The 228,016-nt window shown below is 72.0% G+C and carries 202 protein-coding genes, 5 tRNA genes, 3 pseudogenes and 1 riboswitch (1 of these 211 cut by a window edge); of the genes and pseudogenes, 67 read left to right on the top strand and 143 right to left on the bottom strand.

Annotated elements, in window-relative coordinates; translation table 11 throughout:
* From AB0P07_RS13190 to AB0P07_RS13175, 4 genes are all read left to right on the top strand, one after another.
* On the top strand, positions 1-866 hold the 3' portion of the coding sequence (locus AB0P07_RS13190) for a small ribosomal subunit Rsm22 family protein (RefSeq protein ID WP_365549248.1). Its footprint begins 115 nt before the window's first position; 866 of the gene's 981 nt are visible here — the last part of the coding sequence; its start codon lies beyond the left edge, outside the window; its stop codon occupies positions 864-866.
* Between the two features lie 87 nt (positions 867-953).
* A complete protein-coding gene (locus AB0P07_RS13185; protein WP_309318553.1) occupies positions 954-1,616 on the top strand; it encodes a response regulator transcription factor in 663 nt (220 codons plus the stop codon).
* Positions 1,617-1,667: 51 nt separating this feature from the next.
* Positions 1,668-2,318, top strand: a complete 651-nt coding sequence (locus tag AB0P07_RS13180) for a TetR/AcrR family transcriptional regulator (protein ID WP_365549245.1) — start codon at positions 1,668-1,670, stop codon at positions 2,316-2,318.
* Between the two features lie 106 nt (positions 2,319-2,424).
* Positions 2,425-3,156, top strand: a complete 732-nt coding sequence (locus AB0P07_RS13175; RefSeq protein WP_365549242.1) for a bifunctional DNA primase/polymerase — start codon at positions 2,425-2,427, stop codon at positions 3,154-3,156.
* A 22-nt stretch (positions 3,157-3,178) separates the two neighbouring features.
* Here AB0P07_RS13175 and AB0P07_RS13170 read toward each other — a convergent pair whose 3' ends face one another.
* The 4 genes from AB0P07_RS13170 to efeO are packed head-to-tail and all read right to left on the bottom strand — an operon-like array spanning position 3,179 to position 7,448.
* Positions 3,179-4,168: a hypothetical protein gene (locus tag AB0P07_RS13170; protein ID WP_365549239.1), complete on the bottom strand. Its 990-nt coding sequence runs from the start codon at positions 4,166-4,168 to the stop codon at positions 3,179-3,181.
* The gene (gene efeU, locus AB0P07_RS13165) at positions 4,128-5,000 is read right to left on the bottom strand and encodes an iron uptake transporter permease EfeU (RefSeq protein ID WP_164413712.1); all 873 of its coding nucleotides are present in this window, start codon (positions 4,998-5,000) and stop codon (positions 4,128-4,130) included. Before efeU ends, AB0P07_RS13170 begins: the two co-directional genes overlap by 41 nt.
* Positions 5,001-5,002: 2 nt before the next feature.
* Entirely contained in the window at positions 5,003-6,277 is a 1,275-nt protein-coding gene (gene efeB / locus AB0P07_RS13160; protein ID WP_365549236.1) for an iron uptake transporter deferrochelatase/peroxidase subunit, read from the bottom strand.
* 16 nt (positions 6,278-6,293) lie between these two features.
* Positions 6,294-7,448 (bottom strand): iron uptake system protein EfeO, encoded by a 1,155-nt coding sequence (gene efeO, locus AB0P07_RS13155; RefSeq protein ID WP_365549233.1) that lies wholly within the window; start codon positions 7,446-7,448, stop codon positions 6,294-6,296.
* Positions 7,449-7,787: 339 nt separating this feature from the next.
* Between efeO and AB0P07_RS13150 the strand changes: the two genes are divergently transcribed.
* Positions 7,788-8,432 (top strand): PhzF family phenazine biosynthesis protein, encoded by a 645-nt coding sequence (locus AB0P07_RS13150; RefSeq protein WP_365549230.1) that lies wholly within the window; start codon positions 7,788-7,790, stop codon positions 8,430-8,432.
* A 21-nt stretch (positions 8,433-8,453) separates the two neighbouring features.
* Here the strand turns inward: AB0P07_RS13150 and AB0P07_RS13145 are convergent, their stop codons facing one another.
* Positions 8,454-9,101, bottom strand: a complete 648-nt coding sequence (locus tag AB0P07_RS13145) for a biliverdin-producing heme oxygenase (protein ID WP_365549227.1) — start codon at positions 9,099-9,101, stop codon at positions 8,454-8,456.
* Positions 9,102-9,248: 147 nt separating this feature from the next.
* The gene (gene map / locus AB0P07_RS13140) at positions 9,249-10,106 is read right to left on the bottom strand and encodes a type I methionyl aminopeptidase (RefSeq protein WP_102930101.1); all 858 of its coding nucleotides are present in this window, start codon (positions 10,104-10,106) and stop codon (positions 9,249-9,251) included.
* 57 nt (positions 10,107-10,163) lie between these two features.
* Here map and AB0P07_RS13135 point away from each other — a divergent pair, with 57 nt between their 5' ends.
* A complete protein-coding gene (locus tag AB0P07_RS13135) occupies positions 10,164-10,406 on the top strand; it encodes a hypothetical protein (protein ID WP_365549224.1) in 243 nt (80 codons plus the stop codon).
* Positions 10,407-10,441: 35 nt separating this feature from the next.
* On the opposite strand, the gene AB0P07_RS13130 is transcribed toward AB0P07_RS13135, so the two are convergent.
* Together AB0P07_RS13130 and AB0P07_RS13125 are read right to left on the bottom strand one after the other, a co-directional pair.
* Positions 10,442-11,770 carry an MFS transporter gene (locus tag AB0P07_RS13130; RefSeq protein WP_365549221.1) on the bottom strand — a complete coding sequence of 443 codons (1,329 nt, stop codon included), beginning with the start codon at positions 11,768-11,770 and terminating at the stop codon, positions 10,442-10,444.
* 282 nt (positions 11,771-12,052) lie between these two features.
* The gene (locus AB0P07_RS13125; RefSeq protein ID WP_365549218.1) at positions 12,053-12,667 is read right to left on the bottom strand and encodes a hypothetical protein; all 615 of its coding nucleotides are present in this window, start codon (positions 12,665-12,667) and stop codon (positions 12,053-12,055) included.
* Between the two features lie 131 nt (positions 12,668-12,798).
* Here AB0P07_RS13125 and npdG point away from each other — a divergent pair, with 131 nt between their 5' ends.
* Both npdG and AB0P07_RS13115 read left to right on the top strand, forming a co-directional pair.
* Entirely contained in the window at positions 12,799-13,527 is a 729-nt protein-coding gene (gene npdG, locus AB0P07_RS13120; RefSeq protein WP_365549215.1) for an NADPH-dependent F420 reductase, read from the top strand.
* A 53-nt stretch (positions 13,528-13,580) separates the two neighbouring features.
* A complete protein-coding gene (locus AB0P07_RS13115; protein WP_365549213.1) occupies positions 13,581-13,769 on the top strand; it encodes a hypothetical protein in 189 nt (62 codons plus the stop codon).
* Between the two features lie 6 nt (positions 13,770-13,775).
* On the opposite strand, the gene AB0P07_RS13110 is transcribed toward AB0P07_RS13115, so the two are convergent.
* A complete protein-coding gene (locus AB0P07_RS13110) occupies positions 13,776-14,573 on the bottom strand; it encodes a site-2 protease family protein (RefSeq protein ID WP_365549210.1) in 798 nt (265 codons plus the stop codon).
* Positions 14,574-14,787: 214 nt separating this feature from the next.
* On the opposite strand from AB0P07_RS13110, the gene AB0P07_RS13105 reads away from it, so the two are divergent.
* Positions 14,788-18,147: a BTAD domain-containing putative transcriptional regulator gene (locus AB0P07_RS13105; RefSeq protein WP_365549207.1), complete on the top strand. Its 3,360-nt coding sequence runs from the start codon at positions 14,788-14,790 to the stop codon at positions 18,145-18,147.
* A gap of 32 nt (positions 18,148-18,179) precedes the next feature.
* Here AB0P07_RS13105 and AB0P07_RS13100 read toward each other — a convergent pair whose 3' ends face one another.
* The 3 genes from AB0P07_RS13100 to panB all read right to left on the bottom strand — a co-directional run bounded on the left by AB0P07_RS13100 (position 18,180) and on the right by panB (position 21,137).
* Positions 18,180-19,016: an ABC transporter permease gene (locus AB0P07_RS13100; protein WP_349606203.1), complete on the bottom strand. Its 837-nt coding sequence runs from the start codon at positions 19,014-19,016 to the stop codon at positions 18,180-18,182.
* Positions 19,013-20,044 (bottom strand): ATP-binding cassette domain-containing protein, encoded by a 1,032-nt coding sequence (locus tag AB0P07_RS13095; RefSeq protein WP_365549203.1) that lies wholly within the window; start codon positions 20,042-20,044, stop codon positions 19,013-19,015. Before AB0P07_RS13095 ends, AB0P07_RS13100 begins: the two co-directional genes overlap by 4 nt.
* 217 nt (positions 20,045-20,261) lie before the next feature.
* Complete coding sequence (gene panB / locus AB0P07_RS13090; protein ID WP_365549200.1) at positions 20,262-21,137, bottom strand: 3-methyl-2-oxobutanoate hydroxymethyltransferase; 876 nt, start codon at positions 21,135-21,137, stop codon at positions 20,262-20,264.
* Positions 21,138-21,476: 339 nt separating this feature from the next.
* Between panB and AB0P07_RS13085 the strand changes: the two genes are divergently transcribed.
* From AB0P07_RS13085 to AB0P07_RS13070, 4 genes are all read left to right on the top strand, one after another.
* Entirely contained in the window at positions 21,477-22,529 is a 1,053-nt protein-coding gene (locus AB0P07_RS13085; RefSeq protein ID WP_365549197.1) for an endonuclease/exonuclease/phosphatase family protein, read from the top strand.
* Between the two features lie 115 nt (positions 22,530-22,644).
* Positions 22,645-23,871, top strand: coding sequence for an MFS transporter (locus tag AB0P07_RS13080; protein WP_365549194.1), 1,227 nt, complete (start codon positions 22,645-22,647; stop codon positions 23,869-23,871).
* A 176-nt stretch (positions 23,872-24,047) separates the two neighbouring features.
* The gene (locus AB0P07_RS13075) at positions 24,048-24,902 is read left to right on the top strand and encodes a helix-turn-helix transcriptional regulator (protein ID WP_365549191.1); all 855 of its coding nucleotides are present in this window, start codon (positions 24,048-24,050) and stop codon (positions 24,900-24,902) included.
* On the top strand, positions 24,899-25,114 hold the full coding sequence (locus AB0P07_RS13070; RefSeq protein WP_228955873.1) for a DUF397 domain-containing protein: 216 nt from the start codon (positions 24,899-24,901) through the stop codon (positions 25,112-25,114). Before AB0P07_RS13075 ends, AB0P07_RS13070 begins: the two co-directional genes overlap by 4 nt.
* A gap of 6 nt (positions 25,115-25,120) precedes the next feature.
* Here the strand turns inward: AB0P07_RS13070 and AB0P07_RS13065 are convergent, their stop codons facing one another.
* Entirely contained in the window at positions 25,121-25,351 is a 231-nt protein-coding gene (locus AB0P07_RS13065; RefSeq protein ID WP_365549188.1) for a hypothetical protein, read from the bottom strand.
* Positions 25,352-25,802: 451 nt separating this feature from the next.
* On the bottom strand, positions 25,803-27,164 hold the full coding sequence (glnA, locus tag AB0P07_RS13060; RefSeq protein WP_365549185.1) for a type I glutamate--ammonia ligase: 1,362 nt from the start codon (positions 27,162-27,164) through the stop codon (positions 25,803-25,805).
* Positions 27,165-27,454: 290 nt separating this feature from the next.
* Here glnA (AB0P07_RS13060) and AB0P07_RS13055 point away from each other — a divergent pair, with 290 nt between their 5' ends.
* Entirely contained in the window at positions 27,455-28,129 is a 675-nt protein-coding gene (locus AB0P07_RS13055; protein ID WP_365549182.1) for a DUF3105 domain-containing protein, read from the top strand.
* Complete coding sequence (locus tag AB0P07_RS13050; RefSeq protein ID WP_365549179.1) at positions 28,126-28,752, top strand: DUF305 domain-containing protein; 627 nt, start codon at positions 28,126-28,128, stop codon at positions 28,750-28,752. Before AB0P07_RS13055 ends, AB0P07_RS13050 begins: the two co-directional genes overlap by 4 nt.
* A gap of 93 nt (positions 28,753-28,845) precedes the next feature.
* Here the strand turns inward: AB0P07_RS13050 and AB0P07_RS13045 are convergent, their stop codons facing one another.
* The 3 genes from AB0P07_RS13045 to AB0P07_RS13035 are packed head-to-tail and all read right to left on the bottom strand — an operon-like array spanning position 28,846 to position 29,840.
* The gene (locus AB0P07_RS13045) at positions 28,846-29,292 is read right to left on the bottom strand and encodes a VOC family protein (protein WP_365549176.1); all 447 of its coding nucleotides are present in this window, start codon (positions 29,290-29,292) and stop codon (positions 28,846-28,848) included.
* A 33-nt stretch (positions 29,293-29,325) separates the two neighbouring features.
* Positions 29,326-29,580 carry a Txe/YoeB family addiction module toxin gene (locus tag AB0P07_RS13040; protein WP_134655433.1) on the bottom strand — a complete coding sequence of 85 codons (255 nt, stop codon included), beginning with the start codon at positions 29,578-29,580 and terminating at the stop codon, positions 29,326-29,328.
* Positions 29,577-29,840 (bottom strand): type II toxin-antitoxin system prevent-host-death family antitoxin, encoded by a 264-nt coding sequence (locus AB0P07_RS13035; protein ID WP_061445118.1) that lies wholly within the window; start codon positions 29,838-29,840, stop codon positions 29,577-29,579. Before AB0P07_RS13035 ends, AB0P07_RS13040 begins: the two co-directional genes overlap by 4 nt.
* A 172-nt stretch (positions 29,841-30,012) precedes the next feature.
* On the opposite strand from AB0P07_RS13035, the gene AB0P07_RS13030 reads away from it, so the two are divergent.
* Entirely contained in the window at positions 30,013-33,012 is a 3,000-nt protein-coding gene (locus AB0P07_RS13030) for a bifunctional [glutamine synthetase] adenylyltransferase/[glutamine synthetase]-adenylyl-L-tyrosine phosphorylase (protein ID WP_365549174.1), read from the top strand.
* On the opposite strand, the gene AB0P07_RS13025 is transcribed toward AB0P07_RS13030, so the two are convergent.
* Positions 33,003-33,980, bottom strand: coding sequence for a phosphatase PAP2 family protein (locus AB0P07_RS13025; protein WP_365549171.1), 978 nt, complete (start codon positions 33,978-33,980; stop codon positions 33,003-33,005). The two genes, AB0P07_RS13030 and AB0P07_RS13025, sit on opposite strands and share 10 nt — an antisense overlap.
* Positions 33,981-34,067: 87 nt before the next feature.
* Positions 34,068-35,102 (bottom strand): LacI family DNA-binding transcriptional regulator, encoded by a 1,035-nt coding sequence (locus AB0P07_RS13020; RefSeq protein WP_365549169.1) that lies wholly within the window; start codon positions 35,100-35,102, stop codon positions 34,068-34,070.
* A 390-nt stretch (positions 35,103-35,492) separates the two neighbouring features.
* Here AB0P07_RS13020 and AB0P07_RS13015 point away from each other — a divergent pair, with 390 nt between their 5' ends.
* The 6 genes from AB0P07_RS13015 (at position 35,493) to AB0P07_RS12990 (ending at position 46,683) form a co-directional block, all read left to right on the top strand.
* Positions 35,493-36,764, top strand: coding sequence for an extracellular solute-binding protein (locus AB0P07_RS13015; RefSeq protein WP_365549166.1), 1,272 nt, complete (start codon positions 35,493-35,495; stop codon positions 36,762-36,764).
* 113 nt (positions 36,765-36,877) lie between these two features.
* Positions 36,878-37,882: a sugar ABC transporter permease gene (locus AB0P07_RS13010; RefSeq protein ID WP_365549164.1), complete on the top strand. Its 1,005-nt coding sequence runs from the start codon at positions 36,878-36,880 to the stop codon at positions 37,880-37,882.
* Between the two features lie 13 nt (positions 37,883-37,895).
* Positions 37,896-38,807, top strand: coding sequence for an ABC transporter permease subunit (locus AB0P07_RS13005; RefSeq protein WP_365549161.1), 912 nt, complete (start codon positions 37,896-37,898; stop codon positions 38,805-38,807).
* 147 nt (positions 38,808-38,954) lie between these two features.
* Positions 38,955-40,637 (top strand): glycoside hydrolase family 13 protein, encoded by a 1,683-nt coding sequence (locus tag AB0P07_RS13000; RefSeq protein ID WP_365549159.1) that lies wholly within the window; start codon positions 38,955-38,957, stop codon positions 40,635-40,637.
* Positions 40,638-40,843: 206 nt separating this feature from the next.
* Complete coding sequence (gene pulA, locus AB0P07_RS12995) at positions 40,844-46,258, top strand: pullulanase-type alpha-1,6-glucosidase (RefSeq protein ID WP_365549156.1); 5,415 nt, start codon at positions 40,844-40,846, stop codon at positions 46,256-46,258.
* 65 nt (positions 46,259-46,323) lie between these two features.
* Positions 46,324-46,683, top strand: a complete 360-nt coding sequence (locus AB0P07_RS12990) for a 5-carboxymethyl-2-hydroxymuconate Delta-isomerase (RefSeq protein ID WP_125632274.1) — start codon at positions 46,324-46,326, stop codon at positions 46,681-46,683.
* Positions 46,684-46,704: 21 nt separating this feature from the next.
* On the opposite strand, the gene AB0P07_RS12985 is transcribed toward AB0P07_RS12990, so the two are convergent.
* The 5 genes from AB0P07_RS12985 to AB0P07_RS12965 all read right to left on the bottom strand — a co-directional run bounded on the left by AB0P07_RS12985 (position 46,705) and on the right by AB0P07_RS12965 (position 51,652).
* Positions 46,705-47,163: a hypothetical protein gene (locus tag AB0P07_RS12985; RefSeq protein WP_365549154.1), complete on the bottom strand. Its 459-nt coding sequence runs from the start codon at positions 47,161-47,163 to the stop codon at positions 46,705-46,707.
* Entirely contained in the window at positions 47,160-47,852 is a 693-nt protein-coding gene (locus AB0P07_RS12980; protein ID WP_365549151.1) for a TetR/AcrR family transcriptional regulator, read from the bottom strand. The genes AB0P07_RS12985 and AB0P07_RS12980 overlap by 4 nt, the downstream gene beginning before the upstream one ends.
* Positions 47,853-47,909: 57 nt before the next feature.
* The gene (locus AB0P07_RS12975; protein ID WP_365549149.1) at positions 47,910-49,040 is read right to left on the bottom strand and encodes a PDR/VanB family oxidoreductase; all 1,131 of its coding nucleotides are present in this window, start codon (positions 49,038-49,040) and stop codon (positions 47,910-47,912) included.
* A gap of 99 nt (positions 49,041-49,139) precedes the next feature.
* Complete coding sequence (locus AB0P07_RS12970) at positions 49,140-51,071, bottom strand: hypothetical protein (protein ID WP_365549147.1); 1,932 nt, start codon at positions 51,069-51,071, stop codon at positions 49,140-49,142.
* 62 nt (positions 51,072-51,133) lie between these two features.
* A complete protein-coding gene (locus tag AB0P07_RS12965) occupies positions 51,134-51,652 on the bottom strand; it encodes a tetratricopeptide repeat protein (RefSeq protein ID WP_365549144.1) in 519 nt (172 codons plus the stop codon).
* Between the two features lie 137 nt (positions 51,653-51,789).
* On the opposite strand from AB0P07_RS12965, the gene AB0P07_RS12960 reads away from it, so the two are divergent.
* On the top strand, positions 51,790-52,236 hold the full coding sequence (locus tag AB0P07_RS12960) for a hypothetical protein (RefSeq protein WP_365549141.1): 447 nt from the start codon (positions 51,790-51,792) through the stop codon (positions 52,234-52,236).
* A gap of 79 nt (positions 52,237-52,315) precedes the next feature.
* On the opposite strand, the gene AB0P07_RS12955 is transcribed toward AB0P07_RS12960, so the two are convergent.
* From AB0P07_RS12955 to AB0P07_RS12925, 7 genes and pseudogenes are all read right to left on the bottom strand, one after another.
* On the bottom strand, positions 52,316-53,797 hold the full coding sequence (locus tag AB0P07_RS12955) for a DUF1996 domain-containing protein (protein ID WP_365549138.1): 1,482 nt from the start codon (positions 53,795-53,797) through the stop codon (positions 52,316-52,318).
* A 159-nt stretch (positions 53,798-53,956) separates the two neighbouring features.
* Complete coding sequence (locus tag AB0P07_RS12950) at positions 53,957-54,610, bottom strand: response regulator transcription factor (protein WP_102928324.1); 654 nt, start codon at positions 54,608-54,610, stop codon at positions 53,957-53,959.
* Positions 54,595-55,878 carry a sensor domain-containing protein gene (locus tag AB0P07_RS12945; RefSeq protein ID WP_365549134.1) on the bottom strand — a complete coding sequence of 428 codons (1,284 nt, stop codon included), beginning with the start codon at positions 55,876-55,878 and terminating at the stop codon, positions 54,595-54,597. Before AB0P07_RS12945 ends, AB0P07_RS12950 begins: the two co-directional genes overlap by 16 nt.
* Positions 55,879-55,930: 52 nt before the next feature.
* Positions 55,931-56,974, bottom strand: a complete 1,044-nt coding sequence (locus AB0P07_RS12940) for an SDR family oxidoreductase (protein ID WP_365549131.1) — start codon at positions 56,972-56,974, stop codon at positions 55,931-55,933.
* Positions 56,975-57,070: 96 nt separating this feature from the next.
* A pseudogene (locus AB0P07_RS12935) lies at positions 57,071-57,280 on the bottom strand (helix-turn-helix domain-containing protein); the annotation flags it as partial.
* Between the two features lie 218 nt (positions 57,281-57,498).
* Positions 57,499-58,530: a glutamine synthetase gene (gene glnII, locus AB0P07_RS12930; protein ID WP_365549128.1), complete on the bottom strand. Its 1,032-nt coding sequence runs from the start codon at positions 58,528-58,530 to the stop codon at positions 57,499-57,501.
* 128 nt (positions 58,531-58,658) lie between these two features.
* Positions 58,659-59,135: a MarR family transcriptional regulator gene (locus AB0P07_RS12925; RefSeq protein WP_361567263.1), complete on the bottom strand. Its 477-nt coding sequence runs from the start codon at positions 59,133-59,135 to the stop codon at positions 58,659-58,661.
* Positions 59,136-59,243: 108 nt separating this feature from the next.
* Between AB0P07_RS12925 and AB0P07_RS12920 the strand changes: the two genes are divergently transcribed.
* Complete coding sequence (locus tag AB0P07_RS12920) at positions 59,244-60,119, top strand: alpha/beta fold hydrolase (RefSeq protein ID WP_365549125.1); 876 nt, start codon at positions 59,244-59,246, stop codon at positions 60,117-60,119.
* A gap of 20 nt (positions 60,120-60,139) precedes the next feature.
* Here AB0P07_RS12920 and AB0P07_RS12915 read toward each other — a convergent pair whose 3' ends face one another.
* The 3 genes from AB0P07_RS12915 to AB0P07_RS12905 form a co-directional block, all read right to left on the bottom strand.
* Positions 60,140-60,829 carry a hypothetical protein gene (locus tag AB0P07_RS12915; protein WP_365549122.1) on the bottom strand — a complete coding sequence of 230 codons (690 nt, stop codon included), beginning with the start codon at positions 60,827-60,829 and terminating at the stop codon, positions 60,140-60,142.
* A 128-nt stretch (positions 60,830-60,957) separates the two neighbouring features.
* Complete coding sequence (locus AB0P07_RS12910; protein WP_365549119.1) at positions 60,958-61,857, bottom strand: hypothetical protein; 900 nt, start codon at positions 61,855-61,857, stop codon at positions 60,958-60,960.
* A 58-nt stretch (positions 61,858-61,915) separates the two neighbouring features.
* Entirely contained in the window at positions 61,916-62,275 is a 360-nt protein-coding gene (locus AB0P07_RS12905) for an arsenate reductase family protein (protein ID WP_365549116.1), read from the bottom strand.
* Between the two features lie 174 nt (positions 62,276-62,449).
* On the opposite strand from AB0P07_RS12905, the gene AB0P07_RS12900 reads away from it, so the two are divergent.
* Entirely contained in the window at positions 62,450-62,764 is a 315-nt protein-coding gene (locus AB0P07_RS12900; protein WP_365549113.1) for a hypothetical protein, read from the top strand.
* A 175-nt stretch (positions 62,765-62,939) separates the two neighbouring features.
* Here AB0P07_RS12900 and AB0P07_RS12895 read toward each other — a convergent pair whose 3' ends face one another.
* The 4 genes from AB0P07_RS12895 to AB0P07_RS12880 all read right to left on the bottom strand — a co-directional run bounded on the left by AB0P07_RS12895 (position 62,940) and on the right by AB0P07_RS12880 (position 66,209).
* Positions 62,940-64,127, bottom strand: coding sequence for a winged helix DNA-binding domain-containing protein (locus AB0P07_RS12895; RefSeq protein WP_365549111.1), 1,188 nt, complete (start codon positions 64,125-64,127; stop codon positions 62,940-62,942).
* Positions 64,128-64,245: 118 nt separating this feature from the next.
* Positions 64,246-64,824 (bottom strand): hypothetical protein, encoded by a 579-nt coding sequence (locus AB0P07_RS12890; protein WP_102931117.1) that lies wholly within the window; start codon positions 64,822-64,824, stop codon positions 64,246-64,248.
* Between the two features lie 36 nt (positions 64,825-64,860).
* The gene (gene htpX, locus AB0P07_RS12885) at positions 64,861-65,775 is read right to left on the bottom strand and encodes a zinc metalloprotease HtpX (RefSeq protein WP_365549108.1); all 915 of its coding nucleotides are present in this window, start codon (positions 65,773-65,775) and stop codon (positions 64,861-64,863) included.
* 62 nt (positions 65,776-65,837) lie between these two features.
* Positions 65,838-66,209 (bottom strand): helix-turn-helix domain-containing protein, encoded by a 372-nt coding sequence (locus tag AB0P07_RS12880; protein WP_125632315.1) that lies wholly within the window; start codon positions 66,207-66,209, stop codon positions 65,838-65,840.
* Between the two features lie 93 nt (positions 66,210-66,302).
* On the opposite strand from AB0P07_RS12880, the gene AB0P07_RS12875 reads away from it, so the two are divergent.
* Positions 66,303-67,142, top strand: coding sequence for an NAD(P)H-binding protein (locus tag AB0P07_RS12875; protein WP_365549105.1), 840 nt, complete (start codon positions 66,303-66,305; stop codon positions 67,140-67,142).
* 281 nt (positions 67,143-67,423) lie between these two features.
* Here AB0P07_RS12875 and AB0P07_RS12870 read toward each other — a convergent pair whose 3' ends face one another.
* Both AB0P07_RS12870 and glnA (AB0P07_RS12865) read right to left on the bottom strand, forming a co-directional pair.
* Entirely contained in the window at positions 67,424-67,681 is a 258-nt protein-coding gene (locus tag AB0P07_RS12870) for a hypothetical protein (protein WP_365549102.1), read from the bottom strand.
* Positions 67,682-67,854: 173 nt separating this feature from the next.
* On the bottom strand, positions 67,855-69,264 hold the full coding sequence (gene glnA / locus AB0P07_RS12865; RefSeq protein WP_226024455.1) for a type I glutamate--ammonia ligase: 1,410 nt from the start codon (positions 69,262-69,264) through the stop codon (positions 67,855-67,857).
* 220 nt (positions 69,265-69,484) lie between these two features.
* On the opposite strand from glnA (AB0P07_RS12865), the gene AB0P07_RS12860 reads away from it, so the two are divergent.
* Complete coding sequence (locus AB0P07_RS12860) at positions 69,485-69,952, top strand: RDD family protein (RefSeq protein ID WP_365549099.1); 468 nt, start codon at positions 69,485-69,487, stop codon at positions 69,950-69,952.
* 97 nt (positions 69,953-70,049) lie between these two features.
* Here AB0P07_RS12860 and AB0P07_RS12855 read toward each other — a convergent pair whose 3' ends face one another.
* The 4 genes from AB0P07_RS12855 to lipB all read right to left on the bottom strand — a co-directional run bounded on the left by AB0P07_RS12855 (position 70,050) and on the right by lipB (position 73,304).
* A complete protein-coding gene (locus AB0P07_RS12855) occupies positions 70,050-70,754 on the bottom strand; it encodes a DUF4191 domain-containing protein (protein ID WP_365549097.1) in 705 nt (234 codons plus the stop codon).
* An 81-nt stretch (positions 70,755-70,835) separates the two neighbouring features.
* Positions 70,836-71,066 (bottom strand): hypothetical protein, encoded by a 231-nt coding sequence (locus AB0P07_RS12850; protein WP_365549094.1) that lies wholly within the window; start codon positions 71,064-71,066, stop codon positions 70,836-70,838.
* 255 nt (positions 71,067-71,321) lie between these two features.
* On the bottom strand, positions 71,322-72,275 hold the full coding sequence (gene lipA, locus AB0P07_RS12845; RefSeq protein WP_102927476.1) for a lipoyl synthase: 954 nt from the start codon (positions 72,273-72,275) through the stop codon (positions 71,322-71,324).
* Between the two features lie 228 nt (positions 72,276-72,503).
* Complete coding sequence (gene lipB, locus AB0P07_RS12840; protein ID WP_365549091.1) at positions 72,504-73,304, bottom strand: lipoyl(octanoyl) transferase LipB; 801 nt, start codon at positions 73,302-73,304, stop codon at positions 72,504-72,506.
* Between the two features lie 234 nt (positions 73,305-73,538).
* On the opposite strand from lipB, the gene AB0P07_RS12835 reads away from it, so the two are divergent.
* Complete coding sequence (locus AB0P07_RS12835) at positions 73,539-75,002, top strand: regulator (protein ID WP_365549088.1); 1,464 nt, start codon at positions 73,539-73,541, stop codon at positions 75,000-75,002.
* A 370-nt stretch (positions 75,003-75,372) separates the two neighbouring features.
* On the opposite strand, the gene AB0P07_RS12830 is transcribed toward AB0P07_RS12835, so the two are convergent.
* Entirely contained in the window at positions 75,373-76,770 is a 1,398-nt protein-coding gene (locus AB0P07_RS12830) for an NAD(P)/FAD-dependent oxidoreductase (protein WP_365549085.1), read from the bottom strand.
* A gap of 271 nt (positions 76,771-77,041) precedes the next feature.
* Entirely contained in the window at positions 77,042-77,974 is a 933-nt protein-coding gene (locus AB0P07_RS12825) for a TIGR01777 family oxidoreductase (RefSeq protein ID WP_365549083.1), read from the bottom strand.
* A gap of 72 nt (positions 77,975-78,046) precedes the next feature.
* On the opposite strand from AB0P07_RS12825, the gene AB0P07_RS12820 reads away from it, so the two are divergent.
* On the top strand, positions 78,047-78,562 hold the full coding sequence (locus AB0P07_RS12820) for a GNAT family N-acetyltransferase (protein WP_365549080.1): 516 nt from the start codon (positions 78,047-78,049) through the stop codon (positions 78,560-78,562).
* Between the two features lie 19 nt (positions 78,563-78,581).
* Here AB0P07_RS12820 and AB0P07_RS12815 read toward each other — a convergent pair whose 3' ends face one another.
* Positions 78,582-79,766, bottom strand: a complete 1,185-nt coding sequence (locus tag AB0P07_RS12815; protein ID WP_365549077.1) for a MarP family serine protease — start codon at positions 79,764-79,766, stop codon at positions 78,582-78,584.
* Positions 79,767-79,913: 147 nt separating this feature from the next.
* Here AB0P07_RS12815 and AB0P07_RS12810 point away from each other — a divergent pair, with 147 nt between their 5' ends.
* Positions 79,914-80,801, top strand: a complete 888-nt coding sequence (locus AB0P07_RS12810; RefSeq protein WP_365549074.1) for a peptidoglycan recognition protein — start codon at positions 79,914-79,916, stop codon at positions 80,799-80,801.
* 22 nt (positions 80,802-80,823) lie between these two features.
* Here the strand turns inward: AB0P07_RS12810 and AB0P07_RS12805 are convergent, their stop codons facing one another.
* The 8 genes from AB0P07_RS12805 to AB0P07_RS12770 all read right to left on the bottom strand — a co-directional run bounded on the left by AB0P07_RS12805 (position 80,824) and on the right by AB0P07_RS12770 (position 91,953).
* A complete protein-coding gene (locus AB0P07_RS12805; RefSeq protein ID WP_365549290.1) occupies positions 80,824-81,345 on the bottom strand; it encodes a DUF4240 domain-containing protein in 522 nt (173 codons plus the stop codon).
* A 674-nt stretch (positions 81,346-82,019) separates the two neighbouring features.
* Positions 82,020-83,723, bottom strand: a complete 1,704-nt coding sequence (locus AB0P07_RS12800; RefSeq protein ID WP_365549071.1) for a proline--tRNA ligase — start codon at positions 83,721-83,723, stop codon at positions 82,020-82,022.
* Between the two features lie 73 nt (positions 83,724-83,796).
* Complete coding sequence (locus tag AB0P07_RS12795; protein WP_102928974.1) at positions 83,797-84,342, bottom strand: GNAT family N-acetyltransferase; 546 nt, start codon at positions 84,340-84,342, stop codon at positions 83,797-83,799.
* Positions 84,343-84,406: 64 nt separating this feature from the next.
* A complete protein-coding gene (locus tag AB0P07_RS12790; RefSeq protein ID WP_365549068.1) occupies positions 84,407-85,255 on the bottom strand; it encodes a GNAT family N-acetyltransferase in 849 nt (282 codons plus the stop codon).
* Between the two features lie 97 nt (positions 85,256-85,352).
* Positions 85,353-86,510: a flavodoxin-dependent (E)-4-hydroxy-3-methylbut-2-enyl-diphosphate synthase gene (gene ispG / locus AB0P07_RS12785; RefSeq protein ID WP_164366844.1), complete on the bottom strand. Its 1,158-nt coding sequence runs from the start codon at positions 86,508-86,510 to the stop codon at positions 85,353-85,355.
* 256 nt (positions 86,511-86,766) lie between these two features.
* The gene (locus AB0P07_RS12780; RefSeq protein WP_365549288.1) at positions 86,767-88,059 is read right to left on the bottom strand and encodes a site-2 protease family protein; all 1,293 of its coding nucleotides are present in this window, start codon (positions 88,057-88,059) and stop codon (positions 86,767-86,769) included.
* A gap of 8 nt (positions 88,060-88,067) precedes the next feature.
* On the bottom strand, positions 88,068-89,324 hold the full coding sequence (gene dxr / locus AB0P07_RS12775; RefSeq protein ID WP_365549065.1) for a 1-deoxy-D-xylulose-5-phosphate reductoisomerase: 1,257 nt from the start codon (positions 89,322-89,324) through the stop codon (positions 88,068-88,070).
* A gap of 676 nt (positions 89,325-90,000) precedes the next feature.
* Positions 90,001-91,953, bottom strand: a complete 1,953-nt coding sequence (locus tag AB0P07_RS12770) for an acyl-CoA dehydrogenase family protein (RefSeq protein WP_365549062.1) — start codon at positions 91,951-91,953, stop codon at positions 90,001-90,003.
* A gap of 291 nt (positions 91,954-92,244) precedes the next feature.
* On the opposite strand from AB0P07_RS12770, the gene AB0P07_RS12765 reads away from it, so the two are divergent.
* A complete protein-coding gene (locus tag AB0P07_RS12765; RefSeq protein WP_365549060.1) occupies positions 92,245-93,258 on the top strand; it encodes a LacI family DNA-binding transcriptional regulator in 1,014 nt (337 codons plus the stop codon).
* A 57-nt stretch (positions 93,259-93,315) separates the two neighbouring features.
* On the opposite strand, the gene AB0P07_RS12760 is transcribed toward AB0P07_RS12765, so the two are convergent.
* Genes AB0P07_RS12760 through AB0P07_RS12735 form a run of 6 tightly spaced genes read right to left on the bottom strand, consistent with a single transcriptional unit; the run spans position 93,316 to position 101,993 of the window.
* Positions 93,316-94,038, bottom strand: a complete 723-nt coding sequence (locus AB0P07_RS12760; RefSeq protein ID WP_365549057.1) for a hypothetical protein — start codon at positions 94,036-94,038, stop codon at positions 93,316-93,318.
* A gap of 38 nt (positions 94,039-94,076) precedes the next feature.
* Complete coding sequence (locus AB0P07_RS12755; RefSeq protein ID WP_365549054.1) at positions 94,077-96,305, bottom strand: glycoside hydrolase N-terminal domain-containing protein; 2,229 nt, start codon at positions 96,303-96,305, stop codon at positions 94,077-94,079.
* Positions 96,302-98,272 (bottom strand): beta-galactosidase, encoded by a 1,971-nt coding sequence (locus tag AB0P07_RS12750; RefSeq protein WP_365549051.1) that lies wholly within the window; start codon positions 98,270-98,272, stop codon positions 96,302-96,304. Before AB0P07_RS12750 ends, AB0P07_RS12755 begins: the two co-directional genes overlap by 4 nt.
* A complete protein-coding gene (locus tag AB0P07_RS12745; protein WP_365549048.1) occupies positions 98,272-99,246 on the bottom strand; it encodes a carbohydrate ABC transporter permease in 975 nt (324 codons plus the stop codon). Before AB0P07_RS12745 ends, AB0P07_RS12750 begins: the two co-directional genes overlap by 1 nt.
* Positions 99,243-100,280 carry an ABC transporter permease subunit gene (locus tag AB0P07_RS12740; protein WP_365549045.1) on the bottom strand — a complete coding sequence of 346 codons (1,038 nt, stop codon included), beginning with the start codon at positions 100,278-100,280 and terminating at the stop codon, positions 99,243-99,245. The genes AB0P07_RS12745 and AB0P07_RS12740 overlap by 4 nt, the downstream gene beginning before the upstream one ends.
* Before the next feature lie 27 nt (positions 100,281-100,307).
* A complete protein-coding gene (locus AB0P07_RS12735) occupies positions 100,308-101,993 on the bottom strand; it encodes an extracellular solute-binding protein (RefSeq protein ID WP_365549042.1) in 1,686 nt (561 codons plus the stop codon).
* Between the two features lie 329 nt (positions 101,994-102,322).
* Between AB0P07_RS12735 and AB0P07_RS12730 the strand changes: the two genes are divergently transcribed.
* On the top strand, positions 102,323-105,175 hold the full coding sequence (locus AB0P07_RS12730) for a glycoside hydrolase family 3 C-terminal domain-containing protein (RefSeq protein WP_365549039.1): 2,853 nt from the start codon (positions 102,323-102,325) through the stop codon (positions 105,173-105,175).
* A 52-nt stretch (positions 105,176-105,227) separates the two neighbouring features.
* On the opposite strand, the gene AB0P07_RS12725 is transcribed toward AB0P07_RS12730, so the two are convergent.
* Complete coding sequence (locus AB0P07_RS12725) at positions 105,228-105,905, bottom strand: response regulator transcription factor (RefSeq protein WP_365549036.1); 678 nt, start codon at positions 105,903-105,905, stop codon at positions 105,228-105,230.
* Complete coding sequence (locus AB0P07_RS12720; RefSeq protein WP_365549033.1) at positions 105,902-107,146, bottom strand: histidine kinase; 1,245 nt, start codon at positions 107,144-107,146, stop codon at positions 105,902-105,904. Before AB0P07_RS12720 ends, AB0P07_RS12725 begins: the two co-directional genes overlap by 4 nt.
* Positions 107,147-107,288: 142 nt before the next feature.
* Here AB0P07_RS12720 and AB0P07_RS12715 point away from each other — a divergent pair, with 142 nt between their 5' ends.
* Both AB0P07_RS12715 and AB0P07_RS12710 read left to right on the top strand, forming a co-directional pair.
* Positions 107,289-108,419, top strand: coding sequence for a hypothetical protein (locus AB0P07_RS12715; RefSeq protein ID WP_365549030.1), 1,131 nt, complete (start codon positions 107,289-107,291; stop codon positions 108,417-108,419).
* Entirely contained in the window at positions 108,416-109,630 is a 1,215-nt protein-coding gene (locus AB0P07_RS12710) for a glycosyltransferase family 4 protein (protein WP_365549027.1), read from the top strand. Before AB0P07_RS12715 ends, AB0P07_RS12710 begins: the two co-directional genes overlap by 4 nt.
* Before the next feature lie 6 nt (positions 109,631-109,636).
* On the opposite strand, the gene AB0P07_RS12705 is transcribed toward AB0P07_RS12710, so the two are convergent.
* The 3 genes from AB0P07_RS12705 to AB0P07_RS12695 all read right to left on the bottom strand — a co-directional run bounded on the left by AB0P07_RS12705 (position 109,637) and on the right by AB0P07_RS12695 (position 115,462).
* Positions 109,637-111,082: an aldehyde dehydrogenase family protein gene (locus AB0P07_RS12705; protein WP_365549024.1), complete on the bottom strand. Its 1,446-nt coding sequence runs from the start codon at positions 111,080-111,082 to the stop codon at positions 109,637-109,639.
* A gap of 144 nt (positions 111,083-111,226) precedes the next feature.
* Positions 111,227-112,876, bottom strand: coding sequence for a PucR family transcriptional regulator (locus tag AB0P07_RS12700; RefSeq protein WP_365549021.1), 1,650 nt, complete (start codon positions 112,874-112,876; stop codon positions 111,227-111,229).
* A 156-nt stretch (positions 112,877-113,032) separates the two neighbouring features.
* Positions 113,033-115,462, bottom strand: a complete 2,430-nt coding sequence (locus AB0P07_RS12695) for an ATP/GTP-binding protein (RefSeq protein ID WP_365549018.1) — start codon at positions 115,460-115,462, stop codon at positions 113,033-113,035.
* 252 nt (positions 115,463-115,714) lie between these two features.
* Here AB0P07_RS12695 and gabT point away from each other — a divergent pair, with 252 nt between their 5' ends.
* Positions 115,715-117,049: a 4-aminobutyrate--2-oxoglutarate transaminase gene (gene gabT / locus AB0P07_RS12690; protein WP_365549015.1), complete on the top strand. Its 1,335-nt coding sequence runs from the start codon at positions 115,715-115,717 to the stop codon at positions 117,047-117,049.
* A 494-nt stretch (positions 117,050-117,543) separates the two neighbouring features.
* Here gabT and AB0P07_RS12685 read toward each other — a convergent pair whose 3' ends face one another.
* Positions 117,544-117,759 (bottom strand): hypothetical protein, encoded by a 216-nt coding sequence (locus AB0P07_RS12685; protein WP_365549012.1) that lies wholly within the window; start codon positions 117,757-117,759, stop codon positions 117,544-117,546.
* 45 nt (positions 117,760-117,804) lie between these two features.
* Here AB0P07_RS12685 and AB0P07_RS12680 point away from each other — a divergent pair, with 45 nt between their 5' ends.
* Positions 117,805-118,512 (top strand): phosphatase PAP2 family protein, encoded by a 708-nt coding sequence (locus tag AB0P07_RS12680; protein ID WP_365549285.1) that lies wholly within the window; start codon positions 117,805-117,807, stop codon positions 118,510-118,512.
* Here the strand turns inward: AB0P07_RS12680 and AB0P07_RS12675 are convergent.
* From AB0P07_RS12675 to AB0P07_RS12640, 8 genes are all read right to left on the bottom strand, one after another.
* Positions 118,451-120,283, bottom strand: coding sequence for a glycoside hydrolase family 18 protein (locus tag AB0P07_RS12675; protein WP_365549009.1), 1,833 nt, complete (start codon positions 120,281-120,283; stop codon positions 118,451-118,453). The two genes, AB0P07_RS12680 and AB0P07_RS12675, sit on opposite strands and share 62 nt — an antisense overlap.
* An 87-nt stretch (positions 120,284-120,370) precedes the next feature.
* Positions 120,371-120,838, bottom strand: coding sequence for a hypothetical protein (locus tag AB0P07_RS12670; protein ID WP_365549006.1), 468 nt, complete (start codon positions 120,836-120,838; stop codon positions 120,371-120,373).
* A 129-nt stretch (positions 120,839-120,967) separates the two neighbouring features.
* The gene (locus AB0P07_RS12665) at positions 120,968-122,395 is read right to left on the bottom strand and encodes an FAD-dependent oxidoreductase (protein ID WP_365549003.1); all 1,428 of its coding nucleotides are present in this window, start codon (positions 122,393-122,395) and stop codon (positions 120,968-120,970) included.
* A 35-nt stretch (positions 122,396-122,430) separates the two neighbouring features.
* On the bottom strand, positions 122,431-123,231 hold the full coding sequence (locus AB0P07_RS12660) for an ABC transporter permease (protein ID WP_365549000.1): 801 nt from the start codon (positions 123,229-123,231) through the stop codon (positions 122,431-122,433).
* The gene (locus AB0P07_RS12655) at positions 123,232-124,161 is read right to left on the bottom strand and encodes an ABC transporter permease (protein ID WP_365548998.1); all 930 of its coding nucleotides are present in this window, start codon (positions 124,159-124,161) and stop codon (positions 123,232-123,234) included. It abuts the gene before it with no gap.
* Complete coding sequence (locus tag AB0P07_RS12650) at positions 124,161-125,336, bottom strand: ABC transporter ATP-binding protein (protein WP_365549282.1); 1,176 nt, start codon at positions 125,334-125,336, stop codon at positions 124,161-124,163. The genes AB0P07_RS12655 and AB0P07_RS12650 overlap by 1 nt, the downstream gene beginning before the upstream one ends.
* Positions 125,337-125,341: 5 nt before the next feature.
* Positions 125,342-126,589, bottom strand: coding sequence for a spermidine/putrescine ABC transporter substrate-binding protein (locus tag AB0P07_RS12645; RefSeq protein ID WP_365548995.1), 1,248 nt, complete (start codon positions 126,587-126,589; stop codon positions 125,342-125,344).
* 64 nt (positions 126,590-126,653) lie between these two features.
* Entirely contained in the window at positions 126,654-128,189 is a 1,536-nt protein-coding gene (locus AB0P07_RS12640; RefSeq protein ID WP_365548993.1) for a gamma-aminobutyraldehyde dehydrogenase, read from the bottom strand.
* Positions 128,190-128,391: 202 nt separating this feature from the next.
* Here AB0P07_RS12640 and AB0P07_RS12635 point away from each other — a divergent pair, with 202 nt between their 5' ends.
* Positions 128,392-128,976 carry an NADAR family protein gene (locus AB0P07_RS12635; RefSeq protein WP_365548990.1) on the top strand — a complete coding sequence of 195 codons (585 nt, stop codon included), beginning with the start codon at positions 128,392-128,394 and terminating at the stop codon, positions 128,974-128,976.
* 93 nt (positions 128,977-129,069) lie between these two features.
* Here the strand turns inward: AB0P07_RS12635 and AB0P07_RS12630 are convergent, their stop codons facing one another.
* Together AB0P07_RS12630 and AB0P07_RS12625 are read right to left on the bottom strand one after the other, a co-directional pair.
* On the bottom strand, positions 129,070-129,519 hold the full coding sequence (locus AB0P07_RS12630) for a DUF4190 domain-containing protein (RefSeq protein WP_365548988.1): 450 nt from the start codon (positions 129,517-129,519) through the stop codon (positions 129,070-129,072).
* Between the two features lie 57 nt (positions 129,520-129,576).
* Positions 129,577-130,242: a DUF4190 domain-containing protein gene (locus tag AB0P07_RS12625; RefSeq protein ID WP_365548985.1), complete on the bottom strand. Its 666-nt coding sequence runs from the start codon at positions 130,240-130,242 to the stop codon at positions 129,577-129,579.
* 57 nt (positions 130,243-130,299) lie between these two features.
* On the opposite strand from AB0P07_RS12625, the gene AB0P07_RS12620 reads away from it, so the two are divergent.
* Both AB0P07_RS12620 and AB0P07_RS12615 read left to right on the top strand, forming a co-directional pair.
* Positions 130,300-131,460, top strand: a complete 1,161-nt coding sequence (locus AB0P07_RS12620) for an adenosine deaminase (RefSeq protein WP_365548982.1) — start codon at positions 130,300-130,302, stop codon at positions 131,458-131,460.
* A 30-nt stretch (positions 131,461-131,490) separates the two neighbouring features.
* Positions 131,491-132,231: a glycerophosphodiester phosphodiesterase gene (locus AB0P07_RS12615; RefSeq protein WP_365548979.1), complete on the top strand. Its 741-nt coding sequence runs from the start codon at positions 131,491-131,493 to the stop codon at positions 132,229-132,231.
* 553 nt (positions 132,232-132,784) lie between these two features.
* On the opposite strand, the gene AB0P07_RS12610 is transcribed toward AB0P07_RS12615, so the two are convergent.
* A complete protein-coding gene (locus tag AB0P07_RS12610; protein ID WP_125628621.1) occupies positions 132,785-134,224 on the bottom strand; it encodes a gamma-aminobutyraldehyde dehydrogenase in 1,440 nt (479 codons plus the stop codon).
* A gap of 165 nt (positions 134,225-134,389) precedes the next feature.
* Here AB0P07_RS12610 and AB0P07_RS12605 point away from each other — a divergent pair, with 165 nt between their 5' ends.
* The 7 genes from AB0P07_RS12605 (at position 134,390) to AB0P07_RS12575 (ending at position 141,305) form a co-directional block, all read left to right on the top strand.
* The gene (locus tag AB0P07_RS12605) at positions 134,390-134,905 is read left to right on the top strand and encodes an Lrp/AsnC family transcriptional regulator (RefSeq protein ID WP_365548976.1); all 516 of its coding nucleotides are present in this window, start codon (positions 134,390-134,392) and stop codon (positions 134,903-134,905) included.
* A 2-nt stretch (positions 134,906-134,907) separates the two neighbouring features.
* On the top strand, positions 134,908-136,281 hold the full coding sequence (locus tag AB0P07_RS12600) for an aspartate aminotransferase family protein (protein ID WP_365548973.1): 1,374 nt from the start codon (positions 134,908-134,910) through the stop codon (positions 136,279-136,281).
* Between the two features lie 207 nt (positions 136,282-136,488).
* Complete coding sequence (locus tag AB0P07_RS12595) at positions 136,489-137,265, top strand: ATP-binding cassette domain-containing protein (protein WP_365548970.1); 777 nt, start codon at positions 136,489-136,491, stop codon at positions 137,263-137,265.
* The gene (locus AB0P07_RS12590) at positions 137,247-138,680 is read left to right on the top strand and encodes a hypothetical protein (RefSeq protein ID WP_365548967.1); all 1,434 of its coding nucleotides are present in this window, start codon (positions 137,247-137,249) and stop codon (positions 138,678-138,680) included. The genes AB0P07_RS12595 and AB0P07_RS12590 overlap by 19 nt, the downstream gene beginning before the upstream one ends.
* Positions 138,681-138,818: 138 nt before the next feature.
* A complete protein-coding gene (locus tag AB0P07_RS12585) occupies positions 138,819-139,226 on the top strand; it encodes a VOC family protein (RefSeq protein ID WP_365548964.1) in 408 nt (135 codons plus the stop codon).
* 26 nt (positions 139,227-139,252) lie between these two features.
* Positions 139,253-140,437, top strand: coding sequence for an LOG family protein (locus tag AB0P07_RS12580; RefSeq protein WP_365548961.1), 1,185 nt, complete (start codon positions 139,253-139,255; stop codon positions 140,435-140,437).
* Between the two features lie 157 nt (positions 140,438-140,594).
* Positions 140,595-141,305 (top strand): LAETG motif-containing sortase-dependent surface protein, encoded by a 711-nt coding sequence (locus AB0P07_RS12575; RefSeq protein ID WP_365548959.1) that lies wholly within the window; start codon positions 140,595-140,597, stop codon positions 141,303-141,305.
* A gap of 61 nt (positions 141,306-141,366) precedes the next feature.
* Here AB0P07_RS12575 and AB0P07_RS12570 read toward each other — a convergent pair whose 3' ends face one another.
* The 10 genes from AB0P07_RS12570 to rpsB form a co-directional block, all read right to left on the bottom strand.
* Positions 141,367-142,167 (bottom strand): maleylpyruvate isomerase family mycothiol-dependent enzyme, encoded by an 801-nt coding sequence (locus AB0P07_RS12570; protein WP_365548956.1) that lies wholly within the window; start codon positions 142,165-142,167, stop codon positions 141,367-141,369.
* Positions 142,168-142,176: 9 nt separating this feature from the next.
* Positions 142,177-143,223: an ABC transporter ATP-binding protein gene (locus tag AB0P07_RS12565; protein ID WP_365548953.1), complete on the bottom strand. Its 1,047-nt coding sequence runs from the start codon at positions 143,221-143,223 to the stop codon at positions 142,177-142,179.
* A 64-nt stretch (positions 143,224-143,287) separates the two neighbouring features.
* On the bottom strand, positions 143,288-144,889 hold the full coding sequence (locus tag AB0P07_RS12560; RefSeq protein WP_365549280.1) for an iron ABC transporter permease: 1,602 nt from the start codon (positions 144,887-144,889) through the stop codon (positions 143,288-143,290).
* 56 nt (positions 144,890-144,945) lie between these two features.
* Positions 144,946-146,034, bottom strand: coding sequence for a thiamine ABC transporter substrate-binding protein (locus AB0P07_RS12555; RefSeq protein WP_365548950.1), 1,089 nt, complete (start codon positions 146,032-146,034; stop codon positions 144,946-144,948).
* 79 nt (positions 146,035-146,113) lie between these two features.
* Positions 146,114-146,219, bottom strand: a riboswitch (TPP riboswitch).
* 38 nt (positions 146,220-146,257) lie between these two features.
* The gene (rlmN, locus tag AB0P07_RS12550) at positions 146,258-147,364 is read right to left on the bottom strand and encodes a 23S rRNA (adenine(2503)-C(2))-methyltransferase RlmN (RefSeq protein WP_102929471.1); all 1,107 of its coding nucleotides are present in this window, start codon (positions 147,362-147,364) and stop codon (positions 146,258-146,260) included.
* Between the two features lie 113 nt (positions 147,365-147,477).
* Positions 147,478-148,653 carry a phosphatidate cytidylyltransferase gene (locus tag AB0P07_RS12545; protein ID WP_365548946.1) on the bottom strand — a complete coding sequence of 392 codons (1,176 nt, stop codon included), beginning with the start codon at positions 148,651-148,653 and terminating at the stop codon, positions 147,478-147,480.
* A complete protein-coding gene (gene frr / locus AB0P07_RS12540; protein ID WP_102929476.1) occupies positions 148,653-149,210 on the bottom strand; it encodes a ribosome recycling factor in 558 nt (185 codons plus the stop codon). The genes AB0P07_RS12545 and frr overlap by 1 nt, the downstream gene beginning before the upstream one ends.
* Positions 149,211-149,390: 180 nt before the next feature.
* Positions 149,391-150,149 (bottom strand): UMP kinase, encoded by a 759-nt coding sequence (pyrH, locus tag AB0P07_RS12535; protein WP_007444937.1) that lies wholly within the window; start codon positions 150,147-150,149, stop codon positions 149,391-149,393.
* A gap of 206 nt (positions 150,150-150,355) precedes the next feature.
* Positions 150,356-151,192 carry a translation elongation factor Ts gene (gene tsf / locus AB0P07_RS12530; RefSeq protein WP_102929473.1) on the bottom strand — a complete coding sequence of 279 codons (837 nt, stop codon included), beginning with the start codon at positions 151,190-151,192 and terminating at the stop codon, positions 150,356-150,358.
* 95 nt (positions 151,193-151,287) lie between these two features.
* Positions 151,288-152,199: a 30S ribosomal protein S2 gene (gene rpsB, locus AB0P07_RS12525; RefSeq protein WP_362344690.1), complete on the bottom strand. Its 912-nt coding sequence runs from the start codon at positions 152,197-152,199 to the stop codon at positions 151,288-151,290.
* Between the two features lie 270 nt (positions 152,200-152,469).
* On the opposite strand from rpsB, the gene AB0P07_RS12520 reads away from it, so the two are divergent.
* A complete protein-coding gene (locus AB0P07_RS12520; protein ID WP_365548941.1) occupies positions 152,470-153,231 on the top strand; it encodes a M23 family metallopeptidase in 762 nt (253 codons plus the stop codon).
* On the opposite strand, the gene AB0P07_RS12515 is transcribed toward AB0P07_RS12520, so the two are convergent.
* The 17 genes and pseudogenes from AB0P07_RS12515 to AB0P07_RS12435 form a co-directional block, all read right to left on the bottom strand.
* Positions 153,185-153,742, bottom strand: coding sequence for a helix-turn-helix domain-containing protein (locus AB0P07_RS12515; RefSeq protein WP_365549277.1), 558 nt, complete (start codon positions 153,740-153,742; stop codon positions 153,185-153,187). The genes AB0P07_RS12520 and AB0P07_RS12515 overlap by 47 nt on opposite strands.
* Positions 153,743-153,869: 127 nt before the next feature.
* Positions 153,870-154,712, bottom strand: coding sequence for an RNA polymerase sigma factor WhiG (gene whiG, locus AB0P07_RS12510; RefSeq protein ID WP_061442316.1), 843 nt, complete (start codon positions 154,710-154,712; stop codon positions 153,870-153,872).
* A gap of 280 nt (positions 154,713-154,992) precedes the next feature.
* Positions 154,993-156,123, bottom strand: a complete 1,131-nt coding sequence (gene dprA / locus AB0P07_RS12505) for a DNA-processing protein DprA (RefSeq protein WP_365549274.1) — start codon at positions 156,121-156,123, stop codon at positions 154,993-154,995.
* A 626-nt stretch (positions 156,124-156,749) separates the two neighbouring features.
* Positions 156,750-158,381, bottom strand: a complete 1,632-nt coding sequence (locus tag AB0P07_RS12500; RefSeq protein ID WP_365548938.1) for a YifB family Mg chelatase-like AAA ATPase — start codon at positions 158,379-158,381, stop codon at positions 156,750-156,752.
* Complete coding sequence (locus AB0P07_RS12495) at positions 158,381-158,743, bottom strand: YraN family protein (RefSeq protein WP_365548935.1); 363 nt, start codon at positions 158,741-158,743, stop codon at positions 158,381-158,383. The genes AB0P07_RS12500 and AB0P07_RS12495 overlap by 1 nt, the downstream gene beginning before the upstream one ends.
* 88 nt (positions 158,744-158,831) lie before the next feature.
* Positions 158,832-159,140, bottom strand: coding sequence for a DUF2469 domain-containing protein (locus AB0P07_RS12490; RefSeq protein WP_003965949.1), 309 nt, complete (start codon positions 159,138-159,140; stop codon positions 158,832-158,834).
* 57 nt (positions 159,141-159,197) lie between these two features.
* The gene (locus AB0P07_RS12485; protein ID WP_365548932.1) at positions 159,198-159,728 is read right to left on the bottom strand and encodes an NUDIX hydrolase; all 531 of its coding nucleotides are present in this window, start codon (positions 159,726-159,728) and stop codon (positions 159,198-159,200) included.
* A complete protein-coding gene (gene lepB / locus AB0P07_RS12480; RefSeq protein WP_365548929.1) occupies positions 159,718-160,494 on the bottom strand; it encodes a signal peptidase I in 777 nt (258 codons plus the stop codon). The genes AB0P07_RS12485 and lepB (AB0P07_RS12480) overlap by 11 nt, the downstream gene beginning before the upstream one ends.
* 104 nt (positions 160,495-160,598) lie before the next feature.
* Positions 160,599-161,615 carry a signal peptidase I gene (gene lepB / locus AB0P07_RS12475; protein WP_365548927.1) on the bottom strand — a complete coding sequence of 339 codons (1,017 nt, stop codon included), beginning with the start codon at positions 161,613-161,615 and terminating at the stop codon, positions 160,599-160,601.
* A pseudogene (gene lepB, locus AB0P07_RS12470) lies at positions 161,509-162,588 on the bottom strand (signal peptidase I); the annotation flags it as partial. The gene lepB (AB0P07_RS12475) and the pseudogene lepB (AB0P07_RS12470), both read right to left, overlap by 107 nt.
* Positions 162,581-163,426: a signal peptidase I gene (gene lepB / locus AB0P07_RS12465; protein ID WP_365548924.1), complete on the bottom strand. Its 846-nt coding sequence runs from the start codon at positions 163,424-163,426 to the stop codon at positions 162,581-162,583. The pseudogene lepB (AB0P07_RS12470) and the gene lepB (AB0P07_RS12465), both read right to left, overlap by 8 nt.
* A 45-nt stretch (positions 163,427-163,471) precedes the next feature.
* Entirely contained in the window at positions 163,472-163,822 is a 351-nt protein-coding gene (rplS, locus tag AB0P07_RS12460) for a 50S ribosomal protein L19 (RefSeq protein WP_007444857.1), read from the bottom strand.
* Between the two features lie 136 nt (positions 163,823-163,958).
* Positions 163,959-164,792 carry a tRNA (guanosine(37)-N1)-methyltransferase TrmD gene (trmD, locus tag AB0P07_RS12455; RefSeq protein WP_125628636.1) on the bottom strand — a complete coding sequence of 278 codons (834 nt, stop codon included), beginning with the start codon at positions 164,790-164,792 and terminating at the stop codon, positions 163,959-163,961.
* Positions 164,792-165,361 carry a ribosome maturation factor RimM gene (rimM, locus tag AB0P07_RS12450; RefSeq protein ID WP_365548920.1) on the bottom strand — a complete coding sequence of 190 codons (570 nt, stop codon included), beginning with the start codon at positions 165,359-165,361 and terminating at the stop codon, positions 164,792-164,794. The genes trmD and rimM overlap by 1 nt, the downstream gene beginning before the upstream one ends.
* Before the next feature lie 113 nt (positions 165,362-165,474).
* Positions 165,475-165,714, bottom strand: coding sequence for an RNA-binding protein (locus tag AB0P07_RS12445; RefSeq protein ID WP_003973401.1), 240 nt, complete (start codon positions 165,712-165,714; stop codon positions 165,475-165,477).
* Positions 165,715-165,716: 2 nt separating this feature from the next.
* A complete protein-coding gene (gene rpsP / locus AB0P07_RS12440; protein WP_007444852.1) occupies positions 165,717-166,136 on the bottom strand; it encodes a 30S ribosomal protein S16 in 420 nt (139 codons plus the stop codon).
* Between the two features lie 259 nt (positions 166,137-166,395).
* Positions 166,396-166,992, bottom strand: coding sequence for a hypothetical protein (locus AB0P07_RS12435; RefSeq protein ID WP_030188620.1), 597 nt, complete (start codon positions 166,990-166,992; stop codon positions 166,396-166,398).
* Between the two features lie 670 nt (positions 166,993-167,662).
* On the opposite strand from AB0P07_RS12435, the gene AB0P07_RS12430 reads away from it, so the two are divergent.
* Entirely contained in the window at positions 167,663-168,568 is a 906-nt protein-coding gene (locus tag AB0P07_RS12430) for a class I SAM-dependent methyltransferase (RefSeq protein WP_365548914.1), read from the top strand.
* A gap of 182 nt (positions 168,569-168,750) precedes the next feature.
* Positions 168,751-169,353, top strand: coding sequence for a hypothetical protein (locus tag AB0P07_RS12425; RefSeq protein ID WP_365548911.1), 603 nt, complete (start codon positions 168,751-168,753; stop codon positions 169,351-169,353).
* Between the two features lie 59 nt (positions 169,354-169,412).
* On the opposite strand, the gene ffh is transcribed toward AB0P07_RS12425, so the two are convergent.
* The 5 genes from ffh to AB0P07_RS12400 all read right to left on the bottom strand — a co-directional run bounded on the left by ffh (position 169,413) and on the right by AB0P07_RS12400 (position 177,252).
* Positions 169,413-170,963, bottom strand: a complete 1,551-nt coding sequence (gene ffh, locus AB0P07_RS12420; protein WP_365548908.1) for a signal recognition particle protein — start codon at positions 170,961-170,963, stop codon at positions 169,413-169,415.
* A 219-nt stretch (positions 170,964-171,182) separates the two neighbouring features.
* A complete protein-coding gene (locus tag AB0P07_RS12415) occupies positions 171,183-173,729 on the bottom strand; it encodes a [protein-PII] uridylyltransferase (RefSeq protein ID WP_365548905.1) in 2,547 nt (848 codons plus the stop codon).
* A gap of 26 nt (positions 173,730-173,755) precedes the next feature.
* Positions 173,756-174,094: a P-II family nitrogen regulator gene (locus tag AB0P07_RS12410; RefSeq protein WP_030402312.1), complete on the bottom strand. Its 339-nt coding sequence runs from the start codon at positions 174,092-174,094 to the stop codon at positions 173,756-173,758.
* On the bottom strand, positions 174,091-175,437 hold the full coding sequence (locus tag AB0P07_RS12405) for an ammonium transporter (protein ID WP_365548902.1): 1,347 nt from the start codon (positions 175,435-175,437) through the stop codon (positions 174,091-174,093). Before AB0P07_RS12405 ends, AB0P07_RS12410 begins: the two co-directional genes overlap by 4 nt.
* A 315-nt stretch (positions 175,438-175,752) precedes the next feature.
* The gene (locus AB0P07_RS12400) at positions 175,753-177,252 is read right to left on the bottom strand and encodes a hypothetical protein (protein ID WP_365548899.1); all 1,500 of its coding nucleotides are present in this window, start codon (positions 177,250-177,252) and stop codon (positions 175,753-175,755) included.
* Positions 177,253-177,697: 445 nt separating this feature from the next.
* On the opposite strand from AB0P07_RS12400, the gene AB0P07_RS12395 reads away from it, so the two are divergent.
* A complete protein-coding gene (locus AB0P07_RS12395) occupies positions 177,698-178,369 on the top strand; it encodes a bifunctional DNA primase/polymerase (protein ID WP_365548896.1) in 672 nt (223 codons plus the stop codon).
* 359 nt (positions 178,370-178,728) lie between these two features.
* Here the strand turns inward: AB0P07_RS12395 and ftsY are convergent, their stop codons facing one another.
* Positions 178,729-179,937: a signal recognition particle-docking protein FtsY gene (gene ftsY, locus AB0P07_RS12390; RefSeq protein WP_164712782.1), complete on the bottom strand. Its 1,209-nt coding sequence runs from the start codon at positions 179,935-179,937 to the stop codon at positions 178,729-178,731.
* Positions 179,938-180,169: 232 nt separating this feature from the next.
* Here ftsY and AB0P07_RS12385 point away from each other — a divergent pair, with 232 nt between their 5' ends.
* Positions 180,170-181,621: a cytosine permease gene (locus AB0P07_RS12385; protein ID WP_365548893.1), complete on the top strand. Its 1,452-nt coding sequence runs from the start codon at positions 180,170-180,172 to the stop codon at positions 181,619-181,621.
* Positions 181,622-181,820: 199 nt separating this feature from the next.
* Here AB0P07_RS12385 and AB0P07_RS12380 read toward each other — a convergent pair whose 3' ends face one another.
* The 4 genes from AB0P07_RS12380 to AB0P07_RS12365 form a co-directional block, all read right to left on the bottom strand.
* Positions 181,821-183,239 (bottom strand): sugar porter family MFS transporter, encoded by a 1,419-nt coding sequence (locus AB0P07_RS12380; RefSeq protein WP_365548890.1) that lies wholly within the window; start codon positions 183,237-183,239, stop codon positions 181,821-181,823.
* A 218-nt stretch (positions 183,240-183,457) separates the two neighbouring features.
* Positions 183,458-187,021 (bottom strand): chromosome segregation protein SMC, encoded by a 3,564-nt coding sequence (gene smc / locus AB0P07_RS12375; RefSeq protein ID WP_365548887.1) that lies wholly within the window; start codon positions 187,019-187,021, stop codon positions 183,458-183,460.
* Positions 187,022-187,315: 294 nt separating this feature from the next.
* Positions 187,316-187,528: a hypothetical protein gene (locus tag AB0P07_RS12370; RefSeq protein ID WP_030188592.1), complete on the bottom strand. Its 213-nt coding sequence runs from the start codon at positions 187,526-187,528 to the stop codon at positions 187,316-187,318.
* 378 nt (positions 187,529-187,906) lie between these two features.
* Complete coding sequence (locus tag AB0P07_RS12365) at positions 187,907-188,188, bottom strand: acylphosphatase (RefSeq protein ID WP_365548884.1); 282 nt, start codon at positions 188,186-188,188, stop codon at positions 187,907-187,909.
* A gap of 183 nt (positions 188,189-188,371) precedes the next feature.
* Here AB0P07_RS12365 and AB0P07_RS12360 point away from each other — a divergent pair, with 183 nt between their 5' ends.
* Positions 188,372-189,583, top strand: coding sequence for a CAP domain-containing protein (locus tag AB0P07_RS12360; protein WP_365548881.1), 1,212 nt, complete (start codon positions 188,372-188,374; stop codon positions 189,581-189,583).
* Positions 189,584-189,665: 82 nt separating this feature from the next.
* Positions 189,666-190,070 carry a helix-turn-helix domain-containing protein gene (locus tag AB0P07_RS12355; RefSeq protein WP_365548876.1) on the top strand — a complete coding sequence of 135 codons (405 nt, stop codon included), beginning with the start codon at positions 189,666-189,668 and terminating at the stop codon, positions 190,068-190,070.
* On the opposite strand, the gene mutM is transcribed toward AB0P07_RS12355, so the two are convergent.
* From mutM to AB0P07_RS12310, 9 genes are all read right to left on the bottom strand, one after another.
* Positions 190,060-190,920 carry a bifunctional DNA-formamidopyrimidine glycosylase/DNA-(apurinic or apyrimidinic site) lyase gene (gene mutM / locus AB0P07_RS12350; RefSeq protein WP_365548874.1) on the bottom strand — a complete coding sequence of 287 codons (861 nt, stop codon included), beginning with the start codon at positions 190,918-190,920 and terminating at the stop codon, positions 190,060-190,062. The genes AB0P07_RS12355 and mutM overlap by 11 nt on opposite strands.
* 102 nt (positions 190,921-191,022) lie before the next feature.
* The gene (gene rnc, locus AB0P07_RS12345) at positions 191,023-191,853 is read right to left on the bottom strand and encodes a ribonuclease III (protein WP_061442354.1); all 831 of its coding nucleotides are present in this window, start codon (positions 191,851-191,853) and stop codon (positions 191,023-191,025) included.
* Between the two features lie 7 nt (positions 191,854-191,860).
* Positions 191,861-192,034 (bottom strand): 50S ribosomal protein L32, encoded by a 174-nt coding sequence (gene rpmF, locus AB0P07_RS12340; protein WP_006139588.1) that lies wholly within the window; start codon positions 192,032-192,034, stop codon positions 191,861-191,863.
* A 2-nt stretch (positions 192,035-192,036) separates the two neighbouring features.
* The gene (locus AB0P07_RS12335; RefSeq protein WP_365548869.1) at positions 192,037-192,690 is read right to left on the bottom strand and encodes a YceD family protein; all 654 of its coding nucleotides are present in this window, start codon (positions 192,688-192,690) and stop codon (positions 192,037-192,039) included.
* 143 nt (positions 192,691-192,833) lie between these two features.
* Complete coding sequence (locus AB0P07_RS12330; RefSeq protein WP_365548866.1) at positions 192,834-193,943, bottom strand: cell division initiation protein; 1,110 nt, start codon at positions 193,941-193,943, stop codon at positions 192,834-192,836.
* A 133-nt stretch (positions 193,944-194,076) separates the two neighbouring features.
* Entirely contained in the window at positions 194,077-194,556 is a 480-nt protein-coding gene (gene coaD, locus AB0P07_RS12325) for a pantetheine-phosphate adenylyltransferase (RefSeq protein WP_102932899.1), read from the bottom strand.
* 26 nt (positions 194,557-194,582) lie between these two features.
* Positions 194,583-195,170, bottom strand: coding sequence for a 16S rRNA (guanine(966)-N(2))-methyltransferase RsmD (rsmD, locus tag AB0P07_RS12320; protein ID WP_365548863.1), 588 nt, complete (start codon positions 195,168-195,170; stop codon positions 194,583-194,585).
* 55 nt (positions 195,171-195,225) lie between these two features.
* Positions 195,226-197,508 (bottom strand): ATP-dependent DNA helicase RecG, encoded by a 2,283-nt coding sequence (gene recG, locus AB0P07_RS12315; RefSeq protein ID WP_365548860.1) that lies wholly within the window; start codon positions 197,506-197,508, stop codon positions 195,226-195,228.
* 61 nt (positions 197,509-197,569) lie between these two features.
* Positions 197,570-199,303, bottom strand: a complete 1,734-nt coding sequence (locus AB0P07_RS12310; RefSeq protein WP_365548856.1) for a DAK2 domain-containing protein — start codon at positions 199,301-199,303, stop codon at positions 197,570-197,572.
* Between the two features lie 266 nt (positions 199,304-199,569).
* Here AB0P07_RS12310 and rpmB point away from each other — a divergent pair, with 266 nt between their 5' ends.
* Together rpmB and AB0P07_RS12300 are read left to right on the top strand one after the other, a co-directional pair.
* Positions 199,570-199,755 carry a 50S ribosomal protein L28 gene (gene rpmB / locus AB0P07_RS12305; protein ID WP_003993230.1) on the top strand — a complete coding sequence of 62 codons (186 nt, stop codon included), beginning with the start codon at positions 199,570-199,572 and terminating at the stop codon, positions 199,753-199,755.
* 149 nt (positions 199,756-199,904) lie between these two features.
* Positions 199,905-200,510, top strand: a pseudogene (locus tag AB0P07_RS12300) (AfsR/SARP family transcriptional regulator); the annotation flags it as partial.
* Positions 200,511-200,954: 444 nt separating this feature from the next.
* On the opposite strand, the gene thiD reads toward AB0P07_RS12300, so the two are convergent.
* Both thiD and AB0P07_RS12290 read right to left on the bottom strand, forming a co-directional pair.
* The gene (gene thiD, locus AB0P07_RS12295; RefSeq protein ID WP_365548853.1) at positions 200,955-201,755 is read right to left on the bottom strand and encodes a bifunctional hydroxymethylpyrimidine kinase/phosphomethylpyrimidine kinase; all 801 of its coding nucleotides are present in this window, start codon (positions 201,753-201,755) and stop codon (positions 200,955-200,957) included.
* Positions 201,752-202,720, bottom strand: coding sequence for a thiamine-phosphate kinase (locus AB0P07_RS12290; RefSeq protein WP_061442361.1), 969 nt, complete (start codon positions 202,718-202,720; stop codon positions 201,752-201,754). Before AB0P07_RS12290 ends, thiD begins: the two co-directional genes overlap by 4 nt.
* A gap of 239 nt (positions 202,721-202,959) precedes the next feature.
* Between AB0P07_RS12290 and AB0P07_RS12285 the strand changes: the two genes are divergently transcribed.
* Positions 202,960-203,193, top strand: coding sequence for an Lrp/AsnC ligand binding domain-containing protein (locus AB0P07_RS12285; RefSeq protein WP_365548850.1), 234 nt, complete (start codon positions 202,960-202,962; stop codon positions 203,191-203,193).
* A 178-nt stretch (positions 203,194-203,371) separates the two neighbouring features.
* Here AB0P07_RS12285 and AB0P07_RS12280 read toward each other — a convergent pair whose 3' ends face one another.
* The 3 genes from AB0P07_RS12280 to AB0P07_RS12270 form a co-directional block, all read right to left on the bottom strand.
* Positions 203,372-204,541, bottom strand: coding sequence for a D-alanine--D-alanine ligase family protein (locus AB0P07_RS12280; RefSeq protein ID WP_365548847.1), 1,170 nt, complete (start codon positions 204,539-204,541; stop codon positions 203,372-203,374).
* Between the two features lie 91 nt (positions 204,542-204,632).
* Positions 204,633-205,643 carry an NAD(P)H-dependent glycerol-3-phosphate dehydrogenase gene (locus AB0P07_RS12275; protein WP_365548844.1) on the bottom strand — a complete coding sequence of 337 codons (1,011 nt, stop codon included), beginning with the start codon at positions 205,641-205,643 and terminating at the stop codon, positions 204,633-204,635.
* Entirely contained in the window at positions 205,640-206,431 is a 792-nt protein-coding gene (locus AB0P07_RS12270; protein WP_365548841.1) for a lysophospholipid acyltransferase family protein, read from the bottom strand. The genes AB0P07_RS12275 and AB0P07_RS12270 overlap by 4 nt, the downstream gene beginning before the upstream one ends.
* Positions 206,432-206,573: 142 nt before the next feature.
* On the opposite strand from AB0P07_RS12270, the gene cofC reads away from it, so the two are divergent.
* Together cofC and AB0P07_RS12260 are read left to right on the top strand one after the other, a co-directional pair.
* On the top strand, positions 206,574-207,212 hold the full coding sequence (gene cofC, locus AB0P07_RS12265) for a 2-phospho-L-lactate guanylyltransferase (RefSeq protein ID WP_365548839.1): 639 nt from the start codon (positions 206,574-206,576) through the stop codon (positions 207,210-207,212).
* Between the two features lie 9 nt (positions 207,213-207,221).
* Complete coding sequence (locus AB0P07_RS12260) at positions 207,222-207,479, top strand: hypothetical protein (protein ID WP_365548837.1); 258 nt, start codon at positions 207,222-207,224, stop codon at positions 207,477-207,479.
* Between the two features lie 132 nt (positions 207,480-207,611).
* Here AB0P07_RS12260 and AB0P07_RS12255 read toward each other — a convergent pair whose 3' ends face one another.
* The 4 genes from AB0P07_RS12255 to leuC form a co-directional block, all read right to left on the bottom strand.
* On the bottom strand, positions 207,612-208,268 hold the full coding sequence (locus AB0P07_RS12255; RefSeq protein WP_087807049.1) for an HU family DNA-binding protein: 657 nt from the start codon (positions 208,266-208,268) through the stop codon (positions 207,612-207,614).
* 136 nt (positions 208,269-208,404) lie between these two features.
* Positions 208,405-208,635, bottom strand: coding sequence for a hypothetical protein (locus tag AB0P07_RS12250; protein ID WP_052838413.1), 231 nt, complete (start codon positions 208,633-208,635; stop codon positions 208,405-208,407).
* 285 nt (positions 208,636-208,920) lie between these two features.
* Entirely contained in the window at positions 208,921-209,514 is a 594-nt protein-coding gene (leuD, locus tag AB0P07_RS12245) for a 3-isopropylmalate dehydratase small subunit (RefSeq protein ID WP_365548833.1), read from the bottom strand.
* A gap of 5 nt (positions 209,515-209,519) precedes the next feature.
* Positions 209,520-210,950 carry a 3-isopropylmalate dehydratase large subunit gene (leuC, locus tag AB0P07_RS12240; protein ID WP_365548831.1) on the bottom strand — a complete coding sequence of 477 codons (1,431 nt, stop codon included), beginning with the start codon at positions 210,948-210,950 and terminating at the stop codon, positions 209,520-209,522.
* A 197-nt stretch (positions 210,951-211,147) separates the two neighbouring features.
* Between leuC and ndgR the strand changes: the two genes are divergently transcribed.
* Positions 211,148-211,864 (top strand): IclR family transcriptional regulator NdgR, encoded by a 717-nt coding sequence (gene ndgR / locus AB0P07_RS12235; RefSeq protein WP_011030305.1) that lies wholly within the window; start codon positions 211,148-211,150, stop codon positions 211,862-211,864.
* A 66-nt stretch (positions 211,865-211,930) separates the two neighbouring features.
* Here ndgR and AB0P07_RS12230 read toward each other — a convergent pair whose 3' ends face one another.
* The gene (locus AB0P07_RS12230; protein WP_365548826.1) at positions 211,931-212,494 is read right to left on the bottom strand and encodes a DUF4188 domain-containing protein; all 564 of its coding nucleotides are present in this window, start codon (positions 212,492-212,494) and stop codon (positions 211,931-211,933) included.
* A gap of 81 nt (positions 212,495-212,575) precedes the next feature.
* Between AB0P07_RS12230 and AB0P07_RS12225 the strand changes: the two genes are divergently transcribed.
* Entirely contained in the window at positions 212,576-213,220 is a 645-nt protein-coding gene (locus AB0P07_RS12225; protein ID WP_365548824.1) for a MerR family transcriptional regulator, read from the top strand.
* A 61-nt stretch (positions 213,221-213,281) separates the two neighbouring features.
* Here AB0P07_RS12225 and AB0P07_RS12220 read toward each other — a convergent pair.
* The 6 genes from AB0P07_RS12220 to AB0P07_RS12195 form a co-directional block, all read right to left on the bottom strand.
* Positions 213,282-213,354 (bottom strand) — tRNA-Glu (locus tag AB0P07_RS12220).
* Positions 213,355-213,398: 44 nt separating this feature from the next.
* Positions 213,399-213,470: transfer RNA gene (locus tag AB0P07_RS12215), tRNA-Gln, on the bottom strand.
* Positions 213,471-213,490: 20 nt separating this feature from the next.
* A tRNA-Glu gene (locus AB0P07_RS12210) sits at positions 213,491-213,563 on the bottom strand.
* 62 nt (positions 213,564-213,625) lie between these two features.
* Positions 213,626-213,698: transfer RNA gene (locus AB0P07_RS12205), tRNA-Glu, on the bottom strand.
* A 22-nt stretch (positions 213,699-213,720) separates the two neighbouring features.
* Positions 213,721-213,792: transfer RNA gene (locus AB0P07_RS12200), tRNA-Gln, on the bottom strand.
* Positions 213,793-213,884: 92 nt separating this feature from the next.
* Positions 213,885-214,619 (bottom strand): HAD family hydrolase, encoded by a 735-nt coding sequence (locus tag AB0P07_RS12195; protein WP_365548822.1) that lies wholly within the window; start codon positions 214,617-214,619, stop codon positions 213,885-213,887.
* A 198-nt stretch (positions 214,620-214,817) separates the two neighbouring features.
* On the opposite strand from AB0P07_RS12195, the gene AB0P07_RS12190 reads away from it, so the two are divergent.
* Positions 214,818-215,012, top strand: coding sequence for a hypothetical protein (locus AB0P07_RS12190; RefSeq protein ID WP_365548820.1), 195 nt, complete (start codon positions 214,818-214,820; stop codon positions 215,010-215,012).
* Positions 215,013-215,085: 73 nt separating this feature from the next.
* Here AB0P07_RS12190 and gltX read toward each other — a convergent pair whose 3' ends face one another.
* From gltX to AB0P07_RS12175, 3 genes are all read right to left on the bottom strand, one after another.
* Positions 215,086-216,570 (bottom strand): glutamate--tRNA ligase, encoded by a 1,485-nt coding sequence (gene gltX, locus AB0P07_RS12185; protein ID WP_365548817.1) that lies wholly within the window; start codon positions 216,568-216,570, stop codon positions 215,086-215,088.
* Complete coding sequence (locus AB0P07_RS12180) at positions 216,563-217,348, bottom strand: fumarylacetoacetate hydrolase family protein (RefSeq protein WP_365548814.1); 786 nt, start codon at positions 217,346-217,348, stop codon at positions 216,563-216,565. The genes gltX and AB0P07_RS12180 overlap by 8 nt, the downstream gene beginning before the upstream one ends.
* 321 nt (positions 217,349-217,669) lie before the next feature.
* Positions 217,670-217,858: a hypothetical protein gene (locus AB0P07_RS12175; RefSeq protein WP_365548811.1), complete on the bottom strand. Its 189-nt coding sequence runs from the start codon at positions 217,856-217,858 to the stop codon at positions 217,670-217,672.
* 603 nt (positions 217,859-218,461) lie between these two features.
* Here AB0P07_RS12175 and AB0P07_RS12170 point away from each other — a divergent pair.
* The 6 genes from AB0P07_RS12170 (at position 218,462) to AB0P07_RS12145 (ending at position 227,925) form a co-directional block, all read left to right on the top strand.
* Positions 218,462-222,376 carry a nitrate- and nitrite sensing domain-containing protein gene (locus AB0P07_RS12170; RefSeq protein WP_365548808.1) on the top strand — a complete coding sequence of 1,305 codons (3,915 nt, stop codon included), beginning with the start codon at positions 218,462-218,464 and terminating at the stop codon, positions 222,374-222,376.
* Positions 222,377-222,385: 9 nt separating this feature from the next.
* Entirely contained in the window at positions 222,386-222,799 is a 414-nt protein-coding gene (locus tag AB0P07_RS12165) for a roadblock/LC7 domain-containing protein (RefSeq protein ID WP_003973453.1), read from the top strand.
* A gap of 111 nt (positions 222,800-222,910) precedes the next feature.
* The gene (locus AB0P07_RS12160; RefSeq protein WP_007387727.1) at positions 222,911-223,309 is read left to right on the top strand and encodes a DUF742 domain-containing protein; all 399 of its coding nucleotides are present in this window, start codon (positions 222,911-222,913) and stop codon (positions 223,307-223,309) included.
* Complete coding sequence (locus AB0P07_RS12155; protein ID WP_055469383.1) at positions 223,290-223,865, top strand: ATP/GTP-binding protein; 576 nt, start codon at positions 223,290-223,292, stop codon at positions 223,863-223,865. The genes AB0P07_RS12160 and AB0P07_RS12155 overlap by 20 nt, the downstream gene beginning before the upstream one ends.
* Positions 223,866-224,267: 402 nt before the next feature.
* On the top strand, positions 224,268-227,501 hold the full coding sequence (locus AB0P07_RS12150) for a nitrate- and nitrite sensing domain-containing protein (RefSeq protein ID WP_365548805.1): 3,234 nt from the start codon (positions 224,268-224,270) through the stop codon (positions 227,499-227,501).
* 10 nt (positions 227,502-227,511) lie between these two features.
* Complete coding sequence (locus tag AB0P07_RS12145; RefSeq protein WP_004983065.1) at positions 227,512-227,925, top strand: roadblock/LC7 domain-containing protein; 414 nt, start codon at positions 227,512-227,514, stop codon at positions 227,923-227,925.
* Positions 227,926-228,016 lie beyond the last annotated feature (91 nt).

Raw genomic sequence — 228,016 nt, 5'->3', positions numbered from 1 at the left:
CCCCGACCGACGCCCCCATCCTCCGTGACCGCGCCGACGTCGTCGCCTACGCCGCGTACCGCATGCCTGCCACCTTCGCCGCCGTACGCTCCGCGCTGGCCGAGTTCGCCGCGGCCGTGCCGGACTGGGCACCCGGCAGCCACCTGGACGTGGGCGGCGGTACCGGCGCCGCGACCTGGGCCGTCAGCGACACCTGGGACGGCCCGCGCCCGGTGACCGTGCTCGACTGGGCCGAGCCCGCGCTCGCCCTCGGGCGGGAGATCGCCGCCTCGCTCCCCGCCCTGCGCGACGCCCGCTGGCAGCGCGCCCGGATCGGAGCCGGGCTCAGCGTCGGGAGTGCTGATCTCGTCACGGTGTCCTACGTGCTCAACGAGCTGACCGAGTCCGACCGCGCCGCCCTCGTCGACGCCGCCGCCGGCGCCGCGCAGGCCGTCGTGATCGTCGAGGCCGGCACCCCCGCCGGGTACGCCCGCGTCATCGAGGCCCGCGACCGGCTGATCGCCGCCGGGTTCCGGGTCGCCGCGCCCTGTCCGCACAGTGCCGCCTGCCCCATCGTGCCCGGCACGGACTGGTGCCACTTCGCGGCCCGCGTCAGCCGGTCCAGCCTGCACCGGCAGGTCAAGAGCGGTTCCCTCGCCTACGAGGACGAGAAGTTCAGCTATGTCGCCGCCACCCGGCTCCCCGCCGAACCCGCCCCCTCCCGCGTGGTCCGGCGCCCGCAGATCCGCAAGGGCCAGGTCCTGCTCGACCTGTGCGAACCCGACGAGCGGATCCGGCGGCAGACGGTCACCAAACGCCACGGCGACCTGTACAAGGCGGCCCGGGACGCGGCCTGGGGCGACCCCTGGCCGGCCGGGGACGGGTGACGGGCGTCGTCAACCGCACCACCGAGTAAGGTCGTTGCGCCCGACGACCTGGAAGTGGACCTCCCCGTGGAACGTGTGCACCATGCCCTGCGGATCGTGATCGCCGAGGACGACCCGCTGCTGCGCGAGGGGCTCGCCCTGCTGCTGCGGGCCGAGGGGATGGACGTGGTGGCCACCGCGGACAGCGCCGAGTCGGTACTGGACGCCATCGACGCGCACGAGCCCGACGTGGCCATCCTGGACGTGCGCATGCCGCCCACGCACACCGACGAAGGCGTCCGCGCGGCCGTCGAGGCGCGGCGGCGGCGTCCCGGACTCGCCGTTCTGGTGCTGTCCGCGTACGTGGAGCAGTCCTTCGCCACCGACCTGCTGACCGGCGGGGTCGGCGGCCTCGGCTATCTGCTCAAGGAGCGGGTCGGCCGGGTCGAGGAGTTCATGGACGCGCTCGGGCGGGTGGCGGGTGGTGGTACCGCCATCGATCCGGAGGTCGTCGCCCAGCTGTTCACCCGGACGCGGCAGGACACCCGGCTGGAACGGCTCAGTCCGCGGGAGCGGGAGGTGCTCGGTCTGATGGCCGAAGGGTTGGGGAACAGCGCCATCGCCGGGCGGCTCGTGGTCACCGACGGGGCCGTCCACAAGCACATCCGGAGCATCTTCGCCAAGCTCGACCTGTCCCCGGCAGACCAGGTCGACCGGCGGGTGGCGGCCGTTCTGCACTACCTGGAGAACGCGCGGGCGCCGCGCCGCTGAGCCCGACCGTCGGCGAGACGCGGCGTCTTGTCAACCTGGTAGCTTCGGAGCATGGCCACACACAAGTCCACCCGAACCCCCGCCGCCGCCGCCGAGCGGCCGCACCCCGACGCCACCCGGCGCAGCCAGCGGTCCCGCCAGGCCATCTACGACGCCGCCCTGGAGCTGGTCGGCGAGGTCGGCTACCCCAAGACCACCATCGAGGGCATCGCCGCCCGCGCCGGCGTCGGCAAGCAGACGATCTACCGTTGGTGGTCCTCGAAGGCGGACGTCCTGCTGGAGGCCTTCCTCGACCTCGGTGACCGGCTCGTGGAGGCCGCCGGCGAGGAGGCGTACGCCATTCCGGACACCGGTGACGTGGCCGCCGACCTCAAGGCCGTACTGCGTGCCACCGTCGATGAACTGCGGGACCCGAGGTTCGAGGCCCCCTACCGTGCCCTGGCCGCGGAGGGCGTCGTCAACGAGGAACTGGGCCGGACCTTCGTGGCGCGGCTCCTGGAGCCGTCGCTGCAGCTCCACGCCGACCGGCTGCGCTCCGCGCAGCAGGCCGGCCAGGTGCGGCAGGACATCGACCCGCGGATCGCCCTGGAGCTCTTCGTCTCCCCGCTCGCCCAGCGCTGGCTCCAGCACACGGGGCCGTTCTCCCACGCCTACACCGACACCCTCGTCGACTACGCGCTGCACGGGCTCGCCCCTCGCTGAGCGGGTCAGCCTGACCAGGGAAGTTTGTCCCTTCGCGACCCCGAAGCGCTAAATGGTGGAACGATAGGGCATGCTGGTGCGCACGACGGTGAGGGCAAGGGGATAGATGAGCGCGGAGTTCGGCGGTCGGAGCGGTCTGCAGGGCAAACTCTCCTCGTGGCTGCGCGGACGCCGTCCCAAGGAGGCCGCCGGAGACGGTGGCCGGGAGGATCTGCTGCTCGCCGCCGCCGGTGCGGGACTGCCCCTGGCGCCCGCCGCGCACCCCGCCGGATACCGTTGCTCCTGCGACCGCGTGGGCTGTCCCACCCCGGCCCGGCACCCGGTGTCGTTCGCCTGGCAGACGCAGTCCACCACCGACCGTGCCCAGATCGAGCGCTGGGTCCGGCACCAGCCCGAGGCCAACTTCATCACCGCGACCGGCATGGTGCACGACGTCCTCGACGTGCCGCTCCGGGCCGGTCGCGAGGCGCTGGGGCGGCTGCTCGACGCCGGTGTCGAGGTCGGGCCGGTCGCCGAGAGCGACGACGGGCGCATGATGTTCTTCACCCTCACCCGCGGTACGCCCGAGGACGAGGACGAGTGGTGGCCCTGCGAGCTGGACTGCCACCCCGAGACCATGGACGAGCATCCCGGACTGCGCTGGCACTGCCGCGGGTCCTACGTGCTGGTGCCGCCGGCCCGGCTGCCCGGCGAAGGCCGGACCGTGCACTGGGTACGCGGCCCCGAGCACCCGCTGCCCGACCCGCTGACCCTCCTGGAGACCCTCACCGACGCCTGCGCCCGGCACGCCGGCGAGGAGAGCGACCAGGCGGGTGCCGCCTGGCCGCTGCGCCGCTGAGGATCCGCGGCAGACGCGGCGGCTACTCGCCCTTCGCCGATGTCAGGCCCTGGACGCGGCCCAGTACCGACACCGGCCCGTCCGCCGGGTCGAGCGCCACCTCGTTGGAGACGAACTCCATCGTCAGCGACTGCTTGATCTCGCCGTCCGTCAGCGCCAGCACGTCCTTGTTCGGCGTCGGCACCGACGCGCCCCGCGCGGCGGTCTGCTTCTCGAAGTGCCGGGTGGTGAAGAACACCAGCGCCCCGCCGTCCTTCGTCCGCAGCGCCAGCGGCGCGTAGTCGCCGTTCGCCAGCGGCTCGTCGATGTACTGCGTGGCCAGTCCGGGGCGGGTCGACCGCTTCTCGCGCAGCGCGCGCCAGGAACTGGTGTGCGTCCCGTCCGCGAAGGTCTTCCCGCCGTCCTGCAGATACGTCGTGTAGCCCTTGCTCAGCTCGGCCGGCGGCATGCTCACGTCGGTCGCGTTCGCGGGCACGGCCTCCGCCCAGCCGTCCGCGTCGGTCTTGAACTCGGGCACCTTGCCCGGGGCGACCAGCGTCAGGTACGCCGCCTCCCAGGTGTCCTCCAGGCCGTCGCGGGTGAACACCAGCAACCAGCGGGCGTCGCCGCCCTTGTTGGCCTTGGTGTCCGCGAGGAACCAGCGCGGCCAGCCCGCCTTCTTCGGGATGGTGAACTCGGCGTCGGTCAGCTCCAGCGGCGTGTGCTTCGGATTGCCGTCCGGGTGGTTGGCCGCCCCCGCCTCCAGCCGTGCGGAGTCGATCGCGGCGAGGGCGCCCGTCGTGCGGTCGGCGTCCAGATCGGCGTCGAACGCCTTGTCGGCCTCGTTGTACGCGGTGGTGAACTGCTCCAGCGCCTTCGCGGCCTCGGCCCGGGTGGCCGAGGGGAGCACCTCGCGCTCACCGTGCACCACCACGCATCCGCTCGCCGCCAACGACAAAGCGGTCGCCGAGGCGGATATGAGCGCGCACTTCTCAAGCCTGCGGGGCCTTCGAGGGCCGCGGTCCTGGCTCATCAGGTTCCTTCACCTTCCCCTTCCCGGAGGCGAACCCTACCGGGGCGAGGAAGAGCGCGAGCGTCGGGACCAGGTACAGCAGCCACACCGTGACCTGGAGGACGGTGGGATCGGGCTGGAAGTTGAACACGCCCTTGAGCAGGGTGCCGTACCAGCTGGACGGGTCGACCGTGTCGCTGATGTCGAAGGCCAGTTTCGTCAGGCCCGGCAGCAGGTCGGCCTCCTGCAGGTCGTGCACGCCGTACGCGAGGACGCCCGCGGCCACGACGACCAGCATGCCGCCGGTCCAGGTGAAGAACCGGGCCAGGTTGATGCGCAGCGCGCCCCGGTAGAACAGCCAGCCGAGCAGCACCGCCGTCGCCAGTCCCAGGGCCACGCCGATCAGCGGCCGCGGGGTGCCGTCACTGGCCGCGTGCACCGACGCCCACACGAACAGGGCCGTCTCCAGGCCTTCCCGGCCGACCGCCAGGAACGCGGTGGCCACCAGTGCGCCGGTGCCCATCGCCAGGGCCGCGTCCAGCCGGCCGTGCAGCTCCGCCTTCAGATGCCGGGCGGTGCGGCGCATCCAGAAGACCATCCACGTCACCAGGACCACGGCCAGGATGGAGAGCGAACCGCCCAGCGCCTCCTGCGCCTTGAACGTCAGCTCCTGCGAGCCGAACTCCAGCGCGCAGCCGAAGCCGAGTGCGATGGCGATCGCGACGCCGATGCCCGCCCAGATGGGCTTCAGGGCGTCCCGGCGGCCCGTCTTGACCAGATAGGCGATCAGGATGCAGACGACGAGCGAGGCCTCCAGGCCCTCGCGCAGTCCGATCAGGTAGTTGGAGAACACGGTTACGCCTCCTTGCCGAACAGCGTGCTGCCCCACCAGTCGTCCGCGTCGCGGACCCCGGGCGGCACGGCGAAGACCGCCGAACCCACGTGCTGGATGTACTCGTTGAGCGCGTCGGTCGCCAGGTTGCGCTGGACGCGGATGAAGCCCGTGCGCACGTCGCGCTGGTAGGCGAGGAAGAACAGACCGGCGTCCAGGCGGCCCAGGCCGTCCGTGCCGTCGGTGAAGGAGTAGCCGCGGCGCAGCAGCGTCGCCCCGCCGTTGGAGTCGGGGTGGGCGAGACGGACGTGCGCGTCGGGCTTCATCGCCTTCAGGAACGGCTCGTCGCGTTCCTTGGCCTTGCCGACCGGCGCGCCCTCGCCCTTGTCGCGGCCGAACACGTCCTCCTGCTCCTGCAGGGAGGTCCGGTCCCAGGTCTCGATGTGCATGCGGATGCGGCGGGCGACGAGATACGAACCGCCCGCCATCCAGGCCGGTCCGTCCTTCTCGGCGACCCAGACGAACTTCTCCAGGCGGTCCTTCTCCGTGCCCGCGATGTTGCGGGTGCCGTCCTTGAAGCCGAGCAGGTTGCGGGGCGTCTGCTGGTCGGGCGTCGTGGACGAGGTCTTGCCGAAGCCGAGCTGCGACCAGCGCACGACGACCTTGCCGAAGCCGATCCGGGCGAGGTTGCGGATCGCGTGCACGGCGACCTGCGGGTCGTCGGCGCAGGCCTGGACGCACAGGTCGCCGCCGCTGCGCGCCTTGTCGAGGTTGTCCCCGGGGAACTTCGGCAGGTCGGCCAGGGCCTCGGGACGCCGGTCGGCAAGGCCGAACTTCGCGAACAGGGACGGGCCGAAGCCGATGGTGAGGGTCAGCCGGGACGGCTTGAGGCCCAGCGCCTCGCCGGTGTCGTCCGGCGGGGCCTCGGGCAGGCCGCCGTAGGCGCCCTCGCCCACCGCGTGACCGGCGGTCATCGCACGGGCCGCCGCCGTCCACTCCTTGAGCAGCGCGACGAACGCGGCCCGGTCCTCGGTCGTCACGTCGAACGCCGCGAAGTGCAGCCGGTCCTGCACCGGCGTGGCGATGCCCGCCTGGTGCGCGCCGTGGAAGGCAACGGCGGAGCCCGCGTCGGCACCGGCCGGGTCCACGTCGTCGCCGGTGCGGTCCATCGCCACCGCACCGCCGGCCGCCGCGGCGGCGCCGAGCGCGAGGCCCGCGCCGCCCCAGCCGATCAGCGCCCGCCGCGATGGGGCGGGGGCCTTGCCGGGGCCGGGGGAGGAGGGCTCGGTGTCCGTCATCGTCGTCTCCCCGCGCCTACTTGGTGACCACGGCCGCGGCGAGCTTGGACAGCGGCTCCGCCAGCGCGTTGACCGCGTCCGACAGCTCCTTGCGGTCCGCCTTGCCGACCTTGTCGTAGGAGGTGAACTCGTAGGAGGAGGTGCTCGGGCGGTACTGGTCGAGCAGCTTGTTCAGCGCCCCGAACTGGCGGTCCAGCTCGGTCGTCAGGGCCGCGTCGTTCTCCTTGGCGACCGGCTTCAGCAGCTCGTACGACTTCTGCGCGCCCTCCACGTTGGCCTTGAAGTCGACCAGGTCGGTGTGCGAGTAGCGCTCCTCCTCGCCGGTGACCTTGCCGGTGGCGACCTCGTCGAGCAGTTCCTTGGCGCCGTTGGCCATGGAGGTGGGGGTGATGTCCGCCGTGCCGACCCGCTTCTGCCAGTCCTTCAGGTCGGTGACCAGGGTGGCGGCCAGCTCCTTCTCCCGGTCGCCGATCTTCCCGTCCTGCCACAGCGCCTTCTCCAGGCGGTGCCAGCCGGTCCAGTCCGTCGCCGGGTCCTGGCCCTCCTCCAGGCCGTCCTCGCGGACGTCCACCTTCGGGTCGATGTCGCCGAAGGACTCCGCGACCGGCTCCGTGCGCTCCCAGCCGATGCGGGAGGTGGCGTACGCCTTCTTCGCGGCCTCCAGGTCGCCCGTCTCGACCGCCTTCGCGAACGCCTCGGCCTTCGGCAGGGTCTCGTCGGCCTGCGCCTGCACGTACTGGCGGTAGGCGGCCACGGCCTTGTCGAGCCGCGGGTCGCGCTCGGCCGCCTTGCCGCCGGTGGCCGTCACCTCCTGGCGGATGCCCTTGCCCTTCATGCCGGGCTTGCAGGCGATCCGGTAGTCGCCGGCCTTCACCTCTGCGGTGACCCGCTGCTTGGTGCCGGGGCCGATGTTCTCCCGCTCGGTGACCACCCGGTCGTCGGGGAAGAGGAGATAGACCTCGGTGACCTTGGAACCCTTGTTCTCTATGGCCAGTTCGACGTGCCCGGCCGGGAACTCCGGCTTCGAGACCTCGCACGTGTCGTCCGTCGCCGTCACCGTGATCACGTGCTCGCCGTCCTCGGCACCGCTCTTCTCCGTGCAGCCCGTGACGGCGGTCAGGGCCGCGACGGTGGCGACGGCGGTGACGGCGGTGAGTCTGGCGGCTCGCATGCGGGGCTCCAAGGGCTGGCCGAAAAGTGCGCGTGACGGGCCTCTGAGGGAAGGTGAGGCTGCCCTAACATACCTAAGGATTTCCTAGGCAAAACCCGTCCGTGCGGTGATCCGAATCTCATGGACGGTGTATGAGCACGGGCCGGTCACGATGGCTCAATGAGGTGCCCATGGGAAGGTCAAGGGTTCGTCAAGGGCGAAGCTGGTGCCGCTGCCGCTGCCCGTGGAGCCCCCGGAGCAGCCGCTCCCACCGCCACGCCGACGGAAACGTGCGCGGATAGGCGGCGCTGAAGGCCCCACGCCGCTCCGGCGGTCCCCCGGTGGTGCTTGAATGCCCCGGTGACCGACTACGACGTACTGCGGGTCTTCTGCGCGCCGAACGGCGGATACGGCAACGAACTGGGCGTCGTCCGGGACGGATCCGTACTGCCCGAGCCCGAGCGGCGGCAGGAGCTGGCCGCCAAACTCGGCTTCAGCGAGACCGTGTTCGTCGACGACCCCGAGCGCGGCGCCGTCGACATCTACACGCCCACCCTGCGCCTGCCCTTCGCCGGCCACCCCTGCGTCGGCACCGCCTGGCTGCTCGACGTGCCCGAACTCGTCACGCCGGCCGGGGTGGTGGGCGCCCGGCTGGACGGGGAGTTCAGCTGGATCGAGGCCCGGCCCGAGTGGGCCCCGCCGCGCGCGCTGCGGCAGTACGCCACCGTCGCCGAGGTCGACGACCTCGCGGTGCCGCCGAAGGGCGAGTGGGTCTACGCCTGGGCGTGGGAGGACGAGGCGGCGGGCCGGGTGCGCGCCCGCGCCTTCCCGGGCCGGGACGACGGCATCGACGAGGACGAGGCGACGGGCGCGGCGGCGCTGCTGCTGACCGCAGGGCTGGGCCGCGCACTCAACATCACCCAGGGCGTCGGCTCCCAGATCCTCACCGCACCGCAGCCCGAGGGCTGGGTCGAGATCGGCGGGCGGGTGCGCCTGGAGCGGTGACCCGGGCGGACGGCGGGTGGCTCAGGCGGACAGCGGGTACTCCTCGCCGAGCGCTCGGAAGACCGCCGTGTTCAGGGCGAAGGCGCGCTTGCACTCGGAGACCACCCGCTGCTTCTCCAGGTCGTCGGCGCGGATGCCGTCCAGCAGGTCGCGGTACTCCCGCTTGAAGGCGGCCGGGTTGGGGATCTCCTCGAAGACGTAGAACCGGACCCCGTCGCCCTTCCTGGCGAAGCCCCAGGTCCGCTCGGCCTTGTCGCGGATGATCTGCCCGCCGGACAGGTCGCCCAGGTAGCGCGTGTAGTGGTGCGCGACGTACCCCGCCGGCCACTCCTCGGCGCACTCGCGCACCCGGGCCGCGTACGCCTCGGTGGCGGGCAGGGCGGTCAGGCCCGCGCGCCAGTCGGTGCCGCGCAGGTGCGCCAGGTCCCGCTCCAGGGAGGCAAGCCGCAGCAGCTCCGGCCGGACGAACGGCCCGGCCACCGGGTCCGACGCCAGCCGTCCGGCGGTGGTCTCCAGGGCCTCGTAGACGAACCACAGCTGCTCGGTGTAGCGCGCGTACGCGTCGACGCCGAGCCGGCCGCCGAGCAGGTCGCTCATGAACGTCGAGGTCTCCGCCTCCACGTGCTGCTCGTGGGAAGCGGTGCGGATGAGCGTCGAGAAGGAGTCCATGAGCATGATTTTCTGTGGTTAGGCTTACCTAAGGCAATAGCCTTGCCGACGGGATGTCGGTAAAAGCGTACCCACCCGGACGCGAAACGGCCCGCCCTCCGGGGAGGGCGGGCCGTCGGACGACGTGCGGACGTGTATCGGCGTCAGTCAGGGCAGCGTCAGGATGTCCGCGCCCGAGTCCGTCACCACCAGCGTGTGCTCGAACTGCGCCGTGCGCCTGCGGTCCTTCGTCACGACCGTCCAGCCGTCGTCCCACATGTCGTACTCGTGGGTCCCCAGCGTCAGCATCGGCTCGATCGTGAAGGTCATCCCGGGCTGGATGACGGTCGTCGCGTGCGGGCTGTCGTAGTGCGGGACGATGAGCCCCGAGTGGAACGACGTGTTGATGCCGTGGCCGGTGAAGTCCCGCACCACCCCGTACCCGAACCGCTTCGCGTACGACTCGATGACCCGGCCGATGATGTTGATCTGCCGGCCCGGCTTGACCGCCTTGATCGCGCGGGCCAGCGACTCGCGGGTCCGCTCGACCAGCAGCCGGCTCTCCTCGTCCACGTCGCCGACCAGGTAGGTCGCGTTGTTGTCGCCGTGCACCCCGCCGATGTACGCCGTCACGTCCAGGTTCACGATGTCGCCGTCGCGCAGCACCGTGGAGTCGGGGATGCCGTGGCAGATGACCTCGTTGACCGAGCTGCACAGGGACTTGGGGTAGCCCCGGTAGCCGAGCGTGGACGGGTAGGCGCCGTGGTCGCACATGTACTCGTGCGCCACCCGGTCCAGTTCGTCCGTCGTCACGCCGGGCGCGATGTGCTTCGCGGCCTCCTCCATCGCCCGCGCCGCGATCCGCCCGGCCACGCGCATCGCCTCGACGGTCTCGGGCGTCTGCACCTCCGGACCGGTGTACGGCGTCGGCGCGGGTTTGCCGACGTACTCGGGCCTGCGGATGTTTCCGGGCACGGAACGGGTGGGGGACAGCTCCCCCGGGACGAGCAGCGACTGGCCAGACATGCAGCGAGTCTAACCAGCACGCATGGGGGAACATGTCGGTGGCGAGAGGAGCTGTCCATGGCCCTGTTCAAGAAGCGCACGGTCGGCAAACCGGGCGAGTGGTACTACTGCCTGGAGCACCAGAAGGTCGAGGAGGGCCCGGACTGCCCGGGCCGGGACCGCTTCGGGCCGTACGCCTCCCGCACGGAGGCCGAGCACGCGATGCAGACGGCCCACGAGCGCAACCTCGAGTGGGAGAACGACCCCAAGTGGCACGACGCCTCCTCGACGGGGAGCGCCGACGGCGACCGGGACGACTGAGCACGCGCGGAGCCGGTCGGTCACGCGCGGGCCGGTCACCCGCCCGCGTCGGCTGCGCGCCTCTCGCGCAGCCGCACCGCGTGCTCGTTCGTCCGCGCGTCGTACGTCATCATCGTCGGCAGGCACAGCGCCAGCAGCCCCACCGCACCCGCGCACAGCAGCCCGCCCGACCACACCGAGGCCCGCACCCCGGCGAGCGCGGCCGTGCCGCCCGCCCGGACCTGGCCGAGCTGCGGGCCCACCGAGTACGACAGCAGCTCGATCCCGGCGAGCCGGCCGCGCAGCTCGTCCGGGATGGTCTGGTTCCACATCGCGCTGCGGAAGACGCCGCTGACCATGTCGCAGGCCCCGGCGAGGACGAAGCACAGCAGCACCAGCCACACGTTCCCGGCGAAGCCCGCGGCGGCGATCGCCAGGCCCCACCCGGCCGCCGCCAGCACCACCATCCGCCCGTGCCGGTGCACCCGCGACGTCCAACCGCTGCTCACGCTCACCAGCAGCGACCCCGCCGGAATTGCCGCGTACATCAGCCCCAGCGACCACTCGGCGTCCAACTCGTCGGCCAGGAACGGCAGTACCGCGAGCGGCATCGCCAGCAGCATCGCCGCGACGTCGACCGCGTACGTCCCCAGCAGTTCCTTGCGGCTCCACGCGTACCGGGCGCCCTCGGCGATCGCCGCCCACGACGGCCTGCCCGCCTCGTGCGAGGCCGGTGAGGAGGCGAGGCCCGCCACCAGGGCCACGGAGGCGGCGAAGGTGGCCAGGTCCACCGCGTACGCCCAGCCGAGACCCGCGTATGCCACCACCACGCCGGCCAGCGCCGGTCCGGCGATGCCGCCGACCTGCCAGCGCAGCGCGTTCAGCGAGGCGGCGGCGGGCAGGTGCTCGTGGGCCACGATCCGCGGGATCAGCGAGTCCAGGGCCGGGCGCTGGACCGCGCCCAGCGCCGAGGTGAACGCGGCGATCACGTACAGCGGCCACACGGCCGGGCTCGGCAGCAGCGCGTTGACCAGCAGCGCCGCGCACAGCACGCCCTGACCGGCCTCCGTCCACAGGATCAGCTTCCGCTTGTCCCAGGCGTCGGCCAGCGCGCCGCCGTACAGCCCGAAGACCACCAGCGGCACCAGCTCCACGGCCCCGATCGCGCCCACCGCCGCCGCCGAACCCGTCAGCTCCTTGATCTGCACGGGGAGCGCGACGAACGTCAGGAAGCTCCCGAAGTTCGTGATCAGACCGGAGACCCACAGCCGCCGGAAGTCCCGGGACGCCCGCCAGGGAGAGAGGTCGGGCAACAGGGCACGCAGGCCGGCCGGCTGCTCGGCGGGCGTCCCCGCGGGCACGTCGGTGGGGGAGGTCTCGGTCACGAGGGGCCATCGTCCGGCGGCACACGACCACGGGCAACCGGTTTTCGCGGCGACGGCCACCGGGCGACCTCCACCGGTCGGAGGGCACCGGTCGCCGGGTGGACGGCGGCGGCGTGGTCAGCGGCTCGGCCGGGCGGGACGGGCGGCTCCGGAACCGGCGGCGGGGCGGGGCAGGGCGGGACGGGGAGCGGAGGTTGACCGGCGCTTGCGGCTGCGGTGCCGTGAGGAGGGCGGCCGGGGCGGGGCGAGTCGGTCGGGGGGCGGTTCGTTTTTCGGTGGGGGTCACCATCCCGACGGCGGTGGTGCCGTCAGGTGGTCGGCCAGGCGGGAGAGGCGGTCCCGGAAACGGCGGCGGCCCCGGGGCGGCGGCACCGCGTTCTCCCCGGCCGACGCGCTGACCAGGTGCTGCACCGTGTCCAGGTCCAGCTCGGCGCCGTCCGGGACGGTCAGCGTCTCGTGCGCCATCGCCGTCAGCTCCCGCTCGCCCGGCTCCCGGTCGGTGCCCAGCGCCAGCACCGTCGCACCCGCCCGGCGCGCGTCGTGCACCCGCTCCAGGAGCCCGGCGCCGGGACCGTCGGGTGTCACCACCAGCAGCGTCTCCCCGCGCCGGGCCGCCGCCAGCCGCCCCAGACCGACCGCCAGATGTGCCGGGTCCGAGGGACGCGCGCCGTGTCGCACCAGCGTGGGCGCCAGCTCCGGCGTCCCCGACCAGGCGGCCTCGTCCACCAGGTGCGCCGCCAGGTGCCAGGGCTCGTACCCGGGGGTGCCCACCAGCAGCAGACCGCCCCCGTGCGGCACCACCGACCCGCGCAACGCCCCCGCGAAGGACCGGGTGGCCCCCAGCCACTCGGTCCCGGCGAGCACTTCCCGCAACAGCGCGACCCGTACGGCGTCCATGCGGCCGCATCCTGCCGCAGCCCCCTCCGCGCGGTCCGGCGTTCGCCCCGGATTCACCCGGCCGGGGGCCGGCTGCCACCGAGCGGCACCCGTGCTCCCGGGCGGGCCGTCGCGGACGTAGGGTCGCCCCCATGACCTCTACCGACAGTGCGGACAGCGCCGCACAGAAGGCCCCCGCCAAGGCTCCGGCCAAGGACCCCTGGGACCTGCCCGACGTCTCCGGGCTGGTCGTCGGCGTACTCGGTGGCACCGGGCCCCAGGGCAAGGGCCTCGCGTACCGCCTCGCCAAGGCCGGCCAGAAGGTGGTCGTCGGCTCCCGCGCCGCCGAGCGCGCCGTGGCCGCCGCCGAGGAGATCGGCTACGGCGTGGAGGGTGCCGACAACGCCGAGACCGCCCGCCGCAGCGACGTCGTGATCGTCGCCGTGCCGTGGGACGGCCACGCCGAAACCCTCGAATCCCTGCGCGCGGAACTGGCCGGCAAGCTCGTCGTCGACTGCGTCAACCCGCTCGGCTTCGACAAGAAGGGCGCCTACGCGCTCAAGCCCGAGGAGGGCAGCGCCGCCGAGCAGGCCGCCGCCCTGCTGCCGGACAGCCGGGTCGCCGCCGCCTTCCACCACCTCTCCGCGGTCCTCCTCCAGGACCCGGAGATCGACGAGATCGACACCGACGTGATGGTGCTCGGCGAGGCGCGCGCCGACGTGGAGATCGTGCAGGCCCTCGCCGGGCGCATCGCCGGCATGCGCGGCGTCTTCGCCGGGCGGCTGCGAGGCGCCCACCAGGTCGAGTCGCTGGTCGCCAACCTGATCTCCGTCAACCGCCGCTACAAGGCACACGCCGGGCTCCGCGTCACGGACGTATGAGGCGATGGGGGACACTGGTGGGCATCAGTGTCCCCCCGACAGGAGCCGTTCCCATGCCCCGCCTCGCCCGCTACGCCCTGGCCGTCTGCGTCCTCGCCGTGGCCGCCGCCGTCGTCTCCTTCGTGCGGGGCGGCATCGTGATCGGCGTCGTGTGGGTGCTGCTGTCGGGGCTCTCGTCCAACATGTGCTGGTACTACGTCAAGCGCGGCCGCGACGCCCGCCGCACCTCCACCTCCTCCTGAGCGGCGTCAGCCGCCCGGCGTGCACAGCGGGTCGGTCTGCCAGAAGCGGTACAGCTCGAAGCCGCAGTACGTGTCGATCTCGCCGATCCCGAGGCCCCGCAGCAGCGCGTCGACCGCGTCGAAGAACACGCCGTTGAGCGCCGGGATCCACAGCAGCGCGAACACCAGCAGCAACCCGAACGGCGCGAGCGGCTCCACCTGCCGCCGCACGTTGTACGACAGCCACGGCTCGATCACGCCGTAGCCGTCCAGGCCCGGCACCGGCAGGAAGTTCAAGATCGCGGCCGTGACCTGGAGCAGCGCGAGGAAGGCCAGCGCGAGCCGGAAGTCGCGCGGCACGCCGTCCAGCGCGTCCAGCCAGAACGGCGCCGTGCACACGACGGCGAACAGCACGTTCGTCAGCGGCCCGGCCGCCGAGACGAGGCTGTGCCGCCACCGCCCCCTGATCCGCCCGCGCTCGATGAAGACGGCACCGCCGGGCAGCCCGATCCCGCCCATGATCACGAAGAGCACGGGGAGGACGATGCTGAGCAGGGCGTGGGTGTACTTCACCGGGTTGAGCGTGAGGTAGCCCTTCGCGCCGACCGAGATGTCGCCGCTGTGCAGCGCGGTGCGGGCGTGCGCGTACTCGTGCAGGCACAGCGACACGACCCACGCGGCCGTCACGAACAGGAACACGGCGAGCCCCGGCTGCTCGGCGAACCCGGTCCAGGTGGCCCAGCCCGTGACCGCGGCGACGGCGACGATCCCGAGGAAGACGGGACTGATCCTCCGGTCACTGGGGCGGGCGGTGGCGGTGGACATGGAACTCCCTGACTGTCGGGCACGCGTGACGGCACCCGCGAGGGTGCGGGACTGCCCGACCGTACCGGGCGCACGGGGGAAACGTCTCGCGGGCGGCGGTCGTTCCGGAGAGGAGGGGAGGGGAGAGGAGGGGGACGGGGGGAGGGGGAGGCCGGGCACGCCGCGCGCAGGAAACCCCGTGACCGGCTCCGAGGGCAGCAGGGACAATGGGCCCGTGCGCTATCGCATCCTCGGCACCACACAGGCACTCCGCTCCGACGGCACCGCCGTTCCGCTCGGCGGGGCGCGGCTGCGTGCCCTGCTGACCGTGCTCGCCCTCCGGGCCGGCCGCGCCGTCCCGGCCGGGCTGCTGGTGGAGGAGGTGTGGAACGGCGACCCGCCCGCCGACGCACCGGGCGCCCTGCAGGCACTGGTCGGGCGGCTGCGCCGGGCGCTGGGCGCGCAGGCGGTCGCCTCGGCCGACGGCGGCTACCGGCTCACCGCCGCACCGGACGACGTCGACCTGCACCGCTTCGACCGGCTCGCCGGTGAGGGCACCCGCGCCCTCGCCGACGGCGATCCCGCGAAGGCGGCCGTCGTGCTCGACGACGCCCTCGCGCTGTGGCACGGCCCCGTCCTCGCCGACCTGCCCGACCGCACCGCGGAGGCGGCCCGCTGGGAGACCCGGCACGTCGACGCCCTGCGCGCCCGCCACACCGCCGCCTTGGACCTCGGCCGGGCCGAGCACTCCCTGCCCGAGCTGACCGCCCTGTGCGACGGCCACCCCTTGGACGAGCCCCTCCAGGTCCTGCGGCTGCGCGCCCTGCGCGACACCGGCCGCACCGCCGAGGCCCTGGCCGCCTACGAGGCCGTACGCCGCCTCCTCGCCGACCGCCTCGGCACGGACCCGGGGCCGGAGCTGCGGGCCCTGCACACGGAACTCCTGGGTGCCGCCGATCCCGCGGCCACCGCGCCGGGCGTGACGCCCGCCGTCCCGGCCGGGCCCGCCGGAACGGCCGCCCCCGCCCCGCCCCGGCCGCCGCGTGCCGCGGCGACCCGCGTGCGGGGCAACCTGCGCGCCCGGCTCACCTCCTTCGTCGGCCGGGACGGTGACCTGGAGACCCTGCGCGCCGACCTGGCGAGCACCCGGCTCGTCACCCTCCTCGGGCCCGGCGGGGCCGGCAAGACGCGGCTGTCGCAGGAGGCCGCCGAGGGGGCCGGGGACACCGCGCCCGACGGCGTGTGGCTGGCCGAGCTGGCGCCCGTCGACGACCCCGCCGACGTACCGGAGGCCGTCCTGACCGCCGTCGGCGCCCGCGAGACCGTGCTCTACCGCGCCGGCGCCGAGGAGATGCGGGCCGTCACCGCCTCCGAGGGACAGGACACCGCCGTCGAGCGGCTCGTCGAGCACTGCGGCCGGCGCCGCATGCTGATCGTCCTCGACAACTGCGAGCACGTCGTCGACGCCGCCGCCCGCCTCACCGAGGAACTCCTCGCCCGCTGCCCCCACCTCACCGTCCTGGCCACCAGCCGCGAACCCCTCGGCGTACCGGGGGAGTCGCTGCGCCCCGTGGAGCCGCTGCCCGAACCCGCCGCGCTGCGGCTGCTCGCGGACCGGGGCGCCGCCGCCCGCCCCGGCTTCCGCGTCGACGCCGACGAGGAGACCGCCGCCGCCTGCGCCGAGATCTGCCGCCGCCTCGACGGGCTGCCGCTCGCCATCGAACTGGCCGCCGCCCGGCTCCGGATCCTCACCCCGCGCCAGATCGCCGACCGCCTCGACGACCGCTTCCGGCTGCTCACCTCCGGCAGTCGCACCGTCCTGCCCCGCCAGCAGACCCTGCGCGCGGTCGTCGACTGGTCCTGGGACCTGCTCGACGCGGACGAACGCGACGTCCTGGGACGGCTGTCCGTCTTCGCGGGCGGCTGCGACCTCGCCGCCGCCGAGGCCGTGTGCGGGCCCGCCGCGCTGGACGCCCTCGGCTCCCTCGTCGACAAGTCCCTCGTCGTGGCCGCCCCCGTGACCGACCGCGGCACCGGCGACGGCATGCGCTACCGCCTCCTGGAGACCGTCGCCGAGTACGCCGGCGAGCGCCTCGACGAGGCCGGTGCCCGCCCCGCGGCCGCCCGCGCCCACCTCACGTACTATCGCGAACTCGCCCGCACCACCGACCCGTTGCTCCGCGGTCCGCAGCAACTCGCCGCCATCGAGCGGCTGGAGCGCGAGTACGAGAACCTGCGCACCGCCCTGCGCCACGCCGTCGCCGAGCGCGACGAGCAGGAGGCACTGTGCCTGGCGCTGTCGCTGGTCTGGTACTGGTTCACGCGGGACCTGCGGGTCGAGGCCCGGAACTGGTTCGCCGAGGTCATGGCGCTCGGCCCGGACCCCTTCACCGAACCGGTCCGCCCCGCCCAGCCGCTGTGGGAGCGCTGCACCTCCGCCCCGCCCCCGATGACCGGAGAGGTCCTCGCCGAGGCCCGCCGCGGGGTCCACCTGGCCCACCTGGCCTGCATGGACACCGAACTCGACGCGTGGCAGAACCCGGCGTCCCAGCGCAAGCTGCGCGTCATCGCGGCCACGTACGAGCCGGGGATGCCGCAGACCTGCTCCAGCCCGGGCCTGCTCTGGTTCTTCGCCGTCATGCTCACCGGCGACATGACCCGGCTGCGTGAGATCATGGACGCCACCCTGCGCACGTGTCGCGACACCCCGGGCTACGAGTGGGAGCTGGCCGGCGGCCTGCAGATGCGCGCCCAGATGCTCGCCAACCGCACCGACTGGGCGGGCGACGCGCTCCGCGACGCCGACGAGTCGCTGGAGATCTACCGCCGTCTCGGCGACGCCTGGGGCATGGCCGAGGCCCTCTCCGGACGCGCCGAGGCCCGGGAGCGCGTCGGCGAGTACGGTCTCGCCGCCGACGACTACCGGGCCGCCGCGCAGCACGCCGAGCGGCTCGGCGCCCACGCCCAGGTGGACGTCCTCGACGCCCGCCTCGGCAGTGTGCTGCTGGAGTCGGGCGAGTACGAGGAGGGCGAGCGCATCCTGCGCGACGTCATCGAACGCACCCGGGGGACGGGCCACAACGGCGCGATGCCCGCGGCCCGCCTGTTCCTCGCCGGGCGGCTCGGCACGACCGGGCGGACCGCCGAGGCAGGCGAGCAGCTGCGGCTGCTGCGCGAGGAGTTCTCCATCGCCCACTTCGTGGTCTTCGACGCCTTCATCCTCGCCGCGGAGGCCTGGATCGCCACGCTGGAGGGCCGGCACGAGGAGTGCCTGACCAAGGTCCGCCGGTCGCTCGAACGGGCCGAGGACCCGCTGGCGACGGCCATCGCCCCGCACATGCGCTCCGCCTACCTGACCATCGCCGCGATGGCGATGGCCCGCGCGGGCGACCGGCGCCTGGCCGCGGACGGGGCGCGCTGCCTGGGCGCCGCCGACGCCCTGCTGTCGCCGGGCCACGTGTCGACGGGCATGGAGCGCGACGCGCGCGAACGCGCCGTCGAGCGGGTCCGCGAGGCGCTCGGTCCCGAGGCGTACGACGCCGCGTACGCCGAGGGCGGCCGGCTCTCCGCACAGGAGGCCGCCGCCCTCGTCTGACCCGCACGAGCGGTACGCCGCCCGCGCCACGCTCAGGTCTTCGTACGGAACTTGTGGATGGCGACCGGCGCCATCACCGCCGTGATCGCCACCGACCAGCCGAGCGTGATCCACAGGTCGTGCGCGACCGGCCCGCCCACCATCAGCCCGCGCGCCGCGTCGGCGAGCGTGGACAACGGGTTGTAGTCGGTGAAGGACTGCAGCCAGCCCGGCATCGACTGCGTCGGCGCGAAGATCGACGAGCCGAACTGCAGCGGGAACAGCACCATGAAGCCCATCGCCTGCACGGACTGCGCGTTCTTCAGGACCACGCCCAGGGTGAGGAACACCCACATGATCGACGAGGCGAACACCGCGGACAGGCCGACCGCCGCGAACAGCCCGGCCCAGTGGTCGATGTCGAAGCCGACCAGGACGGCGACGATCATCAGCACCGTGGTGGCGAACAGCATCCGCGCCATCTCGACCGCGATCTTCGCGAAGAGCACCGAGCCGCGCCCGATCGGCAGCGACCGGAAACGGTCCATGACACCGGAGTTGAAGTCCTGGCTGAAGCCGGTGCCGACGCCCTGGGACAGCGTCATGCTCATCATCGCGATCATGCCGGGGATCACGTACTGCACATAGCCGTCCTGCCCGCCGCCCAGGGCCTGGCCGATCGACCCGCCGAAGACGTACACGAACAGCAGGGTGAAGACGATCGGCATCAGCAGCGCGTCGAACATCGACTCCGGGTCCTGCCGGATCCACAGCAGGTTGCGGCGGACCAGGGCCCCGGTGTGCCGGACGTGCGCGCGCAGCGAGATCCGCGCGTCGGGGGTGACGGCGGGTGCGGGTGCGGGTGCGGGGGCGGTGGTGGTGGCGCTCATACGGCGACCTCCTCGCGGGCGTCGTCGGTGGCGGGCGCGGGATCCTGCGGGGCACTGGCGCGGTGGCCGGTGAGGGACAGGAAGACCTCGTCCAGGCTGGGCAGTTCGGTGGTGACGGCACGGACGGTGATGCCGCGCGCGGTGACCGCGCCGACCACGGCCGTCAGCTGCTCGTCGCTGAGGATCGGCACCAGGACGGCACCGCGCTCGGTGTCCACCGTGGTGCTGGCGAGCCCGGTGATGCCGAGTTCGTCCAGGTAGGCGGCGAGCGGGCGCAGCTGGAGCGGATCGGCCGGGCGGACCCGCAGGGTGCGGCCGCCGACCTTGGCCTTCAGCTCCTCGATGCCGCCGTGCGCGATGACCTTGCCGCGGTCCACGACAGTCAGCTCGGAGGCGAGCTGCTCGGCCTCCTCCATGTACTGCGTGGTGAGCAGCACGGTCACGCCGTCGCCGACCATGCGCTTGACCTCGTCCCACACCTCGTTGCGGGTGCGCGGGTCGAGGCCGGTGGTGGGCTCGTCCAGGAACAGCACGGCCGGGTGCCCGATCATGGAGGCGGCCAGGTCGAGCCGGCGCCGCATGCCGCCGGAGTAGGTGGACGCGGGCCGCTTGCCGGCCTCGGTGAGCGAGAACCGCTCCAGCAGCTCGTCGGCGCGGGTGCGGGCGTCCCGGCGGGACAGGTCGAGCAGCCGGCCGATCATGTAGAGGTTCTCCCAGCCGGGGAGCTTCTCGTCCACGGACGCGTACTGCCCGGTCAACCCGATGACCCGGCGCAGCTGCCGCGGCTGCCGTACGACGTCGTACCCGGCGACGTGCGCCTGGCCGGAGTCGGGGGTGATGAGGGTGGACAGGATGCGTACGAGGGTGGTCTTGCCGGCGCCGTTCGGCCCGAGCACGCCCATCACGGTGCCCTCGCGCACGTCCAGGTCGACGCCGTCCAGCGCCTTGGTCTCGCCGTAGTGCTTGACCAGCCCCCGCACGGCGACCGCGCTGTCCGCGGCCCGGGGGATGTCGTCGATTCGCTTCATGCCCCAGACGATGGCAGCGGCCACCGACAAAGCACCGACATCCCACCGACAGCACGGCCCGCGGCACCGACATCTCACCAACAGGTACCGCAACCATCAATGGAGGAACCACGACGGCGAGCAACCAGGTCCGCGAGAGCGGCGCCGGTTCAGGCGCAAGGAGGGCCCCGCCGACGGGGGATGATCGGCGGGGCCGGTGTCGTACCGCGATGGTCTGCTAGTGGACGGAGTGCTCGTCCTCGGGGAACGTCCCACCGACGACGTCCTCGGCGTACGCCTTCGCCGCGTCGCCCATGACCTTGCGCAGGTCGGCGTACTGCTTGACGAACTTCGGCACCCGGCCGCCGGTCAGCCCGAGCATGTCGGTCCACACCAGCACCTGGGCGTCGGTGTCCGGGCCCGCGCCGATCCCGACGGTCGGGATGTGCAGCGTCCGGGTCACCTCGGCGGCCAGCTCGGCCGGCACCAGCTCCAGGACGACCGCGAAGGCGCCCGCGTCCTGCACCGCCTTGGCGTCGCGCAGCAGCTGCTGGGCCGCCTCCTCGCCGCGGCCCTGCACCCGGTACCCCATGGAGTTGACGGACTGCGGGGTGAGACCGATGTGCGCCATCACGGGGATGCCGGACTCGACGAGCAGCCGGATCTGCTCGTGCGACCGCTCACCGCCCTCCAGCTTGACCGCCCCGACCCCGGCCTCCTTGATCAGCCGGGTCGCCGAGCGCAGCGCCTGCACCGGGCCCTCCTGGTAGGAGCCGAAGGGCAGGTCGCCCACGATCAGGGCGCGGCTGGTGCCCCGCACGACCGCGGCCGAGAGCATCGTCATCTCGTCCAGGGTGACGGGCACGGTGGTCTCGTAGCCGAGGTGGCAGTTGCCCGCGGAGTCGCCGACGAGCATCACCGGGATGCCGGACTCGTCGAAGACGGAGGCGGTCATGGCGTCGTACGCGGTGAGCATGGGCCACTTCTCGCCGCGCTCCTTGGCGGCGGTGATGTCCCGGACGGTGATACGGCGGTTGATCTTGCCCCCGTACAGCGCCCTGCTCCCGTCGGCGGGGGTGCGCTGCGGCGTCTGGGCAGCCGAAAGCTGCGTCATGGCAACGGCTCCTTCATGTCATCTCGAGGCGCCCTGACGGCGTCCCCGGATCCCTTCCATGGTGGCACCTGTGGCGTGCCGACGGCTAGGGGACCCCCGCCGGGACCTCCGTCACGCGCCATCGCCTGCCATCCCGTGTCATGGGTGGCACATGGGGTGAAATGTGCCCGTCGTGTCACAGAGCGGCCCGACCGGGCGCCGGACGGAACTGCCCGTACGGGCCCGTACGTCCTCGTGCCCGTACGGCCGTCGAGGGACGGCGGGATCGGAACCGATCATCCCCTATGGTGCTGAGTCACAGGGGGCGACGGTGTGCACGGCAGGCAGTGAGGCGACGGTATGGCGCAGCAGGCGTACATGACGGAGACGGACGGCGGCGGCTCGGACCCCGAGCGCCGGGAGACCCGGATTCGGCGCCTGTTCGACCGGGCCGTCAGCGGCTGGCGCGGCGACCGCCGCATCTGGCGCCGGGGCCTGGTCACCGCCGCCGTCGCGCTCCTCCTGTCGGGCGTCATGGCGGCCCACTCGCACATCCCGAACACCATCGGCAACCTCGGCAGCCTCTCGGAGACCTTCCTGCCGTGGTTCGGCCTGCTGATCCCCGTCCTGCTGGTGATCGCCCTGGTCCGCAAGTCGGCGACGGCGCTGATCGCGCTGGTGCTGCCGGTGAGCGTGTGGCTCAACCTCTTCGGCGGCCTGCTCTTCGACAAGACCGGCTCCGGCGGCGACCTCACGGTGGCCACGCACAACGTCAACGCCGACAACGCCGACCCGGCGGGCACCGCCCGCGCCGTCGCCGCCGCCGGGGCGGACGTACTGGCCCTGGAGGAACTCAAGGCGTCCGCCGTGCCGACGTACGAGAAGGCGCTGGGGGCCAAGTACCCCCACCACGAGGTCGTCGGCACCGTCGGGCTGTGGAGCAAGTACCCGATCAGCGGGGTGAAGCCGGTCGACATCGAGCTGGGCTGGAAGCGCGCGATGCGCGCCACCGTCGCCACCCCGTCCGGGCCGATCGCCGTCTACGTCGCCCACCTGCCCTCCGTACGGGTGAAGCTGGAGGCCGGTTTCACCGCGCGGCAGCGGGACAAGAGCGCCGAGGCCCTCGGCGAGGCCATCGCCGACGAGAAGCTGCCCCGCAAGATCCTCCTCGGCGACCTCAACGGCACCATGAACGACCGCTCGCTCACCGCGATCACCTCGCAGCTGCGCTCCCCGCAGGGCGCGGTGGGCAACGGCTTCGGCTTCAGCTGGCCGGCGTCCTTCCCGATGGCCCGCATCGACCAGATCCTGGTCACCGGCGTGGAACCCATGACCAGCTGGACCCTCCCGGCGACCGGCAGCGACCACCTCCCGATCGCCGCGCGTGTGAAGGTCGACACAACGGCCTCCTGAAATTCGCCTGCGGAATACCTGCCCTGAGAGCCTTTGTTCCGTACGGGAACATACAGGCGTCCCCCTGTGTCCCGTCCCCCCGTACGGAACCCGCTCTCGAAAGGCGAGACCCTTCATGCCCCTGGCCCTGCTCGCCCTTGCCGTGGGCGCCTTCGGCATCGGCACCACCGAGTTCGTGATGATGGGCCTGCTGCCCGACGTCGCGGACGACCTGGGCATCTCCATCCCCACCGCAGGCCACCTCGTCTCCGCGTACGCTCTCGGCGTCGTCATCGGCGCCCCGCTGCTCGCGGCGGCGACCACCCGGATGTCCCGCCGCGCCGTCCTGATCGCCCTCATGGCGCTCTTCGTGGTGGGCAACGGCCTCTCCGCCGTGGCACCCGGCGAGCTCTCCCTGCTGGCCGCACGCTTCGTCAGCGGCCTGCCGCACGGCGCCTTCTTCGGCGTCGGCGCGGTCGTCGCGACCGGCATGGTCGCGCCGGAACGCAAGGCCCGCTCCGTCTCGCTGATGTTCCTGGGCCTCACCGTCGCCAACATCGTCGGCGTCCCCGCCGCCACCGCCATGGGCCAGCAGCTCGGCTGGCGGGCCACCTTCCTCGGCGTGAGCGCGATCGGCGTGGCGGCGATCGCGGCGCTGGCCCTCCTCGTCCCGCGCGACAGCGCCCCCGCCCCCACGACCGGCCTGCGCGGCGAACTGGCCGCCCTGCGCTCCCTGCCCGTCTGGCTGGCGCTCGGCACGACGGTCGCCGGCTTCGGCGCGCTCTTCGCCGCGTACAGCTACATCACGCCGATGCTGACCGACGCCGCCGGGTTCGCCGAGACCAGCGTGACGCTGCTGCTCGCCCTGTTCGGCGTCGGCGCCACCGCGGGCAACCTGCTGGGCGGCCGCCTGGCCGACCATTCCCTGCGCGGCACGTTGTTCGGCGGCCTGGCCTCCCTGGTCGTGGTCCTCGCCCTGTTCCCCCTCCTGATGCGTACGCCGGTCACGGCGGCCGCGTCGGTGGCCCTGCTCGGCATGGCCGCCTTCGTCACCGGGTCCCCGCTCCAGCTGATGGTGATGGAGAAGGCCGCGGCCGCCCCTTCCCTCGCCTCCTCCGCCAACCAGGCCGCCTTCAACCTCGCCAACGCCGGCGGCGCCTGGATCGGCGGCCTCGCACTGGCCGCCGGGTTCGGCGTCACCTCCCCGGCGACGGCGGGCGCGGCGCTGGCCGTCCTCGGCCTGGCGGTCGCGGGCACGGCTTGGGCGGTGGACCGACGCCACGCCACCCACGCCCCGGCTCCCGGCCGCGAGCGCGTGGTCGCGGGGCACGTGCCGGAGGCGGCGGAGGCGGTACGGCGGTGACGGGCCACCGCCCGGCGCGCGTCGGCGGAAAGCCCCGTGCGGCGCGGCCCGCCGACGCCGCCGGGAACGGTGCCGCACGTCCGAGTGACATGATGCCCGTATCCCGTCACCCTGCGTTGCCTCTCCGTCTAACGTGACGCCCATCGCGATAGGACGCGTACGGCGGAGGGGTGTGGATGTCGACGAACGGCGGGGCGGACGAACCGGGTTGGGAGGTCGACCCGGACGACGAGTGGGGCGTGGCCGTCCTCACCACCGTGGGCAGGCAGCTGAAGCTGCGCCGCGAGGCGGTGGGCATGCGGGCGGGCGACTTCGGGGTGGCGGTCGGTTACGGGGAGGACCTCGTCTACAAGGTCGAGGGCGGGAAGCGGATCCCCCGCCGGGAGTACCTGGAGAAGGCGGACCAGGTTCTCGACGCGGGTGGGCTCATCGCCGCGGCCTGGGAGGACGTGAAGAAGGTCCGGTACCCCAAGCAGGTGCGGGAGCTCGCGAAGCTGGAGGCCACGGCGGTCGAGATCTCGCTGTACGCCAACCACAACATCCACGGCCTTCTCCAGACCGAGGAGCACATGCGGTCGCTCTTCGACACATGGCTGCCCGCGTACACGGAGGAGGAGACCGAGCGCATGGTTGCGGCACGGTTGGCTCGCCGATCGGTGTTCGAGCGATCCCCGGCGCCGACGTTCAGCTTCGTCCAGGAGGAGGCGACGCTGCGGCGGCCCGTAGGGGGCAGAATGGCGTGGCGTGGGCAGCTCGAACGACTGCTGGAGTTGAGTGAGTTGCGAAGCGTCTCGATTCAGGTGATGCCGACCGCCTGCGACGAACACTTCGGCACGGGCGGCCTGATCGAGGTGCTGAAGTTCCCCGACGGTACGGCGGTCGGGCGCTCCGAAGGGGCGTTCAGCGGGCGGCCCGTGTCCGACCCCAAACAGCTCCGGATCCTCGAACTGCGCTATGGCATGATCCGGGCCCAGGCTCTCACGCCCCGAGAGTCGCGGGCCGTCATCGAGCAGATGCTTGGAGAGTCATGATCCCCGTCACCGCCCCCTCGGATGCCCCCGGTCCCGTCTGGTTCAAGAGCAGCTACAGCAGCAGCGGAGACGGCAACGACTGCGTCGAGGTCGCGATAACCCCCGCCACCATCCACATCCGCGACTCCAAGCGCCCCCACGGCCCCCGCCTGGCCGTCACCAGGACGGCGTGGGCGGGGTTCGTGGGGGCGGCGGCGACTTCGGCGCCCTGACGGGGATCAGACCATCGTCGTGTGCGCCTCGCCCTGGGCCGAGGCGCCGCCGAAGGGTGCCGAGACGCCGAGGCCGCCGGTGAGGGCGAACGGGCCGGACTCCGCGTGGAGGCCGGCCGCGAGGGCGCCGTCGCCCGCGACGAGGGCCGCGCTCGCGGTGAGGCTGATGCCGCCGGACACCTGGTCCAGGTCCGTGTCGGAGAGCTCGGCCGTGGCGACCTGGGGGACAGTGTTCATGGCAGGTCTGTTCCTTTCGTGGGGAAGGGGAGCGGTGCGGCGCCCATGCCCGGCATCCGGAGTTTGGGGCCTCCGAAGGAGCCGCCGGCGTGCCGCGCACCGATCAAAGCACGGGGGTGAACGCCCGACCATCTGCGAGCCGTTGACCGCCGCCGCCCGGCGTCGCCGCGTTCATCAGTGTGTGAATGCGGTCAGGGAAAGCGCCCGGATCTTCACGCCGCCCGCTCAGGCCGTGAGGCTGTTGGGCGCCGCGAGGCCCACAGGCCGCCCCGGAGGGCATCCATCGCATCCCCCACGTGAGACCGGTCGGTGAACCCCGTGGAGATTCACGGGTTGTTCGGCGCCGATCCGCACCCCGCAGCTTGCCGCCCGGGGTGTGACACATCGAGGGCCGGCGGTTCGTGACCGCCGGCCCTCACGTCTGTCGCTCCTGGACACCCGCAGGTCAGCCCTACAGCACCGGCAACGACTTCTTCAGCTCGAACGCCGTGACCTGGGACCGGTACTCCTCCCACTCCTGGCGCTTGTTGCGGAGGAAGAAATCGAACACGTGCTCGCCGAGGGTCTCGGCGACCAGGTCGCTGCGTTCCATCAGGGCGAGGGCCTCGCCCAGGTTCTGGGGGAGGGGTTCGATGCCCAGGGCGCGGCGCTCGGCGTCGGAGAGGGCCCAGACGTCGTCCTCGGCGCCCGGCGGGAGCTCGTAGCCCTCCTCGATGCCCTTGAGGCCGGCGGCGAGGAGGACGGCGTAGGTCAGGTACGGGTTGGCGCCGGCGTCGATGGAGCGGACCTCGACGCGGGCCGAGCCGGTCTTGCCGGGCTTGTACATCGGGACCCGGACCAGGGCCGAGCGGTTGTTGTGGCCCCAGCAGATGTAGGACGGGGCCTCGCCGCCCGCGCCCGCCGTGCGCTCCGTGCCGCCCCAGATGCGCTTGTAGGAGTTCACCCACTGGTTGGTGACCGCCGACGTCTCCGCCGCGTGCCGCAGCAGGCCCGCGATGAAGGAGCGGCCGACCTTGGAGAGCTGGTACTCGGCGCCCGACTCGTAGAACGCGTTGCGGTCGCCCTCGAAGAGGGACAGGTGCGAGTGCATGCCCGAGCCGGGGTACTCCGAGAACGGCTTCGGCATGAAGGTGGCCTGGAGACCCTGCTCCAGGGCCACCTGCTTCATGACCAGGCGGAACGTCATGATGTTGTCGGCCGTGGAGAGCGCGTCGGCGTAGCGCAGGTCGATCTCCTGCTGGCCGGGGGCGCCCTCGTGGTGGGAGAACTCCACCGAGATGCCCATCGACTCCAGCATCGTGATCGCCTGGCGGCGGAAGTCCATGCCGATGTTCTGCGGGGTGTGGTCGAAGTAGCCGGAGTTGTCGGCGGGGGTCGGCACCGAGCCGTCGACCGGCTTGTCCTTCAGCAGGAAGAACTCGATCTCCGGATGGGTGTAGAAGGTGAAGCCCAGGTCGGAGGTGCGGGCCAGGGCGCGCTTGAGGACGTAGCGCGGGTCCGCGAAGGACGGCGAGCCGTCCGGCATGAGGATGTCGCAGAACATGCGGGCCGTGCCGGGGGCCTCCGCGCGCCAGGGCAGGACCTGGAAGGTGGAGGGGTCCGGCTTGGCGATCATGTCGGACTCGTAGACCCGGGCGAAACCCTCGATCGCGGAGCCGTCGAAGCCGATGCCCTCGTCGAAGGCCTGCTCCAGCTCGGCCGGGGCCACGGCGACGGACTTGAGGAAGCCCAGCACGTCCGTGAACCACAGGCGTACGAACCGGATGTCGCGCTCCTCCAGCGTCCGGATCACGAACTCCTGCTGCTTGTCCATCTTCCGCTTCCCCATCCTTGCTGGTCAGGCCGCCTGTTTCCGATGCGGCGGGAGGTGGCCCTGCACCTGAGCATCACACCACAGCGCCGTTACGTACGCGTTGCCGACCTCGCCGGGCCGGCCCACCCCGTGACCGCAGCGTAGAGGCCACCTGTTCGATCGGGCCATTCCTGCGATCCGGCCGGGACAGATCCTGTGCCCGCCCTACGAAGGACCGGCCTCGCCCCATTACGATCAGCGGACCTCACGCTCCTCCGTCCCGAGATGTCTTCCCAGAAGGGCAACACCCCATGGGTTCCGCCAAGAAGAGCAGCAACACGGCGCGACAGGCCCGCATAGCCGAGATGCGGCGTGCCGAGGAGGCCCGCAACCGCCGCAACCGGATCCTCACGATCACGCTCAGCACCGTGGTCGTCGCCGCTCTCGTCGTCGGCGGCGTCCTCGTGGTCCGCTCGCAGTCCGACGACTCGGACGGCATGGAGTCGAAGGGCGACGGGACGAAGACCTCCGGCAAGCTCGTCACCGGCGCCGACGGGCTGCGCACCTGGGAGGGCGACCTCGGCCGCAACCACGTCACCGAGAAGGTGACCTACCCCGTCGAACCCCCCGTCGGCGGCGACCACAACCAGGTCTGGATGAACTGCAACGGCGACGTCTACACCAAGCCGCTGAACAACGAGAACGCCGTGCACTCGCTGGAGCACGGAGCCGTCTGGGTGACGTACTCCGACAAGGCGCCCGAGGCCGACGTGGAGAAGCTGGCAGCCAAGGTCAAGAAGACGCCGTACTCGCTGATGAGCCCCGACGGCAAGCAGAAGGACCCGATCGTGCTGTCCGCCTGGGGGCACCAGCGCACGGTGACCGGCGCCGACGACCCGAACGTGGACAAGTTCTTCGAGAAGTTCGTCCAGGGCGAGCAGACCCCCGAGCCGGGGGCCGCGTGCACCAACGGACTCTCCCAGTGACGGCGCAACGGACCGGCTGGATCGCCGGTGCCGCGGCGGCGGCGCTCGTCGCGGCCGGCGGCATCACCTACGCGGTCGCCGGGGACGACGGCGGCAGCCGGGTCCCGTCCGCCGACTCCGCGGACGCCGGGTTCGCGCGGGACATGTCGGTCCACCACCAGCAGGCCGTGGAGATGTCGTACATCGTGCGCGACCGCACCGACGACGAGGAGGTGCGGCGGCTCGCGTACGACATCGCGCAGACCCAGGCCAACCAGCGCGGCATGATGATCGGCTGGCTCGACCTGTGGGCGCTGCCCAAGGTGTCGTCCGACCCGCCGATGACCTGGATGGGCATGGGCGACGCGCCCTCCGCCGGCGAGGGCTCGCTGATGCCGGGCATGGCCACCGACGCGGAGATGAAGAAGCTCGGCACGCTGAACGGCGAGCAGGCCGAGATCTTCTACCTCCAGCTGATGACCGAGCACCACAAGGGCGGCGTCCACATGGCGAAGGGGTGCGTCGAGCGGTGCACGGTCGGCGTGGAGAAGCGGCTGGCCCAGGGCATGGTGGAGTCCCAGGAGTCGGAGATCCGGCTGATGGCCGACCTGCTGGCCGAGCGGGGCGCGAAGCCGCGGACGTGAGATCCCGGCAGGCGGGGCCGGGGAGCCGAAACCTCCGCCGGGGGCGCGCCCCCGGCCGGCCGGGCGGGCCCGCGGCGGCCGCGCGCCGCCCGGTCAGTCCTCGCGCTTGAGGTCGGCCAGCACCTTGTGCAGCGGTTCCGCCACCCGGCGCCGGTACTCCTGGATCGCCCAGCCGTTGCCGTCCGGGTCCTTGAAGTACATGAAGGTCGCGCCGTCGTCCGGGGCGTACTGCACCGGCTCCGACACCTCCAGGCCCCGCGCGGTCAGCTCCGCGTGGGCCGCCTTGATGTCGGCGACGCAGAGCTGGAGGCCCTGGTACGAGCCCGGTTCCGGCCGGGTCTGTCCCTGTGCCATGTCCCAGATGGCGTCGCCGAGGGCGACCGAGCAGCCGGAGCCCGGGGGCGTCAGCTGGACGATGCGCATGCCCGGCATGACCTCCTGGTCGATGTCGACGTGGAAGCCGACCTTGTCCCGGTAGAAGTCCCGGGCGCGGTCGATGTCGGAGACGGGAAGCGGGATGACTTCGAGCGTGAAGTCCATGGCATGACTCCTCGGGTTTCGTCGGTCGCGGTGTCAGTAGTGGTAGCGCGCCTGGACGATGATCAGGACATCGTCGGTGGGCTTGTACACAAGACGGTGCGTGTCGTCGATGCGCCGTGACCAGTAGCCCGACAGGTCGCCCTTGAGCGGCTCCGGCTTGCCGATGCCCTTGAACGGGTCACGGGTGATGTCGCTGATCAGTCTGTTGATCCGCTTGGTCACCTTCCGGTCGCTCTCGGCCCAGTGGACGTAGTCCTCCCAGCCGTGGGACGTGAAAGTGATCCTCACGCCCGCTCCGCGTCCGGGTCGATCAGCTCGCGCTCCCGGGCCTCGCCCGCCTCGGCCTCCGCGATGGAGTCGAGCAGGCGCCGGGCGTTCCGCGGCGAGCGCAGGAGATGCACCGTTTCCGTCCACGCCGTGAAGTCCTCCTCGGACATGAGCACGGCGTTCCCCTTGCGGGAGGTGATGTGCACCGGGGCGTGGTCCTCGTTGACCTGCTCTATCAGCGGGAACAGGTTCTGACGGGCTTCGCTGGCGGTGATGGACATACCAGTGCCTCCCTTCCTCGGCTTGTACAAGATATCGTACGAGTCCGGAGCGGGCCACTGGAAGAGCGAAAGCGCAGCCCCGGCGCCCGCGCGCCGTTCCCCGGTTACGCTCGGCCCGTACGACCTTGATCCCGCGGAGCCCTTGGCCCGCACGGTGCGACAGGAGGCCGAGATGACGGCGCCGGGGCGCAGGAGCAGTACCTTCACGCGACTGCTGCGGCACGGTTTCACCGACCCCTCCGCCGCCGAACGGCTCCTCGACGGCGTCGAGCTGGCCGAGCTGCGCGCGGACCCCGTCCTCCTGGAGGCCCTGGGCGCCACCGCCGACCCGGACCTCGCCCTGCACGGGCTGGTACGGCTCCTGGAGGCGCAGCCCGACCCCACGGCCCGGCAGGAGCTGCTGGACACCCTGATAGCGGCCAAGCCGCTGCGCGACCGTCTCCTCGGAGTGCTCGGCGCCAGCGAGGCGCTCGGCGACCACCTCGCCCGGCACGCCGGGGACTGGCAGGCCCTGGTGACGTACGAGCCGCGGGACCTGCACCGCGGGGTCGAGGAGTTCGAGCGGGGGCTCGCCGAGGCCACCGACCCGGTCTCCCTGCGTGTCGCCTACCGGCGCTGCCTGCTGTCCATCGCCGCCCGCGACGTGTGCGGCACGATCGACGTCGCCGAGACCGCCGCCGAGCTGGCCGACCTCGCCACCGCCACCCTGCGCGCCGCCCTGGCCCTCGCCGAGGCCGCCGCGCCCGAGGACGCGGCGCGGTGCCGGCTCGCGGTGATCGCGATGGGCAAGTGCGGCGGACACGAGCTGAACTACGTCTCCGACGTCGACGTGATCTTCGTGGGCGAGCCCGCCGACGGCGTGGACGTCGACGAGACCAAGGCGCTGCGGGCCGCCACCGCGCTCGCCTCGCACATGATGCGGATCTGCTCCGAGACCACCGTCGAGGGCTCCATCTGGCCGGTCGACGCCAACCTCCGCCCCGAGGGCCGCAACGGCCCGCTGGTGCGCACCCTCACCAGCCACGTCGCCTACTACCAGCGCTGGGCCAAGACCTGGGAGTTCCAGGCGCTGCTCAAGGCCCGCCCGGTGGCCGGCGACCCCGGCCTCGGCGCCGAGTACGTCGCCGCCCTCCAGCCCCTGGTGTGGCAGGCCGCCGACCGCGAGAACTTCGTCCCCGACGTGCAGAAGATGCGCCGCCGGGTGGTGGAGAACATCCCCGTCGCCGAGGTCGACCGACAGCTGAAGCTGGGCCCCGGCGGCCTCAGGGACGTCGAGTTCGCCGTGCAGCTCCTCCAGCTGGTGCACGGACGGGCCGACACCTCCCTGCACAGCGGCACCACCCTGGACGCGCTGGAGGCGCTCGCCGCGGGCGGCTACGTGGGCCGCACCGACGCCGCCCAGCTCGAGGAGGCGTACCGCTTCCTGCGCTCCATGGAGCACCGCATCCAGCTGCACCGGCTGCGCCGCACCCACCTCGTGCCCGAGGACGAGGCCGACCTGCGCCGCCTCGGCCGCTCGCTGGGCCTGCGCACCGACCCGGTGACGGGGCTGCTGAGGGCGTGGAAACGGTACGCCTCCGTCGTACGCCGGCTGCACGAGAAGCTGTTCTACCGGCCGCTGCTCGACGCCGTCGCCCAGCTCGCCCCCGGCGAGGCCCGGCTCAGCCCCGAGGCTGCCCGGGAGCGCCTGGTCGCCCTCGGCTACGCCGACCCGGCCGCCGCCCTGCGGCACCTGGAGGCGCTGGCGTCCGGCGTCACCCGCAAGGCCGCCATCCAGCGCACCCTGCTGCCGGTGCTGCTCGGCTGGTTCGCCGACTCCGCCGACCCGGACACCGGGCTGCTCAACTTCCGCAAGGTCTCCGACGCGCTCGGCACCACCCCCTGGTACCTCAGGCTGCTGCGCGACGAGGGCGCCGCCGCCGAGAACCTCGCCCGCGTCCTGTCCGCCGGGCGGCTCGCGCCCGACCTGCTGATGCGGGCCCCGGAGGCCGTCGCGCTGCTCGGCGACGGGGTCGCCGGGGGACTGCGGCCGCGCGGGCGGGCCCAGCTGGAGCAGGAGACCCTGGCCGCGGTCCGCCGCGCCGACGACGCCGTACAGGCCGTCACCGCGGTGCGCGGCGTACGGCGCCGGGAGCTGTTCCGCACCGCCGCCGCCGACATCGTCGGCTCCTACGGCACCGAGGCCCAGCCCGTCGAGGCCGACCAGGGCGCCCTGGTGGACCTGGTCGGCGGCGCGGTGTCCGACCTGACGGCGGCGACGCTGGCGGGGACGCTGCGGGCGGTCGTACGGGACAAGTGGGGCGACGTCCTGCCCACCCGGTTCGCGGTCATCGGCATGGGCCGCTTCGGCGGGCACGAGCTGGGCTACGGCTCCGACGCCGACGTGCTCTTCGTGCACGAGCCCCGCGACGGGGTGGACGAGCGGGAGGCGGGGGACGCCGCCAACAAGGTCGTCGCCGAGATGCGCCGCCTGCTTCAGGTGCCGAGCGCCGACCCGCCCCTGCTGATCGACGCCGACCTGCGGCCCGAGGGCCGGTCGGGGCCCCTGGTGCGGACCCTCAAGTCGTACGAGGCCTACTACCGGCGCTGGTCCCTCGGGTGGGAGTCGCACGCGCTGCTGCGGGCCGAGTTCGTCGCCGGCGACGAGGACCTGGGGCGGCGCTTCGTCGAGCTGATCGACCCGCTGCGCTATCCGGCGGGCGGGCTCACCGAGGACGCCGTCCGGGAGATCCGGCGGCTCAAGGCCCGGATGGAGTCCGAGCGGCTGCCGCGCGGTGCCGACCCCAAGCTGCACGCCAAACTGGGTCCCGGCGGCCTGTCCGACGTGGAGTGGACGGTGCAGCTGCTCCAGCTGCGGCACGGGCACGAGGTCGCCGGGCTGCGGACCACCAGGACGCGCCCGGCGCTGGCCGCCGCGCGCGACGCGGGGTTCGTGTCGGCGGAGCACGCCGAGACCCTCGACGAGGCGTGGGTGCTGGCCACGCGGGTGCGCAACGCGGTGATGCTGGTCCGGGGGCGGGCCGGCGACACCTTCCCGACCGACCCGCGCGAGCTGGCGGCCGTGGGCCGCTACCTGGGCCACGGGCCGGGCCACGCGGGGGACATGCTCGACGAGTACCGCCGCACGGCCCGCCGGGCGCGGACGGTGGTGGAGGACCTGTTCTACGCGTGAGGGCTGCCGCCTCGGCCGCGCCCCCGCGTCACCGCCGCTGGTGCTTGTGGGTCGCGCGGTCCGGCGCTTGCCCGGTGCCGCTGCGCCCACCCGTGCCGCCCCTGGGGGTACCTCCCAGGCCGTTCAGGCACTTGGGGATGCGCGACTGCCCGCAGCTGGGACGGCAAGGCATACGGCAGGCTCCCGTACCAGAGGTAAGCCACCCCGTACCCGAACGCCAGACACGCCAAGCCTCCCACCGCGTCCAGCCAGAAGTGGTTCGCCGTGGCCACGATCACCACCAGGGTCAGCGCCGGGTACACCAGCCCCAGCACCCGCACCCACGGCACCGAGGCCAGCGCGAAGATCGTCAGGCCGCACCACACCGACCACCCGATGTGCATCGACGGCATCGCGGCGTACTGGTTGGACATGTTCTTCAGGTCCCCGGACGCCATCGACCCCCACGTCTCGTGGACCATCACCGTGTCGATGAAGTGCCCGCCGGTCATCAGCCGGGGCGGGGCGAGCGGATACAGGTAGTAGCCGACCAGGGCGACGCCCGTCGTCGCGAAGAGCACCAGACGGGTCGCCGCGTAGCGCCCCGGATGACTGCGGTAGAGCCACACCAGGACACCGAGGGTCACCACGAAGTGCAGCGTGGCGTAGTAGTAGTTCATGCCGACCACGAGCCAAGTCACCGAGTTCACGGCGTGGTTGACGGTCTCCTCGACGGCGATGCCGAGCTGTTGCTCGACGCGCCAGATCCAGTCGGCGTTGCGCAGAGCCGCGGTCCGCTGTTCCGGCACCGCGTTGCGGACGAGGGAGTAGGTCCAGTAACTGAGCGCGATCAGCAGGATCTCGAACCAGAGGCGGGGCCGGCGCGGGGTGCGGAGCCGGCGCAGGAGGCCCTTCCCCGTCGTCTCGGTGACGGGGTGCGGAACACCGTTCTCGAGGCGTTCCCCAGTCCTCACGGTCACGTCACCCATAGGCATGAAGTCTGCCAGAAAAGCCTTCTCCCACCGATCATCCCCCAGGCCGGTCCGGCCCGCATCCGGCGTCCCGGGGCCGGGGGATCAGGGCCGGCCGCGCTCGCTCGGCGCCGACGCCGTCGAGCCGCGCACCACCAGCTCCGGCATGAACACGAACTCGCTGTGCGGCGCGGGTGTCCCGCCGATCTCCTCCAGCAGGGTGCGCACCGCCGCCTGCCCCATCGCGGGGACCGGTTTGCGGACGGTGGTCAGCGGCGGGTCGGTGAAGGCGATCAGCGGCGAGTCGTCGAAGCCGACGACCGAGACGTCCTTGGGCACGTCCAGGCCCAGCCGGCGGGCCGCCCGTATCGCGCCCAGCGCCATCATGTCGCTGGCGCACACCACCGCCGTGCAGTCCCGCCCGATGAGCGCGGAGGCCGCCGCCTGGCCGCCCTCCAGGGTGTACAGCGAGTGCTGGACCAGCTCCTTCTCCACCGTCTCCGCGTCCAGGCCCAACTGCTCCTGGACGGTGCGCACGAACCCCTCGATCTTGCGCTGCACCGGCACGAACCGCTTCGGCCCGAGGGCCAGCCCGATCCGGGTGTGGCCGAGCGAGACGAGGTGGGTGACCGCGAGGCTCATCGCGGCCCGGTCGTCGGGGGAGATGAACGGCGCCTGCACCTGCGACGAGAAGCCGTCGACGAGGACGAACGGCACGCCCTGGGCGCGCAGCCGCTCGTAGCGCTGCATGTCGGCGTTGGTGTCGGCGTGCAGTCCGGAGACGTAGATGATGCCGGCGACCCCGCGGTCGACCAGCATCTCGGTCAGTTCGTCCTCCGTGGAACCGCCCGGCGTCTGGGTGGCGAGGACCGGGGTGTAGCCCTGGCGGGTCAGCGCCTGGCCGATGACCTGGGCCAGCGCCGGGAATATCGGGTTCTCCAGCTCCGGGGTGATCAGGCCGACCAGGCCCTCGCTGCGCTGCCGCAGCCGCACGGGCCGCTCGTACCCCAGCACGTCGAGGGCGGCGAGCACGGACTGGCGGGTGGTGGCGGCGACGCCGGGCTTCCCGTTGAGGACGCGGCTGACGGTCGCTTCGCTCACTCCCGCCTGGGCGGCGATGTCGGCAAGCCGTGTGGTCACAGGGGTGGACTGTACCTGTCGGCCGCCTCCTTGCACACCGATCGGGCGCCGTGGGCGGCCTGTTGGGCGGCCCGTCGGACGGCCCGGCGCGGGCTGCTGCGTCATCGCGCTCCCTCGTGAAAGTGGTGGCAAGAGCTTGCAGAGTCTTGCACAACCGGCCCGATACCGCTCGGGCCCCGTAAACAAGCGTCTCACGACGGTCGCCGAGAGGTCACGCCCGGATAACTTCGGAGATCTCTTGCACATTTTTGCTGCAAGACCTTTCGCCGGGCTTTCAACGCTGTTACGTTCACGTCGCCCGACGGCGGCAAGGACGCGGTCGGTGTCGGCAGGAGCGGCGGACGGGCCCGCACCCTGCACCACACGGGCTTTCACCCTCAAGGAGAACTCATGCGGCGTGGCATAGCGGCCACCGCTCTGGTGGCGTCCCTCGCCCTCGCGGCGACGGCGTGCGGCGGGGACGGCGACAGTGACAGCGAGTCCGGCGGACCGGTCACCATCACTTACTGGGACACCTCCAACGCGACCAACGAGGCGCCGACCTACAAGGCCCTGGTCAAGGAGTTCGAGGCCGCCAACAAGGGCATCAAGGTCAACTTCGTCAACGTGCCCTTCGACCAGGCGCAGAACAAGTTCGACACCGCCGCCGGTTCCAAGGGCGCCCCGGACGTGCTGCGCTCCGAGGTCGGCTGGACGCCCGCCTTCGCCAAGAAGGGCTTCTTCCTGCCGCTGGACGGCACCGAGGCCCTCGCCGAGCAGGACAAGTTCCAGCCCAACCTGATCGAGCAGGCCAAGTACGAGGGCAAGACCTACGGCGTCCCGCTGGTCACCGACACCCTTGCCTTCGTCTACAACAAGGAACTGTTCGAGAAGGCCGGCGTCGAGGCCCCCAAGACCTGGGACGACCTGAAGAAGGCCGCCGCCACCATCAAGGACAAGACCGGCGTCGACGGCTACTGGGCCTCCACGGCCGGCTACTACGCGCAGCCCTTCCTCTACGGCGAGGGCACCGACACGGTCGACGCCGACGCCAAGAAGGTCACCGTCAACTCGCCCGAGGCCAAGAAGGCCTACGGCACCTGGCTGAGCCTGTTCGACGGCAAGGGCCTGCACAAGGCCGACACCACGGCGGACGCCTACGCCCACATCCAGGAGGCGTTCGTCAGCGGCAAGGTCGCCTCGATCGTCCAGGGCCCGTGGGAGATCACCAACTTCTACAAGGGCTCCGCCTTCAAGGACAAGAACAACCTCGGCATCGCCACCGTCCCGGCCGGCTCCACCGGCAAGGCGGGCGCCCCGACCGGCGGCCACAACCTGTCGGTCTACGCCGGCTCGGACAAGGCCCACCAGGAGGCGGCGCTGAAGCTCGTGAAGTTCATGACCTCGGCGAAGTCCCAGGAGACCGTCGCCCTGAAGAACTCCACGCTGCCGACCCGCGACGACGCCTACACCGCCAAGGTCAAGGCCGACCCGGGCATCGCCGGCTTCCAGACGGTCCTGCCCGCCGCCCAGCCGCGCCCCGCGCTGCCCGAGTACAGCTCCCTGTGGACGCCGCTCGACGACGAACTGCCCCAGATCGCCGGTGGCAAGAAGTCCCTGGACGAGGGTCTGGGCGACGCCGAGACCGCGATCGCCAAGCTGGTGCCGGACTTCAGCAAGTGAGTCCGCGTGGCCGCCGGGTCCCCACCGTCAGGGAGGGACCCGGCGGCCACCGGCCTGCGCCGCACCCCTGATCCGTCGATCCTCCCGATGATCGCTCCCGAAGGTGTCGAACCATGACAGTCACCATCGACCGCGCGACCGGCAAGCGCCGCGGTGACCGCGCCCCGCGGCCCGGCCTCGGCCGGCGTCTGAAAGACGGCTACCAGAAGCACTGGTACGCCTACGCCATGATCGCGCCGGTGGCCGTCGTGATCGGCGTCCTCGTGCTGTACCCGCTCGGGTACGGCCTCTACCTCACCCTCACCGACGCCAACAGCCTCAACAGCGCGCGCACCATCGGCGTCAACGAGATCGAGGCCACCTACAAGTTCGTCGGCCTGGACAACTACGCCGACATCCTGTGGGGCCCGACCGCCTACGACCGCTTCTGGTCGCACTTCGTCTGGACCATCGTGTGGACGGCCGTCTGCGTCGGCCTGCACTTCTTCATCGGCCTCGGGCTCGCCCTGCTGCTCAACCAGAAGCTGCGCGGCCGCACCCTGTACCGGCTGATCCTGGTCCTGCCCTGGGCCGTGCCCACCTTCGTCACCGTCTTCGGCTGGCGCTTCATGCTCGCCGACGCCGGCATCGTCAACTCCGCCCTGGACTGGCTGCACCTGCCGACGCCCGCCTGGCTCGAGGACACCTTCTGGCAGCGGTTCTCCGCGATCATGGTCAACACCTGGTGCGGTGTGCCGTTCATGATGGTCTCGCTCCTGGGCGGCCTGCAGTCCATCGACAACAGCCTCTACGAGGCCTCCGAGATGGACGGGGCGGGCGCCTGGCAGCGCTTCCGCTACGTCACCCTGCCCGGTCTGCGCTCGGTCAGCTCCACCGTCGTGCTGCTCGGCATCATCTGGACCTTCAACCAGTTCGCCGTGATCTTCCTGCTGTTCGGCAACACCGCCCCCGACGCGCAGATCCTCGTCACCTGGGCGTACCAGCTCGGCTTCGGACAGCAGCCGCGCGACTTCGCGCAGTCCGCGGCCTACGGCATCCTGCTGCTGGCCATCCTGATCGTCTTCACCTCCTTCTACCGCCGCTGGCTGAACCGCAATGAGCAGCAGCTCGCGAACTGAGGCAGGAGCCGCCATGAGTACAAGCACCGCACCCACCAAGGCGCCCGCCGAGCAGGTCACCGCGTCCACCGCGCCGCCGCGCAAGGTGCGCCGCCGCGGCGAACGCAGCCGCGCCGCGTCCCTCGCCTCCCACGGCGTGCTGACCCTCGCGAGCCTCGTCGCGCTCTTCCCGGTCGCCTGGCTGGTCTACCTCTCCCTCGGCCCGGACAAGAACGACTACCTGCACCCCGGGCGCATCTGGTCGAAGATGACCTTCGACAACTACGCGTTCGTGCTCCAGGACACCAACTTCTTCCACTGGCTGAAGAGCTCGCTGCTCGTCTCGCTGGGCACCACCGTCATCGGTGTGCTGGTCGCCGCGACGACCGGCTACGCGGTCTCGCGCATGCGCTTCCCCGGCTACAAGAAGCTCATGTGGGTCCTGCTGGTCACCCAGATGTTCCCCATCGCGGTCCTGATCGTGCCGATGTACCAGCTCCTGTCGAAGCTCCAGCTCATCGACAGCTACCTCGGCCTGATCCTCGTCTACTGCTCCACCGCGGTGCCGTACTGCGCCTGGCTGCTCAAGGGCTACTTCGACACCATCCCGTTCGAGATCGACGAGGCCGGGCGGGTGGACGGGCTGAACCCGTTCGGCACCTTCTTCCGGCTGATCCTGCCGCTGGCCCGGCCGGGCCTCGCGGTCGCCGGCTTCTACAGCTTCATCACCGCCTTCGGCGAGGTCGCCTTCGCCTCGACGTTCATGCTCAGCGACACGAAGTACACCTTCGCCGTCGGCCTGCAGAGTTTCATCAGCGAGCACGACGCGCAGCGCAACCTGATGGCGGCCACCGCCGTGCTCGTCGCGATACCCGTCTCCGCGTTCTTCTACCTGGTGCAGAAGAACCTGGTGACCGGCCTCACCGCGGGCGGCACGAAGGGCTGATCGCCCGACCGTCCAGGGCCGAGAGCCCGACCCGGAAACGTCCGGCCGCGGTGCCCATCCGACCCCGCTGCACCGCGGCCGGCCGCCTCTTCCGCCACCGACGCCTCCACTCCGTTCCGCTCCGTTTCGCTACGTACCAAGGACGACATGAGCCAGCAGCCTTCCGCCGCACCGGCCCCCACCTCCGCCGTCGCCACCGTCTCCGAGCGCCACGACTGGTGGCGGGACGCCGTCATCTACCAGGTGTACCCGCGCAGCTTCGCCGACAGCAACGGCGACGGCATGGGCGACCTGGAGGGTGTGCGCACCCGCCTGCCCTACCTGCGCGACCTGGGCGTGGACGCCGTGTGGCTCAGTCCCTTCTACGCCTCCCCGCAGGCCGACGCCGGCTACGACGTCGCCGACTACCGGGCCGTCGACCCCATGTTCGGCACCCTGCTGGACGCCGACGCGCTGATCCGCGACGCCCACGCGCTGGGCCTGCGCATCATCGTCGACCTGGTGCCCAACCACTCCTCCGACCAGTACGACTGGTTCAAGCGCGCGCTGGCCGAGGGCCCCGGCTCCCCGCTGCGGGACCGCTACCACTTCCGCCCGGGCAAGGGGAAGAACGGCGAACTGCCGCCCAACGACTGGGAGTCCATCTTCGGCGGCCCCGCCTGGACCCGGGTCACCGAGCCCGACGGCACGCCGGGGGAGTGGTACCTGCACCTCTTCGCGCCCGAGCAGCCCGACTTCAACTGGGAGCACCCGGCCGTCGGCGACGAGTTCCGCTCCATCCTGCGGTTCTGGCTGGACATGGGCGTGGACGGCTTCCGCATCGACGTCGCCCACGGCATGGTGAAGGCCGAGGGGCTGCCCGACCTGGGCTCCCACGAGCAGTTGAAGCTGCTGGGCAACGATGTCATGCCGTTCTTCGACCAGGACGGCGTGCACGCCATCTACCGGCAGTGGCGCCGCATCCTCGACGAGTACTCCGGTGAGCGGATCTTCGTCGCCGAGGCCTGGACCCCGACCGTCGAGCGCACCGCCAACTACGTCCGCCCCGACGAACTGCACCAGGCCTTCAACTTCCAGTACCTGGGCACCCACTGGGACGCCGAGGAACTGCGCACGGTCATCGACCGCACCCTGGACGCCATGCGCCCGGTCGGCGCCCCCGCCACCTGGGTGCTGTCCAACCACGACGTCACCCGGCACGCCACCCGCTTCGCCAACCCGGCGGGCCTCGGCACCCAGATCCGCCTGGCCGGCGACCGCGCCCTGGGCCTGCGCCGGGCCCGCGCCGCGACCCTGCTCATGCTGGCCCTGCCCGGATCGGCCTACGTCTACCAGGGCGAGGAACTGGGCCTCCCGGACGTCGTCGACCTGCCCGACGAGGTACGCCAGGACCCGGCGTACTTCCGCGGCGCCGGCCAGGACGGTTTCCGCGACGGCTGCCGCGTCCCGATCCCGTGGACCCGCGAGGGCTCCTCGTACGGCTTCGGCACCGGCGGCAGCTGGCTGCCGCAGCCGGCGGGCTGGGGCGAGCTGAGCGTCGAGGCGCAGACCGGCGAGCCCGGCTCCACCCTGGAGCTGTACCGCGAGGCCCTGGCCGTCCGCCGCTCCACCGCCGACCTCGGCGCGGGCGACGCGGTGGAGTGGCTGCGCGCCCCCGAGGGCGTCGTCGCCTTCCGCCGCGGCGACTTCGTCTGCGTCGCCAACACCACCGGCGAGTCGGTCGCGATGCCCGCCTACGGCCGCGTCCTGCTGGCCAGCGGCGAGATCACCGAGACGGCCGGCGAGGCGAAGGTCCCGGCGGACACCACGGTGTGGTGGACCCGCGCCTGACAACCCCTCGGACCGTCGAAGGGCCCGCCGCTTCCCACGGGGAGGCGGCGGGCCCTTCGCACGTCCGCCGCTGCCGGGTGAGGCGGGCAAGTCCTGTGAAAATCCTTTCCGTTACTTTCGCAAGTCTTGCTGCAAGCCTTGCGGCAGCGCTACGGTCTCGCCGGGGTCGGACCCGAACGAGCCGTACTCGCAAGGAGCTCACGCCTGTGATACCGAGATGGCCGGTGCCTGTCGCGCGCCGTACCGCACGAGTGAGACGGGTCGCGGCCGTCACCGTGACCGCGCTCGCCGCCGCACTGCTTCCCCCGCTCGCCGCGCGTGCCGACGCCCCGCCCGCGCCCCCGTCCGACGCGAAGCTGGCGAAGACCGCCGCGCGTCACGACCTGACGCGTGAGCAGTTCTACTTCGTCCTGCCGGACCGTTTCGCCAACGGCGATACGCGCAACGACAAGGGCGGTCTGACCGGCACCCGGCTCGCCACCGGCTACGACCCCACCGACAAGGGCTTCTACCAGGGCGGCGACCTCAAGGGCCTGACCGAGAAGCTCGACTACATCAAGGGCCTGGGCACCACCGCGATCTGGATGGCGCCCATCTTCAAGAACCAGCCCGTCCAGGGCACCGGCAAGGACGCCTCGGCCGGATACCACGGGTACTGGATCACCGACTTCACCCAGGTCGACCCGCACTTCGGCACCAACCAGGACCTCAAGAACCTCATCTCCAAGGCCCACGCCAAGGGCATGAAGGTCTTCTTCGACGTCATCACCAACCACACCGCCGACGTCGTCGACTACGAGGAGAAGTCCTACGACTACCTCTCCAAGGACGCCTTCCCCTACCTGACCAAGGACGGAAAGCCCTTCGACGACGCCGACTACGCGGACGGCGAGCGCCGCTTCCCCCACGTGGACTCCGGCTCCTTCCCGCGCACCCCGACGGTCCCGGCCGCGAGGAAGAACCTCAAGGTCCCGTCCTGGCTCAACGACCCGGCGATGTACCACAACCGGGGCGACTCCACCTGGGCCGGCGAGTCCGCCACCTACGGCGACTTCAACGGCCTGGACGACCTGTGGACCGAGCGTCCCGAGGTCGTCAGCGGCATGGAGAAGATCTACCAGCGGTGGGTCAAGGACTTCGCCATCGACGGCTTCCGCATCGACACCGTGAAGCACGTCAACATGGAGTTCTGGACCCAGTGGGCGACCGCGCTGGACGCCTACGCCGCCAAGAAGGGCCGCGACGACTTCTTCATGTTCGGCGAGGTCTACTCCGCCGACACCTCCGTCACCGCGCCCTACGTCACCCGGGGCCGCCTGGACTCCACCCTGGACTTCCCCTTCCAGGACGCGGCCCGCGCCTACGCCTCCCAGGGCGGCAGCGCCCGTAAGCTCGCCGCGGTCTTCGGCGACGACTACAAGTACACGACCGACAAGGCCAACGCCTACGAGCAGGTCACCTTCCTCGGCAACCACGACATGGGCCGCATCGGGACCTTCCTGAAGCAGGACGACCCGAAGGCCACCGATGCCGAACTGCTGCGGAAGGACCGGCTCGCCAACGAGCTGATGTTCCTCAGCCGCGGCAACCCGGTGATCTACTACGGCGACGAGCAGGGCTTCACCGGCGCGGGCGGCGACAAGGACGCCCGCCAGCCGATGTTCGCCTCCCGCACCGCCGACTACCTCGACGACGACCAGCTCGGCACCGACCGCACCCACGCCGAGGCCGCCTACGACACGAGCGCCCCGCTCTACCGGCGGATCAGCGCCCTCGCCGAGCTCCGCAAGGCCAACCCGGCCCTCGCCGACGGCGTCCAGACCGAGCGCTACGCGGCCGACGGCGCCGGCGTCTACGCCGTCTCCCGCACCGACGCGAAGACCGGCACCGAGTACGTCGTCGCCTTCAACAACGCCGGCACCGAGAAGAGCGCCACCTTCGCCACCGGCTCCGCGGGCATGACCTTCCGCGGCATCTACGGCACCGACGCCGCCGTGAAGTCGGGCGCCGACAAGAAGGTCACCGTCACCGTCCCGGCCCGGTCGGCCGTCGTCCTCAAGGCCGCGGGCAGGCTCGCCCAGCCCGCCGCCAAGCCGACGATCACCCTGCACGCCCCGGACCCCGGCGCCACCGGCACCGTCGAGCTGAGCGCCGACGTCGCGGGCGGCCAGCTCAACCGCGTCGTCTTCGCCGCCCAGGCCGGGAACGGCAAGTGGCGCACCCTGGGCACCGCCGACCACGCCCCCTACAAGGTCACCCAGGCCATCGACGCGGACACCCCGGCCGGCACCGCCCTGCGCTACAAGGCGGTCGTCGTGGACTCGGCCGGCCGCACCGCGAGCGCCACGGCCGCCTCCACCACCGCCGCGCCGCCCGCCGAGGAGGCGCCCACCGCCGTCTCCCGCGACTACGCGGTCGTCCACTACAAGCGTGCGGACGGGAACTACGGCGACTGGGGCCTGTACGCCTGGGGCGACCTCGCCGACGGCGAGGCCACCACCTGGCCCGAGACCCACCCCTTCACCGGCCGCGACGCCTACGGCGCCTTCGCCTACGTCAGGCTCAAGCCGGGCGCGTCGAACGTCGGCTTCCTCGTCATCGACAAGGACGGAAACAAGGACGTCGCCGCAGACCGCACCATCGACGTCACCGAGACCGGCGAGGTGTGGATCGAGCAGGGCGAGGAGCAGGTCGCCACCGAACGGCCCGAGTACCCCGCCCAGGACACCACCAAGGCCGTACTGCACTACCACCGCGCCGACGGGAACTACGACGGCTGGGGCCTGCACGTCTGGGGCGACGCCGCGAACCCCACCGACTGGGCCGAGCCGCTCCAGCCGGTCCGGACCGACCCCTACGGCGCGGTCTTCGAGGTGCCGCTCACCGAGGGCGCGAGCAGCCTCGGCTACATCGTCCACAAGGGCGACGAGAAGGACCTGCCCACCGACCAGGCCCTCGACCTCAAGGCCGACGGCCACGAGGTGTGGCTGCTGAGCGGTCAGGAGGAGTACCTGCTGCCGCAGCCCGCGGGCTCGGCCGCGGCCGTCGACCTCACCACCTCCAAGGCGGTGTGGATCGACCGGGACACCGTCGCCTGGAACGGCTCCGAGGGCGCCGCCTCCACCCAGCTGCTCGCCTCCCGCACCGGCTCCATCACCGCCGAGGGCGGCAGACTCACCGGCGACGACCAGCGGTGGCTCCGCCTCACCAAGAGCGCCCTCACCGACGCCCAGAAGGCGAAGTTCCCGCACCTGAAGGAGTACACGGCCTGGTCGGTCGACCCACGCGACCGCGACCGGGTCCGCGAGGCCCTGCGCGGCCAGGTCGTCGCCTCCCAGCGCACCGCCACCGGCGCCCTGCTCGCCGCGACGGGCGTACAGACCGCCGGCGCCCTGGACGACCTGTACGCGGACCGGGCGACCGGGGCCGGCCTCGGTCCGGTCTTCCGGCACGGCCGCCCCACCCTCTCCGTGTGGGCGCCGACCGCGCAGGACGTGAAGCTGGAGATCGGCGACCGCACCGTGCGGATGCGCCGCGACGACGCCTCCGGCGTCTGGTCCGTCACCGGCCCGAAGTCCTGGAAGGGCAAGGCCTACCGCTACGCCGTCAAGGTCTGGGCGCCCACCGCGGGCGAGGTCGTCACCAACAAGGTCACCGACCCGTACTCCCTCGCCCTGACCACCGACTCCGAGCGCAGCCTCGTCGTCGACCTGGACGACCGCTCCCTCGCCCCGCGCGGCTGGGAGCACTACCGCAAGCCCGAGGCGGTGCCGCTCAGGGACGCCCGGATCCAGGAGCTGCACATCCGCGACTTCTCCGTCGCCGACCCGACGGCGGACGCGGACCACCGGGGCACCTACCTCGCCTTCACCGACGAGAAGAGCGACGGCTCGAAGCACCTGCGCGAGCTGGCCGAGGCCGGCACGTCCTACGTGCACCTGCTGCCCGCCTTCGACATCGCCACCATCCCCGAGAAGAAGTCCGAGCGGACGACGCCCGACTGCGACCTCGCCGCCTACCCGGCCGACTCCGACAAGCAGCAGGAGTGCGTGACCAAGACCGCCGCCCAGGACGCCTTCAACTGGGGCTACGACCCGTACCACTACACGGTCCCCGAGGGCTCCTACGCCACCGACCCGGACGGCACCGAGCGCACCGTCGAGTTCCGCGAGATGGTCAAGGCCCTCAACGACGACGGGCTGCGCGTCGTCATGGACGTCGTCTACAACCACACGGCCGCGAGCGGACAGGCCAAGACCAGCGTCCTCGACCGGATCGTGCCCGGCTACTACCAGCGGCTGCTGGCCGACGGCTCGGTCGCCAACAGCACCTGCTGCTCGAACACGGCCACCGAGAACGCCATGATGGGCAAGCTCGTCGTCGACTCGGTCGTCACCTGGGCCAAGGAGTACAAGATCGACGGCTTCCGCTTCGACCTCATGGGCCATCACCCCAAGGCCAACATCCTCGCGGTCCGCAAGGCGCTGGACGAGCTGACCCTCCAGAAGGACGGCGTCGACGGCAAGAAGATCATCCTGTACGGCGAGGGCTGGAACTTCGGCGAGGTCGCCGACGACGCCCGCTTCGTCCAGGCCACCCAGGAGAACATGGCCGGCACCGGCATCGCCACCTTCTCCGACCGGGCCCGCGACGCCGTGCGCGGCGGCGGCCCCTTCGACGAGGATCCCGGCGTGCAGGGCTTCGCCTCCGGCCTCTACACCGACCCCAACTCCTCGAAGGCCAACGGCACCGAGGCCGAGCAGAGGGCCCGCCTCCTGCACTACCAGGACCTGATCAAGGTCGGCCTGACCGGCAACCTCGCCGACTACGCCTTCACCGACACCGACGGCAAGGAGGTCAAGGGCTCGGAGGTCGACTACAACGGTGCCCCCGCCGGATACGCGGCGGCACCCGGCGACGCCCTCGCCTACGCCGACGCGCACGACAACGAGTCCCTGTTCGACGCGCTCGCCTTCAAGCTGCCGAAGGACACGTCCGCCGACGACCGGGCCCGCATGCAGGTCCTCGCCATGGCGACCGCCACCCTCTCGCAGGGCCCGGCGCTCTCCCAGGCGGGCACCGACCTGCTGCGCTCCAAGTCGCTGGACCGCAACTCCTACGACAGCGGCGACTGGTTCAACGCCCTGCACTGGAACTGCGCCGACGGCAACGGGTTCGGCCGCGGTCTGCCACCGGCCGCCGACAACCAGGACAAGTGGCCCTACGCCAAGCCCCTGCTGGACACCGTGCGGGTCGGCTGCCCGCAGATCACCGGCGCCTCGGCGGCGTACCGGGACCTGCTGAGGATCCGCGGTGGCGAGCAGGACTTCTCCCTCGCCACGGCCGCGCAGGTGCAGTCCCGGCTCTCCTTCCCGCTCTCCGGCACGGACGAGACACCCGGGGTGATCACCATGAGCCTCGGCGACCTCGTCGTGGTCTTCAACGCCACGCCCGAGAAGCGGGAACAGCGCGTCGGCGCGGCGGCCGGGACCGGCTACCGGCTGCACCCGGTGCAGGCGGCGGGCGCGGACCCGGTGGTGAAGGAGTCGGCCTACGCGGCGAAGACCGGCACCTTCACCGTGCCGGCCCGCACCGTCGCGGTCTTCGAGCGGACCGGCTGAGGGCGGGGGATCTGCGGTTAGGGTGAGCCCTGCTGTTGACGTGCCGAACGCAAACGGGAGGGCTCATGCCGCAGATCACCGTCGACTACTCCGGTCGGCTCGCGGACGACTTCGACCGGCCCGCCTTCGCGCGGGCCCTGCACGAGGCCGTCGTCGAGATCGCGTCCGCCAGGCCGCCGGCGTGCAAGACGCAGTTCCGCCGCACCGAGGACACCGTGGTCGGCCCCGACACCGAGGGGCACGCCGTCGTGCACGTCACGCTCGGGCTGCTCGCGGGCCGCACCGACGAGACCAAGGTGCGGCTGACCGAGGCCGTCCTGGAACTGCTGCGGCAGTACGCCAAGCCGGGCGACGGCCTCGCCCTGCACGCCTCCGCCGAGGTCCGCGACCTGGACCCGTCGTACCGCAAGTTCGAGACCGAGTAGCCGCACGGGCCGGCCCGGGCCTCACGAAAGGTCGCGGCGTCCCAGCCAGGCCGGCCGCACCGGCACCCCGTCCGCGTCCAGCTCCGGCTCCCGCGCGGCGGAGGGCGCGGGCGGGGCCGCCTCGGCCACCGGCTCCGGGGCCGTTCCGGCCTCCGGTTCCGGCACCGCTTCCCGTTCCGGCTCGGGTGCCTGAGGCGCCGCGGAGTCCGTCAGCAGCTCCGCCACCGTGAACCGGGTGACGAACGACTGCCAGGCCCCGTCCACCACGAGCAGGAACCCGTCGCCGACCCGCAGCAGGCGACGCCGCCGGGGGCTGAGGGGGTGGGTGGGGGAGTAGTTCCGCGCCCGTCGCTCCAACTCGGCGAGCGCCTCCTCGCGGGACCCGGTGACGTGCGCCACGACCTGGGCCTCCGTGTGCTTGCGCTCCCCGGTGCCCAGGGTCGTCTCCACGACCAGCCCCCACGTCGGCGCGGCGCTCACCGGGCGGTCAGGGCGAGCAGCCGCTCCACCAGGTCCCCGAAGGGGCCGTCGTCCGGCTCATCGGCGAGGACCCGGCGGACGAGCGCGCCCATCTCCTCGTCGTGGGCGGCGCTCACCGCGAGCAGCGCCGCGAAGTCGTGCACGAGCTGGACCTCCAGCTCGGCGCGCGGGATGCGGCGGCCGTCCAGCCAGATCAGCGCCGTCGACTCGGCGAGCGAGATCCAGGAGCGGACGACCAGTTCCAGCCGAGCGGGCGGCTCGGTGACGTCCAGGTGCGAAAGGATCTGGACATACGCGGCCTGCCGTACGGAGTCCACCAGCGCGTTGGTCGTCGAGGAGCCGACGGCCGGGCCGCCGCGCATCAGGGCGGAGAAACCCGGGCCGTGCTCGTCCACGAAGTCGAAGTACCGGCCCATCACGCGCAGCAGCCGCGCGCCCAGCGGGCCCTGGCGCGGTTCCGCGAACCGGGCCGCCAGATCGTCCGAGGCGCGCTGCAACGCGGCCTCGTACAGGCTGAGTTTGCCGGGGAAGTAGTGGTAGACCAGCGGGCGCGAGATGCCCGCGGCCGACGCTATCTCGTCGATGGAGACCTCGTCGGGCGAGCGGCGGCTGAACAGTTCGAGCGCGACGCCGATCAACTGCCGCCGCCGCTCCTCGACGCCCATCCTGCGGCGTACCCCGGTAGTCATACGAACACCTTACCGATCGAATCCGGCCCCCGAACGGGCCGGACCGGGCCTCGGTGTTCACATGTCGAGCACGAGCCGCGTACCCCGGCACCGGGACACGCAGATGAGCATCGAGTCACTTCGCTCCGAGTCGGTCAGCAGGTCGTCGCGGTGATCGATCTCGCCCTCCAGCACCGTCTGCTGGCAGGTCCCGCACCACCCCTGCTCGCACGAGTACGGGGTGTTCGGCAGCTCGGCGCGCACGGCGGCCAGCACCGAGGAGTCGCCGGGCACGGTCAGCGTGCGCCCGCTGCGGTGCAGTTCGACCTCGAACTCCCCGTCGCCGTCGGCCGTCGTACGGGGCGCGAATCGCTCCAGGTGCAGTGCGGCGCCCTCGGGCAGGCGCTCCTCCACGGCCGCCATCAGGCCCTGCGGACCGCAGCAGTACACGGCCGCGCCCGCCGGGAGGTCCGCCAGGAAGGCGTCGAGATCGGGCCGCCCGTCCTCGTCCTCGGGGACGACGGTGACGCTCCCCCGGCCTTCGGCCGGGGGTACCCCTGTCTCGCTTCGCCCGCCCTCCGGGGCCAGCTTCTCGACCTCCTCCAGGAACGGCATCGACGCGCGTGTCCGCCCGCCGTACAGCAGCCGCCACTCGGCTCCCTCGGGCAGCGCCCGCAGCATGGGCAGCACGGGCGTGATGCCGATGCCCCCGGCGACGAACGCGTAGGCGGGGGCATCGACGAGGGGGAAACGGTTGCGCGGGCCGCGCACCTCCAGCTCCGTGCCCTCCTGCACCTGCTCGTGCACCTCGCGCGAACCGCCCCGCCCGTCCTCGACCAGCCGCGCGGCCACCGTGTACGACGAGGTGTCCTCCGGATCGCCGCACAGCGAGTACTGCCTCACCAGGCCCGACGGCAGAACCAGGTCCAGGTGGGCGCCCGGCTCCCAGCGGGGCAGGCCGGTCCCCTCCAGGCGCAGCCGCACCACCCCGTCGGCCAGCCGCTCGTGCGCGGTCACCAGCAGCGTCAGCGCGCGGGGGCGGGGCGGCCCGGAGGCCGACGGGCGCGGGGCGGGCCTCGTCCGGGGCGGCGAGCCCGGCCTCCTGCGCCGCACCGCGCCCGCGCCCACGACGAGCGCGGCGCCGGCCGCGAGGAGCAGGGTCGTCGGCTTCCGCAGCCGTGCCATGAACGGGACAGGCTTGTTAGACATGGCGTCAATGTACTGAGCGGTAAGTCCGCGGGGAACCCTTCTGCCGAGACTTGTTGACGTTGATGTCAGCAAGGGGGTCCGGGCTGCCGTGGACGGTGGCTAGCGCAGTCCGCCGATCGTCCGACCGCTCTCCAGCGTGCCCTTCAGCTCGGCCCGCGCGCCCTGCTCGGCCTTCGCCGTCAGCAGGTTCCCGTCGGCAAAGTCGCTGATACCGCCGGTGGCCTCGATCGACGTCGTGCCACGACTGGCCGCGGCGAGCAGGTACCAGTGCCCGCCCTCCGACTTCCACAGCACCCCGGCCAGCACGTGCGGATCGCGCTCACCACAGGCCGGCACGTCCTGCGCCTTCGCCGCCACCGCGCCCTGCGCCCCGCCCGGCGTCCGGAACTGCGCCAGCACCCGCGCCCCCTCGCCCCGCCAGGTCTCCGCGCGGGTGCACACCCAGTCGCCCGGCCCCGTCCCGTCGGGCAGCGGCTGCTCCGCGAACTCCCAGGCGTTCACCGACCGGACCCCCTGCCCGCGCACCGCGCCCAGCGAGCAGGCGTACGGCGCCCAGGCGTCCAGCGCCTTCGCACCCGAGGCGTCCTTGGCGGCGCCGGGGCGCCCGGCGGTGAGGCGGGCCGGCACCAGCTCGCCCAGGTCGGTCACCACCCGGGTGTCCGAACCGTCGGTCAGCTCCAGCGCGTTCCACGACGTACAGGCGCCGGACTGCTGCTGCACGGGGCTGGCCAGCGGGGACGTCACACCGTCGGTGAGCGTCAGCTCCTTGGGGCCGGAGCCCGGCTCGACCAGATCGCGCGCGGCCGCCTCCGTCACCCAGGGGGCCGTCAGATAGCGGACGTTCCCGTCGGCCCGGCCCAGCACCACCGCGGTCGCCGTGGCCCGGCCGGCCCCGTCGGTCCGCGCGAAGTCCAGGGCGGCACCGGCGGAACCGTTCTTCGGCTCGGCGTACCGGACCAGGCGCAGACCGTCGTGCAGGATCACCACCCGCGCGTTGTCCACGTTCCCGGCGTACAGCAGCTGCGGCGGACCGGCCGGAGCGCCGGTCTGGGTCCCCGGCGTCGCCGACACCCCCACGCTCTCGCCGGGCCGGGCCCAGACGGCCAGGGCGCGGCGCAGCAGCTCCTCGTCGCCGGTGAGGTCGCCGCGCGCCGGCCACACCGAGAAGTCCGTGCGCGCGGACGTCTCCCAGGCGGCGGGCGCGACCCTGGTGAGCCTGCCGGGATCGAGCGCGGCTTCGGCCGCCGGGTTGCGTGCGTAGGGCGGAGCGGCGGCACCGTCCGGCCCCCAGCCGTCCCCGGGCAGGCCGAGCAGCGCCCCGCACACCACCAGCGCCGCCCCGGCGACCAGCGCGGCCTTCGTGTGCTGGCGCCGGCGCAGCAGATCGGTCGGGCGGGCCTGCAGCGAGCAGGGGTCGAATTCGGGGGAGTCCAGCAGTCCGTACTTCCCCGGCACCCCGTCGGCCTCCCGCAGCGCCGCGTCCGCGTCGGCCACCCCGGCGGCCTCCAGCACCTGCCGCACCCCGTCGTCGGGGAGCCGCTCCAGACCGCGCAGCACGTACGCCGCCCGGCCCGCACCGGAGAGCGCGGACAGCCGCTGGTCCAGGGCGAGTTCGTCGGCGCCGCCCGAGCGCGGGAAGAGCTTGAGGCCCCGCACGTGGGGCAGCAGCGGCGGCAGCTGGGACCGCCTCGGCCACGCCCGCCGCCGCAGCGGCAGCCCCGCCTCCAGCGCCGTACGCACCACCCTGAGCCGGACCAACGCGTACCCGGGATCGACCTCCCGGCCGGTGGACTGGGCCGGGATGACCGCGGTCGTCGTCCGGTTGCGGGGCAGGGCGCGCTGCGTGAGGGCGTGTGCGGTCAGGACGCGGCGGCCCCGGCCGAGGCCCGGCGGCAGCACCAGATAGGCCAGCCGGGCCAGGCGCGGATAGTGCTCGACGAGCGCGGCCTCGGCCTGCTCGACGTCGACGACCGGGCCGGACGAGGAGGCGGAGGACGGTGCGGGGCGCGGGGCGACATCCTGTGGCTGCACGTTCAGCAGAACGAGCGAACCGGCGGATGGTCACCGTTCCCCCGCGCCCCCGGCGAGCCGGGTCACTCCTCTTCGGGGTCCACCTCCACCAGCTGCCGCGCGTAGTTGGCCATCGACCGCTGGTACCGGGGGAGATGGGGCGCCAGTGCGCCGAGCACCAGGGACAGGCCCTCGCGGTCGCGGCCCATGCTCGACAGGCAGAGTGCGAGACACGCGCGCACCGCGTCGTCCAACTCGTCCGGCGGTGCGACCAGTTCCGGCGAGAGCAGCTTCACTCCCTCCTCCGGGTGCCCGGTGTTCCGCAGGGAGCTGGAGAGCTGGATCTTCGCCCGGCGCCCCTTGTACGGACTGGTCTCGCCGAGACCGCGCTCCAGCGCCTCGCGGTACAGCGGCACGGCTCGGTCGGAGTGGCCCGTGGAGTCCCAGGCGCAGGCCCGCTCGAACAGGCCGAGGGGACTGTCCGCGGGCAGCTCGTCGGCGAGGGCGTCGATCATCGCCCGGAAGTCGGCGGCGTCCTCCTCGGCGTAGTCGTCGAATGCCGCCCAGGCGGCCGTCACGCGCTCTTCCCAGTCCTGGTCCACCCCGCCACTCTCGCACGGTCCCGGCCCCACGGGCACTCGGGTTCCTGAGTACTTCGCGCGCCGCGCCCGTATCGACGGTGAGAGCCCCTCTTCGGGGGCTCCGTGCGGCATGTCGCACCGGCGGACCGGAGGAACACATGAGGCTGACCCGACCGATGCTCGCGCCGGCCGCCCTGGCGGCGGCCCTGGCCCTGACGGGCTGCGGCGCCGACGGGGGCGGCGGGGCCGCCGTGCCCGAGACGGCGGCCGGCAGCCTGGAACACCTGGCCGCCGAGGCGAAGTGCGCGCCGGACCTGCAGACCGACGCGGACACCATCCGCCAGGCCCTGTGCGGGAAGGGCGACGGGAAGTACGTCCTGGCCACCTTCGCCACCGACCGCGGCCAGCGCGAGTGGATCAACACCGCGAAGGACTACGGCGGTTACTACCTCGTCGGCCGCAAATGGGTCGCCGTCGGCCACGAGGACGTGGTGGCGGACCTGCGCGGCCGGCTCGGCGGAACCCTGGAACAGGGCGTCCAGCACGGCGGCGGGCACTCCGGGCACTCCCCGGGGGCCGGCGAACATGCCGTTCACGGCGGCTGACCGCAGGCACGGGAACACGAAGAGGGCCGCTGGCGGATCTCCGCCACCGGCCCTCTCGCGGCCGAGGGACCTCGCGCTGCTACTGGCAGTCCTCGCCGCGGTTGATGCAGTCGACCACCTTGTTCATCAGGTCCTCGTCCATGACGTTGATGAAGTCGTTGTGGTCGGTGATCGGCTTGTGCAGCTGCTCGGGGAAGCCGTCGACCGCGTACGGGTTCTGGACCTGCCCGTTCTCGACCGTCGGTGCCGGTACGTCGTACACCAGGCGCACCTGGAGCTGAGGGATGGCCTGGAAGCCGTTCGGGCAGCCGCCGTCACGCTGTACGAAGGCTACGTGGTCGCGGTGGTTGGTGCTGTCGATGTTCTGGCCGTCCCAGCAGCTCTGGAAGTGGGAGGTGCGCACGACCTGGCTGCCCTCGGGGCAGAGCACGTACTTGTCGGTCACCTGCCTGTCCTCGAAGCCGGTGCAGCTGAACGAGCTGTTGGCGTTGGCGACGCCGTTGGTGAAGGCCTTGGCGTCGCCGGTGATGATGCGCAGGAACTTCGGCATCGCGACGACGTCGCTGCGCCGGTTGCCCACGAACCTGATCTCCGCCTGGGAGGCCTTGAGGATCTTCCCGACGTTGCCCTCGGCGCCACCGCCCTGGTCGTTCGCGTCGAACTCCTGGGTGCCGTCCTGGAGACGCAGCACGGGCCAGTAGTACGTGGACTTGTCGCCCTGGTTCTGGCAGGAGGTGTCCGCGTTCGCCAGGTCCTCGTCGCTGGAGAAGGCGTTGTTGTCCTGGTTCCCGACGTAGTCGTGCGTGTGGTGCGCGCCGTTGTCGACGCCGGGTGCCACGATCAGGTTGTCGCTGTTGAACAGGTTGTTCTCGTTGACACCGCAGATCGCGGTGAACGAGCCCGTGGAGCCGCCGTCGCCGTTGGCGGCGAAGCCGTTCTCCAGGTCCCGGGAGTTCGGCTCGACGTCGTTGATGTCGACGAAGTCGTCGGCGAACGGACCTGCGGCGCCGTTGCCGTTGTCGTCCTGGTTCCCGCCGTCGCCGTCCTGGCCGTTGCCGCCCTGGTTCTGGCCGTCGCCGTTCTGCATCTGGTCCGCGGGGCGGCCCTGGCACTGGGCCAGGTCGTCCAGATTGTCGTCCGCCTTGCCGCCGGCCCGGTTGATCTCCAGCTGGATCCGGTCGATGATCGCCTTCCGCCGGTCCTTGAGCGGGCCGAGGATGGCGTTCTGGACGAACTGCGCGTCACCCGCCTGCGCCCGCCGTGTGGTGGCCAGGCGCTGGTAGGCGTCGGTGATCTGGCTGTCCATCGTGGCCAGTTCGCCGTCCACCTCCCCGCGCGCCCGGTCCGGCACGTCCCGGATCTCCTGGCCGACGTCGGGGCAGTCGATCGTCGCCACCTGCGCGGCGGCCGACCTGGTCCGGTTGTGGCCGGAATGCTCCTCGTGCGCCGAAGCGTAGAAGTTGGCCCAGACGAGTCCGCCCCCGCCGACCGCCAGGGCCGCCGCCCCGGCAACGATCTTGGTGGCCAGCGGCGTACGGCGTTTTCTTGTGTTGCGTCCCATGGAACTCCTCAAACTTCCTTGCGGAGGCATCGCTTGCGGGGCATCGAGGGCGCCCGACAGGGGTGAAGCGGCTCCCATCCATACGGAAGCCGCTTCGGAGGTGTTCACCCGTGAGGGGAATTGCCGGGTCCCGTGGGACGTGTGGGACGCGCGAGAGGGTCAGCGGCCGCGGTCCAGATACGCCAGCACCGCCAGTACACGGCGGTTGTCGTCGTCCGAGACCTCCAGGCTCAGCTTCGCGAAGATGTTCGCCGTGTGCTTGGCGATCGCCCGCTCCGTGACGACCAGCTTCCCGGCGATCGCCGCGTTGGTCCGGCCCTGCGCCATCAGCTCCAGCACCTCCAGCTCGCGGGGGGTGAGCCGCTCCAACGGGCGGTCCTCCGCCGCCCGTCGGCTGAGCAGCTGCTGGATGACCTGCGGGTCCATCGCCGTACCGCCCGCCGCCACCCGCCGTACGGCGTCCACGAACTGCTCCGCGTCGAACACCCGGTCCTTGAGCAGGTACCCCACCCCGCCGCTGCCGTCGGCCAGCAACTCGCGTGCGTACAACTGCTCCACGTGCTGGGACAGGACCAGCACCGGCAGTCCGGGCCGGTTGCGGCGGGCCTCCAGCGCGCACTGCAGGCCCTCGTCGGTGAGCGTGGGCGGCAGCCGGACGTCGACCACGGCGACGTCCGGCTTCAGCTCGGCCAGGGCCCGGGACAGCTCGGGGCCCGTCTCGACGGCGGCGGCGATCTCGAAGTCGTGGGCTTCCAGGAGCCGGACCAGCCCGTCGCGCAGCAGGAACAGGTCTTCGGCTAGGACAACGCGCAAGGGATCTCCACGGTGACCATGGTGGGGCCGCCCGCGGGCGAGCTGACGGCCAGGACGCCGTCGAATGTACCGAGTCGCCGCTCCACCCCGGCCAGGCCCGAGCCCGCCCCGATCGCGGCGCCGCCCTTCCCGTTGTCCGTGACACAGACGCGCAGCAGGCCCTCGCCGTGGTGGATGTCGATCCAGATCCGGTCGGCGCCGGAGTGCTTCACGGCGTTGGTGAGCACCTCGCTGACCGCGAAGTAGGCGGCCGACTCCACGGGGGCGTCGGCCCGGCCGGACAGGTCCACGTCGACCTCGACGGTGACGGGCAGCCGCAGCGCCAGCGCGCGCACCGCGTCGCCCAGGCCGCGCTCGGCGAGCACCGGCGGGTGGATGCCGCGCACGAGCTCGCGCAGCTCGGTCAGGGCGTCGGCGGAGGAGCGGCGGGCCTGGACGAGCAGCTCCCGGGCCTTCGCCGGGTCCTTCTCCAGCAGCGCCTCGATGGTGCCCAGGTCCATGCCCATGGCGACCAGCCGGGCCTGCGCCCCGTCGTGCAGGTCGCGCTCGATGCGGCGCAGTTCGGCGGCGGAGGTGTCGACGGCGTCCCGCCGGGTCTCGGTCAGGACCCGTACCCGCTCGGCGAGTTCGGTCTGGCCCGAACCGAGGATCGCCCCGGTGAGCCGGAAGTGGGTTTTCAGCAGCAGCGGGGTGAGCCGGTGGGAGGCGACGAGGAGCACGGCGCCCAGTACGGCGGCGAAGAGGGCGGAGGCCTGGCCGGTGACCTTGACGAAGCCGTACCAGTACCCGTCGGGCAGCACCCGCCACAGCCCGGCCGCGATGGCGAAGCCCTCCAGCGGGTAGAGGGCCAGCGCGAAGGCCAGCAGTGCGGTGACGGCGCCGGCCGTCATGTCGACGGGCAGCCACAGAACGTCCCGCCAGGTCGCCGGGTCACGGAGCATCCCGAAGGTGCGGGCCCACGGGTTGGCGTCCGCGGGCAGCGGCCGGTAGGCCCGCCGGATCCGCACCCCGCCCCATTCGGCGGCGAGCAGCCGCCGCCAGTCCGCGAACTTCCGCACGCCGGTGAGCACCCACGGCGTGGTGACGATGCCGATCCCGATCGGGACGAGGGCGACGGACACGAGGCTCAGGCAGAAGCAGACCACCGCGCCGGGCAGGGCGATGAACGCCAGTGCCAGTCCCCGCACGGCCGCCAGCGCGACAGCCCGTGTCCGTGTACGGGCCGGGTGCCGTGTCCGCCGGGTGCCGCTCTTCGCCTCGATGCTCATGGCATCAGTCTCGCCGAGGCGCCGGCGCGGGGCACTGGGCCGGGCACCCCGGTCAGGGGGTGGTGCCAGGTACACCCGCGCCCGCCGAAGGGCCGTCGGCCGGGGCGAGGGCCTTCGCCTCCGTGTCCGGGTCCAGCCCGACCGGGGGCCGGTCCGGGCGCCGGGGTGCGGTGCCGCCGATGTCCCGCAGCCAGGTCCAGGTGTCGGCCACCGTGTCCTCGACGGGCCGGCAGGTCAGGCCCGTCGCCCGGGCCCGGGTGACGTCAGCCGTGTGCAGGGCGTCGTACAGGTCGCTGCCCGGGGGCGTCCACACCGGCAGCTGCACCCACGGCTCGATCCCGGCGGCGAGGACGGTCGCGGGGTCGGTCCAGCGCAGCTCCGCCGCGCCGCCCGTGACCCTCGCGCAGGCGTCGAGCAGGCGGCCCATGGTGGTGTGCCCCGGCGGGGAGACCAGGTTGTACGGTCCGCTCAGCCCCCGCTCCACCGCGCCGAGCGTCCAGTCGGCGAGATCGCGGACGTCGATGTACTGCAGGGGCAGGTCGCGCGGGCCCGGTGCGAGGACGGGCCCGCCGCGGGCGACGCGGTCCAGCCACCACGGCAGCCGGCCGACGTTCTCGTACGGGCCGAGGATCAGCCCGGCCCGCACGAGCACGGAGCGGTCCGCGCCGAAGACGTCCGCGGCGGCCAGCTCCCCGCCCCGCTTGTCCCGGGCGTAGTCGCTCTGTCCGGCGTCCGCCGAGGCGCCCCCGACGAGCGGGGCGTCCTCGGCGCACCCGGCGGGCGGGGGCCAGGCGTACACCGAGCGGCTCGACACGTACACGTACCGTCCGGCGCGGTCCCGCAGCAGCCGCGCCGCGTCCCCGACCGCGCGGGGCGCCGCCGACCAGGTGTCGACGACGGCGTCCCACGTGCCCTCGGCCCCTGCCAGGGCGGCGAGCCCGTCGGGCGCGGTGCGGTCGCCGTGCAGCGCCCGCGCTCCGGCCGGCGGGGCGTGCCGTCCGCGGTGCAGGACGGTCACCTCCCAGCCCCGGCCGAGCGCCGCCTCGACCACGGCCCGTCCCACGAACTCCGTACCGCCCAGCACCAGTAGCCTCATACCGGTCACTGTGCCGGGTGCGGCGGCCGGAGGGAACGCGCCTCTGCCGTCAGCAGAGGGACGCCCGGCGTTCGGTGCCCGCAGTTGCTGAGCCGCTCAGCGGCCCGCGGGCGGGGTGTACTTGTAGCCGACGCGTCGCACGGTCTGGATCGTCTGCCGGTGCTCCGTGCCGAGCTTGCGGCGCAGCCGGGCCACGTGCACGTCGACGGTGCGGCCGTCGCCCACGTGCCCGTAGCCCCACACCGCGGTGACCAGCTGGTCGCGGGTGTGCACCCGGTTCGGGTGGGCGACGAGGTGGGCGAGCACACCACCAGGAAGCGGTCGCCGGTCTGGCCGATGCGCGTCACCAGCTCCCGCAGCCCGGCCGCCCGGATCCGGGCGTGCGTCTGCCAGTTCTCCGTCTCGACCTGATGGCGAGGTCCCCGTCGGTCTCCATGACGCCACCGTCGCACGGGCCACTGACAACTCCGGCCCGGACCGCGGCGGCCGGGGCCGGAGCCGGCCGGTCTCGGACGCGACCGGTCTCAGACCTGGCCGGCCTTCTCCAGCGCCGTGCAGCAGGTGTCGACGAGCAGGCGCGTCACGACGTACGGGTCGACGTTGGCGTTGGGACGGCGGTCCTCGATGTAGCCCTTGCCGTCCTTCTCGACCTGCCACGGGATGCGCACCGAGGCGCCGCGGTCGGAGACGCCGTAGGAGTACTCGTTCCACGGGGCGGTCTCGTGCAGGCCGGTGAGGCGGTCGTCGATGCCGGCGCCGTAGTTCTTGACGTGGTCCATCGGCTTGGAGCCCTCACCGAGGGACTCGGCGGCGGTGATGATCGCGTCGTAACCCTCGCGCATCGCCTTGGTGGAGAAGTTGGTGTGCGCGCCGGCGCCGTTCCAGTCGCCCTTGACCGGCTTGGGGTCGAGGGTGGCGGAGACCTCGAAGTCCTCGGCGGTGCGGTAGAGCAGCCAGCGGGCCACCCACAGCTGGTCGGAGACCTCCAGCGGGGACAGCGGGCCGACCTGGAACTCCCACTGGCCGGGCATGACCTCGGCGTTGATGCCGGAGATGCCGAGACCGGCCTTCAGGCAGTTGTCCAGGTGCGCCTCGACGACGTCGCGGCCGAAGATCTCGTCCGAGCCGACACCGCAGTAGTAGCCGCCCTGCGCGGCCGGGAAGCCGCCCTCGGGGAAGCCGAGCGGACGGGAGCCCTTGAAGAAGGTGTACTCCTGCTCGATGCCGAAGATCGGCTCCTGCGCGGCGAAGCGCTCGGCCACCCCGGCCAGTTCGGCGCGGGTGTTGCTCGGGTGCGGCGTCAGGTCCGTGTCGAGGACCTCGCACAGCACCAGGATGTCGTCGCCGCCGCGGATCGGGTCGGGGCAGGAGAAGACAGGCCGGAGCACGCAGTCCGAGGAGTTGCCCTCGGCCTGGTTGGTCGAGGAGCCGTCGAAGCCCCACAGCGGCAGGGCGGCCAGGCCGGCGGGGGCGTCCGTGATGATCTTCGTCTTGGAACGGAGCTTGGCCGTCGGCTCGGTGCCGTCGATCCAGATGTACTCGGCCTTGAAGGTCACGGGGGCCACATCCTTCGGGGTGGGTCTCGCCGCACTCGCGGTGCTGGGGCGGCAGGGGCGCCGCGTCTGCTGCCGTGCAGCGTGCCAACGGGCGATTTCCCGACCGTTGCCCGTATGTGAACGCCGCGTTACCTGGGGTCCTTGTGGTGCGGCTCACGACCGTCGTCCCCGGCCGCCTCCCGTACGCCGGTCAGGAAGCCCCTGATCGCCGCCAGTTCCCGCTCGTCGTACCCGCGCAGCAGCTCCACCGCCCGCCCGATCAGCGGTCCGAAGTGGGCCCGGCCCAGCGCGACGGCCCGCTCGTCCACCTCCACCGTGACCCTGCGCCGGTCCCGTTCGTCGCGTACCCGCCGCACGTGCCCGGCCTGCTCCAGCCGGTCGACCAGCGCCGTGGTCCCCGCGGAGTTCAGCCCGAGCGCGGTGCCCAGGCGCCCGGCGGTCATCGCCTCGCCCGCGCGCGCGGCGTCCATGAGCGCGATGAGCGCGCGGACGTCGGTGGGGTGCATGCCGTTGCGCTGCGCGAACCGCGCGCTGTGCGCTCCCAGTTCGACGGTGACCGCGCGCAGCAGATGGACGACCTCCATCTCCGGTCCCTGGTCGGGCATGCCGCTCCTCCCGCATTGCCTCGCTCGACAAGTATCTCGCCCAACGAGAGAATACCGGTGACGCACGAGAAGCGGGAACAGGGAACAAGCGAAACAGGGGACACCATCATGAGCGCTCACGGCCCATGCGACGCCGGCCGGTTCCACGACGCCTACGACAAGGTCATGGCCAAGTGGCCCGGGGGGACCGGGTCGGTGACCGTGCCCACCCCCTTCGGCGAGACGCACGTCAACGTGACCGGCCCGGCCGGCGCCCGTCCCCTCGTGCTGCTGCCGGGCGGCGGGGCGGCGACCTCCGCGTCCTGGTACGCCCAGGCCGCCGAACTGTCCCGCACCCATCGGGTCCATGCCGTCGACCTGGTCGGCGCCCCCGGCCGCAGCACACCGGCCGGCGACCGCCACCCCCGTACGGTCGCCGACCTCACCGGCTGGCTGGACGCCCTCCTCGACGGCCTCGGCATCGCGGAGGCCGACCTCGGCGGGCACTCCTACGGTGCCTGGATCGCCCTGCACCACGCCCTGCACGCACCCGACCGGGTACGCCGCCTGTTCCTCCTGGACCCGACGCAGTGCTTCGCCGGGTTCAAGGCGGCCTACCTGCTGCGCGCACTGCCGATGCTGCTGCGGCCCACGCCCCGCCGCGTCCGCGCCTTCCTGGACTGGGAGACCGGCGCGACGCCGCTCGACGCCGACTGGCTCGCCCTCCAGGAGGCAGCCGTCGGCTTCCCGGAGCGCAGGCCGGTCACCGGACCGCGCCCGGTCCCCGAGGCGCTGCGCGCCCTGGACGTGCCGGTGCTGCTGCTCCTGGCCGCGAACAGCAGGACGCACGACCCGGCCGGGGTGGCGGCCCGGGCGCGGACCCTGCTGCCGCACGTGGAGACGGTCGTACTGCCGGACGTCTCCCACCACGCGCTGCCGCAGTCGGCGCCGCCCGGGCTGGGCCGCCGCCTCGCCGACTTCCTCGCGGCGCCGGACCGGCCCTAGCCTCGGCCGGCCTCGGACACTCAGCCGACCTTCTCGATCAGCGCCCGCCGGATCAGGAACTTGCCCTCCTCCCGGACCTGTTCGAACGCCGCGTCGTTGAGCAGCGCGCAGCTGCCCGAGACCGAGTTCACCTCGACGGTCGTGGACCTGCCGTTGTCGAGGTTGGTCACCTTCAGCCTGGTGCCCACGGGGAACTGGTCGCTGGAGGCGGCGGGTGCCCCGCCCTCGCCGGAGAGGGTGACGGTGGAGCCGGCGCAGACCTGCTCGCCGGTCTGCGCGGCCTCTCCGGCCCCGTCGCCCGCCTGGTCCCCGGCCGCACCCCCGGCCTGTTCGCCGGCGTCCTGGCCCGCGGCCGGTCCGCCCTCCTGCGTGGCCTGGGAGTCCTGAGCCGACTCCCCGACCGCGCACCCGGACGCCGCCTGCTTGCGCTCGATCTCCGCGACGACCGCCTCGCGGTTCTCGATCCGCGCCGCGGACTGCGCGTCCGGATCGGCCCGCTGGCCCTCGATGAACCGCTGGTTGTTGCCGAGCGCGGTGGCCAGGCCCCGGCAGACGCCCGAGTCCTGGGCGGCCTTCGTCCGCGCCTGCTGGGCGGGCTGCGCGGCGTTCGACGCGTTCGCCATGACGAAGGCGCCGCCGCCCGCCACGGTCGCGGCGCCCACCAGGAGCGCGATCTTCTTCTTCGTACCGAGAGTTCTCCTGCGCGACATGCGCGCCTCCTGAAGAGGTAGGGGAGCGTACGCCGCTATGTACGAGATACCGAACGGAGTTACTCAGCGGTCACGTCGACGTGCGTACGTAACCTGAGTCACACGTCCCGGGTCCGCCCCGCCCGTCCTCAGCCCTCCTCGTAGGCCACCACGTTGTCGTCGACGTACTGGAGCAGGTCCTCGGTCTGCCGGGTGAGGTCCGCCTCCCCGGTCTCCGCACCGTCGCCCCACTGGCCGTTCGCGAACACCACCGACCGTACGGTCATCAGCCGCCGGAACACGCCGGGCGACCCGGGCGGCACCGTCGGCAGTCCCGCCCCGGGCGGCGGATCGAGCGACACCGTCTGGTACGTCACCGGGTCCATGGAGGCCATGCCGAACACCGCCCCGGCGTCCTCCGCGCGCACGAAGCTCGCCACCGTCACGGACACCTGCGAGCGCCGCTCGGCGTCCGTGAACAGGGCCGTGGTGAGCTGAGAGCAGCCCTCGCCCTGGTCGGCCAGGGCGGCCAGCTCCTGCGACATGCCCCGGGCGCAGTCGGTGGTCGTGGCGAGGTCGACGCGCTCGTACCGGGAACCGTCGTCCAGGCGCACCGCCGCCTCCGGGAATGCCTGCTCGGGGCGTACGACCGGCCGCGCGAGCAGGGACGCCAGGGCGGAGGGGGCGTCGGAGGGCAGGCTCCCGGTCACCGAGGGGGCGGCGGCGGGCGGCACGGTCGCCGAGGCGTCCGGCGAGGCGGTGGGGGCGTCGTCGCCGCCCGTGTACATCAGGGCGCCGCCGGCGACGGCCGCGGCGAGGACGACGCCCGTCGCCGCCAGTACCGCCGGCCGGATGCGGCCGCGTCGGCGGTGCTGCTCGGCGGGCCAGGGGGCGGGGGCGGCGGAGGGGGCGTACGGGCCGTACTGCTCGGGCTGCTGCCCGTACGACTGCGACTGCCCGTACGGCTGCGGCTGCGACTGCCCGTACGGCGGCTGCTGTCCCTGCGGTATGTGCTGTCCGTGGGACGGCCCTTGATCATCGTGGGTCATGGCCGCGCAGGGTAACAGCGAGGACCACCCCGAGTCGCGGCGCGAGACAAGTCCTGATCTACCGGGACAGAGCGTCCCTGACCGCCTCATCGGTGCGGCCCACCACGGCCGTTCCGTCGTCCGCCGTGATGATCGGGCGCTGGATCAGCTTGGGGTGTTCGGCGAGTGCGGCCACCCAGCGGTCGCGTGACGCCTCGTCACGGGGCCAGTCCTTCAGGCCCAGTTCCTTGGCGGCCGCCTCCTGGGTGCGGGTGATCTCCCACGGTTCGAGTCCGAGCCGGGTGAGCACCTCGCGGATCTCCTCCGTGCTCGGTACGTCCTCCAGATAGCGGCGGACGGTGTAGTCGGCCCCTTCCGCGTCGAGCAGGCTGATCGCGCTGCGGCACTTCGAGCAGGCCGGATTGATCCAGATCTCCATGCCGCACACGGTAGCCGGAGGGCGGCGAAACTCGTTCACCACCTGAGTCCCAGCGGCCCCGAAAGGCCTTGTGGTCAGGGGCTTTTGTCAGTGGTGGGCGGTAAAATAGAAGCAGTGTTCGAGAGTGTCGCCGGGAAGTCCGGACGGCACCCCGACCGCGACAGGAGGATGCCCGTGCCCGCTGCCGCACTGAAGCCGAAGCCGTTGCCCACCCAGTCCACCGCCGAGCGGCCCGTCCTGCTCGACCTGCCGTACGAACCCGTGGAGAAGCGTCCGCTGCCGACGGGCCGCCCCCGCGAGTGGTACATCACGCACAACCGCCGGCTCAAGGCGATGCGGCTCGCCATCGCCCTGCTGGACTCCGGCGTCTACCTGCCCAACCAGGCGCGCGACGAGAGGATACGGAGCGCCGCGCTGACCATCGGGGTTCATCCGCCGTCGGACACGACGTGCCACATGGTGCGGGCGCTGATGCGGTACTCGCGGTGACGTCGGCGCCGGGTGCCGTGTCGGTCACGGTGCCCGGCGTCTGTGTCGCCCTCTCCGGGGGCCGCCGCCCCCAGGTCCCCGCTTCGGCCTGAACGGCCTCGTCCTCAAGCTCCCCCCCCAGAGGGGGCACCCCCATGCGGGCCGGATGCCGGCCGGCGCTCAGAGGGCTGACGGGCTACGCCGACAACTCCCGTTCCAGCGGTGTCCGGAACCGCGGCGTGATCCGGGTCGTGGCCACCCAGGACGCCAGGCGCTCCGCCTCCGCCCCGACCGCGGTCTCCGCGTCGCGGCCGACGCCCTCGGCGTCCAGCAGCCGCCAAACGATCTCGCCGTCCGGCCGCTGGGCCCAGCCGCCGATCACGCGGCCGTTCCACCACACCGTGGGGCCGACGTTGCCGCTGCGGTCGAACAGCATCGGCCGCAGCTCGGGGGCGAGGTACCAGTCCCGCTGCTGCCATCCCATCGCCGTCGGGTCCAGGGCGGGCAGCAGCGCCGCCCACGGCTCGGCCGGCCCGGCGACCGGGCCGACGTCCCCGGCGGCGACGTACCCCGTGCCCTCGTCCAGCGAGACCGCCTCCGCGCCGATCGCGGTCAGCGCCCGACGCACCTCCGTCACCCGCCACCCGGTCCACCACTTGAGGTCGTCCTCGGTCGCCGGCCCGCACGCCGCCAGCCAGCGCCGCAGCAGCTCCGCCTGCGCCTCGCCCGGATCCAGCTCGGGATGCTCGGGCGCCGGTGCCCAGCGGAACTGGCTGGACGTCCACGAGCCCAGCGGCCGGCCCCGCACCACCCTGCCCTCCACCCCCAGCACCCTCAACAGGCGGGTGGAGACGGTGTGCACCCCCTCGTAGCTCTTCCCGGCCGCGTAGGCGAACTGCTCCTTCAGGCGGGGTTCGTCGCGGGCCAGTTCGGCCGCCGTGGCCTGGCCGCGCCGGGCCAGCGCGGCCAGTGCCGACTCCTCGACCTCCGTCAGCCAGGCGGCGTCCGGTGCGCCGGCCTCGGCCATGTTCTTCAACAGCCTGGCCCGCTCCCGGGCGGCGACGGTGCGGCCGGTGGAGGCGTGGACGACCGCCGTCAGCTCCGTCGGGAACACGAACACGGTGTTCCGCATGCCGTGCATCCGCACCAGCGTCCCGTCGTCGTACAGCGCCCGCTCCGTCTCGCCCACGGTCTTCGCCGCGTCCGCCAGCCGCGCGCCCACGGCCAGGTGGACCGTCGCCGGGTCCGTGCCGTGCAGGGCGACCAGGGCACCTGCGACCTCCTCCGGACCCTCCGCCCGCGTGGCCGCCACCAGCCGGTGCCGCGGGGCCAGCCGGTACCGCCGTTCGGTCGCGTCGATGTGCCGTCGTGCGCCCTCACCCATACAGGCCCTCCGCCCGTCCGTACGTCCGCGGCGTCCTCGGTCCGGCCGTGCGCCCTCGGTACGCGTCCTCGGTACGGACATCGTGCCCGACACCACTGACAGGCGGGGCCCACGGCGGTCACAGGCCGGGCGCGCCCCAGACCGGGAACCAGCGGCCCAGGTCGCCCTCCACCGGCAGCTCGTCGGCGAGCGCGGCACGTATCCGCAGCTCCAGCGCGTTGTCCCGCTGCCGCCGTTCGCCGGGCAGGGGAGCGAAGGGGTAGAACGTGCCCCGTTTGTAGAGGTAGACGAGGGCGAGCCGACGCCCGTCGTCCTGCGCGAAACCGGCCAGGGAACACAGCAGCCGCGGGCCGAAGCCGCCCGCCTCCAAGGTGCTGTTCACCGCGTGGAGGTCGTTCACCAGGAGGGGCAGCTCGTCGGGGGAGCGGTGCGAGACGAGCCAGGAGTATCCGTAGGAGTCGTGGGTCAGGTCCACCGGGGTCCGGCCGGCGTCCGCGTCCAGCAGGGCGCGGATCTCGCGGTGCGTGCGCTCGAAGGCGGCGCCCTCGACCGTCGCGAAGCACACCGCCCCCTGCCCGGTCGGCCGGAAGCCGGCCGCGGCCTCCAGGCCCACCGCCGCCGAGGGCAGGGCGAAGAGCCGGTCGAGATCGGGCCCCACCGCCCTGGACCGGCCGAGCAGGATGTCCAGCAGTCCCATGCCCTGGTGTCCGTCCTTCCCGCGGCCGCCCGCGTCTCAGGCCTTCCCGGGGGCCGTCGCCTCGCCCAGCTCGGTGGAGATCCGGCCCAGCTGGTCGAGCCGCTGCTCCAGGCTGGGGTGGGTGGCGAAGATCCGGCTCAGGCCGGGCTCGGCACCGAAGGCCGGGGTGAAGTAGAAGGCGTTGAAGGCCTGGGCCGTGCGCAGGTCCTTGGTCGGGATGCGCGCGATGTCGCCGGTGACCTTGGTGAGGGCCGCCGCCAGGGCCGAGGGGCGCCCGGTGAGCAGGGCCGCGGCCCGGTCCGCCGCCAGCTCCCGGTACCGGGACAGGGCCCTGATCAGCAGGAAGCTGAGCGCGTACACGGCGGCCGAGACACCCATCACCACGGCCAGGACGGCCATCGTGTTCTGGTCCCGGCGCCCGCCGAAGAGCTGGGAGTAGAGGGCGAACCGCACGATCAGCCCCGCGATCACGCCGAGGAAAGACGCCACCGTGATCACCGCGACGTCCTTGTGCGCCACGTGCGACAGCTCGTGCGCGAGCACGCCCTCCAGCTCCGCGGGCTCCAGCCGCCGCAGCAGCCCGGTGGTGACGCACACCACCGCGTTGTCCGGATTGCGGCCGGTAGCGAACGCGTTCGGCATCTCCATCTCCGACACCGCGACCACAGGCTTCGGCATGTCGGCCATCGCCGCCAGCCGGTCCACCACGCCGTGCAGCTCCGGATACTCGTCCCGCTCCACGACCCGGCCGCGCATCGCGAACAGCGCGATCCGGTCGGAGAACCAGTACTGCGCCACGAAGAGCAGCGCGACGATCACCACGACCAGCACCCAGGACTTCAGCAGGGCGATCAGCGCGGCGACGAAGCCCACGTACAACAGACCGAGCAGGAACAGCGTGACCCCCATGCGCACGGTCAGCCGCCGGTCGCTCCGGAAGCGGCTCTTCATCTGCACCACCTCGCAGTCGGGCACTCGTCCCGATGTCCAGTGTGCACCCGGCGCCCCGGAGACTAGCGGGTGCCGAGCGCCGACAGCCGCCCCGTGATCCGGTCGAACAGGTCCGTCAGCGGCTCCCCGATGTCCCGGCCGAACTCGGTCAGCCCGTACGTGACCTGCGGTGGTGTCGTCGGCTCGACCTTCCGCCAGACCAGGCCGTCCTCGACCAGGACGCGCAGGGTCTGGGCGAGCATCTTCTCGCTGATGCCCTGGATGCTCTCGCGCAGCTCGTAGAAGCGGAGGTCGTTGCGCCGCAGGGAGATCAGCACCCAGATGCCCCACCTGCTGGTCACGTGGTCGACCACGTCGCGCGCCAGGCAGTCGGTGTGAAACACGTCATACCGTTCGCCGGTCTCGACCCGTCTGCGCTGCACACCTTCCGTCATGTCATGAGCTTACCTCCAGGTATGCCCTTACCGAAAGTTAGTCCACCCTCCTAGCTTGAAGGCCCACAGAGGACATCCGAGAAGGAGCTGGACATGATCGTGGTGACCGGAGCGACCGGGAACATCGGCCGACCGCTGACGCGGGCGCTGGCGAAGGCGGGCGCGCAGGTGACGGCGGTGTCACGGCACCCGGCGCCGGCGCCGGACGGCGTCCGCCACCGGGTGGCCGACCTCGCCGACCCGGCCGGCCTGCGGCCCGCGCTGGCCGGGGCGAAGTCGCTGTTCCTGCTGCTCTCCGGCGACCTGCACGCCGCCGGGGCCAACCCCGCCGATCTCGTCGGCGAGGCCGTGGAGAGCGGGGTCCGCCGCATCGTCCTGCTCTCCACCCTCGGCGTGGTGACCAGGCCCTTCGGGGCGACGCGGATCGCGATGCGGGCGCTGGAGGACACGGTGCGGGAATCCGGCCTGGAGTGGGCCGTCCTGCGGCCCGGCGGCTTCGCCTCCAACGCCCTGTGGTGGGCCGAGTCCGTCCGTGAGCGACGAGTCGTCGCCGCGCCCTTCGGCGACGTCGGAGTGCCGGTCGTCGACCCCGCGGACATCGCCGCGGTGGCGGCGGCCTGCCTGCTGGACGACCGGCACACAGGCGGCGCGTACGAGCTGACCGGCCCGGAGGTGATCACGCCGCGCGGGCAGACGGAGGCCCTCGCCGCCGCGCTGGGTTCGCCCGTGGCGTTCCACGAGCTGACCCGCGACGAGGCCATGGCCGCCATGGCGCGCAGCATGCCGGCGGAGCTGGCCGACGACACCCTGGACATCCTCGGCAACCCGTGCCCGGCCGAACTGCGGGTCAGCCCGGACGTCGGGCGCGTCCTCGGCCGCGCCCCGCGCCCGTTCGCCGACTGGGCCGCCCGCAACGTCGCCGCGTTCCGCTGAGCCCGGCCCCACCGGCAGGCAGGTCCAGGGGGCGTCGTTTGGATCGTGCCGGGGTCGCGGGGTCCGGCAAGCGCTCCCCCACTGCCTGAAGGGCGTGGGAGGTGCCCCCCAGCGGCGCTGTCGTCGGTTGCCAGGGCTCCGCCCCGGCGCCCTCCTCCGCCTTGCAGCCGCACGCTCCCCCACGCTCGGCTTCGCTCGCGCGGGAGGGGCCCCCATCGCCCCCGCCCAGGTCGGCCACACGGCACCCTTGCCTGGAGCCGACCTGCTCCGAACGACACCCCCTAGTACGGCGCCCGGAGGTTGAGGTAACCGAGCAGCACGATCACCGCGGCCACACAGCCGAGCACCACGGCGGTGGAGACCCACGACGACCGGCGTCCCGAGCCCACGTGGTCGGGATCGGCTCGGAAGGGGACCGGTCCGGGAGGGTTCTCCTTCCAGCGCGCGGCGAGCATCCGGGCCCGTGCCGAGGGCTCCTTGTACTCGGCGCCGTCCGCCCACCTCAGGTCGTACTCGCGCTCCTCGTCCCGATCCGGCATCTCCGGCACTCTCCCCGTCCCCCTGACTCGAACAACCGTCTTAGAGACATGATCCCGGCGCGCCCGGGCCCTGTGAAGTGTTTTCGGCCACGCACGACGGCGCCCCCGCCCTCCGGGAAGGTCCGGAAAGAGGGGGCGGGGGCGCCGGACGGCTCGGGCTCGGGCCCGGTCGATCACACGTCGAAGTACATCTCGAACTCGTGCGGGTGCGGACGCAGCTGCAGCGGCGCGATCTCGTTGGCGCGCTTGAAGTCGATCCACGTCTCGATCAGGTCCGGCGTGAACACGTCGCCCTGGAGCAGGAACTCGTGGTCGGCCTCCAGGCGGTCGAGGACCGCGCCCAGCGAGGTCGGGACCTGCGCCACGTTCGCGTGCTCCTCGGGAGCCAGCTCGTAGAGGTCCTTGTCGATCGGCTCGGCCGGCTCGATCTTGTTCTTGATGCCGTCCAGGCCCGCCAGCAGCAGCGCCGAGAAGGCCAGGTACGGGTTGCCGGAGGCGTCCGGGGCGCGGAACTCCACGCGCTTGGCCTTCGGGTTCGAGCCCGTGATCGGGATGCGCATCGCGGCCGAGCGGTTGCGCTGCGAGTACACCAGGTTGACCGGCGCCTCGAAGCCCGGCACCAGGCGGTGGTAGGAGTTCACCGTCGGGTTGGTGAAGGCCAGCAGCGACGGGGCGTGCTTGAGGATGCCGCCGATGTAGTAGCGGGCGGTGTCCGACAGGCCGGCGTAGCCCTGCTCGTCGTAGAAGAGCGGCTCGCCGCCGGACCACAGCGACTGGTGGACGTGCATGCCCGAGCCGTTGTCGCCGAAGATCGGCTTCGGCATGAAGGTCGCCGTCTTGCCGTTCTTCCAGGCCACGTTCTTCACGATGTACTTGAAGAGCTGGAGGTCGTCGGCGGCGGCGAGCAGCGTGTTGAACTTGTAGTTGATCTCCGCCTGACCGGCGGTGCCCACCTCGTGGTGCTGGCGCTCGACCTTCAGGCCGGAACGCTCCAGCTCCAGGGAGATCTCGGCGCGCAGGTCGGCGAAGTGGTCGACCGGCGGGACCGGGAAGTAGCCGCCCTTGTAGCGGACCTTGTAGCCGCGGTTGTCCTCCAGGGCGCCGGTGTTCCAGGCGCCGGCCTCGGAGTCGATGTGGTAGAAGGACTCGTTCGCGCTGGTGGCGAAGCGGACCGAGTCGAAGACGTAGAACTCCGCCTCCGGACCGAAGAACGCCGTGTCGGCGATGCCCGTGGAGGCCAGGTACGCCTCGGCCTTCTTCGCCACGTTCCGCGGGTCGCGGGAGTACTGCTCGCCCGTGATCGGGTCGTGGATGAAGAAGTTGATGTTGAGCGTCTTGTCCCGGCGGAACGGGTCGACGCGCGCGGTGGACAGGTCGGGGCGCAGGGACATGTCCGACTCGTGGATGGCCTGGAAGCCGCGGATCGAGGATCCGTCGAAGGCCTGCTCGTCGTCGGGGTCGAACGCCTCGGCGGGCAACGTGAAGTGCTGCATGACGCCCGGCAGGTCGCAGAACCGGACATCGACGAACTTGACGTCCTCGTCCGCGATGAACTTCTTGACGTCGTCGGCGTTCTGGAACATCCAGCTCCTCCTACTCCCGACCGTCCCGCCGGGTTGGTAGATCGTTCGTGCGGCCAGTGCGGGTGGCACACGCCTCCTCGACCCTAGGGACGGGTGATTTCTCGGGCGTGACCCATTTGTTTCGCAGAAGTTAACCGGCTCCCTCCCCAGCCTAGGCCGGATCGGGGACCCTCACACCCCACCGTCCCCGGTGCGTATACGGGCGCAGTACCGTGGTCGGGTGGACAACAGGCAAGCAATCGGCTCGTGGCTCTCCGGCCCCCGCGCGGCCGTCGAAGAGGCCGGCGCCGATCTCGGATACCGCGGCGAGCAGCTCGGTCTGCCCGAGGAGGGACCGGGCTCGATCGCCCGCCCGGGCAGGCGGCTCGGTGCGCTGGCCGTCGACTGGGCCCTGTGCTCCCTGATCGCATACGGCCTCATCACGGGCAGCTACGGGCAGACGGCGAGCAACTGGGCCCTGCTGATCTTCTTCGCCCTGAGCGTGCTGACCGTCGGCACCATCGGCTCCACCCCCGGCAAGCGCCTCTTCGGCCTGCGGGTCGTGGACGTCGTCACCGGCCGGCCCAGCCCGCTGCGGGCTCTGCTGCGCTCGGTCCTGCTCTGCCTCGCTCTCCCGGCGCTGATCTGGGACCGCGACGGCCGGGGCCTGCACGACCGGCTGGCGCGCACCGTGGAAATCCGCGTCTGACCCGCACGCACCAGGACGACGCCGGTACGGCGACGGGGGCGGCCCGATCCACTCGGGCCGCCCCCGTCGCCGTACCGGCGTCTCGGAGTCCTGCGGGTCAGCGCTGCCGGGGGTTGCCGCCGCGGGGCATCCGCATGCCCTTCGGCATCGGGCCCTTGGGCAGCGGCATGTTGCTCATCAGGTCGCCCAGGGCGCGCAGTCGGTCGTTGGTCACGGTGACCTGCGGGCCGCTCAGGACGCGGGGCAGCTTGAGCATGGTCGTGCGCAGCTTCTTCAGCTCGACCTGGCCCTCGCCGGTGCCCACGACCAGGTCGTGCACCGGGACGTCGGCCACGATGCGGTTCATCTTCTTCTTCTCGGCCGCGAGCAGGGACTTCACCCGATTCGGGTTGCCCTCCGCGACCAGCACGATGCCGGCCTTGCCGACCGCGCGGTGCACCACGTCCTGGTTGCGGTTCATCGCCACCGCGGGGGTGGTCGTCCAGCCCCGGCCGATGTTGTCCAGTACGGCCGCCGCCGCGCCCGGCTGTCCCTCCATCTGGCCGAAGGCCGCCCGCTCGGCCCGGCGCCCGAAGACGATCGCCGTCGCGAGGAAGGCGAGCAGCACGCCCAGGATGCCGAGATAGATGGGGTGACCGATCAAGAAACCGATCCCGAGGAGGACACCGAAGACGACGATGCCGACACCCGCGAGCACAAGACCGATCTTCTTGTCGGCCTTGCGGGTCATCTTGTAGGTCAGAGCGATCTGCTTCAGTCGCCCGGGGTTCGCAGCGTCCGCTGCGGGTTCCTTCCTCGCCATGGCACGAAGTCTACGTGCCCCCGAAAGCGCCGACGACGGCAGTGCCCGGCGGCGGGGGGACGGGAGGGACGGGAGCCGGGCTCAGGGGCGGCCGGCGACGGACTGCCGCAGCGCGCGCTCCGTCTCGATGCGGTCCTTGGCGCGGCGGCGGTCCTCGAGGACGGAGTTCCACGCGTTGCGCCGGGCGGTGCGCTGGCCGCCGCTCATCAGCAGCGACTCGACGGCCCGCAGGGCGGTGCCGAACGACGGGATGGCGGTGGCGCGGACGGTGGTGGCGCGGACGGTGGTGGCGCGAACGGGCGCGGCCTGCATCGTGAAGGTCCCCCTCGGTACGGCTCCGGGTGTGGAGGCTGGTGTACGCGGTGGTGTACGTGATCGTGCACGTGCTGTGATTCCAGGGTCACTGATTGGTGTTACCAGGGCGTGACCCGCCGGTCAAACGCACATGAAGCCGCGTTGCCGGGCCGTGGAACGGGCGCGCGACCCCGACCGGTGCCCTCATCAGCGAGGACGGTCGGGGCCGCGGAATCTCGGCCATTACTGGCGAGTAGTTACTTGTGCGGGAATTCACACGGTGGCGGACCGGCGCTGCTCCATGGCCATTCCGTAGAGCCGTCCCGCCCGGTACGAGGACCGGACCAGCGGGCCCGACATCACGCCGGAGAAACCGATCTGCTCGGCCTCCTCCTTGAGCTCCACGAACTCCTGCGGCTTGACCCAGCGCTCCACGGGGTGGTGGCGCACGGACGGGCGCAGGTACTGCGTGATGGTGATCAGCTCGCAGCCTGCCTCGTGCAGTTCCTTCAGTGCCTCGCTGATCTCCTCGCGGGTCTCGCCCATGCCGAGGATCAGGTTCGACTTGGTGACCAGGCCGTAGTCGCGGGCGTCCGTGATGACCTTCAGGGAACGCTCGTAGCGGAAGCCGGGACGGATGCGCTTGAAGATCCGCGGGACCGTCTCGACGTTGTGCGCGAAGACCTCGGGGCGGGAGTCGAAGACCTCCCGGAGCAGCTCCGGGACCGCGTTGAAGTCGGGGGCCAGCAGCTCGACCTTGGTGCGGCCGTCGGCGCGCTCCGCGGTCTGCTGGTGGATCTGGCGCACCGTCTCCGCGTACAGCCAGGCGCCGCCGTCGGGGAGGTCGTCGCGGGCGACGCCGGTGATGGTGGCGTAGTTCAGGTCCATCGTGACCACGGACTCGCCGACGCGGCGCGGCTCGTCGCGGTCCAGCGCCTCGGGCTTGCCCGTGTCGATCTGGCAGAAGTCGCAGCGCCGGGTGCACTGGTCGCCGCCGATGAGGAAGGTCGCCTCGCGGTCCTCCCAGCACTCGTAGATGTTGGGACAGCCGGCTTCCTGGCAGACCGTGTGCAGGCCCTCGCTCTTCACGAGGTTCTGCATCTTGGTGTACTCGGGGCCCATTTTCGCCCGGGTCTTGATCCACTCGGGCTTGCGCTCGATGGGGGTCTGGCTGTTGCGGACCTCCAGGCGCAGCATCTTGCGTCCGTCGGGTGCGACTGCGGACACGACCGGCTCCCTAGCGTTTGATTCTTCGGCGTTCTTCAGGGTACGCCCGTTGATTTGTTGGTCGGCGTCGGTGCTGGCCTCCGGGGGCTGCCGCCCCCCGGGCCCCCGCGTCGGCCCTGACGGGCCGCGTCCTCGAACTCCCCCGGAGAGGGCGCCCCCACGGGCTGGATTCTTGCCCCCGGCGCTGGATCTGTGCCGCCGGGCCGGAGCTGTGCCGCCGGGGTGGATTCATGCCGCCGGGGTCTTCTCGATCTCCCTCGGCTTCAGTTCCGCGTTCTCCAGGATGTCCCGCAGGTGGCGCTCCACCACCGGGAGGACCTCCTCGATGGTCACCTCGCGGCCGAGCTCGTTCGCCAGGGAGGCCACGCCCGCGTCGCGGATGCCGCAGGGGATGATCTTGTCGAACCACTTGTTGTCGGGGTTCACGTTGAACGAGAAGCCGTGCATCGTGACGCCCTTGGCGACCCGGATGCCGATCGCGGCGATCTTGCGGTCCTCGCGGCGCTGGCCCGCGTTGGACGGGGCGTACTCGGGGCCGTTGAGCCGGGGGTCGAACTCCTCGTCCGTCAGGCGCGGGTCGAAGTCCAGGGACAGGCCGCCGAGCTTCGGGCGCCGCTCGACCGGGTCGCCGAGGACCCAGACGCCGCTGCGGCCCTCGACCCGGGTGCTCTCCAGGCCGAACTCCGCGCAGGTGCGGATCAGGGCCTCCTCCAGGCGCCGGACGTGGGCCACCACGTCGACGGGGCGCGGCAGCTTCTGGATCGGGTAGCCCACCAGCTGTCCCGGGCCGTGCCAGGTGATCTTGCCGCCGCGGTCCACGTCGACGACCGGGGTGCCGTCGAGGGGCCGCTCGCTGTCCTCGGTGCGCCGGCCGGCCGTGTAGACCGGCGGGTGTTCGAGGAGCAGCACGGTGTCGGGGACCTCGTCGGCGAACCGCGCGGCGTGCACCCGGCGCTGTTCGTCCCACGCCTCCTGGTAGTCGACGCGTTCGGCACCGAACCCCATCCGGACGAAGCGCAGCTCACTCACGGCACGTGCCTCCCTGCAAGGTCGTAAGGCACGAAGCGTGCCCACGCCACTGTACGACCGTCCGTGTGTCGTCAGCCGGGCGGGCAATCCTCACACGATCGGATGAATGCCGGGCGAATTGTGCGATCGGGTGCTTACTCTCCGCTACATTCACGCCTTCACGAGGCCATAAGGGCTGCTCACAGGCGCTCCGGGCACTTCGAACGCCCGGAAGGCAGGAGACCGCACCGCACCATGACGGAACGACCCGCGCAGCGCACCGCCAACCGCCAGCTCGCCGCGCTCATCGCCGAAGCGGGGTTCTCGAACGCGGGTCTCGCGCGTCGCGTCGACCAGCTCGGACTCGAACACGGCCTGGACCTGAGATATGACAAGACGTCCGTCACCCGGTGGCTGCGCGGCCAGCAGCCCCGCGGCACCACGCCGGCCCTGATCGCCGAGGTCTTCACCCGGCGCCTGGGCCGCCGTCTGACCGCCCAGGACCTCGGCCTGGACGCCTGCGCGCCCGTCTACGCGGGCCTGGAGTTCGCCGGGAGCCCGGAAGAGGCGGTCGACATCGTCGGCGGGCTGTGGCGCAAGGACTCCGGCAGCCATGCCGAGCTGCGGAAGATCGCCTTCACCCCGGCCGGGCTCGTCGTGCCCAGCCGGGACTGGCTGATCGGCCGCGCCGACGAGAAGGTGGCCCGCACCGAGGTGCCCGTCCGCATCCCCGCGCAGGGCCGCCCCGCGACCCCGAGGCTCGCCGTCCCGCTCGATGCGTCCAGGCGCCGGACCCCGGCCGAACGCGGCCCGGGGCAGAAGGTCGGCGGCGGCGACCTCGCCGCCCTGCGCTCGGTCGGCGAGCTGTTCCGCAGCCTCGACGACCGGTACGGCGGCGGACACGCCCGCCAGGCCCTCGTGCGGTACCTGGAGCACGAGCTGGAGCCGATGCTGCGCGGCACCTACGGCGAGCAGACCGGCCGACGCCTCTTCGCCGCCGCCGCCGACCTGACCCGGCTCGCCGGCTGGACGTCGTACGACATCGCCGCCCACGGACTCGCCCAGCGCTACTTCGTGCAGGCCCTGCGGCTGTCGCAGGCGGCGGCGGACCGGGCGTACGGCTCGTACGTGCTGGTCACGATGAGCCGGCAGGCCGTCTACCTGGGGCACGGGCGGGAGGCCGTCCAGCTCACGCGGGTGGCGCAGCAGGGGGTCGGGACCTCGGCGCCGCCGGTCGTGCAGACGCTGCTGCACGCCGCGGAGGCGCGGGCGCACGCCGTCCTCGGGGAGGTGCGGGCCTGCACCGCTGCCCTGGTGCGCGCCGAGCGGGCGCTGGAGGCCGCCCGGCCGGGCGACGAGGTGCCCCACTGGGCGCGCTTCTTCGACGAGGCGCAGCTCGCCGACGAGTTCGGGCACTGCCACCGCGACCTGCAGCAGTTCCGCGCCGCCGCCCAGCACGCGGAGCGCTCGCTGCAACTGCGCGCCCCCGTCTTCGCCCGCAGCCGGCTGTTCAGCCGGGTCGTCCTCGCCACCGCACGGCTCGGCCTCGGCGAACTCGACCAGGCCTGCCAGCTGGCCGCGGAGGCGGCGGGGCAGGCGGCCGAGATGCGCTCGGTGCGCGCCACGGAGTACGTCCGCGACTTCGAACGCCGCCTGGAGCCGTACCGGGACGCGGCCCCGGTCCGGGGATACCGGGACAAGGTGGCGGCCCTCGGGTAGGCACGTGCCGCGGGCCGTCCCGGTGGTGACAGCCCGGGACCGTCCCGGACCTCCCGGGACCACCGGGGGCCCCGCCGCTGACCTGGGCGCTGTGCTCGTCCGGGGTGGGGTGCCTTCCGGGGCGTCCGGGCCGGGGAGTGTCCGTGGCGCCGTTGCCCAGGGCCGGTTCTGGGCCCTGGGATCCGTCCGTTCCTGAGGGGAGGGAGCTCGGGCGGGGCGGCGCGCTCGCGTCGGCAGTTGCCCCGGTTCCCGATGCGGGCATGGGCGGGGCGGCCTACCCGGTGCCGTCCTGGCCCGGACTGCTCGGGCTGCCGCGGTCGGGCCGGGACCGCCCGGGTATGCGGTGCCGAGCCGACCGGGCCGGCCGGCATCAGGCCGCTCGGGCCGGTTCCGCCGAGTGCATCGGGCGGTCCACGCCCAGGTCCGACAGGATCGCCGCCGAGGCGCGGTGGCCCGAGTGGAGCGCGCCCTGGACGGTGCTGGTGTCGCGGTGGTCGCCGCACACGTACAGCCCGGCCAGCAGCCGTACCGGCCTGCGCGGGTCGTGCGGCGGGCGCATCGCGGGCACCGCCTCGGGCGTGTGGTGCACGGCGAGGGTCTCCCAGCGGCTGGTCGGGGTGCCGTAGAGGCGGGCGAGATGGATGCGTACGGCGGTGTCGAGGTCGGGCGGGGGCGGGCCGAGGACTGTTGAGGAGACCAGGGTGCGTCCGGCCGGTGCGCGGGACGGGTCCACCCGGCTGATCTGCGCCGTGTGGGCGACCGGGCCGCCGCGGTCGGCGTCGAGCAGCAGGGACGCGCCGGTCGTCGGCGGCTCGTCGGTGGTGTGGTGGACCACCGTCACCGGGTGGAAGTCCGGTACCCGCAGGCCCGGCAGCAGTTCGGCCGCCGCACGGGCGTCGGTCGCCACCAGGACGGCCCGGCAGCGGACGACGCCGTGCTCCGCGGTGGTCACGGCGTTGGTCGCCACCGAGGTGACGCGCACGCCGGTGTGCACCGTGCCAGGCGGCAGCGACCGCGCCAGGTGCTCCGGCAGGGCCTCCGCGCCGCCCTCCGGCAGCACCAGCCGCCCGCCGGCGAAGGCGCGCAGCGCGAGGTCCGCGCACCGGCTGGAGGTCGTGAGGTCCGGGTCGTACAGCAGGGCGGCGAGCAGCGGACGCAGGAATCCGTCGATGGTGCGGGCCGGCAGCCCGCGGGCGGCCAGCGCCCGGGCGGCGGGCAGCTCCGGGCGGGCCAGCAGCCGCTCGGCCGGGGTGTGCGCCAGCCGGGCCAGCGCGGCACCGAGCCGGGCCTGGTCGAACGCGGTGCCGACCGGGGCGCCCCCGCGGGTGCGGGGCGCGGTGGCGGGCCTGCCGGGCGCGGCCCCCGGCGCGTGCATCGTGCGCCGGGGCGCGGACATCGAGCGAGGGGCGCTCGCCAGGGCGCGCACCGCATGGAGTGCGCCCCGCGCGCTCCGTACGCCCGCCGGGGCGCCCGCGCGGTGGTGCCGGCCCTCGCTGTGCAGCAGGACACCGGGGGCGAAGGGCAGCAGCGCGAGGCCGTCGAGCCCGGGGGTGCGGTGCAGTTCGGGATACGCCGTGGACAGCAGCTGTCCGATTCTGTCGAGCCGGAAACCGTCGACCTTCTCGGTGGCCATCCGGCCGCCCACCGCATGGGCGGCCTCCAGGACCGTGGTCGTCACTCCTGCGCTGGTCAGCCGTTCCGCCGCGGCGAGTCCGGCGACCCCGGCCCCCACGACGACGACGTCCGCCTGGTACGCGGGCTCAAGCACGTGCCCCTCCTCGAGGTTGCGCGGCCGCTGGGAACGTCATGCCCCCAACAGCCTTGAGGAATAGCCGAGTTCGAGACGAGGTTAGGGTCAGGAACGGGCAGGGGGAGTCGCACGGAGGCGGTACACGGTCGCACACCGGTCGCATGCGGGTGCGATAAGGCCGCTGTTCGGTCGCCAGTTGGTCGTCAATCGGTCAGCAAGCCGTCAGTGACCGGTCGCTGGTCGGCCGTCGTTCAGCCGGCAGGAGGGGCGGTGAGCGACACTTCCACCCCTACAGCGCCGCCCGGATCGCCCCGTCGATCTCCGGGAACGCGAACCGGAAGCCCGAGTCCAGCAGGCGGGCGGGAATGACCCTGGCGCTGCCGAGCACGTCGCCCGCCATCTCGCCGAGCACCGCCCGCAGTACCGGCGCGGGCACCGCGAACGGCGCCGGGCGGTGCAGCACCCGCCCCATGGCCACCGTCACCTCACGGTTCGTCACCGGCTGCGGGGCGGTCAGATTGAAGGGGCCGGACAAGTCGTCCCGGTCCATCAGGTGCCGGATCGCCGCCACCTCGTCGTGCAGCGCCACGAAGGACCAGTACTGCGACCCGTCGCCCAGCCGCCCGCCGAGCCCCGCCCGGAAGAGCGGGAAGAGCCGCCCCCAGGCGCCGCCCCCGCGCGCGACGACCAGCCCGGTGCGCGTGAACACCGTCCGCACGCCCGCCTCCCGGGCCGGGGTCGCCGCGGCCTCCCACTCCACGCACAGACCCGGCAGGAAGCCCTCACCGGGAGGCGCGCTCTCGTCCACGGGCCGGTCGCCGGTCTCCCCGTAGAAGCCCATCGCGCTGCCGTTGACGAAGACGCGCGGCGGCCGCTCCAGCGAGGCGACGGCCTCCGCGAGCGCCGTCGTGCCGTGCACCCGGCTGCTGCGGATGCGCGTCTTGTACGCGTCGGTCCAGCGGCGGTCGCCCACCCCGGCCCCGGCCAGATTGACCACGGCGTCGCAGCCCTCGAGCCCGGACGCGTCCACCCGGCCGTTCTCGGGGTCCCAGCGGACCTCGTCCGGGCCCCCGGGCGCGTGCCGCACCAGGCGGACCACCTCGTGCCCGTCCGCGGTGAGGGACTCCACCAGCGCGCCGCCGATGAGACCGGACGCACCGGCCACCGCGATGCGGGAACGTCCCGTGCCCAAGCGTGCGTCGTTCACGCGTCCGTCGTTCATGGTCCCATCCTGCCTGGCGGTCCGGAGAAAACCACGGAACGGTTCTCCTCACCGCGTCGTACAGTGACCGTCATGCCAGCCCCGCACATACGCGACGCCAGGTCCGAGGACGAACAGCCACTGCGCCGGATCGACCTGGAGACCTGGTCCCACCTGCACGCCGTCTCGCCCCCGCCGGGACCGGACGACCCCTTCTTCCGCGACACCTGCGGTCCCGAGGCCCACCTGGTCGCCGAACTCGACGGCGCCGTCGTCGGCTACGTCCGGCTCGGCTTCCCCACCCCGCTGGCCTCCAACACCCACGTCCGCCAGATCCGCGGCCTCGCCGTCGCCGGCGCGGCCCGCGGCCACGGCGTGGGGCGGGCCCTGGTCCGGGCCGCCGTCGAGGAGGCCCGGCAGGGGGGCTTCCGCCGGATCACCCTGCGGGTCCTGGGCCACAACACGGCCGCCCGGAAGCTCTACGAGTCGGAGGGTTTCGTCGTCGAGGGCGTCCAGCCCGAGGAGTTCCACCTCGACGGCCAGTACGTCGACGACGTCCTGATGGGACAGATGCTGACCGGCCCGGGCGGGGGCGCGCTCACGACGTGACGGCCCGGGCGGGGCGCGCTCACGACGTGACCGGCTCGCCCGTGTCCACCGCCCGCGTGGCGTCCGCCGCGTCGCGTGCCTCCGGGGCCACCTCGGCCGCCGTCAGCACGTAGCCGGTCTCGGCGTCGGAGGTGGAACGGGCGAACACCACGCCGTACACCCGTCCGTCGGTGGTCAGCAGGGGGCCGCCCGAGTTCCCCGGGCGGACCGTGGAACGGATCGAGTAGATCTCCCGGGTGACGCTCTCGTCGTTGTAGATGTTCTGGCCGGTGGCGCGGATCCGGTTCGCCACCGTCGCCGCCCGCAGGTCCAGGGCGCCGTCCTGCGGATAGCCCGCGACCACCGCCGCGTCGCCCCGCGCGGCGTCCTCGTCGAACCGCAGCACCGGCGCCCTCAGGTCGGGGACGTACAGCACGGCCACGTCCTTGTCCGGGTCGAACAGCACCACCCGCGCCTCGTACGCCGGGCCCACCCCGCCGACCCGCACGGTCGGGTCGTCGATGCCGGCCACCACGTGGGCGTTGGTCATCACGTGCTCCGGCGCGTACACGAAGCCGCTGCCCTCCCGGCCCTGGGCGCCGGCCACGCCCTCCACCTTCACCGTGCTGAGCTTGGCCGCCCGGGTGGCCGCGGGCGTGACGCTGTCGCCGGACGGCTCGGCGACCTCGGCGGCCGAGTCGTTCTCGAACGGGTTGAAGACCTGCGGGAACCCGGCGTCCGACAGCGCCGAGGTCGCCCGCGAGAACCAGGCCGGGGTGGTGTCCGGCATCACCCGCTGGACCCCGCCCAGCACACGCGAGTCCCGAATCGCCGAGGTGAGCAGCGAGGACGAGGAGGCGGCCAGCACGCTCGCCGCCACCCACGCCACGATCAGCGCCGCCGCCGCGTTCGCCACCGCCCCGCCGGCCCCGTCGGCCACCCGGAGCGGACCGGCGTCCAGCTCCCGGCGCAGCCGCAGCGCGAGCCGCCCCGCCAGTTCGTGACCCACCATCGCCGGCAGCAGCACCGTGACCACCGCGACCACCGTCGCCGCCGTCGAGCCACGCGCCACCAGGTCCGTCACCCACGGCAGGACCCACACGCCGAGCACCGCACCGCCCACGAAGCCGGCCAGCGACACACAGCCGGCCACCAGCCCGCGCCGGTACCCGGACGCCGCGTAGGCCAGCACCACCAGCAGCAGCACAATGTCGAGCAGGTCCACGCGAACCGCCTTTCTGCCGGACCCCGGGACCCTCAGTACGTGCCGTACCGGGCCGATGATCAGCCTGAGGCGCACGGGTGTCCGAGAACGGCTACCCCGTGCGAGCGAACGTGTGCGGTCAACCGTGAAACGCCGTGCACCGGGACGATGGTTCCACCGGGTGGCACACCACACATCGCGGACAGAGCGGATCCGCCGGACAGTAGGACCATGCGAGTCTTCCGAGGGCCGCGCCGGGCCCGGGAGCGCCGTACCTCCGGCATACCCGGCGCCGCCCGCACACCGGTCGCGGCACGGGCGCTGCTCGGCGCCCTGCCCGGCCTCGCCGCCGTCGCCGCGCTCTTCCTGTGCGCGAACGGCGTGGAACGGGCGGCCGACGAACAGACCGCCCGCGCCGCCCCGGCGGCCGCCGCCGACCGGTATGCCGCGCCCCGGCCCGACATCGTGCCCCGGTCGGTCTGGCTGGGCGACGCCGCCCGCGACCAGCCCGCCCCGCGCTACGACGACAAGGTCGTCGCCGTCTTCGTCCACCACACGGACACGCCGAACGGCTACGACTGCGCCGACGTGCCGGCCATCCTGCGCGGGGTGTACCAGGGACAGACCGGCGCCCGGGACTGGGACGACATCGGCTACAACTTCGTCGTCGACCGCTGCGGCACCGTCTACGAGGGCCGGGCGGGCGGCATCGACCGTCCCGTCACCGGCGCCCACACCCAGGGCTTCAACCACCGCACCACCGGGATCGCCGCCCTCGGCACCTACACCGCGGGCGTGCCCGTGCCCGACGCGATGACCGACGCGATCGCCGCCGTGGCCGCCTGGAAACTGGGCGAGAGCGGCACCGACCCGCGGGGGGAGGTGGCCCTCGTCTCCAGCAACGGACTCAGCCGGTTCGCCGCAGGTGCCACCGCCACGCTGCCCGCCGTCGCGGGCCACGACGACGGCTACGCGACCAGCTGCCCGGGCGCGGCCCTCACCGCACGTCTCGGCGACATCAGGGACACGGCGGCCCGCCTCCAGGGACGCGCCTGACCACCGCCGCTCCCGTGGTCTCTCAGCCCGGCCCGAACCTCGCCCACAGGCGGGGCAGGCGCTCGGCGAGGGCGCGGTCGTTCTCCAGGTCGATCGGCACACCCAGCGGCTCGGCGGGCGCGGGCGCGATGCCCAGGTCGGGAGCGACGGCGCCGGTGAGCTGCTCGTACGCCTCGTCGGCCGCGTATCCCAGCTCCTCGCCGTCCCCGTCAAGCTCGTCGTCGAAGTCGTCGAGCAGCTCGGCGAGCGAGTCGGGGTCGTGCACGGCACCCTCGTACACCTCGCGGCCCTGGCCGATCAGCCAGCAGCGGAAGAAGTCGAACGCGTCGTCGCTGGCCCCGCCCAGGAGCACCCACGCGGCGGCCCACAGATCCCAGGCGCAGGCGCGGTTGTAGCGGGCCTCGAAGTGCCGGGCGAAGTCGAGCACCAGGTCCGGGTCCATGCCGAGCAGCCGCTCCACGAGCAGGTCGGCCTGGTCCTCGGGATCACCGTCAGCGCGCTGCCGCGCGTCGTCGATCAGCTCCCAGAACTCCGTCTCGTCCATCACGGGTCCAGCATCTGCCTTGCCCGCGGGTGGCGCACGCGGAGTGCGGCGGATCGTTGTGCGCGGGTGCCTCCGGCGGTGGTGCGGATGCCTGCGGCGCCTGTGCGGGTTGGGTGGGGGTGCGCGTAGCGCCGTGGGTTCGGTGGGTGGGTCGGGGCCGGGCCGGGGGGTGTCCGTCCTCGGAACGGCGCGGAATCGGTCGGCCACAGATCTTCCCCGGCGCGGACGCGCCAACCGCTGCGGGCGGACACCCCCCGACCCGACCCCTCCTCGCCGTACGCGGCTCTCCGCCGCCCCACGCCACTGCCCCATCCCCGCCGTACGCGGCTCCCCGCCACCCTCGCTGCGGGCAGTCCGCCACGCCACCGCCGCCACTGCAGGCAGTCCGCCACGCCACCGCCGCCACTGCAGGCAGTCCGCCACGCCACCGCCGCTGCTGCGGGCAGTCGCCACGCCTGCCGCCCAGCTGTGGGCAGTTCGCCACGCCGTCGCTGCGGGCAGTCGTGCCGCTGGGGCGGCACGGGTGGGCGGTGGGGGTGTCTCCCAGGCCGTTCAGGCACGGGGGGAGGCACCCCGCAACGCCGGGCCGCGCGCCCCGCCCCCGGGCCGGTGGGCCGGCCCCGCCCGCGCCCGCGCCGGGCGCATGGGCAACGTCGGGTCACGCGGCCGCGGCGTCAGGCGGTGAGGCGGGCGAGGGCTTCCTCGACCGTTACCTCCTCGCGCTCCCCCGTGCGGCGGTCCTTGAGTTCGACCACGCCCTCGGCGGAGCGGCGGCCCGCGACCAGGATCTGGGGGACGCCGATGAGTTCCGCGTCGGTGAACTTCACGCCGGGAGAGACCCCCGCCCGGTCGTCCACCAGGACGCGGACACCGGCCGCGGCCAGCTTGTCGGAGACCTCCAGGGCCAGTTCGGTCTGCAGCGCCTTGCCCGCGGCGACGACGTGGACGTCGGCCGGGGCGACCTCCTTGGACCAGACGAGGCCCTTGTCGTCGGCGTGCTGCTCGGCGAGGGCCGCCACCGCGCGGGAGACGCCGATGCCGTAGGAGCCCATGGTGACGCGGGCCGGCTTGCCGTTCTGGCCGAGGACGTCGAGCTTGAGCGCGTCGGCGTACTTGCGGCCCAGCTGGAAGATGTGGCCGATCTCGATGGCGCGGTCCAGCTTCAGGCCGGTGCCGCACTTCGGGCAGGGGTCGCCCTCGCGGACGACGACGACGTCGACGTACTCGTCGACCTCGAAGTCGCGCCCCGCGACGACGTTCTTGGCGTGCGTGTCGGCCGTGTTGGCACCCGTGATCCACGAGGTGCCCGGCGCGACGCGGGGGTCGGCGATGTACTTGAGCTTCTCGCTGCGGCCCTGCGGGCCGACGTAGCCGCGGACCAGGTCGGGGCGGCCGACGAAGTCCTCGGCGGTGACCAGCTCGACGGCGGCGGGGGCGAAGTGCGCCTCCACCTTGTCCATGTCGACCTCGCGGTCGCCGGGGACGCCCACGGCCACGATCTCGCCGTCCACCTTGACCAGGAGGTTCTTGAGCGTGGCGGAGGCCTCGACGCCGAGGGAGGCGGCCAGGGTCTCGATGGTGGGGGTGTCGGGGGTCGGGATGTCCTCGGCGGCGGGCACGTCCGTGGCCTCGACCGGCGTGAGGGTGTAGGTGATCGCCTCCGTGTTGGCGGCGTAGTCGCAGTTCGGGCAGTCGGCGAAGGTGTCCTCGCCGGCCTCGGCGGGGGCGAGGAACTCCTCGGACTTGGAGCCGCCCATGGCGCCGGCGGTGGCCGCGACGATGCGGTAGTCGAGGCCCAGGCGCTCGAAGATGCGCTGGTAGGCGGCGCGGTGCAGGGCGTAGGACTCGGCGAGGCCCTCGTCGGCCACGTCGAAGGAGTAGGAGTCCTTCATGAGGAACTCGCGGCCGCGCAGGATGCCGGCCCGGGGGCGGGCCTCGTCGCGGTACTTGTTCTGGATCTGGTAGAGGATGACCGGCAGGTCCTTGTAGGACGACGCCTGGTCCTTGACCAGGAGGGTGAAGATCTCCTCGTGAGTCGGGCCGAGGAGGTAGTCGCCGCCCTTGCGGTCCTGGAGGCGGAAGAGTTCGGGGCCGTATTCGTCCCAGCGGCCCGTCGCCTCGTACGGCTCACGCGGCAGGAGGGCGGGGAGCTGGACCTCCTGGGCGCCGATGGCGTCCATCTCCTCGCGGACGATGCGCTCGATGTTGCCGAGGACCTTCTTGCCGAGGGGCAGCCAGCTCCACAGGCCGGCGGCGGTGCGGCGCACGTAGCCGGCGCGGACCAGCAGCTTGTGGCTGAGGACCTCGGCGTCGGCCGGGTCGTCGCGCAGCGTCTTCGCCATCAACTTCGACATGCGCTGGACCGGTGCGTTGGCCATGGTTCTCGTGTCTCCTGCTGCGTAAGGGTGGTGCTAGGAGGTTAGCCGGGCGGTCCGGTGCGGTGGAAATCGGTTATCGACCGGCCGGTGACCGCCTGCGCAGCGGGAGCGTGGCGCCCATCACCGCGTACGGCTTGGGGGCGCTCGGGAAGAGGACCTGGCGGGCGAGGTCCTGGTAGCCGAGGGAGTGGTAGAGGCCGCGGGCGGGGCTGTCCCGGTCGATCGCGGAGAGGATCGACCGGGGCTGGGTGGCGGCGTCGGTGATCGTGGTGATCAGGGTGCGGCCGAGGCCCCGGTTCTGGTGGGCCGGGTGGACGTGGAGCTCGGTGATGACGAAGGAGTCGTCGAGCCAGGCGTCGTTGTCCCGGGCGCGGAGGTAGGGCTCGACGACGGTGGACCACCAGTGGGCGCGGTCGTTGGGCATGCCGTAGACGAAGCCGACGAGCCGGCCCTGCTCGGTGGCGCCGAGGGCCCTGGCGCCCGCGTAGGTCATGTGGCGCAGCACGATCTGACGGCGGACGGCCACCTCGTCGGGGCCGAGGCCGAAGGCGGCGGCTTGGACGGCCAGCGCCTCGTCCACGTGCGCGGAGAGGTCCAGTGGGCCGATCACGAGGTCCATGCCGGGGAGCCTACAGGGGTGTTCCGGTTGTCGTCCGGGTGCGGGGCGCCGTCTGCTGCGCAGTTCAGAACAGGACGCTCATGAAGGCGCCCACTTCCTGGAATCCGACCCGCAGGTACGTCCGTCGCGCCGCCGTGTTGAAGTCGTTGACGTAGAGGCTCGCGACCGGCGCGGTGTCCGCGAGGGCGTGGCGCAGGACCGCCGCCATGCCCGGAGCCGCCAGGCCCTTGCCGCGGTACTCGGGGTGCACCCACACGCCCTGGATCTGGCAGGCGCGGTCGGTGGCGGCGCCGATCTCGGCCTTGAAGACCACTCTGCCGTCGGCGTCGAAGCGGGCGAAGGAGCGCCCGAGGCCGACGAGTTCGGCGACCCGGGCCTGGTAGAGCAGGCCGCCGTCGCCGGCCATCGGGGAGATGCCGACCTCCTCGGTGAACATCGCCACGCAGGCCGGCATGATCCGCTCCACCTCGTCCTTGCGGACGCGGCGGACGTACGGGTCCGGGGCGATGTCGTCGGGGAGCCGGTCGGTGACCATGAGGGGCTGGTGGGCGCGGACCTCGCGGGCCGGGCCCCAGCCCGGTTCGAGCAGCCGCCACAGCTGGGCGGTCTGCTCGGCGGGGCCGACGATCGAGGAGCAGCGGCGGCCGGCCCGCCGGGCGCGGTCGGCGAAGGCGCGGACGGCGCGCGGGGTGGCGCAGATGGGGACGAGGTTGGCACCCGCGTAGCACAGGGACGTGAGCATGCCGTGCTCGTACCAGCCCCACATCTCGCCGCCGAGGCGCCACGGGTCGAGGCCGGCGATCTGGACGCGTGCCGTCACGAAGGCGTTGGCTACCGGCTCGCGGTCGAGGACGGCGAGCGCGGCGTCCAGGTCGCTCGGTTCGAGCACGCGGGTAGTGGTCTGCGTCAACACGTGCGGGGGCCTCACCCTGAGATCTGCTGGTCTCCGCACTGTACCTGTCGTGCATATGCCGCGCCGCCCCCGGGGCGACGCGGCCTTGGTGGGCGGATCAGCCCGCGACGGAGACCGAGGGCTCGCCGGAGATCACGCCGTCCTTCTCCATCTGCTCGGCGATCTTCATGGCCTCCTCGATGAGGGTCTCGACGATCTTCGACTCGGGGACGGTCTTGATGACCTCGCCCTTGACGAAGATCTGGCCCTTGCCGTTGCCGGAGGCGACGCCGAGGTCGGCCTCGCGGGCCTCGCCGGGGCCGTTGACGACGCAGCCCATGACGGCCACGCGGAGGGGGACCTCCATGCCCTCCAGGCCGGCGGTGACCTCCTCGGCCAGCTTGTAGACGTCGACCTGGGCGCGGCCGCAGGACGGGCAGGAGACGATCTCCAGGCCGCGCTGGCGGAGGTTGAGCGACTCCAGGATCTGGATGCCGACCTTGATCTCCTCGACCGGCGGGGCGGAGAGGGAGACGCGGATGGTGTCGCCGATGCCCTGGGAGAGCAGCGCGCCGAAGGCGACCGCCGACTTGATGGTGCCCTGGAACGCCGGGCCGGCCTCGGTGACGCCGAGGTGCAGCGGGTAGTCGCACTGGGCGGCGAGCTGGCGGTAGGCCTCGACCATGACGACCGGGTCGTTGTGCTTGACCGAGATCTTGATGTCCCGGAAGTCGTGCTCCTCGAAGAGCGACGCCTCCCACAGGGCGGACTCGGCGAGGGCCTCGGGAGTCGCCCTGCCGTACTTCTGGAGCAGGCGGCGGTCCAGGGAGCCCGCGTTCACGCCGATGCGGATCGGCGTGCCGTGGTCCTTGGCCGCCTTGGCGATCTCCTTGACCTTGTCGTCGAACTGCTTGATGTTGCCCGGGTTCACCCGGACCGCCGCGCAGCCGGCCTCGATCGCGGCGAAGACGTACTTGGGCTGGAAGTGGATGTCCGCGATCACCGGGATCTGCGACTTCTTCGCGATCACCGGCAGGGCGTCGGCGTCGTCCTGGGTGGGGCAGGCCACGCGGACGATCTGGCAGCCGGACGCCGTCAGCTCGGCGATCTGCTGCAGGGTGGCACCGATGTCGGAGGTGCGGGTCGTGGTCATGGACTGCACCGACACGGGGGCGTCGCCGCCCACCGCCACGGGTCCGACCTGGATCTGCCGGCTCTTGCGGCGCTCCGCGAGCCTGGTCGGAACGTCCGGCATGCCGAGAGAAATCGCAGTCATCTGCTGTGCAACCCCAAGTCGTGGATCAAGGTCCGGCCCCGTTCAGCGGCGGGCTCCGGCATCCGAGATTACGGCACCGACGTGAACGCCGGGCACACGGCGTACGGGAGATGCACCCTATGGCGTCCGTCTGCCGGGTGAGGCGAGTGAAGCCCGATCCGGAGGGACATGCTCTCCGGATCGGGCTTCTCGTCGGATCGGTCGGACGGTCCGCAGATCGGGTCATCGTTCCCGGCTGTGGCGGTCGGTCCGGCGGTCAGGTTATGCGGACCGGGTTGACGACGTCCGCCACCAGCACGAGCAGGGTGAAGCAGACGAAGACGCCCGCCACCACGTAGGCCACCGGCATCAGCTTCGCCACGTCGAACGGACCGGGGTCGGGCCTGCGCAGCACCTTCGCGGTGCCGCGGCGCAGCGACTCCCACAGCGCGCCCGCGATGTGGCCGCCGTCGAGCGGCAGCAGCGGGAGCATGTTGAAGAGGAACAGCGAGAGGTTGAAGCCGGCCACCAGCATGACGAACATGGCGAGCTGCTGGGTGGGCGGGATGTCCAGGGTGGCGATCTCGCCGCCGACGCGGGCCGCGCCGACGACGCCCATCGGGGAGTCGGCCTCCCGGGGTCCGTCGCCGAAGGCCGCGTCCCACAGGGCGGGGATCTTTGCGGGCAGGGCGGCGAGGTTGTCGACGGCGTCGCCGACCCGGTCGCCCATCCAGGTCACGGACTGACCGAAGTCCTGTTTCACCACGCCGGTGGCGGAGCTGAAGCCGAGGAAGCCCGCCGTGACGTACTCGCCCTGGACGATCTGTCCGTTGGAGTCCTTCTTGGCGACCTTGTTGGTGGCGATGGTCGCGTGGAGTGTGACCTCCTCGCCCTTGCGCTCGACGACGACCGGCACGTCCTGGCCGGGGTTGGCGCGGATCAGGTCGGACAGCTTGTCCCAGTCGTCGGTCCGTACGCCGTCGAAGGCGAGGATCTTGTCGCCCGCCCTGAGGCCCGCAGCGGCGGCCGGGGAGGCCGGGTCCGCCTTGGTGCAGTCGTCGCGGTTCTCGCTCTGCGAGATGACGCACTGCGAGACGGAGCTCACGGTGGTGGTCTGCTGGGAGATGCCGAATCCCATCAGCACCGTGAGGAAGAGCACCACGGCGAGGATCAGGTTCATGAACGGGCCGGCGAACATCACGACGACGCGCTTCCACGGCTTGCGCGTGTAGAAGAGGCGCTTGTCGTCACCGGGCTGCAGTTCCTCGAAGGCGGCCGAGCGGGCGTCCTCTATCATCCCGCGCCAGGGCGAGGTGGAGCGTGCCTCCAGGCGGCCGTCGGGGCCGGGCGGGAACATGCCGATCATGCGGATGTAGCCGCCGAACGGGATGGCCTTGACCCCGTACTCGGTGTCGCCCTTCTTCCTCGAGAAGAGTGTCGGCCCGAAGCCCACCATGTACTGCGGCACCCGGATGCCGAACATCTTGGCCGTGGACAGGTGGCCCAGCTCGTGCCAGGCGATGGAGAAGAGCAGGCCGGCGGCGAAGAGGACTATGCCGAGGATGAACATCAGGGTCGTCATGCACGGGCCTCCGCCGTCTGTGCCGCCAGTTGCCGGGCCCGGGCGCGTGCCCAGGTCTCCGCTTCGAGGACGTCCGCGACGGTGAGCGAGGTTCCCGTACGGGGGGTGCCGTGCTCCTCGACCACCCGCGTGACGGTCTCCATGATCCCGAGAAACGGCAGCGCGCCGGAGCGGAACGCCTCGACGCACTCCTCGTTGGCGGCATTGAACACCGCCGGGGCCGTGCCCGCGAGCTGTCCGACGTGCCGGGCCAGGTTGACGGAGGGGAAAGCCTCGTTGTCCAGCGGGAAGAACTCCCAGGTCGAGGCCTTGCTCCAGTCGAAGGCGGGCGCGGCGTCGGGGACGCGGTCGGGCCAGCCGAGGCCCACGGCGATGGGCCCGCCCATGTCGGGGGGCGTGGCGTGGGCCAGGGTCGATCCGTCCGTGTACTCAACCATCGAGTGGACATACGACTGCGGATGCACGACCACCTCAATGCGTTCGAAGGGGATGTCGTAGAGCAGGTGGGCCTCGATCACCTCCAGGCCCTTGTTGACGAGGGTCGCGGAGTTGATCGTGATCACCGGGCCCATGGCCCAGGTGGGGTGGGCGAGCGCGTCCTCGACGGTGACCGCCGCCAGCTCGTCCCTGGTACGGCCCCGGAACGGGCCGCCGGAGGCGGTGACGACCAGCTTGCGCACGTCGGCGCGGGTGCCGGCGGCCAGCGCCTGGAAGAGGGCGGCGTGCTCGGAGTCCACCGGGATGATCTGCCCCGGCTTGGCCAGCGCCTTGACCAGCGGGCCGCCGACGATGAGCGACTCCTTGTTGGCCAGCGCGAGGGTGCGGCCCGCCTCCAGGGCGGCGAGGGTGGGCGCGAGTCCGATCGAGCCGGTGATGCCGTTGAGCACGGTGTGGCACTGGGAGGCGGCGACCTGGGTGGCCGCCTCCGGCCCGGCGAGGATCTCGGGGAGCGGCTCGCCCGTCCCGTACTGGGCGGTGAGCGCCTCCCGCAGCGCCGGTACGACGTCCTCGCGGGCGACGGCGACGGTCCGCGCCTTGAGCCGGTACGCCTGCTCGGCGAGGAGGGCGACCCGGCTGCCATTGGCGGACAGGGCGGTGACCCGGAAGCGGTCCGGGTTGCGCAGCACGAGGTCGATGGCCTGGGTCCCGATCGACCCGGTGGACCCGAGGATCACCACGTCCTTCGGGCCGTCGCCCGCCACCGGGTCGTAGACGAGGTGGGGGTCGGCGAGTGGGGCTGGACTGTCGCTCATCCCCCCATTGTGTCCGCAACGCCCCTCCGGGAGGACAGCGCGTCCCTCGGTCGGGTGTCGCGCGCCTGCGCCGGGGATCGCCGGGACGCACCTCCGGCCACCTCCCGCCCGCAAGGGGTCGGGGCAGGAGGCGCGGGATCCGGGGGCGTGCCCGTACGGGCCAGGGCGGACGGGCGGGCGGCACGAGCCCCCGGGGGCGCTCGGGTCGCGGCTCGGCGCCGCCGACGACGCCCGGCCCGGCTGCGGGGCCAAGTCGCCGGGCCGCCTCCGGGCGGGCCGGGGGCGGGCCGCCCCCGGGTGGACCGGGGCCGGGGCCAGGTGGACCGGGGCCAGGTGGACCGGGGCCAGGTGGACCGGGGCCGGGGCTAGGTGGACCGGGGCCGGGGCCAGGTGGGCCGGGGTCGGGGCCACGGCGTCCGAACGTGGCCCGGCCTCGAATCCGCCCACCCCAGCGTGGCTCGGCGGCGCGCGCCCCGCCCAGGACGAGGGGCGGCGCCCTGCGTCGCCCCTCCCCCACGAGCGGCCGGGACACCGGCTGACCTCGCTCCAGGCCGTTGCGACCCGCGCCGGCGGACGGTCACGGCTCCCGGCCGGACGCCGGGGCGCCCTTCGACGGCGGGCCCGTACCCGCGACAGGGCCCCGGCCCGCCACCCGTCTCCGGGCCACGCCCCGCCCTCAGCCGATGGCGCGGCGGACGTTCTCCTTCGTGCTGGCGCCCGGGGCCGCCTCCGCGATCCACGGGCCGTCGCCCGACGGGTCGACGACGCCCTGCTCCAGCCACTCGTACGCGCCGCCCAGCACCCCCTTGACGACCTTGCGGTCGAGGTCGTCGGTGTTGGTCCACAGGCGGCCGAAGAGCTCCTCGACGCGGATGCGGGACTGGCGGCAGAAGGCGTCGGCGAGCTGGTAGGCCTCGCGGCCGTGGTCGCCCTCGGCGCGCAGGTGCTCGGCGCGTACGCAGGCGGCGCTCATCGCGAACAGCTCCGCGCCGATGTCGACGACGCGGCCCAGGAAGCCCTGCTTGGTCTCCATCCGGCCCTGCCAGCGGGACATGGCGTAGAAGGTGGAGCGGGCGAGCTTGCGGGCGGCGCGTTCGACGTGGCGCAGGTGCGCGGAGAGGTCCGGGTGACCGGACGGGTGGAAGTCCGCGTACGAGCGAGGGAGTTGGCCGGGACCTGCGACGAGCTTCGGCAGCCACTTGGCGTAGAAGACGCCGGCCTGCGCGCCCGCCCTTGCCTTGTCCGAGAGGGACTTGTCGGGGTCGATCAGGTCGCCGGCGACCGAGAGGTGGGCGTCGACGGCCTCGCGGGCGATCAGCAGGTGCATGATCTCGGTGGAGCCCTCGAAGATCCGGTTGATGCGCAGGTCCCGCAGGAGCTGCTCGGCGGGGACCGCGCGCTCGCCGCGGGCTTCGAGGGAGGCCGCGGTCTCGAAGCCCCGGCCGCCGCGGATCTGGACCAGTTCGTCGGCCATCAGGCAGGCCATCTCGGACCCGTAGAGCTTGGCGAGGGCCGCCTCGATGCGGATGTCGTTGCGGTCCTCGTCGGCCATCTGGGAGGAGAGGTCCAGGACGGCTTCCAGGGCGAAGGTCGTCGCCGCGATGAAGGAGATCTTGGAGCCGACCGCCTCGTGCAGCGCGACCGGCTTGCCCCACTGCTCGCGCACCGCCGACCACTCGCGGGCGATCTTCAGGCACCACTTGCCGGCGCCGACGCACATCGCGGGCAGCGAGAGGCGGCCGGTGTTCAGGGTGGTCAGGGCGATCCTGAGGCCGGCGCCCTCCGGGCCGATACGGTGGGCGGCGGGCACCCGGACCCGGTGGAAGCGGGTGACGCCGTTCTCCAGGCCGCGCAGGCCCATGAAGGCGTTGCGGTTCTCGACCGTGATGCCCTCGGAGGCGGCCTCGACCACGAACGCCGTGATGCCCCCCTTGCCCTGCTCCGACTTCGGGACGCGGGCCATGACCACGAGCAGGTCGGCGACGACGCCGTTGGTGGTCCACAGCTTCACGCCGTCGAGGACGTAGTCGTCGCCGTCCCGGACGGCCGTGGTGGCCAGTCGTGCCGGGTCGGAGCCGACGTCCGGCTCGGTCAGCAGGAAGGCCGAGATGTCGGTGCGGGCGCAGCGCGGCAGGAAGGTGTCCTTCTGCTCCTGGGTGCCGAACATCTTCAGCGGCTGCGGCACGCCGATCGACTGGTGGGCGGAGAGCAGCGCGCCGATCGCCGGGTTCGCGGAGCCGACCAGGGCGAGGGCCTTGTTGTAGTAGACCTGGGTCAGGCCGAGGCCGCCGTACTTGGTGTCGATCTTCATGCCGAAGGCGCCCAGCTCCTTCAGCCCGGTGATCACGTCGTCGGGGATGCGCGCGTCGCGCTCGATCACCGCGCCGTCGATCTTCGTCTCGCAGAAGTCGCGCAGTTTGGCGAGGAACTCCTCGCCCCGCTGGACGTCCTCCTCGGCCGGGAGCGGGTGGGGGTGGATGAGGTCGAGGCGGAAGCGGCCGAGGAAGAGTTCCTTGGCGAAGCTGGGCTTGCGCCAGTCCTGTTCCCGGGCCGCCTCCGCGACCTGGCGGGCCTCACGTTCGGTGACGGTGGGTCGGGAGGATGAGGAGGGGGTGGGTGGTGCGGACATGAGGCTCACCTCGCCACGATTCGTCCTGCACGAACTTGCGGACGTACGTTACTTGTCGGTGCTACTCGATCGTATGTACCCGATCCCGGGCGACCCGACCACCCTTCGTGCGGCCGTTCGGCCGATACTGCGTGGGGAGGGCGGAAGAGAGAAACGCAGGCGAGAAGGCAGTCGAAGCGCTTCGACAGGCTATGGACAGCCATCCTCGCTGCAGCTACTGTCGAACCACCCTCGCCCCTACGTGTCGGTCTCTTGCGCTGTCGAAGCGCTTCACAAAGCTTGGAGAGCTGGATGGTCACCCTCGCCGAGGTCGCCCAGCACGCCGGAGTCTCGGCCAGTACGGTGAGTTATGTCCTCAGCGGCAAGCGGTCCATCTCCAGCACCACCCGCCAGCGGGTCGAGGAGAGCATCCGCAAGCTCGGCTACCACCCGAACGCGGGCGCCCGCGCCCTGGCCAGCAACAGGTCCAACATCATCGCCCTCATGATCCCGCTGCGCACCGACATGTACGTGCCGGTGATGATGGAGATCGCCATCGCGGTCGCGGCCGGCGCGCGCACCCACGGGTACGACATCCTGCTGCTCACCGGTGAGGAGGGCCCCGACGCGGTGCGCCGCGTCACCGGCAGCGGTCTCGCCGACGCGATGATCCTCATGGACGTCGAACTGGACGACGAGCGGCTCCCCCTGCTGCGCGGCACCCACCAGCCGTCCGTGCTGATCGGGCTCCCCTCCGACACCGAGGGCCTCACCTGCGTCGACCTCGACTTCCGGGCGACCGGCGCGCTGTGCGTGGAGCATCTGGCGCAGTTGGGGCACCGCGACATCGCCGTCATCGGTGAGGCCGCCGCCGTCTACGAACGGCACACCGGCTTCGCCGAGCGCACCCTGGACGGTCTGCGCACCCGGGCGCGGGAGCTGGAGCTGCGGCTGTTGCACCGGCCCTGCGAGGGCGGATACGACGCGATGGCCGTGACGCTGGCCCGCATCTTCGACGAACGCCCCGGCACCACGGGCTTCGTCGTCCAGAACGAGTCGGCGGTGGAGCCGCTGCTCGCCCTGTTGCGCCAGCAGGGCCGGGCGGTGCCGGAGGACGTGTCGGTGGTCGCGGTCTGCCCCGAGGAGGTGGCCACCCAGGCCTCCGTGCGGCTCACCTCGGTCTCGGTGCCCGCGCAGGAGATGGGCCGGCGGGCCGTGGAGCAGCTGGTCGCCAAGCTCGACGGCCGCGGGAGCGACGAGGTCGTGCTGCTCGCGCCGGAGCTGACCGTCCGGGCCAGTTCGGGTCCGGCGCCCGTGCGGCCGTAGCGCCTCACGACCCCGGAGGTCCGCCCGCGCACCACGACGGTGCGCGGGCGGTCCCGCTCAGCCGCTGCTGACCGTCAGGCGGTCGGTGCGGAAGTCCAGGCCGCCGGCGGACGAGGTGATCTCGTAGCCGAACTGCACGTCACCGATGGTCTCGTTGCCCATCCAGCCCTTGGTGTCCTTGATCCACTTCAGGATCGGAAGGATGTTCACCGTGCCGGAGCCCGAGTCCGAGGTGCGCAGGAACGAGAAGACCTCGTTGGCGCCGTTGTTTCCCTTGTAGACGTTCCAGGTGTGGCCGCCGAGGCTGACGGTTCCCTGCGGGGTGCCGAGGGGGCCGACGGCTCCGTTCTGGTTGACCCAGAGCATGATCTCGTAGTCGTGGTCCGTGTCCCAGATGTCGTAGGACGTGTTGTAGGCGCCGGACGACGGGACGGTGACGTCGTAGCTGCTGGTGAGCGAGGAGAGGGAGGAGATCGGCTTGTTGATCACCTTCTTGGCGTTCGGGTAGGACTTGATGCCGCCCGTGTTGGGGTGGTCGGCCCAGACTCCCCAGTCGGTGCCGGAGTTGGCCCACACGCACTGGCCGCCGGCGCCGGAGCCCCAGATGTTGTTGTAGAGGGTGTAGCCGTCCAGGGTGGTGTTGCCCCACTGGTCGCAGGTGTTCCAGACGGCGGCGAGGGCGGGGGCGGAGGCGAGACCGACGGTGGCGCCGAGCGCGAGAGCCGGGGCGAGGAGCGCCGTCAGTGTGCGGGTGCGGGTGGTGCGCGTGCGTGGTGCCATGGCGTTTCCTTCCATGGGTGGGGGGAGGTGCGCGGGTGTTACCGCGTCCTGACGCTGATGACGCGGTCCTCCCCGGCGACGAGGTCGAGCGGTTCGGCGCCGGAGGGAGTCCGGAGTTCGATGCGGTGGCTGCGGTGCGGGTGCAGAACGGCGCTCGCGCTGCCGTCCGGTGCCCAGGTGAGGTCGAGTGACGCCCCGAACCGGGTGCGTACGCCCCTGAGTTCGCCCTGCGGGCAGGAGTCCGGGAGGGCGGGCAGCAGGACCAGCCGGCCGGGGGTGGACTGCACGAGCATGTCGATGAGCACGGCGGGCAGGGCGTGGGCGGCGTCCGCGTTGTAGACGTCGCGGTGGGGGTAGTGCGCGCTCATCAGGGAGGCGTGGAAGTAGTCCCCGTCGAGGACTCGTCCCAGGGCGTGGGCGACCCGGGCGCCGTCCCCGAGGCGGGCCGCGACCAGGGCGTGGTGGAGGTGGCCGTGGGCGGAGTCGTTCTCGGCGCCGCGCAGTTCGAGGGCGCGGTGGGCGGCCTCGGCGAGTTCGGGGGTGTCGTACGGGTTGATCTCGTCGAGCGGCCAGACGGCGTAGAGGTGGCTGAGGTGGCGGTGGTCGTAGGTGTCCGCCAGGCCGGGCCACGCCCACTCCGCGAGGGCTCCGTCGGCGTTGACCCGGTGCGGGGGGAGACGGCCGGCGAGCGCGCGCAGGCGGTCGGCGTGCTCGGGCCGGCGGTCGGCGGCGGTCAGCAGGGCGTGCCGGGCCGCGGAGAGGTCCATGGCCGCGTTGAGGGCGCCCCAGCTCGCGTTCGCGGGGCGGTTCTCGGGCGAGTACGAGGGAACGACGACCAGGTGTCCGGCGTCGTCGGTGCGGGTGAGGAAGTCCTCGTAGAAGAGGGCGACTTCGCCGAGCGCGGCGGTGGTGCGGGGGTCGCGCGTGCCGTAGGTCTCGTCGTGGTCGACGAGGGGTCGCAGCAGCCAGTCGGCGCCCGCGGTCCACAGGTGCAGGGGGTACTCGCGGCTGAAGTGGTACGTGTGGCCGCTCTCGCCGTCGGTGTGGGAGGGGGCGACCGCTCCCCGGGTGCCGAAGATCTCGCGGGCGTTGTCCCGCCAGTGCGCAAGCTGACGGTGGACCAGGGCGGCGTGGGCCTCGGTGACCTCGGGGAGGGCGGCGGCCGCGGCGGAGGCGGTCTGGAGGTTGAGGTTGGCGTTGGTGGTGAAGGCGCCGGACCAGGCGGTGTTCCAGTCGCCGGTCCACAGGCCGGTGAGGCGGGGCGGGAGCAGGCCGCTCGCCGACAGCAGGTGGTAGCGGCCGGCGGCGAAGAGGCGTTCCGGCAGGGCGGTGCTGTGCGGCCGGGCGAGCAGCTCCGAGCCCGGCAGTGCGCGTTCGGCGGGGTCGGCGGCGAGGTCGAGGGTGACGCGGCCGTAGGCGGTGCGGTGGTGGATCAGGTGCCGGGAGAGGAGGTCGTCGTACGAGGCCGAGCAGGGCGCCGAGCGCGGGGCCACGGGCAGCAGGTCGCGCAGGGCGCGGCTCTCGGCGACCGTGTCCAGTTCGCCGGTGTGGCGGTGCACCCGGGTGAGCAGCAGCACCTCGGTGGCGCCCTCGACGAGGACGCCGGGCGGCACGAGCTTCGTGGTGCCGCCGGTGACGGCGGCCAGGGTGACGCCGGTGTAGGCGAGGTCGCTGCCCGGGTAGCGGGCGCGCAGGGTCAGCAGGGCGCCCTCGGGGGTGAGGACCGCGCCGTGGCCGATGCCGAGTCCGGCGGGGGCGCCGGGGAGGCGGGGGTCGAGGGACAGGTCGAGGGTGAGGTGCGGGGCGGCGACGTGCTGGACGATCACGTCGTCGGCACGGGAGACGAAGACGCGGCTGGTCCAGCCGGCCCGGGTGGCGGTGGTCTCGCCGGTGGTGAAGTCGACGGCGCGGCGGTAGGGGGCGTCGATGTCGTCGGGGGGCGGTCTGTCCAGGCGGAGCTGGAAGGCCGGGTGGAAGGGGCGTACCCAGTGCAGGGGGCGGCCGTCGGTGAAGTCCTCGGCGGCCGTCCGGTCCCCGGCCAGCAGGCGGTCCTGGAGGGCGGGGAGTCGGGCGGCGAGGGCGGGTGGGCGGCGGTGCTCGTCGTCGCCGTCCGGGCGGACGAGGGTGTGGTGGGTGACGATCACCCGGTCGGCGTCGGGATCGCCGTGCACGAGGGCGCCGTGGTGGCCGTTGCCGGTCAGGAAGGCGTCTTCCCAGCGGGCGGCGGGCGCGGGCTCCCAGGTGCCGTGGACGGGCGTGGCGCTCACGGTGTCAGCACCGCCGCGCCGTAGCGGCCGAGGGTGATCCGGTCGGTGGTCGTCGTCTGCGTCAGCAGGTCGTGGTGGGTGCCCGGGAGGTCGACGGTGACCGGCTCACGGCCGTGGTTGAGCAGGAAGAGCAGGTCGCCGCGCCGCACCGCCTCGACGCCGTCCGGAAGTCCGTCGAGCACCGGCCGGACACCCGCGCCGGCGGCGGCGCGGGCCAGCAGGGCACGCAGCGCGTCCGGCTCGGGGAGCGTGGAGACGTACCAGGCGCGGCCCTTGCGCAGCACGGCCGGCAGTCCGTCGAGTTCCCCGCCCCGGTACGGCAGGGTCTCGTCGGCGGTGCCGTCGGGCTCCAGTTCCTCGGACCACAGGGTGCCGCGCAGGCCGCCCGCGCACTCGGCCTCCTCTCCCGGCGGGAGCGGCCACCACTCGTGCAGGGTGCGGATGCCGAACAGCTCGCGCAGCCGGGCGTCCATGGCGCCGGGCCGTATCCGGTCGTCCTGGTCGGCGACTGCGGTCAGGAAGCCGCAGACGAGGGTGCCGCCGCCGCGCACGTACGCGAGGAGGTTGTCGACGGCCGCGTCGGTGAGCAGGTAGAGCTGCGGGACGACGACGAGGCGGTAGCGGGTCAGGTCGTGGCCGGGGTGGGCGAAGTCGGTGGTGAGGCCGGCCTGCCACAGCGCGCGGTGCCAGGCACCGAGGACGTCCGGGTAGTCGACCTCCCGGGAGGGCCGGGCCTCCTGGTCGCCGGCCCACCAGGAGTGCCAGTCGTGGAGCACGGCGACGTCCGCGGCGACCTGGCTTCCGGTCACGTGCGGGGCGATCCGGGCCAGGTCGGCGCCGAGCCGCCGCACCTCCTGGTACGTACGCCCCCGCTCGCCCGCGTGGGAGACCATCCCGGAGTGGAACTTCTCCGCGCCCTGCCGCGACTGCCGCCACTGGAAGCAGCAGACGGCGTCGGCGCCGCGGGCCACCGCCTGCAGCGACCAGAGGCGGTGCAGGCCGCGCGGCTTGGGGTGGTTCACGCCGCGCCAGTTGACGGCTCCGGCGGCCTGTTCCATGAGCATCCACGGGCCGTGTGCCTGGGAGCGGGTCAGGTCCTGGACGAGGGCGCCGTGCTGGGCACCGGAGGGGTCGTGCGGGTCCGGGTAGAGGTCGACGGAGACGACGTCCTCCTCCTCGGCCCAGCGCCAGGCGTCCTGTCCCGACCACAGCGGCATGAAGTTGGTGGTGACCGGGAGGTGCGGGGTGTGGCGGCGGACGATGTCGCGCTCGGCGGTGAAGCACTCCAGGAGCATGTCGGAGGTGAAGCGCCGGAAGTCGAGGACCTGCGCCGGGTTCTTGAGGTAGTGGGTGCGGCGGGCCGGCAGGATCTCCGCCCAGTCGCCGTAGCCCTGGCTCCAGAAGGCGGTGCCCCAGGCGGTGTTGAGGGCGTCGAGGGTGCCGTAGCGGTCCTTCAGCCAGCGGCGGAAGCGGGTGGCGGCCTCGTCGCCGTGGTCGTAGGTGCAGTACTCGTTGTTGATGTGCCACATGGTGAGGGCCGGATGGCCGGCGTAGCGCGCGGCCAGGGCCTCGGTGATGGCGGCGGCGTGGCGGCGGTAGACGGTGCTGGAGTGCGAGAAGTGCTGTCGGCCGCCCCACCACTCGGTACGGCCGTCCTCGTCGCGGGGCAGGGTGTCGGGGTACAGGTGCCCCAGCCAGGGCGGGGGCGAGGCGGTGGGGGTGGCGAGGACGACGCCGACGCCGGCCTCCTGCATCAGGTCCATGAGCCGGTCGAGCCAGGCGAAGTCGTGGACGCCGGGGCGCGGTTCGAGTCTGGACCAGGAGAAGACGCCGAGGGTGACGGAGTTGACGCCGGCGGCCTTCATCAGGCGGACGTCCTCGGGCCAGGTCTCCTCGGGCCACTGCTCGGGGTTGTAGTCGCCGCCGTAGAGGATGCGGCCCCGGGTGACGTCGGACAGGTGCGGCATCAGCCCTTCACCGCCCCGGTGAGCATGCCCTTCTTGAAGTGGCGCTGGACGAACGGCGACAGGACGGCGACCGGCAGCAGGGCCATGACCATGACGGCCATCTGCACGGCGAGCCCGGACAGTTCACCGGTCTTGATGGCCTGGCCCAGACCGACCGGCGCCTCCTGCTTCTGCACCAGCTGGATCATGACGTTCTGGAGCGGCAACATGTCCTGGTCGTTGAGGTACAGGGAGGCGTTGAACCAGGCGCTCCAGTAGCCGACGGCGTAGAACAGGGTGATCACCGCGACGACCGCGCGGGACAGCGGCAGCACGATCTGCCACAGGATGCGCAGGTCGCCGGCGCCGTCGATGCGGGCGCTGTCGATCAGTTCCTGGGAGATGCCCATGAAGAAGCCGCGCAGCACCAGGATGTTGAAGACGCTGATCGCGCTCGGCAGGATCAGCGCGAGGTAGCTGTCGGTGAGGCCGAGGGACTGCACCAGCAGGTAGGTGGGGATCAGGCCGGCGCTGAAGAACATGGTGGCGAGCAGCACCATGAGGATCCAGCGGTGGCCCAGCGAGCCGCTGCGGGAGAGCCCGTAGGCGCACAGCACGGACACCGCCATGGAGAACAGCGTGCCGACGAGTGTGATGCCGATGCTGACGAGCGCGGCGCGGGTGACCTGGCCGCCGCTGAGCAGTTCCTGGTAGGCGACGAACGTGAGGTCCTTGGGGATCATCACCAGGCCGCCGGCCTCGTCGATGGTCTTGCGGGTGGACAGGCTGGTGACGATCACGATCCACAGCGGGAACAGGATGCCCAGGCAGGCCAGGAGCAGCACGAGCCCCTTGCCGGCGAGTCCGGCGCGGCTGGGTTTCTCCTCCCACACGGGGCGGGGCGGGGCCGCCCACCGGCGGGGCGGGCGCGCCGGCCGGCCGGGCGCGGGGGTCGTCGTCTCTCTTACGGCGGCTGCTTCGGGTACGGCGGTCACTTCTTGTACACCCCCTGCTCGCCCATGAGATGGGCCACCTTGTTGGCCGCGAGGACCAGGCCGAGGCTGATGACGCCCTTGACGAGGCCGGCGGCCGCCGCGTAGCCGAAGTCCTGGTTGCGTACGCCGTTCCACCACACGAAAGTGTCCAGGACCTCCGCAGCGCCGGGTCCCACGGCGCCGCGTTGCAGGAGGATCTGTTCGAATCCGACGGTGAGGGCGTCACCGACACGGAGCACGAGGAGCAGGGCGACGACCGGGCGCAGCGCGGGCAGGGTGACGTGCCACATGCGGCGCCAGCGGTTGGCGCCGTCCATCGCCGCCGCCTCGTACAGGTCGGGGCTGACCGAGGCGAGGGCGGCGAGGAAGACGATGATCCCCCAGCCGGCGTCCTTCCACACGCTCTGCGCGGTGATCAGGAACTTGAAGGTCTCGGGGTCGGTCATGATGTCGAGCCCGTCGTACCCGTGCCGGCGCAGCAGCTGGGAGAGGAGCCCGGCACCGCCGAGGAGCTGCTGGAAGACGGCGACGACCAGCACCCAGGAGAAGAAGTGCGGCAGGTAGAGGATGGCCTGGGAGATCGCCCGGACGCGGGGCCTGACCACGCTGTTGATGAGCAGCGCGAGCAGGATGGGGATGGGGAAGTACAGCAGGAGCTGGAGGACGAAGAGCACGAGGGTGTTCTGGACCGCGTTCCAGAAGGCGGAGTCCTCGAAGATCCGCTGGAAGTTCTCCAGGCCCACCCACGGGCTGTGCAGGATGGAGACGACGCCGTTGTCGCTGAGGTAGGGGTCGTACTCCTGGAAGGCGACGACGTTGCCGAGGATCGGCACGTAGTTGAAGACCAGCAGCAGCACGACGGCCGGCAGGGTCATCAGCAGCAGGACGCGGTCGCGACCAAACCTCAGCCGCAGGCTCAGCCTGCCGGTGGGCGGTCTGCCGGGGGCCCCGGTGTGGCCGCCGTGCACCTTCGGGGGGTTCTTCTTGCCTTCTTCGGCCTCGGTGTCGGTCCGAGGCACCGTGCTGTGGGACACGGCGGTTCTCCTTGCCTCGGTACCTGGTCAGCCGGCCGCCGGTCCGTTCTCGTCGAGGATCTTCCGGTACCAGTCGCGAAGCTTGTCCCCGCCCTTGCTCTTCCAGTCGGAGACGGCCTGCTGCACGTCGCTGATCTTCTTGCGGCCGCGGACGACGTCGTCCTCCAACTGCTCGAAGTCGTTGGAGAGGTTGGTCCAGCGGGCCGGTTCGGTGATCTGCATGCCGTAGAACGACGGCTTCCTGGTGACGGCGCCCATGCGCTGCTGCCACTCGACCTGTCCCTTGGCGACCTGGGGGAAGTCGGGGTGGGCGATGGTCGCGGCGGGGCTGGCCACCATCACGTAGGCGTTCATCACGTCGATGTTGCCCTGGTCGGTCTTGGTGGGGACGCCGTCCTTGACGGTGTAGTGGGTGCCCTCCACGCCGTAGTTGGTGGCCATGTACTCCCTGGTGCCGTACGGCGCCGCGGTGACGTTGGCGACGGCCAGCACGTCGCGGATCACGGCCTCGGAGGCCTTCTTGTTGACGAAGGCGAAGATGCCCGCCGGGTTCTGCGCCCAGAGCGTGGGGGCGCCGCCGTCGTGACCCCAGACGTCCATGCCCCAGATCTCGAACTCGGGGTTCTGGGTAGCCTGTTCGGCGGTGCGGCTCCACCACTGCGACATGTCCTGGTTGTAGATCAGGAACTCACCGGCGGCGAACTTGGGCCCGGGATCGGCGGCGTTGGACTTGCCGAGCTTGGCGTCGGGGTGGACGACGCCGGCGGCGAACAGTTTGCGCGTCCATTCCAGGGCTTCGAGGTACTCGTCGGTCTCGATGCGGTAGATCAGCTTGCCGTCGGTCTCGTTCCAGCCGAGGGACTTCTCGTTGCCGGAGAGCACCCCGAAGGCGTTGAAGGCGGTCCACTTCATGTCCAGGCAGGCCCAGCGCTTGGCCCTGGCGTTGGTGGCGTCCTTGGCCAGGGCCATGAACTCGTCGCACGAGCGGGGGACTTCGTACCCCTCCTTCTCGAAGACGTCCCGGCGGTAGAGCGGCACGATGCCGGTGACGTACGAGGAGGGCATGGGCAGGCCGCGCAGCTTGTCGCCGAAGATGGACCGCTGCCAGGCGTCGGTGGGGATTGCGGCGAGGTTCGGGTACTCCTTGACCGCGTCGCCGGAGAGGTAGGGGCCGAGGTCGGCGAACTTGCCGATGATGGCGCTGGGGATCTTGCCGGTCATGTTCCAGCCGGGCACGACCACGACGTCGGGCACCTCGCTGGAGGCGAGGACGGCGCCGAGCTTCTGGTCGTAGGTGTTGCCGTCCTGGTTCTGCCAGACCACGTCGACGCCGATGAGGTCGTTCATCGCCCGGTAGTAGGCGTTGTCCTCCTTGGGCGGGGACCCCCAGAACGGCGACATGACGGTGACCTTGCCGCCCTTGCCGAGCTTCTTCGGCACCGAGGTCTTCAGGTCCGCCAGGTCGAGCTTGCCGGTGAAGCCGACCGCGGAACCGTTCTTGCTGGGGATGTCGGGCGCGACCACGTTGCTCGCCACGTACGCCGGGAGGATCTTCTTGGCGTCCTTGCCCGACGTGGTGCCGTCGCGCGAGCCTCCGTCGGATCCGCCGCAGGCGGAGAGCAGGGGCACCCCTCCGGCCACCGCTGCGGTGGCGACCGCGGTGGAGGCGAGGAAACTTCTCCGGCTGGGACCGGAGGCGGCGTTCGGCGTCATGTGCGTCAACCCTTCATGCCTTCGTGGCGCACCGGACACCCGACGGTGGCCGTCGGGTGCGGTGTCTTGAGGGAACTGGGACCAGTTCGTGTCGAAGCGCTTCGATGTTGCAGCGAGGTTAAGTTAACCCCTCGGGGGGCACAAGGGTCGTCCCCAAGATTCCTGCTCGGCGCCGCGGGAGAGGTCTTGACCACACACCTCTGCACCCCATTGAAGTTGAGCAGAGGCACGAGCGTGATCGAGTACGACGTCTTGACACTTGCCCAGGGCTGCACGGAGCATCGAAGCGCTTCGACGTCCTATCCGCTCCATCGCAAGGGGACCTCCACGTGACCGCACCGACGCCGCCGTTCCGTGATCCGCGACTGCCGTTCGCGACGCGCGTCGACGACCTGATGTCGCGGCTCACGCTCGACGAGAAGACCGCCTTCCTGCACCAGTTCGCGCCCCCGGTCGAGCGCCTCGGCATCGGCGCCTTCCGCACCGGTCAGGAGGCGCTGCACGGCGTGGCCTGGATGGGCCCGGCGACCGTGTTCCCGCAGGCTGTGGGGCTCGGCGCCACCTGGAACGAGGACCTCGTGCGCCGGGTCGGCGAGGCGGTGTCCAAGGAGGCCCGGGCGATGCGCGCGCGGGACGAGCGCGTCGGCCTCAACGTCTGGTCCCCGACGGTGAACCTGCTGCGCCACCCCTTGTGGGGCCGCAACGAGGAGGGCTACTCCGAGGACCCGAAGCTGACCTCCGCCATCGCCACCGCCTACACCCGGGGGCTGCGCGGCGACGACCCGGCGTACTGGCGCACCGCGCCCGTGCTCAAGCACTGGCTCGCGCACAACAACGAGACGGCGCGGGACACCTCCTCGTCCTCCGTCCGCCCGCGCGTCCTGAACGAGTACGACCTGCGGGCCTTCCGCAAGACGGTCGAGGCGGGCGCGGTGGCCGGGGTGATGCCCGCCTACAACCTGGTCAACGGCCGCCCCAACCACCTCTCCCCCCACCTCGGCCGGCACTTGCGCACCTGGACGGAGGAGGACCTGCTGGTCTGCTCGGACGCGGGCGCACCCTCCAACCTGGTCGACTCGGAGCACTACTTCGACACCCACGAGGAGGCCACCGCCGCCGCGCTGCGGGCCGGGGTGGACAGCTTCACCGACCACGGCACGGACTCCTCGAAGATCGTCGCGCGGGTCCGCGGCGCCCTGGAGCGGGGTCTGCTGACGGAGGCGGACGTGGACGCGGCCGTGCGGCGGCAGTTGTCGGTGCGCTTCCGGCTCGGCGAGTTCGATCCGGAGCACGACCCGTACGCGAGGGTGCGTGACTTCGACACGCCGGAGCACCGGGCGCTCGCCCGGGAGGCGGCCGAGCAGGCGGTCGTCCTGCTCAAGAACGACGGCGTCCTGCCCCTGGCCCCCGGCACCCGCGTCGCCGTCGTCGGACTGCTCGCCGACGAGTGCAAGCTCGACTGGTACAGCGGCACGCTCATCCACCGCTCGACCCCCTTGGAGGGCCTGTACGAGCGGTTCGGCGCCGACCGCGTGAACTTCGCGGAGGGCGTGGACCGGGTCAGACTGCGTACGGCCGACGGCACGTTTCTGCACGTCCCGCCCTCGGACGACGCCCCCGACGGGGCGCGCGGCGCGGAGGGCGCCCTCGACCCGGCGCTGCTCGCCGGCCGCACCGACCTGCCGCCCCTGACCACCGACGCCACCGGCACCGAGCTGGCCCTGATCGACTGGGGCGAGGGCGTGCTCACCCTGCGCGCGCCCGACGGCCGCTACCTCTCGGTCGCCGAGGACGGCTACGTGCGCGCCTCCGCCGACCAGCCCGGCGGCTGGGTCGTGCAGGAGACGTTCCGGCTGGAACCGCACGCGAACGGTCACCTCCTGAGGCACACGGGAACGGGTCGTCCGGTCCAGGTCGCCGCCGACGGCGTGAAGGTTGCCGCGGGCACCGCGGAGGCCACCGCCGCCCCGGACGCCGCGGTCTTCGACCTGGTCGTCGCCGAGCGCGGCGAGGACGCGGTGACGCGGGTGGCGTCGGCGGCGGACGTGGTCGTCGTGATCGCGGGCAACGACCCGCACATCAACGGCCGCGAGACCGAGGACCGTACGACGCTGCGCCTGCCCGGCCAGCAGGAACGGCTGCTGCGCGCGGCCCGTGCCGCCAACCCGGCGACCGTGCTCGCGCTGGTGTCCGCCTACCCGTACGCGGTCGACGCCGGGACGCTCCCGGCGGTGCTGTGGACCGCGCACGGCGGTCAGGCGGCCGGCACCGCACTGGCCCGGGTCCTCGCGGGGGACGTCTCCCCGGCGGGCCGGCTCCCGCAGACCTGGTACGCCGACGACGCCGACCTCCCCGATCTCCTCGACTACGACGTGATCGGCGGCCGCCAGACCTACCTGTACTTCGAGGGGACGCCGCTGTTCCCCTTCGGACACGGCCTGTCCTACGTGTCGTTCGGCTACGCGGACCTGGCGGCGGAGGCCGGGGACGGGACGGTGTCCGTGTCCTTCACGGTCACCAACACCGGTGAGGTGGCCGCCGACGAGGTGGCCCAGCTCTACGTCCGCGCCGAGGCCCCGTCGGTACCGCGTCCGCGCCGCGAGCTCCTCGCCCACCGCCGGTTCACCCTCGCGCCGGGCGCGTCGACGCGGGTCGCCTTCGAGGTCCCGCTGTCCGCCCTCGCGTTCTGGGACGTCGCGCACGGCCGGTGGCGGCTGGAGCCGGGTCCGTACGCCCTGCTGGTGGGCGCCTCCAGCGAGGACGTGCGCCTGTCGACGACCGTCACCCTCGACGGCGAGCCGGCCGCACCGCGCCCGGTCGGCGAACGCGGCCTGGAGGCGGCCGACTTCGACGAGCAGAGCGGCACTCAGATCGTCGACCGGACGAGGACGGCGGGCGACGCGGTGACGCCGGCGGCCGGCGGGACGGGCGAACTGCTCTACCGCTCCTGCGACTTCGGTACCGGCGTGACGAGGACGACCCTGTCGGTCGCGGGCACCGGCACCGTCGAGATGGCCCTCGACGGCGGCGCGTGGACGCCGGCACTCTCCCCGTCCGCGCCGGCCGGGGGGCCGTACGACTACGCGGAGCTGGACGGCGCCTTCACCGCCGGGGGCGTCCACGACCTCCGCATCAGACTGCGCGGCTCACTGCGGCTCGCGCACGTCGGCTTCTCCGGTTGAGGGTCCGGGGAGGTCCGGCACGGGGACGGGGCCCGGTACCGGTGGCCAGGAGCTACAGGTACCGGGCCCCCGACTCGCGGCCCGCTCTGACCAGGCCCAGTTCGTAGGCGGCGATCACCGCCTGGGCGCGGTCGCGCAGCTCCAGCTTGGCGAAGAGCCGGTTGATGTGGGTCTTCACGGTGTGGTCGGTGATGGTGAGGCGTGCCGCGATCTCCGCGTTGGACAGGCCCCGCGCGATCAGGGTCAGCACCTCCGTCTCCCGGGCCGTGAGGTCGGCGGCCGCGGGGACGGGCAGCCGCGAGCCGCGCGCGTGCACGAACTCGGCGATCAGCCGCTTGGTGATCTCCGGCGACAGAAGCGCGTTGCCGCTCGCCACCACCCGTACGGCGTGCAGCAGTTCGGGGAAGGTGGCGTCCTTGAGCAGGAAGCCGCCCGCGCCGGCCGCGAGCGCGTCGTACACGTACTCGTCGAGGCCGAAGGTGGTCAGCATCAGCACCTTCGTGGCGCCGCCGGAGGAGGCCAGGATCTCGCGGGCCGCGTCGATGCCGTTCTTGTGCGGCATCCGGATGTCCAGGAGCGCGAGGTCGGGCCGGGTCTCGCGGGCCGCCAGTACCGCCTGCACCCCGTCCTCCGCCTCGGCGACGACCTCGATGTCCTCCTGGGTGCCCAGGAGGTTCACGAAGCCGGTGCGGACGACCGCCTGGTCGTCGGCGACCAGTGCCCTGATCACGTGCGGCTCCCCCGCTCGTCCCCCACTGTGCGCCCGCTCCCCCACGGCAGCTCCGCCTCCACCAGGAAGCCGCCGTCCGGGCCCGCCCCCGCGCTGAGCCGACCGCCGACCAGGGCGGCCCGCTCGCGCATTCCGGTCAGGCCGTGCCCCGTGCCGCCGGCGAATTGGGAGCCGGGACCGGCGCCGGGACCGTCGTCGCGGACGCGGAGGGTGAGCAGCCGGTCGGCGCCGTAGTCGACCTCGACCACGGTACGGGCGCCGGGGGCGTGCTTGCGCGCGTTGGTCAGCGCCTCCTGCGCGATCCGGTAGGCGGACAGCTCCCACGCGGCGGGCAGCGGCACCCGCTCGCCGGTGATCCGCAACTCGGCTGTGCCGCCCACCGCCCGGTGCTGCTCGACCAGTTCGGCGAGATGACCGAGCGTGGGCTGCGGCGCGGTGAGGGTGGCGGGGCCGGTGTCGCCCGGGGGCGTGCGCAGGACGCCGAGCAGGCGGCGCAGTTCGGCCATCGAGGAGCGGGCCGTGCCGGCGATCTGCTGGAAGCCGTCGCGGGCCGCTGGGGTGAGTCCGGGCGTGGTGTACGTGGCGCTCTCGGCCTGGACCGCGATCATCGACACCGAGTGGGAGACGATGTCGTGCAGTTCGCGGGCGATCGCGGCGCGTTCCGCCTCGGCGGCCTGCTGCCGCTCCATGGCGATCAGCTTGGCCTGTGCCAGGCCGCGTTCGATGCGCGTCTCCTCCCGGGAGCGGACCGCGTCGCCCATCATCACCGCCCCGAAGACGACCACGGTGAGCAGGAACGACTCGGCGAACAGGCTCAGCGACCCCTTCTCCCACAGCGCCGGCACGGGCAGGTCCATCCGCGACCAGGTGTTGATGTGGACCAGGTTGACGCACAGCGCACCGAGCGCGCCGCCCGCGACGGTGAGGGCCGGGTGCAGTACCCGGTTGCGGCCCAGCGAGTAGCAGCCGGTCAGTCCGCTCACCATGATCGAGACGTACAGGTTGACGTCGCCCGCGAAGCCGATCAGCCCCGCCGCGACCGTGAGCATCGCGACGGGCGGGAAGGAGCGCCGCCACATCAGCGAGGCCGCGGACACCAGCGCTCCGACGGTGGTCGTCACACCGCCCGGAATGGCGATCAGCTCCACGACCGCGCCCGCCGTGACGGCGCCGCCGGTGATCCAGGGGTAGGCGGGTGCCGCGATCCACTCGCGCAGCCGCTGTTGGGGCGACGTCCTCATCCTTCCATGATCCCGGCCGTGGCCGAAGGGCGCGTCACCGCTCGGGTGGAGTCTCGGAGCGGGTGTCGTACCACGGGTTGAGTCCCGGGTGCGGAGCCTCGGTTGACGCCTTGCGACCTGCGGATTCCTAGCGTCGACGGACATGGGGAAGACCTTTGGGGAACGGGTCGCCGGGTGCGCACCGCGGCCCGTCGAACGGTATGTGTGGGCCGGGTGCGCGGTGGCGGCGACGAGCTTCGCGCCGGCCTCCGGCCTGGCGACGCACCGGGTGTGGGGATGGTCGGCCGGAGCGGGGTACGCACTCGCGGCGCTCCTGGCCTCGGGCTCCGGGCCGCTCTGGGCGGCTCGCGCGGTGGCGGTCGCGGGGAGCGTGGTACTGCCGCTCGTCGGCCTGGTGGCAGCGGGGCTCGGGCAGTCCGAAGTGGCCGTGGTCGAGCGGTCCGGGCACCTGCTGGCCGTCACCGGAACCCCGTACGTCACGGCCCCCGCGGCCGTGGGCGACTTCAACCCCTACCTGCCGGGGATGGCGCTCTTCGGCGTCCTGCCGGGTGATCCGCGCTGGTGGACGGGTGTCGCGTTCGTCGGGGCCCTCGTCGCCGCCGGAGTGCGCCGTGTCGGACCGCTGCTCGCCTGCCCCCTGGTCGCGCTGCCCCTCGCGGTGGGCGGCGTCGACCTGCCGGTGGCCGGACTGATGTGCCTGGGCCTCGCGCAGGCCGGGCGGGGGCGCCCGGGCGGGGCCGGCCTCGCGCTCGGGGCCGCCGCCGTGCTGAAGTGGACCGGCTGGCTCGCGCTGCCGGTGGCCCTGGCGCTGATCGCCGTACGGCAGGGCGGCCGGCCCGCGCTGCGGTGTGCGGGCATGTGCCTGGGTACCGGGTCGGCGGTGGTCCTGCCCTTCGCGCTCACCGATCCCGCCGGCTTCTACCGGAACGTCGTCGCCTTCCCGTTCGGGCTCACCGCCACCGCCTCCCCCGCCGACAGCCCGCTGCCCGGTCATCTGCTCGCGGCACACGTCCCGGGCGGCACCGTGATCGCGCTCGCCCTCTTGGCGGTCGGCGCGCTGCTGGTCGGCGTCTCGCTCGCGGTACGCCCGCCGGGGACGCTGCGGGCGGCGGCCGGGCGGCTCGCGCTCGGTGTGGGCCTGGCGACGGTCCTGATGCCGGCGACGCGCTTCGGCTACCTGGTCTACCCGATGGTCCTGGCCGCGCTGACGCACGAGGCGGTGCACCGCGACACCGAGGTCCAAGGCCGCCCCGTCGAGAGGAGCCCCGCATGACGGACGACGCCCGCACCGGTGGCCGCACGCTGATCGTCACCAACGACTTCCCGCCCCGGCAGGGCGGCATCGAGACCTTCGTCCGGGAGATGGCCGATCGCTTCCCGCCCGACGAGGTGGTCGTCCTCACCTCCACGCCGACGGCCACGACGGACCGCGGCGCCCGCTTCCGCTACCCGGTCGTCCGCCACCCGGCCCGCACCCTACTGCCCACCCCGCGCGCGACCGCGCACGCCGCGGAGGTGGCCCGCCGGTACGGCTGCGACCGGGTGTGGTTCGGCGCGGCGGCGCCCCTCGCGCTGATGGCGGGACGACTGCGCCGTACGGCGGGGATCCGCACCGTCGTGGCCACCACCCACGGCCACGAGGTGTGGTGGGCCCGCGTTCCGGGGCCCCGGAGCCTGTTGCGCCGCATCGGCGCCCAGGTGGACACGCTGACCTGGCTGGGCGACAGCACCCGGGCCCCGATCGAGGCGGCCCTCGCCCTCGGCACCCGGACCGCCCGCCTGGTCCCCGGCGTGGACACCGGGGCCTTCCACCCCGCCGTCGACGGCACTCCGGTCCGGACGAGGTACGGCCTGGGACACCGCCCCGTGATCCTGTGCGCGGCCCGGCTGGTCCCGCGCAAGGGCCAGGACACCCTGATCAGAGCGCTGCCCTGGGTACGCCGGGCGGTCCCGGACGCCGTACTGCTGCTGGTCGGTGACGGCCCCTACGCCTCCGGGCTGCGGCAACTGGCCCTGCGGGAGGGCGTTCTGGACTCGGTCTGCTTCGCGGGCGGCCATCCCCACCACGCGCTCCCGGCGTTCTACGCCGCCGCCGACGCCTTCGCGATGCCCTGTCGTACGCGCAGGGCCGGTCTGGAGGTGGAGGGCCTGGGCATCGTGTACCTGGAGGCCGCCGCCTCCGGGCTGCCGGTGGTCGCGGGCGACTCGGGCGGCGCCCCCGACACGGTGTGCGAGGGCGGGACCGGGTACGTCGTCGACGGCCGTTCGGTCGCGGCGACGGCGGACCGGCTGATCAGGCTCCTGCGCGATCCCCGGCTCGCCCGGGCCATGGGCGACGAGGGGCGCCGACGGGTCGCGTACGAGTGGTCGTGGGACCACTCGTACGCGACGCTGCGGGACCTGCTGGCGGGGCGTACGGCGGGCTGCCGCACCGTGGGGCCGCGGCTTCCGCCCGTCCACCGGACGCCGGCGCCCGGCACCTGACGTCCGTCAGAGAGCCAGCCCCGTGAGGACCAGAACCCGCTCGTAGGTGTAGTCGTCCATGGCGAAGCGCACGCCCTCGCGGCCCACGCCGGACTGCTTGGCGCCGCCGTACGGCATCTGGTCGGCGCGGTAGGAGGGGACGTCGCCGATGACGACGCCGCCGACCTCCAGGGCGCGGTGGGCGCGGAAGGCCGCCTGGAGGTCGTGGGTGAACACGCCCGCCTGGAGGCCGTACTTGGAGTCGTTGACGGCGGCGAAGGCCTCGGCCTCGCCGGAGACCTTCTGCACGCTGAGCACCGGGCCGAAGACCTCCTCGCGGGCGAGGGTGGTGTCGGCGGGCAGGTCGGTGAGGACCGTCGGGGCGTAGGAGGCACCGTCGCGCTTGCCTCCGGTGAGGAGCTTCGCGCCCGCGTCGACGGCCTCCCGCACCCACGCCTCCACGCGTTCGGCGGCGGCCTCGCTGACCAGCGGGCCGACGTCGGTCGCGTCGTCGTTCGGGTCACCGGTGACCTGGGCCTCGACGGCGGCGACGATGCGGGGCAGCAGACGGTCGTAGACGGCGTCGTCGGCGATGACGCGCTGCACGGAGATGCAGGACTGGCCGCCCTGGTAGTTGGAGAAGGTCGCGATGCGGGTCGCGGCCCGATCCAGGTCCTCGTCGCTCGCCCAGTCGCCGAGGACGACGGCCGCGCCGTTGCCGCCCAGCTCCAGGGTGCAGTGCTTGCGGGGCACCGAGTCCATGATCGCGTAGCCGACGGTCTCCGAGCCGGTGAAGGAGATGACCGGGAGGCGCTCGTCCTGGACGAGGGCGGGCATGCGGTCGTTGGGGACCGGGAGGATGCTCCAGGAGCCGGCGGGCAGCTCGGTCTCGGCGAGCAGTTCGCCGAGGATCAGGCCGGAGAGCGGGGTGGCGGGGGCCGGCTTGAGGATGATGGGGGCGCCGGCCGCGATCGCGGGGGCGATCTTGTGGGCGCAGAGGTTGAGGGGGAAGTTGAAGGGCGCGATGCCGAGGACGACGCCCTTCGGGAAGCGGCGGGTGAGGGCGAGGCGGCCCTGACCGCCGGCGTCCGTGTCGAGACGCTGGGCCTCGCCGCCGTTGAAGCGGCGGGCCTCCTCGGCGGCGAAGCGGAACACGGAGACCGCGCGGCCGACCTCACCGCGGGCCCACTTGATCGGCTTGCCGTTCTCGGCGGAGATGAGGCGGGCGATCTCCTCGGTGCGTTCCACGAGGCGGCGGCTGACGTGGTCGAGCGCGGCGGCGCGGGTGTGGGCGGGGGTGGCGGCGAAGTCCTCGCGGACGGCGTACGCGGCGGCCACGGCCTCTTCGACCTGGGCGTCGGTGGGCAGGCTCACCGTGCCGACGGTGCTGCCGTCCCAGGGGGAGGTGACGTCGAAGCCGGACTCGCCGGTGGCCTGGCGGCCGGCGAGCCAGAAGGCGTGGGTGGAAGTCATTGTCGAGTCCCGGCCCTTCCGCGTTGGGGGTGATGGTGGTGACTGCGGGTGCGGGTCCACGGTAGGGCGGGGTGGGGCGGGGGACGTTTGTCCGGGGTGTAGTGGTGAGGGCGGGGTGTTCGACGTGGTGGCCAGGTGGGGGTGTCAGTCCGGCGCCGTGGCCTTCAGGGCCAGCCACAGCTCCATGCGCACGTCCGGGTCGTCCAGGGAGCGGCCGAGGATCTCCTCCACGCGGCGCATCCGGTAGCGCAGCGTGTGGCGGTGGACGCCGAGGTCGGCGGCGGCCGCGTCCCACTGGCCGTGGCGGGAGAGCCAGGCGCGCAGGGAGGCCACCAGGTCGCCGCGGCCGGTGGCGTCGTGGTCGTGCAGCGCCCGCAGGAGGCCGTCGGCGAAGGCGCGTACCGCGTCGTCGGCGAGGAGCGGCAGGACGGAGCCCGCCGCCAGGTGCTCGTGCTCCACGCAGACGCGGCCGCGCCGGCGGGCCACCGAGAGAGCCTGTTCGGCCTGCTTGTACGCGGCGGACGCGGCGATGGGCCCGGACGGTGCCGACAGACCGACGACCAGGCTCTCCTCGTCGGCGCCCGCGAGGGACTCGGACGCCGGGCGGGCGGCCTCCAGGGCCGACGCGTGCTCGACGCAGGCGGCGACGGCCGCGCCCCCGTCGGTGGCCAGCACCACCAGGCGTTCACCCTGGGGGACGACCAGGACCGCCTCGCCGGCCCGGGCGGCGGCGGACTCCACGACCTCGGTGAGGGTGCCGAGGGGGTCGCCGCCCGGCTCGGCGGCCGGGTCACCGGCGCTCTGCACGACCGTGGAGGCCCTGGTCCTGGCCGCCGGGGACTCGGCGACGGCGATCCGGAACGGCGCGTCCAGCAGGCCGCCGTACAGGTCGCCGGCGACCGTGCGCGCGTGGTCGGGTTCGCCGGCCAGCAGCATGCGCAGTACGGCCCCGTCGATGCGGAGCTCCGCCTCGCGCAGGGAGCGGGAGCGTTCCGTGGTGAGGGTCAGCAGGGCGATGGCGGAGTGGACGGCGTACCGCTCGGCGGTGCCGGGGGCGGCGGCCGTGCCGACGGCGAGCGCCGAACGGGGGCGGCGGGAGGTGCCCAGCGAGTGCAGCTCGACCCGGTCGGCGTTCTCGGGGTGCTCGGCGTTTCCGGTGCCGCCGACGACGGAGGAGGCGGGAGCGGGGCGCTCGCGCAGCCGTCGCACGTCCACGGTGAGCCGCGCCGCCCTGCGGCCCGCCCACTCCGGTGCGGTGGCGACGACGGCGCCCGAGGCGTCGTACAGCGCCGCCCAGCCGTCGACCTGGGCGGCGAGCGCGGCCAGCAGACCCTCCGGGCCGTCGGCCAGGGCCCGCCGGGTCAGCTCGCGCTGGGCGGCGAATCCCGCGGTGACCGCGCGGTACTGGTCGGCGGCGATGGCGGCCGAAACGGCCTTGCTGATGGCGAGGAAGGGGGTGCGGCGCGGTACTTCCAGGAGCGGCAGCCCTTCCTGCCGGGCCGCTTCCACCAGGGCCTGGGGGATGTCGTCGTAGTTGACCCCGACGGCGAATCCCAGGCCCACCACTCCGGCACCGACCAGCCGCTTCACGTACCGGTGCATCACCTCGGGGTCCTCGGCGTCCAGTTTGAGGGCGGTGATCAGCAGCAGCTCCCCGCCCTCCATGTAGGGCACCGGGTCGGCGAGCTCGCTGACGTGGGCCCAGCGCACCGGCACGTCGAGGCGGTCCTCGCCGGCGCGCACGGTCAGCTTGAGCGCCGAGTGGTGGACGAGCGAGGCGAGCGTCGGGGGCATGGGGGCCTTGGCCTTCGGGTCTGCGTCGGGGGCGTGAGGCGGTCGCGGGGTCGGTGTGGAGTCGCTGTGATCTTTTGGCCGCCGCGTATGAACGACCTGTGTCGATCCTGCCTCACTGTACGGTCCCCGGGTGTGCCCGCCCCGGCCCGTGGGGGCTCACCCGTGCAGGTCGACCAGCAGCGGCGGCGCGTGCTCTCCCTTGACGCTGGTCAGCGACAGCACGGCATGCCCGGCCGGCACGGCGTGCGCCAGCTCGGAGGCCGACCAGCGTTCCCGCTCGACCTGGCGGACGGTCACGGCATCCGTGGTCACCGCCTTGCCCGTCACCAGTTTCCGTACGGCGTGGAAGAACCGGGTCATCGGCTGGTCGGCGAAGACCGTGTGCTTGGCGACCTCGGTCGTCTCGACCCACTCGGTGCCCCAGGACTGCGCGAACCGGCTGCCGTCCCAGGTGGAGACGCCGCAGAAGGCCATGCGGCAGCCGACGGCACCGTACAGCGGTCCGTGCAGCGCCTCCGGTACGTCGCCGACGGTGCGCAGAGCGAGCAGCACGCCCGCGTTCTGCGAGCGCAGCCCCTGGATACGGCGCACGGACTGCGGTGTGACTGCGCCCGTCGCGTCGTCCAGGACCAGGCACACGAAGTGCTCCCGCCGGCCCTCCCTGACGACGGCGTGGAACTGCGCGAGGACCAGCCGGGTGATCAGCCGGGCGGCCTCGTCGTGTCCGCGCTCGGGCACGTCGATCCGGACCCGCAGCGGATGGTGGGCGATCGCCCGCAGGGAAAACGGCCGGGCCGTTCCGCCGCCGAAGAAGTCCGCGAACGCCGGCCGGTTCAGCAGCGCCAGCCGGTCGGCCAGTGCCCGGCCCGCGTCACCTGGTGCACCGGTCTGCCGCAGGCGCGCGTCGAGCTCGCGGCGCATGACGTCGTTCCCGCTCGCCGCGAGCGCTTCCCCCAGCCGGGACAGCGCCGTCTCGTCGCCCTCCAGCAGCGCGTGCAGTTCCGGCACGGAGGGAAATCGGCCGTGCACCGCCCGGAACGGGCCCAGCAACTGTGCCAAGACGGTGACGGCGCCCTGCGCTGCGACCGTGTCGAGGTCCCCGACCAGTGCTTCGGCGAGGATCGCAGCCGAGTCGTCCGGATCGTCGGACTCGGCGTACGGGTCCAGGTCGTACACCGAGGACGCGTCACCGAGGCGGATGATCACGTCGAACGCGTCGTCGTCGCACACGGGCGCCCCGGGGGCGGACACCACCACCACGGCGCAGCCCCCGGAGAGCGCCCGCAGCGCGAGCGCCTCGGTCACCGGCTGGACAAGATTGCGGGTCTTGCCCGACCCGGGAGGGCCCACTGCCAGCAGCGAGGTGCCGAGCACCTCCGGGTCGAGGGCCGCCCCGGCGTCCCGGTAGGACGGGGGGGTCTGCTCGACGGCCGACCAGCGGCCGATGCGTACTTGCCCGGTCAGCAGGTCGTGACGGGCGGTCCGGCGCCGCAGGTCCCGGGCGCCGGACGGATGGGTCCAGGCCGCACCGCCCCGGCGCAGCACGGTGTCGCGGAACGCGTCCAGCGTGGCGTCGCGCCGAGCGGCGGCGAAGGCGTGCTCGACGCGCGTGCAGTCGACGTCGTTCATGCTGCCGTGAACGACCTCACCGGTGAGCAGGTCGGCGGCCTCGTACTGGCCGACGTCCCGCAGGGCGGGCCATTCGGAACGCCGGTGCGCGGGCGGCTCCGGGACGTCGGGAGTGCCCCCGTTCCGGCCGGCGGCCAACAGCGTCCGCGCATACGGCAGCCAGCCTCCGAGACGCGCGAACGGCCACAGCACGAGCAGGGTGACGACCGTGTACAGCGTGTCCGTGTACAGGCGAGATGCCATCAGGTCGTAGCTGTCGGTAACCAGCACGGTGAGTGAAAGCAGCGGGTCGACGACCGGGACGGCGGACCACCCGACGACGGGGAAGGCGCCGGGAAAGACGAAGCTGAGGACGACGAGGGCCAGAAGTGCGGCGAACAGGGCGCGGGCGGGCTGAGGCCTGAGGGTCACGTAGTGCCTGACGATGGCCCGCCAACTGCCGAGTACGGCCACCACCACGACGAGCACGGCGAAGATGAGGCCTCCGTAGATCACCCGGGCGTGCTCCCCCGGCGAAACCATCCAGCCTTCGACCTGCTCCTTGGGGTCCGCGACCGTGCCGCCCCACCACCAGTCGTCCGGCGTGAGCAGCCGCAGGGGGGCCATCGGGTACCTGGTGACCCCCTGCTGCCACAGCGACCACGCCAGCATCCCGAGGAGGAGGGGAACCAGCATGCCGACGACCGTCACCGGAGCGATCCGTTGCGAAGTCTGCCTGGGCGGTCGGTAGCCGTACCGCCAGATCCCGGGGCGGGCCCTCGGCCTTTCCGCGTCGAGCCATTCGGCGACGGGCGACGTGGACCGGGGGGCCTGCTCAGGCCTGGGCGGTGCACCCGGTGCCCGCGCAGGCCGTGGCGGCACCGCGGGCGCCTCCGCGGGCATCTCGGGAGGCCCCGCAGGACGCGGTACCGGATTCGCATGCGTGCCCCGCGCGTCCCGGGTCCCGTCGCCGTCCATCGCCCTTGCCCCCTGACCTGCCGCTCCGTCCACCATCAGCGAGCCAATCTAACGCGCTCCCAAGGGGAGTTCACCGCTTACGCGGCCGGGCCCGCGTCGACGTGTCCGCATACCGCCCCTCCCGCCACCTGTCCATGTCGGACAACCGGCCGCTCGGACAACGCCCACATGGAGCATGCCCACCCCACGGCGCCGGTCCTAGCCTGCGAGAAAAGAAGGCAAGCGTTCGTCCGCAAGACCCCAGGAGCCCCCATGACCGCACTTCCGCAGGAGCGCCGCGTCGTCACCGCCATTCCCGGCCCGAAGTCGCAGGAGCTGCAGGCCCGCCGTACGGCCGTGGTCGCGCAGGGTGTGGGCTCCACTCTGCCCGTCTTCGTGGCGCGCGCCGGTGGCGGTGTCATCGAGGACGTCGACGGCAACCGTCTGATCGACTTCGGTTCCGGCATCGCGGTGACCTCCGTCGGCGCCTCCGCCGAGGCCGTCGTGCGCAAGGCGTCCGCGCAGCTCGCCGACTTCACCCACACCTGTTTCATGGTCACGCCGTACGAGGGCTACGTCGCCGTCGCCGAGGCGCTGGCCGAACTGACGCCGGGCGACCACGCCAAGAAGTCGGCGCTGTTCAACAGCGGCGCCGAGGCCGTCGAGAACGCCGTCAAGATCGCGCGTGCGTACACCAAGCGGCCGGCCGTCGTCGTCTTCGACCACGGGTACCACGGCCGGACCAACCTGACGATGGCCCTGACCGCGAAGAACATGCCGTACAAGCACGGCTTCGGCCCCTTCGCCCCCGAGGTCTACCGCGTGCCGGTCGCCTACGGCTACCGCTGGCCGACCGGCGCCGAGAACGCCGGCCCGGAGGCCGCCGCCCAGGCGATCGACCAGATCACCAAGCAGGTCGGCGCGGAGAACGTGGCCGCGATCATCATCGAGCCGGTGCTCGGCGAGGGCGGCTTCATCGAGCCGGCCAAGGGCTTCCTGCCCGCGATCAGCGAGTTCGCCAAGGCCAACGGCATCGTCTTCGTCGCGGACGAGATCCAGTCCGGCTTCTGCCGTACCGGCCAGTGGTTCGCCTGCGAGGACGAGGGCATCGTCCCGGACCTGATCACGACGGCGAAGGGCATCGCGGGCGGCCTGCCGCTGTCCGCCGTCACCGGCCGCGCCGAGATCATGGACGCCGCGCACTCCGGCGGCCTCGGCGGCACCTACGGCGGCAACCCGGTGGCCTGCGCGGGCGCGCTCGGTGCCATCGAGACGATGAAGGAGCTGGACCTCAACGCCAGGGCGAAGAGCATCGAGGCGGTCATGAAGTCCCGCCTGGCCGCCATGGCGGAGAAGTTCGACGTCATCGGCGACGTCCGGGGCCGTGGCGCGATGATCGCGATCGAGCTGGTCAAGGACCGCGGCACCAAGGAGCCGAACCCGGAGGCGACGGCCGCGCTCGCCAAGGCCTGCCACCAGGAGGGGCTGCTGGTCCTGACCTGTGGCACGTACGGCAACGTGCTGCGGTTCCTGCCGCCGCTGGTGATCGGCGAGGACCTGCTGAACGAGGGCCTCGACATCATCGAGCAGGCCTTCGCCGGTATCTGAGCGAGACCGTGCGCGAGGCCGTGCGCGAGACCGGGAGCCGGCCGTGCGCCGGCGCGTGCGCCCAGGCGTGGGCGAGCATCTGGGCGAGGGGTCGAACGCGCATCTGAGCTGGGCTTCGCACGCCTGGCGCAGTGACCGGCAGAGCGTGTGAAGAACGTGTGCGAGGTGGATGTCAGGACGCCGATGTCCCTGTCCTCGGCGCACCCCCTGCCGTAGGTTCTACGCAGATGAGAGATGGACCCGCCCACAGGGGACTGTGGGCGGATCATCAGGACGGGGCCTCCCCAGCTTCGACCTGGTCGTGCCTCGCGCACACAACCGGAACCCGCGGGTTCCGGCTTCCTCACCGATCGGACGGTCGCCCGCCCCAAACCCCCCGGGGCGCGCGACGTTCCGGTCAGGACGGCCGCCTCGGCACTCGGGACGGTGGTTCACCGAAGGGCCGACACACTCCCCCCCCTTGTGTCGGCCCTTCGGTGTTCACTCCCCCGGTTTCAGACCCCTGGATCTTCCCCTGTGATGCGGGCGAGCAGCGCGCGGGCCTCGCCGGTGACCAGGTCCGGGTACCCGTCGGGGTAGCGGGGCGGCCGGTGCGTGCCGCGGCGGACCTCGGTCAGCGCCTCCTCGTAGCGCCCCTCACCGGTCATCGCCTTCAGGCGGGCGAAGGTCTCTCCCCACCGACTGTCCCGTGCCGTTCGTATGGTCGTCACGGGCGGTGAGAATACGTGAGGGCGGAACCTGCGAAGCTGGGCGTCATGCCGGTCTCCGCCCGCTCCCGCGCCCTGCCCGCCCTCCTCGGGCTGCCCGTCCTCCTCTTCGCGCTGGTCACCTGGCAGGTCGTCGCCGACGGCCCGCTGGTCGGGGTGGACGAGCGGCTGAGCGGGGCGTTCGTCCACCCCGACCGGATCTCCGAGCTGCTGTCCGACCTGGGCAATGTGCAGGTGGCCGTGCCGGTCCTGGTCGTGACGCTGGTGTACGCGGCGTGGCACGCGCGCGCCTCGGGTGTCGACCGCTGGTGGGTGCCGCCCCTTGCGGGGGTGGTGGCGATGGCCCTGGTGCCGGCGCTGGTCGCGCCGCTGAAGGAGTGGACCGACCGCCCCGGCACCCCGGCGGTGCCGCCCGCGGTCGGCTACTACCCCTCGGGTCACACCGCCACGGCGGTCGTCGCGTACGGCACGGCGGCGCTGCTGCTGTTCCCGCTCCTGCGCTCGCCCGCCGTACGCCGGACGCTTGTCGTGCTGTGTGCCGTACTGGTGCTGGGCACCTCCTACGGGCTGGTCCGGCGGGGCTACCACTGGCCCCTGGACGTGGTGGCGAGCTGGTGCCTGGGCGTGGTGCTGCTCGCCGGAATCCGGCTGGTGGCCCGCCGGACCCCGGGCGGCGGCCGGACCCCGCCGGGCGTCAGCCGAAGTACGCGTCGAAGTTCTTCTGGAACTGCCAGTTCGAGTAGCGGTCCCAGTTGATCGACCACGTCATCAGGCCGCGCAGGGCGGGCCAGGTGCCGTGGGTCGCGTACGAGCCGCAGTCGGTCTTCTTGGTCAGGCAGTTCAGGACCTTGGTGACCTCGGCCGGGGAGACGTGGCCGTTGCCCGCCTGGGTGGAGGCCGGCATGCCGATGGCGACCTGGTCCGGGCGCAGCGGCGGGAAGACGTTGTTCGCGTCGCCCGCGACCGGGAAGCCGGTGAGCAGCATGTCGGTCATGGCGATGTGGAAGTCGGCGCCGCCCATGGAGTGGTACTGGTTGTCGAGACCCATGATCGGGCCCGAGTTGTAGTCCTGGACGTGCAGCAGGGTCAGGTCGTCGCGCAGGGCGTGGATGACCGGCAGGTAGGCACCGGCGCGCGGGTCCTGGCCGCCCCACTTGCCGGTGCCGTAGTACTGGTAGCCGAGCTGGACGAAGAAGGTCTCGGGCGCCATGGTCAGCACGAAGCCGTCGCCGTACTTGGCCTTCAGGGTCTTCACGGCCGAGATGAGGTTGACGATGACCGGGGTCTTCGGGTTCTTGAAGTCCGTGTCGTCGGCGTTCAGGGAGAGGGAGTGGCCCTCGAAGTCGATGTCGAGGCCGTCCAGGCCGTACTCGTCGATGATCGCGGAGACGGACGAGACGAACTTGTCGCGGGCGGCGGTGGTGGTGAGCTGCACCTGGCCGTTCTGCCCGCCGATGGAGATCAGCACCTTCTTGCCGGCCGCCTGCTTGGCCTTGATCGCGGCCTTGAACTCGGCGTCGCTCTCCACGTTCGGGCACTGGGCGACCGGGCAGCGCTCGAAGCGGATGTCCCCGGAGGTGACCGAGGTGGGCTCGCCGAAGGCCAGGTCGATGACGTCCCAGCTGTCGGGCACGTCGGCCATGCGGGTGTAGCCGGAGCCGTTGGCGAAGCTGGCGTGGAGGTAGCCGACCAGGGCGTGGGCCGGGAGGTCGGAGGAGCCGCCGCCGTCGTCCGGGCGCTGAGCGGTGGTCGCCGTGACCGTGGCCGAACGCGCCGACTCGCCCGCGTCGTTGACCGCCGTGACCTGGAAGGAGTACGCGGTCGAGGGGGTCAGGCCGGACACCGTGGTGGAGGTGCCCGTGACCGTGCCGGCCTTGACGCCGTCGCGGTAGACGGCGTAGCCCGTCGCGCCCGGCACCGGTGACCAGGACAGGGCGACGCTGGAGGAGGTCACCGAGCCGGTCTTCAGGCCGCCGGGGGCCGCCGGGGGCTGCTGCGTCTCGCCGCCGGGGCCGGTGAGGGAGATGTCGTCGGCGTGGTAGGCGCCGGTGCCGTACCAGCCGTGGGTGTAGATGGTGACCTTGGTGGTCGACGGGCCGGTGCGGAACGTGGTGGTCAGCTGCTGCCAGTCGGGGGCGGACTGGGCCCAGGTGGAGACGTCGGTGGTGCCAGTGCCGCTCGCGCCCAGGTAGACGTAGGTGCCCCGGACGTAGCCGGAGAGTGTGTACTGCGAGTCCGGTTTGACGGAGACCGTCTGGGCGCAGCGGGCGTTGTCGGCACCCGCCGGGGTGGCCTTCAGGGCCGCCGTGCCGCCGTGCACGGGCGAGGACACGGTCGTGCCCGCCGTACAGGTCCAGCCGTCGAGGGCGGATTCGAAGCCGCCGTTGCGGGCGAGGTCCGCGTCGGCCGCACGGGCGGCCGACGTGAGCGCGGTCAGACCGGACGCGGCGAGGGCCGCGGCCGTGAGCACCGTGACGAGGGGGCGACGGACCAGGGGTCTGGCGCGTTGTACGCGTGCGCGTTCCACAAGTGCCTCCGGACATGGGGGAGATGGGGAGGGTGGAGCGCGCCCAATTTGGTCCAGACCAATTCTGTTGTCAACCCCTCGCGCATGTCACTCCCGCCGTGCCTCGCCCTCCTCCCCCGCCAGGGCCGCCGCCGCCTCGTGCATCGCCAGCTCCAGCAGCGAGGGGTCGGTGAGGGTGGCGGTGCCGTCCGGCGGGATCAGCCAGCGGGTGCCTCCGGTCGACAGTCCACCGGGGTGGGGCACCACGATCCAGGTGCCGAGCCCGGCGGTCCGGATGCCGGTGCCGACCCAGCGGGCCGCCGTGCCGGGCGGGACGAAGAAGCCCGTGCGCGCGTCGCCGAAGTCGGCGAGCACCGGGCCGGGCTGGTCCAGCACGCGGGAGAGCACGTCCAGGGTGGGGCGGCCGAGCCGGCTCGGCAGGATGAGCACGTCCCAGGCCTTGCCGGCGGGCAGCAGCGCGACGCCCGAGGGGTCGCGCTCCCAGTCCCGGCGGCAGGACGCGGGATCCGGTGCGACGGATGCCAGCCACGCGACCGCCGTCTTCGCACCAGGCATGTGAAACCTCCCTTTCACTCGTCGACGCGGGGTGCGTCACGAGGGAGAGGGAGGTCTCCCGGCTGCATTACGCGGGTTGTCGTGCCTCGTTGGGGTGAACCGGATCACACGCCCGCTCACCGGCGCGGCTCAGCTGTCGAAGCCGAGCCCCAGCCGGTCCATCGTGCGCAGCCACAGGTTGCGCCGGCCGCCCTGTGCGTCCGCGCGGGCCAGCGACCACTTGGTGAGGGCGATACCGGTCCAGGCGAAGGGCTCGGGCGGGAACGGCAGCGGTTTCCTGCGCACCATCTCCAGTTCGGTGCGCTCCGTCCGCTCCCCCGACAGCAGGTCCAGCATCACCTCGGCGCCGAACCGGGTCGCGCCGACGCCCAGGCCTGTGTACCCGGCCGCGTACGCCACCTTCCCCTGGTGGGCGGTGCCGAAGAACGCCGAGAAGCGCGAACACGTGTCGATGGCGCCGCCCCAGGCGTGGGTGAAGCGAACGCCCTCCAGCTGCGGGAAGCAGGTGAAGAAGTGCCCGGCGAGCTTGGCGTAGGTCTCGGGGCGGTCGTCGTACTCGGCGCGCACCCGGCCGCCGTAGGGGTAGACGGCGTCGTAGCCGCCCCACAGGATCCGGTTGTCGGAGGAAAGACGGAAGTAGTGGAACTGGTTGGCGCTGTCCCCGAGACCCTGGCGGTTCTTCCAGCCGACCGAGGCGAGCTGCGCGTCGGTGAGCGGCTCGGTCATCAGGGCGTAGTCGTAGACGGGGACGGTGTACGAGCGAACCCGCCGGACCAGGTTCGGGAAGATGTTGGTGCCGAGCGCGACCGTGCGGGCGCGGACCCCGCCGTAGGGGGTGCGTACGGCCATGCCGGCGCCGTAGGGCTTGAGGGTGAGCGCGGGTGTGTGTTCGTGGACCCGGACGCCGAGGGCGAGACAGGCGCGCTTGAGGCCCCAGGCCAGTTTGGCGGGGTTGACCATCGCCACGCCCCGCCGGTCCCAGAGGCCGGCTCGGAAGGTGGGTGAGTCGACCTGTTCCCGCACGGCGTCGGCGTCCAGGTACTCGATGCCGTCGGCGAGGCCCTTGGCGCGGATCTCCCCGTACCACTCCTCCAGCTCCCGTGCCTGGTAGGGCTCGGTGGCGACGTCGATCTCGCCGGTGCGCTCGAAGTCGCAGTCGAGGCCGTGGCGGGCGACCGCCTCCTCCATGGCGTCGAGGTTGCGGGCGCCCAGTTCCTCCAGCCGGTGGATCTCGTCGGGCCAGCGGGTGAGGCCGTTGGACAGCCCGTGGGTGAGGGAGGCGGCGCAGAATCCGCCGTTGCGGCCGGAGGCGGCCCAGCCCACCTCGCGGCCCTCGATGAGCACCACGTCCCGCCCCGGGTCACGCTCCTTGGCGATCAGCGCGGTCCACAGTCCGCTGTAGCCGCCGCCGACGACCAGCAGGTCGCAGGTCTCGGCGCCGGTGAGAGCGGCCTGTGGACGGGGGCGGCCGGGGTCGTCCAGCCAGTACGGGACAGGCTGGGCGTCGGAAAGTGATGTCGTCCAGTCGTTGCTGCGGCTCATGGCGCCAGGGGCCATGATTTCAACTCCCTACGAAGACGAACTGAGATGCTTTATGCCTTGCGGCGGTTTCGGCGGTTGCCGACGACCATGGAGACCAGGACGAACAGTACGGCGATCACGAACATGGCCGTACCGACGACATTGATCTGAACGGGCGTTCCGCGCTGGGCCGATCCCCACACGAACATGGGGAAGGTGACGGTCGAACCCGCATTGAAGTTGGTGATGATGAAATCGTCGAAGGACAGCGCGAAGGCGAGCAGCGCGCCGGCCGCGATGCCGGGGGCGGCGATCGGCAGCGTGACCCGGACGAAGGTCTGGAAGGGACCGGCGTACAGGTCCTGCGCCGCCTGCTCCAGCCGCGGGTCCATCGACATCACGCGCGCCTTGACGGCCGTCACGACGAAGCTGAGGCAGAACATGATGTGGGCGATCAGGATCGTCCAGAAGCCCAGCTGAGCACCCATGTTGAGGAACAGGGTGAGCAGCGAGGCGGCCATCACGACCTCGGGCATCGCCATCGGCAGGAAGATCAGCGAGTTGATCGCGCCCCGCGCGCGGAAGCGGTAGCGGACCAGCGCGAAGGCGATGGCGGTGCCGAGCGCGGTGGCGCCCAGCGTCGCCCAGAGGGCGATCTGGAGGCTGAGCGAGAGCGAACCGCACAGCCCGGCGACCCCGCACGGGTCCTTCCAGGCGTCCGTGGAGAACTGCTGCCATTCGTAGTTGAAGCGTCCGTTCGGCTTGTTGAACGAGAACACCGTGACGACGACATTGGGCAGCAGGAGATAAGCGAGCGTCAGCAGCCCGGCGATGACGACCACATGGCGCTTGAACCAGTTGACGAAGGCCATTTAAACCAGATCCTCCGTCCCCGACTTGCGGATGTAGAAGGTGACCATGGCGAGAATGGCCGCCATCAGAATGAACGAGAGTGCCGCCGCCGTCGGATAGTCCAGCACCCGCAGGAACTGCGACTGGATCACGTTTCCGATCATTCCGGTGTCGGCCGAGCCCAGCAGGGAGGCGTTGACGTAGTCGCCGGTGGCCGGGATGAAGGTCAGCAGCGTGCCGGAGACGACACCCGGCATCGACAGCGGGAAGGTGACCTTGCGGAAGACCGTGGAGGGCTTCGCGTACAGATCCCCCGCCGCCTCGTGCAGCCGGCCGTCGATGCGCTCCAGGGAGGTGTAGAGCGGCAGGATCATGAAGGGCAGGAAGTTGTACGTCAGACCGCAGACGACCGCGAGCGGGGTGGCCAGCACGCGGTCGCCGGAGGTCCAGCCGAGCCAGCTGGTCACGTCCAGGACGTGCAGCGTGTTCAGGGCGCCGACCACCGGGCCGCCGTCGGCGAGGATCGTCTTCCAGGCCAAGGTGCGGATCAGGAAGCTGGTGAAGAAGGGCGCGATCACCAGGATCATGATCAGGTTCCGCCAGCGGCCCGCGCGGAAGGCGATGAGGTACGCGAGCGGATAGCCGAGCAGCAGGCACAGCACGGTCGCGGAGGCGGCGTAGGCGACCGAGCGCAGGAACTGCGGCCAGTACTCGGACAGCGCGTCCCAGTAGGTCGCGAAGTGCCAGGCGACCTTGTAGCCCTCCTCCAGCGAGCCCGTCTGCACGGAGGTGGAGGCCTGGTAGACCATCGGCGCCGCGAAGAAGACGACCAGCCACAGGATGCCGGGCAGCAGCAGCCAGTACGGCGTCCAGCGGCCGCGTTTGCGCGGGGGCTTCTGCTCCGGCGCGGTCGGGGTCAGCGGCGGTGGCGCCTCGGTGAGGGTGGACATCAGGCGGCCTCGCCCTCGGTGACGCCCGCGTCGATGTCCTGGGCCGCGTCAAGGCCGAAGGTGTGCGCCGGGCTCCAGTGCAGGACGACCTCGGCGCCGGGTGCGAGGCGGGGGTCGCGGTCGATGTTCTGGGCGTAGACCTCGAACTCGGGGCAGGCCGCGCAGTCCACGGCGTACTGGGTGGAGACGCCGATGAAACTGGTGTTGCTGATCCTGCCGGTGATGCGGTTGCGGCCCTCGGGGATGGCGCCCGCGTCGTCCGCGTGGGTAAGGCTGATCTTCTCGGGGCGGACCCCGACCAGGACCTTGCCGCCCGCCTTCGCCGGGGCGGAACACCGGTCGCCGGGCAGCACCAGCTTGTCGCCGGCCGCCTTCACGACGACGTCGTCGCCGCTGCGGGTGTCGACCTCGGCCTCGATGAGGTTGGAGGTGCCGAGGAAGTTGGCGACGAAGGTGGTCCTCGGGTTCTCGTACAGGTCGGCGGGGGCGCCCAGTTGCTCGACGCGGCCCGCGTTCATCACGGCGACCTGGTCGGCCATCGTCATGGCCTCCTCCTGGTCGTGGGTGACGTGCACGAAGGTGATGCCGACCTCGGTCTGGATGCGCTTGAGCTCCAGCTGCATCTGACGGCGCAGCTTGAGGTCGAGGGCGCCGAGGGGCTCGTCCAGGAGCAGCACCTTGGGGTGGTTGATCAGGGCGCGGGCGACCGCGACGCGCTGCTGCTGGCCGCCGGAGAGCTGGTGCGGCCTCTTGCGCGCCTGCTCGCCGAGCTGCACCAGGTCGAGCATCTCCCCGACCTGCTTCTTCACGCTCTTGATGCCGCGCCGGCGCAGGCCGAAGGCGACGTTCTCGTAGATGTCGAGGTGCGGGAAGAGGGCGTAGGACTGGAAGACCGTGTTGACCGGCCGTTTGTAGGGCGGCAGCGCGGTCACGTCCTGGTCGCCGAGGTGGACGGTGCCGCCGCTCGGCTCCTCCAGTCCGGCGATCATGCGCAGGGTCGTGGTCTTGCCGCAGCCGGAGGCACCGAGCAGGGCGAAGAAGGAGCCCTGCGGCACGGTCAGGTCGAGCGGGTGCACGGCGGTGAAGGAGCCGTAGGTCTTGCTGATGCCGGCCAGGCGGACGTCGCCGCCGCCGTCCGTCGCGGCTGTCTGGTTCTTCGTCGTGTTGGTCGTCATCGTCGTCACGCCCCGGTGAGCTTCGCGAACTTCTCTTCGTATGCCGTCTCTTCCTTCGAGCTCAGGGAGCGGAAGGAGTGCGACTTGGCCTGCATGGCCTGGTCGGGAATGATCAGCGGGTTGTTCGCCGCGTCCTCGTCGATCTTCGCCAGGTCGTCCTTCACGCCGTCGACCGGGCAGACGAAGTTGATGTAGGCGGCGAGTTCCGCAGCCGGGCCCGGTTCGTAGTAGTAGTCGATGAGCCGTTCGGCGTTGGTCTTGTGCCGTGCCTTGTTGGGGATCAGCATGTTGTCGCTGGACGTGACGTAGCCGCTGTCCGGGATGACGAAGTCGATGTCCGGGTTGTCGGCCTTGAGCTGGACCACGTCGCCGGCCCAGGCCAGACAGGCCGCGAAGTCGCCCTTGCTGAGGTCGGACGTGTAGTCGTTGCCGGTGAAGCGGCGTATCTGGCCGCGGTCGACGCCCTTCTGGAGCCGGGCGATCCCGGCGTCGTAGTCGTCGTCGGTGAACCGGGCCGGGTCCTTGCCCATGTCGAGCAGGGTCATGCCCATGGTGTCGCGCATCTCGGTGAGGAAGCCGACCCGCCCCTTGAGCTTCGGGTTGTCGAGCAGGTCGGAGACGGTCCTCACCTCAATGCCGTCCAGGGCCTTCTTGTTGTAGGCGATGACGGCGGAGATGCCCTGCCAGGGGTAGGAGTAGGCCCGGCCGGGGTCCCAGTCGGGGCTGCGGAACTGGGGCGACAGGTTGGCGAAGGCGTGCGGCAGGTTGGCCGGGTCCAGTTTCTGCACCCAGCCGAGCCGGATGAGGCGGGCGGCCAGCCAGTCGGTGAGGACGATGATGTCGCGGCCGGTCTCCTGGCCCGCGGCGAGCTGCGGCTGGATCTTGCCGAAGAACTCGCTGTTGTCGTTGATGTCCTCGGTGTACGTGACCTTGACGCCGGTGCGTTCGGTGAACGCCTCCAGCGTGGGGTGCCGGCGGCCGCTCTCGTCGACGTCCATGTACTCGGTCCAGTTGGAGAAGCGGACCTGCTTCTCCTCCTTGGAGTGGTCCTCGGCGGAGACGCCGCCCTCGGTCTTGCCGGCCGCCGGGATGCCGCAGCCGCTCAGCAGGCCGAGGCCGCCGGCCGCGAGCGCGCCGCCGGTGGAGGCGCGCAGCAGCGAACGGCGGGTGAGGGCGGCCCTGCCGCTCCTGAGTGAGCGCCGCATGGCGGCCACTTGGGCCGGGGACAGGCGGTCGGGCTCGTACTGCTCCATGCGCGTGGTTGCCCTTTCGGGTGGGTCGGCCGTGGTCGGCGGCCTGGTGTGATGGCTCTCGGTCCTATCGGTCCCCGAAGACGGTGCGGTGCCAGTCCTTGGCCGCCACCGCGGTGTTGTCGAACATGACGTGCTTGACCTGCGTGTACTCCTCGAAGGAGTAGGCGGACATGTCCTTGCCGAAGCCGGACGCCTTGTACCCGCCGTGCGGCATCTCGCTGATGATCGGGATGTGGTCGTTGATCCACACGCAGCCGGCCTTGATCTCGCGGGTGGCGCGGTTCGCGCGGTACAGATCCCGGCTCCAGGCGGAGGCGGCGAGCCCGTACGGCGTGTCGTTGGCCAGCCGGATGCCCTCGTCATCGGTGTCGAAGGGCAGGACGACCAGGACCGGACCGAAGATCTCGGACTGGACGACCTCGCTGTCCCGGGCGGCGTCCGCGATCAGGGTGGGCCGGTAGTAGGCGCCGTCCTTGAGGTCGTCCTGCGGTGCCTCGCCGCCGCACACCACGCGCGCGTAGGCGCGGGCCCGGTCGACGAAGGCGGCGACGCGGTCCCGCTGGACGTGGCTGACCAGCGGGCCGAGGTCGGTACCGGCGGCGAAGGGGTCGCCGACCCGGACGGTGTCCATGAGGGCGGCGGTCTTCTCGACGAACGCCTCGTACAGGGGCCGCTGCACGTACGCGCGCGTGGCGGCCGTGCAGTCCTGGCCGGTGTTGATGAGCGCGCCCGCGACGGCGCCGTTGACGGCGGCGTCCAGGTCGGCGTCGTCGAAGACGAGGAAGGGGGCCTTGCCGCCCAGCTCCAGGTGGAGGCGCTTGACGGTGGCGGTGGCGACCTCGGCGACGCGCTTGCCGACGGCGGTGGACCCGGTGAAGGAGGTCATGGCGACGTCGGGGTGGGCCACAAGGTGCTCGCCGGCCTCCCGTCCAGTGCCGCTGACGATGCTGATCACGCCGTCCGGGATGCCGGCCTCGGTCGCCGCCTGGGCGAACATCAGTGAGGTGAGCGGGGTGATCTCGGCGGGCTTCAGCACGATGGTGTTGCCCGCGGCGATCGCCGGGAGGATCTTCCAGGCGGCCATCTGGAGCGGGTAGTTCCACGGCGCGATCGACCCGACCACACCGATGGGCTCGCGGCGGACGTACGAGGTGTGGTCGCCGGAGTACTCCCCCGCCGACTGCCCCTGGAGGTGCCGGGCGGCACCGGCGAAGAAGGCCGCGTTGTCGACCGTGCCCGGCACGTCGAACTCACGGGTCAGCTTCAGCGGCTTGCCGCACTGCAGGGATTCCGCGCGGGCGAAGTCCTCGGCGCGGTCGGCGAGGACGGCGGCGAACCGGTGCAGGGCGTCGGAGCGCTCGCCTGGAGTGGCGCCGGCCCAGCCGGGGAACGCCGCCCGCGCGGCGGCGACGGCCGCGTCGACGTCGTCGGGGCCGGCCAGTTCATAGGTCAGGACGTCCTCGCCGGTCGCCGGGTCGACGACGGTGTGCGTCCGTCCGGAGGTGCCCTTCGTCAGGCGGCCCGCGATGTACTGGGCCCCGTCCGCGAAGCGGTCCTGGGCCGGGAATCGGTCCGGGGTGGCGTTGCCCGGGTTGTGCATGTCGGCTCTCCTCGGTCTCCCCGTGACGGGGGCCGGCGTGGCTCAGGCTCGATGTGAGTGCCGATCCTGACAGAGCACTAGGCCTCCAACAAGTGATTCCGTTGTTGCCATTTGGTTACGCGACGGAATCTGTCGACCAGGTGTCGAGTCGCCACGGAAAAGGGCGGACGGAGTGTCAGTGGCGCGTGCCACACTCGCATGCATGGAGAGGATCAGGGGGGCAGCGGTGGCGGGCACGTGCCGGGAAGCGCTGGTCGGGCGGGTCCGCGCGGGCGAGCGGATCAAGTACCTGTGCTTCTGGGGGCACCGGCCGCTCCCCGACGGCAGGCTCGGACCGAGCTGTCTGAGCCAGTGGTGGCCGTCGCCGTTCACGGTGGCGGGAGTGGACTACCGGACGGCCGAGCATTGGATGATGGCGGGCAAGGCCCGGCTCTTCGAGGACCCGGACGCCGAGCGGCGGGTGCTGGCGGCCGCTCATCCCGCCGAGGCGAAGAAGGCGGGCCGGCTGGTGCGCGGCTTCGACGAGACGGTGTGGGAGCGGGAGCGGTTCCGGATCGTGGTGGAGGGCAGCGTCCACAAGTTCGCCTCGGACCCGGCGCTGCGGCAGTTCCTGCTGAACACGGGCGACAGAGTGCTGGTGGAGGCGAGCCCCGTGGACCGGGTGTGGGGCATCGGCCTGGCCGCGGACGACGAGGCGGCGGGAGACCCGGAGCGCTGGCGTGGGCCGAATCTGCTGGGCTTCGCGCTGATGGCGGCCCGTGAGCGGCTGCGCGCGGACGGCTGCTGAGCGACGACACCCGGATGTCCGCCGTGCGGCTCCCGAGCGGCCGCGGAGGCGAGGGGGCGACCCGAGGGCCGCCCCCTTCCCGCACGGCAGGGTTCAGGCGACGCTCATCAGACTCGCGAAGGCGAGGAAGCCGAGCAGCGGCAGGATCACGGTGGCCGTGATGCCGAGCACCAGACCGGCGGTCGCGGCGCCCTTGTTGGTGGCCTCGCCCCGGGTGGCCTTGCCCCGGCCCACCGCGCCGAAGATGATCCCCAGGATGCCCAGGATCACGCCGAAGAACCAGAGGAAGAAGGTCAGGCTGCACACCACGCCGATGATGCCGAGGACCAGTCCCGTGGTGCCCATGCCGTTGCTCGGCTGCATCGGCATGGCGTAGCCCGGGGCCTGCGGATACCCGACCGGCGGGGCGGCCGGGTAGGACGGCCCCTGGCTCGGGTAGCCGTAGCCGGGCGCGGACTGCGGGTAGGCGTAGCCCTCGGCGGGCGGCTGGCCCGGTTGCTGCGGCGGCCCGTATCCCCCGGGTCCGGGATTGGAGTACGACATGAACTGCTCTCCCCTCGTTGGCGCTTGACATCGTAGAGGCACTGCTGGGGGAGGTGTTCAGCTTTCCGCCGTCACGGAGACCGGCGCGGGGCGCGAGGAGCCGTAGTAGGGGTCGTCGTAGTACGAGTCGTCGTTGATCGCGGCGGTGATGCCGACGGCGATCAGGACGATCACGGCGATGCCGAGGACGACGCCGATGATGCCCATGACGAACCCGGCCTGCGCCTGCCCGTGATTGCTGGCCAGGCCGACCTCCGCCTTCCGGCGGCCCTTGACCCCGAAGACGATGGCGAGCACGCCGAGCACCAGGGAGACCACGCCGTACATGCAGAACAGCGCGCAGGCCAGGATGCCGAGCACCATCGAGGCGGTGCCCATGCCGTTCTGCGGGGCCATCGGCATGCCGGGCCAGCCGTAGCCCTGGCCGTACCCGGGATAGCCATACCCGACCGGCGCACCGGCACCGTCGGGCGCGACCGGCGGAGGCGGCACCGCGGAGTCGGGGGCGGTGTATCCGGCGCCCGGCATCGAGGTGACCGTGGCCTGGTCGTGCACGCCCGGCGGCGGCTGCCAGGGCGGCGGTGCGTCGGACGCGGGCGGCCCGGGCGGCTCCTGCGCCTGTCCGGCGCCGGCGCCCTTGTCCAGCGACGGCCCGCTCTCCGGGGGAGCCCAGGGGTCGTGACCACCGGCGGGATCCCCGTCGGGCCGTATCGCGTCCGTCATGTCTCGTCCCCCCGGGGTCGTTCGTGCCCGCCATGCTACGGTCCCGGGCCGCCGGGCGTGAGACCGGCCTACGATGATCCCCGAACGACCGATCAGCCGATCACCCGCGCCCCACCGCCGCCGCGCGCGGCCGGGCGCCGCCCCGGGGAGGAACCCTTGACCGAGCATCTCGTCGACCCCGACGTCCCGCGCGACCTGCACGCCTTCATCGCCGGGCTGCCGAAGGCCGAACTGCACGTCCACCACGTCGGCTCCGCCTCCCCGCGCATCGTCTCCGAACTGGCCGCGCGCCACCGCGACTCCAAGGTCCCCACCGACCCCGAGGCGCTGGTCGACTACTTCACCTTCACGGACTTCGCGCACTTCATCGACGTGTACCTGTCCGTGGTCGACCTGATCCGCACCCCGCAGGACGTCCGGCTGCTCACCTACGAGGTGGCCCGGGACATGGCCCGCCAGCAGGTGCGGTACGCCGAGCTGACCATCACGCCGTTCTCCTCCACCCGGCGCGGCATCGACGAGGGCGCCTTCATGGACGCGATCGAGGACGCCCGCAAGGCGGCCGAGGCAGAGTTCGGGACCGTACTGCGCTGGTGCTTCGACATTCCGGGCGAGGCCGGTCTGGAGTCCGCCGAGGAGACGGCCCGGCTCGCCACCGACGACCGGCTGCGTCCGGAGGGCCTGGTCTCCTTCGGGCTCGGCGGACCCGAGATCGGGGTGGACCGCCCGCAGTTCAAGCCGTACTTCGACCGGGCGATCGCCGCGGGCCTGCACTCGGTGCCGCACGCCGGTGAGACCACGGGGCCGCAGACGGTGTGGGACGCCCTCACCCACCTGGGCGCCGAACGCATCGGGCACGGCACCAGCTCGGCCCGGGACCCGAAGCTCCTCGCCCACCTCGCCGAGCGGCGCATCCCGCTGGAGGTGTGCCCGACCTCGAACATCGCCACCCGCGCGGTGCGCACCCTGGACGAGCACCCGCTCAAGGAGTTCGCCCGCGCCGGCGTCCTGGTGACGATCAACTCGGACGACCCGCCGATGTTCGGCACCGACCTCAACAACGAGTACGCCGTCGCCGCCCGGCTCCTGGGCCTCGACGAGCGGGGCCTCGCCGGCCTGGCGAAGAACGGGGTCGAGGCGTCGTTCCTCGACGCGCCGGGCAAGGCACGGATCATCGACGAGATCGACACGTACACCGCCGCCTGGCTCGCCTCCTGAGAACCGCGCCCACCGAGAGTTGCCCCCACCATGGACACCCCGCGCGCCCTGACCGCCGTCGCCCACCGCGGCGACCCCTACCGGCACCGCGAGAACACGATCGAGTCGCTGCGATCCGCCCTGGACCGCGGCGCGGACGCGGTCGAGACCGACGTGCGCCTCACCCGGGACGGCGTGCCGGTGCTGCTGCACGACGAGACGCTGAAGCGGCTGTGGCGGCACGACCGGCCGCTGCGGTCCCTGTCGGCCGAGGAGGTGCGCGGCCTGACGGCGGGCCGGGTGCCGACGCTGGCGGAGGCGCTGGCGGCCACGGACGGCAGCCGGCTGATGCTCGATTTGCCGGGCGGGCCGGGCGAGCGGGCGGTCCGGCGCATCGTGGACGTGGTGCGCGAGTGCGGGGCGCGGGACCGCGTGTACTACACGGCGGGCGCCGCGGCGATGCTCGCGGTGCGGGCCACCGACCCCGCCGCCGAGATCGCCATGACCTGGACGACGGCGGCCCCTCCCCGGCCCGCGCTCCTGGCGGCGGTCCGGCCGCGGTGGCTCAACTACCGTTTCGGCCTGGTGGACCGCGCCCTGGCCGAGCGCGTCCACGCCGACGGTCTGCTGCTGTCCGCCTGGACCCCCGACACCCGCCGCACGATGCGCCGGCTGCGCGCCCTGGGCGTCGACTCGATCACGACGAACCGCGTCGACGTCCTGTGCGCGCTGCGCGACCGGGGCGAAACACGTCCCGTAGGGGTGAGCCCGCACAACTCCTCGCCGTCGTAGGGGAGTACCCCGAGCCGCGGTCCGGGGTGCGGGCCCTCCTCACCGACGATCCGGCGTGCCACACGAGGCGATGAGGATGATCGACGACCGTCCCGTTCCGGAACCTGGAGTCGTCGATGCCCTCGATGCGTGCCGACCGCCACCGCGTACTCGCGCCCCTCGACCGACCCGGCCCGCCGCCACACGGCCTCCGGCACGGCCGGGTACCGCTCGCACCGAGCGCGGCGGAACCGCCGAGGCCGTGCAGCAGGGTACGACGTGACAGAGGGGGCGTCTTCGGGAGCAGGGGCATGGCACGCAGGATCCCGCCCCCGCACTCGCCGGGACAATCGACGCTGCGTCGAGCGCGCCCGTACAGGCCCGACACCCTGTCGACCGGGGCGGGTTCACGGCCCACACGTCCACCCTGCCACGCGGTGCGGCCCCGGACGGGGGTTCCCGTCCGGGGCCGCACACGAGCCGGGCCGCACACGAGCCGAGGGCTTCAGCCGTCAGGCTTCACGCGTCCGGCGTCCGGCGTCGTCAGGCGTTCGGCGTTCGGCGTCCGGCGTCGTCAGGCGTCCAGCGACGTCATCACGTGCTTGATCCGCGTGTAGTCGTCGAAGCCGTACCCCGACAGGTCCTTGCCGTAGCCGGACTTCTTGAAGCCGCCGTGCGGCATCTCGGCGACCAGCGGAATGTGGGTGTTGATCCACACGCAGCCGAAGTCGAGCTTCTTGGACATCCGCATCGCTCGCCCGTGGTCCTTGGTCCACACCGAGGAGGCCAGCGCGTACTCGACGCCGTTGGCCCACTCGACGGCCTGGTCCTCGTCGCGGAAGGACTGGACGGTGATGACCGGGCCGAACACCTCCTGCTGGATGATCTCGTCGTCCTGCTTGAGGCCGGAGACGACGGTCGGGGCGTAGAAGTAGCCCTTGTCGCCGACCCGGTGGCCGCCCGCCTCGACCTTGGCGTGGGCGGGCAGCCGCTCGATGAACCCGGAGACCTGCTTGAGCTGGTTGGGGTTGTTGAGCGGGCCGTAGAGCACGTCCTCGTCGTCGGGCTGCCCGGTCTTGATCTCGGACGCGGCCTTCGCGAGCGCGCTCACGAACTCGTCGTGGATCGACTCGTGCACGAGCACGCGGGTGGCCGCCGTGCAGTCCTGCCCGGCGTTGAAGTAGCCCGCCTCCGAGATGCCCGCGACGGCCCCCGGGATGTCGGTGTCCTCGAAGACCACGACCGGGGCCTTGCCGCCCAGCTCCAGGTGGACACGCTTGAGGTCCTTGGAGGCCGACTCGGCGACCGACATGCCGGCCCGCACGGAGCCGGTGATGGAGGCCATCGCCGGGGTCTCGTGCTCGACCATCAGGCGGCCGGTGTCGCGGTCGCCGCAGACGACGTTGAAGACGCCCTTGGGCACGATGGAGCCGATGATGTCGGCCATCAGGGCCGTGGACGCGGGGGTGGTGTCCGAGGGCTTGAGGACGACCGTGTTGCCCGCGGCGAGCGCCGGGGCGAACTTCCACACGGCCATCATCATCGGGTAGTTCCACGGCGCGACCTGCGCGCAGACGCCGATGGGCTCGCGGCGCACGAAGGAGGTGAGCCCTTCCATGTACTCGCCGGCGCCGCGCCCTTCGAGCATCCGCGCCGCGCCCGCGAAGAAGCGGATCTGGTCGACCATGGGCGGGATCTCCTCGGAGCGGGTGAGCCCGATGGGCTTGCCCGTGTTCTCCACCTCGGCCGCGATCAGCTCCTCGGCCCGCTCCTCGAACGCGTCCGCGATCTTGAGCAGGGCCTTCTGCCGCTCGGCCGGGACCAGGTCCCGCCAGGCCGGGAAGGCCGCCGCGGCGGCCGCCATCGCGGCGTCCACGTCCGCCTCCCGGGAGAGGGGGGCGGTCGCGTACGCCTCGCCCGTGGCGGGGTTGACCACTTCCGTGGTCCGTCCGTCGGCGGCGTCCCGGAACTCACCGTCGATGTAATTGCGCAGACGACGCAGCTCGGTGCTCACTGCCGGCCCTCCAAGTTCGGGTGTCCATTGACTGAGACACCCACCCTAGACGGAGTGCCGACGTTTTCAACACCCCCACTCCCCCCGAGGTTGCGATATCCGCAGCTTGAAGCGATCGAAACAACGAATTTCATTGATCCGGGCTTGCGAAACTGTCGATACGTCGTGCACAGTGAAGCCGTGGCCAGTCGAAGCGCAGACCAGAAGGACTCCCGCGAGTCCAGGAACGGCGGTCCCCATTTGGACGCCGTCTCCCTCGCCATCATCGAGCAGCTCCAGGAGGACGGCCGCAGGCCGTACGCCGCCATCGGCAAGGCCGTGGGCCTGTCGGAGGCGGCCGTGCGCCAGCGCGTCCAGAAGCTGCTCGACCAGGGCGTGATGCAGATCGTCGCCGTCACGGACCCGCTCACGGTGGGCTTCCGGCGCCAGGCGATGGTCGGTGTCAACGTCGAGGGCGACGTGGAGTCGGTGGCCGAGGCACTGTCGGCCATGTCCGAGTGCGAGTACGTGGTGATGACCGCGGGCTCCTTCGACCTGATGGTGGAGGTCGTCTGCGAGGACGACGACCACCTCCTGGAGGTCATCAACCGACGCATCCGGGCCGTGCCCGGCGTGCGCTCCACCGAGAGCTTCGTCTACCTCAAGCTCAAGAAGCAGACCTATATGTGGGGAACCCGATAATCGTGAGCACCGACAGCCCCAAGGACCTCAGCAAGGCCGCGTACGACCACCTGTGGATGCACTTCACCCGCATGTCGTCGTACGAGAACGCCCCCGTCCCCACCATCGTCCGCGGTGAGGGCACCCACATCTACGACGACAAGGGCAGGCGCTACCTCGACGGCCTCGCCGGCCTGTTCGTGGTCCAGGCCGGACACGGCCGCCAGGAGCTCGCGGAGACCGCCTCGAAGCAGGCGCAGGAGCTCGCCTTCTTCCCGGTCTGGTCCTACGCCCACCCCAAGGCCGTCGAGCTGGCCGAGCGCCTGGCGAACGAGGCCCCCGGCGACCTCAACAAGGTCTTCTTCACCACCGGCGGCGGCGAAGCGGTCGAGACCGCCTGGAAGCTCGCCAAGCAGTACTTCAAGCTCACCGGCAAGCCCACCAAGTACAAGGTGATCTCCCGCGCGGTGGCCTACCACGGCACCCCGCAGGGCGCCCTGTCGATCACGGGCCTGCCGGCCCTGAAGGCCCCCTTCGAGCCGCTCGTCCCGGGCGCGCACAAGGTGCCGAACACCAACATCTACCGCGCCCCGATCCACGGCGACGACCCCGAGGCGTACGGCCGCTGGGCCGCCGACCAGATCGAGCAGCAGATCCTGTTCGAGGGCCCGGAGACGGTCGCGGCCGTCTTCCTGGAGCCCGTGCAGAACGCCGGCGGCTGCTTCCCGCCCCCGCCCGGCTACTTCCAGCGGGTGCGCGAGATCTGCGACCAGTACGACGTGCTGCTCGTCTCGGACGAGGTCATCTGCGCCTTCGGCCGCCTCGGCACGACCTTCGCCTGCGACAAGTTCGGTTACGTCCCGGACATGATCACCTGCGCCAAGGGCATGACCTCGGGCTACTCCCCGATCGGCGCCTGCATCATCTCCGACCGCCTGGCCGAGCCGTTCTACAGGGGCGACAACACCTTCCTGCACGGCTACACCTTCGGCGGCCACCCGGTCTCCGCCGCGGTCGGCATCGCCAACCTCGACCTGTTCGAGCGCGAGGGCCTCAACCAGCACGTGCTCGACAACGAGGGCGCCTTCCGCTCCACCCTGGAGAAGCTGCACGACCTGCCGATCGTCGGCGACGTCCGCGGCAACGGCTTCTTCTACGGCATCGAGCTGGTCAAGGACAAGGCCACCAAGGAGTCCTTCAACGAGGAGGAGACCGAGCGCGTCCTGTACGGCTTCCTCTCCAAGCAGCTCTTCGAGAACGGGCTGTACTGCCGTGCCGACGACCGCGGCGACCCGGTCATCCAGCTCGCCCCGCCGCTGATCTCCAACCAGGAGACCTTCGACGAGATCGAGCAGATACTGCGCGCCACGCTGACGGAGGCATGGACGAAGCTCTGATCATCCTCTGATCATTCCTTGAGAGGATCAGCACCGGCCCCGGTGCCGCCCGTTCGAGTGAGACACGGCGGCCCGGGGCCTCGTGCTGTCCGGCCCCCGCGCGGGGACTGCCTAGCGTGCCCAGTGACCGATCGGCCCCGTCTTCGTTCCCCCGGAAGGGGGACGACACGACCGGGGGAATACGGATCAGAACCGAGGTGTACGCCCATGGAGGCTCCGCCGGACAACGACGTGCTCTGGGCCCGCGCCCTGCACTTCCAGCACCACGACGGCTCCCCCGCCCTGCAAGGCGTGTCGCTCGGCGTGCGCGAGGGCGAGATCCTCGCCGTCAGCGGCCCGCGGGGCAGCGGCAAGACCACGCTGCTGCGGTGCCTGTCCGGCCTGGTCAAACCCCAGGGCGGCGAGGTGTGGTTCAACAGCGTGCCGGTGCACACCATGGGCCCGCTCAGCCGCGAACGGCTGCGCCGCGACCGGTTCGGCTGGATCGATCCGGCCCCGGCGCTCGTTCCGGAGCTGAACGCCTGGGAGAACGCCGCGCTCCCCCTCATGCTGCGCGGCACCGGCCGGCGCCGGGCCAAGACCGCGGCCCTGGACTGGCTGGACCGCCTCGACGTGGGCGGCAAGGCACGGCGGCGCCCGCACGAACTCCAGCAGGCCGAGCGGCAGCGCGTCTGCATCGCCCGCGCCCTCGCCGTCGCCCCGGCGGTCCTCTTCGCCGACGAGCCGACGGCCCCGCTGCACCGCGCCGACCGCGCCCAAGTGCTGCGGACGCTCACCACGGCGGCCCGCTCGCACGGCATCACCGTCCTGCTCGCCACGCACGACGCGCAGACCGCCGCCCTGGCGGACCGCGCGGTGGCACTCCTCGACGGACGGCGGGTACGCACCGTGCACCTCCCCCCGCTCGCCGAGACCGCGGTGGCCACGGGTGCCGCCGGGACTCCCGGAACGGAAGGCCGGGCGGCGTGCTCGCTCTCCGCCTGACCCGCACCGCCCACCTCGCCGTCCACCTGCGCCGCCTGCTGGTCGCGGTGGGCTCGGCGGGCACGGGCTTCCTGCTGCTGTGCGCCCTCGGCTACGCGCTGAGCCACCCGGACACACCCGGCGCCGCCGCCCTCCGCCTGGCCTGGTGCGCGGCGCCGCTGGCCGCCGCGGTACAGCTCGCGGTCGCCGTGGCCCGTACGGACCCCGGGACCCGGCCCCGCTCGGGGCTGTCGGCGATCGGCCTGGGCCCCGGCCGGCTGATGGCGGTCTCGGCGACGACGACGGCCCTGTCCGCCGTGCTCGGTTCGGTGGCGGCTCTGTTCCTCTTCCTCCACCTGCGCGGCGACCTGACGGGCGGCCCGCCCTCCGGCCGCGTGGCGGCCGACGCCCTGGCCGTCGGCCAGTCCCTCCCCGCCCCGGCCGTCCTGACCCTGCTGGTCCTCGTGCCGGTCCTCGCCTCGGCCGCGGTGGCCCACACGCTGCGCCCCCGCGACACCCGGCCCGCCACGGCCACCGCCCCGCGCGGCTACGGCCGCTTCGGCGCCTACGGCTGGGGCAAGGCCCGCGAAACCTTCGGCGCCTACGGCCGCTTCGGCTCCCGCACCGCCACGGTGTCTGCGGGCAGTCGTGCCGCTGGGTCGGTGGGGGTCCCCCCGCTCGAGCGAAGCCGAGCGGGGGGGAGGGTGGGCGCAGGCGGCACCCTGCAAACGCAGGCGAGCGACCCCCGGCCGTCAACCCCGACGGACGGCGCGGCGGAGACACCGGGCAGCACTCAGACGCTGGACCCGCAGCCCGAACCCACCCCGGCGCAGACGCCCCACCCCCCGAGCACCACCGCCCTCCCCTGGGGCATCGCCGTACTCGCCGCAGGCCTCACCGTCGAGACCTACACCGGCAACGCCTCCGCCGCACCCGCCCCCGGCACCGCCCCCTCCGCCGGCGTCCTGGTCGGGTGGGCCCTCACCGCCCTGGGTCTCGCCCTGGCCGGCCCGGGCCTCACCCACCTGTGCGGCAGGCTGCTGCAGGCCGCCCGCCCCGGCGCCCTGCGCCTGCTGGCCGGCCGCGTCCTCATGGAGGAGTCCCACCGCATCGGCCGCCCCCTCGGCGTCGTGGCCGCCGTAGCCGCCGCGGCCTACGTGGCCGCCACGGTGTACGACGGGGACGGACCGGCCTTCGGCCCGCTCGCCACCCTGGGCGCCCTCCTCGTGGCGGGCTGCACCGTGGCCACCCTCCTCACCGCGGCCGTCGCGGCCAAACACGCCCGCGCCGACACCACGGACGCCCTGCTGCGGCTCGGCGCGCCCCCGTCGACCCTGCGCGGCGCCGCAGCGGTACGCACCGCCGCGCTGCTCGCCCTGTTCGGTCCGCTGACCCTGATCGTCGCGGTGCTGGCGGCGCTGCCGTTGGACCACTGAGCCACGACCGAGCCGCACCCCGACCGCAAAAAATCTTTTCGAGAAAGTCCGCACACCGGCGATGAGTTCCAAGGCCGACTCCCGTCTACCTCTTCGAACGGCACGACGACCGCAGCACATGAAACGGGAGAGGCCCCCATGTACCAGCAGATGATCTTCGTGAACCTGGCCACCAACGACCTCGACGTCTCCAAGAAGTTCTTCACCGGGCTGGGCTGGGAGCTCAACGCCCAGTTCAGCGACGACAGCACCGCCTCCTTCCCGGTGAGCGACACGATCGTCGTGATGGCGCACACGCCCGAGAAGTACCTCCAGTTCACCAAGAAGGACATCGCGGACTCGACGAAGACCAGCGAGGTGCTGATCGCGCTGAGCGCCGAGAGCCGCGAGAAGGTCGACGAGCTGGTGGAGAAGGCGGTGGCGGCCGGCGGCTCGGTCACCGGCGAGACGCAGGACCACGGCTTCATGTACGGCCGGGCCTTCGACGACCCCGACGGCCACACCTTCGAGGTCGTGTGGATGGACCCGGCGGCGGTCCAGGGCTGATCAGGGCGCATGCCTAGCATGGGCGGGTGGATCAGACATCCGATCAGACACCCGCCCGGCGCAGGGCCCGGTCACCGCAAGGGTCACCGTCACTGTCACAGTTCCAGTCCCACCACGCCCCGCACGACCGGGAGATCGAGAGCCTCGACGAGTTCGACCGCGTCGTCTCGGCACCCGGATCCCTCGCCCACCACCGCGTCCAGGCCGTCGACCTGACGGACCGTACGGACGCGCTGCTGGCCGCCGACCCCACGGGCGCCGTCTTCCTCGGCTGTCCGATGGAGCCCGGCGCGGCCGCCCGGGTCCGCGCCGCCGGCGCCCTGGTCTTCCCTCCCATACCGGGCCTCCCCTTCGACCCCTACCGGGGGCGCGTCTACTCGCCCGACGAGCTGTTCGCCCGCCTCGACGAGGGCTACGAGGCGACACCGGACGCCCTCGCGTACGACTGGTTCCGGCAGACCAAGGCCGACGGGGACGTGTTCGCCTCCATGCTGCGCGCGATCCACGACGACGCCGTCTCGGACGCGCTGGACGAACTCGTCGCCGACGCCCGGGTGGTGGGCATCATGGGCGGCCACGCCATGGCGCGCGGCACCCCGGAGTACTCGGGTGCCGCGCGTCTGGGCCGTGAACTGGCCCGTGCGGGGTTCATGGTGGCCACGGGCGGCGGTCCCGGCGCGATGGAGGCCGCGAACCTCGGCGCGTACGCCGCCCCGTTCGACGACGGCATGCTGGACGAGGCCCTGATGCTGCTCGCCAAGGTCCCGTCGTTCGCACCGTCGGTCACGGACTGGGCGCGATCCGCGTTCGAGGTGCGCGAACGCCGGCCCGGCGGCGGCGCCTCGATCGGCATCCCGACCTGGTTCTACGGTCACGAACCGCCCAACGCCTTCGCCACACACATCGCCAAGTACTTCGCCAACGCCACCCGTGAGGACGGCCTCCTGGCCCGCTCCACGGCGGGTGTGGTGTTCCTGCCGGGCGCGGCCGGCACCTTGCAGGAGATCTTCGACAACGCGACGCCGAACTACTACGAGTCGCGCGGCGAACCCACTCCCATGGTGCTCGTGGACCGGGAGCACTGGACCGAGACCCTGCCGGCGTGGCCGCTGCTGCGGTCGCTGGCGAAGGGGCGGGCGATGGAGTCTCGAATCGCGCTGGTTGGCCGGATCGATGAGGCTCCCGAGGCGCTGAAACGTGTCGGCGGTTAATAAGACGGCAAAGTCAACCGCCCTGAGCGGCATATGCGTTGACACTTCTTACGTCCCGCTTATAGACCAGTGAGGCTCATGGGGGTGCTGATGCCGCGTCATCGAGCGTCGGCGCCCTCACCACCCCCCCGCATCCGCGCTCCCGTAAAGGACAAACGTGGCAGTCCTGTCCATAATCAGCCGTACGGCATCCCGCCGAGGCGTCCGCGCCCTCGGCGTCGTCGCCGCCTCCGCGGCCCTGGCGCTCAGCGCTTCCGGCTCCGCCCTCGCGTGCAACATCAACGAGTTCTCCGCCAAGGCCCAGTGCGATGGCGACAACGGTGTCATCACCGTCACCGACGTGGACCCGACCGGTGTTCCGGCCACCATCACCGTCACCCTCAAGAGCACCGGTGAGCAGGTCGGTCAGGAGACGGTCAAGGGGTCCAGGGAGGGCACCACCGTCGACTTCGCCGTGGACTGGAAGCCGAACACGGACTACCGGGTCCACGTCAAGGCCGACAGGTACGTCGACGAGTTCATCGAGCCGGACGTCACGACGCCGTCGACGCCCTGCAAGACCGAGGACACCTCGTCCCCGACGCCGACCCCGTCGGAGAGCTCCTCGACCCCGTCCGACGAGACGGAGTCCCCGGCGCCCGAGCCGTCCACGTCGGCCCCCGCGCCGTCGCAGCCGGAGAGCAGCGCGCCGGCGGCCGCGCCGAGCGACAACGCCCCGTCCCCGGCGGCCGGTGACTCCAACCTCGCCGAGACCGGTGCCAACTCCAACACCGGCATGATCGCCGGTGTCGCGGCGGCCCTGGTCGTCGTCGGTGGCGGTGCCGTCTTCTTCGGCCTGCGCCGTCGCGGAGCGAACAGCAACCGCTGACGCCCGCACACCGGTTCACCCAGCGGTGGCCCGTCCCGGTCCGGGGCGGGCCACCGTCGCGTCAGCCGAACGTCGCCCTTTCCAGCCAGAGTTCGAGCAGCTTGCGGTCACCGAGCACCTCGAGTCCCGGATCGTCCAGCGACAGCCGGCCGTAGAAGCCCAGCAGCACGTCCGTGAGCGGCCCGCGCAGCGCCACGGAGGCCGTCTCGTGGCCGCGGCGCCAGACGATGCCCTCCTCGGGAAGCTCGACGAACCACTCGGCGTTCAGTTCGGCCGGGGTGTCGGTGGCGTGCAGGTGAATGCTGCTGCCCGGGGCGCGCAGCTCCTTCGCCGCCGCGCCGGGAAGTGCCCGCTGCACGAACCGTACGATGTCCAGCCACTCGTCGATCGCGTCGGCCGCCACCTCGGGCGCGACCGGCTGGACGGGCAGGCCCGCCGCCAGGGCCGCGTCCGCCCCGTGGACGACGAGTTCGTGGGTCATCCGCCGCGCCCAGAAGCCCGCCCGGTCGTCGCCGGCCCACGACCACACCCGCGCCTGCGGACCGGCCTCCCGCAGCGCGCCCACGAGCTTCTCGCCGGACTCCGCCAGCCACGCGTCCAGCGCCGCCGCCTCCCCGGTCGCCGCGGGGCCCTCGGCGCCCGGCACCCGGTCCGTCGGGACGTTCTCCTCGGCGCGGGTGCCGACGATCAGCCCGGTCCAGCGCAACGCCCCTCCCACGTGCCGCACCAGGTCCTCCAGGGACCACTCCGGGCAGGTCGGCACGGTGGCGGCCAGATCCGCGCCGGACGTGACCACCGCCCCGAGCCGGCCCACCTGGTGAAGGATTTCGTCGCAGTAGCGGTCATGTGCGAGGAATGTCATGCGGTCACCCTACGAGCGGAACGGCCCCCGTCCGAGCACGACGATTTCGGCCGCGTCGAACTCCACCCCCACCGCGTCCCCGACCTCCGGCGCCGCCCGCAACGCACACGCCGCCTCCAAGCGGGGCGCGCCCTCGGGCTGGAGGTGGACGGCGACGTGCGTGCCGCGGAAGGTGCGGGCCGTGACCGTGCAGCGCAGGCCCTCGTCGGCGGGGACGACGCGGACCCCGGCCGGCCGCACGAGCACCGTCCGCGTGCCCTGCGGGGCGTCCTCGGGGACCGGCAGCATGCCCCACGGGGTGTCCGCGGCCGGCCCGGAGACCGACGCCTCGGCCACATTGTCGAATCCGAGGAAACGGGCCACGAACGCGTCCGCCGGCCGCTGCCACACCTCCAGAGGCGTTCCCGACTGGGCGATCCGCCCGTCCCGCATCACCACGACCCGGTCGGCGAGCGCGAACGCCTCGCCCTGGTCGTGCGTGACGGCCAGCACCGTGGTGCCCAACCGCGCGAACAGCTCCCGCAGTTCCACCACGAGCCGCTCCCGCAGCGAGCGGTCCAGCTGGCCGAGGGGCTCGTCCAGCATCAGCAGCCGCGGCCGGGGCGCCAGGGCCCGGGCCAGCGCCACTCGCTGCTGCTCACCGCCGGAAAGCGCGGCGACGGACCGGCGGGCGGCGTCCGGCAGCCCGACCAGCCCCAGCAACTCCCCCACCCGGTCCCGCTGCTCGGCCCGGGAGGCGCCGCGCATCCGCGGTCCGAAGGCGACGTTCCCGGCCACGTCCCGCTGCGGGAACAGCTGGTGGTCCTGGAACATCAGCCCGACCTCGCGCCGGTGCGCGGGCACTCCGGTCTGGTCCCGCCCGTCCAGCACCACCCGCCCGGCGTCCAGCGGCTGGAGTCCGGCGACCGCCCGCAGGAGCGTCGACTTGCCGCTGCCGCTGGGCCCGAGCACACACACCACCTCATGCTCGGCGACCGCCAGGTCCACGGCGTCGAGCACGGCCCGCCCGCCGAAGCGGACGGTGCCGCCTTCCAGGCTCAGCAGGCTCGACGGCACGGGCGGCCCGGACGGCCCGGACGGCCCGGACGGCCTAGACGGCATAGACGGCATGGACGGCATGTCAGAACTCCCCGCTCCGGTCGGTCCGCAGCCGCTCCAGCACCACCAGGGCCACGGCGCACACCAGCATCAGAATCGTCGACAGGGCCATCGCCTGGCCGTAGTTCATCTCTCCCGGCCGGCCCAGCAGCCGCGCCACGGCGACCGGCAGGGTCGGGTTGTCGGGCCGTGCGATGAAGACGGTCGCCCCGAACTCGCCGAGCGACACGGCGAAGGCGAACCCGGCCGCGACCAGCAGCGCCCTCCGCGCCATCGGCAGGTCCACCTCGCGCCACACCCGCCACGGCGACGCGCCCAGCACCGCCGCAGCCTCCCGCTGCCGGCCGTCCACCGCCCGCAGGACCGGCAGCATGGTGCGTACGACGAAGGGGACGCCCACCAGCGCCTGCGCGAGCGGCACCAGGATCCAGGACGATCTGAGGTCCAGCGGGGGTTCGTCCAGCGCGATGAGGAAACCGAAGCCGACCGTCACCGCCGACACCCCGAGCGGCAGCATCAGCAGGGCGTCGAATCCTCGCACGAAGCGGCCCGCGTCGCGCCGGGCGAGCGCGGACGCGGCCAGCGCGCCGATCACCACGGCGATGACGGTCGCGTCGGCGGCGTACTGCAGGGAGTTGCCGATCGCCTCGATCGGCGGGACGAGGAAGGTGCCGCCGTCCTCCCGGGTCAGCGCGCGGTAGTAGCCGAACCCGGAGGCGCCCAGTGACCGCTGGACCAGCACCGCGAGCGGCAGCACCAGCAGGACGGCGACGACGCCCAGGACCCCGGCCAGCAGCGCCCACTGCCCGGCTCCGCGCGGCCGACGCGCGGTCGTGGCCGCGTCGACCAGCCGGAGGGCGCTCTCGCGGCGCCGTACCGTCCAGGCGTGCACGGCGAGGACGGCGGCGACGGCCGCGAACTGGATCAGCGTCAGCACGGCGGCCGTGGACAGGTCGAAGACCTGGGAGGTCTGGCGGTAGATCTCCACTTCGAGGGTGGAGAAGGTGGGGCCGCCGAGGATCTGGACGACACCGAAGGAGGTGAAGGTGAACAGGAAGACCATCAGCGCGGCGGCGGCCACGGCGGGCGCCAGCGCGGGCAGCGTCACCTGCCGCCAGGCCCGCAGCCGCGAAGCACCCAGCATCCGCGCGGCCTCCTCCTGCCGCGGGTCGAGCTGCGCCCACAGGCCGCCGACGGTGCGGACGACGACGGCGTAGTTGAAGAAGACGTGCGCGAGCAGGATCGCCCACACCGTGGTGTCCAGGCGCAGGCCCCACAGCTCGTCGAGCAGCCCGCCGCGCCCGACCAGCGCCAGGAAGGCCGTGCCGACGACGACCGTCGGCAGCACGAACGGCACCGTCACCACGGCCCTCAGCACCTGTTTGCCGGGGAAGTCGAAGCGGGCGAAGACGTACGCGCCGGGCAGCGCGATCAGCAGCGTGAGCGCGGTGGACGCCAGCGCCTGCCAGGTGGTGAACCACAGGACGTGCCGCACGTCGGACTGCGCGAGCACGTCCCCGATCCGGCCGAGCCGCCAGACCCCGTCGACCTTGAGACCGCGCGCGACGATGGCGGCGACAGGGTAGGCGAAGAACACCGCGAAGAACGCGACGGGCACGGCCATGAGGCCGAGCCGCGCCGCGCTCCCGCGCGCGGTACCCGCCTGCTTGCCCGGGTGGCTCACTTCAGTACGAGCGAGGTCCACGACTTGACCCACTGGTCGCGGTTGTCGGCGATCTTCGCCGGGTCGAGGGTCTGCGGGTCCTTCGCCTGCGGCCCGAACTTCGAGAACGCCTCGGGGACCCGCGCGTCCTCCCGCACCGGGTAGACGAACATGTTCAGCGGCATGTCCTCCTGGAAGGACTTGCTCAGCAGGAAGTCGAGGAGCGCCTTGCCGCCCTCGGGGTTCTTGGCGTTGCTGAGCAGGCCCGCGTACTCGACCTGCCGGAAGCAGGTGCCGTGAGCGACGCCGGTGGGGGCGGTGTCCGGCTGCGGATCGGCGTAGACGACCTCGGCGGGCGGGGAGGAGGCGTAGGAGACGACGAGGGGCCGGTCGCCCTTGGCCTTCTTGCCGCCCGCCGAGCCGGAGAACTCCTCGTTGTACGCCTGCTCCCAGCTGTCGACGACCTTGACGCCGTTGGCCCGCAGCTTCTTCCAGTAGCCCTCCCAGCCTTCGTCGCCGTACTGGGCGGCGGTGCCGAGCAGGAACCCGAGACCCGGCGAGGAGCTGCCCGCGTTCTCGGTGACGAGCAGGTCCTTGTACTCGGGCTTGACGAGGTCGTCGAAGGACTTGGGCGGGGTCAGCCTGTGCTCGCTGAACCAGGCCTTGTCGTAGTTGACGCAGATGTCGCCCGTGTCGATGGGCGTGACCCGGTGCTTGTCCTGGTCGGTCCGGTACTCGGGCCGGACCCGGTCCGAGCCCTTGGCCTCGTACGGCTGGAACAGGCCGTTGTCGAGGGCGCGGGACAGCAAGGTGTTGTCGACACCGAAGAAGACGTCGCCCTGCGGGTTGTCCTTGGTCAGGACGGCCTTGTTGACGGCCTGCCCGGCGTCGCCGTCCTTGAGGACCTTGACCTTGTAGCCGGACTCCTTCTCGAAGGCGGCGACGACGTCCTTCGACGCGGCCCACGAGTCGTGGCTGACCAGGGTCACGGTCTTGGCGCCGCCGGAGCCGCTGCCGGCGCCGTCGGACGACGATCCGCAGGCGGCCAGGGTGCCGACCATGCCGAGGCCGACGGCCAGGACACTGACCTTCTTGGTGATGCTCACTGAATTCCTCCTGGGTGACCAGGAGAAGACGCGGCCCCGCCCGGGACCCCTGGCGAGGGTCCCGGGCAGGGCGCAACAGCTCGAGTGGTGACCGATCTCCCTACCCAGAATGACCTGGGCCAGGTTCGGAGGGTCTGCGGCCGGTGCCGCACTCTCAGCGCTGTGGCGCTCCCCTGTCGGAATATGAAGATGTGACTGTGCTGACGTACTTCCGCCGGTCAGGTTACCGCTCGCTCGCGGCGAGCTGACCACACGCCCCGTCGATCTCCTGTCCGCGGGTGTCCCGGATCGTCACCGGCACACCGTGCGCCGCGATCGCCTCCACGAACGCCTTCTCGTCCTCGGGCCGGGACGCGGTCCACTTGCTGCCGGGCGTGGGGTTGAGCGGGATCAGGTTGACGTGCACGGGCTTGCCCTTGAGCAGCCTCCCGAGACGGTCACCGCGCCAGGCCTGGTCGTTGATGTCGCGGATCAGGGCGTACTCGATGGACAGCCGGCGCCCGGACTTCGCCGCGTACTCGAACCCGGCGTCCAGCACCTCGCGCACCTTCCACCGCGTGTTGACGGGCACGAGGGTGTCGCGCAGCTCGTCGTCGGGGGCGTGCAGGGAGATGGCGAGGCGGCACTTGAAGCCCTCGTCGGCGAAACGGTGGATCGCCGGGACCAGGCCGACCGTGGAGACGGTGATGCCGCGCTGGGAGAGCCCGAGACCGTCCGGCTCGGGGTCGGTGAGGCGACGGATGGAGCCGACGACGCGGTTGTAGTTGGCCAGGGGCTCGCCCATGCCCATGAACACGATGTTGCTGAGCCGCGCGGGGCCTCCCGGAACCTCGCCGTCCCTGAGCGCCCGCATGCCGTCCACGATCTGGTGCACGATCTCGGCCGTGGACAGGTTGCGGTCGAGACCGGCCTGGCCGGTGGCGCAGAACGGGCAGTTCATCCCGCAGCCGGCCTGGGAGCTGATGCACATGGTCACCCGGTCCGGGTAACGCATGAGGACGGACTCGACGAGCGTCCCGTCGAACAGCTTCCACAGCGTCTTGCGCGTGGTCCCCTGGTCGGTGGACAGGTGCCGCACGACCGTCATCAGCTCGGGCAGCAACGCTTCCCGCAGCCCTTCGCGGGAACCGGCGGGGATGTCGGTCCACTGCTCGGGCGCGTGCGCGTACCGCGCGAAGTAGTGCTGCGAGAGCTGCTTGGCGCGAAACGGCTTCTCACCGATCGCGGCGACAGCCTCCTTGCGCTCGGCAGGCGTGAGATCGGCAAGGTGCCGCGGCGGCTTCTTGGCTCCGCGCGGCGCGACGAATGTGAGTTCTCCGGGCTTAGGCATGGCTGTACCAGTGTGGCAGACATACGGAGAGGGACCCGCCGCCCTGTGGACAACGGGTCCCTCTCCGAAGAACCAGCAGATCAGACCCACCGTGCGGGAGGGGACCGACCAGATCACCCGGACCCGACGAAGATCACCAGCAGCAGCCACACCACCGGTGCCGTCGGCAGCAGGGAGTCCAGCCGGTCCATGATGCCGCCGTGGCCCGGCAGGAGGGTGCCCATGTCCTTGATGCCGAGGTCACGCTTGATCATGGACTCGCCGAGGTCGCCCAGGGTGGCGCTGACGGCGACCGCGAGGCCGATCAGGAGACCCTGCCACCAAGTGCCGTCGTCGATCAGGAACTGCATACACAGCGCGCCCGCCACCATCGCGAACGCCACCGCACCGAGCAGCCCCTCGCGGGTCTTGCCCGGGCTGATGCGCGGGGCGAGCTTCTTCCTGCCGAAGCGCCAGCCGACGGCGTAGGCCCCGGTGTCGCTGACGACCGTCAGTATCAGGAAGACGAGGACGCGCCAGGCGCCGTCGTCGGCCATCAGCATCATGGCGACGAACGTGGCCAGGAACGGCACGTAGAACGCGGCGAACAGCCCTGCGGTGACGTCTTTGAGGTATCCCTCGGGCGGCTCGGTCATCCGCCAGACGAGGACCGCGAGCGCCGTCAGCGCCATGGCGACCCACGCCCCCTCGGCGCCGCGCGCGTAACCGGCGACCACCATCGCCGCGCCGCCGACGGCGAGCGGCACGAGGGGCGCCTTGATGCCCTTGCGCTCCTCCAGCCGCTTGGTCAGCTCCCACAGGCCCACGACGACGGCGACCGCGATCACGCCGACGAAGACTTCCTTGACGACGAACAGCGACGCGATGATCACCACGCCGAGGCCGACGCCGACCCCTATCGCGGCCCCCAGGTCACGCCCCGCGCTCTTCTTCTGCGGCGGCTGGGGCTGCGCCGGCTGCGGGACGTCGGGCATGGGCTCCGGATTCCGCGGCACCGCCGCATACGGCTGCGCCGACGTGCTCGGGTCGCGATACGGCTCGTCGCGAACGGGCTGGTCGTGGAACGGCTCGTCCCGGAACAAGGGACCGCTCAGCCGAGCGGTCCCCTGGTCGTCGTCCTGGTCTCCGCCGTGTTCGGGTACGTCGGGCACGATGGGCATGGGGCGAGTCTGCTGCGCGTAGTGCGCATCGTACGCGGGACCCGCCGGGGCGGCGCCCTGGACGGGTCCCTGGTCGGACGGCCCCCAGTACCCGGCTTGTGGCGGCGCTCCCCAGGAAGAGTCGTTCATCAGACCTCGAGCAGCTCAGCTTCCTTGTGCTTCAGGAGCTCGTCCACCTGCGCGACGTACTTGGCGGTGGTGTCGTCGAGTTCCTTCTCGGCACGACGGCCCTCGTCCTCGCCGACCTCGCCGTCCTTGATGAGCTTGTCGATGCCGTCCTTGGCCTTCCGGCGCACGGAGCGGATCGAGACCTTGGCGTCCTCGCCCTTGCCCTTGGCGACCTTGATGTACTCGCGGCGGCGCTCCTCGGTCAGCTCGGGGAACACCACTCGGATGATGTTGCCGTCGTTGCTCGGGTTGACGCCCAGGTCGGAGTCGCGGATCGCCTGCTCGATGTTGCGCAGGGCGCTCTTGTCGAAGGGGGTCACCACGGCCATGCGCGGCTCGGGCACGGAGAACGAGGCCATCTGGTTGATCGGCGTCGGCGCGCCGTAGTAGTCGGCCACGATCTTGTTGAACATCGCCGGGTGCGCACGGCCGGTGCGGATCGCGGCGAAGTCCTCCTTGGCGACCACGACGGCCTTCTCCATCTTCTCCTCGGCCTCGAGGAGGGTCTCTTCGATCACCACTTGCTCCTGCGTGTCTTGAGTAGGCCCGGCTGCGGTCCCCTGTCGGAGCTGCGGCCGGCTGCGTCGCGTTCTTCCTGCACGGTTCCCGACCGGCGGGACATTGTCCATCCCCCGGCCCGGTCCCGTCCCGTCCGTCCCCCGGACAGGTGGCGTCCGCGGACGGGGGGTGTTCTCCGGTCAGTCCCGGCTGCCCTGGTCACCCACAAGCGTGCCGATCTTCTCACCCTTGACGGCGCGGGCGATATTGCCCTCCTTCAACAGCTCGAAGACCACGATCGGGAGGCTGTTGTCACGGCAGAGGGTGACGGCCGTGGCGTCGGCGACCTTCAGGTCGCGGGTGATGACCTCGCCGTAGCCGAGCGCGTCGAACTTCACGGCGTCCGGGTTGGTCTTCGGGTCGGAGTCGTAGACACCGTCCACGCCGTTCTTGCCCATGAGCAGCGCCTCGGCGTCGATCTCGAGGGCGCGCTGCGCGGCGGTGGTGTCGGTGGAGAAGTAGGGCATGCCCATACCGGCGCCGAAGATGACCACGCGGCCCTTCTCCAGGTGGCGCACGGCGCGCAGCGGGATGTAGGGCTCGGCGACCTGGCCCATGGTGATGGCGGTCTGCACGCGGCAGTCGACGCCCTCCTTCTCCAGGAAGTCCTGGAGGGCCAGGCAGTTCATCACGGTGCCGAGCATGCCCATGTAGTCGGAGCGGGCGCGGTCCATGCCGCGCACCTGCAGCTCGGCGCCGCGGAAGAAGTTGCCGCCGCCGATGACGATCGCGATCTGGGCGCCGTCCCGGACGACGGCCGCGATCTCGCGGGCGATGGCGTGCACCACGTCGGGGTCGACGCCCAGGCCCCCACCGCCGGAGAAGGCCTCTCCGGACAGCTTCAGCATGAAGCGGCCGCGTACTTTGCCGTCGTCGCTCTTCTCGGCCTTGGTGGTCATGGAGATCTCGCCTCTTTTACGTGGGTCACACACACGAAGAAGGCCACTGCCGGCGGGGGCGGGTTTCGCATCCCATACGCGGCAATGGCCTCCTCGTCAGATCTGCTGTCGTCCGTCGCCACGCGCGCGTACGCAACCGCATACGCGAACGGCGCCGACGACTGCTGTCGACCCTACCGGGGTCGCACGTCCGTCGCGGTACGGACTCAGATGCCGACCTTGATGCGCGAGAAGCGCTTCAGGCTGACACCGGCCTCTTCCAGCACCTTCTGGACGGACTTCTTGTTGTCCAGGGCGTAGGGCTGGCCGAGCAGGGTGGCGTCCTTGAAGAAGCCGTTGAGGCGACCCTCGACGATCTTCGGCAGGGCGGCCTCGGGCTTGCCCTCGGCGCGGGTGGTCTCCTCGGCGACGCGACGCTCGGTCTCGACGACCTCGGCCGGCACGTCCTCCTTGGAGAGGTACTTCGGCGCGAAGGCGGCGATGTGCTGGGCGACGCCCTTGGCGATCTCGGCGTTGGGCTTGTCCAGCTCGACGAGGACACCGATCTGCGGGGGCAGGTCGGGCATCGTGCGGTGCATGTACGCGGTCACGTAGCCGCCGGAGAACTGCGCGAAGCGATCCAGGACGATCTTCTCGCCGAGGTTGGCGTTGGCCTCGTCGACGTACGCCTGGACGGTCTTGCCGGCCTCGATCTCGGAGGCGAGCAGGGCCTCGAGGTCGGCCGGGGCGACCTTGGCGACGTGCTCGGCGATGGTCTTGGCGACCGTCTGGAACTTCTCGCCCTTGGCGACGAAGTCCGTCTCGCACTTCAGCTCGACGATGACACCCGAGGTGTTGTCGTCGGCGATGATCGAGACGACGGCGCCGTTCTCGGCAGAGCGGCCCTCGCGCTTGGCGACGCCCTTCTGGCCCTTGATGCGGAGCGCCTCGACGGCCTTCTCGACGTTGCCCTCGGCCTCGTCCAGCGCCTTCTTGCAGTCCATCATGCCGGCGCCGGTGAGCTCGCGGAGCTTCTTGACGTCGGCGGCGGTGTAGTTCGCCATGATTCCGGAATCTCTCTCGAAGTCTGAAGATCTACGGGCCGGACGGCGGGGGCTTCGTGGGCCCCCGCCGTCCGGCACCCGAAGGTGGTGAGGGGTCAGGCCTGCTCGGCGTCCGCGGCCGGAGCCTCGGCGGCCGGAGCCTCGGCGGCCGGAGCCTCGGCGGCCGGGGCGGCCTCGGCAGCCGGGGCCTCGGCGGGCTTCTCGGCGGCCTCGGCGTCGTCCTTCTTCTCGGCCTTCTCGCCCTCGAGCAGGTCGCGCTCCCACTCGGCGAGCGGCTCGCCGGCGGCCTTCTCGCCCTTGGCGCCACCGGCGGCACCGGAGCGGGCGATGAGGCCCTCGGCGACGGCGTCGGCGATCACGCGGGTGAGCAGGGTGACGGAGCGGATCGCGTCGTCGTTGCCCGGGATCTTGTAGTCGACCTCGTCGGGGTCGCAGTTGGTGTCGAGGATGGCGACGACCGGGATGTTGAGCTTCCGGGCCTCGCCGACCGCGATGTGCTCCTTCTTGGTGTCCACGATCCAGACGGCGCTGGGCACCTTGGACATCTCGCGGATACCGCCGAGGGTCTTCTCCAGCTTGGCCTTCTCGCGGGAGAGGACCAGCAGCTCCTTCTTGGTGAGGCCGGAGGCGGCCACGTCCTCGAAGTCGATCTGCTCGAGCTCCTTGAGGCGCTGCAGGCGCTTGTAGACGGTCGAGAAGTTGGTGAGCATGCCGCCCAGCCAGCGCTGGTTGACGTAGGGCATGCCGACGCGGGTGGCCTGCTCGGCGATGGCCTCCTGCGCCTGCTTCTTCGTGCCGACGAACATGACCGTGCCGCCGTGGGCGACGGTCTCCTTGACGAACTCGTAGGCGCGGTCGATGTACGACAGCGACTGGAGCAGGTCGATGATGTAGATGCCGTTGCGCTCCGTGAAGATGAAGCGCTTCATCTTCGGGTTCCAACGGCGGGTCTGGTGACCGAAGTGGACGCCGCTTTCCAGCAGCTCCCGCATCGTGACGACGGCCATGGCCGTATCTCCTTGGTTTTCTCGGTTGTGCCGCGCGAGCCGGACGGCTCCCGCGCCTGACGCCCGGATGCGCCTGCCACTAGGGACCGAGGGGCGCTGACACGGACCTGTGCGGGCCTCGTGTCGGGGCGTGCGAAGTCGACCCGGTGACCCGGATCGCCACCAGAAGTGTACGGGACCCGCGGGGTACCGGGTGACGCGGCTGTCCACAAGCGGTGCGCGGTCCACAGGCTCGGGCGGGGATCGGCCCTGGTGCGGGACGGTGCTCGCATGCGAACGAGGCGATGGGTGCGTGGACGGGCCTGGCTGCCGGTGCTGCCGGCCGCACCGGCCGTCATGACGGTCATGACCGTCCTGGCCGTACTGGGAGCACTGGGAGTACTGGCCGCGGGGCCGCCGGGGCGGACTCCGACGGCGGCGCCGGCGGTCGCGGTCGCGGCCGCCGTGTCGGGCCGCGGGGCGGCCGCTACACCGAGGGGCGCGGCACCGGAGGTCGCACGGAGGGTGCCCGATCCGGGGGTACCGGCGGTGGCCCGCAACTGGCCGGCCGGGGTCCGGCCCGCGGTCCTGCGGGGCTGGGAGCCCCCGGCGACCCCCTACGGACCGGGCCACCGCGGCGTGGACCTCGCCGCCGCGGGCGGGACGCCGGTGCGGGCGGTGGCCGCGGGGCGGGTGTCGTTCGCGGGGCCGGTCGCGGGCCGGGGCGTGGTCTCGCTGGAGCTGGCGGGGACGGGTGATCCGCCCCTGCGGACGACGTACGCGCCGGTCGAGGCGGTGGTGGAGGAGGGCGACGGGGTGGCGGCCGGGGAGGTGCTCGGCTCGGTGCAGCCGACGGGCTCGCACTGCACGGGCTGCCTGCACTGGGGCCTGCTGCGGGGTGACGTCTATCTGAACCCGCTGTCCCTGCTCCCGCCGTGGCTGCTGGACACCGGTCCGTCGAGGCTGCTGCCGGTACTGGGGGTGCCGTTGCCCGGCCTCGCGGGGGTCAGCCCCGTACGCCCCGCAGCGCCATGGAGACGGCCGCTTCCGTGATGGCCGCCGGCTCCTCGGCCGCGCCCAGCTCGATCCGCCGTACGGCCGCGTCCACGACGCCCTGGAGGAGCATCGCCGCCAGTCGCGGCTGTCCGTGCCCCAGCTCGCCGAGCGCATCGACGATCATCGCGATCAGCCCGCCGTGCGCGGCCCGGATCTTCTCCCGCGCGCCGGCGTCCAGCTCGCTCGCGGAGATGGCCACGACGGCCCGGTGCCGCCGGTCCCCGACCAGGTCGAGCTGGGTGCGCACATACGCCTCGACCTTGGCCTCGGGGGCCGTCTCTCGCTCCATGGCCGCTTCGACCTCCGCGGCCCAGACGGGGAAGTCGACGGCGCACAGCTCCTCGACGACGGCCGCCCGCGACCGGAAGTACTCGTAGACGGACGACCGGGCGAGACCCGTACGTTCGGCGAGGGCGGGGAAGGTCAGCGCCTCCGTCCCGCCGTCGGACAGCAGGGAGCGTGCCGCGTCCAGCAGGGCGGCACGCTGCATCGACCGGTGCTCGGCCACAGAGGCCGCTCGAATCCTTGGCACGTCACCACTTTACGGACGCGGCACCCCGGACGGGAGTCACTCGTCGGCCGGACGCCCGCCGACGGGCGGGCCGGTCGGGGCGGTCTCATGCCGTAAGTCCAGGTCAGCGGCCGAAGCCGGCAAGCTTGGCCCGCAGTTGCAACACCGACTTGGTGTGAATCTGACTGACCCTGCTCTCGGTCACGCCCAGCACGTTCCCGATCTCGGCGAGCGTGAGGCCCTCGTAGTAGTACAGCGTGACGACCGTCTTCTCCCGCTCCGGCAGCGTGTTGATCGCGCGGGCCAGGAGCCGTCGCAGCTCCCGGTCCTCGGCGACCTCCACCGGATTGTCGGCGGCGGTGTCCTCCAGCGTGTCCATCAGACTCAGCCGGTCGCCGCCCTCGCCGCCCGCGTGCAGCAACTCCTCCAGGGCCACCACGTTGGCCAGCGACAGCTGGCTGAAGACCGCGTGGAGGTCCTCCACGGCGATCCCCATCTCGACGGCCACCTCGCTCTCCGACGGGGTGCGGCGCAGCCGGGCCTCCAGCGTCGCGTACGCGCGTTCCACATTGCGCGCCTTCTGCCGCACCGACCGTGGGATCCAGTCCAGCGCACGCAGTTCGTCGATCATCGCGCCGCGGATCCGGGTGATCGCGTACGTCTCGAACTTGATCTCGCGGTCGACGTCGAACTTCTCGATGGCGTCGATCAGCCCGAACACTCCGGAGGAGACGAAGTCGGCCTGCTCGACGTTGGGCGGCAGTCCCACACTGACCCGGCCCGCCACGTACTTCACGAGGGGCGAGTAGTGCAGGATCAGTTGTTCCCGCAGCCGCTCGTCGCCGGTCGCCTTGTACGACCGCCACAGCTCGTCGAGCGTCGAGGGGGCGGACGGTCGCACGCTGCCACCGTCGCGGGCGGCTGGGGGGATCGCCGCCCGGTCGGACCCGGAGGTGTGCTGGGGCATTCGTCGCCTAGTGCCGTTCTGCCGTGATGTCGTGCGCTTGAGGCCGCCGGTCTGCTTTCTGGTGGTCACCTGCTGTCGGCCGTCTGCGTGGGGGCATCGTGAGCGTAGCGTGACTGAGCTGTCGCGGTGTGCGAAGGAGCGGGCGGCGCCCCTACGCAGATACGTTCCGCTGGACGCTCTACCGAGGGGACGGCGATCGCTCCGGGTGATCACTCGAATACCCCAACTGCCGGAATCCCCACGGGCGTCGGGCTTCCCCCGGACGGCCGAACACGGTGCGTCAGCACGGGTTGCGACCGCCGCGAATCGAGATCATCGCCTGGCGTGTCAACTTCCAGCCGTCGCCGTGTCGTTCGACGTAACCAAGCGCTCGAAGCTCGTACAGTCTCGCGGTCGCATCGTCCTTGGTGGTCTGGGCGCCGCGTGCCACCTCGGCCGCCGTCGCCGTTCCCCGCCCGGGGAGCCCCGCCAGTGTGCGGCGGGTCCGGGGCTCCAGGAGATCGGTGGGCAGGACCGGCCCGCGCCGCTCGGGTGGCAGCTCTCCCATGGCGCCGACCAGTTCGACCACCTCGGCGGCGTCGCCGACGAGCACCGCGTCGCCGCGCAGCAACTCGTGCACCCCCGCGGAGAGCGCGCTGGTCGCCGGTCCGGGGACGCCCATCACGTGCCGGCCCAGCCGCCGGGCCGCCCGGGCGGTGACCAGGGAACCGCTGCGACAGGCGGCCTCGACCACCACGGTGCCCCGGGTGAGCGCGGCGATGACCCGGTTGCGCAGGACGAATCTGCTCGGCGTCGGATGATCGCCCGGTGGCAGCTCCCCGACGACCAGGCCCTGCTCGGCGATCCTGGTGATCAGCGCCGTGTGTCCGGGAGGGTAGGAGCGGTCGACGCCGCAGGCGAGGACCGCCGCGGTGGCGCCGCCGGCGCCGAGGGCGCCCCGGTGTGCGGCGCCGTCGACGCCGTAGGCGCCGCCGGACACCACGACCCAGCCGCGCTCCGCCAGACCGGCGGCGAGGGTGGCGGCCATGTGGGCGCCGTACTCGGTGCAGGCGCGGGCCCCGACGACGGCGACCGACCGAAGCGCCCACATGCGCAGACTGGGCCCGCCGCGCACCCACAGCCCGAGTGGGCGGGCGTCACCGAGGTCGTCTAGCTGCCTCGGCCACTCTGCGGTCCCGGGGATCACGAACCGCGCCCCCGCGGACCGGGCGGCGGCCAGGTCACGATGCGGGTCGGCCTTGCCCGCCCGGGCACACAGGCCGGCCCACCGCTTCCCGCTCGCTCCCGGGAGGGCGCGTTGGCCCTCGCGCAGGCGCCGCACCACTTCCACGACACCGTGCTCCCGCACCCATCGCCCTCCGACCTCGTCCCCGGGTTCGAGAACCCTGGCGAGGAAGACCCGCCCGAGCAGCTCTGCATCCGCCGGCCCGTCACCCCAGGCTCCGCCGGAGCCCGGGCCGGAGCCCGAGCCAGGGCCGGAGCCCGAGTTCGGAGCGCCTGGCCCGCCGACGGCGCGGGCCCCGGCCGCGACGCCGCGTACGTCCCGGCCGCCTACTCCCGCCGAATCCTCCTCCCCGACCGCGCTGTCCCTCCCGACCGCGCCGCCTTCTCCACTCGCGCCGTCCTTCCCAGCCGCAGGGTCCGGCCCGGCCTCTCCGCCCCCTCCGGCCAAGCCTCGGTCCCCTACCGCGCTGTCCCTCCCGACCGAGAGATCCGGCCCGGCCGGGCCGTGGCTCACCACCGCGACGCGCTTCCCGGCCGCGAGGTCCGGTCCGGTCGAGCCGGACCCTCCGGTCGAGCCGGACCTCCCAACCTTGCGGCCCGCTCCGCTCGGGCCGTGCTTCCCCGCCGCGCCGTGCGTTCCGGCTTCGAGGTCCGGCCCGGCCGGGGCGGCAGCGTTCGATGTGTCGCCGCCCGTTGGGGCAATGCGCAATGTCGCGTCGCTCTTCTCCGCCTTTCCCCCGGGCGGAGCGCCGCCAAGGGGCACGGCGTCGGCGTCGAACAGGGCGTCGTCCGCGGGCGGCATGGCGTCCCCGTTCACGTCAGTGCTCCCAGGGCCATCGGGACGCCGCGCGGCACCCCGGTGCGCAGTTGCAGTGCGAGGGCGACGTCCCTCGGTTCGGGGCGGTCGTGACCGACGAGGTCCGCGACGGTCCAGGCGACGCGCAGGACGCGGTCGAGTCCGCGGGCGGTGAGGACACCGCGTTCCAGACTGCGCTCCGCCTCGTCCAGCGCGCCGGGCGCGGCGCGCCAGCGGCTGCGCAGCTCCCGGCCGGGCACCTCGCTGTTCGACCGCCACGGGGTGCCCGCGAGGCGGGCGGCCGCCCGCTCCTGGGCCGCGTGCACCCGGTCGGCGACCGTTGCGGTGGCATCGCCCCGGCGGCCGTTGCCCGCCAGCTGGCTGCGCGTGACCCGGTCCACCTCGACCCGCAGGTCGACGCGGTCGAGCAGCGGCCCCGACAGCCTGGCCTGGTAGCGGCGGATCGCCGAGGGCGGGCACTCGCACAACTCGTCGGTCTGCGAGAAGCGCCCGCAGGGGCACGGATTGGCGGCGAGCACCATCAGGAACCGCGCCGGGAAGCGCACCACCCCCGCGCTGCGCGCGATGACGACGTGCCCGGCCTCCAGCGGCTGACGCAGCGCGTCCAGGGCGTGACTGCTGAACTCCGGCGTCTCGTCCAGGAACAGGACACCTCGGTGTGCCAGCGACACGGCTCCCGGCCGTGCGGTGCCCGGGCCGCCGCCGACGAGGGCCTGCATCGTGGCGGAGTGGTGGGGAGCGCAATAGGGGGCCACGTCGATCAGGGGCTTGCCCGGCGGCAACAGCCCCGCCACCGAGTGCACGGCGGTGACCTCGAGGGACTCCGCCCGGCACAGTCGGGGCAGGATGGCGGGCAGCCGTTCGGCAAGCATGGTCTTGCCTGCGCCGGGCGGGCCCTCCAGGAACAGATGGTGGCGGCCGGCCGCGGCGACCTCCACCGCCGTGCGTGCCGACTCCTGTCCGACGACGTCGGCGAGGTCGTGGCCGTGGTCGTGGTGGGCCGCTCCCACACTGTGCATTCCGGTGGCCGCGCCGGTGCCGGGCATGCGCAGACCGGCCAGGAGCGGGTCGGGGCGGCCCTGCTGGGCCTGCTCCCGGTCCTCCTCCGGCACGGGTTCGTCGGCGAGGACGGCGATCAGCTGGCGCAGGCTGCGCACGCCGAGCACCGACACCCCCGGTACGAGGGACGCCTCGGCCGCGGCGCACTCCGGCACGACCACCTGTTCGTAGCCGGCGTCGGCCGCGGCCAGGACCGCCGGCAGGATGCCGCGCACCGGTCGCACCCGGCCGTCCAGCCCCAGCTCTCCGATCATCACGATGTCGGCGAGCACCCGCGGGTCGATCCGCTCCGCGGCGCCCAGGACGCTCGCGGCGACGGCGAGGTCGAAGCCGCTGCCGCTCTTGGGCACCGAGGCCGGGCTGAGTCCCACCGTCAGCTTCTTCTGCGGCCATTCCGCGCCCGAGTTGACCACGGCCGCCCGCACCCGGTCCCGGCTCTCCGTGAGGCTCTTGTCCGGCAGTCCCACCAGCGTGAACGCCGCCACGCCCGGTTCCAGGTCGGCCTGGACCTCCACCACCACGCCCTCGACGCCGACGAGCGCCACCGAGCACGTACGCGCGAACCCCATCACGCCACCCCCCGGGCGTGCTCGACCACGGGGGCGCCGCGCTGCGGGAGGAGGACGCCGACCAGGTCGATGCGCACGCCGCCGGGCGGAGCCCCTCCGTGGGTCTGGATCCAGCGCTCGGCGAGCCGCCGCAGCCGCTGCGCCTTGTCCGTGGTCACGGCGGCCATCGGGTGCTCGAAGGAGCCGACCCTGCGCGTCTTGACCTCGCAGACGACCAGGACGTCTCCGTCCCGGGCCACGATGTCGATCTCCCCGGTCCTGCCGCAGCGCCAGTTGCGCTCCAGCACGGTCATCCCGGCCCCGGTCAGCCGGCGGGCGGCGAGCGTCTCGCCGTACTTGCCCATCGCACCTCGTGCGTTCATGTCGGCACCACCTCCGGCGCCAACCATCACGCAGACGGGCCGATCCCGTCACTCACGGTGAAATACTCACCGGTTGTGGAAAACTCCGTCACCCGCCCGGAAGCTCCAGGTCGCTCTTGTTCAGCTCCTCGATATTCACGTCCTTGAACGTCAACACACGCACCTGCTTGACGAACCGGGCCGGCCGGTACATGTCCCACACCCAGGCATCAGCCATGGAGACCTCGAAGAACACCTCGCCCTGGACCGAGTGCACCTGCATCTCGTAGTCGTTGGTGAGGTAGAAACGCCGCTCGGTCTCGATCACGTATTTGAACAGACCGACGACATCGCGGTACTCCCGGTAGAGCTTGAGCTCCATCTCGGTCTCGTACTTCTCGAGGTCCTCGGCGCTCATGGCATGTTCCCCTTCAGCCGTGCGGGTCCCCCCATTGTGCGCCAGTCCCGTGCGCCCCTAGACGATTTCGGTGTCCAGGGTCACCGGGCCGGCCGGGGGGCCTTCGTCGAGCAGCGTGCGCAGCAGTTCGGCAAGTCTGGTCGGATACACCGTCTCATGTGCCCGGGTCAGTTCCTGACACGTCCACCAGCGCGCTCCGGCGACGCTGCGCCGCTCCAGTTCGGTGAGGCCGGGGCCGACCGCCTCGGCGGCGGTCCGGGCGGTGCGGGCCAGGTAGTACCACTCGTCCTGGTCCCAGCGGCGGCCCGCGAAGGGGAAGGAACACCTGCGCCGCCACAGCACCGGGCCGAGTTCGACGTCGGTGATGCCGGTCTCCTCCCGGAGCTCGCGCCGGGCGGCCTCGGCACGGGTCTCGTCGCCCTCCACGCCTCCGCCGGGCGTGAACCACCAGTCGTCGGCGGGGTCGTCCGGTTCGTGCCCGTGCAGGAGCAGGATGCGGTCGTCGGGGTCGAGCAGCACGACCCGGGCGACCCGGCGCAGTCCACCCTCGTAGGTGTCCTGTGCCGCCGGGGTCTCCTCAGCGGCCACCGGTGGGCTCCGCTCCCCTCCGGGCGCGGGAGGCCCCGGCCCGCTTGGCGAGCGGACCGTAGGCCGCGCCGCCCAGGATCAGCACGGCCCCGGCGATCACCAGCGCGACGACCGTCCGCAGTGGGCCCGGCGAGGACAGGTCGCCCAGCGTCTCGAAGCCGGTCGGCCGCTCCAGCATGCCGTTCATCGGCCAGGCAACGGCGTCCACGCGGGCGTCCACGGCGCCGCGCGACACGGTGCCGCGGGCCGCGTCGGTGAGGTGGGCGGTGGAGTCCACGGAGTTGTCGCGCTCGTCGCCCAGGAGGAACAGGCGGCCCTCCGGGACCTTCACCGTCTGGAAGTCGCTGATCTCGGCCGGGGTGCCGGCGGGCAGGTACGGCTCGTCGATCACCTTGCCGTTGACCTTCAGCCTGCCCTTCTGGCAGCAGGAGACGGTGTCCCCGCCGACGGCGACGACCCGCTTGACCATGGGCGCGTTGGCCCAGGACGCGTCGTTGAACACGACGACGTCGCCGCGGCGTACGTCGGCGCCGTCGATGCGCTGCGCCAGGACCCGGTCACCGGCGTCGATGGTCGGCGTCATCGAGCTGGTCGGCACGGTGTAGGGCCGGTAGACCACCGCGCCCCAGCCGAACCCGCCGAGGAACAGGACCAGGCCCAGCGCCACGGCGATGCCGGACAGCCGCTGCCCGGTCCGGCCGCCCGCCGGACGCCTGTTCGCCGCGCCGCCGCGCGGGACCGTACGTGTCGTGCTCTCGCCACCCATGGAGCCGCACCTTACCCGGCGGTACGCCGACGGGGCAGCCCCCTCCCGGCGACCGGAAGACGGCCGGAAGGGGGCTGTGCGAACCTCAGCGGGCTGCGGTGGGTTCAGCGGGTCTCGACCGGGGCGGTGCGGCGACGGCGCCACCAGACGAACGGGGCCACGCCGGCGAGCGCCAGGCCCTGGGGAGCGACCGACAGCGCGGCGGCGGCCGAGGACTGGGCCTGGGCCTGCAGGCCGTCCTGGCTGAAGGTGTCCGGGACCGGCAGGGTGCTCCAGCGGTCCATCGGCCAGGCGACCACGATGGCGCGGCCGACGACCTCGTCCACCGGGACCATGCCGCCGTTCTTGTCCGACTGGTTGTAACGCGAGTCCCGGGAGTTCTGCCGGTGGTCGCCCATGACCCAGATTTTGCCCTCGGGCACCGTGACCTTGAACCGGCCGCCCTGGTCGTCGTCCGAGCACGGCGTGTTGCCCGGGTAGACGTACGGCTCGTTCAGCGCCTTGCCGTTGACCTTGAGCGGGCCGGTCTTGTTGCACTCGACCGTGTCGCCGGCCACGCCGATGACGCGCTTGATCAGGTCCTTCTCCTCCGCGGACGGCATCAGGCCGATCCAGCTGAGGACGGTCTGGAGCGCGTTCGGGTCGGGCGTCGGCTCGCCCGCCAGCCAGTCGGCCGGGTCGTGGAAGACGACGACCTCACCACGCTCGGGTTCGGACCCGAACCAGGGGGTCAGCTTGTCGACCAGGACCCGGTCACCGATCTGCAGGGTGTTCTCCATCGAGGAGGACGGGATCGAGAACGCCTGCACCAGGAACGTCTTGATCAGCAGGGCGAGCACCAGTGCGATGCCGATCAGGATCGGCAGTTCCTTCCAGAAGGAGCGCTGCTTCTTGGCCGTGGGAGGTGTCGCGGGCGGTGTCCCGCCGACCCCCTCCTCCTCGGTCTCGCCGTTGTGCCCGTCCTGGCCGCTCTGTCCGTTCGTCACCCTGCCGTCCTCGGTTCCGGAGCCGTACCCGGAGTCCGGGGCGCCGACCGCCGCCGGCCCGGCCGTCTCCTCGGGGCGTCCGCGGTTCTCCTCGCCGTCGTGTCCGGACCGTGCGCCGACCGCCACATCCCCCACGCCAACTCCTCACTCTCTGCCGCCGCCTGCCCCGGATACGGCGCAGGCCCACCACTCCCATAACGAGCGGGAGTTCCGCAGGGGTCGGGAGTTCCACCATCGCGTTCGGATCGTAGGGGGCAACCCTATGCGACAGCCCGGGAGCGGCGGTCGAACCGGAGGCCGAGTCGGACACGGCCGCGTACGTTTTCGGTTCGTCCAGGGCGGTCCAGTGACCGAACGGCCATGCGATCACCATGGCCCGGCCCACCACCTCGTCCTGGGACACCGTGCCGAAGTCGGTCTCCTGGTGGACGCGCGAGTCGGCGGAGTTGGACCGGTGGTCGCCCATCACCCACAGCCGCCCCTCGGGGACGGTGACGTCGAACGGCGTCCGGGACGGAACGTCTCCGGGGTACAGGTAGTCCTCGTTCAGGGCAACGCCGTTGACGGTGACGCGGCCCTGTTTGTCGCAGCACTTGACGTGGTCCCCGCCCACGCCGACGACCCGTTTGATGAGATCCTTCTCGTCGTCGGACGGCAGCAGCCCGATGAAGGCGAGGCCTTCCTTGATCTGCTTGACGACGACGGGGTCGTCCTTCTTGGTGGTCTGTTCGCCCTGGAGCCAGCCGCCGGGGTCCCGGAAGACGACGACGTCCCCGCGCTGCGGTTCGGAGCCGAACCAGGGGGTGAGCTTGTCCACCAGGACCCGGTCGCCGATCCGGATGGTCTGCTCCATGGAGCCCGACGGGATCACGAAGGCCTGGACGAGGAAGGTCTTGAGCACCAGCGCTATGAGGACCGCGACGCCGACGAGGAGCGGGATCTCCTTGACGGCGCCGCGTCTGCGCCGCCGTTTGACCTTGCGCTGGAGCTTGCGGCGCTCGGCGCGCGAGCGGCCGCCGGACGGCGAGGTGGTGCGCCTCGAACCGGTGGGCAGCAGATTCTCCGTGGGGCTGCTGGGCGCTCCCCGCGGCTTGCCCCGGCTACCCATCGGCGTCCTTGGCGCGCGCAGCGCCAACACCCGCACTCGCACTCGCACCAGCACCAGCACCAGCACCAGCACCAGCACCAGCCGCGGAGCCTGCCCCGGCCCCGGCCCCGGCCCCGGAAGCCTCCCCGCTGCCCGTCTCCGCGTCCGGTACGCGCGCGTAGGCGTCGGGGCGGTCGAGGTGGGTGGCGTGGCCGAAGGGCCAGACGATCCAGTCGGCGCGGCCGATCACCTCGTCCAGGGGGACCATCCCACCGCCCGGGGAGCCCAGGTGGTCGCGGGAGTCGCTGGAGTCGGCTCGGTGGTCGCCGAGGACGAAGAGGGTGCCGTCGGGGACGACGACGTCGAAGGGGACCGTGGACGGGCGGTCGCCGGGGTGCAGGAAGGCCGACTCGTCGACCGACTGGCCGTTCACCCGGATCCTCCCCTCCTCGTCGCAGCACACCACGTGGTCCCCGCCCACACCGACAACGCGCTTGATGTAGTCGCCGTGCCCGAAGAGCCCGGTGCCGTCGAAGACGACGATGTCGCCCCGCTGCGGGCGGTCATCGAAACGGTACGCCAACTTGTTTACGAGAACGCGGTCACCGATCCTCAATCCACGCTCCATCGATCCGCTCGGGATCTGGAACGGCTGCAGCACAAAGGTGCTGAGCAGCAGCAGGAACAGCAGGAGGGCCAGCAGGGTCACGGTGATCCGGCCGCCCGGCACCCAGTCGGTGATCCGTCCCGTGAACGCGGAACGCGACCGGTCCTCCGGGCCTTCCGGATCCGAGGGCTGCTCGGAGTCGGAGGGGCGGGAGGAGCGGTCGCGCTCCGTGTGCTGTGCTTCGGTGTCCATCGGGGCCAGATGCTATCCGGCCCCGGCGCGGACCTCGGAGGGCGCTCAGCTCTCGCGCTTCTCCTTGATCTTCGCGGCCTTGCCGCGCAGCTCGCGCAGGTAGTACAGCTTGGCGCGGCGGACGTCACCCTTGGTGACGAGTTCGATCTTCTCGACGATCGGGGTGTGCACCGGGAAGGTGCGCTCGACGCCGACGGAGAAGGAGACCTTGCGGACCGTGAAGGTCTCGCGCACGCCGGCGCCCTGACGGCGGATGACGACGCCCTTGAACTGCTGCACACGGGAGCGGTTGCCCTCGATGACGCGCACGTGGACGTTGACGGTGTCGCCGGGGCGGAAGGCCGGGACGTCGCTGCGCAGCGACGCGGCGTCGACGGAGTCGAGCAGGTGAGACATTTCGTCTGCTTTCTTCGCCGATGCCACAGGTCATCGACGGAAACTAGGTGTTTCGGAATCAGGGTCGTGCGGGTCGGGACGGGCGTCGTCTCCCCCTGTGGCAGGGGCGCGCTCCGGACGGACGCACAACAGCCGCCTATTCTTCCATGCCCGGGGTCCTGCGCCAAAATCGGCCGTAGGGTTCCCCGTCCGGATCCGGCTGCCAGCCCAGGATGGAGAGCATCTCGCGGTCCTTCTTGTCGAAGGCGGCGGGCTCGCACCGTTCGATCAGGTCGGGCCGGTTGGCCGTGGTGCGGCGCAGGGCCTCGTCGCGGCGCCAGCGGGCGATCTTCCCGTGGTGGCCGCTGAGCAGCACGTCCGGAATACCGCGCCCGCGCCACTGCGGCGGCTTGGTGTGGACCGGCCCCTCCAGCAGGTTGGCCATGGCGCCGGGGGCGAAGGAGTCGTCCCGGTGGGACTCGGCGTTGCCGAGCACGCCGGGCAGCAGCCGGGCCACGGCCTCGGTGACGACAAGGACGGCCGCCTCGCCGCCGGCCAGGACGTAGTCGCCGATGGACACCTCGTACACGGGCATCCGGGTCGCGTACTCGTCGACGACGCGGCGGTCGATGCCCTCGTAGCGGGCGGGCGTGAAGATCAGCCAAGGCCGCTCGGAGAGGTGGACGGCGAGTTCCTGGGTGAAGGGCCGACCGCTGGGCGTGGGCACGATCAGCGCCGGTTCGCCGGAGCCGCTCTCGTAGCCGTCGGCCAGGACGGCGTCCAGCGCGTCGCCCCACGGCTCGGTCTTCATGACCATGCCGGGGCCACCGCCGTAGGGGGTGTCGTCGACCGTGTTGTGGCGGTCGTACGTCCACTCGCGCAGGTCGTGCACGTGAACGCCGAGCTGCCCACGCGCGCGTGCCTTGCCGACGAGGGAGACGTTCAGCGGTTCCAGGTACTCGGGGAAGATCGTGACGACGTCGAGCCGCATCAGGCGTTGTCTCCGGCGTCCTCGGCGTCGCCGGCGTCCCGCGCGGAGGCGATCTCGGCCCGGTCGTCGATCAGGCCGGGCGGCGGGTCGATGACCGCGCGCTGTTCGTCGAGATCGATGTCGGTGACGATCTCGGAGACGAACGGCACGTAGACCTCGCTGCCGTCGGGGCGCTCCACCACGAACAGGTCCTGCGTGGGCAGGTGGGAGATCTCGGTGATGCGGCCGACCCCGGTGCCGTCGGCGGTCACCACGTCGAGGTCGATCAGCTGGTGGTCGTAGTACTCGTCCTCGTCCTCGGGCCGCTCGTCCGGGTCGACGTCGGCGATCAGGAGGGTGTTGCGCAGCGCTTCGGCCCCGGTGCGGTCGTGGACGCCGGCGAAGCGCAGCAGGAGGCGGCCGCTGTGCACCCGGCCGGTCTCGATGGTGAGCGGTCCGGCGGAGGCGGGGTCGGTGGCCAGTACGGCACCGGGCCCGAGCCTCAGCTCCGGCTCGTCCGTGCGGACCTCGACGGTCACCTCGCCCTTGATCCCGTGGGCGCGGCCGATGCGCGCGACTACCAGCTGCACTGTGCTTGATCTCCTGTCGGAACTGCGACGAGCCCGCACGACGGGCTCATACGACTGCGGGCCGGGGACGGCCCAGTGGCCTTCCCCGGCCCGAGCCGGTGCTGCGATTGGCGTCAGCGGACGTGGTCCACGTCGACGAGGTCGACGCGGACGCCGCGACCGCCGATGGCGCCCACGACGGTACGCAGGGCGCGTGCGGTGCGGCCGTTGCGGCCGATCACCTTGCCGAGGTCGTCGGGGTGGACCCGGACCTCGAGCACCCGTCCGCGGCGCAGGTTGCGCGAGGCGACCTGCACATCGTCAGGGTTGTCGACGATGCCCTTCACGAGGTGCTCGAGAGCCTCCTCGAGCATGCTCAGGCCTCGGACGCGGAGGACTCGGCGGCGGCCTCGTCCTTCTTGTCGGCCTTCTTCTTCTGGGTGATCGCCTCACCCTTGCCCTCGTCCTCGCCACCGATCGCCTCGAAGGACGGGCGGGCCGCCTTCTCGGCCGGCTGCAGCAGCGGAGCCGGGGCGGGCTCGCCCTTGAACTTCTGCCAGTCGCCGGTCTTCTTCAGGATGGCGAGCACGGGCTCGGTCGGCTGGGCGCCGACACCGAGCCAGTACGCGACACGCTCGGCGTCGACCTCCATCACCGACGGGTTGTACGTCGGGTGGTACTTGCCGATCTCCTCGATGGCCCGGCCGTCACGGCGGGTACGGGAGTCGGCGACGACGATGCGGTAGTGAGGCGAACGGATCTTGCCCAGACGCTTCAGCTTGATCTTGACTGCCACGGGAGTGGGTTCTCCTGGTTTTGACGTGGGTGGGCACGGCGAGAGAGCCGCGTGGGGTTGCGGTACCCGAGTGCCCGATGGACGCGTCAGCCGGAGGAGAGAGGGGTCCTGTGCGACTGTCGAGTACAGCTAGCCATTGTGCCACACGCGGCCGGGCCCGCCGGACCGAGGCCACCGGATCCGCCACGTGGGCGGACCACTCGGCTCCGGTCGGCGACGGGCCCCGGCCCCGGTCCGGCTGCCACGAGCAGCCGGACCGTCAGCTCACTCCCGCACCGACCACCTCCGGGATGCGGAACGGCTTGCCGCAGCCGCCACACATGATCGGTGCCTGGGCCAGCACCGACGGGACGACGCGCACGTTGCGCCCGCAGTCGCAGACGGCCTTCACGCGCACCCCTCCCCCGGAGGAGCCGTGGCGGGCGGCCGGACCGCGGAAGCTGCGGGCCGTGTCGGTCGCGGTGGCGGCGGTGTGGGCCTTCAGCGCGCGCTGGAGGCGTTCGATCGTCGGGCGGTAGCGGCGCTTCGCCTCGGGGGTGAGCGTGACCAGCGAGAAGCCACTGCTGGGATGCGGCTCCTCGGGGTGGTCCAGGCCCAGCTCCTCGGCGATCGCGAGGAATCGGCGGTTGTGGTAGCGCCCCGCGCGCGAGGTGTCGCGTACTCCGCGCGCGGCGGCGATGCCGTGGACTGCCTCGTGAAGCAGTCGCTCGAAGGAGAGCTCGTGCCCGCAGGCGGACGACGACTCTCCGATCAGGGACTCGGGCGCGGCAAGATCGGGCAGCTCGGTGTGGTGCCGCTGAATGTCGGCCCACGCCTGCGCCAGCTCTGCGGCGAGAACAGGTGGTGTCGTGCTCACGTAATGACAACGAGCCGGGGTGCCACTGTGTTCCTATTCCGGGGCATCCCAAATAATTTGCACGTACCAGTCAGTTGCCGCTGATGCGTCCCGACGAGGGCGGGTGCGCTGATCTGCGGAGAAGCCTCACAGCTCGTACCAAGCTGGTGCGTAGTCCGACGTACGCGCCGGCGCGTAGCGGCCGTCCACGCGCTGGAGTGTGTGCGACTCGCGCGGGCGCAAGGGGCGTTTCGGCCGCTGTCGCGCCGGGTGAGCGCCGTCCGAGGGGGCGCGTCGACGGAAGCGACGTTACCCGGTGCCTCGTCCGCGTGCGGCACCGCCCCGCCTCCCGGCGCGTCCGACTCCCGCGCGGTGGCCGCCGGACCGGCCGACCTTGGCCGGAACCGCCTCCTCGGCGCCGCAGCCACCCACGGTCATCACCGGACGACATGATCCGGCCATCCGACCCAGGGCACCGGACAGGGCTACCGGGGGTGCCACGCGGCCAGGCCCACATTGCCGGGAAGTGAAATCTCGCCAGGGTGCCGGGGATCGGGCAAACCGGTCCCCGCTACCACTGGACGCCACGGCGAGCCCGGAGTTACCTGACATACGGGGGGAGTGCGAGCGCACTGCACGGGGGCCATGGAATCGGGCACGGCGGCAACACTCGGCGATTGGGGCGCTTCCTATGACACCTACGCTCGTGCGGCAGCACTCGTCTCACGCGGGGGCGGCACCTCACGTGGACCCGCGTGCACGCGCGCGTGACTGGTCCGAGATACAGGAGCGGATGCTCGTGCCGCTCTACGAGGCCGTCTACGAGCGACTGGACGTGGGCGGCGACACGCGCATGCTGGGCCTGGGCTGCGGTTCCGGTCTCGCGCTGCTGATGGCGGCCGCGCGCGGCGCCGCGGTGACCGGGGTCGACTCCCGCTCCCCGGAACTCCTGGCCCTGGCCCACCGACGCCTGGCCACCGGGGCGCCCGAGGAACCGGAGGCGTACGAGGGGCCGCGGCCCCCAGGAACGGGCGGCACGCGCGCGCGTGCCGGCGCACCGAGGATCATCGACGGCCCGCCCGAGGACGCGGCGGACCCGACGGCACCGGCGTTCACCCTGGTGACCGCCTTCGAGCCCACCGGGTGCCTCGCCGGCGACGCGGAGGGGCTCGGCACACTGCTCGCCCGGGCAACGCCGCTCGCCGCGCGGGGGGCGGCCGTGGTGCTGGCCGGCTGGGGGCCGCCCGAGCGGTGCGCCACGACGTCGGTGCTGCGGGTGGCCGCCAAGCTCTCCGACCCGCTGCGCGCTGCCGGCAACTGGCGCCCCGCCCTGCGCGACGACCTGGAGGAGGTCGCCCAGCGGGCCGGGCTCCGGCCGGACGGCTCGGGACGGGTGGCGTGCCCGTTCGGCTACGCCGACACCGGCAGCGCGGTGCGGGGGCTGCTGTCCACCGGGCTGTTCGACGCGGCGGTCGAGGCGACCGACCCGGAACAGGTCGACAAGGAGCTGACGGAGGCCCTCCATCCCCACCAGCGGCCGGACGGGACCGTGTGGATGCCGAACGTGTTCCGCTACCTGATCGCCCGGGTGCCTTGACGGCAGCTTCCGATCGCATGTGCGCGGTACACGATCGGCGCATGACGCACTTCTTCCGGTGCGGGTGTGAATGGTGTGAAGAAGCCGGGCCGGGGCTTACGCGGTTTCCCCTGGTGGATCTTGGGCCTCTACGCTGATCCACCGTTCAGGGGAACAGACACATCTGCACACAGGAGCCTGTAGTGCCGCACCGCAAGACCGCACTGCGCCTCGCCGCGCCGGTCACCGTCCTCGCCCTGGCCCTCACCGCCTGCGGGGGCGGCGACGACACCGACGCCGACGCGAAGAGCGCGGCGACCACCGGGGCCTCGCCGTCGCCCTCCCAGCCCGCGTCGGGCGGCGACATGGCGACGGGCGAGAGCGCGACGGGGAAGGTCGCGGAAGACCCCGGCGAGGTCACGTACGAGGTCCTGGCCCAGAAGGTCGACGTCGGCACCGAGGCGGAGGCCGCGAAGGCGGTGGCGGACGCCGCGGACGCCAAGGGCAAGGTGCTGGCCACCGCGCACGTCAAGTACACGCACAAGAGCGGACCCGCGCTGACCGAGGGCTCCGATGTGCACGACGGCGCCACGGTCTTCGCCGACGGACAGCGCGGCGGCGTCCTCATCGGCGCCTCCGAGGACGCGCCGGGCTGTGAGGACCCGTACGACGTCGAGAGCTGGAAGCAGGGCGAGAGCCACGTCTTCTGCGAGACCTACGTGATCCCCGCGGGCGCCGCCGGCGTCGAGGTCCACTGGTCCGAGGAGGACGGCGAGCCCTACGTCTGGAAGTTCCCGCAGAAGTAACCCGTCGGGGCGGCCCCTCGGTCGAGGGGCCGCCCCGATGGTGCGGTACGGAACGGGCGTCAGCCCATGAACTTCTTGAACTCGTCGGGCAGCTCGAAGTCCTGACCACCCTGCTGCGGCAGTCCGAGGGCACCGCCGCCCTGCGCGGCGGCGGCCCGGCGGGCGGCCTCCTCCTGCTCCTGCTGCTTGCGCTTCATCGGGTTGCCGGAGCGCTGCTTGCCCTTGGCCTTCTTCTGCTGCTTCTTCTGCCGGCCGGGCCCGCCGCCCATGCCGGGCATCCCCGGCATCCCGGGCATGCCGCCGCCCTGGGCCATGCGGGACATCATCTTGCGGGCCTCGAAGAACCGCTCGACGAGTGACTTGACGGCGCTGACCTCGACGCCGGAACCCTTGGCGATACGGGCGCGGCGCGAGCCGTTGATGATCGTCGGCTCCTGGCGCTCGGCCGGGGTCATCGACTTGATGATGGCGGCCGTGCGGTCGACGTCGCGCTCGTCGAGGTTGTTGATCTGGTCCTTCATCTGGCCCATGCCGGGCAGCATCCCGAGCAGCTTCGAGATAGAACCCATCTTCCGGACCTGCTCCATCTGGGCCAGGAAGTCGTCCAGGGTGAAGTCCTGGCCCTTCTTGGACGCCAGCTTGGAGGCCATCTTCTCGGCCTCTTCCTGGCTGAACGTCTTCTCCGCCTGCTCGATCAGGGTGAGCAGGTCACCCATGTCGAGGATGCGGGAGGCCATCCGGTCCGGGTGGAAGGCGTCGAAGTCCTCGAGCTTCTCGCCGTTCGAGGCGAACATGATCGGCTTGCCGGTCACCGAGGCGATCGACAGGGCCGCACCACCGCGGGCGTCGCCGTCGAGCTTGGAGAGCACGACGCCGTCGAAGCCGACGCCGTCGCGGAAGGCCTCGGCGGTGTTGACCGCGTCCTGACCGATCATCGCGTCGACGACGAAGAGGATCTCGTCAGGGCTGACGGCGTCGCGGATGTCCGCGGCCTGCTGCATCAGCTCCTGGTCGATGCCCAGGCGGCCGGCGGTGTCGACGATGACCAGGTCGTGGACCTTGGTCCTGGCGAACTCGATGGAGTCCTTGGCGACCTTGACCGGGTCGCCCACGCCGTTGCCCGGCTCGGGGGCGTAGACCGCGACACCGGCGCGCTCGGCGACGACGCTCAGCTGGTTGACGGCGTTGGGGCGCTGGAGGTCACAGGCGACCAGGAGCGGCGAGTGGCCCTGCTCCTTGAGCCAGCGGCCGAGCTTGCCCGCGAGCGTGGTCTTACCGGCACCCTGCAGACCCGCCAGCATGATCACGGTCGGCGGCTGCTTGGCGAAGCGCAGCCGGCGGGTCTCGCCGCCGAGGATGGTGATCAGTTCTTCATTGACCACCTTGACGATCTGTTGCGCCGGATTGAGCGCCTTGGAAACCTCGGCACCAAGGGAGCGTTCCTTGACGCGCTTGATGAAGGCTCGGACGACTGGCAGAGCCACATCGGCTTCAAGCAGCGCGATGCGGATCTCGCGGGCCGTGGCGTCGATGTCCGCCTCGGACAACCGGCCCTTGCCGCGGAGATTTTTGAAAGTCGCGCTAAGGCGGTCGGAGAGGGTATCGAACACGGTGGCGTCGGTCCTCGGAGTCGGGGAAGATTCGGGCTGCCCTCCAGGGTATCCGCCCCGACAAGCAACTCGTCCCCGCCCGTGGCACACAGCGGGCGGGGACGGAACCCCGCGGGTGCGGGGAGCATGCCTTGACCATCTTCAGCACCTGCTGAGCGGGCGCGCCATCCCCGCATGTGCGGGGAACACATCCGGTCAACGCACGAGGCGACCACAAGGTCACGCCCGCAGCGACTCCTCCACCTCCCGCGCGACGGACGTCGCCTCCTCCCCCGGCAACGGCACCCCCTCGCCCCGCGTCACGTAGAACGCGTCCACCGCGTTCGCCCCCAGCGTCGACACGTGCGCGCTCCGCACCCGCACCCCTGTCGCCTCCAGTGCGCGCCCCAGCCGGAACAGCAGCCCCGGCGCGTCCTGGGCGCGGACCTCGATCACCGTGGCCAGCCGGGAGGCGGCCGGGGCGACGGTCACGCGGGGCGGGGGCGGCTCCACGCCCCGGCGCCGGGGGTGGGCGGCGTCCCGTTCGGCCAGGCGTCCGGCGATGTCCAGCGTGCCGTCCAGGGCCCTGACCAGGTCGGCACGGAGCCGGGCGGCCTGGGGCAGGGAGCCGTACTGGGCGGCGACCCGCCAGTCGAGGAGCAGGACGGAGCCGTCGACGCCGTCCGGCAGCGGAAGGGACCGCAGCTCGGCCGTGCGGACGGTCAGGCGGTGCAGGGCCAGGACGCCGGCCACCGCGGGGAGCACCCCCGCCTGGTCGGGTACGGCGATCAGAAGCTCCACGCCGAGCGGTTCGGGGACGGTGCCGGCCGGATCGACCGCCCCGGGATCACCCGAACCGCGCCCGGACGCGTCCGCCGGACCGGACGGACCGGACAGACCGGACAGACCGGACGGTTGGGCCGGATCGGCCGGCGGCTCGGTCTGGGCCCGCAGTGCCAGGACCGGACCGCCGGTGCGGAAGGCTTCGACCGCGAGCCGCTCGTGCTCGGCGGTGGGCGCGGCGGCCTCGGCCTCGGCCGCCGGCTCCCCGGCCAGCACCCCGGCGACCCGCTTCACGAGGTCGGCGACGAGGGACCCGCGCCAGGACGACCAGGCGGCCGGCCCGGTGGCCAGTGCGTCCGCCTCGGTCAGTGCGTGCAGCAGTTCCAGCGTGCGCTCCGTACCGACCGCGTCGGCGACGGCGCGCACGGTGGCCGGGTCGTCGAGGTCGCGCCGGGTGGCGGTCTCCACGAGCAGGAGGTGGTGGCGTACGAGGGTGGCCAGGACGGCCGTGTCCGCACGGTCGAAGCCGATGCGGGCGGCGACGTCCCGGGCGATGGTCTCGCCGGCCACGGAGTGGTCGCCGGGCCAGCCCTTGCCGATGTCGTGCAGCAGCGCGGCGACCAGCAACAGGTCGGGGCGGTGCACCCGACGGGCGAACCCGGCGGCGCGGACGGCCGTCTCGATCAGGTGCCGGTCGACGGTCCACAGGTGCACGGCGTTGCGCTGCGGGCGGCAGCGGACCCGCTCCCAGTCGGGCAGCAGCCGCGTGACCAGGCCCTCGGCCTCCAGCGCCTCCCAGACCTGCACCGTGGGGCGCCCCGAACCGAGCAGGGTCACCAGTTGCTCACGCGCCTCGGCGGGCCAGGGCGTGGGCAGGGGGCGCGCGGTGGCCGCCAGGCGCCGTACGGCGTGCAGGGAGAGCGGGAGGCCGGCCTGCGCGGCGGCGGCCGCGGCGCGCAGCGGGAGTACGGCATCGCGTTCGGGGCGCGCGGTGCGGGCGAGCACCACCTCGCCGTCCTGCTCCACGACGCCCTCGGCGAGCGGGGAGCGTTCGGCGGCCGGTTTCCCGCCGTTCCTTCCGCTCATCATGGCCCGCAGCCTCGGCCGTACGGACCGCGAGCGCAGCACGCGCCCCACTTCGCGCCAGGTGACGTCGCCCGCGTAGGAGATGACGCGGGCCGCTTCGTACACCTGCCGCAGCAGGGCGTCGGCGTCCAGCAGGCCCAGGCCGGCCGCCACCTCGTCCTGTTCCTGCAGGGCCAGCCGGTCGGTGGCCCGGCCCGTCGCCAGGTGGAGGGCGTCGCGTACGTCGAGCAGTCGGCGCCGGGCGTCGGCGAGGCCCTCGCGCGGGGCGTCGGCGAGCCAGGAGGCGGCGACGGCGCGCAGGGCGGTGGCGTCGCGCAGGCCGCCCCTGGCCTCCTTGAGGTCGGGTTCCAGGAGGAACCGCAGCTCGCCCTGGCGTTCGGCGCGCTCGGCGCACAGGTCCCGGAGTTCGGGGAGGCGTTTGGGGGCCTGGTTGCGCCAGTCGGCGAGGACGGCGGTGCGCAGGGCGGAGGTCAGGCCGAGGTCTCCGGCGAGGTGGCGGGCGTCCAGGAGACCGAGCTGGACCTTCAGGTCCTCGCCCGCCGTCTTGCGGGCCTGCTGCGTGGTGCGCACGGAGTGGTCGAGGTCGAGGCCCAGGTCCCAGACCGGGTACCAGAGGCGGTCGGCGAGCGCGGCGACGGCCTTGTCGTCGCGGCCGTCGTGCAGCAGGAGCAGGTCCAGGTCGCTGCGCGGGGACAGCTCGCCGCGCCCGTAGCCGCCGACCGCGACGAGCGAGACGCCCGTGTGTCCCCCGGTGGCCGCGCCGAAGAGGCCCGCCAGCCAGTCGTCGGTCAGTTCGGCCAGCGCCCTGCGGCGCGGCGGCCCGGACCGCGCCCCCTCGGTGAGGAGGCGCAGCCGGGCCGCCGCGTAGCCGCCGGGTTCCGAGCCTTCTTTTTCTTCGGTCACGTCCGTACTCGTCACCCGGCGACTCCTGTTCTTCGGTGGTGTCAGAGCGCGTCGGGTCCGCGCTCGCCGGTCCTGACCCGTACGGCCGTGTCGACCGGGACCGCCCAGACCTTGCCGTCGCCGATCTTGCCGGTGCGGGCCGCCTTGACCACGACGTCGATCAGTTGCTCGGCGTCGTCGTCCTCGGCCAGGACCTCGATGCGGATCTTGGGCACGAGGTCGACGGTGTACTCGGCACCCCGGTAGACCTCGGTGTGTCCGCGCTGGCGGCCGTAACCGCTGGCCTCGGTGACGGTCAGGCCGTGGACCCCGAAGGCCTGGAGGGCCTCCTTGATCTCGTCGAGCCGGTGCGGCTTGACGACGGCGGTGATGAGCTTCATGCGTCCACCTTCTTGCTCGGGGCCGACCCGGCCGTGGAGGCGGCCGGCGTGGCGGTCGTCCGGGCGGCACCGCCGCCGGCGCCGCTGAAGTCGTATGCGGTCTCGGCGTGCTCGGCCTGGTCGATGCCGGCCACCTCGACGTCCTCCGACACTCGCATGCCGATCGTCTTGTCCAGCAGGAAGGCGAGGACCGCGGAGACCACCAGGGAGTAGGCGAGGACGCCGAAGACGCCCGCGCACTGCTTCCAGAACTGGTCGAGACCGCCGCCGTAGAAGAGGCCCTGGACGTCGGACTGGCCCTTGCCGCTGGCGAAGAAGCCGACGAGCAGCGAGCCGAGGATGCCGCCGACCATGTGGACGCCGACCACGTCGAGGGAGTCGTCGTAGCCGAACCTGTACTTCAGCCCGACGGCCATGGCGCACACCACGCCGGCGATCAGGCCGACGGCGATCGCGCCGAGCGGGGAGACGGCGCCGCCGGCCGGGGTGATGGCGACCAGGCCGGAGACGGCGCCGGAGGCCGCGCCGAGGGTGGTGAAGGCGCCGTGCCGGATCTTCTCGTAGGCGAGCCAGCCGAGGACGGCTGCGCCGGTGGCGACCTGGGTGTTGACGAACATCAGCGCGCCGACGCCGTCGTCGTTGCCGAGCCACGAGCCGGCGTTGAAGCCGAACCAGCCGAACCAGAGCAGTCCGGCGCCGAGCATGACCAGCGGCAGGCTGTGCGGGCGCATCGGGTCCTTCTTGAAGCCGACCCGCTTGCCGATGACGAGGATCACGCCGAGTGCGGCGGCACCGGCGTTGATGTGCACGGCCGTGCCGCCCGCGAAGTCGATCACGCCCAGTTCGAAGGCCCAGCCGCCGGCGCCCCAGACCCAGTGGGCGACGGGGAAGTAGACGATCGTGACCCACAGGGCGATGAACAGCGCCCAGGCCGTGAACTTCACGCGGTCCGCGAGGGCGCCGCTGATCAGGGCCGGGGTGAGGACGGCGAACATCAGCTGGAAGACCAGGAACACGAAGACGGGGATGGTGTAGCCGTCCCACAGCTCGGTCAGGCCGATGTTGCTCAGGCCCACCCAGTCGGAGTTCCAGCCGACGAGGCTGCCGGAGTCGGTGCCGAACGCCATGGAGAAGCCGTAGAGCACCCACAGGACGGTGACGATGCCGAGGCTGATGAAGCTCATCATCAGCATGTTCAGGGTGCTCTTGACACGGACCATGCCTCCGTAGAAGAAGGCCAGGGCGGGCGTCATGAGCATCACCAGGGCGGAGCAGATGAGCATGAAGCCGGTGTTGGCTGCGGAGAGCTCGGTCTCTGCCGCGAGCGTGATGGCTGGAGCCATCGGCGTCTCCTCGTCGTTGGTACGGCCCCGTGCGGGCGAAGCCTGGGCGGGTGGTGAGGGGTGGGCCGGTTATGCGCCATGAGATTGGCGCAGCGCGGTTTCGGTGGAGGCCCCTCGTTGTTTCGCCGCCGTGACGAAGGCGCGGTGCGTGTTACGCGTGGGTGAACGGCCGGGTGCGGACGGGTGGGGTCGCGTGGTGCCGGGACGGTCCGCACCGGTACGTGAACCGGCCGCGGCGGCCTCCGAATGACCTGGCATGGGGGAGCCGAGTCGGGCAGTTCGGGAGGGCCGGCCGCGGCCGGGGCTGGTGGGGGTTCAGACCGCTTCGGCGGTCTCCGGCAACTCGACGGCGAGCCGTTCGGTGAGGTCGACGACCTCGCCGAGGTCGCCGAAATCGCGTACGGCCGTGTCGACGGTTTTGCGGATGCGCGTGTTGACGCGTTCGGAGCGGACCTTCTTGGCGATGCCCATGGCCTCCTTGGCCAGAACGGCGCTCTCCTCGGGTTCGCGGCGCAGCAGGTGCACGGTGGCCATGCCGATCAGGTTGAGCGCGTAGGAACGCTGGTGCTCCTCGTCCTTGGCGAACAGCTCCACGGCCCGGCGCATCAGCGGGTCGGCGAGGGAGGCGTAGGCGGGGCTGCGGCCCGCCACGTAGGCGAGGTCGCGGAAGGAGTGGCTGTTCTCGCCGTACAGCTCGGCCTCGGAGAAGAAGCGGATCCAGTCGGGGTCCGGCTCGTCCCACTCGTCGGCCTCGGCGAAGATGTCCTCCGCCATCCGCACCGCGCGCTTGGTGCGGCCGGGCTGCCCCATGTTGGCGTAGGCGCGGGCCTCCATCGCGTACAGCATCGACTGGGTGCGGGGGCCGGCGCAGTCGCGGCTGCCGTACTGCGCGAGGTGGACCAGCTCCAGGGCGTCGTCGGGCCGGCCGAGGTGGATCATCTGGCGGCTCATGCTGGAGAGGATGTACGAGCCCAGCGGCCGGTCCCCCGCCTCCTTGGCGGCGTGCAGGGCGAGCACGAAGTACTTCTGGGCGGTGGGCTGGAGCCCCACGTCGTACGACATCCAGCCGGCCAGCTCGGCCAGCTCGGCGGCGACCTTGAAGAGCTTGGCGCGGGTGGTCTCGGTCTGGGGTTCCTGGAGCAGGTCGGTGACCTCGTGCAGCTGGCCGACCACGGCCTTGCGGCGCAGGCCGCCACCGCACTGGGCGTCCCAGCGGCGGAACATGACGGCCGTGGACTCGAGCAGCTCCAGCTCCGGTCTGGACAGGCGGCCGCGCGCGCGGGAGGAGAGGGCGGCGGACTCACGTTCGGCCGACGGGCCGGCGGAGGGCGTGGGGACGAGCCAGCGCTGCATGGGTTCGATGAGGGACGGGCCCGCGGAGAGGGCCAGCGAGCTCCCGAGGAAGCCGCGCCGCGCCAGCATGAGGTCGCTGCGCGAGAACTCGCTGAGCAGGGCCACGGTCTGCGGGCCCGTCCAGGGAAGGTCGACGCCGGTCGCGGAGGGCGTGGGGCGGGTGGAACGCAGGCCCAGGTCCTCGACGGAGACGACGACGCCGAAACGCTCGGAGAACAGCTCGGACAGGATCCGCGGGATCGGCTCGCGCGGATTCTCCCCGTCGAGCCAGCGGCGCACGCGTGAGGTGTCGGTGGAGATGTGGTTGGCGCCCAGCTGGCGTGCCCGGCGGTTGACCTGGCGGGCCAGCTCGCCCTTGGACCAGCCGCTGCGGGCGAACCAGGAGGTGAGCAGCTCGTTCGGGCGCTTGTCAGCGTGCGACGCGCTCCCCGCGCTCGTACCGCTTCCGCCGTTGCCACTCACTGGAACGCCCCCATCCCTGAGACCACCTGTCGCCGAGTGCGCCAAGCCCTATCAGAATGCCGGTGATTGCGGCCTGCCGTCCGGTGGTTGACGCCCTTCGAACGGAGGACCGGCTTGCCTCCGGCATACCCACAAGTGCATGTGCCCCAAGGCTCCATGCACACAAAGTAGTCCCGCGATCACTCGTTCAACCATGGCGATTGCGGAATCGCCACCATTCGCCACCCCTTCGAATGAACTCACGATGGCCGGGACGCGATTCACTTGACATAAGCCAGCCGGAAGTCGGCGCAACGGTGCACACCGGGGCGTGCGCGGTCGGACACACCACCCGGAGCGCTTCCGGACGCCGTCTGAGCGGCATCGGACTGGGGAGTTGGAAGCAGAGAGTCACGTTTCACGTCCCCTGCGTAACCGTCGCCGGGTCGGACCCGTTGGAGGGGGCATGGGCTTCACGATCGGTATCGGCAGCAGTCGGGGCATGCGTGAGATCCGGTCGGGCGCGCGCCGCCGCGGCCGCGCCTCGGAGTGCACGGTCGTGGCCGAGTTCACCGGGCTGTGGGGCTGGGACGTGGTCCCGGGCGCCCGGACCGCCGCGGGCGCCTGCTCGTGCGGCCTGCCCGACTGTCCGGCGCCGGGCGCGCATCCTCTGGACTTCGCGCCCGAGGTGGCCGCCGGAGCGAGGCTCGACGAGGCGAGCCAGGCGTGGGCGCGGTATCCGGGCGCCGCGGTGATGCTGACGGTCGGGCGCACCTTCGACGTGATCGAGGTGGCCGAGCCCGCCGGCCTGCGGGCGCTGTCCCGGCTGGAGCGCATGGGCCTGCCGCTGGGTCCGGTCGCGGCGACGCCGCAGGGCCGCGCCCAGTTCTTCGTCGCGCCGGGCGCCGCCGCCGAATTGCCCCGGATGCTGTACCGCATGGGCTGGGACGACCCGTCCGCCCTCGACCTGCGCGGCCTCGGCCCGGGTACGTACATCACGGCCCCACCCTCCGACCGCGGCGGCCGCGGTCCCGTGCGCTGGCTGCGGCCTCCGGCCCTGGACTCGGCCACCAGGCCACCGGCGGCCCGGTTGCTCCTTGGGACACTGGCGTACGTGGCCCACCGGTCCCGGGCGTAACCGCCCACCCGGCACGCCGCCCGCCCGTACGCCGAGCACACCCGTCCCCGGGGCCCCTCCGTTCCCCCTCGCGCGCCGTGGCGCGCCTGGTGGGCCGCCACTCGGGACACGGGCGGCCCTGCCCACACGCACCCGAAACACGCACCCGCACCGCCGTGAGGCCCGCCTGCGCGGCAGCCGCCCGTCGGCCGCGCCCCGGCGCACGTACAGCCGCACTCCGGCGCGCCCCGCGAAGCGTTTGCCACCCCCCTCACCACCCCCCGCCCGCACCACACGGCGAAGCGCCCGCCCCCCGGTGGTCCGGGAGGCGGGCGCTTCTCGCATGCGCGCGTAGGCGGGACACCGCAGACGGCGCGGCGTCACTCGCCGATGAGGGCGTCCACGAAGGCCGCGGGCTCGAACGGCGCCAGGTCGTCCGCACCCTCTCCGAGCCCGATCAGCTTGACCGGCACGCCCAGCTCACGCTGCACGGCGACCACGATGCCGCCCTTGGCCGTGCCGTCCAGCTTGGTGAGCACGATGCCGGTGATGTCCACGACCTCGGCGAAGACCCGGGCCTGGATCAGGCCGTTCTGGCCGGTGGTGGCGTCGAGCACGAGCAGCACCTCGTCGAGCGGGGCGTGCTTCTCCACGACGCGCTTGACCTTGCCCAGCTCGTCCATGAGGCCGGTCTTGGTGTGCAGGCGGCCGGCGGTGTCGATGAGCACGACGTCCGAGCCCAGCTCCTTGCCCTCCTTGACCGCGTCGAAGGCGACGGACGCCGGGTCGCCGGCCTCCGGCCCGCGCACGGTGTGCGCGCCGACCCGCTCGCCCCAGGTCTGCAGCTGGTCGGCGGCGGCGGCACGGAAGGTGTCGGCGGCACCCAGGACGACGCTGCGGCCGTCGGCCACCAGGACGCGGGCGAGCTTGCCGGTGGTGGTGGTCTTGCCGGTGCCGTTGACCCCGACGACCATCACGATGCCGGGCTTGCCGGTGGCGGGCTCGGTCTTGACCTCGCGGTCCATGTCGGGGCCGACGAGGTTGATCAGCTCCTCGCGCAGCAGGCCGCGCAGCTCTTCGGGGGTGCGGGTGCCGAGCACCTTCACCCGTTCGCGCAGCCGCTCGACCAGCTCCTGGGTGGGCTGCACGCCGACGTCGGCGGTGAGCAGCGTGTCCTCGATCTCCTCCCAGGTGTCGTCGTCGAGGTGCTCCCGGGACAGCAGGGTCAGCAGGCCCTTGCCGAGGGCGTTCTGCGAGCGGGAGAGGCGGGCGCGGAGCCTGACCAGTCGGCCGGCCGTGGGCTCGGGAACCTCGATCTGCGGGATCTCGAGCTCTTCGACGACGGGCGGCTCCTCGACGGTGGCGGTGCCGCCGTCCGGGAGGTCGACCTCCTCTATCGTCCGGCGCGTTTCGTCGCGCGGCGTCTCGGCCTCTTCGCCGACGTGCGGCTCGGCCGGAGGTGCGGTGATGTCGGGCGTGGCGGGGGGCGGCGGGGGCAGCTGCTTCTTGCGGCGGCTGCCGACGACCAGCCCGCCGAGCGCGCCGATCACGACCACGGCGATGACTACAGCAAGGATGACGATTTCCATAACGGGTCCAGTATGCGCGACCCCCGGCACGGGCCCCCGCTGTCGGCCCTTCGTGGTCTCGCTAGCGGTTTCGCTTGTGGTGCCGCTTGTGGTGCCGCTTGTGGTTTCGCCCGAAGGACAAAGGTTCCCGGAAGGAACGAGTCGGAGCAAAGTACGATGGAGGAGGACGCATCAACGCGCGTAGAGTCCCGACCGGCCCCTCTTCCCCACGATCGAGGCACGGACCCCCCACATGAGCAAGACCGCCGAGAACGAAGGCGCCCTGGAAACCCGTGGCATCGAGCAGGTGCCCGACCGCGAGCGCACCGCCCGGACCCGCGAGCTGTTCCCGACCTGGGTCGGCGCCAACATCAGCGTGCTGCTGCTCACGATGGGCGCGAGCCTCGTCGTGGCGTACCACCTCAACTTCTGGCAGGCCCTGGTCGTCGCGGCCGCGGCGCCCGTCGTGTCGTACGGCCTGGTGGGCCTGATCGGCATCGCCGGCAAGCGCGGCGGCGCTCCGGGCATGGCGCTGTCCCGTGCCGTGTTCGGGCAGCGGGGCAATCTGCTGCCCGGCTCGCTGATCTGGGTCGCCCGCTGGGGCTGGGAGACGATCAACGCCGTCACCGGCGCCTATGCCGTGCTCACCGTGCTGGACATCGTCTTCGGCATACGCGCGAACAGCGTGCTGGACATGGTGACGCTGCTGGCCTTCGTCGTGGCGACGTTCGCGATCTCAGGGCTGGGCATCAACGCCGTGCAGAAGTGCAACAAGTACGCGACGTACCTCTTCGGCGCCTTCTCGGTGCTGGTGCTGGGCTACCTGGTCGTCGACACGGACTGGTCCGCGGTCTTCGACCGGTCCGCCGGTTCGGTGGCCGCGATGATCACGGGCGTCGGGCTGATCGCGGCCGGCGGCGTCAGCTGGATCCCGTCCGCGCCCGACTTCACGCGGTATCTGCCGCGTACGGCCTCCTCGAAGGGGATCGTGGGCGTCACGGTCGGAGGCGCCGGCATCGTCGTCCTGCCCATGGTCCTGATGGGCATGATCATGGCCGTCTCCACGCCGGACCTCGCCTCGGCCGCCGACCCGGTCTCCTTCCTGGGCGAGATCCTGCCCACCTGGATCGCGGTGCCCTACCTGCTGATCGCGCTGATCGGCATGCTGCTGATCAACTCGATGTCGATGTACTCGGCCGGCTTCACCGCACAGACCCTGGGCTTCAAGGTCCCGCGGCACTGGGCGGTCTCGGTCAACGCCGTGATCTCGCTGGTCTTCGGCGGCGTGCTGATGCTGGTGGCGACCAGCTTCATGGGCTCCTTCATCGCCTTCCTGTCGCTGCTCGCGGTCGCCTTCTCCGCCTGGGTCGGCGTCTTCGGCGCGGACATGCTGCGCGGGCGGGAGTACGACGGCGAGGCGATGGCCGACACCTCGCGCACCAGCGCCTACTGGTACCGGGGCGGCTTCGCCCCCGCCGCCGTCGTCGCCTGGGCGATCGGCCTGGCCGCCGGTCTGATGTTCACCACGTCCGACTGGTTCACCGGCCCGCTCGCGACGAACAACTTCGTGGGCGAGTACGGCCTGGGCTGGGTGGCCACGGTGGTGATCTCCGGTCTGCTGTACGCGGTCCTGCCGAAGCCGGCGCCGGTCGCCCCCGCGGCGCGCACGGAGCGGGCCGAACAGCCCGAGGCCGTGACCGTCTGACGTACGCCTGCCGACGCCCCCGCTCCCGCACGCCGCGCGCGGGAGTGGGGGCGTCGGCGCTCGCGCTCGCGCTCGCCTGCCGAACATGCCCCGGCACACCGCCGCCCCGCCCGGAGAACGACCGGGCGGGGCGGCGGACGGTACGGGGAGGGGGCAGCGGGGACTTGGCCCTCCTCCCCGGGTTCGGGGCGGGCGGGTGTCAGCCCATCTCCTCCAGGGCCTTGCCCTTGGTCTCCTTCACGAACCTCAGCACGAAGGGGATGGAGAGCGCGGCGAAGACCGTGTAGATCACATAGGTGGCCGAGAGGTTCCAGTCGGCCAGCGACGGGAAGCTCGCGGTGATGGCCCAGTTGGCGATCCACTGCGCGGAGGCGGCGACGCCCAGCGCGGCGGCGCGGAGGCGGTTGGGGAACATCTCGCCGAGGAAGACCCAGACGACCACACCCCACGACAGGGCGAAGAAGAGGACGAAGACGTGGGCTGCGATCAGGGCGACCCAGCCCTGGGTGGCCGGGAGCTTGCCGTCGACCAGGTCGAAGGAGAAGGCCCACGCCTCCAGCCCGAGGCCGATCACCATACCGACGGAGCCGATCAGGGCGAGCGGCTTGCGGCCGATGCGGTCCACGAAGATCATCGCGATCACGGTGCCGACGATGTTGATGATCGACGTCGTGAACGAGTAGAAGAACGACTGCGTCGGGTCGACGCCGACCGACTGCCACAGCGTCGAGGAGTAGTAGAACGCGACGTTGATGCCGACGAACTGCTGGAAGACCGACAGGCCGATGCCGATCCAGACGATGGGCTTGAAGAAGAAGCTGCCGCCGAGCAGGTCCTTGAAGGAGGACTTCTCCTCGCGGTGCATCGCGTGCTCGATCTCGGCGACGCGGGCGTCGAAGTCCACGTCCTTGCCCTCGACCTCCTGCAGGATCTCCTTGGCGCGCTCGCGCTTGCCGACGGAGAGCAGGAAGCGGGGGGACTCGGGGATGGCGAAGGACAGCAGGCCGTAGAGGACGGCCGGGATCACCATGACGCCGAGCATGACCTGCCAGGCCTCCAGGCCCATCAGCTCACCGCGCTGGTCGCCGCCGGCGGCGTTCAGCAGGCCCCAGTTGACCAGCTGGGAGACGGCGATGCCGATGACGATCGCGGCCTGCTGGAAGGAGCCGAGCCGGCCGCGGTAGGCGGGCGGGGAGACCTCGGCGATGTAGGCGGGGCCGATCACCGAGGCCATACCGATGGCGAAGCCGCCGATGATGCGCCACATGGCCAGGTCCCACAGCGCGAAGGGCAGTGCGGAGCCGACGGCGCTGACGGTGAAGAGGACCGCCGCGATCTGCATGCAGCGGATGCGGCCGATGCGGTCCGCGATCCGGCCGGCGGTCGCGGCGCCGATGGCACAGCCGATCAGCGCGACGGCGATGACCTGGGCCAGCACCGCGGAGCCGACGTCATAACGGTCCCGGATGGCCTCGACGGCGCCGTTGATCACGGAACTGTCGTAACCGAACAGGAAACCGCCCATCGCGGCCGCCGCCGCGATGAAGATGACGTGCCCGAGATGATCGGGGTGAGCCGTCCTGGCTCCTGGACTGGATGCCTGCGATGTGCTGGCCACGCGTACTCCTCGGGCTGCCGGCAACGCTGCCGGGGCGGTTCGCCCTTCGAGGTGCCACTGAAGGGACCTGAAGGTAAAAGCAACGTTGCAGAGACTATGTCTTCAAGTTTCGAAGTCAATAGGGCGAGAGGTGTGATCTCGAGGGTGCCGAGCAGGTTTATTCGTTCAAGAGTTGAAGTTAACTGTGGTCGGGCGGCCTCGAATCGAGGGTGCCCGGACTAGCGCAACCGCTGGCTGATGACCTTCGACACACCGTCGCCCTGCATGGACACGCCGTAGAGCGCGTCGGCGACCTCCATCGTGCGCTTCTGGTGCGTGATCACGATCAGCTGCGAGGCCTCCTGCAGCTCCTGCATGATCCGGATCAGCCGCTGCAGGTTGGTGTCGTCGAGGGCCGCCTCGACCTCGTCCATCACGTAGAACGGGCTCGGGCGGGCCTTGAAGATCGACACCAGCATCGCCACCGCGGTCAGTGAGCGCTCCCCGCCGGAGAGCAGCGACAGCCGCTTGACCTTCTTGCCCGGGGGCCGGGCCTCGACGTCCACGCCCGTGGTGAGCATGTTGTCGGGGTCGGTCAGGATCAGCCGTCCCTCGCCGCCCGGGAAGAGCCGGCCGAAGACGCCCTCGAACTCCCGGGCGGTGTCCCGGAAGGCCTCGGTGAAGACCTGCTCGACGCGCTCGTCGACCTCCTTGACGACCTGGAGCAGGTCGGCGCGGGTCTTCTTCAGGTCCTCCAGCTGCTCGCTGAGGAACTGGTGCCGCTCCTCCAGCGCCGCGAACTCCTCCAGCGCCAGCGGGTTGACCTTGCCGAGCTGCTGGTAGGCGCGCTCGGCGGCCTTCAGCCGCTTCTCCTGCTCGGCGCGGACGAACGGCCGCGGGCGGTTGCGCGGGTGGTCCGGGTCCTCCGGGAGCACCTCACCGTCGGCGGGGGGCGAGGGCGGCACCTCTTGATGGGGGCCGTACTCGGCCGCGAGCCCCGCCGGTTCCACACCGAGTTCCTCCAGCGCCTTGGTCTCCAGCTGCTCGATGCGCAGCCGCTTCTCGGCGCCGAGTACCTCGCCCCGGTGAACTGAATCCGTCAACTTGTCCAGCTCCGCCTTGAGGTCGCGTCCGGCGGTGCGCGCGGCGGTCAGTTCCTGTTCGCGGCGGGCCTTGGCGGCCTCGGCGAGGGTGCGCTCCTCGTCGGCGCGGGTGAGGGAGACCTCGACGTGGGCGAGCAGCTGCCGGGCGCCGGTGGCGACCGCCTCGGCGACGGCGGCCTCGTGCCGCAGCCTGGCCCTGCGCTGTTCTGCACGCGCGCGTGCCTCGCGTTCGGCGCGGGCGGCCCGGTCGAGGGAGTCGGCCCGCCCCGCGAGCCCCTTGACCCGCTCCTCGTGCGTACGGACCTGCAGCCGGGCCTCCATCTCGGTCTGACGGGCATTGGCCCCGTCGGCGGCCAGCCGGTCGCGGGCGGCGGTGTCGGGCTCCTCCTCGACCGGCATCTCCTCGGCCACCGCCAGTCGCTCCGCCAGTTCCTCGACCTCCATGAGCGCCGTGTCGAGCGCCTCCTGCGCCCTCGCGGCAGCGGCGGCGGACCGTTCCGCCTCGTCGGCGGCGCCCCGTGCCTGTCCCGCGAGCCGGCCCAGCTGCTGGGCGACGGACGACTTTTCGCGGTCGGCGGCCCTGCGCCGCTCCCCCAGCTCCTCGACGAGCGCGGCGCACTCCCGGCGCCGTGCGACGGCCGCTTCCTGCGCCCCGGCCAGTTCCTCGCACCGCACGCCCAGCTCCTCCAGCTCGGCGGCGGCCTGGTCCACGGACGCCTGCACCTCCAGGAGACTGGGCGCCCCAGCAGACCCGCCCTGCGCGAAGTGGGCACCCAGCAGGTCCCCCTCGGCGGTGACGGCGGTCAGCCCGGGGCGTGCGTAGACGAGGTCCTCGGCGTCCTCCAGGGTGGCGACGACGACGATCCCCCGCAGCAGCCGCCGTACGGCGGGCATCAGCTCGGCGGAACCCTGGACCAGGTCGGCGGCGTACGGCAACCCGTCCGCGCGCGTGTCGCGCGTCTCGTCCGGTACGGCGTCGGGGGCGCCGGCGAGCAGCAGGGCGGCGCGGCCCGCGTCCTGCTTGCGCAGCAGGCGGATGGCGTCGGCGGCGGCCGCCGGGGAGGTCACCGCGAGGGCGTCGGCGGCGGTGCCGAACGCGGTGGCGAGGGCTGCCTCGTGGCCCGGCGTCACGGTGAGGAGCCCGGCGGCCGGGCCGAGCAGTCCGGTGAGCCGGTCCTTGGCGGCGAGCAGTGCGCCGGTGCCGTCCTTGCGGCGCAGGCCGAGCGCGAGGGCCTCGTGGCGGGCCTGCGTGGCGGCGCGCTCGCGTTCCGCGGCGGTGGCCGCCTCACGGGCGGTGCTCAGCGCGGCCTCCGCCTCGGCCAGCTGCCGCTTGGCGGCCTCGTGGCGCTCGGCGAGTTCCCGGTCGTCGGCGTCGAGGCCGTCGACCTCGGCCCGGAGGGTTTCGTACTCCTCCTGAGCGGCGGCGGCCCGCTCCCGCGACGTGTCGCGGGCCTCGGCCAGCCGTTCGATCTCGGCCTGGGCGGAGGCGGCTCGGGAGCGGGCGGCGCCGACCTGACCGCTCAGCCGGGCCAGGCCCTCGCGGCGGTCGGCGATGGCGCGGGCGGCGTCCTTGAGACGGCGCTCCTCCACGGCCAGTTCGCGTTCGAGGTCGGCGCGGTGGGCGACCGTGTCCTCCAGGGCGTGTTCGGCCGCCTCCAGGGCCGCTTCGAGTTCGGCCTCCTGCTCGCGGACGCGGGCGGCCTCGCGCTCCAGCTCCTCCGGGTCACGGCCCCGGCGCTCCTCGGGCGGCGCCGAGGTGGCGCTCTTCACGCGCGCGTCGGCGAGCGAGATCGTGCCCCGCACGCGTTCGGCCAGCTGGGACAGCTCGTACCAGGTCTGCTGGGCGCGCCGGAGGCGCGGGGTGAGCCGGCGCACCTCGTCCTCCAGGTCCGCCTCGCGGCGCAGCGCCCGGCCCAGCTCCTGCTCGGCGGCCTCCTTGCGCTCCTTGAGCGCGGCCTCGTCGGCGATCTCGGCCTGCAGCGCCTCGCGCATCCGGACCAGGTCGTCGGCGAGGAGCCGGAGCCGGGCGTCGCGGAGGTCGGCCTGGATGACGGCGGCCCGGCGGGCGACGGCGGCCTGCCGGCCGAGGGGCTTGAGCTGGCGCCGCAGCTCGTCGGTGAGGTCCTGCACGCGCGCGAGGTTGGCCTGCATCGCGTCCAGTTTCCTGAGCGCCTTCTCCTTGCGCTTGCGGTGTTTGAGGACCCCGGCGGCCTCCTCGATGAAGGCGCGGCGGCCCATCGGGTCGGCGTGCAGGACGGAGTCGAGCTGGCCCTGGCCGACGATGACGTGCATCTCGCGGCCGATGCCGGAGTCGGAGAGCAGTTCCTGGATGTCGAGGAGGCGGCAGGTGTCGCCGTTGATCTGGTACTCGCTGCCGCCGTTGCGGAACATGATCCGCGTGATGGTGACCTCGGCGTACTCGATGGGCAGGGCCCCGTCGGAGTTGTCGATGGTCAGCGACACCTCGGCCCGGCCGAGCGGCGGGCGGCCGGTGGTACCGGCGAAGATGACGTCCTCCATCTTGCCGCCGCGCAGCGACTTGGCGCCCTGTTCGCCCATGACCCAGCTGAGCGCGTCGACGACGTTGGACTTGCCCGAGCCGTTCGGGCCGACGACACAGGTGATGCCCGGCTCGAACCGGAGCGTGGTCGCCGAGGCGAACGACTTGAATCCGCGGAGGGTCAGGGCCTTCAGGTGCACGCCGTCGGACTCTACCTTTCGGGTCTGTCTCACTCCACGAACCGGTGAACCACCGCGGTTTCACCGGTGAACATGCAGGGCACATCAGACGTTGAAGAGGGTGAAAGGTTGCGCGGGGCAGGGACGGGGCGAGACGGCGGGGCGACGGAGACGGCGGGGCGAGCGGCCAGACAGGGACGGGGGCGCCGGGAAAGAAAGAAGGGACGCCGAAGCGTCCCTTGCAGACTCTGACACCTGTAGCGGTTGTACGGGCGGGCCCAACCACTGCTGTGCCGTGGTGGAGCGATGCAGTGATCAGGTGAGCGCAGGCTCCGCCTGGTGTGCGTCAACGCTCTCCATGCTCTCCATGATCCTGTCGTGAGAAGCGGCAGCCGCCAGCGCGTCCTTCTCCGCCTGGATTCGTCCGAGCTCGGATTCCAGGTCCTGGACGCGCTGCTGGAGCCGTCGCATCTCGGCGAGGAGTCGCGGGTCGGAGCCGCCGACGTAACCGAGAAGCGCCTTTGCCATGATGGATGGTCCTCCACAATGAGTGACCGACCGAAGCGGTGTGGGTCGTCAGGGAATCGCACCCGCGGTGCTTGGCACTTTGGAGTTTTGCTGCCGTTCAACCATGCCAAACAGCTAAGGTGCGCGGGGCTTTCAGCGTCTCACCAAAAAGTTTGACGGTCAACACGATCACGCCCCGTATTGGCGGGCGCCCGGGGGCATGCGGCCGGGAAGCGGCGACGGTGCGACTCCTGCGGGCCCCTCGGGGCGTGGCGATCATTCTGCGCGCGGAGCCTCCCACGAGCGGCCGTCCTTGGCAACCACCTGCCCGTTTTCGTCCCGGCCACCCCCGGGGGAGGCGGTCCTTCCGGCACCCCGGGACCCTCGCGCGGCCGGTCGTCAGCGGATGGCGAAGCCGTCGTAGCCCCCGCGAGGTGTGTCCCAGATCTCGGTCACCCCGTCCACGCGTCCGGGCGTGTCGTCGCCGCGCAGCCAGTCGAGCAGCCCCTCGCAGCGCTCGCGGGGGCCCTCCGCGACGACCTGGACCCGGCCGTCGCCCAAATTGAGAGCAAAACCACTCATCCCGCCGAGTTCCAGCGCCCTGGCCCGCGTGAACCAGCAGAAACCCACGCCCTGGACCTGTCCGCGCACCCACGCGACCAGTCGTACATCCTCGCTCATGACTGCAACCTAACCAGTCAATGTCCCGCGCGACACATCACCCCCAGGCGCCATGCGGTACCGTCCCGGTCCAATGAATCCCACATGAAACTCACTCGATCGTGTGAGTTTCGTGTTGATCTTGAGCACAGTCGACCGCAGGGCACTCCCCCGCGCGAGGACGAGGACGAGGAAGGCCAGGACATGGGACGCCACCGACGCTCCGCCGCCGGCCGCGCCGCCACGGGCCGCGCCGCGGAGGGCCACGAGACGGCCGGTACGACGACGGGACGGGGCCGCGGCCCCGAGGCGCCGGGCGAGACCCCCACGATGGGGATCGCCCCCTACCTGAACCCCGAGGCGTACGCCGAGGTCCGCGCCAAGACCGACGCCTACCTGTTCGCGGACGGCCCGGACGGCGAGGCGCCGCAGGCCGGCCGCACCGTCGCCTTCCCCGCGGAGGGGTACACGCCCGACGCCGGCTCGGGGCCCGGCGGGGGACGCCGTCGTCGTCGCAAGAAGGCGGCCGCCGGTGTCCGCACCGGTCTCCTCGGCGTGTCCGCCGCGGTCGCCATCGGCACGGTGGCGGTGGCCACGGGCGCGGTTCCCGGCCTCGACAACTACCGGATCGGTGGCGACAGCAGCACCGGCGGCGACCCGGTGCGGGCCCAGGAGGCCCCGACGAACACCCCGTCCCAGCAGGGCGGCACCTCGGGCAGCGCCGGCCCGGACCGGGGCGACGACGCCGCCACGAGCCGCGGCACCGACCGCTCCGCATCACCCTCCCGGTCCTCCTCGTCGCCGTCCGCGTCGAAGGGGTCGCAGGAATCGAGGAAGGAGTCCGCCCAGGACTCCCCGTCCCCCTCGCGGTCCTCCCCCGCCACCTCGGCACCGGCCTCGAAACCCGCCGCCCCGGCCGGTACGCCGTCGAAGACCGGGACACAGAAGACGCCCCCGAGCGCCAAGCCGAAGCCCACGCCCTCCCGCCCGGCCGCCAAGGAACCCGCCGGGCCCAGCACGCCCCCGGCCGTCTCGGAGGAAGCCGTCGCCGAGGCGCAGGTGCTCAAGCTGGTCAACGAGGAACGGGCCAAGGTGGGCTGCAGCCCGGTGGCCGCGAACAGCGCCCTGCGCGAACTGGCCGAGGACTTCAGCCAGGCCATGGCCACCCAGGGCTTCTTCGACCACACCGACCCCAGCGGCGCGACCCCCTGGGACCGGGCGGCCGCAGCGGGCATAAGCGGCCTCGGGGGCGAGAACATAGCCCGCGGCCAGGCCGACGCCCAGGCCGTGATGGACGCCTGGATGGCCAGCCCCGGCCACCGGGCCAACATCCTGAACTGCGACTTCAAGACCCTGGGCGTCGGAGTCCACTTCGGCTCCGGCGGCCCGTGGTGGACACAGGACTTCGGCTACTGACCGGTCGGGACCGTCTCGCCCGGCGCTGTCCACCGCCCTGCGCTCTCTGCGGCGCAGCGCTGTGCTCACGTACGCTGGGGGCATGTCGACCACGCAGGAGCGGACGGCGGAGCAGGATCTGCCGTACGACGTGTTCTCCCGGGCCTGTCCCTCGCGCGGCACCCTGGAGCACGTCACGGGGCGCTGGGGCGCGCTGACGCTCGGCGCGCTGCACGAGGGGTCGTTCCGGTTCAACGAGCTGCGGCGCCGGGTGGACGGCGTCAGCGAGAAGATGCTCGCGCAGACCCTGCACGCGCTGGAGCGCGACGGGCTGGTGCACCGCGAGGCGCAGCCCACCAACCCGCCCCGCGTGGACTACGAACTGACGGCGCTGGGGCGCGAGGTGGCCGGGCGGCTGCTCGCGCTCATCGAGTGCGTCGAGGGGCGGATGGACGAGGTCCTGACGTCGCGCGAGCGGTACGACGAGCGCCGGACGCCTACGGCGTGACCCTCGGCGGTCGCTGGCACTTCGGGCAGAAGTAGCTGGAGCGGTTCATCCACGGCCGGCGGCGCATCGGTGTGCCGCACCGGCGGCAGGGCAGGCCCTCGCGGCCGTACGCGTCGAGTGAGCGGTCGAAGTAGCCGGACTCGCCGTTGACGTTGACGTACAGGCTGTCGAAGCTGGTGCCGCCCACGGCCAGGGCGGCGTTCATCACGTCCCGGACGTGGCCGAGGAGTTCCGTGGTGCGGGGGCGGGTGAGGGTGGCCGTCGGGCGTTCGTAGTGGAGGCGGGCGCGCCACAGGGCCTCGTCCGCGTAGATGTTGCCGACGCCGCTGATCAGGGACTGGTCGAGCAGGGCCCGTTTGATCGTGGTGCGCTTGCGGCGCAGGGCGAGGTGGAACGCCTCGTCGTCGAAGAGCGGGTCCAGCGGGTCGCGGGCGATGTGCGCGATGACGTCGGGCAGTCCGTCGGCGGACGTGTCGTGCAGGGAGAGGCCGCCGAAGGTGCGCTGGTCGACGAAGCGGAGTTCGGTGCCGAGGGCGTCGGCGAATCGGACCCGGATGCGCAGGTGCTTCTCGGCGGCTGTCTCGTGCGGCTGGACCAGGAGCTGTCCGCTCATGCCGAGGTGGGCGAGGACCGCCTGGTCGGTGTCCTCCAGGGGCAGCCACAGGTATTTGCCGCGGCGGCTGGGGGTGCCGATGCGGTGACCCGCCAGACGGTGGGCGAAGTCGTCGGGACCCGCGATGTGCCGGCGCACCGCGCGCGGGTGCAGTACCTCGGCGTCGGCGACGGTCCGGTGGGCGACCCAGCGTTCCAGGCCGCGCCGTACGACCTCTACCTCGGGCAACTCGGGCATGGCTTCCCCTCGGGTGGGCCGGTGGACGGGACCGGTGAACGGGTGACGGCCGAACGCCCGCCCCTGAGGCGGGACGGGCGTTCGGACCGTGCGGTGGGTGGGTCAGGCGGAGGCGGACGCCTCGTCGGGGTCCACGTCGACGGCATCGGCCGTCGCCTTGGCGCGCTCGTCCGCCGCGGCCCGGATGGACCGCCACGCGGATTCCGCGGCCTGCTGCTCCGCCTCCTTCTTGCTGCGGCCGGTGCCGGTGCCGTACGAGACGCCTCCGACGCGGGCGGCAGCAGTGAAGGTCTTCTCGTGGTCGGGGCCGGTCTCCGTGACCAGGTACTCGGGGACACCGAGCCCTTCGGTCGCGGTGAGCTCCTGGAGGCTGGTCTTCCAGTCCAGGCCGGCACCGAGGTTGGAGGACTTCTCGATCAGCGGGTCGAACAGGCGGTGCACCAGTTCGGAGGCCGCGTCGAGGCCCTGGTCGAGATAGACCGCGCCGATCACCGCTTCGAGGGTGTCGGCGAGGATGGACGCCTTGTCCCGGCCGCCCGTGCCCTCTTCACCGCGGCCGAGCCGGATGAAGGAGCCGAGTTCGAGCCCGCGGCCCACCTCCGCCAGCGCACGCGAGTTGACCACCGCGGCCCGCAACTTGGCCAGCTGGCCTTCGGGCAGGTCGGGGTGGGTGCGGTACAGCGTGTCCGTGACGACGAGGCCGAGCACGGAGTCCCCGAGGAACTCCAGCCGCTCGTTCGTCGGCAGACCGCCGTTCTCGTACGCGTAGGAACGGTGGGTCAGTGCACGCACCAGAAGGGCGGACTCGAGCTGATAGCCGAGCCGCCCTTCCAGAAGCGTGTGGGACGAGGCCTGGGTGTCCGCCTTCTTCTTGGCGGGTGGGTCCGCCTTGGCGTCTTCCGCCTTCTTGGGGACTGACACAGTGCCTCTCACCAGCCGCTCAGACCTCGAGGACCTGGCGCTTGTTGTAAGTGCCGCAAGCCGGGCACGCGATGTGCTGCAGCTTGGGCTCGTGGCAGCGCTCGCACGCAACCAGGGTGGGGACCGCAGCCTTCCACTGCGACCGGCGGTGGCGCGTGTTGCTGCGCGACATCTTCCGCTTCGGAACAGCCACGGCTACTTCTCCTGCTTCTCGGCGGCGTCCGCGGAATCCGACCCGTCGCCGCTCATCTCGTCCTTCTCGCCGTCTCCGAGTGAACCGGCGAGTCCCTGCAATGCCGCCCAACGAATGTCGACGGCGTCGTGGTGGTGGTCCGGGTCGTCCGCCAGGCGCACTCCGCATTCGGAGCACAGGCCCTGGCAGTCTTCCTGGCACACCGGCTGCATCGGCAGTGCGAGCACCACCGCGTCGCGCAGCACGGGTTCGAGGCCGATCAGTCCGTCCTCGACGAAGAGCCTGTCCTCGTCGTCCTCGGCGTCGTCGCCCGGTTCCGCCACGGGGCGGCCACGGTCGTCGGCGTCAGGGTACGAGAACAGTTCCTGGAAGTCCGCTTCGAGCTGCTGCTCGAGCGGCTCCAGACACCTTACGCACTCTCCCTCGGCCCTGGCACGGGCGGTGCCTGTGACGAGCACACCTTCCATGACCGACTCGAGCCGGAGATCGAGCTCCACCGGGGCACCTTCCGGCACTCCGACGACCCCCTGCAGACCGAAGTCCCTGGGGGCGTCGACCGTGCGGGTCAGGCGCTGGAGCGCACCGGGCCGCCGTCCCAGCTCGTGCGTGTCGAACACGAGGGGGTCGCGGTGGTCGAGGCGCGCGTTCAGAACCATTCCTGCTTTCGGTCTTCGTGGTGGGGGGCGCCGCCCTTCGGTGTTCCCGGGCAGCGGCGATCGCGGACGTACGCGCGACCGAAGAGCCAGGATACTGGACCATTCGCTCTCGTCCCAATCCGGGCCGGGCGCCCCCTCGCTCCTCAGAGTCCGCGGCCCTGTTCGTAGGCCCTCAGCTGCTCGGCGCTGATCATGCTGGTGTCGAAGAGGCTGGTCTCGTCGAGCGCCTGCGGCTGGGCCTGCGGGGCGTGCGCGGGCTGCTGCGGGGGCTCGGGGTAGCCCTGCTGCCCGCCGTACGTGTGCTGCCCGCCGTCGTACGGGTAGCCGTACGGGTCGGTGCCCTGCTGCTGGTAGCCGTACGGGTCCTGCCCGCCGTCGTAGGTCTGCTGGTACGCCGCGTACGGGTCCGGCTGCTGCTGCGCCGCGTAGCCGTACGCCGGTTCCTGGGCCGGCATCTCCGGCACGGCCTGCGCGGACACCTGGGCGGCGGGCTGCGGCTCGCCGTACTGGGGCTGCTCGGCGGGGGCCGGGGCGTCGGCGAGGCCGGCCAGGCCGGCGAGGTAGTCGGCGTCGCTGGAGTGCTGGACGGTGGTCATGTCGTCGGCGAGGGCGCCGAGGTCGTCGGTGGCGATGCGGCCGTGCAGCTTCTGGCGGCCCTTGCCGACCGCTTCCAGCGTCTTGGCCAGCACGGCCTCGAAGGCGCCGAGCTTGGTGTCGACGTAGGTGTCGGCGTCGCGGCGCAGGGTCTCGGGGTCGTGGCTGCGCTCGGGGGCGTCCTCGTCCTCGTAGCCGTTCTCGTCGAGGCCGGGTCCGGTGCCGAGGAGCTTCTCGCGACCGCGGCCGACGGAGCCGAGGGTCTTGGTGAGGACGACCTCGAAGTTGGCGAGCTTGGAGTCGACGTAGTCGTCGGCCTCGGCGCGGACCTCCTCGGCCTCCTGGCGGGCCTCGGCGAGGATCCGGTCGGCCTCGGCCTGGGAGCGGCGGGCGACCTCGGTGTCGGCGATGAGGGAGCCGCGCTCGGCGTGCGCGCTCTCGATGATCCGGTCGGCCTCCTGGCGGGCCTGCGCGACCATCTGCTCGCGGTCGCCGATCAGCTCCTGTGCCTGGGCGAGGGAGCCGGGCAGCTCGGCGCGGAGCTCTTCCAGCAGCGAGAGCAGTTCGGCGCGGTTGACCACGCACGAGGCCGACATGGGCATGGCGCGGGCGCCGGAGACCATCGCGGTGATCTCGTCGAGCTTGTTCTGCACGTCCACCGTGTGCTCGCCACTCTCTACAGCTGTGTTGGAGACGGACGGGACGACTGTACGACCCCGGGGTGTCCGGCGGACACCGGGTGACGGGTTGTCAGTCCCCGCGGGCTGGGGCGGTGGCCGCGCGACGAGGCGGTCAGCGGTTCCTCAGGCGCTCCGTGAGGGCTTCGAGGACCAGCGGCGGCACCAGGTGGGAGATGTCGCCGCCCCAGGTCGCGACCTCCTTGACCAGGGAGGACGACATGAAGCTGTAGGTCGGGTTGGTGGGGACGAAGAGGGTCTCCACGCCCGAGAGGCCGTTGTTCATCTGGGCCATCTGCAGCTCGTAGTCGAAGTCGCTGACCGCGCGCAGGCCCTTGACGATGGCCGGGATCTCGCGCTGCTTGCAGAAGTCGACGAGCAGGCCGTGGAAGGACTCCACGCGGACGTTGCCGTACTCGGCGGTGACCCGGCGGATGAGGTCGATCCGCTCCTCGATCTCGAACAGGCTCTTCTTGGACCGGTTGATCATCACCGCGACGTAGACCTCGTCGTAGAGGCTGGAGGCACGGGCGATGATGTCGAGGTGTCCGTTGTGGATCGGGTCGAATGACCCGGGACAGACGGCACGGCGCACTTGTGTTCCCTCGCTCTCCGGTCCGGTCATCGTGCGTCTTCGCACGTAGAGGCGGCGCGACCGTACCAAAACGTTCCCTCGCCGTAGCGACGGGACCGGATCGCCTCGAAGTCGTCCGGCCAGCGGAATTCGCCGCCTCTGGTGCTGCGCTCCACGGTGACGAGCGCATCCGGCGCGAGCCACCCCTGAGTGCGGAGTGTGAGCAGGATCTCCCGAAGATCGTCGTCCGAGACGGCGTACGGCGGGTCCAGGAAGACGAGGTCGTACGGCTCCGCCGGGGCCGGGGTACGGATGATCTGTTCCGCTTTGCCCGACCTGACCTCGGCGCCGGGCAGACCGAGGGACGCGACGTTCCCGCGGACCGTGCGGACGGCGCGGGCGTCGGCCTCGACGAGCAGGACGTGCCCGGCGCCGCGGGACAGCGCCTCCAGGCCGACGGCGCCGGAGCCCGCGTACAGGTCGAGGACCCGCTCACCGTCCAGCGGGCCGCCGAGCAGGGACTGCCAGGTGGAGAACAGGCCCTCGCGCGCACGGTCGGAGGTGGGGCGGGTACCGGTTCCCGGCGGGACGGCCAGGCGACGTCCGCCGGCCTTGCCGGCGATCACGCGGGTCATGTCTGCGTCCTTGTCGGTGTGCTCGGGGGGACGGACGGTGTCCGTTGCCAGTCTGTCAGCCCTTCTCCAGGTACTGCTCCCGCTCGTCGTCCAGCAGTGCCTTTAGGGCCGTGCGCAGCCCCGGCAGGCCGGACAGCTCCGGGTCGGCGGCCACGACTGCCGCGGCCTCCTGTCTCGCCTCCGCGATGATCTCCTCGTCCTCGATGACGGCGAGCACCCGCAGCGAGGTGCGGGCACCGGACTGGGCCTGGCCCAGGACGTCGCCCTCGCGGCGCTGTTCGAGGTCGATGCGGGAGAGCTCGAAGCCGTCGCGGGTGCTCGCGACGGCGTTCAGCCGCTGCCGGGCCGCGCTCGCCTCGGGCATCTCGCTGACCAGCAGGCACAGGCCGGGGGCGGAGCCGCGGCCGACCCGGCCGCGCAGCTGGTGGAGCTGGGAGACGCCGAAGCGGTCGGCGTCCATGATCACCATCGCGGTGGCGTTCGGGACGTTGACGCCGACCTCGATGACGGTGGTGGCTACCAGGACGTCGGTCTCCCCGGCGGCGAAGCGGCGCATGACCGCGTCCTTGTCGTCGGGCTGCATACGGCCGTGCAGGATCTCCACCTTGAGGCCCTGGAGCGGCCCCTCGGCGAGCTGCTCGGCGACGTCGAGGACGGCGAGCGGGGGGCGCTTCTCGGCGTCGCCCCCGGGCGGCTCGCCCTGTGCGGCCTTCTTCTTCGCGCCCCTCTTCGGGTCGTCGTCCTCGTCGCCGATGCGCGGGCAGACGACGTACGCCTGGTGGCCGTTCGACACCTCCTCGCGGACCCGTTCCCAGGCCCGGGCGAGGAAGTGGGGTTTGTCGGCGGCCGGGACGACGTGGCTGGCGATCGGGGACCGGCCGGCGGGGAGCTGGTCCAGGACCGAGGTCTCCAGGTCGCCGAAGACGGTCATGGCGACGGTGCGCGGGATGGGCGTGGCGGTCATGACGAGCAGGTGGGGGGGCTGCTTGCCCTTGCCGCGCAGGGCGTCGCGCTGCTCGACGCCGAAGCGGTGCTGCTCGTCGACGACGACCAGGCCGAGGTCGTGGAACTGGACCTTGTCCTCGATGAGCGCGTGGGTGCCGATGACGATGCCCGCCTCGCCGGTGGCCAGGTCGAGCAGGGCGTGCCGGCGGGCGGCGGCGCCCATGGAGCCGGTGAGCAGCACCACCTTGGTGGCGTGCTCGGCGCCGCCGAGCATCCCTCCCTCCCGTCGCCCGCCACCGCCCCTCTGCGGAGGCGCTTCGCGCCACAGTCCCCAACTGGCCAGCTCGCCCATCATCTCGACGACCGACCGGTGGTGCTGCTGGGCGAGCACCTCGGTGGGCGCCAGCATCACGGCCTGTCCGCCGGAGTCGACGACGGCAAGCATGGCGCGCAGGGCGACCAGGGTCTTGCCGCTGCCCACCTCGCCCTGGAGCAGCCGGTGCATCGGGTGGTCGGTGGCGAGGTCGTCGAAGATCTCGCGGGAGACCCGCTGCTGGCCGTCGGTGAGGGTGAAGGGGAGCCGGTCGTCGAAGGCGGTGAGCAGGCCGTCGGGGCTGGGTTTGCGGGGGACGGCGGGGAGTTGGGTCTCGGCGTGGCGGCGGCGGGCGAGGGCGACCTGGAGGACGAAGGCCTCGTCCCACTTCAGGCGGGCGCGGGCGTCCTCGATGTCGGCCTTGGTGTGCGGGCGGTGGATCTTGAGCAGGGCCTCGGGCAGGGAGACCAGGCCCCGGCCCTCGCGCAGGGAGTCGGGGAGCGGGTCGACGGCCTCCTGGGCGCTGGGCAGCACCGTCTGGATCGCCTTGGCGAGCTTCCAGGACTCCAGCTTGGCGGTGGCCGGGTAGAGGGGAATGAGCGCGCCCGCCCAGGACTCGACGGTCTCCTCGCCCTCGGTGTCACCGCGCAGCAGTTCGTAGGCCGGGTGGGCCAGTTGGAGTCGGCGGTTGAAGACGGAGACCTTGCCGGCGAACATCGCGCGGGTGCCCGGCAGGAGTTCCTTGTGGGGCTTGTGCACGCCGTTGCCGAAGAAGACCAGTTGGAGGCGGCCGCTGCCGTCCGTGATGGTCACCTCGAGGCGCTGGCCCTTGCCGCGCGGGGCCTTCGAGGAGGCGAAGGTGTGCAGCCGGGCGTCGGCGACCTGGGCGACCACGGTGACGTGCTCGTCCATGGGGAGGTCGGCGAGGTGGGTGAGCTGACCGCGCTCCTCGTATCTCCGGGGGTAGTGGTGGAGGAGGTCGCCGACGGTGTGCAGGCCGAGGTGCTCGGCCATCACCTTCGCGGTGGCGGGGCCGAGCACCTTCTTCAGGGGTTCTTGCAGTGCGGGCACGAGATCCATTGCACACCACGCCACTGACAACGTGCCGGGGAAGCGCCGTACCGGCCCGGTGCGCGTTCCCCTACTCGACGCCGACCAGCAGCAGCGCGCCCTGCCTGCCGCCCCGGTAGACCACCGTGTCGACGGCGAGGTACGCCTCGCGGACGCGGGCCTCCAGCCGGTCGGCGACGGCTTGCGGGGCCTCGTCGCCGAGGACGAGGGTGACCAGCTCGCCGCCGGCCGACAGCATGCGGTCCAGGACGGTCGCGGCGACCTGTGAGACGTCCGCGCCGATCACGGCCACGTCGCCGTCGATGAGGCCGAGGACGTCCCCGGCCTGGCAGATGCCCGCCGTGGTCCAGGACTGGCGTTCGGCGACGGTGACCTCGGCGTGGCGGGTGGCGCCGGCCGCCGAGGTCATGGCCACCACGTCCTCGTCGAAGCGCCGCTCGGGCTCGTGCACGGCGAGCGCGGCGATGCCCTGGACCGCGGAACGGGTCGGGATGAGGGCGACGCGGACGCCCTCGGTACGGGCCTGCTCGGCCGCCGCGGCGGCGGTGTGGCGCAGTTCGGCGTCGTTGGGCAGCAGCACCACCTCGCGCGCGTGCGCCCGCCGTACGGCCTGGACCAGCTCGCCGCTCACGGGCGGCTCCCCCGGGCGCGCGAGCAGGGTGGTCGCGCCGGCCTCGGTGTACAGCGCGGCCAGCCCCTCCCCCGGTACGACGGCCACCACGGCGCGCTGGGCCCGCTCCCGGGGCGGGCGCTCGGCGCCGGTGGTGTGCGCGTCGCCGTGCCCGAAGTGGGTGATGCGGATCCGGTACGGCCGCCCGGCCTCGACGCCGGCCTCCACGGCGGCGCCCGCGTCGTCGACGTGCACGTGGACGTTCCACAGCCCGTCGCCGCCGACCACGACGAGTGAGTCCCCGAGGGCGTCGAGCCGCCGCCGCAGCCGGGCCACGGCCTCGTCCTCGGCTTCCAGGAGGTAGATCACCTCGAAGGCGGGGCCGCCCTCGCCGCCCTCCTCGGTGCACTCCCCCGTCGCCCGCTCCTCCCCGGGGCCCTCACCGCCAAGCTCCACGCGCGCGTGCGGCACGGCGACCGGTCCCGGCGCCCGGCCCGTGAACGTCTCCACCAGGGCCGCGAGGACCGTCACCAGACCGTGCCCGCCCGCGTCGACCACTCCGGCGCGCTCCAGGACGGGCAGCTGCCCCGGGGTGGCGACGAGCGCCGCGCGGGCGCCCTCGTAGGCCGCGCGGGCCACCTCGGCGCAGTCGCCCTCCGCGCCGTCGGCAGCGTCGGCGGCGGCCGAGGCGACGGTCAGGACGGTGCCCTCGACCGGGTGGGCCACGGCCTGCCGGGCGGACGTGGCGGCGTGCCGCAGGGCCAGCCGCAGGCCGGGGCCCCCGGTGTGGGCGGAGTCACCCCGCTCGGTGAGCACCTGGGCCATCCCGCGCAGCAGCTGCGCGAGGATCGTGCCGGAGTTGCCCCGGGCGCCGATCAGCGCCCCGTGCGCCATGGCGCCCACGGCGTCGGCCAGCGAGGGCCCGTCGGCCGCGTCCCGGGCGCCCGATGCGCCCCGGGCCCCCGACGTGTCCCGCGTCCCGCCGTCCACCTCGTGCGCCGCGAAGACGGCCTCCACCGCGGCGACGGCAGACTCGACGGTCAGGTACAGGTTCGTGCCCGTGTCCCCGTCGGCGACGGGATAGACGTTGATCGCGTCGATCTCCTCGCGCGCCCGTCCCAGCGCGCGCAGCGACAGACCGCACCAGGTACGCACCGCCAGAGCGTCGAAGAACCTCTGCGGCACCTGCGCCACCTGCGCCTCCCTGGACTGCGGACGTGGCTGGCAGCGTAGACCTTGGGCCGCCGGCCCACCGGAAGAGGGCCGGGACGGGCCCCTGAGCTGCCGTGGTAGTTTCGTTGTACGGGAGCAGCCGTTGTATGCTGCTCCGGTTGCCCGATCCCGATCGGGCCATCCCCCTGGCACCGCCACTCAGATCCCGGCCCGTTCGCGAGTCCGAGAGCTTGATCCCGGCATGCCGGGATCAACCGTAAGTGCATCTGAAGTCTTTGGAGTGACCCGTGGCTGCCAACTGCGACGTCTGCGGCAAGGGGCCGGGCTTCGGCAACAACATCTCGCACTCGCACCGCCGTACGTCCCGTCGCTGGAACCCGAACATCCAGCGTGTGCGTACCGTGGTGGGCGGGACGCCGAAGCGCGTGAACGCTTGCACCTCGTGCATCAAGGCCGGCAAGGTCTCGCGCTGACGCGTCTCAGCTGAGCGCGCGGCCACTGCCTGGTCCGCTGTACGGAGCCGGTCCACCTCGTGTGGGCCGGCTTTTTGCCGTACCCGGACACCGTGCCAGAATCCCGGAATTGCGCTTGGGGATACTCGGTCCCCTGGACGTCCGCACCGATGACGGAACCCCCGGCGGCCCCGGCCCCGAGCACTCCTGACACTGCTGCTCCTCGACCCCGGCCACACGGTCTCTCCGGCCCGGCCCATCGACGGCCTGGCGGCAGCGAGCCGCCCGCCGATGCCGCGGAGAACGCCCTCCAGTCGCAGATCTCCCGGCTTCGCGGGCGCCTCGCCCCGCACGTCCCCGTGGAGGGCGGCGGCGCCGGGTACCGCGTCGTGACTCCGGCCGGACCCGTCGACAGCCACACATTCGAACGTCCGTGCGGTGAGGGTCTCGCCGCCCTCGCCGCCGGTGACCACGCGCGCGCGGCGACCGCCTTGCGCGAGGCACTCGCACTGTGGCGCGGCCCCGCACTCCCCGACCCTCCGCGGGCGCCCGCGGAGGCGGACCGGCTGACGGAGCTGCGGCTGACCGCCGTACAGGACCGGGTCGAGGCGGACCTGGCGCTCGGCAGTGGTTCCGAGTTGGTGCCCGAGTTGCCGGCGCTGCTGTCCGCGCATCCCCTGAGCGAGCGGCTGTAGGGGCAGCTGATGCGAGCCCTGCATGCGGGCGGCCGTCCCGCCGAGGCGCTGACGGGGTACGAGGAGGCAGGGCGCACGCTGGCCGAGGAGCTCGGCGCCGACCCGTCGCCCGAGCTGTCCGCCCTCCACGGCGAACTGCTCCGGGGACACACGGCTGCCGCCCCGCGGCACCCCCGGCTGCCCGCCCGGCTGACCCGCTCCGTGGGCCGGGACGCCGAGCTGGACCGCATCACCGTCCCGTCGCCGAAGCACGCCTCCTCACGCTCACCGGGCCCGGCGGCACCGGCAAGACGCGGCTCGCGATCGAGGCGGCCAACCGGTGCGGCGCTCCGGACGCACCGGAGGACGTCTGCTTCGTCGAGCCGGCGCCGCTCACCGACGGCGGGCAGATCCCGTACGCCGTGCTCACGGCGCTCGGGGTGCGCGAGGGCTTACGGCACGCCGGGCACGGACGTCCCGGAGCGGCTGCTGACCGCTCTGGAGGACCGGCGGGCGCTGCCGAGAAGGCAGCCGCCGGCATCGAAGTCAGGGAGCGTCCCGCCCGAGTGCCCAGCCGTGGTCCACGGGGCCGATGCCGCCACCGAGCGGGAACCCGGCCGCGATCGCCCCGGTGACGTACTCCTTGGCCGCTCGCACCGCGTCCGGCACCGGCTGTCCCTTGGCCAGCCCGCAGGCCACGGCCGAGGCGAGGGTGCAGCCCGTGCCGTGCGTGTGGCGGTTGTCGAGGCGGGGGGCGCGCAGCCAGTGTTCCTCGGAGCCGTCGGTGAGCAGGTCGACGGCGTCGCCGGCCAGGTGGCCGCCCTTGATCAGCGCCCAGCGCGGGCCGTACTCGAGGACGGCGGCCGCCGCCCGGCGCAGGTCGGTGTCGGACTCGACGCGTACGCCGGTGAGTTGGGCGACCTCGTCGAGGTTGGGCGTGGCGACGGTGGCGACCGGGAGCAGCCGGGTGCGCACCGCGTCCAGCGCGGAGGCGGCGAGCAGCGCGTCCCCGTGCTTGGAGACGCCGACCGGGTCGATCACGACCGGTGCGTCGGTGCCGGCGAGCAACTCGGCGACGGTCTCGACCAGTTCGGCCGAGGACAGCATCCCGGTCTTGACCGCCTGCACGCCGATGTCGTCCGCGACGCTGCGGTACTGGGCGCGCACCGCGTCCACCGGCAGTTCCCAGGCCCCCTGCACGCCGCGGGAGTTCTGCGCGGTGACGGCGGTGAGGACGCTCATGCCGTGGGCGCCGAGGGCCAGCATCGTCTTCAGGTCCGCCTGGATGCCGGCGCCGCCGCCGGAGTCCGAGCCCGCCACGGTGAGGACCAGGGGCGGCGCGGTCACGCTTCCACGTCCCCGCCGAAGTGGTCCCAGCCGCCCTTGCTGGTCCACGGCGCCCCGTCCACGGTGACCTGGGGCAGCGCCGAGGGGTTGAGGACCTCGCCGATGACCTTCCAGCGGGCGGGCAGCTTCACGTCCGGCGGGAAGGTCGCCACGATCGCGTGGTCCTCGCCGCCGGTGAGGACCCACTGCATGGGGTCGACGCCGACGGCCTGCCCGATGTCGTTCATCTGGGACGGGATGTCGATCTGCCCGGAGCGCACGTCGATCCGCACCTTGCTGGCCTCGGCGATGTGCCCCAGGTCGGCGATCAGTCCGTCGCTCACGTCGCACATGGCGGTGGCGCCCAGGCCCGCGGCGGCCGGGCCCGCGTGGTACGGCGGCTCGGGGCGGCGGTGGGCCTCGACGAAGGCGCGCGGCGAGCGGAAGCCGCGGGACAGGACGGCGAACCCGGCGGCGGACCAGCCCAGCCAGCCGGTCACCGCGACGAGGTCGCCGGGCTGGGCGCCGGCCCGGGTGACGGGCTCCTGGTTGCGCAGGTCGCCGAGGGCGGTGATGGAGACGGTGATGGTGTCACCGCGCACCACGTCGCCGCCGACCACGGAGGCGCCCGCGACCTGGCACTCGTCGCGCAGCCCGTCCATCAGCTCGGTCGGCCAGGTCACCGGCAGTTCGGCGGGCACGACCAGGCCGAGCAGCAGCGCGGTCGGCACGGCGCCCATGGCGGCGATGTCGGCCAGGTTCTGCGCCGCCGCCTTGCGGCCCACGTCGTACGCGGTGGACCAGTCCCGGCGGAAGTGCCGCCCCTCGACCAGGATGTCGGTGCTGGCCACCACCCTGCGGTCGGGCGCGGCCACCACCGCGGCGTCGTCGCCGGGTCCGACCCGGACCGCGGGGGTGGTGGTGAGACGGGAGGTGAGCTCCCTGATGAGCCCGAACTCCCCCAGCTCACCAACAGTGCCCTTCATCGCCTTGGCTCCCCTTCTGTCCCGGTCCCTGTCCGCGTCCGTGCCCGGTCGCGCGTCATCTCTGTCCTCGTTACGGTCGAATGGACCGTCGCCACGGTCGGCGTGATCGTCAACTCGTGCCCCTCGGGCACCCCGACGCGCGAGGTCCGCGGCCCGCGGGTCTCCCCTCGGAGAGCGGCTACGCGATACCGTGGCGTTCCTTTTCCCCACATGATCCTCGTGGCCGCTCTGGAGGTTCCGTGGTACAGGCGTACATCCTGATCCAGACGGAGGTCGGCAAGGCGTCGACCGTCGCCGAGACGATCAGCAGGCTCCCCGGCGTGATCCAGGCCGAGGACGTGACAGGACCTTACGACGTCATCGTCCGCGCCCAGTCGGACACCGTCGACGAACTGGGTCGCATGGTGGTCGCCAAGGTCCAGCAAGTGGACGGCATCACCCGCACCCTGACCTGTCCGGTCGTCCATCTCTAGCTCCTGCCCCCTCTCCGCCGCTCGGTCCCGTCCTGTTGATCGCCGCCGCGTGCTGTTCCTCAGCAGACGACGGCGAGTCGATGACGGTTCCCGGACCGGACAGGAAACCCGCTGATCATACTGCGAGAAGGCGACCCCCGAGGGAGTCGCCTTCTCTGTGGTCACGGCGCGAAACGCGTCAGCGCAGTCCGGTGGACCGCCGCAGCGCCGCCTGGACCAGCCGGTCCACCAGCTCCGGGTAGCTCACCCCGCTCGCCTGCCACATCTGCGGGTACATGGAGATCGGCGTGAAGCCGGGCATGGTGTTGATCTCGTTGATGACGAACTCGTCGTCCTCGGTGAGGAAGAAGTCCGCGCGCACGAGCCCCTCGCAGGAGGCCGCGTCGAACGCCGCCACGGCGAGGCGCTGGACCTCGGCGGTCTCCTCGGCCGTGAGCGGGGCCGGCACGATGCCGGGGGTGGAGTCGATGTACTTGGCCTCGAAGTCGTAGTACGCGTGCTCCGAGGGCGGCGGAATCTCGGCCGGGACGGAGGCGCGGGGGCCGTCCTCGAACTCCAGCACCCCGCACTCGATCTCCCGGCCCCGCAGCGCCGCCTCGACCAGGATCTTCGGGTCGTGGCGCCGGGCCTCCTCGATCGCCTCGTCGAGGCCCGCGAGGTCGTCGACCTTGGTGATGCCGATCGAGGAACCCGCGCGCGCGGGCTTCACGAACAGCGGCCAGCCGTGCTCCCCGGCGAAGTCGACGATCTTCTTGCGGGCACCGGAACGGTCCTGCTCCCACTCGCGGGGCCGTACCACCACGTAGGGGCCGACCTTCAGACCGTAGGAGGCGAAGACCGCCTTCATGTACTCCTTGTCCTGGCCGACGGCGGAGGCGAGCACTCCCGCGCCGACGTAGGGCACACCGGACAGCTCCAGCAGACCCTGGAGGGTGCCGTCCTCGCCGTAGGGGCCGTGCAGCACGGGGAAGACGACGTCGACCTCGCCGAGCGCCTTGGGCACCGAGCCCGGTTCGCTGTAGACGACCTCGCGGTTGGCGGGGTCGACGGGCAGCAGCACGCCGCCCTCGGTCGACTCGGCCAGTTCCTCGACGTCGGGCGTACGGCGTTCGGTGATCGCCATGCGTTCCGGTTCGTCGGCGGTGAGGGCCCAGCGGCCGTCGCGGGTGATGCCGATCGGCAGGACGTCGTAGCGCGTCCGGTCGATGGCCGCGAGAACGGCGCCGGCGGTGACCACGGAGATCCCGTGTTCGGAGCTGCGCCCGCCGAACACGACGGCCACACGCGGCTTGCGGGGCGGCCGCGCGGGGCTCTGCTCAGGGTTCTGGGGGAGGTTCTCGGTGCTCATATCGCGTTGAGAGTACCCGCCCGCAGGGCCGTGAGACAGCGTGGGCGGGGCCGCGTGGCGCGCGGGTTCCGGATCGCCCGGGAGGGGTCGCTCAGCGTCGTTCGGGCTTCGCGCTGCGCGACATCAGTTCCTTCACGGCGACCACCGGGGACTTGCCCTCGTGCACGATGGCGACGACCGTCTCGGTGATCGGCATGTCGACGCCGTGCCTGCGGGCCAGGTCCAGCACGGACTCGCAGGACTTGACGCCCTCGGCGGTCTGCTTGGTGACCGCGATGGTCTCCTGCAGGGTCATGCCCCTGCCGAGGTTGGTGCCGAAGGTGTGGTTGCGGGACAGCGGCGAGGAGCAGGTCGCCACCAGGTCGCCGAGCCCGGCGAGTCCGGAGAAGGTCAGCGGGTCGGCGCCGAGCGCGACGCCGAGGCGGGTGGTCTCGGCGAGGCCGCGGGTGATCAGGGAGCCCTTGGCGTTGTCACCGAGGCCCATGCCGTCCGCGATGCCGACGGCGAGACCGATCACGTTCTTCACGGCGCCGCCCAGTTCGCAGCCGACGACGTCGGTGTTGGTGTAGGGGCGGAAGTACGGCGTGTGGCAGGCGGTCTGGAGCCGCTGGGCGACGGATTCCTCCGGGCAGGCGACCACGGCTGCGGCCGGCATCCGGGCGGCGATCTCGCGGGCCAGGTTGGGTCCGGTGACCACGGCGATGCGCTCGGGGCCGACCTTGGCGACGTCCCCGATCACCTCGCTCATCCGCATCGCGGAGCCGAGTTCGACGCCCTTCATCAGCGAGACCAGGACGGTGCCGGGTGCCAGCAGCGGCGTCCAGTCGGCGAGTCCCGCGCGCAATGTCTGGGAGGGGACGGCGAGGACGGTGAAGTCGGCGTCGTGCGCGGCCTCGGCGGCGTCGGTGGTGGCCCGCAGGTTCTCGGGGAGTTCCACGCCGGGCAGGTAGTCCGGGTTGGTGCGGGTGGAGTTGACGGCGTCGGCGAGCGCGGCGCGGCGCCCCCACAGGGTGACCTCGCAGCCCGCGTCCGCGAGGACCGTGCCGAAGGCGGTGCCCCAGGATCCGGTGCCGAAGACTGCCGCCTTGACCGGCTTGCTCACGTGCTCTGCCCTTCTGCCTGCTCTGCCTGCTGCGCCTGCGCCTGTGCCCGCGCCTGCGCCTGCGTCCGGCGCCGCTGCTCGATCCGCTCGCGGCGCGGGTCGTAGGGGGTCTCGGGTGCCTTCTCGCCGCGGATCTCCTCCAGCTGGCGGGTGACGGCGGCCATGATGACCTCGGTGGCCTCCTTGAGCACTTCCGCGGTCATCTCCCGGTCGTAGAACCGCGACAGGTCCACCGGCGGGCCGGCGAGCACCTGGTGGGTCTTGCGCGGCAGGAGGTTCGGCTTCTTGGCGTACGGCGGCAGCAGTTCGTTGCAGCCCCACTGGGCGACCGGGATCACCGGGCACTTGGTCTGCAGGGCCACGCGCGCGGCACCGGTCTTGGCGGTCATGGGCCAGCCGTCCGGGTCGCGGGTGAGGGTGCCCTCGGGGTAGAACGCGACGCACTCGCCGCGCTCCACGGCGTCGATCGCGGCGCGGAAGGCGCTGAGCGCGTCCGTGCTCTCGCGGTAGACGGGGATCTGCCCGGTCCCGCGCATCGCGGCGCCGACGAAGCCCTTCTTGAAAAGGCCGCTCTTCGCCAGGAATCGCGGGACGCGCCCGGTGTTGTACTGGTAGTGCGCGTACGCGAAGGGGTCGACGTGCGAATTGTGGTTCACGGCGGTGATAAATCCACCCTCGGCCGGAATGTTCTCCATTCCCCGCCAGTCCCGCTTGATCAGAACCACCAGCGGCGGTTTGCAGATCACCGCGGCCAAGCGGTACCAGAAGCCGATTCTGCGGCGGGGCACGCTGACACCTTTCCTCCAGGGCCTGGGGCCGGACAAGTGTCGCCCCGGGCCGCCCGTCTGTCGAGAACACCGTACGCCCCGAAGAGTGAACCGCCAGGTCTCGCAGGTGACAATGACGGCGACGAGAGAAGGACGGAACCTCGTGCAGTGGACCTTGGTCGTACCCGTGAAACACCTCGCCCGGGCCAAGAGCAGGCTGGCGGACACCGCGCACGACGGGGTGCGGCCGGGGCTCGCGCTGGCGTTCGCGCAGGACACCGTGGCGGCCGCGCTGGCCTGCCCGGCGGTCGCGGATGTGGCAGTCGTCACGGACGACGCGCGGGCCGGGCGGGAGTTGGCGGCGCTCGGCGCGGACGTCGTCCCGGACGAGCCAGGCGGCGGCCTGAACGCCGCGCTGGCGCACGCAGCCGCCGTGGTACGGGCGGTCCGGCCGCACCACCCGGTGGCCGCCCTCAACGCCGATCTTCCCGCGCTGCGGCCGGCGGAATTGGCGCGCGTGCTGGCCGCGGCCACGCAATTCCCGCGCGCTTTTCTCCCGGACGCGGCCGGAATCGGCACCACCTTGCTGGCGGTGGCACCGGGCCGTGAATTGGCCCCCGCATTCGGTACGGATTCACGGGCCCGCCATCGTGCGTCCGGCGCGGTGGAACTGCGTCTGGGCGCGGTGGATTCCGTACGCCAGGACGTCGACACCGGCGGTGATCTCCGCTCGGCGCTGGCGCTCGGGGTGGGTCCCCGTACGGCCGCGGTGGCGGCGCGGCTGCTGACCGCCGGGCAGTAGGCTGCGCGCATGCAGGCGACCGCGTACACGTACGACCCCGAAAGCCGCAGCGGGCAGGTGCTGCTCGACGACGGAACGCCCGTGCCCTTCGACGCTGCGGCGTTCGACGCGGGGGGTCTGAGGCTGCTGCGGCCGGGGCAGCGGGTGCGGATCGAGACCGAGGCCGGGACCGGAGCCGAGGGCGAGGCGGACGGCGAGGGCGGGGCCGGAGGCGGCACCCGGGGCGCGGGACTCCGGATCACGCTGGTGACGCTGCAGACGTTCTGAGCCGCGGGGCCGTCGCGCCGCCCCCGGACACGCCGCGGGCCGGACTCCGAGAGGGAGTCCGGCCCGGCGCGTGAGTGCCCTGTGCCCGTTCGCCTGCTGTTCGCCGCCGCTCGCAGGGTCTGCGGCTGCCTGCTACTTCTTGCGGGCGGTGGCCTTCTTGGCGGTGGTCTTGCGGGCCGTCGACTTCTTGGCCGGGGCCTTCTTGGCGGTCGCCTTCTTGGCCGGGGCCTTCTTGGCGGCGGTCTTCTTCGCGGCCGCCGTGGTGCTCTTGGCGGCGGACTTCTTGGCGGTGGTCTTCTTCGCCGTGGTCTTCGCGGCGCCGGTGGTCTTCTTCGCGGTGGTCTTCTTCGCCGCCGCGGACGTCTTCTTGGCCGCGCCCGTGGCCTTCTTCGCGGCGCCCGTGGCCTTCTTGGCGGCGGCCTTCTTGCCCGCGGCCTTGGAGATGGTGGGCGGCGGGCCGGACAGGCTGCCCTTGGGGGCCTTCTTGACCGCGATGTCGTTCTTCGGGAGCTTCTTCGAGCCGCTCACCAGGTCCTTGAAGCCCTGGCCCGCGCGGAAGCGCGGCACGGAGGTCTTCTTGACCCGAACCCGCTCGCCCGTCTGGGGGTTGCGGGCGTAGCGGGCGGGGCGGTCGACCTTCTCGAAGGAACCGAAGCCGGTGACCGAGACCCGGTCGCCCGCGACGACGGCACGGACGAGAGCGTCCAGGACCGCGTCGACGGCGTCGGCGGCCTGCTGCCGGCCTCCCAGCTTGTCGGCAATCGCTTCTACGAGCTGCGCCTTGTTCACGTCTTCCCCTTCGGAGACCTCGCCAGAACGAATGTGTTCAAGCTTTTTCGCACGTTAGGCAGATATATACCGCAAATCAAACACGAAACGGGCTAATCACCCTTGTGCCGCAACGGACTCGGGCAGTCCGGCCGATTCAGCCTTCCTCTTCGGGGAATCGCCCCGCGTCGAGGTCGGCGGTGAACCGGTCCAGGCGCCGTGCCGCACCGGCGAGATCGTGTTTGGCCGCGGCCGTAATGACCAGCAGCTTCCGGGTCAGCGCCATCCGTACGCCCTCCGGGACTTGCAGTGCGCGCACTCTTGTGTGCGCTTCCTTGAGCCGGACCGCGACCGCCGTATAGAGCTCGAGTTGGCCGTCGTGTTCCATGCACAGATTGTGCCATCTGGGGCGAGTTGTCGCCTGCGCAGGGGGCAACTGCCGCCCCGAACGGCCTTCCTGGCACATCCGGAAACCGGTCCTCAAGACCTCGCGTACCCCGGCAACAACGCCTCTAACGTGGGAAGTTGTGCGTCACTCCCGTCATCCACGACCCCGAGCGGATCCGAAAACGGCCGTACCCCCGATCGGGCTGATCGGGGGTACGGCGGGTGTGTCGGGTGGCCGAAACTCGACCTTGCGAAGCCCCCGGAGACGCGTGGAGGGCTCCGGGGATCAGACCGGGAGGGTCTGCGGCTTGAACGACGGGCGCTTCGCCTCGTACGCGGCGATGTCGCCCTCGTTCCGGAGGGTGATCGAGATGTCGTCCAGCCCGTTCAGCAGCCGCCAGCGGGAGTTCTCGTCCAGCTCGAAGGAGGCGGTGACGCCCTCGGCGCGGACCTCGCGGGCCTCCAGGTCGACCGTGATCTCGGCCTGCGGGTCCTTCTCCACCAGCTCCCACAGCGCGTCCACGGTCTTCTGGTCGAGGACGACGGTGAGCAGGCCGTTCTTCAGCGAGTTGCCGCGGAAGATGTCGGCGAAGCGGGAGGAGATCACGGCCTTGAAGCCGTAGTTCTGCAGGGCCCAGACGGCGTGCTCGCGGGAGGAGCCGGTGCCGAAGTCGGGGCCGGCGACCAGGACGGTGGCGCCCTCGCGCTCGGGCCGGTTGAGCACGAACTCGGGGTCCTTGCGCCAGGCCTCGAAGAGCCCGTCCTCGAACCCGTCCCGGGTCACCTTCTTGAGCCAGTGGGCGGGGATGATCTGGTCGGTGTCGACGTTGCTGCGGCGCAGCGGGACGGCCCGGCCGGTGTGCTTGGTGAACGCTTCCATGACTCTCAGACTCCAGCAGGCGTGGGGGCGTCGGCGGCGGACAGGTCGGCCGGGGAGGCCAGGTGACCCAGGACCGCCGTCGCGGCGGCGACCTGCGGCGACACCAGGTGAGTGCGGCCGCCCTTGCCCTGGCGTCCCTCGAAGTTTCGGTTGGAGGTGGACGCGGAGCGCTCACCGGGGGCCAGCTGGTCCGGGTTCATGCCCAGGCACATCGAGCAGCCCGCGTGCCGCCATTCGGCGCCGGCCTCCTTGAAGACCACGTCCAGGCCCTCGGAGACCGCCTGCAGACCGACCCGCGCGGAGCCCGGGACGACCAGCATGCGTACGCCGTCGGCGACTTTGCGGTCCCGGACGATCTCGGCGGCGGCGCGCAGGTCCTCGATGCGGCCGTTGGTGCAGGAACCTACGAAGACGGTGTCCACCTTGATGGAGCGCAGCGGCTGCCCGGCCTCCAAGCCCATGTACTCCAGGGCCTTTTCGGCGGCGAAGCGCTCCGAGGCGTCGTCGTACGAAGCGGGGTCGGGGACGGCGGCGGAAAGCGGTGCGCCCTGGCCGGGGTTGGTGCCCCAGGTGACGAACGGCGCCAGCTCGGCGGCCTCGATGACCACCTCGGCGTCGAACTCGGCGTCGTCGTCCGTGCGCAGCGTCTTCCAGTACTCCACGGCCGCGTCCCAGTCGGCGCCCTCGGGGGCGTGCGGGCGGCCCTGGAGGTAGGCGAAGGTGGTCTCGTCGGGGGCGATCATGCCCGCGCGGGCGCCGGCCTCGATCGACATGTTGCAGATGGTCATGCGGGCCTCCATCGAGAGCTTCTCGATGGCCTCCCCGCGGTACTCCAGGATGTAGCCCTGGCCGCCGCCGGTGCCGATCCGCGCGATGATCGCCAGGATCAGGTCCTTGGCGGTGACGCCCTCGGGCAGCTCTCCGTTGACGGTGATCGCCATGGTCTTCGGGCGGGCCATCGGCAGCGTCTGGGTGGCCAGCACATGCTCGACCTGCGAGGTGCCGATGCCGAACGCCAGCGCGCCGAAGGCACCGTGCGTGGAGGTGTGCGAGTCGCCGCAGACCACGGTGGTGCCGGGCTGGGTCAGACCGAGCTGAGGGCCGACGACGTGCACGACACCCTGCTCGACGTCGCCCAGCGGGTGCAGCCGGACACCGAACTCCGCGCAGTTCTTGCGCAGCGTCTCCAGCTGGGCCCGGGAGACCGGGTCCGCGATGGGCTTGTCGATGTCGAGCGTCGGGGTGTTGTGGTCCTCGGTGGCGATGGTCAGGTCGAGCCGCCGCACCGGGCGGCCGCTCTTGCGGAGGCCGTCGAAGGCCTGCGGGCTGGTCACCTCGTGCAGCAGGTGCAGATCGATGAAGAGGAGGTCGGGCTCGCCCTCGGCGCGCCGGACGACGTGGTCGTCCCAGACCTTCTCCGCAAGTGTCCTACCCATCGCTTTCCCTTCGGTCGGCGACGAAGCGCCGACCCAACTAGAGATCTTGGGGAAGCGGTGCCCGCACCCCTGTGTTTCCGGGCAACCGCCACCAGGCCCTTTCGTCACGGGCCGTTGTGACTTCCTGCCGTCCAGAGTGGCGCGTTCCATGGAAAATTGAACTTGCGTTTCACAGAGTGAGACGGGAGTATCGTGTCATGGACAACAGTAGCGGCGTCGGCGTTCTGGACAAGGCGGCCCTCGTCCTGAGCGCTCTGGAGTCCGGCCCGGCCACCCTCGCGGGGTTGGTCGGTGCGACCGGACTGGCACGACCCACGGCCCACCGCCTGGCCGTGGCGCTGGAACACCACCGCATGGTGGCGCGCGACATGCAGGGCCGTTTCATCCTCGGCCCGCGCCTGGCCGAACTGGCCGCGGCGGCCGGCGAGGACCGCCTGCTCGCCACGGCGGGCCCGGTCCTCACCCACCTGCGCGACGTGACGGGCGAGAGCGCCCAGCTCTACCGCCGCCAGGGCGACATGCGCATCTGCGTGGCCGCGGCCGAGCGTCTGTCGGGCCTGAGGGACACGGTCCCGGTCGGCTCCACGCTCACCATGAAGGCCGGCTCCTCGGCGCAGATCCTCATGGCCTGGGAGGAGCCCGAGCGCCTCCACCGCGGCCTCCAGGGCGCCCGCTTCACGGCGACGGCGCTGTCCGGCGTGCGGCGCCGCGGCTGGGCCCAGTCCATCGGTGAGCGCGAGCCCGGCGTCGCGTCCGTCTCCGCGCCGGTGCGCGGCCCCTCCAACCGCGTGGTGGCCGCCGTGTCCGTCTCCGGCCCCATCGAGCGCCTCACCCGCCACCCCGGCCGCATGCACGCGCAGGCCATCATCGACGCCGCCGGCCGCCTCTCGGAGGCACTGCGCCGCAACGGCTGACCGTCCCCGGACACGTCCGACCGGTCACGGGCCCGCCTCAACGCCGCGGCGGGCCCGGCGCCGCTCTCAGAGCCCGTCGGGGGCCTTCCCCGGGGCGACGACGCGCTTCTCCGCCCGTTCCCCGGCGGGCTTGTCCGACCGGTACGCGAAGCGGTCCCGCGCGCGCTTGCCGCGCCGCTCCAGGGGCACCTGTCCGTGTGCCGCCGCGAGCCCGAACGCGGGCATGTCGGCATAGATCGACTCGTAGGACCCCTCGGGCACGACGTACGCCTCGTGCCACAGCCCCACGTGCCCGCGCACCTTGCCCCTGCGCTCCTTGCCGTTGATGATCACCCAGGCCCGGTGGTGGAACGTGTCGGGCGAGTGGGCGTACTTGTAGAGCTTCTCCTTGGACTCCCAGTACTGGACGACGTAGTACGTCCGCGGCGAGGCCGTCAGCAGGACGTGGTTCAGGAGTCCGCGCTCCGGGTCCTTCGCCAGCTCGCGGAGCATGCGCGGCATGGCGAGGAAGACCGGCAGCCAGTGGTGCACGGCCCAGAAGTGGTTGATCCGCATGCCGATGAGCAGGACGGTCACGTCCCCCTCGGCGGCGGCGGTGGTGCGGGTCGCGGTCGCTTTCTTGCCCGGCATGACGCCTCCCCCTGTTGGTGAGCTGCACTGTCCAAGCGATGCTGATTAGATAGTGGCGCTATCCGAGAAAGGACGCAAGGGATGCGACTGGCCGACCTGAGCAAGCGCAGCGGGGTGTCCACCGCGACGATCAAGTACTACCTGCGAGAAGGGCTGTTGCCCCCGGGTCGACAGGTCAACGCGACCACGGCCGAGTACGACGAGGGTCATCTGCGCCGACTGCGGCTGGTACGGGCGCTGATCCAGGTCGGCAAGGTGCCGGTGGCCACGGCCCGGGAGGTACTGGGGCACGTCGACGACGACTCGCTGGGCCGCACCGTCCGGCTGGGGGCGGCCCTGTGGGCGCTGCCGCAGGAGGCCGAGCCGGACGGGGCGGACCCGGCGGTGGCCGCCGCGCGCGTGGAGGTGGACCGGCTGCTGGAACTGCTGGGCTGGGAGACCTCCCGGGAGTTGGCCCCACTCTCCCCCGTGCACCGCTCCCTGGTGGTGGCGGTGGCCACGCTGCGCCGGCTCGGCTATCCCTGGAACGCGGAACTGATGGCGCCCTACGGCGAGTTGATGATGGAGGTGGCCCGGCGGGACCTTGACTTCATGGAGAGCCACGCCTCGGAGGCGGAGAAGGTCGAGATGGCGGTCGCGGCGGCGGTGCTCTTCCAGCCGGTGCTGCGGGCCCTGCACCGGCTGGCGCAGGAGGAGGAGTCGGCGCGGCGGTACGGCATCGAGTAGGCGTCGGGGGGAACGCCGAAGGGGGCTCCCGCCGCAGCGGGAGCCCCCTTCGGGCTTCGAGTACCCCCGACCGGATTCGAACCGGCGCTACCGCCTTGAGAGGGCGGCGTGCTAGGCCGCTACACAACGGGGGCGTGGATCTTGCAGGCGATCTGGACTACATCGCCGCAGATCCGAGCTGGTCTACCAGGACTCGAACCTAGACTAACTGAACCAGAATCAGTCGTGCTGCCAATTACACCATAGACCAATGTGGTTTAGACCAGTTCGTACCCCCGACCGGATTCGAACCGGCGCTACCGCCTTGAGAGGGCGGCGTGCTAGGCCGCTACACAACGGGGGCCCTAGCGATCCTGCATCGAAGACAGTGGGAGCTACCCGAGCTGTCCTCGCGGGAAGGATCTGTACCCCCGACCGGATTCGAACCGGCGCTACTGCCTTGAGAGGGCAGCGTGCTAGGCCGCTACACAACGGGGGCTTTGCAGATTTAGCTCTGCGAGCTGGCCTACCAGGACTCGAACCTAGACTAACTGAACCAGAATCAGTCGTGCTGCCAATTACACCATAGGCCACTGGAACGCAAGCCCCGGAGGGGTTCTTGTTCTAGCGTTGCGCTTCCGGTTCCCGGCCCTTCGGCCCGCTCTCCGGCGGCGCAGGAAGAACATTACCCGAAGGTGGACGGGGCTCCAAAACGGGTATCAGCGCCGAGGAGCGCGGGAAGTTCGGAGAGCGAGGCGATACGGCGCGGTCCGGCCGGCGGATCGACGGTCGCACAGACGCCGTCGCGGTCGATCCAGACGGAGAGCAGCCCGGCGTCGGCGGCGCCGCGCCCGTCGATCTCCGGGTGGTCGCCGACGTAGGCGACCTCGGACGGCGGGAGGGCCAGGGTGTCGCAGGCCGCGAGGAAGGCACCGGCCTCCGGCTTGGAGACGCCCAGCTCGGCGGCGCACAGGATGGCCTCGAAGCGGTCGTGCACACCGAGGACGCGCAGCTTGCGGTCCTGGACGGTGAGGCTGGAATTGGAGAGCACGGCGTGCCGGTGGCTGCCGGCGAGCGCGTCCAGGACGGGCATCACGTCCGGGAAGAGGGACCAGGCGGCCTCGTAGTGGGTGACGTAGCGCTGGAACCAGTCGTCGGCCTCGGCGTCCGTCAGCTCCGGCCGGCCCAGGAAGACCCGGGTCCGGTCGCGCCGCTGTGTGACGAAGTCCACCTCGCCCGCGGCGAAGCGCGCCCACTGCTGGTCGGTGATCTCCCGCCACCGCACGAGGGCCTCCTCGGCCGACCCGTACCCGGCGAGGAGCCCCTCGGCGACCAGATGCGCTCGCATGCCCTCGCGGTCGGCGGTGGTGTAGTCGAAGAGCGTGTCGTCGACGTCCCAGACCACGGCGCGAATACTCATGATGCGACGGTAACGCCGGGACGGGTGGTCCGGGTGCCTTTCGGCGGTCCGGGAGACGACGGATGCCGTAGTCGTGGGGAGACCGACGAGCGAAAGACCGAGCCCGCCACGACCGCGTATCGCGTTCAGTTCACCGTTGAGGCCCGCGCGGCGTACGACGCGCTGCCCGGCGAGCTCCGGGATCAGTTGGATCGGGCCGTGCGGATACTGGCCCGCGACCCGTTCCGCAAGAACGCGACCGCACAACTCGGCCCGGACGAGCATCTGCGCAAGGCCTGCGTCGCCCCTGGAGTGATGCTGGAGTACATGGTTGCCGGTGCGGTCATGGTCGTCGTCGTCCTGGAGATCTTCGACGAGAGTGCCTATCTCATCGACGAGGCCGACGCGCGGTGACCGACTGGCAAGGGGCGGCACCCGTAGTTCCGGGTGCCGCCCCTTGCCGCTGTCTGCTCTGAGGACGCGGGCGTTATGCCGCGAGCCGTGCCAGCGCCGCGTCGATGCGGGCCAGGGCCTTCTCCTTGCCCAGGACCTCCAGGGACTCGAAGAGGGGCAGGCCGACCGTGCGGCCGGTGACGGCGACGCGGACCGGGGCCTGGGCCTTGCCGAGCTTGAGGCCGTGGGCCTCGCCGGCGGCCAGGACAGCCTCCTTGAGGGCCTCCGGGGAGGTCCAGTCGGCCGCGTCCAGCTTCTCGCGGGCCGTGGTCAGGAGCGCGTCCGAGCCCTCCTTCATCGCCTTGGTCCAGCTCGCCTCGTCGAAGACCGGCTCCGGCAGGAACAGGAAGTCGACGTTGTCGGTGATCTCGGAGAGCACCTTCAGTCGGGTCTGCGCGTGCGGCGCGATCGCCTGCCACTTGGCCTCGTCGAAGTCCTCCGGCGCCCAGGGAGCGACGGGGGCCTTCAGCCAGGGGCGGCAGCGCTCGGTGAAGTCCTTGACCTCCAGGAGGCGGATGTGGTCGGCGTTGATCGCCTCGCACTTCTTCAGGTCGAAGCGGGCCGGGTTGGGCTGGACGTCGTTGACGTCGAAGGCCGCGACCATCTCCTCGATGGTGAAGACGTCCTGGTCGGCGGAGAGCGACCAGCCGAGCAGGGAGAGGTAGTTGAGCAGGCCCTCGGGGAGGAAGCCGCGCTCGCGGTAGAGGTTGAGGCTCGACTGCGGGTCGCGCTTGGAGAGCTTCTTGTTGCCCTCGCCCATGACGTACGGCAGGTGGCCGAAGGCGGGGATCTCCTTGGCGACGCCCAGCTCGATCAGCGCCTTGTACAGGGCGATCTGGCGCGGGGTGGAGGAGAGCAGGTCCTCGCCGCGCAGGACGTGGGTGATCTCCATCAGGGCGTCGTCGACCGGGTTGACGAGCGTGTAGAGGGGCGCGCCGTTGGCGCGGACGATGCCGTAGTCCGGGACGTTCTCCGGGAGGTAGGTGATCTCGCCGCGGACCAGGTCCGTGAAGGTGATCGCCTCGTCGGGCATCCGGAAGCGGACGATGGGCTCGCGGCCCCGGGCCCGGTACTCCTCGACCTGCGCGGCGCTCAGGTCGCGGCAGTGGCCGTCGTAGCCGGAGGGCTTGCCGGCGGCGCGGGCGGCCTCGCGGCGGGTGTCCAGCTCCTCCTGGGAGCAGTAGCAACGGTAGGCGTGACCGGCGTCCAGGAGCTTGTGGGCTACCTCCTTGTAGAGGTCCATGCGCTGCGACTGGCGGTACGGCGCGTGCGGGCCCCCGATCTCGGGGCCCTCGTCCCAGTCGAAGCCCAGCCAGCGCATCGAGTCCAGGAGCTGGTTGTACGACTCCTCGGAGTCGCGGGCCGCGTCGGTGTCCTCGATGCGGAAGACCAGCGTGCCCTGGTGGTGGCGCGCGAAGGCCCAGTTGAACAGGGCGGTGCGGACCAGGCCCACGTGGGGGTTGCCGGTGGGGGACGGACAGAAACGGACGCGTACGGAGGAGCCGGATGCGCTAGCCACGCTTGACAACCTTGTTGGTGAGAGTGCCGATGCCTTCGATGGTGACGGCGACCTCGTCGCCGACGTTGAGGGGGCCGACGCCGGCCGGGGTGCCCGTGAGGATCACGTCACCGGGGAGCAGCGTCATCGCCTCGGAGATGTTGACGATCAGATCCTCGATGGAGTGGATCATCTCGCTGGTGCGGCCGAGCTGGCGCTGGCTGCCGTTGACCGTGAGCTGGATGGTCAGGTCGCTCGCGGCCGCGATGTCGAGGCCCGTCTCCACCCAGGGGCCCAGCGGGCAGGACGAGTCGAAGCCCTTCGCCCTGGCCCACTGCTTCTCGCGGCGCTGGACGTCGCGGGCGGTGATGTCGTTGGCGCAGGTGTAGCCGAAGATCACGTCCTGGACGCGCTCGCGCGGGACCTCGCGGCACATGCGGCCGATGACGACGGCGAGTTCGGCCTCGTGGTGCAGTTCCTCGGTGAAGGAGGGGTACTGGACGGCGTCGCCGGGGCCGATCACGGAGGTGGACGGCTTGAAGAAGGCGAACGGGGCGTCGGGCACCTCGTTGCCGAGTTCGCGGGCGTGCTCGGCGTAGTTGCGGCCGAAGGCGACGACCTTGTTGGGGAGTACCGGCGGCAGGAGCCGCACCTTGCTCAGGGGCACCTTGGTGCCGGAGAGCTCGTAGTCCGCGAACGGGATGCCCTTGATGATGTCGAGGACGAGCTGGTCCGGCTGGTCGCCCTCGACCGCGCCGAAGGCGACGTTCCCGTCGATGGAGAACCTGGCGATGCGCACGGGTTGCTTGGCCCCTTGACTGAGCTGGCTGGAGTCTGACGCTCCAGGCTAACGCGGCGGGCCTGCCCGGCGGATCAGGCCGGAGGAAAGACGCGGTGCCTCACCAACGCAGGTGAGCGGGGTGTGGTGCGTGCAGCTGCAAGGCGGAGGAGGGTGACAGGGCGGAGCCCTGGCAACCGACGACAACGCCGCTGGGGGCACCTCCCACGCCCTTTAGGCAGTGGGGGAGGGCGTGCCACACCCCGCGACTGCGGCATGGTCCGCCGGGCAGGCCCTCAAGGGCCTGGACGGTCCCTGAACGGGATGCGGCTCGGCGTCGTACTACTCTGCGACCGACGCCGCGACCGGGGCCTCCATCAGGATGGTGCGGCGGGGGTTGGCGGTCTGGGCGGGGAGCTCGACGGCGTGCTCCGGCTGCTCCGGCGTCTGCAGGTCGTCGGCGTCCTTGAGGTGCGCCAGCGTCGTGCGTCGCGGGTTGGCGATCTTGTGGAACATCATCGTCGTCTTCACGGTTGTTCGGAGCCCTGTCATGTCCGGGCGCCCGAGGGCGTGGAAAGCCCCTGCGAGGGCGCGGGTTGTCGGTTTTGCCTTCTCTGTAAAGCGTCAGGCTAAACACGCGATTCCCCGGCAACCCGCGGAGGAGTTCACGAACCGGGTGTGAGTTTGCTCACTTATCAAGGGTCAAACCGGTCAATTGCGACGCCGCCGCCACTCCGACCAATCAGACATTGCACACCTGAAGCCATCATTCCGCTGCTGATCATGGCGACTGGGACACCCTTCCCACCTCGGCGACTCGCGTACATACGTCCGGTTTGCGGGTGATCACCTTCTACGTCAGGTGACTCGCCCCTCACGTGCTGTCACGTATCTCGCGGCCTGCCCCACGGGCCTTGTTGGAGATCCTGCACTGTGCTGGAATTCCACGGACCGCCGCAGGATCGAGCCGGCGCACAGGGGGCGCACACCAGCGCCGAGCGGCGGCGAGAAGGGGGAATCCAGCGCCGGTCACTCACGACCAACACAGGGGCGTATTCAGGGCGCCCCTTCGACGCCGACACCGTGCCCGGCCGTTCACGCGGAGGGGCGCCTGGTCCAGAGGTTGCGACGCTAGTGCAGGGACGTTTCAAGAGGGATGGCAGCGCTTCGGCGGAGCCGGAGCCGCAGGGCGGGACTGGCCCCAAGGCCGTCAGCTCCTCGCCCCAGCACGCCCAGAACCCGGGTCAGACCCAGCCCGGGGACAGCGGGGAGCGCGCCGGTCAGGCCGCGGACCCGTCCGCACCCGGCCAGCAGCAGCCCGCGAAGCCGGCCAAGGGCCCGACCGGCCCCGGCCCGCGCATAGCCCTGCGCAACTGGCGGATCTCCACGCGTCTGGTCTCGCTGCTGGCGCTTCCGGTGGTCGCGGCGACCTCACTGGGCGCGCTGCGCATCAACCAGTCGATCGACGACATCCAGCAGCTCGAGAACATGAAGCTGCTGACCGAGATGACCAAGCAGGCCACCGAGCTGGCGCACGCCCTCCAGGAGGAGCGCGACCAGTCCGCCGGCCCGCTGGCCCACGGCTCGAAGTCCAGCGCCATCGCCGTCAAGGGCGACCGCGAGCAGACCGACCGGGCCCTGAAGAACTTCCTCGACAAGTCCGAGCAGATCGACGCGGCGAGCAGGGACGGCCAGCTCGTCGGCGTCCGGGACAGCCTCGTCGGCATCGCGAGCGACCTGAACGACCTGACCAAGATCCGCAGCACCGCGTACACGGCGAAGGACAACTCGACCCAGACGGTCGAGTCCTACCACCGCCTGATCACCCACCTGCTCGACCTCTCGCAGGACATGGCGGAGGCGACCAGCAACTCCGACATGATCCAGCGCACACGCGCCCTGTCGGCCTTCTCCTCGGCCAAGGAGTACGCGTCCATCCAGCGCGCGGTCCTCGCCGCGGCCCTCCCCGCGAACAACACCAGCAAGGGCGACCTCGCCGAGAACGACCGGCTGTACGCCCAGTCCGCGCTGCAGAGCCAGACCTCCGAGATCCGCAGCTTCAGCAGCATCTACGGCGAGGGCGCGGAGGACCTGCTCAAGCCGATCACCGAGGGCAACCCGGTGATCGAGGCGTCCGACCAGTACGCGGGCCGCGCCCTCGGCAAGGAACACGGCCTGGAGAGCCTGAAGTCCCGGTCCTACCAGGACTGGCTGGACGACAGCTCCACCAAGATCCAGCAGATGAAGAACATCGAGCTCAAGCTGCTGGAGGACATGGAGCAGCAGGCCCGTGAGCTGCGCAACGAGTCCGAGCAAGAGGCCATCATCTCCGGTGTCCTCATCCTGCTCGTGCTCGGCGTCTCCCTGGTCGGCGCGTTCGTCGTGGCCCGGTCCATGATCCGCTCGCTGCGCCGGCTGGAGGACACCGCGACCAAGGTCGCCCAGGACCGCCTGCCCGAGCTGGTCAAGCAGCTCTCCGAGACCGACCCGCAGGACGTCGACACCTCGGTGGAGTCGGTCGGCGTGCACTCCCGGGACGAGATCGGCCGAGTGGCCGCGGCCTTCGACGACGTGCACCGCGAGGCGGTCCGCCTCGCCGCCGAGCAGGCCCTGCTGCGGGGCAACGTCAACGCGATGTTCACCAACCTCTCGCGCCGCTCCCAGGGCCTCATCCAGCGTCAGCTCTCCCTCATCTCCGAACTGGAGTCCCGCGAGGCCGACCCGGACCAGCTGTCCTCGCTGTTCAAGCTCGACCACCTCGCGACGCGCATGCGCCGTAACGGTGAGAACCTCCTCGTCCTCGCCGGTGAGGAGCCGGGCCGACGCTGGACGCGTCCGGTGCCGCTGGTCGACGTGCTCCGTGCCGCCGCCTCCGAGGTGGAGCAGTACGAGCGCATCGAGCTGGCCTCCGTGCCGAGCACCGAGGTCGCCGGCCGCGTGGTCAACGACCTCGTGCACCTGCTCGCCGAGCTGCTGGAGAACGCGACCTCGTTCTCCTCGCCGCAGACCAAGGTCAAGGTCACCGGTCACGCGCTGCCCGACGGCCGCGTGCTGATCGAGATCCACGACACCGGCATCGGCCTCTCGCCGGAGGACCTGGCCGCGATCAACGAGCGGCTCGCCTCGCCGCCCACCGTGGACGTCTCCGTCTCCCGCCGCATGGGTCTGTTCGTGGTCGGCCGCCTCTCGCAGCGCCACGGCATCCGCATCCAGCTGCGCCCGTCCGACTCCGGCGGTACGACCGCGCTGGTCATGCTGCCCGTCGACGTCGCCCAGGGCGGCCGCAAGCCGCAGCCCAAGCCCGGCCAGCCCGGCGCGGGCAGCGGCGGTCCGGCCGCAGCGCAGGCGGCCGCCGGTGTCGCCGCGGCCCGCCGCGGCGGTCAGGGCGGCGGCGCCCTCGGTGGTGGCGGTGCCTTCGGCGGCGGTGGCGGTGCTCCCGGCGCCGGTGCGCCGGGCGGCCGGCTCGGTGCCGGTCAGGGACCGCGGGCCGCACTGCCCGGGCGCGACGCGGGCGGCCGCCCGGGTGCGCCGGGTGGCGCGCGCGGGCTCCATCCCCCGGCGGGTCCGGGACAGCAGAACCGGCCGGCTCCGGCCGGCGCCGGTGCCGGTCAGGCGCCCGGTGCTCCGCAGGGCCTGCAGGCCGCGGGCATGAACGCGCCGCAGGGCAACGCGCCGGCGAACAACGCCTCGCAGGGGCAGGACATGTTCGGCGGCACCCGCACCCCCGCAGCGCCCCCGCAGCGCGGCAAGCGCGGAGCCGGTGGCGACGCCGGGCAGGGCCGTCGTCCGCAGCTGCCGCCGCACGGCGGTCCGCGGGCCGAGCTGCCCGGCGGCAACCCGCAGCCCCGTGTGCCCAGCTGGAGCGACGAGAACGCGCAGCCGCCCGTGCCGCGCGCCTCGCTGGACGCCCCGCGCGGCCACGACGAGCCGGACAGCTCCCGCACCGACCCGACCCCGCGCCTCGACGAGAGGCAGGGTCCGGGCTCGACCGCGGAGATGCCGGCGGTGCCGCGGTTCGGCGAGCCCCAGTCCCCCGCCGCCACGGCCGAGTTCGCCCGCCCCGACTTCGACGCCCCGGCGCCGCGACGGGACGAGCCGCAGGACACGGGCCAGTTCGCCCAGCCCGGCCAGAGCCAGTACGACGGCCAGAGCCGGTACGACGACCGGAACCAGTACCAGGATCCGTTCGGGCAGGACCAGTTCGGGCAGGACCAGTACCGGCAGGACCAGTACGGCCAGGGCCAGTACGACGGGGGCCGGTCCGGCGAGGAAGCCGCACGGGGCGACCAGTTCACCCGGCCCGAGCCGACCGCTCCGCAGCAGGGCGGCAGCCCCTTCGTCCGCTCGGACGTCTTCGGCGGACAGCCCGGCCCGGCGGCCCCGAACGGGCCTTCGGCCGACCGGTTCGCCGGCGCCCAGGGCTACGACAACGGCTCGACCGGACAGCACGACCTGCCGCACCGTCAGAACCCGGCGGCCACCGGACAGTTCGAGCGCCCCCAGGCGGGCGGCACGCAGGGCGGCAACGACTTCGGCGCCCCGCGTCCGCCGGCCCCGCAGCGGCCCCAGGACGGATGGGCCCTGCCCCCGGCCTCCGGACCCGGTGACGGACGTACCCCGCTGTACGACACGCTGGAGACCAACTGGTTCCACGGGGACCGCGAGTCGAGGGCGCCGCAGTCCGCCCCGGCCGCCGACCCGGAGCCGCAGGCTCCCCAGCCCCAGACCCCGGCGGCCCCCCAGCGACCGGCCACCTCCTCCTGGCGCAGCTCGCCGAACGACGACCTCGTCCGGCAGGCGGAGCGCGTCAGGCAGCCGGCCGCGGGCGGGGTCACCACCTCCGGCCTCCCGCGCCGGGTACCCCGGGCCAACCTCGTCCCGGGGACGGCTCAGCAGCAGTCGCACCAGAGCGGTCCGGCGGTTTCGCGTGCGCCCGACGACGTGCGCGGCCGACTGACCAATCTCCGTCGGGGAATCGCACAGGGCCGGCAGGCCGGTACCAACCAGACCGGCAGCTACCCGCGGCCCACTCACCAGCAGGAGCGTTAGTTGAGCCCGATGAGCCAGGCGGCACAGAACCTCAACTGGTTGATCACGAATTTCGTGGACAACACCCCGGGGGTGTCCCACACCGTCGTCGTGTCCGCCGACGGACTCCTCCTGGCGATGTCCGAGGGCTTCCCTCGTGACCGCGCCGACCAGCTCGCGGCCGTCGCCTCGGGGCTGACCTCGCTGACCGCCGGGGCGTCCCGGATCTTCGAGGGCGGCAACGTCGCGCAGACGGTCGTGGAGATGGAGCGGGGATTTCTCTTCCTCATGTCCGTCTCGGACGGCTCGTCCCTGGCCGTCCTCGCGCACCCGGAGTGCGACATCGGCCTCGTCGGCTACGAGATGGCGCTCCTGGTCGACCGCGCGGGCGCGGTCCTCACGCCCGACCTGCGCGCCGAACTACAAGGAAGTCTGCTCCACTGATCGGCCCCGGCACCACCCGTGTTACCAAATCACCGTCCGGCCGCCACAATCCCCCCACCGGCCTCGTCAGACGGCACGACTGACCCACCTGCTGTCCCGCCCGGAGGATTCATGACCCCGCCCACCGCCTCTCATGATCCGTACGCGGAGCCGTACGAGGACGAGGGCGACCAGCCGCTGGTACGTCCCTACGCGATGACCGGTGGCCGGACCAGGCCGCGCTATCAGCTCGCCATCGAGGCGCTGATCAGCACGACGGCCGACCCGGCAGCGCTCATGGGATTGCTCCCCGAGCACCAGCGGATCTGCCACTTGTGCCGCGAGGTGAAATCGGTGGCCGAGGTGTCGGCCCTGCTGGCGATGCCGCTGGGTGTGGCGCGAATCCTGGTCGCGGACCTCGCGGAGGCCGGGATGGTCGCGGTGCACCAGCCCGGCGGCGACGAGAACAACGGCGGTGCGCCGGACGTGACACTGCTCGAAAGGGTGCTCAGTGGACTTCGAAAGCTCTGACGGAGGGCGGGCGACCACCTCCGCGAAGATCGTGGTGGCCGGCGGCTTCGGCGTCGGCAAGACCACGTTCGTGGGCGCCGTCTCCGAGATCAACCCCCTGCGCACCGAGGCCGTGATGACCTCGGCCAGCGCGGGGATCGACGACCTCACGCACGCCGGGGACAAGACGACCACGACGGTCGCCATGGACTTCGGCCGTATCACGCTCGACCAGGACCTGATCCTGTACCTGTTCGGTACACCGGGCCAGGACCGGTTCTGGTTCATGTGGGACGACCTGGTACGCGGCGCCATCGGTGCGGTCGTGCTGTGCGACACCCGCCGACTGGCCGACTGCTTCCCGGCCGTCGACTACTTCGAGAACAGCGGCCTGCCGTTCGTCGTCGCGCTCAACGGCTTCGACGGGCAGCAGCCGTACACGCCGGACGAGGTGCGGGAGGCGCTGCAGATCGGCCCGGACACCCCGATCATCACGACGGACGCGCGGCACCGCGCCGACGCGAAGTCCGCACTGATCACGCTCGTCGAGCACGCGCTGATGGCCCGCCTGCGGTAGGTCCGCGGGCCGTCGCAGCCAAGTCGGCGGGGCTCTACGGCACTTGTCGTAGACGGTTCGGAGCCGACTGTGTCCTTTGACACGGTCGGCTCCGCTGTTCATAACGTTTCGGCAGAGGAATCGGGTGGTACCGACACGCGACGCGGTCAGCTGGTCTCGCTGCGCGCACGAAGACCCCGTCTTTTGACGGGCCTCGCTCTTTATGACCGTTTTACGTGGGGCTTACATCACGTGTAACCCCCGCGTTCCACTGTTTGGAAGAGCGCTGGTCGCCGTGCTGGAATGCCGGAACTGCCCAATGGTCAAAGACGTACTCAGCAGTAGCGCGTACTCGATGACGGACTGGGTTCTGAGACACAGCGGCACGACACAGGTGCCGACCGCCGAGAGGTTGTTGGTCGAGTGAGGCGAAGCAAGAACAGTCCCGAGCCATCGGCCCGGGGCAACTTCACCCCGCCGCGCACAGCGGCGCCCGCTCCCGCCCCCGCTGCGGAACCCCAGCCCGAGCCCGCGCCCGATGGTGGCCGTTTCACGCCGCGGAACTGGCGGGTGACCACCCGGCTGAACGCGATCCTGCTCATACCCGTGCTGGTCGGCCTCGTCATGGGCGGCTTCCAGGTGAAGAGCTCGATCGACACCTGGCAGGACGCCGAGGACGCCGAGAACACCGCGCGTCTGGTGCGCGCCTCCCTGGGCTACGCCTCCGCCCTCTACAACGAGCGCGACGTCACGGCGGCCCCACTGCTGCAGGGCAAGGGTGAGAAGGACGCCACCGTCGTCAAGGCCCGCCAGGCCACCGACGATGCGGCCGACGTCTTCGACCGGGCGGCCCAGGACATGCCCGGCAAGGCGGGCCTGGTACGCCGGCTGAAGGTCTTCCGCGAGCAGGAGCCCAGGCTCCAGACGCTGCGGGCGGCGGCGTACACCTCCAAGCTCAAGGGCGTGGAGACCGAGGAGGGCTACACCGGTGTCGCCCACCCCCTGATGGAGTTCGCCAACGAGCTCGGTCTGGGCACCGGCAACATCACCTCCTACGGCCGTACCGTCTACGCGATCTCGCTGACCAAGGCCGCGCTCTCCCTGGAGCGCTCCATCGGTATGCACATGCTGGTCAAGCCGGGTCCGGAGCCCGGCCACCTCGCCAGCCAGCGCGTCGCGCTCTCCTCGTACGCCTACCTGGAGCGCATCGCGATCGAGGAGTACATCGGCGGCGGCACCGAGGCGGACGCGCAGAAGCTCGAGGACGCCGAGGCGAAGCTCAAGGAGGACGGCGCGGCCATGGCCAAGGAGGCCAAGGCCAAGGACCCGGACTACGTGCCGCCGCCGTCCAACCCGACGACGATGATCTCCGAGCTGGCCGGACTCGAGTCCACGGACACCAGCGCGCGTGCGGAGCTGGCCCGGCAGGGCATCACGCCGGAAAACTGGTGGGCGGTCAACACCCTCAAGTTCGACGCGTACCAGAAGATCGAGTCGGACCTCGCGGACAGGGCGGTGTCCGAGGCGTCCACGATCGCCGACGACGCCGAGCGCGACGCCTACATCACGGGTGCCGCGGTCGTGATCGCGCTGCTCGCCGCGTTCGTCCTGGCCGGCATGGTGGCCCGCGGCATGAGCCGCTCCATGCGTCAGCTGCGCAACGCCGCCTTCGGCATCGCCGAGCAGCGCCTGCCGATGCTGGTCGACCAGCTCTCCCGCACCGACCCGGGCCGGGTCGACACCAAGGTGCAGCCGATCCCGATCACCTCGACCGACGAGATCGGCGAGGTCGCCCGCGCCTTCGACCAGGTGCACCGCGAGGCGGTCCGGCTCGCCTCCGAGCAGGCCCTGCTGCGGGGCAACATCAACGCGATCTTCACCAACCTGTCGCGCCGCAACCAGTCGCTGATCGAGGGCCAGCTGAGCCTGATCACCGACCTGGAGAACAACGAGGCCGACCCCGACCAGCTGGAGAACCTCTTCCGGCTGGACCACCTGGCCACCCGTATGCGCCGCAACGGCGAGAACCTCCTGGTCCTCGCCGGCGAGGAACCCGGCCGCCGCTGGGACCAGCCGGTGCCGCTGGTGGACGTGCTGCGCGCCGCGTCCTCCGAGGTGGAGCAGTACGAGCGCATCGAGCTGTCCGGCGTGCCGGAGGCCGAGATCCACGGCCGCGCCGTGACCGACCTCGTGCACCTGCTCGCCGAGCTGCTGGAGAACGCCACCACGTTCTCCTCGCCGCAGACCAAGGTCCGCGTCACCGCGACCCGGCTGCCCGACGGCCGCGTGATGGTCGAGATCCACGACAAGGGCATCGGCCTGACCGCCGAGGACTTCGCGGACATCAACCACAAGCTGGCCAACCCGCCGACCGTGGACGCCGCGATCTCGCAGCGCATGGGCCTGTTCGTGGTCGGCCGGCTGTCCGACCGGCACGGCATCCGCGTCCAGCTGCGCCCCTCCGGCGAGCAGGCGGGCACCACCTCGCTGGTCATGCTCCCGGACGCCATCACCCACGGTGGCGGTGGCGAGCAGCAGCAGCAGCGCGACGAGTTCACGGTCTCGCAGATCATCCCGGAGCAGAACTTCCGGGGGGAGAGCTTCGCGCAGGTCGGCCAGCCCATGCGGACCGCCGCGGAGCTGGGCTTCGACGACAGCCGGTACGCCGAGATCCCCGACGACATCCGCGAACTCGACCCGGTCGGCCGTTCGCTGATGCGCGAGGAGCGCCGCGCGGCCCTGGAGGCCCAGTCGCAGCCCGAGCTGCCCGGTCCGGCGGACCGCGGTGAGGGCGGGAACACCGAAGCCACTGGCTTCCAGGACCAGTTCACCGGACAGCAGCAGGGCTACGCCCAGGGTCCAGACGGCTACCAGCAGCAGCCGAACGGCGCGTACCGGGAGTCGCCCAACGGCACCTACCAGGAGTCGCCGAACGGCGCGTACGACCAGCAGGCGGCGTACGCCGACCAGCAGCAGGCGTACCAGGAACCGCAGCAGGCGTCGTACGACGAGCAGTACTACGCGCCGAACGGCGGCCTGCCGGAGAACGGGAACTACTCCCCCTTCGAGCAGCGGCGCCACCAGGACGACTGGCCGCAGCAGGACGGATACCGGAACGGATATCCGGACCAGTACTCCGCGGGTGCCCCGCAGGCGCAATCCGCCCAGGCCGCTGACGTGAACGAGGCGGACCGCGTAGGCTTCGACCGTCCGGGGCCGGCCCCCTCCGCCGCCCACGAGCTGACTGACGCCGGTCTTCCCCGCCGCGGATCCACCGCGAGCGGCGCAGGCGATGCGGGGCACGTGGGCCAGGAGACGCCGGCCGCCGCACCGGGGGCGGGCGGCGAGGACACCTGGCGGTCGGCCAACGACGACCGCTGGCAGCAGGCTTCGGCGCTGCGCAGGCCCAAGGCGGGCGGGGTGACCTCCTCGGGACTGCCGCGACGGGTGCCCAAGGCCAACCTGGTCGAGGGCGCGGCCGAGACCACTCCTCAGGGAGGCCCCCAGGTCTCCCGCGCTCCGGAGGACGTCCGGGGCAGGCTGAGCAACCTGCGGCGCGGCGTCGAACGGGGCCGCAACGCAGGCAGTGAAACGAACGGCCAGGACACAAGGAATGAACACCGTGGTCCTGACAGCACCTACAACCAGGAGCGTTAGTGTGAGCCCGATGAGCCAGGCGGCGCAGAACCTGAACTGGTTGATCACCAACTTCGTGGACAACACCCCGGGGGTGTCCCACACGGTGGTGGTCTCCGCCGACGGACTCCTTCTGGCGATGTCCGAAGGGTTCCCCCGCGACCGAGCCGATCAGCTCGCGGCCGTCGCCTCCGGCCTGACCTCGCTGACCGCGGGTGCCTCGCGCATCTTCGAGGGCGGCAGCGTGAACCAGACGGTTGTGGAGATGGAGCGCGGATTCCTCTTCATCATGTCCATCTCCGACGGCTCGTCCCTCGCGGTTCTCGCACACCCCGAGGCGGACATCGGTCTCATTGGGTACGAGATGGCCCTTCTGGTGGACCGTGCGGGCACGGTTCTGACCCCCGATCTGCGGGCTGAGCTCCAAGGGAGCCTTCTCAACTAAAGGACAGACGGTGCGTTTTGGCGTCCCGTGGCCGTAAAGTTTCGGGACGCGGCTCCACAGCGATGGATGCCAGGCACAGTCGGAGGAGGAA

Origin of the sequence: Streptomyces sp. NPDC085944 (genome assembly GCF_040686295.1) — a bacterium.
In the GTDB taxonomy this organism is placed as follows: domain Bacteria; phylum Actinomycetota; class Actinomycetes; order Streptomycetales; family Streptomycetaceae; genus Streptomyces; species Streptomyces salinarius.
Note: the sequence above shows the minus strand (reverse complement) of the source record. Positions and strands in the feature narration are given on the sequence as shown.

Excerpts from the sequence above, each read along its gene's own strand:
- AB0P07_RS13180 (WP_365549245.1), top strand. The coding sequence starts at position 1,668 with ATGGCCACACACAAGTCCACCCGAACCCCCGCCGCCGCCGCCGAGCGG.
- AB0P07_RS13175 (WP_365549242.1), top strand. The coding sequence starts at position 2,425 with ATGAGCGCGGAGTTCGGCGGTCGGAGCGGTCTGCAGGGCAAACTCTCC.
- AB0P07_RS13170 (WP_365549239.1), bottom strand. The coding sequence starts at position 4,168 with ATGAGCCAGGACCGCGGCCCTCGAAGGCCCCGCAGGCTTGAGAAGTGC.
- efeB (WP_365549236.1), bottom strand. The coding sequence starts at position 6,277 with ATGACGGACACCGAGCCCTCCTCCCCCGGCCCCGGCAAGGCCCCCGCC.
- efeO (WP_365549233.1), bottom strand. The coding sequence starts at position 7,448 with ATGCGAGCCGCCAGACTCACCGCCGTCACCGCCGTCGCCACCGTCGCG.
- AB0P07_RS13145 (WP_365549227.1), bottom strand. The coding sequence starts at position 9,101 with ATGGACTCCTTCTCGACGCTCATCCGCACCGCTTCCCACGAGCAGCAC.
- map (WP_102930101.1), bottom strand. The coding sequence starts at position 10,106 with ATGTCTGGCCAGTCGCTGCTCGTCCCGGGGGAGCTGTCCCCCACCCGT.
- AB0P07_RS13135 (WP_365549224.1), top strand. The coding sequence starts at position 10,164 with ATGGCCCTGTTCAAGAAGCGCACGGTCGGCAAACCGGGCGAGTGGTAC.
- AB0P07_RS13125 (WP_365549218.1), bottom strand. The coding sequence starts at position 12,667 with ATGGACGCCGTACGGGTCGCGCTGTTGCGGGAAGTGCTCGCCGGGACC.
- npdG (WP_365549215.1), top strand. The coding sequence starts at position 12,799 with ATGACCTCTACCGACAGTGCGGACAGCGCCGCACAGAAGGCCCCCGCC.
- AB0P07_RS13115 (WP_365549213.1), top strand. The coding sequence starts at position 13,581 with ATGCCCCGCCTCGCCCGCTACGCCCTGGCCGTCTGCGTCCTCGCCGTG.
- AB0P07_RS13110 (WP_365549210.1), bottom strand. The coding sequence starts at position 14,573 with ATGTCCACCGCCACCGCCCGCCCCAGTGACCGGAGGATCAGTCCCGTC.
- AB0P07_RS13100 (WP_349606203.1), bottom strand. The coding sequence starts at position 19,016 with ATGAGCGCCACCACCACCGCCCCCGCACCCGCACCCGCACCCGCCGTC.
- AB0P07_RS13095 (WP_365549203.1), bottom strand. The coding sequence starts at position 20,044 with ATGAAGCGAATCGACGACATCCCCCGGGCCGCGGACAGCGCGGTCGCC.
- panB (WP_365549200.1), bottom strand. The coding sequence starts at position 21,137 with ATGACGCAGCTTTCGGCTGCCCAGACGCCGCAGCGCACCCCCGCCGAC.
- AB0P07_RS13085 (WP_365549197.1), top strand. The coding sequence starts at position 21,477 with ATGGCGCAGCAGGCGTACATGACGGAGACGGACGGCGGCGGCTCGGAC.
- AB0P07_RS13080 (WP_365549194.1), top strand. The coding sequence starts at position 22,645 with ATGCCCCTGGCCCTGCTCGCCCTTGCCGTGGGCGCCTTCGGCATCGGC.
- AB0P07_RS13075 (WP_365549191.1), top strand. The coding sequence starts at position 24,048 with ATGTCGACGAACGGCGGGGCGGACGAACCGGGTTGGGAGGTCGACCCG.
- AB0P07_RS13070 (WP_228955873.1), top strand. The coding sequence starts at position 24,899 with ATGATCCCCGTCACCGCCCCCTCGGATGCCCCCGGTCCCGTCTGGTTC.
- AB0P07_RS13065 (WP_365549188.1), bottom strand. The coding sequence starts at position 25,351 with ATGAACACTGTCCCCCAGGTCGCCACGGCCGAGCTCTCCGACACGGAC.
- glnA (WP_365549185.1), bottom strand. The coding sequence starts at position 27,164 with ATGGACAAGCAGCAGGAGTTCGTGATCCGGACGCTGGAGGAGCGCGAC.
- AB0P07_RS13055 (WP_365549182.1), top strand. The coding sequence starts at position 27,455 with ATGGGTTCCGCCAAGAAGAGCAGCAACACGGCGCGACAGGCCCGCATA.
- AB0P07_RS13045 (WP_365549176.1), bottom strand. The coding sequence starts at position 29,292 with ATGGACTTCACGCTCGAAGTCATCCCGCTTCCCGTCTCCGACATCGAC.
- AB0P07_RS13035 (WP_061445118.1), bottom strand. The coding sequence starts at position 29,840 with ATGTCCATCACCGCCAGCGAAGCCCGTCAGAACCTGTTCCCGCTGATA.
- AB0P07_RS13030 (WP_365549174.1), top strand. The coding sequence starts at position 30,013 with ATGACGGCGCCGGGGCGCAGGAGCAGTACCTTCACGCGACTGCTGCGG.
- AB0P07_RS13025 (WP_365549171.1), bottom strand. The coding sequence starts at position 33,980 with ATGGGTGACGTGACCGTGAGGACTGGGGAACGCCTCGAGAACGGTGTT.
- AB0P07_RS13015 (WP_365549166.1), top strand. The coding sequence starts at position 35,493 with ATGCGGCGTGGCATAGCGGCCACCGCTCTGGTGGCGTCCCTCGCCCTC.
- AB0P07_RS13010 (WP_365549164.1), top strand. The coding sequence starts at position 36,878 with ATGACAGTCACCATCGACCGCGCGACCGGCAAGCGCCGCGGTGACCGC.
- AB0P07_RS13005 (WP_365549161.1), top strand. The coding sequence starts at position 37,896 with ATGAGTACAAGCACCGCACCCACCAAGGCGCCCGCCGAGCAGGTCACC.
- AB0P07_RS13000 (WP_365549159.1), top strand. The coding sequence starts at position 38,955 with ATGAGCCAGCAGCCTTCCGCCGCACCGGCCCCCACCTCCGCCGTCGCC.
- AB0P07_RS12990 (WP_125632274.1), top strand. The coding sequence starts at position 46,324 with ATGCCGCAGATCACCGTCGACTACTCCGGTCGGCTCGCGGACGACTTC.
- AB0P07_RS12980 (WP_365549151.1), bottom strand. The coding sequence starts at position 47,852 with ATGACTACCGGGGTACGCCGCAGGATGGGCGTCGAGGAGCGGCGGCGG.
- AB0P07_RS12975 (WP_365549149.1), bottom strand. The coding sequence starts at position 49,040 with ATGTCTAACAAGCCTGTCCCGTTCATGGCACGGCTGCGGAAGCCGACG.
- AB0P07_RS12960 (WP_365549141.1), top strand. The coding sequence starts at position 51,790 with ATGAGGCTGACCCGACCGATGCTCGCGCCGGCCGCCCTGGCGGCGGCC.
- AB0P07_RS12955 (WP_365549138.1), bottom strand. The coding sequence starts at position 53,797 with ATGGGACGCAACACAAGAAAACGCCGTACGCCGCTGGCCACCAAGATC.
- AB0P07_RS12945 (WP_365549134.1), bottom strand. The coding sequence starts at position 55,878 with ATGAGCATCGAGGCGAAGAGCGGCACCCGGCGGACACGGCACCCGGCC.
- AB0P07_RS12940 (WP_365549131.1), bottom strand. The coding sequence starts at position 56,974 with ATGAGGCTACTGGTGCTGGGCGGTACGGAGTTCGTGGGACGGGCCGTG.
- AB0P07_RS12925 (WP_361567263.1), bottom strand. The coding sequence starts at position 59,135 with ATGCCCGACCAGGGACCGGAGATGGAGGTCGTCCATCTGCTGCGCGCG.
- AB0P07_RS12920 (WP_365549125.1), top strand. The coding sequence starts at position 59,244 with ATGAGCGCTCACGGCCCATGCGACGCCGGCCGGTTCCACGACGCCTAC.
- AB0P07_RS12915 (WP_365549122.1), bottom strand. The coding sequence starts at position 60,829 with ATGTCGCGCAGGAGAACTCTCGGTACGAAGAAGAAGATCGCGCTCCTG.
- AB0P07_RS12910 (WP_365549119.1), bottom strand. The coding sequence starts at position 61,857 with ATGACCCACGATGATCAAGGGCCGTCCCACGGACAGCACATACCGCAG.
- AB0P07_RS12905 (WP_365549116.1), bottom strand. The coding sequence starts at position 62,275 with ATGGAGATCTGGATCAATCCGGCCTGCTCGAAGTGCCGCAGCGCGATC.
- AB0P07_RS12895 (WP_365549111.1), bottom strand. The coding sequence starts at position 64,127 with ATGGGTGAGGGCGCACGACGGCACATCGACGCGACCGAACGGCGGTAC.
- AB0P07_RS12890 (WP_102931117.1), bottom strand. The coding sequence starts at position 64,824 with ATGGGACTGCTGGACATCCTGCTCGGCCGGTCCAGGGCGGTGGGGCCC.
- htpX (WP_365549108.1), bottom strand. The coding sequence starts at position 65,775 with ATGAAGAGCCGCTTCCGGAGCGACCGGCGGCTGACCGTGCGCATGGGG.
- AB0P07_RS12880 (WP_125632315.1), bottom strand. The coding sequence starts at position 66,209 with ATGACGGAAGGTGTGCAGCGCAGACGGGTCGAGACCGGCGAACGGTAT.
- AB0P07_RS12875 (WP_365549105.1), top strand. The coding sequence starts at position 66,303 with ATGATCGTGGTGACCGGAGCGACCGGGAACATCGGCCGACCGCTGACG.
- AB0P07_RS12870 (WP_365549102.1), bottom strand. The coding sequence starts at position 67,681 with ATGCCGGATCGGGACGAGGAGCGCGAGTACGACCTGAGGTGGGCGGAC.
- glnA (WP_226024455.1), bottom strand. The coding sequence starts at position 69,264 with ATGTTCCAGAACGCCGACGACGTCAAGAAGTTCATCGCGGACGAGGAC.
- AB0P07_RS12855 (WP_365549097.1), bottom strand. The coding sequence starts at position 70,754 with ATGGCGAGGAAGGAACCCGCAGCGGACGCTGCGAACCCCGGGCGACTG.
- AB0P07_RS12850 (WP_365549094.1), bottom strand. The coding sequence starts at position 71,066 with ATGCAGGCCGCGCCCGTTCGCGCCACCACCGTCCGCGCCACCACCGTC.
- AB0P07_RS12835 (WP_365549088.1), top strand. The coding sequence starts at position 73,539 with ATGACGGAACGACCCGCGCAGCGCACCGCCAACCGCCAGCTCGCCGCG.
- AB0P07_RS12825 (WP_365549083.1), bottom strand. The coding sequence starts at position 77,974 with ATGAACGACGGACGCGTGAACGACGCACGCTTGGGCACGGGACGTTCC.
- AB0P07_RS12820 (WP_365549080.1), top strand. The coding sequence starts at position 78,047 with ATGCCAGCCCCGCACATACGCGACGCCAGGTCCGAGGACGAACAGCCA.
- AB0P07_RS12810 (WP_365549074.1), top strand. The coding sequence starts at position 79,914 with ATGGTTCCACCGGGTGGCACACCACACATCGCGGACAGAGCGGATCCG.
- AB0P07_RS12805 (WP_365549290.1), bottom strand. The coding sequence starts at position 81,345 with ATGGACGAGACGGAGTTCTGGGAGCTGATCGACGACGCGCGGCAGCGC.
- AB0P07_RS12800 (WP_365549071.1), bottom strand. The coding sequence starts at position 83,723 with ATGGCCAACGCACCGGTCCAGCGCATGTCGAAGTTGATGGCGAAGACG.
- AB0P07_RS12795 (WP_102928974.1), bottom strand. The coding sequence starts at position 84,342 with ATGGACCTCGTGATCGGCCCACTGGACCTCTCCGCGCACGTGGACGAG.
- ispG (WP_164366844.1), bottom strand. The coding sequence starts at position 86,510 with ATGACTGCGATTTCTCTCGGCATGCCGGACGTTCCGACCAGGCTCGCG.
- AB0P07_RS12780 (WP_365549288.1), bottom strand. The coding sequence starts at position 88,059 with ATGTTCATCCTCGGCATAGTCCTCTTCGCCGCCGGCCTGCTCTTCTCC.
- dxr (WP_365549065.1), bottom strand. The coding sequence starts at position 89,324 with ATGAGCGACAGTCCAGCCCCACTCGCCGACCCCCACCTCGTCTACGAC.
- AB0P07_RS12770 (WP_365549062.1), bottom strand. The coding sequence starts at position 91,953 with ATGTCCGCACCACCCACCCCCTCCTCATCCTCCCGACCCACCGTCACC.
- AB0P07_RS12765 (WP_365549060.1), top strand. The coding sequence starts at position 92,245 with ATGGTCACCCTCGCCGAGGTCGCCCAGCACGCCGGAGTCTCGGCCAGT.
- AB0P07_RS12760 (WP_365549057.1), bottom strand. The coding sequence starts at position 94,038 with ATGGCACCACGCACGCGCACCACCCGCACCCGCACACTGACGGCGCTC.
- AB0P07_RS12750 (WP_365549051.1), bottom strand. The coding sequence starts at position 98,272 with ATGCCGCACCTGTCCGACGTCACCCGGGGCCGCATCCTCTACGGCGGC.
- AB0P07_RS12735 (WP_365549042.1), bottom strand. The coding sequence starts at position 101,993 with ATGACGCCGAACGCCGCCTCCGGTCCCAGCCGGAGAAGTTTCCTCGCC.
- AB0P07_RS12720 (WP_365549033.1), bottom strand. The coding sequence starts at position 107,146 with ATGAGGACGTCGCCCCAACAGCGGCTGCGCGAGTGGATCGCGGCACCC.
- AB0P07_RS12715 (WP_365549030.1), top strand. The coding sequence starts at position 107,289 with ATGGGGAAGACCTTTGGGGAACGGGTCGCCGGGTGCGCACCGCGGCCC.
- AB0P07_RS12710 (WP_365549027.1), top strand. The coding sequence starts at position 108,416 with ATGACGGACGACGCCCGCACCGGTGGCCGCACGCTGATCGTCACCAAC.
- AB0P07_RS12705 (WP_365549024.1), bottom strand. The coding sequence starts at position 111,082 with ATGACTTCCACCCACGCCTTCTGGCTCGCCGGCCGCCAGGCCACCGGC.
- AB0P07_RS12700 (WP_365549021.1), bottom strand. The coding sequence starts at position 112,876 with ATGCCCCCGACGCTCGCCTCGCTCGTCCACCACTCGGCGCTCAAGCTG.
- AB0P07_RS12695 (WP_365549018.1), bottom strand. The coding sequence starts at position 115,462 with ATGGACGGCGACGGGACCCGGGACGCGCGGGGCACGCATGCGAATCCG.
- gabT (WP_365549015.1), top strand. The coding sequence starts at position 115,715 with ATGACCGCACTTCCGCAGGAGCGCCGCGTCGTCACCGCCATTCCCGGC.
- AB0P07_RS12680 (WP_365549285.1), top strand. The coding sequence starts at position 117,805 with ATGCCGGTCTCCGCCCGCTCCCGCGCCCTGCCCGCCCTCCTCGGGCTG.
- AB0P07_RS12670 (WP_365549006.1), bottom strand. The coding sequence starts at position 120,838 with ATGCCTGGTGCGAAGACGGCGGTCGCGTGGCTGGCATCCGTCGCACCG.
- AB0P07_RS12665 (WP_365549003.1), bottom strand. The coding sequence starts at position 122,395 with ATGGCCCCTGGCGCCATGAGCCGCAGCAACGACTGGACGACATCACTT.
- AB0P07_RS12660 (WP_365549000.1), bottom strand. The coding sequence starts at position 123,231 with ATGGCCTTCGTCAACTGGTTCAAGCGCCATGTGGTCGTCATCGCCGGG.
- AB0P07_RS12655 (WP_365548998.1), bottom strand. The coding sequence starts at position 124,161 with ATGTCCACCCTCACCGAGGCGCCACCGCCGCTGACCCCGACCGCGCCG.
- AB0P07_RS12650 (WP_365549282.1), bottom strand. The coding sequence starts at position 125,336 with ATGACGACCAACACGACGAAGAACCAGACAGCCGCGACGGACGGCGGC.
- AB0P07_RS12645 (WP_365548995.1), bottom strand. The coding sequence starts at position 126,589 with ATGGAGCAGTACGAGCCCGACCGCCTGTCCCCGGCCCAAGTGGCCGCC.
- AB0P07_RS12640 (WP_365548993.1), bottom strand. The coding sequence starts at position 128,189 with ATGCACAACCCGGGCAACGCCACCCCGGACCGATTCCCGGCCCAGGAC.
- AB0P07_RS12635 (WP_365548990.1), top strand. The coding sequence starts at position 128,392 with ATGGAGAGGATCAGGGGGGCAGCGGTGGCGGGCACGTGCCGGGAAGCG.
- AB0P07_RS12630 (WP_365548988.1), bottom strand. The coding sequence starts at position 129,519 with ATGTCGTACTCCAATCCCGGACCCGGGGGATACGGGCCGCCGCAGCAA.
- AB0P07_RS12625 (WP_365548985.1), bottom strand. The coding sequence starts at position 130,242 with ATGACGGACGCGATACGGCCCGACGGGGATCCCGCCGGTGGTCACGAC.
- AB0P07_RS12615 (WP_365548979.1), top strand. The coding sequence starts at position 131,491 with ATGGACACCCCGCGCGCCCTGACCGCCGTCGCCCACCGCGGCGACCCC.
- AB0P07_RS12595 (WP_365548970.1), top strand. The coding sequence starts at position 136,489 with ATGGAGGCTCCGCCGGACAACGACGTGCTCTGGGCCCGCGCCCTGCAC.
- AB0P07_RS12585 (WP_365548964.1), top strand. The coding sequence starts at position 138,819 with ATGTACCAGCAGATGATCTTCGTGAACCTGGCCACCAACGACCTCGAC.
- AB0P07_RS12570 (WP_365548956.1), bottom strand. The coding sequence starts at position 142,167 with ATGACATTCCTCGCACATGACCGCTACTGCGACGAAATCCTTCACCAG.
- AB0P07_RS12560 (WP_365549280.1), bottom strand. The coding sequence starts at position 144,889 with ATGGCCGTGCCCGTCGCGTTCTTCGCGGTGTTCTTCGCCTACCCTGTC.
- rlmN (WP_102929471.1), bottom strand. The coding sequence starts at position 147,364 with ATGCCTAAGCCCGGAGAACTCACATTCGTCGCGCCGCGCGGAGCCAAG.
- AB0P07_RS12545 (WP_365548946.1), bottom strand. The coding sequence starts at position 148,653 with ATGAACGACTCTTCCTGGGGAGCGCCGCCACAAGCCGGGTACTGGGGG.
- pyrH (WP_007444937.1), bottom strand. The coding sequence starts at position 150,149 with ATGACCACCAAGGCCGAGAAGAGCGACGACGGCAAAGTACGCGGCCGC.
- tsf (WP_102929473.1), bottom strand. The coding sequence starts at position 151,192 with ATGGCGAACTACACCGCCGCCGACGTCAAGAAGCTCCGCGAGCTCACC.
- rpsB (WP_362344690.1), bottom strand. The coding sequence starts at position 152,199 with ATGGCCGTCGTCACGATGCGGGAGCTGCTGGAAAGCGGCGTCCACTTC.
- AB0P07_RS12520 (WP_365548941.1), top strand. The coding sequence starts at position 152,470 with ATGCGAACGAGGCGATGGGTGCGTGGACGGGCCTGGCTGCCGGTGCTG.
- whiG (WP_061442316.1), bottom strand. The coding sequence starts at position 154,712 with ATGCCCCAGCACACCTCCGGGTCCGACCGGGCGGCGATCCCCCCAGCC.
- AB0P07_RS12500 (WP_365548938.1), bottom strand. The coding sequence starts at position 158,381 with ATGGGGTTCGCGCGTACGTGCTCGGTGGCGCTCGTCGGCGTCGAGGGC.
- AB0P07_RS12495 (WP_365548935.1), bottom strand. The coding sequence starts at position 158,743 with ATGAACGCACGAGGTGCGATGGGCAAGTACGGCGAGACGCTCGCCGCC.
- AB0P07_RS12490 (WP_003965949.1), bottom strand. The coding sequence starts at position 159,140 with ATGAGCGCCGAGGACCTCGAGAAGTACGAGACCGAGATGGAGCTCAAG.
- lepB (WP_365548929.1), bottom strand. The coding sequence starts at position 160,494 with ATGGGTGGCGAGAGCACGACACGTACGGTCCCGCGCGGCGGCGCGGCG.
- lepB (WP_365548924.1), bottom strand. The coding sequence starts at position 163,426 with ATGGACACCGAAGCACAGCACACGGAGCGCGACCGCTCCTCCCGCCCC.
- rplS (WP_007444857.1), bottom strand. The coding sequence starts at position 163,822 with ATGTCTCACCTGCTCGACTCCGTCGACGCCGCGTCGCTGCGCAGCGAC.
- trmD (WP_125628636.1), bottom strand. The coding sequence starts at position 164,792 with ATGCGGCTCGACGTCGTCACGATCTTCCCCGAGTACCTGGAACCGCTG.
- AB0P07_RS12445 (WP_003973401.1), bottom strand. The coding sequence starts at position 165,714 with ATGCTCGAGGAGGCTCTCGAGCACCTCGTGAAGGGCATCGTCGACAAC.
- AB0P07_RS12430 (WP_365548914.1), top strand. The coding sequence starts at position 167,663 with ATGACACCTACGCTCGTGCGGCAGCACTCGTCTCACGCGGGGGCGGCA.
- AB0P07_RS12410 (WP_030402312.1), bottom strand. The coding sequence starts at position 174,094 with ATGAAGCTCATCACCGCCGTCGTCAAGCCGCACCGGCTCGACGAGATC.
- AB0P07_RS12405 (WP_365548902.1), bottom strand. The coding sequence starts at position 175,437 with ATGGCTCCAGCCATCACGCTCGCGGCAGAGACCGAGCTCTCCGCAGCC.
- AB0P07_RS12395 (WP_365548896.1), top strand. The coding sequence starts at position 177,698 with ATGGGCTTCACGATCGGTATCGGCAGCAGTCGGGGCATGCGTGAGATC.
- ftsY (WP_164712782.1), bottom strand. The coding sequence starts at position 179,937 with ATGGAAATCGTCATCCTTGCTGTAGTCATCGCCGTGGTCGTGATCGGC.
- AB0P07_RS12385 (WP_365548893.1), top strand. The coding sequence starts at position 180,170 with ATGAGCAAGACCGCCGAGAACGAAGGCGCCCTGGAAACCCGTGGCATC.
- AB0P07_RS12370 (WP_030188592.1), bottom strand. The coding sequence starts at position 187,528 with ATGGCAAAGGCGCTTCTCGGTTACGTCGGCGGCTCCGACCCGCGACTC.
- AB0P07_RS12365 (WP_365548884.1), bottom strand. The coding sequence starts at position 188,188 with ATGAGCGAGGATGTACGACTGGTCGCGTGGGTGCGCGGACAGGTCCAG.
- AB0P07_RS12360 (WP_365548881.1), top strand. The coding sequence starts at position 188,372 with ATGGGACGCCACCGACGCTCCGCCGCCGGCCGCGCCGCCACGGGCCGC.
- AB0P07_RS12355 (WP_365548876.1), top strand. The coding sequence starts at position 189,666 with ATGTCGACCACGCAGGAGCGGACGGCGGAGCAGGATCTGCCGTACGAC.
- mutM (WP_365548874.1), bottom strand. The coding sequence starts at position 190,920 with ATGCCCGAGTTGCCCGAGGTAGAGGTCGTACGGCGCGGCCTGGAACGC.
- AB0P07_RS12335 (WP_365548869.1), bottom strand. The coding sequence starts at position 192,690 with ATGGTTCTGAACGCGCGCCTCGACCACCGCGACCCCCTCGTGTTCGAC.
- rsmD (WP_365548863.1), bottom strand. The coding sequence starts at position 195,170 with ATGACCCGCGTGATCGCCGGCAAGGCCGGCGGACGTCGCCTGGCCGTC.
- recG (WP_365548860.1), bottom strand. The coding sequence starts at position 197,508 with ATGGATCTCGTGCCCGCACTGCAAGAACCCCTGAAGAAGGTGCTCGGC.
- AB0P07_RS12290 (WP_061442361.1), bottom strand. The coding sequence starts at position 202,720 with ATGAAGGGCACTGTTGGTGAGCTGGGGGAGTTCGGGCTCATCAGGGAG.
- AB0P07_RS12280 (WP_365548847.1), bottom strand. The coding sequence starts at position 204,541 with ATGAGCACCGAGAACCTCCCCCAGAACCCTGAGCAGAGCCCCGCGCGG.
- AB0P07_RS12260 (WP_365548837.1), top strand. The coding sequence starts at position 207,222 with ATGCAGGCGACCGCGTACACGTACGACCCCGAAAGCCGCAGCGGGCAG.
- AB0P07_RS12250 (WP_052838413.1), bottom strand. The coding sequence starts at position 208,635 with ATGGAACACGACGGCCAACTCGAGCTCTATACGGCGGTCGCGGTCCGG.
- leuD (WP_365548833.1), bottom strand. The coding sequence starts at position 209,514 with ATGGAAGCGTTCACCAAGCACACCGGCCGGGCCGTCCCGCTGCGCCGC.
- leuC (WP_365548831.1), bottom strand. The coding sequence starts at position 210,950 with ATGGGTAGGACACTTGCGGAGAAGGTCTGGGACGACCACGTCGTCCGG.
- ndgR (WP_011030305.1), top strand. The coding sequence starts at position 211,148 with ATGGACAACAGTAGCGGCGTCGGCGTTCTGGACAAGGCGGCCCTCGTC.
- AB0P07_RS12230 (WP_365548826.1), bottom strand. The coding sequence starts at position 212,494 with ATGCCGGGCAAGAAAGCGACCGCGACCCGCACCACCGCCGCCGCCGAG.
- AB0P07_RS12225 (WP_365548824.1), top strand. The coding sequence starts at position 212,576 with ATGCGACTGGCCGACCTGAGCAAGCGCAGCGGGGTGTCCACCGCGACG.
- AB0P07_RS12195 (WP_365548822.1), bottom strand. The coding sequence starts at position 214,619 with ATGAGTATTCGCGCCGTGGTCTGGGACGTCGACGACACGCTCTTCGAC.
- AB0P07_RS12165 (WP_003973453.1), top strand. The coding sequence starts at position 222,386 with ATGAGCCAGGCGGCACAGAACCTCAACTGGTTGATCACGAATTTCGTG.
- AB0P07_RS12160 (WP_007387727.1), top strand. The coding sequence starts at position 222,911 with ATGACCCCGCCCACCGCCTCTCATGATCCGTACGCGGAGCCGTACGAG.
- AB0P07_RS12145 (WP_004983065.1), top strand. The coding sequence starts at position 227,512 with ATGAGCCAGGCGGCGCAGAACCTGAACTGGTTGATCACCAACTTCGTG.